186 protein-coding genes, 1 pseudogene, 4 riboswitches and 1 other annotated feature (1 of these 192 only partly in view) are annotated in these 174657 nt (G+C 35.1%); of the genes and pseudogenes, 142 read left to right on the forward strand and 45 right to left on the reverse strand.

Annotated features, from left to right (window positions below; all coding sequences use genetic code 11):
* Positions 1 to 186 carry the 5' portion of an iron-hydroxamate ABC transporter substrate-binding protein gene (locus PSR14_RS02425; protein WP_000732578.1) on the reverse strand. It extends 732 nt beyond the left edge of the window, so only the first 186 of its 918 coding nucleotides appear in the window; the start codon lies at positions 184 to 186; its stop codon lies off the left edge, out of view.
* 331 nt (positions 187 to 517) lie between these two features.
* Here PSR14_RS02425 and PSR14_RS02430 point away from each other — a divergent pair, with 331 nt between their 5' ends.
* Positions 518 to 1567, forward strand: a complete 1050-nt coding sequence (locus PSR14_RS02430; protein ID WP_073536170.1) for an NAD(P)/FAD-dependent oxidoreductase — start codon at positions 518 to 520, stop codon at positions 1565 to 1567.
* Between the two features lie 195 nt (positions 1568 to 1762).
* On the opposite strand, the gene PSR14_RS02435 is transcribed toward PSR14_RS02430, so the two are convergent.
* Positions 1763 to 2131, reverse strand: coding sequence for a hypothetical protein (locus PSR14_RS02435; RefSeq protein WP_000235473.1), 369 nt, complete (start codon positions 2129 to 2131; stop codon positions 1763 to 1765).
* Between the two features lie 181 nt (positions 2132 to 2312).
* On the opposite strand from PSR14_RS02435, the gene PSR14_RS02440 reads away from it, so the two are divergent.
* From PSR14_RS02440 to PSR14_RS02465, 6 genes are all read left to right on the forward strand, one after another.
* Entirely contained in the window at positions 2313 to 2552 is a 240-nt protein-coding gene (locus PSR14_RS02440) for a helix-turn-helix domain-containing protein (protein ID WP_001004507.1), read from the forward strand.
* 236 nt (positions 2553 to 2788) lie between these two features.
* Complete coding sequence (locus PSR14_RS02445) at positions 2789 to 3304, forward strand: hypothetical protein (RefSeq protein WP_000051521.1); 516 nt, start codon at positions 2789 to 2791, stop codon at positions 3302 to 3304.
* 20 nt (positions 3305 to 3324) lie between these two features.
* Complete coding sequence (locus PSR14_RS02450) at positions 3325 to 3774, forward strand: spore coat protein (RefSeq protein WP_000432501.1); 450 nt, start codon at positions 3325 to 3327, stop codon at positions 3772 to 3774.
* 162 nt (positions 3775 to 3936) lie between these two features.
* A complete protein-coding gene (locus PSR14_RS02455; protein WP_098487269.1) occupies positions 3937 to 4605 on the forward strand; it encodes a DUF2642 domain-containing protein in 669 nt (222 codons plus the stop codon).
* Positions 4606 to 4842: 237 nt separating this feature from the next.
* A complete protein-coding gene (locus PSR14_RS02460; protein WP_000434741.1) occupies positions 4843 to 6108 on the forward strand; it encodes a hypothetical protein in 1266 nt (421 codons plus the stop codon).
* Between the two features lie 425 nt (positions 6109 to 6533).
* Positions 6534 to 6914, forward strand: coding sequence for a hypothetical protein (locus PSR14_RS02465; protein ID WP_000424100.1), 381 nt, complete (start codon positions 6534 to 6536; stop codon positions 6912 to 6914).
* Positions 6915 to 6941: 27 nt separating this feature from the next.
* On the opposite strand, the gene PSR14_RS02470 is transcribed toward PSR14_RS02465, so the two are convergent.
* Positions 6942 to 7574 carry a cyclase family protein gene (locus PSR14_RS02470; RefSeq protein WP_000862960.1) on the reverse strand — a complete coding sequence of 211 codons (633 nt, stop codon included), beginning with the start codon at positions 7572 to 7574 and terminating at the stop codon, positions 6942 to 6944.
* Positions 7575 to 7660: 86 nt separating this feature from the next.
* Positions 7661 to 7773, reverse strand: a riboswitch (SAM riboswitch).
* A gap of 149 nt (positions 7774 to 7922) precedes the next feature.
* Between PSR14_RS02470 and PSR14_RS02475 the strand changes: the two genes are divergently transcribed.
* Positions 7923 to 9032 carry a PRK06851 family protein gene (locus PSR14_RS02475; RefSeq protein ID WP_000147495.1) on the forward strand — a complete coding sequence of 370 codons (1110 nt, stop codon included), beginning with the start codon at positions 7923 to 7925 and terminating at the stop codon, positions 9030 to 9032.
* A 121-nt stretch (positions 9033 to 9153) separates the two neighbouring features.
* Entirely contained in the window at positions 9154 to 9936 is a 783-nt protein-coding gene (locus tag PSR14_RS02480; protein ID WP_071743008.1) for a nucleotidyltransferase domain-containing protein, read from the forward strand.
* 13 nt (positions 9937 to 9949) lie between these two features.
* Here PSR14_RS02480 and PSR14_RS02485 read toward each other — a convergent pair whose 3' ends face one another.
* Both PSR14_RS02485 and PSR14_RS02490 read right to left on the reverse strand, forming a co-directional pair.
* Complete coding sequence (locus tag PSR14_RS02485; protein ID WP_073541579.1) at positions 9950 to 11251, reverse strand: aromatic acid/H+ symport family MFS transporter; 1302 nt, start codon at positions 11249 to 11251, stop codon at positions 9950 to 9952.
* A gap of 143 nt (positions 11252 to 11394) precedes the next feature.
* Positions 11395 to 12921 (reverse strand): FAD-dependent oxidoreductase, encoded by a 1527-nt coding sequence (locus tag PSR14_RS02490; RefSeq protein WP_000199956.1) that lies wholly within the window; start codon positions 12919 to 12921, stop codon positions 11395 to 11397.
* Positions 12922 to 13502: 581 nt separating this feature from the next.
* On the opposite strand from PSR14_RS02490, the gene PSR14_RS02495 reads away from it, so the two are divergent.
* Positions 13503 to 14588 carry an acyl-CoA desaturase gene (locus PSR14_RS02495; protein ID WP_098487532.1) on the forward strand — a complete coding sequence of 362 codons (1086 nt, stop codon included), beginning with the start codon at positions 13503 to 13505 and terminating at the stop codon, positions 14586 to 14588.
* 52 nt (positions 14589 to 14640) lie between these two features.
* On the opposite strand, the gene PSR14_RS02500 is transcribed toward PSR14_RS02495, so the two are convergent.
* The 4 genes from PSR14_RS02500 to PSR14_RS02515 all read right to left on the reverse strand — a co-directional run bounded on the left by PSR14_RS02500 (position 14641) and on the right by PSR14_RS02515 (position 19010).
* Positions 14641 to 15333: an amino acid ABC transporter permease gene (locus PSR14_RS02500; protein ID WP_000461604.1), complete on the reverse strand. Its 693-nt coding sequence runs from the start codon at positions 15331 to 15333 to the stop codon at positions 14641 to 14643.
* A 143-nt stretch (positions 15334 to 15476) separates the two neighbouring features.
* Positions 15477 to 16271: an ABC transporter substrate-binding protein gene (locus PSR14_RS02505; protein WP_000823748.1), complete on the reverse strand. Its 795-nt coding sequence runs from the start codon at positions 16269 to 16271 to the stop codon at positions 15477 to 15479.
* A 121-nt stretch (positions 16272 to 16392) separates the two neighbouring features.
* Positions 16393 to 17115, reverse strand: coding sequence for an amino acid ABC transporter ATP-binding protein (locus tag PSR14_RS02510; protein ID WP_000616931.1), 723 nt, complete (start codon positions 17113 to 17115; stop codon positions 16393 to 16395).
* 170 nt (positions 17116 to 17285) lie between these two features.
* Entirely contained in the window at positions 17286 to 19010 is a 1725-nt protein-coding gene (locus PSR14_RS02515; protein WP_000912973.1) for a methyl-accepting chemotaxis protein, read from the reverse strand.
* Positions 19011 to 19217: 207 nt separating this feature from the next.
* Here PSR14_RS02515 and PSR14_RS02520 point away from each other — a divergent pair, with 207 nt between their 5' ends.
* From PSR14_RS02520 to PSR14_RS02540, 5 genes are all read left to right on the forward strand, one after another.
* On the forward strand, positions 19218 to 20510 hold the full coding sequence (locus PSR14_RS02520; RefSeq protein ID WP_000410248.1) for a methyl-accepting chemotaxis protein: 1293 nt from the start codon (positions 19218 to 19220) through the stop codon (positions 20508 to 20510).
* A 238-nt stretch (positions 20511 to 20748) separates the two neighbouring features.
* Positions 20749 to 22413: an alpha-glucosidase gene (locus PSR14_RS02525; protein WP_001044728.1), complete on the forward strand. Its 1665-nt coding sequence runs from the start codon at positions 20749 to 20751 to the stop codon at positions 22411 to 22413.
* 205 nt (positions 22414 to 22618) lie between these two features.
* Complete coding sequence (locus PSR14_RS02530; RefSeq protein WP_000705536.1) at positions 22619 to 24256, forward strand: PTS transporter subunit IIBC; 1638 nt, start codon at positions 22619 to 22621, stop codon at positions 24254 to 24256.
* Between the two features lie 4 nt (positions 24257 to 24260).
* Positions 24261 to 25052: an endonuclease/exonuclease/phosphatase family protein gene (locus tag PSR14_RS02535; protein ID WP_061131268.1), complete on the forward strand. Its 792-nt coding sequence runs from the start codon at positions 24261 to 24263 to the stop codon at positions 25050 to 25052.
* A gap of 306 nt (positions 25053 to 25358) precedes the next feature.
* Positions 25359 to 28364, forward strand: coding sequence for a YhgE/Pip domain-containing protein (locus PSR14_RS02540; RefSeq protein WP_000810114.1), 3006 nt, complete (start codon positions 25359 to 25361; stop codon positions 28362 to 28364).
* Between the two features lie 40 nt (positions 28365 to 28404).
* Here PSR14_RS02540 and topB read toward each other — a convergent pair whose 3' ends face one another.
* The gene (gene topB, locus PSR14_RS02545; protein ID WP_000047311.1) at positions 28405 to 30594 is read right to left on the reverse strand and encodes a DNA topoisomerase III; all 2190 of its coding nucleotides are present in this window, start codon (positions 30592 to 30594) and stop codon (positions 28405 to 28407) included.
* 268 nt (positions 30595 to 30862) lie between these two features.
* Positions 30863 to 30972, forward strand: a riboswitch (TPP riboswitch).
* A gap of 67 nt (positions 30973 to 31039) precedes the next feature.
* On the opposite strand from topB, the gene thiM reads away from it, so the two are divergent.
* The 3 genes from thiM to PSR14_RS02560 all read left to right on the forward strand — a co-directional run bounded on the left by thiM (position 31040) and on the right by PSR14_RS02560 (position 33537).
* Positions 31040 to 31846: a hydroxyethylthiazole kinase gene (gene thiM / locus PSR14_RS02550; RefSeq protein ID WP_001080177.1), complete on the forward strand. Its 807-nt coding sequence runs from the start codon at positions 31040 to 31042 to the stop codon at positions 31844 to 31846.
* 16 nt (positions 31847 to 31862) lie between these two features.
* On the forward strand, positions 31863 to 32522 hold the full coding sequence (gene thiE, locus PSR14_RS02555) for a thiamine phosphate synthase (protein WP_061185491.1): 660 nt from the start codon (positions 31863 to 31865) through the stop codon (positions 32520 to 32522).
* Between the two features lie 79 nt (positions 32523 to 32601).
* Entirely contained in the window at positions 32602 to 33537 is a 936-nt protein-coding gene (locus PSR14_RS02560) for an alpha/beta hydrolase (protein WP_073541583.1), read from the forward strand.
* Positions 33538 to 33595: 58 nt separating this feature from the next.
* Here the strand turns inward: PSR14_RS02560 and PSR14_RS02565 are convergent, their stop codons facing one another.
* Entirely contained in the window at positions 33596 to 34909 is a 1314-nt protein-coding gene (locus PSR14_RS02565) for an anaerobic C4-dicarboxylate transporter family protein (RefSeq protein ID WP_000498726.1), read from the reverse strand.
* Positions 34910 to 35192: 283 nt separating this feature from the next.
* A riboswitch (cyclic di-GMP riboswitch) is annotated at positions 35193 to 35277 on the forward strand.
* Positions 35278 to 35418: 141 nt separating this feature from the next.
* Between PSR14_RS02565 and PSR14_RS02570 the strand changes: the two genes are divergently transcribed.
* From PSR14_RS02570 to PSR14_RS02600, 7 genes are all read left to right on the forward strand, one after another.
* Positions 35419 to 37158, forward strand: coding sequence for a methyl-accepting chemotaxis protein (locus PSR14_RS02570; protein ID WP_000761105.1), 1740 nt, complete (start codon positions 35419 to 35421; stop codon positions 37156 to 37158).
* 61 nt (positions 37159 to 37219) lie between these two features.
* A riboswitch (TPP riboswitch) is annotated at positions 37220 to 37321 on the forward strand.
* Positions 37322 to 37421: 100 nt separating this feature from the next.
* Complete coding sequence (locus tag PSR14_RS02575; RefSeq protein WP_000082897.1) at positions 37422 to 37742, forward strand: MTH1187 family thiamine-binding protein; 321 nt, start codon at positions 37422 to 37424, stop codon at positions 37740 to 37742.
* On the forward strand, positions 37714 to 38487 hold the full coding sequence (locus PSR14_RS02580; RefSeq protein WP_001057151.1) for an ABC transporter permease: 774 nt from the start codon (positions 37714 to 37716) through the stop codon (positions 38485 to 38487). The genes PSR14_RS02575 and PSR14_RS02580 overlap by 29 nt, the downstream gene beginning before the upstream one ends.
* A complete protein-coding gene (locus PSR14_RS02585; RefSeq protein WP_000715551.1) occupies positions 38484 to 39482 on the forward strand; it encodes an ABC transporter substrate-binding protein in 999 nt (332 codons plus the stop codon). The genes PSR14_RS02580 and PSR14_RS02585 overlap by 4 nt, the downstream gene beginning before the upstream one ends.
* Complete coding sequence (locus tag PSR14_RS02590; protein ID WP_000016057.1) at positions 39479 to 40228, forward strand: ABC transporter ATP-binding protein; 750 nt, start codon at positions 39479 to 39481, stop codon at positions 40226 to 40228. The genes PSR14_RS02585 and PSR14_RS02590 overlap by 4 nt, the downstream gene beginning before the upstream one ends.
* 67 nt (positions 40229 to 40295) lie before the next feature.
* Positions 40296 to 41069, forward strand: coding sequence for a hypothetical protein (locus PSR14_RS02595; RefSeq protein WP_073541585.1), 774 nt, complete (start codon positions 40296 to 40298; stop codon positions 41067 to 41069).
* Positions 41070 to 41374: 305 nt separating this feature from the next.
* A complete protein-coding gene (locus PSR14_RS02600) occupies positions 41375 to 42919 on the forward strand; it encodes an ABC-F family ATP-binding cassette domain-containing protein (protein WP_000025937.1) in 1545 nt (514 codons plus the stop codon).
* A gap of 459 nt (positions 42920 to 43378) precedes the next feature.
* Here PSR14_RS02600 and PSR14_RS02605 read toward each other — a convergent pair whose 3' ends face one another.
* Entirely contained in the window at positions 43379 to 45403 is a 2025-nt protein-coding gene (locus tag PSR14_RS02605; protein WP_406644140.1) for a glycosyl hydrolase family 18 protein, read from the reverse strand.
* Positions 45404 to 45757: 354 nt separating this feature from the next.
* On the opposite strand from PSR14_RS02605, the gene PSR14_RS02610 reads away from it, so the two are divergent.
* From PSR14_RS02610 to PSR14_RS02645, 8 genes are all read left to right on the forward strand, one after another.
* Positions 45758 to 46129: a DUF1992 domain-containing protein gene (locus PSR14_RS02610; RefSeq protein WP_000382354.1), complete on the forward strand. Its 372-nt coding sequence runs from the start codon at positions 45758 to 45760 to the stop codon at positions 46127 to 46129.
* Between the two features lie 10 nt (positions 46130 to 46139).
* The gene (locus tag PSR14_RS02615) at positions 46140 to 46454 is read left to right on the forward strand and encodes a thioredoxin family protein (RefSeq protein WP_000787596.1); all 315 of its coding nucleotides are present in this window, start codon (positions 46140 to 46142) and stop codon (positions 46452 to 46454) included.
* Positions 46455 to 46467: 13 nt separating this feature from the next.
* The gene (locus PSR14_RS02620) at positions 46468 to 46719 is read left to right on the forward strand and encodes a hypothetical protein (protein WP_000394355.1); all 252 of its coding nucleotides are present in this window, start codon (positions 46468 to 46470) and stop codon (positions 46717 to 46719) included.
* 126 nt (positions 46720 to 46845) lie between these two features.
* Complete coding sequence (locus PSR14_RS02625; protein WP_000817978.1) at positions 46846 to 46989, forward strand: hypothetical protein; 144 nt, start codon at positions 46846 to 46848, stop codon at positions 46987 to 46989.
* 80 nt (positions 46990 to 47069) lie between these two features.
* Positions 47070 to 47651, forward strand: a complete 582-nt coding sequence (locus PSR14_RS02630; protein ID WP_098487535.1) for a TetR/AcrR family transcriptional regulator — start codon at positions 47070 to 47072, stop codon at positions 47649 to 47651.
* A gap of 65 nt (positions 47652 to 47716) precedes the next feature.
* Complete coding sequence (locus PSR14_RS02635) at positions 47717 to 48949, forward strand: MFS transporter (RefSeq protein WP_046199038.1); 1233 nt, start codon at positions 47717 to 47719, stop codon at positions 48947 to 48949.
* 56 nt (positions 48950 to 49005) lie between these two features.
* Complete coding sequence (locus PSR14_RS02640; RefSeq protein WP_001996603.1) at positions 49006 to 49257, forward strand: helix-turn-helix transcriptional regulator; 252 nt, start codon at positions 49006 to 49008, stop codon at positions 49255 to 49257.
* Between the two features lie 12 nt (positions 49258 to 49269).
* A complete protein-coding gene (locus tag PSR14_RS02645; protein ID WP_000514010.1) occupies positions 49270 to 49662 on the forward strand; it encodes a hypothetical protein in 393 nt (130 codons plus the stop codon).
* Between the two features lie 36 nt (positions 49663 to 49698).
* On the opposite strand, the gene PSR14_RS02650 is transcribed toward PSR14_RS02645, so the two are convergent.
* Together PSR14_RS02650 and PSR14_RS02655 are read right to left on the reverse strand one after the other, a co-directional pair.
* Positions 49699 to 50982, reverse strand: coding sequence for an MFS transporter (locus PSR14_RS02650; RefSeq protein ID WP_098487536.1), 1284 nt, complete (start codon positions 50980 to 50982; stop codon positions 49699 to 49701).
* Positions 50983 to 51090: 108 nt separating this feature from the next.
* Entirely contained in the window at positions 51091 to 52404 is a 1314-nt protein-coding gene (locus PSR14_RS02655) for an ectonucleotide pyrophosphatase/phosphodiesterase (RefSeq protein WP_098487537.1), read from the reverse strand.
* A gap of 153 nt (positions 52405 to 52557) precedes the next feature.
* Here PSR14_RS02655 and PSR14_RS02660 point away from each other — a divergent pair, with 153 nt between their 5' ends.
* Both PSR14_RS02660 and proS read left to right on the forward strand, forming a co-directional pair.
* A complete protein-coding gene (locus PSR14_RS02660; RefSeq protein WP_000383851.1) occupies positions 52558 to 52851 on the forward strand; it encodes a YesK-like family protein in 294 nt (97 codons plus the stop codon).
* A 93-nt stretch (positions 52852 to 52944) separates the two neighbouring features.
* Positions 52945 to 53150: a binding site (T-box leader), on the forward strand.
* A 47-nt stretch (positions 53151 to 53197) separates the two neighbouring features.
* Positions 53198 to 54628, forward strand: coding sequence for a proline--tRNA ligase (gene proS / locus PSR14_RS02665; protein WP_001040964.1), 1431 nt, complete (start codon positions 53198 to 53200; stop codon positions 54626 to 54628).
* 117 nt (positions 54629 to 54745) lie between these two features.
* Here proS and PSR14_RS02670 read toward each other — a convergent pair whose 3' ends face one another.
* Complete coding sequence (locus tag PSR14_RS02670; RefSeq protein ID WP_098487538.1) at positions 54746 to 55798, reverse strand: LPXTG cell wall anchor domain-containing protein; 1053 nt, start codon at positions 55796 to 55798, stop codon at positions 54746 to 54748.
* Between the two features lie 202 nt (positions 55799 to 56000).
* Here PSR14_RS02670 and PSR14_RS02675 point away from each other — a divergent pair, with 202 nt between their 5' ends.
* From PSR14_RS02675 to PSR14_RS02705, 7 genes are all read left to right on the forward strand, one after another.
* The gene (locus PSR14_RS02675) at positions 56001 to 56879 is read left to right on the forward strand and encodes an ROK family protein (RefSeq protein WP_000666103.1); all 879 of its coding nucleotides are present in this window, start codon (positions 56001 to 56003) and stop codon (positions 56877 to 56879) included.
* A gap of 128 nt (positions 56880 to 57007) precedes the next feature.
* The gene (locus PSR14_RS02680) at positions 57008 to 57604 is read left to right on the forward strand and encodes a TerD family protein (RefSeq protein WP_001121580.1); all 597 of its coding nucleotides are present in this window, start codon (positions 57008 to 57010) and stop codon (positions 57602 to 57604) included.
* Between the two features lie 23 nt (positions 57605 to 57627).
* Positions 57628 to 58212: a TerD family protein gene (locus tag PSR14_RS02685; RefSeq protein ID WP_000146722.1), complete on the forward strand. Its 585-nt coding sequence runs from the start codon at positions 57628 to 57630 to the stop codon at positions 58210 to 58212.
* A gap of 79 nt (positions 58213 to 58291) precedes the next feature.
* A complete protein-coding gene (locus PSR14_RS02690; protein ID WP_001007533.1) occupies positions 58292 to 58870 on the forward strand; it encodes a TerD family protein in 579 nt (192 codons plus the stop codon).
* Between the two features lie 72 nt (positions 58871 to 58942).
* Positions 58943 to 59734, forward strand: coding sequence for a TerC family protein (locus PSR14_RS02695; RefSeq protein ID WP_000025699.1), 792 nt, complete (start codon positions 58943 to 58945; stop codon positions 59732 to 59734).
* 107 nt (positions 59735 to 59841) lie between these two features.
* The gene (locus PSR14_RS02700; protein ID WP_000492873.1) at positions 59842 to 61473 is read left to right on the forward strand and encodes a YceG family protein; all 1632 of its coding nucleotides are present in this window, start codon (positions 59842 to 59844) and stop codon (positions 61471 to 61473) included.
* Between the two features lie 18 nt (positions 61474 to 61491).
* Entirely contained in the window at positions 61492 to 62574 is a 1083-nt protein-coding gene (locus PSR14_RS02705) for a toxic anion resistance protein (protein WP_001064413.1), read from the forward strand.
* Between the two features lie 60 nt (positions 62575 to 62634).
* Here PSR14_RS02705 and PSR14_RS02710 read toward each other — a convergent pair whose 3' ends face one another.
* Both PSR14_RS02710 and PSR14_RS02715 read right to left on the reverse strand, forming a co-directional pair.
* Positions 62635 to 65301: a cation-translocating P-type ATPase gene (locus PSR14_RS02710; RefSeq protein ID WP_000073719.1), complete on the reverse strand. Its 2667-nt coding sequence runs from the start codon at positions 65299 to 65301 to the stop codon at positions 62635 to 62637.
* A 190-nt stretch (positions 65302 to 65491) separates the two neighbouring features.
* Positions 65492 to 65716: a DUF1128 domain-containing protein gene (locus PSR14_RS02715; protein WP_000366197.1), complete on the reverse strand. Its 225-nt coding sequence runs from the start codon at positions 65714 to 65716 to the stop codon at positions 65492 to 65494.
* Between the two features lie 174 nt (positions 65717 to 65890).
* On the opposite strand from PSR14_RS02715, the gene PSR14_RS02720 reads away from it, so the two are divergent.
* From PSR14_RS02720 to PSR14_RS02730, 3 genes are read left to right on the forward strand one after another with little or no spacing between them, the layout of a single operon-like run.
* Positions 65891 to 66355: a low molecular weight protein-tyrosine-phosphatase gene (locus PSR14_RS02720; protein WP_000250909.1), complete on the forward strand. Its 465-nt coding sequence runs from the start codon at positions 65891 to 65893 to the stop codon at positions 66353 to 66355.
* A 53-nt stretch (positions 66356 to 66408) separates the two neighbouring features.
* A complete protein-coding gene (locus PSR14_RS02725) occupies positions 66409 to 66924 on the forward strand; it encodes a DUF4075 domain-containing protein (protein ID WP_071708889.1) in 516 nt (171 codons plus the stop codon).
* Positions 66925 to 66930: 6 nt separating this feature from the next.
* Positions 66931 to 67800: a YihY/virulence factor BrkB family protein gene (locus PSR14_RS02730; RefSeq protein WP_001226530.1), complete on the forward strand. Its 870-nt coding sequence runs from the start codon at positions 66931 to 66933 to the stop codon at positions 67798 to 67800.
* A 184-nt stretch (positions 67801 to 67984) separates the two neighbouring features.
* Here the strand turns inward: PSR14_RS02730 and PSR14_RS02735 are convergent, their stop codons facing one another.
* Positions 67985 to 69910: a heavy metal translocating P-type ATPase gene (locus PSR14_RS02735; RefSeq protein ID WP_048557769.1), complete on the reverse strand. Its 1926-nt coding sequence runs from the start codon at positions 69908 to 69910 to the stop codon at positions 67985 to 67987.
* A gap of 270 nt (positions 69911 to 70180) precedes the next feature.
* Between PSR14_RS02735 and PSR14_RS02740 the strand changes: the two genes are divergently transcribed.
* The 3 genes from PSR14_RS02740 to lepB all read left to right on the forward strand — a co-directional run bounded on the left by PSR14_RS02740 (position 70181) and on the right by lepB (position 72714).
* Entirely contained in the window at positions 70181 to 71131 is a 951-nt protein-coding gene (locus PSR14_RS02740; RefSeq protein ID WP_000845687.1) for a DMT family transporter, read from the forward strand.
* 123 nt (positions 71132 to 71254) lie between these two features.
* A complete protein-coding gene (locus tag PSR14_RS02745) occupies positions 71255 to 71935 on the forward strand; it encodes a lysoplasmalogenase (protein WP_001051050.1) in 681 nt (226 codons plus the stop codon).
* A 242-nt stretch (positions 71936 to 72177) separates the two neighbouring features.
* Entirely contained in the window at positions 72178 to 72714 is a 537-nt protein-coding gene (gene lepB, locus PSR14_RS02750) for a signal peptidase I (RefSeq protein WP_000983293.1), read from the forward strand.
* A 143-nt stretch (positions 72715 to 72857) separates the two neighbouring features.
* Here lepB and PSR14_RS02755 read toward each other — a convergent pair whose 3' ends face one another.
* Positions 72858 to 75620, reverse strand: coding sequence for a lipopolysaccharide assembly protein LapB (locus tag PSR14_RS02755; protein ID WP_000151452.1), 2763 nt, complete (start codon positions 75618 to 75620; stop codon positions 72858 to 72860).
* A 462-nt stretch (positions 75621 to 76082) separates the two neighbouring features.
* Here PSR14_RS02755 and PSR14_RS02760 point away from each other — a divergent pair, with 462 nt between their 5' ends.
* Positions 76083 to 76679, forward strand: coding sequence for a DedA family protein (locus PSR14_RS02760; protein WP_000434856.1), 597 nt, complete (start codon positions 76083 to 76085; stop codon positions 76677 to 76679).
* Between the two features lie 7 nt (positions 76680 to 76686).
* Here the strand turns inward: PSR14_RS02760 and PSR14_RS02765 are convergent, their stop codons facing one another.
* From PSR14_RS02765 to PSR14_RS02775, 3 genes are all read right to left on the reverse strand, one after another.
* Positions 76687 to 77115, reverse strand: coding sequence for an EamA family transporter (locus PSR14_RS02765; protein ID WP_061131244.1), 429 nt, complete (start codon positions 77113 to 77115; stop codon positions 76687 to 76689).
* Between the two features lie 145 nt (positions 77116 to 77260).
* Positions 77261 to 77407 carry a BH0509 family protein gene (locus PSR14_RS02770; RefSeq protein ID WP_000817786.1) on the reverse strand — a complete coding sequence of 49 codons (147 nt, stop codon included), beginning with the start codon at positions 77405 to 77407 and terminating at the stop codon, positions 77261 to 77263.
* 155 nt (positions 77408 to 77562) lie between these two features.
* Positions 77563 to 77979, reverse strand: a complete 417-nt coding sequence (locus PSR14_RS02775) for a pyridoxamine 5'-phosphate oxidase family protein (RefSeq protein WP_000550222.1) — start codon at positions 77977 to 77979, stop codon at positions 77563 to 77565.
* Positions 77980 to 78160: 181 nt separating this feature from the next.
* On the opposite strand from PSR14_RS02775, the gene cax reads away from it, so the two are divergent.
* Positions 78161 to 79216, forward strand: coding sequence for a calcium/proton exchanger (gene cax, locus PSR14_RS02780; RefSeq protein ID WP_000482144.1), 1056 nt, complete (start codon positions 78161 to 78163; stop codon positions 79214 to 79216).
* An 81-nt stretch (positions 79217 to 79297) separates the two neighbouring features.
* Complete coding sequence (locus tag PSR14_RS02785) at positions 79298 to 80095, forward strand: YfkD famly protein (protein ID WP_001992424.1); 798 nt, start codon at positions 79298 to 79300, stop codon at positions 80093 to 80095.
* A gap of 34 nt (positions 80096 to 80129) precedes the next feature.
* Here PSR14_RS02785 and yfkAB read toward each other — a convergent pair whose 3' ends face one another.
* Positions 80130 to 81257: a radical SAM/CxCxxxxC motif protein YfkAB gene (yfkAB, locus tag PSR14_RS02790; protein WP_000156010.1), complete on the reverse strand. Its 1128-nt coding sequence runs from the start codon at positions 81255 to 81257 to the stop codon at positions 80130 to 80132.
* Positions 81258 to 81470: 213 nt separating this feature from the next.
* On the opposite strand from yfkAB, the gene PSR14_RS02795 reads away from it, so the two are divergent.
* From PSR14_RS02795 to rlmD, 5 genes are all read left to right on the forward strand, one after another.
* On the forward strand, positions 81471 to 81653 hold the full coding sequence (locus PSR14_RS02795; RefSeq protein WP_000513558.1) for an SE1561 family protein: 183 nt from the start codon (positions 81471 to 81473) through the stop codon (positions 81651 to 81653).
* Positions 81654 to 81859: 206 nt separating this feature from the next.
* Complete coding sequence (gene fumA / locus PSR14_RS02800; RefSeq protein WP_000413517.1) at positions 81860 to 83380, forward strand: class I fumarate hydratase; 1521 nt, start codon at positions 81860 to 81862, stop codon at positions 83378 to 83380.
* A 126-nt stretch (positions 83381 to 83506) separates the two neighbouring features.
* Complete coding sequence (pdaA, locus tag PSR14_RS02805) at positions 83507 to 84289, forward strand: delta-lactam-biosynthetic de-N-acetylase (protein WP_000681213.1); 783 nt, start codon at positions 83507 to 83509, stop codon at positions 84287 to 84289.
* Positions 84290 to 84348: 59 nt separating this feature from the next.
* Positions 84349 to 85212 (forward strand): DNA-3-methyladenine glycosylase, encoded by an 864-nt coding sequence (locus PSR14_RS02810; RefSeq protein WP_000269439.1) that lies wholly within the window; start codon positions 84349 to 84351, stop codon positions 85210 to 85212.
* A 10-nt stretch (positions 85213 to 85222) separates the two neighbouring features.
* Positions 85223 to 86602, forward strand: a complete 1380-nt coding sequence (gene rlmD / locus PSR14_RS02815) for a 23S rRNA (uracil(1939)-C(5))-methyltransferase RlmD (protein WP_073541433.1) — start codon at positions 85223 to 85225, stop codon at positions 86600 to 86602.
* Between the two features lie 60 nt (positions 86603 to 86662).
* On the opposite strand, the gene PSR14_RS02820 is transcribed toward rlmD, so the two are convergent.
* The gene (locus PSR14_RS02820; RefSeq protein WP_073541435.1) at positions 86663 to 87787 is read right to left on the reverse strand and encodes a site-specific integrase; all 1125 of its coding nucleotides are present in this window, start codon (positions 87785 to 87787) and stop codon (positions 86663 to 86665) included.
* A gap of 303 nt (positions 87788 to 88090) precedes the next feature.
* On the opposite strand from PSR14_RS02820, the gene PSR14_RS02825 reads away from it, so the two are divergent.
* Positions 88091 to 89254 carry a homing endonuclease associated repeat-containing protein gene (locus PSR14_RS02825; protein ID WP_073541437.1) on the forward strand — a complete coding sequence of 388 codons (1164 nt, stop codon included), beginning with the start codon at positions 88091 to 88093 and terminating at the stop codon, positions 89252 to 89254.
* A 207-nt stretch (positions 89255 to 89461) separates the two neighbouring features.
* Here the strand turns inward: PSR14_RS02825 and PSR14_RS02830 are convergent, their stop codons facing one another.
* Positions 89462 to 89806, reverse strand: coding sequence for a helix-turn-helix domain-containing protein (locus PSR14_RS02830; protein WP_073541480.1), 345 nt, complete (start codon positions 89804 to 89806; stop codon positions 89462 to 89464).
* Between the two features lie 491 nt (positions 89807 to 90297).
* Between PSR14_RS02830 and PSR14_RS02835 the strand changes: the two genes are divergently transcribed.
* From PSR14_RS02835 to PSR14_RS02845, 3 genes are all read left to right on the forward strand, one after another.
* Positions 90298 to 91437, forward strand: a complete 1140-nt coding sequence (locus tag PSR14_RS02835) for an AimR family lysis-lysogeny pheromone receptor (RefSeq protein ID WP_073541439.1) — start codon at positions 90298 to 90300, stop codon at positions 91435 to 91437.
* A 2-nt stretch (positions 91438 to 91439) separates the two neighbouring features.
* Positions 91440 to 91583, forward strand: coding sequence for a hypothetical protein (locus PSR14_RS02840; protein ID WP_169509329.1), 144 nt, complete (start codon positions 91440 to 91442; stop codon positions 91581 to 91583).
* A gap of 226 nt (positions 91584 to 91809) precedes the next feature.
* A complete protein-coding gene (locus tag PSR14_RS02845; protein ID WP_257147409.1) occupies positions 91810 to 91932 on the forward strand; it encodes a hypothetical protein in 123 nt (40 codons plus the stop codon).
* An 18-nt stretch (positions 91933 to 91950) separates the two neighbouring features.
* Here the strand turns inward: PSR14_RS02845 and PSR14_RS02850 are convergent, their stop codons facing one another.
* Positions 91951 to 92304, reverse strand: coding sequence for a helix-turn-helix domain-containing protein (locus tag PSR14_RS02850; protein WP_073541441.1), 354 nt, complete (start codon positions 92302 to 92304; stop codon positions 91951 to 91953).
* 212 nt (positions 92305 to 92516) lie between these two features.
* Between PSR14_RS02850 and PSR14_RS02855 the strand changes: the two genes are divergently transcribed.
* The 49 genes and pseudogenes from PSR14_RS02855 to PSR14_RS03095 all read left to right on the forward strand — a co-directional run bounded on the left by PSR14_RS02855 (position 92517) and on the right by PSR14_RS03095 (position 121822).
* Positions 92517 to 92768 (forward strand): helix-turn-helix domain-containing protein, encoded by a 252-nt coding sequence (locus PSR14_RS02855; RefSeq protein WP_239695311.1) that lies wholly within the window; start codon positions 92517 to 92519, stop codon positions 92766 to 92768.
* Positions 92765 to 93115 (forward strand): helix-turn-helix domain-containing protein, encoded by a 351-nt coding sequence (locus PSR14_RS02860; RefSeq protein WP_073541443.1) that lies wholly within the window; start codon positions 92765 to 92767, stop codon positions 93113 to 93115. The genes PSR14_RS02855 and PSR14_RS02860 overlap by 4 nt, the downstream gene beginning before the upstream one ends.
* A complete protein-coding gene (locus tag PSR14_RS02865; protein WP_169509328.1) occupies positions 93112 to 93279 on the forward strand; it encodes a hypothetical protein in 168 nt (55 codons plus the stop codon). The genes PSR14_RS02860 and PSR14_RS02865 overlap by 4 nt, the downstream gene beginning before the upstream one ends.
* A 29-nt stretch (positions 93280 to 93308) precedes the next feature.
* Positions 93309 to 93485, forward strand: a complete 177-nt coding sequence (locus PSR14_RS02870; protein ID WP_073541445.1) for a hypothetical protein — start codon at positions 93309 to 93311, stop codon at positions 93483 to 93485.
* A gap of 4 nt (positions 93486 to 93489) precedes the next feature.
* Complete coding sequence (locus PSR14_RS02875; RefSeq protein ID WP_098487780.1) at positions 93490 to 94227, forward strand: DnaD domain-containing protein; 738 nt, start codon at positions 93490 to 93492, stop codon at positions 94225 to 94227.
* Complete coding sequence (locus tag PSR14_RS02880) at positions 94166 to 95041, forward strand: ATP-binding protein (RefSeq protein WP_073541449.1); 876 nt, start codon at positions 94166 to 94168, stop codon at positions 95039 to 95041. Before PSR14_RS02875 ends, PSR14_RS02880 begins: the two co-directional genes overlap by 62 nt.
* A 15-nt stretch (positions 95042 to 95056) precedes the next feature.
* A complete protein-coding gene (locus tag PSR14_RS02885) occupies positions 95057 to 95251 on the forward strand; it encodes a hypothetical protein (RefSeq protein WP_073541451.1) in 195 nt (64 codons plus the stop codon).
* 24 nt (positions 95252 to 95275) lie between these two features.
* On the forward strand, positions 95276 to 95449 hold the full coding sequence (locus PSR14_RS02890) for a DUF3954 domain-containing protein (protein ID WP_000805172.1): 174 nt from the start codon (positions 95276 to 95278) through the stop codon (positions 95447 to 95449).
* Between the two features lie 14 nt (positions 95450 to 95463).
* Positions 95464 to 95718, forward strand: coding sequence for a hypothetical protein (locus PSR14_RS02895; protein ID WP_073541453.1), 255 nt, complete (start codon positions 95464 to 95466; stop codon positions 95716 to 95718).
* An 11-nt stretch (positions 95719 to 95729) separates the two neighbouring features.
* A complete protein-coding gene (locus PSR14_RS02900; RefSeq protein WP_073541455.1) occupies positions 95730 to 96149 on the forward strand; it encodes a hypothetical protein in 420 nt (139 codons plus the stop codon).
* Between the two features lie 15 nt (positions 96150 to 96164).
* Positions 96165 to 96647, forward strand: coding sequence for a nucleoside triphosphate pyrophosphohydrolase family protein (locus PSR14_RS02905; protein ID WP_406644142.1), 483 nt, complete (start codon positions 96165 to 96167; stop codon positions 96645 to 96647).
* Positions 96648 to 96686: 39 nt separating this feature from the next.
* Positions 96687 to 97085 carry a hypothetical protein gene (locus tag PSR14_RS02910; RefSeq protein WP_000726815.1) on the forward strand — a complete coding sequence of 133 codons (399 nt, stop codon included), beginning with the start codon at positions 96687 to 96689 and terminating at the stop codon, positions 97083 to 97085.
* 540 nt (positions 97086 to 97625) lie between these two features.
* Positions 97626 to 97805: a hypothetical protein gene (locus PSR14_RS02915; RefSeq protein WP_074604278.1), complete on the forward strand. Its 180-nt coding sequence runs from the start codon at positions 97626 to 97628 to the stop codon at positions 97803 to 97805.
* A gap of 35 nt (positions 97806 to 97840) precedes the next feature.
* The gene (locus PSR14_RS02920) at positions 97841 to 98044 is read left to right on the forward strand and encodes a hypothetical protein (RefSeq protein WP_000662952.1); all 204 of its coding nucleotides are present in this window, start codon (positions 97841 to 97843) and stop codon (positions 98042 to 98044) included.
* 518 nt (positions 98045 to 98562) lie between these two features.
* Complete coding sequence (locus tag PSR14_RS02925; RefSeq protein ID WP_000060527.1) at positions 98563 to 98862, forward strand: hypothetical protein; 300 nt, start codon at positions 98563 to 98565, stop codon at positions 98860 to 98862.
* 48 nt (positions 98863 to 98910) lie between these two features.
* On the forward strand, positions 98911 to 99096 hold the full coding sequence (locus tag PSR14_RS02930; RefSeq protein ID WP_000275021.1) for a hypothetical protein: 186 nt from the start codon (positions 98911 to 98913) through the stop codon (positions 99094 to 99096).
* A 20-nt stretch (positions 99097 to 99116) separates the two neighbouring features.
* Positions 99117 to 99311, forward strand: coding sequence for a hypothetical protein (locus tag PSR14_RS02935; protein ID WP_014481556.1), 195 nt, complete (start codon positions 99117 to 99119; stop codon positions 99309 to 99311).
* A gap of 36 nt (positions 99312 to 99347) precedes the next feature.
* A complete protein-coding gene (locus PSR14_RS02940) occupies positions 99348 to 99557 on the forward strand; it encodes a hypothetical protein (protein ID WP_074604283.1) in 210 nt (69 codons plus the stop codon).
* 119 nt (positions 99558 to 99676) lie between these two features.
* Positions 99677 to 99952: a hypothetical protein gene (locus PSR14_RS02945; protein ID WP_000389465.1), complete on the forward strand. Its 276-nt coding sequence runs from the start codon at positions 99677 to 99679 to the stop codon at positions 99950 to 99952.
* A 405-nt stretch (positions 99953 to 100357) separates the two neighbouring features.
* Complete coding sequence (locus PSR14_RS02950) at positions 100358 to 100480, forward strand: DUF3983 domain-containing protein (RefSeq protein ID WP_072192226.1); 123 nt, start codon at positions 100358 to 100360, stop codon at positions 100478 to 100480.
* Positions 100481 to 100500: 20 nt separating this feature from the next.
* On the forward strand, positions 100501 to 100683 hold the full coding sequence (locus PSR14_RS02955) for a hypothetical protein (RefSeq protein WP_071679573.1): 183 nt from the start codon (positions 100501 to 100503) through the stop codon (positions 100681 to 100683).
* A gap of 104 nt (positions 100684 to 100787) precedes the next feature.
* Positions 100788 to 100958, forward strand: coding sequence for a hypothetical protein (locus PSR14_RS02960; RefSeq protein ID WP_000866511.1), 171 nt, complete (start codon positions 100788 to 100790; stop codon positions 100956 to 100958).
* Between the two features lie 23 nt (positions 100959 to 100981).
* Positions 100982 to 101452 carry an ArpU family phage packaging/lysis transcriptional regulator gene (locus tag PSR14_RS02965; protein ID WP_073541466.1) on the forward strand — a complete coding sequence of 157 codons (471 nt, stop codon included), beginning with the start codon at positions 100982 to 100984 and terminating at the stop codon, positions 101450 to 101452.
* Entirely contained in the window at positions 101449 to 101991 is a 543-nt protein-coding gene (locus tag PSR14_RS02970) for a tyrosine-type recombinase/integrase (protein WP_001028518.1), read from the forward strand. Before PSR14_RS02965 ends, PSR14_RS02970 begins: the two co-directional genes overlap by 4 nt.
* 611 nt (positions 101992 to 102602) lie before the next feature.
* Positions 102603 to 102782 carry a hypothetical protein gene (locus PSR14_RS02975; RefSeq protein ID WP_046941606.1) on the forward strand — a complete coding sequence of 60 codons (180 nt, stop codon included), beginning with the start codon at positions 102603 to 102605 and terminating at the stop codon, positions 102780 to 102782.
* Positions 102773 to 102976 carry a hypothetical protein gene (locus tag PSR14_RS02980; protein ID WP_073541467.1) on the forward strand — a complete coding sequence of 68 codons (204 nt, stop codon included), beginning with the start codon at positions 102773 to 102775 and terminating at the stop codon, positions 102974 to 102976. The genes PSR14_RS02975 and PSR14_RS02980 overlap by 10 nt, the downstream gene beginning before the upstream one ends.
* 3 nt (positions 102977 to 102979) lie before the next feature.
* The gene (locus PSR14_RS02985; RefSeq protein ID WP_046941608.1) at positions 102980 to 103291 is read left to right on the forward strand and encodes an HNH endonuclease; all 312 of its coding nucleotides are present in this window, start codon (positions 102980 to 102982) and stop codon (positions 103289 to 103291) included.
* Positions 103292 to 103294: 3 nt separating this feature from the next.
* Positions 103295 to 103594, forward strand: a complete 300-nt coding sequence (locus PSR14_RS02990) for a hypothetical protein (protein ID WP_073541468.1) — start codon at positions 103295 to 103297, stop codon at positions 103592 to 103594.
* Positions 103595 to 103700: 106 nt separating this feature from the next.
* Complete coding sequence (locus PSR14_RS02995; RefSeq protein WP_001228920.1) at positions 103701 to 104012, forward strand: hypothetical protein; 312 nt, start codon at positions 103701 to 103703, stop codon at positions 104010 to 104012.
* Positions 104005 to 105648 carry a terminase TerL endonuclease subunit gene (locus PSR14_RS03000; RefSeq protein ID WP_000283040.1) on the forward strand — a complete coding sequence of 548 codons (1644 nt, stop codon included), beginning with the start codon at positions 104005 to 104007 and terminating at the stop codon, positions 105646 to 105648. The genes PSR14_RS02995 and PSR14_RS03000 overlap by 8 nt, the downstream gene beginning before the upstream one ends.
* 16 nt (positions 105649 to 105664) lie before the next feature.
* Positions 105665 to 106852 (forward strand): phage portal protein, encoded by a 1188-nt coding sequence (locus tag PSR14_RS03005; protein ID WP_074604285.1) that lies wholly within the window; start codon positions 105665 to 105667, stop codon positions 106850 to 106852.
* Positions 106824 to 107552, forward strand: a complete 729-nt coding sequence (locus tag PSR14_RS03010) for a head maturation protease, ClpP-related (protein ID WP_098487663.1) — start codon at positions 106824 to 106826, stop codon at positions 107550 to 107552. The genes PSR14_RS03005 and PSR14_RS03010 overlap by 29 nt, the downstream gene beginning before the upstream one ends.
* 38 nt (positions 107553 to 107590) lie before the next feature.
* Positions 107591 to 108724 (forward strand): phage major capsid protein, encoded by a 1134-nt coding sequence (locus PSR14_RS03015; protein ID WP_073541469.1) that lies wholly within the window; start codon positions 107591 to 107593, stop codon positions 108722 to 108724.
* Positions 108725 to 108752: 28 nt separating this feature from the next.
* Positions 108753 to 108884 carry a hypothetical protein gene (locus PSR14_RS03020; protein WP_257147397.1) on the forward strand — a complete coding sequence of 44 codons (132 nt, stop codon included), beginning with the start codon at positions 108753 to 108755 and terminating at the stop codon, positions 108882 to 108884.
* 1 nt (position 108885) lies between these two features.
* Positions 108886 to 109191, forward strand: coding sequence for a head-tail connector protein (locus tag PSR14_RS03025; RefSeq protein ID WP_000438401.1), 306 nt, complete (start codon positions 108886 to 108888; stop codon positions 109189 to 109191).
* Positions 109175 to 109522 (forward strand): head-tail adaptor protein, encoded by a 348-nt coding sequence (locus PSR14_RS03030; RefSeq protein ID WP_098487664.1) that lies wholly within the window; start codon positions 109175 to 109177, stop codon positions 109520 to 109522. The genes PSR14_RS03025 and PSR14_RS03030 overlap by 17 nt, the downstream gene beginning before the upstream one ends.
* Positions 109512 to 109898 (forward strand): hypothetical protein, encoded by a 387-nt coding sequence (locus PSR14_RS03035; RefSeq protein ID WP_000950465.1) that lies wholly within the window; start codon positions 109512 to 109514, stop codon positions 109896 to 109898. The genes PSR14_RS03030 and PSR14_RS03035 overlap by 11 nt, the downstream gene beginning before the upstream one ends.
* Complete coding sequence (locus PSR14_RS03040; RefSeq protein ID WP_000729815.1) at positions 109888 to 110310, forward strand: hypothetical protein; 423 nt, start codon at positions 109888 to 109890, stop codon at positions 110308 to 110310. The genes PSR14_RS03035 and PSR14_RS03040 overlap by 11 nt, the downstream gene beginning before the upstream one ends.
* 5 nt (positions 110311 to 110315) lie before the next feature.
* On the forward strand, positions 110316 to 110891 hold the full coding sequence (locus PSR14_RS03045; protein WP_001140846.1) for a hypothetical protein: 576 nt from the start codon (positions 110316 to 110318) through the stop codon (positions 110889 to 110891).
* Positions 110892 to 110934: 43 nt separating this feature from the next.
* Positions 110935 to 111387 carry a hypothetical protein gene (locus PSR14_RS03050; RefSeq protein WP_098487665.1) on the forward strand — a complete coding sequence of 151 codons (453 nt, stop codon included), beginning with the start codon at positions 110935 to 110937 and terminating at the stop codon, positions 111385 to 111387.
* Between the two features lie 182 nt (positions 111388 to 111569).
* A complete protein-coding gene (locus PSR14_RS03055; RefSeq protein ID WP_406644144.1) occupies positions 111570 to 114218 on the forward strand; it encodes a hypothetical protein in 2649 nt (882 codons plus the stop codon).
* A 604-nt stretch (positions 114219 to 114822) separates the two neighbouring features.
* Positions 114823 to 115086 (forward strand): annotated as a pseudogene (locus PSR14_RS03060) (phage tail tape measure protein); the annotation flags it as partial.
* Position 115087: 1 nt separating this feature from the next.
* Positions 115088 to 115771, forward strand: a complete 684-nt coding sequence (locus tag PSR14_RS03065) for a phage tail domain-containing protein (RefSeq protein WP_098487666.1) — start codon at positions 115088 to 115090, stop codon at positions 115769 to 115771.
* Positions 115768 to 118188 (forward strand): phage tail spike protein, encoded by a 2421-nt coding sequence (locus PSR14_RS03070; RefSeq protein WP_098487667.1) that lies wholly within the window; start codon positions 115768 to 115770, stop codon positions 118186 to 118188. The genes PSR14_RS03065 and PSR14_RS03070 overlap by 4 nt, the downstream gene beginning before the upstream one ends.
* A 64-nt stretch (positions 118189 to 118252) precedes the next feature.
* The gene (locus PSR14_RS03075; RefSeq protein WP_257147398.1) at positions 118253 to 119728 is read left to right on the forward strand and encodes a phage baseplate upper protein; all 1476 of its coding nucleotides are present in this window, start codon (positions 118253 to 118255) and stop codon (positions 119726 to 119728) included.
* 13 nt (positions 119729 to 119741) lie between these two features.
* Positions 119742 to 120341 carry a hypothetical protein gene (locus PSR14_RS03080; protein ID WP_098487668.1) on the forward strand — a complete coding sequence of 200 codons (600 nt, stop codon included), beginning with the start codon at positions 119742 to 119744 and terminating at the stop codon, positions 120339 to 120341.
* 15 nt (positions 120342 to 120356) lie between these two features.
* Positions 120357 to 120503: a hypothetical protein gene (locus tag PSR14_RS03085; RefSeq protein WP_169509333.1), complete on the forward strand. Its 147-nt coding sequence runs from the start codon at positions 120357 to 120359 to the stop codon at positions 120501 to 120503.
* A gap of 104 nt (positions 120504 to 120607) precedes the next feature.
* The gene (locus PSR14_RS03090; RefSeq protein WP_142328677.1) at positions 120608 to 121567 is read left to right on the forward strand and encodes a tyrosine-type recombinase/integrase; all 960 of its coding nucleotides are present in this window, start codon (positions 120608 to 120610) and stop codon (positions 121565 to 121567) included.
* A gap of 15 nt (positions 121568 to 121582) precedes the next feature.
* On the forward strand, positions 121583 to 121822 hold the full coding sequence (locus tag PSR14_RS03095; RefSeq protein ID WP_001115042.1) for a hemolysin XhlA family protein: 240 nt from the start codon (positions 121583 to 121585) through the stop codon (positions 121820 to 121822).
* 176 nt (positions 121823 to 121998) lie between these two features.
* Here the strand turns inward: PSR14_RS03095 and PSR14_RS03100 are convergent, their stop codons facing one another.
* On the reverse strand, positions 121999 to 123228 hold the full coding sequence (locus PSR14_RS03100) for an IS110 family transposase (protein ID WP_098487274.1): 1230 nt from the start codon (positions 123226 to 123228) through the stop codon (positions 121999 to 122001).
* A gap of 369 nt (positions 123229 to 123597) precedes the next feature.
* Between PSR14_RS03100 and PSR14_RS03105 the strand changes: the two genes are divergently transcribed.
* From PSR14_RS03105 to truA, 3 genes are all read left to right on the forward strand, one after another.
* Positions 123598 to 123828 carry a phage holin gene (locus tag PSR14_RS03105; protein ID WP_098487672.1) on the forward strand — a complete coding sequence of 77 codons (231 nt, stop codon included), beginning with the start codon at positions 123598 to 123600 and terminating at the stop codon, positions 123826 to 123828.
* A gap of 16 nt (positions 123829 to 123844) precedes the next feature.
* Complete coding sequence (locus PSR14_RS03110; protein WP_098487671.1) at positions 123845 to 124630, forward strand: N-acetylmuramoyl-L-alanine amidase C-terminal domain-containing protein; 786 nt, start codon at positions 123845 to 123847, stop codon at positions 124628 to 124630.
* Positions 124631 to 125224: 594 nt separating this feature from the next.
* Entirely contained in the window at positions 125225 to 125962 is a 738-nt protein-coding gene (gene truA, locus PSR14_RS03115) for a tRNA pseudouridine(38-40) synthase TruA (RefSeq protein WP_001067307.1), read from the forward strand.
* Positions 125963 to 126014: 52 nt separating this feature from the next.
* Here the strand turns inward: truA and PSR14_RS03120 are convergent, their stop codons facing one another.
* Positions 126015 to 126212 carry a hypothetical protein gene (locus tag PSR14_RS03120; protein ID WP_061185485.1) on the reverse strand — a complete coding sequence of 66 codons (198 nt, stop codon included), beginning with the start codon at positions 126210 to 126212 and terminating at the stop codon, positions 126015 to 126017.
* A gap of 171 nt (positions 126213 to 126383) precedes the next feature.
* Positions 126384 to 127787, reverse strand: coding sequence for a sigma-54-dependent Fis family transcriptional regulator (locus tag PSR14_RS03125; RefSeq protein ID WP_098487670.1), 1404 nt, complete (start codon positions 127785 to 127787; stop codon positions 126384 to 126386).
* Positions 127788 to 128061: 274 nt separating this feature from the next.
* Between PSR14_RS03125 and PSR14_RS03130 the strand changes: the two genes are divergently transcribed.
* From PSR14_RS03130 to PSR14_RS03140, 3 genes are all read left to right on the forward strand, one after another.
* On the forward strand, positions 128062 to 128316 hold the full coding sequence (locus PSR14_RS03130) for a biotin/lipoyl-containing protein (RefSeq protein ID WP_000859492.1): 255 nt from the start codon (positions 128062 to 128064) through the stop codon (positions 128314 to 128316).
* 98 nt (positions 128317 to 128414) lie between these two features.
* Positions 128415 to 129836: an amino acid permease gene (locus PSR14_RS03135; protein ID WP_000969259.1), complete on the forward strand. Its 1422-nt coding sequence runs from the start codon at positions 128415 to 128417 to the stop codon at positions 129834 to 129836.
* A 95-nt stretch (positions 129837 to 129931) separates the two neighbouring features.
* Complete coding sequence (locus tag PSR14_RS03140; protein WP_001001582.1) at positions 129932 to 131212, forward strand: acetylornithine deacetylase; 1281 nt, start codon at positions 129932 to 129934, stop codon at positions 131210 to 131212.
* Between the two features lie 94 nt (positions 131213 to 131306).
* On the opposite strand, the gene PSR14_RS03145 is transcribed toward PSR14_RS03140, so the two are convergent.
* The gene (locus tag PSR14_RS03145) at positions 131307 to 131960 is read right to left on the reverse strand and encodes a helix-turn-helix domain-containing protein (RefSeq protein WP_001123717.1); all 654 of its coding nucleotides are present in this window, start codon (positions 131958 to 131960) and stop codon (positions 131307 to 131309) included.
* A 128-nt stretch (positions 131961 to 132088) separates the two neighbouring features.
* On the opposite strand from PSR14_RS03145, the gene PSR14_RS03150 reads away from it, so the two are divergent.
* Positions 132089 to 132700, forward strand: coding sequence for a manganese efflux pump (locus PSR14_RS03150; protein WP_000100725.1), 612 nt, complete (start codon positions 132089 to 132091; stop codon positions 132698 to 132700).
* Positions 132701 to 132814: 114 nt separating this feature from the next.
* A complete protein-coding gene (locus tag PSR14_RS03155) occupies positions 132815 to 132973 on the forward strand; it encodes a hypothetical protein (protein WP_000532409.1) in 159 nt (52 codons plus the stop codon).
* Positions 132974 to 132996: 23 nt separating this feature from the next.
* Here PSR14_RS03155 and PSR14_RS03160 read toward each other — a convergent pair whose 3' ends face one another.
* Positions 132997 to 133338: a DUF3969 family protein gene (locus tag PSR14_RS03160; RefSeq protein WP_000766603.1), complete on the reverse strand. Its 342-nt coding sequence runs from the start codon at positions 133336 to 133338 to the stop codon at positions 132997 to 132999.
* A gap of 175 nt (positions 133339 to 133513) precedes the next feature.
* On the reverse strand, positions 133514 to 134443 hold the full coding sequence (gene glsA, locus PSR14_RS03165; protein ID WP_001149849.1) for a glutaminase A: 930 nt from the start codon (positions 134441 to 134443) through the stop codon (positions 133514 to 133516).
* Positions 134444 to 134767: 324 nt separating this feature from the next.
* Here glsA and nagE point away from each other — a divergent pair, with 324 nt between their 5' ends.
* From nagE to PSR14_RS03195, 6 genes are all read left to right on the forward strand, one after another.
* On the forward strand, positions 134768 to 136261 hold the full coding sequence (gene nagE / locus PSR14_RS03170; protein WP_000938883.1) for an N-acetylglucosamine-specific PTS transporter subunit IIBC: 1494 nt from the start codon (positions 134768 to 134770) through the stop codon (positions 136259 to 136261).
* A gap of 253 nt (positions 136262 to 136514) precedes the next feature.
* The gene (locus PSR14_RS03175) at positions 136515 to 137756 is read left to right on the forward strand and encodes a serine hydrolase (protein WP_000349478.1); all 1242 of its coding nucleotides are present in this window, start codon (positions 136515 to 136517) and stop codon (positions 137754 to 137756) included.
* 157 nt (positions 137757 to 137913) lie between these two features.
* Entirely contained in the window at positions 137914 to 138315 is a 402-nt protein-coding gene (locus tag PSR14_RS03180) for a hypothetical protein (RefSeq protein WP_000335520.1), read from the forward strand.
* Positions 138316 to 138331: 16 nt separating this feature from the next.
* On the forward strand, positions 138332 to 138526 hold the full coding sequence (locus tag PSR14_RS03185) for a hypothetical protein (RefSeq protein ID WP_000899481.1): 195 nt from the start codon (positions 138332 to 138334) through the stop codon (positions 138524 to 138526).
* Entirely contained in the window at positions 138507 to 140087 is a 1581-nt protein-coding gene (locus PSR14_RS03190; RefSeq protein WP_113733009.1) for a glycosyltransferase, read from the forward strand. The genes PSR14_RS03185 and PSR14_RS03190 overlap by 20 nt, the downstream gene beginning before the upstream one ends.
* Positions 140077 to 141330, forward strand: coding sequence for a nucleotide sugar dehydrogenase (locus PSR14_RS03195; protein WP_406644145.1), 1254 nt, complete (start codon positions 140077 to 140079; stop codon positions 141328 to 141330). The genes PSR14_RS03190 and PSR14_RS03195 overlap by 11 nt, the downstream gene beginning before the upstream one ends.
* A gap of 121 nt (positions 141331 to 141451) precedes the next feature.
* On the opposite strand, the gene PSR14_RS03200 is transcribed toward PSR14_RS03195, so the two are convergent.
* Positions 141452 to 142681, reverse strand: coding sequence for an IS110 family transposase (locus tag PSR14_RS03200; protein ID WP_098487274.1), 1230 nt, complete (start codon positions 142679 to 142681; stop codon positions 141452 to 141454).
* Between the two features lie 369 nt (positions 142682 to 143050).
* Between PSR14_RS03200 and PSR14_RS03205 the strand changes: the two genes are divergently transcribed.
* From PSR14_RS03205 to PSR14_RS03225, 5 genes are all read left to right on the forward strand, one after another.
* Positions 143051 to 144016, forward strand: coding sequence for an NAD(P)-dependent oxidoreductase (locus tag PSR14_RS03205; RefSeq protein WP_000037033.1), 966 nt, complete (start codon positions 143051 to 143053; stop codon positions 144014 to 144016).
* A complete protein-coding gene (locus PSR14_RS03210) occupies positions 144009 to 145553 on the forward strand; it encodes a glycosyltransferase (RefSeq protein WP_113732879.1) in 1545 nt (514 codons plus the stop codon). Before PSR14_RS03205 ends, PSR14_RS03210 begins: the two co-directional genes overlap by 8 nt.
* Positions 145554 to 145892: 339 nt before the next feature.
* Entirely contained in the window at positions 145893 to 148142 is a 2250-nt protein-coding gene (gene pflB / locus PSR14_RS03215; RefSeq protein WP_000195487.1) for a formate C-acetyltransferase, read from the forward strand.
* A 69-nt stretch (positions 148143 to 148211) separates the two neighbouring features.
* Positions 148212 to 148943, forward strand: coding sequence for a pyruvate formate-lyase-activating protein (gene pflA / locus PSR14_RS03220; protein ID WP_000238472.1), 732 nt, complete (start codon positions 148212 to 148214; stop codon positions 148941 to 148943).
* Positions 148944 to 149355: 412 nt separating this feature from the next.
* Positions 149356 to 150522, forward strand: coding sequence for a diglucosyl diacylglycerol synthase (locus PSR14_RS03225; protein WP_000594702.1), 1167 nt, complete (start codon positions 149356 to 149358; stop codon positions 150520 to 150522).
* A 365-nt stretch (positions 150523 to 150887) separates the two neighbouring features.
* On the opposite strand, the gene PSR14_RS03230 is transcribed toward PSR14_RS03225, so the two are convergent.
* The 4 genes from PSR14_RS03230 to PSR14_RS03245 all read right to left on the reverse strand — a co-directional run bounded on the left by PSR14_RS03230 (position 150888) and on the right by PSR14_RS03245 (position 154093).
* Complete coding sequence (locus tag PSR14_RS03230) at positions 150888 to 151007, reverse strand: YfhE family protein (protein WP_000358480.1); 120 nt, start codon at positions 151005 to 151007, stop codon at positions 150888 to 150890.
* Positions 151008 to 151117: 110 nt separating this feature from the next.
* Positions 151118 to 151675 carry a GNAT family N-acetyltransferase gene (locus PSR14_RS03235; protein ID WP_000914738.1) on the reverse strand — a complete coding sequence of 186 codons (558 nt, stop codon included), beginning with the start codon at positions 151673 to 151675 and terminating at the stop codon, positions 151118 to 151120.
* Between the two features lie 241 nt (positions 151676 to 151916).
* A complete protein-coding gene (locus PSR14_RS03240; protein ID WP_000698301.1) occupies positions 151917 to 153047 on the reverse strand; it encodes an amidohydrolase in 1131 nt (376 codons plus the stop codon).
* A gap of 140 nt (positions 153048 to 153187) precedes the next feature.
* Positions 153188 to 154093, reverse strand: a complete 906-nt coding sequence (locus PSR14_RS03245) for a TIGR01777 family oxidoreductase (protein ID WP_000684389.1) — start codon at positions 154091 to 154093, stop codon at positions 153188 to 153190.
* Positions 154094 to 154174: 81 nt separating this feature from the next.
* On the opposite strand from PSR14_RS03245, the gene recX reads away from it, so the two are divergent.
* Positions 154175 to 154987 carry a recombination regulator RecX gene (gene recX, locus PSR14_RS03250; RefSeq protein ID WP_000268520.1) on the forward strand — a complete coding sequence of 271 codons (813 nt, stop codon included), beginning with the start codon at positions 154175 to 154177 and terminating at the stop codon, positions 154985 to 154987.
* Positions 154988 to 154996: 9 nt separating this feature from the next.
* Positions 154997 to 155314 (forward strand): YfhH family protein, encoded by a 318-nt coding sequence (locus PSR14_RS03255; protein ID WP_001057035.1) that lies wholly within the window; start codon positions 154997 to 154999, stop codon positions 155312 to 155314.
* 64 nt (positions 155315 to 155378) lie between these two features.
* Here PSR14_RS03255 and PSR14_RS03260 read toward each other — a convergent pair whose 3' ends face one another.
* A complete protein-coding gene (locus PSR14_RS03260) occupies positions 155379 to 155531 on the reverse strand; it encodes a YpzG family protein (protein ID WP_000122093.1) in 153 nt (50 codons plus the stop codon).
* Between the two features lie 38 nt (positions 155532 to 155569).
* On the reverse strand, positions 155570 to 155728 hold the full coding sequence (locus PSR14_RS03265) for a small, acid-soluble spore protein K (RefSeq protein ID WP_000517891.1): 159 nt from the start codon (positions 155726 to 155728) through the stop codon (positions 155570 to 155572).
* Positions 155729 to 155849: 121 nt separating this feature from the next.
* Between PSR14_RS03265 and PSR14_RS03270 the strand changes: the two genes are divergently transcribed.
* The gene (locus tag PSR14_RS03270; protein WP_000998157.1) at positions 155850 to 156116 is read left to right on the forward strand and encodes a YfhJ family protein; all 267 of its coding nucleotides are present in this window, start codon (positions 155850 to 155852) and stop codon (positions 156114 to 156116) included.
* Positions 156117 to 156140: 24 nt separating this feature from the next.
* On the opposite strand, the gene PSR14_RS03275 is transcribed toward PSR14_RS03270, so the two are convergent.
* A complete protein-coding gene (locus PSR14_RS03275) occupies positions 156141 to 157121 on the reverse strand; it encodes a metal-dependent hydrolase (protein ID WP_000379131.1) in 981 nt (326 codons plus the stop codon).
* 149 nt (positions 157122 to 157270) lie between these two features.
* Between PSR14_RS03275 and mutY the strand changes: the two genes are divergently transcribed.
* Positions 157271 to 158368: an A/G-specific adenine glycosylase gene (gene mutY, locus PSR14_RS03280; RefSeq protein ID WP_000171405.1), complete on the forward strand. Its 1098-nt coding sequence runs from the start codon at positions 157271 to 157273 to the stop codon at positions 158366 to 158368.
* A gap of 186 nt (positions 158369 to 158554) precedes the next feature.
* Here mutY and PSR14_RS03285 read toward each other — a convergent pair whose 3' ends face one another.
* Positions 158555 to 158779, reverse strand: coding sequence for a hypothetical protein (locus tag PSR14_RS03285; protein WP_000289263.1), 225 nt, complete (start codon positions 158777 to 158779; stop codon positions 158555 to 158557).
* Positions 158780 to 158904: 125 nt separating this feature from the next.
* Here PSR14_RS03285 and PSR14_RS03290 point away from each other — a divergent pair, with 125 nt between their 5' ends.
* The 4 genes from PSR14_RS03290 (at position 158905) to PSR14_RS03305 (ending at position 162232) form a co-directional block, all read left to right on the forward strand.
* Positions 158905 to 159186: a gamma-type small acid-soluble spore protein gene (locus PSR14_RS03290; RefSeq protein ID WP_098487591.1), complete on the forward strand. Its 282-nt coding sequence runs from the start codon at positions 158905 to 158907 to the stop codon at positions 159184 to 159186.
* 188 nt (positions 159187 to 159374) lie between these two features.
* Positions 159375 to 159635: a YgaB family protein gene (locus tag PSR14_RS03295; RefSeq protein ID WP_000997582.1), complete on the forward strand. Its 261-nt coding sequence runs from the start codon at positions 159375 to 159377 to the stop codon at positions 159633 to 159635.
* A 251-nt stretch (positions 159636 to 159886) separates the two neighbouring features.
* On the forward strand, positions 159887 to 160417 hold the full coding sequence (locus tag PSR14_RS03300; RefSeq protein ID WP_000506628.1) for a DUF402 domain-containing protein: 531 nt from the start codon (positions 159887 to 159889) through the stop codon (positions 160415 to 160417).
* A gap of 54 nt (positions 160418 to 160471) precedes the next feature.
* Positions 160472 to 162232, forward strand: coding sequence for an ABC transporter ATP-binding protein (locus tag PSR14_RS03305; protein ID WP_098487590.1), 1761 nt, complete (start codon positions 160472 to 160474; stop codon positions 162230 to 162232).
* A gap of 13 nt (positions 162233 to 162245) precedes the next feature.
* On the opposite strand, the gene PSR14_RS03310 is transcribed toward PSR14_RS03305, so the two are convergent.
* The 3 genes from PSR14_RS03310 to hemL all read right to left on the reverse strand — a co-directional run bounded on the left by PSR14_RS03310 (position 162246) and on the right by hemL (position 169535).
* A complete protein-coding gene (locus PSR14_RS03310; protein WP_000765784.1) occupies positions 162246 to 163334 on the reverse strand; it encodes an aromatic acid exporter family protein in 1089 nt (362 codons plus the stop codon).
* Positions 163335 to 163594: 260 nt separating this feature from the next.
* On the reverse strand, positions 163595 to 168031 hold the full coding sequence (locus PSR14_RS03315; protein WP_016716391.1) for a glutamate synthase-related protein: 4437 nt from the start codon (positions 168029 to 168031) through the stop codon (positions 163595 to 163597).
* A 199-nt stretch (positions 168032 to 168230) separates the two neighbouring features.
* Positions 168231 to 169535: a glutamate-1-semialdehyde-2,1-aminomutase gene (gene hemL / locus PSR14_RS03320; RefSeq protein WP_000260535.1), complete on the reverse strand. Its 1305-nt coding sequence runs from the start codon at positions 169533 to 169535 to the stop codon at positions 168231 to 168233.
* Between the two features lie 121 nt (positions 169536 to 169656).
* Between hemL and PSR14_RS03325 the strand changes: the two genes are divergently transcribed.
* The 6 genes from PSR14_RS03325 (at position 169657) to perR (ending at position 173949) form a co-directional block, all read left to right on the forward strand.
* Entirely contained in the window at positions 169657 to 170670 is a 1014-nt protein-coding gene (locus PSR14_RS03325; protein ID WP_000843643.1) for an ATP-binding cassette domain-containing protein, read from the forward strand.
* Complete coding sequence (locus PSR14_RS03330; RefSeq protein WP_098487589.1) at positions 170663 to 171454, forward strand: ABC-2 family transporter protein; 792 nt, start codon at positions 170663 to 170665, stop codon at positions 171452 to 171454. The genes PSR14_RS03325 and PSR14_RS03330 overlap by 8 nt, the downstream gene beginning before the upstream one ends.
* Positions 171455 to 171458: 4 nt before the next feature.
* Positions 171459 to 172244, forward strand: a complete 786-nt coding sequence (locus PSR14_RS03335; protein ID WP_000639354.1) for an ABC transporter permease — start codon at positions 171459 to 171461, stop codon at positions 172242 to 172244.
* Between the two features lie 72 nt (positions 172245 to 172316).
* Positions 172317 to 172721, forward strand: coding sequence for a potassium channel family protein (locus PSR14_RS03340; RefSeq protein ID WP_000964357.1), 405 nt, complete (start codon positions 172317 to 172319; stop codon positions 172719 to 172721).
* A gap of 44 nt (positions 172722 to 172765) precedes the next feature.
* Positions 172766 to 173221: a thioredoxin-dependent thiol peroxidase gene (bcp, locus tag PSR14_RS03345; RefSeq protein WP_000237200.1), complete on the forward strand. Its 456-nt coding sequence runs from the start codon at positions 172766 to 172768 to the stop codon at positions 173219 to 173221.
* Between the two features lie 299 nt (positions 173222 to 173520).
* Positions 173521 to 173949 (forward strand): peroxide-responsive transcriptional repressor PerR, encoded by a 429-nt coding sequence (perR, locus tag PSR14_RS03350; RefSeq protein ID WP_000237831.1) that lies wholly within the window; start codon positions 173521 to 173523, stop codon positions 173947 to 173949.
* A gap of 209 nt (positions 173950 to 174158) precedes the next feature.
* On the opposite strand, the gene PSR14_RS03355 is transcribed toward perR, so the two are convergent.
* Entirely contained in the window at positions 174159 to 174515 is a 357-nt protein-coding gene (locus PSR14_RS03355; protein WP_000025063.1) for a YgzB family protein, read from the reverse strand.
* Between the last annotated feature and the right edge of the window lie 142 nt (positions 174516 to 174657).

A 174657-nucleotide genomic window follows, 5' to 3' on the forward strand; every position in this document is an offset into this window, starting at 1 on the left:
GAATGATGATAAAACAACAACGCGTTTTGGATTTGCAGGAACTTCTACTTTACCATTTTCAGATTGGTATGTAATGGTTTCTGATTTACTACCTTTTGCATCGTTCTTTTTGTCTGTAGAGCCATTGCTACAAGCGCTCATAACAAGGACGAAAAGAACTGTTAGTGAAATAAATAACTTTTTCATCGTCTGTCTCCTTTAAATAGATGATATGTGTATACAATAATTTGTTTAACTGCAATCTTTTTGAAAGAGTAGTGGTAATACAAAATGTTTATTAAAAATTTTGAATGTGAGATGTCACAATATAGTATTAACCATACTAATAAAAGAAGATGTAATCTCAAATTTTCTAATTATTAACAAATTGATAATGATTATCACTATTGATTCATTAAATAATATAATTTTATCTAGTTGTATTGTCAATAGTAATTTTAATTGTAAATTTTGCGGAAACAGGTTATATTTTATTGAGAATGATAATCAATGATTAGTAGCTGAGGAGTGAGCACGAATGAATCGAGAAGAATTGTTTGATGTAACTGTGATAGGCGGAGGACCTGCAGGGCTTTATTCAGCTTTTTATAGTGGACTCAGAGAAATGAAAACGAAAATAATAGAATTTCAACCACAGTTAGGTGGAAAAATACATGTTTATCCAGAGAAGATGATTTGGGATGTAGGAGGACTATTACCAGTTACAGGTGATAAATTAATTGAGCAACTTGTACAACAAGGGTTAACATTTAAGCCGGAAGTTGTATTAAATACAAAAGTAGAATCGATTATTCGTAATAAAGATGGCACTTTTACGTTAAAAGCAAACGATGGAAAAGAACACTTTTCAAAAACAGTTATTGTGGCAACTGGAAGTGGTATATTGAAACCACAAAAGTTATCAATTGAAGGTGCTGAGCGATTTGAAGTATCGAATTTAAATTATACAGTGAAGTCTTTAAAGCGTTTCAAAGATAAAACGATCATTATTTCCGGCGGAGGAAATTCTGCCGTTGATTGGGCAAATGAATTAGAACCAATCGCGAAAAAAGTATATGTAACATATAGAAAAGAAGAATTATCTGGTCATGAAGCACAAGTGAAGCAACTGCTGAACAGCTCAGCTGAGTGTTTCTTTCATACATCGATTACAAAATTAATTGCTGGTGATAGTCATGAAGCGATTGAATATGTAGAATTAACGAATCATGAGACAGGTGAAGTTTCTCATTTACCTATTGATGAAGTTATTATTAATCATGGATATGAACGTGACATTACATTATTAGAAAATAGTGAGTTAGACGTTGCGATTATAGATAATTTTTATATTGCAGGGAATGCAAATAGTGAGTCTTCAGTAGACGGATTATATGCTGCTGGGGATATTTTAAAGCATGAAGGAAAATTACACTTAATTGCGGGAGCATTCCAAGATGCTGGAAATGCTGTGAATAAAGCGAAACAATTTATTCAGCCAGATGCAAGTGAGTATGGAATGGTTTCTTCGCATAATGAGGTATTTAAGAAGAGAAATCGAGAATTGATTAAGCAGATGATGAAATAGTAAAGGAACAAGTATCCCCCCATTTACTTCTCTATTCGAATGACGAGAGAGGTAAATGGGGGTTTTCCTGTTTACTATATTTTCAATCATTATAATGACACCGGTTTCATCAGTTCATGTGACATGAACATTTTATTTGTGAATCTTCCTAGAAAATAATGAATCTATGTTTTGCTGACGCAGAACTGTATTACATTATGCTGTTCCTTTAGCTCGTTCGTTAGGAAATGGCATGTTTAATATAGAAGCAATGTACTGTTTTCCATGCATTCGAGCTAATGATTCTAATATTTGGCGAACACGTTTTGTAAGATGACCTTGTTTTTTTATTTCCTCACAATATGCGTCATAGAAAACGTATTTAGCCCAAAGGAAATCATCTTGTTGGAATAAGAAATGATTTTTGTACCATTCTCCAATTGTATGGTAACAATTGTTTTCCTGTATTGCTACGCTTTGAGAAAGAATACGATCAGATAAAGATGCAGTTAAATGAGAAATTGTGTTTTCTGTTTCAATTTGTAATGTTTTTTCTAACATTGTAATGATGTGACGAGTAGCCATATGTTAACTCTCCTTTGTGTAAATGGGTAATACCATTCTATATTTAAAAAATTCTTACTATACACTATTATACAATATATGGAATGCATCTACCTGCTTTTTAGGTTGCATTTACAAAATCTTTTTTATTTGTTTACAAAAATAAAGTAAGATACAGTATATAGGAAAAAATAATAAAGGAATGAACGAGTTGTATATAACAGTAGAAGAAGCTGCGGAGTATTTGAATTTACCAAAGTCGTATATTGAAGAGTTAATTCAGCAAAAGAAAATTCGTGCACTATTTGATGGAGAGCAATATTTATTAAATAAAGAACAATTCAATACACATTTAGAACAAATGGAGAAATATAAGCAATTAGTGGAAGAAATATTGAACGAACCAATTCCAGAAGATATGGATGTTAAAGACGAAGATTAAACTATGGGAAATCCCTTATGAAGATATGCAGAAATGTATCTTCATAAGGGATTTTTTTGTTTAAAGATATTAAAAGCATAAGGAGTTCTTAGCCTTTCCTCAAATTTTGATAGGTAGTAGTCTACCATGTTAAAAGCATATTTTTTTCTAGCTAGGACAAACATAGAGAACGTAACCTGTACAGATACATATACTATCAGTGCAAAAGCTTATAAATTAATGGAAGGGGTTTTCTCGTGAGTTTATTTCATTGTGATTTTTTGAAAGACTTAATTGGATCTTTTGTGAGAGTAAACAGGGGTGGTCCAGAATCTCAAAAAGGAACAATAATATCAGTATGTCCGGACTACTTCGTATTGCAGAATGAAAAAGGTGAACTTTATTACTATCAACTTAAACATCTAAAGAGTATCACAAAAAATGCGAAAGAATGTGGATCAAGTGATTGCGAGTGGGAAGATTGCGCCTGTGCAGAAGACTTTGAAGAACTGCTTGAAAGTTTCAAATATTGCTGGGTGAAAATTAATCGCGGTGGTCCAGAGAAAGTGGAAGGCATTTTACAAGATGTTTCTTGTGACTTCGTAACATTAATCGTAAAAGAAGAAATTATCTTAATTGCAATAAAGCATATTAAAAGTGTTAACTATAATGCTTTAGCTTGTGGAGAGAGCGATGAGAGCGACGATAGTAAGGAAAGTAGCAATAATTCAGGTCGTGCTCGTGCACAAAGACAATCAAGTAGAGGAAGATAATAAGAAAGGGGGATACGAAATTGGAGAATGTATTATGTTGTGACCAAATTAAATGTTTAGTTGGTGAGACTGTCAAAGTAAACCTTCGCGGACCAGAAAGTCGAGTTGGTGAGCTTGTATCGTTAGGCAAAGATTATCTAACGTTACAATTACCACATGGTGAATTAGTATATTATCACTTGAAGCATGTGAAGAGTCTAGTTAAGAAAGTAAAAGAAAGTAAATGTGGTGATTGCTATAGTTCATGTTTCTGCTCTGATGAGGATACTTTTCTAGATATATTAAAAGACTTGAAGTATAAGTGGGTAAAAATTAATCGTGGTGGTCCAGAATGTGTGGAAGGTTTGTTAAGTGAGGTACACCATGGCTGCATTACACTAGTAAACTGCGATGAAGTGATTTATGTAGTTAAGTCTCATATTAAGAGTGTGAGTCAAGTAGTTAAATGTAAAAAGAATGAAGATGAATAATGTTTAATAAATAAGAGGGGCATTATGAGGGAAAGAGAAGAACAATTTCTTATTTCAATAGTATGAAAAGGAATTACTTACTATTAAAACAGAACTTTGCCCTGATTATTTTTTTAGAAATGAAAGACAGGAAAGAAGAAATTCATAGGAAGGAGGATATAGATGAATGAGTTAAACAAAAGTATTGGAGAAAATATATATGTTAAATTAATTGGTGAAAAAAGGTTTAAAGGTGTATTAATAGACGTAGGAAATGATATCGTTGTTCTTTACAATGGACAAGACTACGTATATATATCTTTATACCATGTACAATATTATAAATTTTTACGATCACATGATGAAGAAATCTTAAAACCAGATGTGGATTCTGTAATTAAGAGAGAGTCACCTTCAATTTCTTTGAGGAAAGTATTAAGTACTTCCAAAGGGATTTTTACGGAAATTTATGTAGCAGGAAATGCTCCAATACATGGGTATGTTACAAGTGTAATGAACGATTATATTGTTTTTTATAGTCCAGTTTATAAAACTGTATATATATCTTTAAAACACTTGAAATGGTTAATTCCGTATAAAGAAAATCAAGTGCCTTACGCCCTCAATAAAAATGAACTCCCCGTGAATCCCTTAAATATTACGTTAGCTCGAACGTTTGAAGAACAACTTATTAAAATGTTTGGAAAAATTATGGTGTTCGATTTAGGTGAGGAATATAATAAAATCGGAAAGATGGCGAAGATTGATGAAGGGCATATTGAAATATTAAAAGCGCGTGATGCGAAAATGTATGTAAATATTCAACATGTAAAATCTGTCCATTGTCCGTAAGTTAATTGAAAGGGCTGGCTTTTTCTTTTATATGCAGAAGAAAAGGTCGAGCCTATTTGTTTAGCTTGATCTGAATATGAGGGGAAAAATGAATTGAATATAAATATGTTAGTATGGCTGTTGAAGAGGAAATTTTGTACTAAATTATAAAGAATATGTACGAGCTATCTTTTGATGTATTCAATTTATTTTTTTGAGGGAGAACTGCTTAACTAATATATTAAAGGGGTTTTGTTGGTGGAGCAGTTTCCAAATTCGTTATCGATTACATTACTTGGTAGTGCTGGTGGAGCAGCAAAAGCAGTTTTAGCGATTTTAAATCAAGCGATAGTAAATGAAAAAGACCCGATTTATGAAGTGATAAAGAATGTTACATTTTATTTGGTTGATATAAAACAAAAAGATAGGACGTATTATGACGAGTTGTTTCCAAATTTGGAAGATCAATTGTTTTTATCCGAAATAGATCTCCAAGATGTAGTGACATTTAAAAAACATTTAAAAGAAAGTAGTACGAGCGTTGTGATTGATGTTTCAGGGGCAGATACGATCAGAGTATTAAGCTGTTGTAATGAACTTGGAATTTGTTATATTAATTCAGCTTTGGAAAACGAGGCAGTAGATCAGGACGATAGTTTAATCGGCTTTCAGCTTACGGAAAGATATACGAGATTTGAGAAGGAAAAAGATAAATTTAAAAATACAAAAGCAATTATAGGCTCAGGTATGAATCCAGGTGTCGTTCAATGGATGGTTGTTGAACTTATGAAGGAACGCCCGAATGAAAAGCCAAGAGCATGCTATATAGTAGAACATGATACGTCATTTTTGAATGATACAGCACTTATAAAGCCTCATACACTGTATGCTTCATGGGCAGTAGAGCGATTTCTAGATGAAGCGATATGGAGTTATCCGATGTATATGAGTCATCATCGTCCTCTTTACTTTTATGAAGATGTATATGCTTCAGAGTATAAAGTAAAGTTGGGAGAGAAAGAATTTTATGGTTGTTTGATGCCGCATGAGGAAGTTTTAATTTTAGGGAAAAACTTTAACATGGAAGTAGGGTTTCTTTACCGAATTAACGAGTATACAACAAATATAATTAGACAGAACTTAGATAAGGTAGAAGATCTATGGAATTGGAATCGTAAAGTATTTAATCCAGCCGAAGAAGAGATTGCGGGCGAGGATCTAGTCGGTGTATTACTCGTTTATGAAAATAGCGAGACCTATATGTATAACGTGATGAATAGCAGTCAAGTTTTTCATAAATATAAAACGAATGCGACATACTTCCAAGTAGGATGTGGCATTTATGCTGGCTTGTGTAGTTTACTGTTCGATAACTTTAAACAAGGTGCCTATTATGTAGAGGAATTATTATTAAATACAGAAAGTAAGTACGGAGAATATTTGAATTTATATATGAATGATTTTGTAGTTGGTGGAAATGACTTTACGGATGGATTGCTACATGATCGAGTAAGGTGGATATAAATTGTGATGAAAAGGAAGGGGAAATCTCCTTCCTTTTCTCGTTATAAGGTTACAGATTGCTCTGAAAGTAATTTCCTTATCATTTAATGAGATAATATGTAGAGTTTTTGTATTGATCATGAGGAGTAGCAAGGAAGTATTGCGATTCAAAGTAGCGGAGAGCTAGGAATGAAGGTGGAGATTTTTTTACCGATAGCATAATGCGCTAGAAGAAAATATTTTTCAGAAAAGTGTTCTTGTTGCGTAAATATAAACATTTTATAAAATGTTTCGAGAAGGGTTTTTTTTATAAAATACTTCGTTTATAATAGAGGAAAATATCGACATGAGATTTGTTATTCATGTAACGGTTCGGTAGTGTTAGAAAAAGAAGGGGTGCACGCGCATCCTTTTTTCTATGCAGATATTATGAAAGAGGTGGTATGATGGAATTAACATTAAATTCGACTGTATGCTTACACGCGATTCAATTTCGAAAAGAGCAAAAGAATTATATTGTAAAAGATACAATTACAGGAGAAAAATATGAAATGCCGCCACTTTGGATTGATGCATTGGCAATGATGCGTGACGGTTTTTTATTAGGGGAAATTGAGGAGAAATTAAAAGAAGAGTATCCGGAAGAAGAAATAAATATGTTAGCATTTACGAGGCAACTGTTAGAGCTAGAACTTGTCGGAATGGTCGATGGGGAAGAAATAGCTTGTACAAAGAAGAAAGAGAAAGATTATTTAGCTTGGTTACGTCCTCGCGTTGAGCAATTCTTTCTTAGTTTAAATAAAAGAAATAGAAGCAAAGGTCAATGATGATCTTTGCTTTTTTGTATAGTTTGTTTAAAAAATTACAGCGAATGCTCTTGCGAAAGCACCGTCGCTATTTTTAATTTTTAAAGGTGCCGCTGAGAAAAAGAAACGTTTCGCATTAATGGCATCTAAGTTTGTTAAGTTTTCGATTAAATAAATATTATTCCCAAGTAGTATGTGATGAATTGGCGATGTTTCTGTCGTTACCTCGTCAGGAGAAATGAAATCTAAACCGACAGATTTTACTTTTAATTGAACTAATTCTTCAGCTAATTCTTCAGAAAGATAAAAGGCTTCTTGTTCATACGCTTCTGTATTCCATTTATTAGATAGGTTGGAATGGAAAATGACAATATCACCTTCTTTTATGTCAGCATTGTGTAATACTTCTTTAGGTAGTTTTCGTTCTTGTACATGAGTTACGTCGATAAGAACAGCTTCACCTACAAATTGGTCTAGGGGCAATTGATCAATAGTCGTTGCGCCTGAAATGAAATGAGCAGGAGCATCACAATGTGTACCAACATGAACGACAGAATGAAAATCTGTAACTTGATAACCTGTTTCTTCAACGCTTGTAATGGCTTCTAAATTGATTTTTGGTGTTCCAGGAAATTGAGACATATTGTTTTCAAATGTTTGGGATAGGTCAATTACTTTCACTTTAAATACCTCCAAGTATATATTTTGAAATATAAAAAACTCACCTTTCATAATCAAGAAAGATGAGTTTTGCACACAATAGTTACGTTTTATCTTTCAAAATGCAATGCATTTTGCAGGAATTAGCACCTATTCAGTTTGTATAAACTGAGGTTGCTGGGCTTCAAAGGGCCGGTCCCTCTGCCTCTCTTGATAAAGGTATATGCAATTTAAAGTTCGGAATTTTCGTGATAATAAAATTGTAATTCATTTCCTTTTTCTGTGCAACACAAAATAGGTATTCACCCAAATAAAGTTGCTCGCATATTGTAGCTTATGTAAATAGAATGCTGCGAAGGAGTGAGTGCAGTGACAGGGAATGTATTGAATTATTATGCTGGTGGAAATACAGCTAGAGGATTTCATAATTTATATGAAGAGAATTTAAAAGGACTAAACAGATTATTTATTTTAAAGGGTGGACCTGGAACGGGAAAATCTTCTTTAATTAAGGTAATAGGTCGTGAATGGGTTGAAAAGGGATATGATATTGAATTTTTACACTGTTCTTCTGATAATAAATCGGTTGATGGTGTCATTATCCCGAAGTTAAAAGTAGGAATTGTTGATGGAACATCACCGCATGTTATTGAGCCAAAAATGCCAGGAGTTGTCGAGGAGTATATTAATTTAGGAATTGCTTGGGATTCAGATAAGTTAAGAAAGCAGAAAGTGGAAATTGAACGATTTGTTTCAGAAGCAAGCAAAGCTTTTCAAGCTGCTTACGCTCGTTTTAACGAGGCATTAGTTATACATGATGAGTGGGAGAAAATATATATTAGTAATATTGATTTTAATAAAGCGAACGAACTAACCGAGCAGCTCATTCAGAAATTATTTACAGATAAAGTTGGGAAACAATCGCTTGTGAAACATCGGTTTTTAGGAGCAGCTACACCGAAAGGAGCAGTTGATTTTGTTCCTAATTTAACAGAAGGATTACCACATCGTTATTTTATAAAAGGACGCCCAGGTTCTGGGAAATCAACAATGCTCAAAAAATTAGCTAAGGCAGCAGAAGAAAAAGGATTTGAAGTTGAAGTATATCATTGTGGGTTTGATCCAAATAGTCTTGATATGGTGATCGTAAGAGAATTAGGGTTTGCGATTTTCGATAGCACGGCACCACATGAATATTTTCCGAGCCGCGAAGGTGATGAAATTATAGATATGTATGCCCTTATTGTAACACCAGGGACGGATGAGAAGTATGCGGAGGAAATTCGTGACGTCTCTATTCAATATAAAGCAAAAATGAATGAGGCAATGTCTTTTTTAGCGAAAGCGAAATCAGTTCGTGATAAATTAGAACGAATTTATATTGCTGCTATGGACTTTTCAAAAGTAGATGCATACAAAGAGGAGATCCAAAAAGAGTTTGAACGAATTGCGGTTAGTGTAACTGAAAAGAACAAGTAAAAAATAACGAATTTTGACAGGCTGTCGGAAATTTTCTGACAGCTATTTTAGTATGTAGTAAACTTAGTAATATATTTGTCGAATTTCCAAGGAAATAATCAAAAAATGGAGAGGGTATGAAATGAGAGAGAAAATTAAGTTGGAGTTAGAACGAATTGAGAAAGAAAATGATGTGAAAATTTTATTCGCTGTGGAGTCAGGGAGTCGTGCATGGGGATTTCCATCAAAAGATAGTGATTATGATGTTAGATTCGTTTATATGCACCCGGTAGAATGGTATTTATCCATTCATGATAAACGAGATGTAATTGAGTATCCGATTAGTGATGATTTAGATATAAGCGGATGGGATATTAAAAAAGCGTTACAACTATTTGCAAAGTCAAACCCAGCTTTACTCGAATGGATTCGATCACCCATTTTTTATTCGAAAAACTCTAATTTTCCAGAACAGCTTCAGCAAATGAGTGAAAAGAACTTCGATCCGAAAGCAACGATATATCATTACTTACATATGGCTTCAAAAAATTATCGTGAATTTTTGCAAGGTGAGAATGTAAAATTAAAAAAGTACTTTTATGTATTGCGTCCTATTTTGGCTTGTAAGTGGCTAGAGGAGAAAACAACTTTGCCTCCTGTAGAATTCGATCGATTAATTACAGAATTATCATTGGAGCGTAGCGTATTAGATGAAATTGAACAGTTGTTAATAAAGAAAAAGGCAGGTACTGAATTAGATGTTGGATTAAAAATTGATGTGTTGAATCAATTTTTAGAAGAACAAATTCATTACTATCAGCAATATGTAAAAGGAATTGAAAAGGGATCAGGGATCGATATTGAGAGTTTAAATACATTGTTTCGAGATATGTTGTTTGCGGTATACGAAAAAGAGCACAAGTAAGTTTGTGCTCTTTTTATTTTGTAGGAATAAAGAAAACAGATATAGCTGCAAGAAGACCTGCAAATGAGAATAAGTAAAAATTCCATACTAAGTCATATTGCATTGTCATAATAATACCGACAAGAATAGGACCAGTAATTGCGCCAACTCGGCCAAGTCCAAGTCCCCAGCCTAAGGAAGTAGCTCGGATATGGGATGGGAAGTATTGTGTCACATATGCATTTAATATTTGAGTAATACCGACCGATCCAATTCCAGCAAGACCAATTAAAAGATAAATGATTGTAACAGATGGTTTAATTGTTAATAGTCCAATACATATAGCTGCCATAAGATAGGAAATGCTAATAACAATTTTGGCTCCTATACGATCTGCGATTGCTCCAGCAAATAATGCACCGATAGCGGCGGTAATATTTAGCATAAGTAGAAATGATAAACTAGATCCAAGAGGATATCCTGCCTGTCGCATCATCTGAGGTAACCAAGTATTTAAACCGTATATTAAAAACATCCCCATTATATAAGTGATCCAAAAAAGCAGCGTTGCTTTTATGTATTCTTTTGAGAATAAAGTAAGAAATCCATTTTTCTTTCGTATATTAGATGGGGGTTGATGAGTTTTCTCTTTTGCATGGAATTCAATTTGAAAACGATTAAGAATTTTATCCACTTCTTCTTGGCGGTTACGTGATAACAAAAATTGAATGGATTCAGGTAAATAACGAATAATGAAAGGAATGAGGAGTAGTGGAATCATTCGGATGCCAAACATAATTCTCCATCCGAAGTCTTCTAACATAAACATGGACAAAATAGCGCCTAACACGATACCTAAAGGATAGCCAGTAAACATAAGAGCATAAATAAAAGATTGTCGCTTTTTGGGTGAATATTCAACAGTAAGTGCGGAAGCTGTAGGAATGACACCGCCTAGTCCAATTCCTCCGATAAATCGCCATAGTCCAAATAATTCAGGAGAAGGAGCAAGTGCAGCTAGGCCCATTGTAGTAGAAAAAAGTGCTAAACAGCATATAAGTGTCCATTTTCGTCCAATTAGATCTGTAATAGTTCCAACTAGAATAGCGCCAATAAACATTCCAAACAAAGCATAGCTGGCAATTGTACCAGCATGAGCTGGTGATAGTGCCCAGCTGTTGTCTTCCAGTAGCTTAGGCAGAACGGCCCCGTAAATACCTAAATCATAGCCGTCAGCTAGAATGGCTAGCCAACAAATAAAAACAACAAGCTTTGTAATAGAGTTCGAAAAAATAGTTTTTGTAGGTTCTAGATGAGGTGGAGCTGAAGGTTGCATAATGTTCACCCCTTTTGATTTGTAGATGAATATATTATTTCATTTGATGTTAATATTTCCCTTCTTATGTCGGAATTTATATGAAAAAGTTTTATAGCAAATAAAGAAGTTCAACAGTCATTCTGTTGAACTTCTTTATTTATTTACTCATTATCAACTCGTTTTAACGGTTGATCTGCCGGACCTTCAATAACATCTCCTTCAATTGAAAAACGGGAACCGTGGCAAGGGCAGTCCCAAGTACAATCACCATTATTCCATTCCACTTCGCAGCCGAGATGTGTACAAGTTGTATCGACAATATGTAATTTTCCATCTTTGTCCTTATAAGCACCTGCTCGTTTCCCGTTAACATGTACGACAGATCCTTCACCAACTTCGAGATCTTCTGGCTTACGTAATGCAGTTTCAATCTTTCCTTCAATTAAATGTTTCGCAACATCAATGTTTTGGGAGAAGAACGTTTTTATATCTGGATTTGCATGAAAGCGTGAAGGTGCATATAGTTCTTTATATGGACTGTCTACTTTTAGAATGGAATCCTTCAGTAAATGAGCGGCAGCAGTTCCAGTTGTCATCCCCCATTTACGATATCCAGTTGCAACAAATATATTTGGATTGCTCTCGTTAATATGTCCGATATAAGGGACCTTATCTAGCGTGATTAAATCTTGTGCTGACCATCTATAAGGAACCTCATCTACCCCAAACGTTGCTTCTGCAAAAGAATACAGTGCTTCATAATGAAGCATCGTGTTTATTCCTTGGCCTGTTTTATGACTTTCTCCGCCAATTAAAATTAATTTTTCCCCATTGCTTGTTGTGTAGCGTAAGGAGCGTTTTGGGTCATCAATACTTAAATACATGCCACCTGGATAATCTGTTTTTGTTTTAATAGCAAGAGCATAAGAGCGTTCTGCGTACATTCGCGTAAAGAAAAAGCTATTCGCATCATAAAAAGGAAAGTGTGAACAAGAGACAACATATTCACACGTAATGCGATGTCCGTCCTTTGTAATGACTTGTGGAGAATCTCCTTTTTCTACATCCATAGCAGTCGTTTGTTCATAAACTTTTCCACCCATCTCCACAAACTTTTCTAAAAGCGTTTTCAAATAAAGAAGGGGATGAAACTGGGCTTGATTTTTCATGACAAGTGCAGATTGTACTGGAATTGGAATCGATAGAGATTGAACATAGTCACAAGGTATATTTAATTTTTGATAAGCTTCATATTCTTTCGATAAATTTCTTAATCCCTTATCAGTAGTTGTATATAAATATGAATCTTCATTTGAGAAATTACAGTCGATTTTATATGTTTGCAAAGTTTCATTAATAAATTGTAGGGCATGATTATTTGATTCATAGTAAAGCCCGGCCTTTTCCATACCGAAATGGTTTATTAATTCATCATAAATAAGATCATGTTGCGCTGTTATCTTCGCTGTTGTATGTCCAGTCGTCCCGTTTAAAATAAGACCAGAATCAATTAATACAACATCGATGCCTTCTTTTGCAAGTAAATAGGCAGTAGTAATACCTGTAATACCAGCACCTATAATAGCGACTTTTGTCTTTATATTTTCAGATAAAGGGGGAAAAGCAGGGAGTTGAGTAGATTCAATCCAATAAGATGATGGGAATTGTGGAAATGTATCGCTTGTCATTAAGGAAACCTCCTGATTTAGAACAATTTTCCTTTTAATATTTCCATATGAGATGAAATTCATGTGTGCTGTTTTAGAGGAAGGCTATTTTTATTTAAAAGAAAGATAAAATTATTTCAGTATAATTATTAGGTCTTGTTGGTATGAAGAGGTAGAAGTTGTGTAAAGCTTAAATTTAAGTGAGTGTATTTGTTGTTTACACAGAGGGTTCTTGAATAAGATAGAGTCTATAGCATGTCAAGGTACGTATATGTATAATAGATAAAACCTTATAAAATATGTGTTTTTTCTTTATTGAAATAAAGTATAATTATAAAAATATAACCAACTTTTATTACTAGGTCATAAAAGTTATTGACAATGTAGAAATTCTATTGATATGATTCATCATGTGGAAAGGTTGATAGAGAGTAAAAAGATAAATGTTTTTCATTGATAATAAAAGCGAAAAATAAGTGACGATAGAGTGAGTATATTTTCCTTATACTAGATGCTTTTTAATCACCTAGTAAAATCAATCTGGAAGCAAGAATTGATATATGTAAGTTGCGCAAGGCGCGGCATAAGAAAGGGGCAAAAGGATGAAGGAGCTTCATACGTTTGGGTGGTATGCAGCACGTGTATCACCACATTTGCCGAAAAAAGCATTTAAACCAGTTCCTACTCGTTTATTTGGCGGACTGGCTTATTTACTTGTGGCATTGGCGGGGTTAATATCGATTGGTGTATTTGAATTGAATGTGTGGGCTAATCTAGGAATTGCGATCGTTCTTGGATTATGTTTTGCTTCACTTGGGTTTTTAGGGCATGAAATTTTACATGGAACTGTTGTAAGAAAGGCATGGCTTCGTGATTTCTTAGGAGCGATTGCATTTATGCCATTATCAACAGGTCCTAAACTTTGGCGAAAGTGGCATAATGCAACGCATCACGTTCATACACAACATGAAGAGAATGATCCAGATGCATGGCCTACACTTGAGAAGCTTAAAAAGAGTAAGTTTTTGAGCTGGGTATATCGCATGCCTCTTCATGTACGTTCATTCTTTAGTTTTCTGTCACTAACAATTCAATTTACATTGCATTCGACTCGAATGTTCTTTCATTTTATAAAAGAGTTTAAGTCATCCAATCAAAAATCTGTATGCCTTCAACTTCTTTTGCCTTGGACTGTTTGGATTAGTTTATTGTTTATTATGGGACCTGGAAAATGGTTATTTGCATATGTGATTCCATTGTTAATTGCTAACTTTATTGTAATGGCATATATCGCAACAAATCACCGCTTAAATCCAATTGTTCCAGTAAATGATCCGTTAGCAAACTGTTTATCAGTAACAGTGCCGCGTTGGGTAGACGTTTTACATTTCAATTTCTCATATCATACAGAACATCATTTGTTCCCTGCTATGAGCTCTAAATACTACCCGTTAGTAAAAGAGAAAATTAAAGAAATGTGGCCGGAACGCTATCATGAGATGCCGATGACAAAAGCTTTGGCAGCGCTATGGAATACACCACGTGTGTATTATCAAGGAAGTGAATTAGTGGATCCGCATAGAGAGCATTTCTATGGTTCTTTAGGAAATGGGCTAGATCCTCATAATATTTCATATCGTGAGGAACATATAGAGGAAGAAGAGAGTATTAAAAAAGTAAATCAATAAAAATAGATATATGTTGCAGTGAAAAAGCAAGCCATCTCTGGCTTGCTTTTTCTTATAAAGAGACTTCTTTTTTCTTCTTTGCACTAACTTGAACTGAGTTTGTTTCTTTTCGCTGTAGTCGTTTTTCCAAAAGGTTAACAAGGTAAGTGAATAGGAGAACAAGCACGAGATAATATAAACCAACGATTATATATGTATCTAATTGTTGGAAGTTACCTGCAGCAATAGATAAACCTGATCCCCATAATTCGGCCATTCCTACGTAAGCAACAAGTGAAGAATCTTTTAATCCAATAATAAACTGATTTCCTAAAGGAGGAAGAGATTGACGAAATGCTTGCGGTAATACGATACGGCGCATCGCTAAAGGATACGGCATACCGAGAGAGCGAGCAGCTTCCATTTGTCCACGATCGACAGATTGGATAGAGCCGCGGAAAATTTCAGTAATATATGCACCGTTATGAATTGCTAAAGCAATGGCTCCTGCCCAAAAAGGGGTAAAAACAACAACGGATGTAATCCCAAAATAGAGAATAGCGATTTGAACAATTAAAGGTGTACCACGAATAATGGCGATGTATACATGAGCAATACTATTTAAAACTTTATTGTTAGAGATTCGAAAAAAAGCGAATAGTAATCCAATTAGTGAGCCGAGTAATAGGGATGTTATTGTTAATTGTAATGTGAGAATAGTAGCCTTTAAGAGTGTGGGATAAGTAGACATAAAAATTTCAAACATATGTGTCACCTCATATTGTATGGATTTTGGTAGGGAATGAAATACCCCACTAATTATTAGCCCGCACCAATTGGGAGTTTTACTGCCCATAAATTGCGGGATAAAAAGTGGGGCATAATTCATGAAACATTTTACTAGCTAGTTTACTTTGTTTTTTCCTCTTCACCAAGAATATTACGCCCAAACCATTTTTTACTGATCTTTTCATACGTACCGTCTTTAATGATTTCATCTAAAGCTTTATTTACTTTCTCAACCATTTCTTTATCATCTTTACGAATAGCAATTCCCATTTCATCAAGGTTTAATGGTTTTCCAGCTTCTTTTATATTTGACTTACCTTCTTTGATCATGCGCAAGCCAACCATTTGATCTGTGATTACTGCGTCAATACGCCCAGGCTCTAAGTCCATAAGTGCAGTAATATCGCTATCGTATTCTGTAATTTGATCTGTATGTTTTGCAACAAGGTCTTTAAAGGTACTAGCTTTTACAACACCAATTTTCTTACCTTTCAAATCTTCTGGAGAAGAGATAGAGGTATTCTTTTTAGCCACAAAAATTTGGGCACCAGAACGATAATAAGGATTTGAGAAATTAACAGCTTTTAAACGTTCTTCTGTAATGGCCATACTGCCCAGTATTACATCATACTTTTTTGCTTTGAGGCCTTGGATTAGCGTTTCCCATGGATTTGTAATAGGAGTAGGCTTCATATTCATTTTTTTTGCAAGTGCCTCACCTATTTCTACATCAAATCCGGCAAGTTTTCCGTCATTTTCTTTATAATTAAAAGGCTTATATAAGCCACTCATTGCATACCGAAATTCTTTTTCACCATTTGAAGAAGTAGTAGAGCTTTCCTTACTACAGGCTCCTAGTATGAAGGATGTACATAACGTAATACTCGCAACAATGGTTAATAATTTTCTTTTCATAAAACCCCTCCTATATATTGATCATACGGGTGGTTTTAAGTATGGTATTGAGATATTTTATTTAGATGATTGGTTGTGCACCGTATGAATGTATTTCTTTTCGTTTGAAACAGAAGTTACATTATAAAACGTTGCGTAAAAATTGTTTTGCTCGTTCATGTGATGGAGCCGAAAAGAATTGTGCTGGCGGAGCGTCCTCTACAATCTTTCCATCATCCATAAATATGACGCGATCAGCTACATCTCTTGCGAAATTCATTTCATGAGTAACAATAACCATAGTCATTCCTTCTTCAGCAAGTTCTTTCATAACTTGCAATACTTCTCCAACAAGTTCAGGGTCTAAGGCTGAGGTAGGTTCATCAAATAGCATAATTTTAGGGTTCATAGCAAGAGCTCGTGCAATGGCAATACGCTGTTTTTGACCACCTGACAGGAGGTGAGGAGTTACATCTGCTTTATCTTGTAGGCCGACTTTTTGCAAAAGCTGATTTCCAATCTCCTTTGCATTTGCTGTTTCTAATTTTTTTACATGAATTGGTGCTTCTATGATGTTTTCTAGTGAGGTCATATGGGGAAAGAGGTTAAAGTGCTGAAACACCATACCGACATTTTCACGGACTTTGTTTAAATTTGAATGTTTTGGATCAATTCGTTCACCTTGCAAGTGAATTTCACCTTCATCGTACATTTCTAAAAAGTTAAGACAGCGAAGTAATGTACTTTTACCGGAACCACTGGCGCCAATTAAAACAACAACTTCTTTTTCTTTTACTTCTAAATCAATTCCTTTTAAAACATCAAGTGAGCCGAATGATTTTACTAGATTTCGAACTTGAATCATACAAAACCCCCAGTCAAAAATATATTTTACAAATGTTGCCCCTTATTTCTGTTATTAGTCATAAATTGTCAGAATCCTTTATTTTTTTTAGGTGACAGTTCTTATATAAGTAAATCTGAATGTATAATTCATATAGAAAGACCACCTAAATTGGTGGTCTTTCTATATACTTATAAGTTTTTGATTTTAAATTGAGTTGCGAACGTTTCTAATTCTTCAACAAGTTTTTGCATTTGAAGAGACATATTTGTAATATCCTGTATTGATACCGACTGAGCTTGTGAAGATTGGGATGTATAATTAGTCTCCGAAACTATATTTTGTGAAATTGAAGAGATATTAATAAGTGCGCTATTTATTTCTTCTGAGCTTGCTGACATTTCTTCTGCACTTGCTGTAATATCTTGTATTTGATCTGTAACTTCATTAATATGATTTACGATATTTTGGAATTCTAATTTTGCATTTTGAACGGCATGAATGCCTTCTTGAATTTCTTGTTGTCCTTTTCCCATAACGTTGACTACGTCTTTTGTATCATCTTGTACGAGTAAGTTCAGTTTGGTTATATCTGTAGCTGCTTGTTTTGACTGTTCAGCAAGTTTACGAACCTCTTCAGACACAACAGCAAATCCCTTTCCATGTTCACCGGCGCGGGCAGATTCAATTGCGGCATTTAAAGATAATAGATTTGTTTGTTCAGAAATGTAAGTAATAGTTTGTAATGCTTTATCGATATCTTGCGTACGAACAACCAATTGATCTACTACTTTATATATTTCATCCATGACAGTATGGATAGTTGTCATTTGAGAAATGGATTTTTCAATGATTTCAGTTCCTACATTCGCCTTATCAGAAGTAGAAATAGCTAAGTTTGAAATCGTTGTAGAAGATTCAGCTATGCTTTGCACTCCATTTGCTATTTCATCCATTGCTGTAGAACTATCTTTAATATTTGCAGACTGATCATTAATATGGTGAGACAACTGTTTCATTGCATTTGCGATGTTATCCATAGTGGAAGAGGAAACGGTTGCTGTTTCAACAATATGATTTGTAGAGCTTTTGACTTTTGCACTTGTTTGAATCACATTGTTAATAATTTGTCGTAAGTTTGATATCATTTGATCAAAACTATTAAACATATGACCAAATTCATGATGATATTGTTTTGGTACGGCAATGGTTAAATCCCCTTTTCCAGCTGTATTCATTATGCTCCGTAATGAATTGATTGGATTTATAATTGATTTAGCAGTAAATAAGGAGATAAGAATGCAAAGAACTAAACAGGCAATGAATAAAATAATAGTTATGCTTATCACTTGTTTATAAGAGTGTTCGCTGTCGTTATACAGACCTTCAGCTAACTTTTCATTATAATCACTAAGATTTTTTAAAGCGCCTACTGTAGCTGATAAATTAGGTTCAACTGTAGTTAGGTAGAATGAATATGCTTGATTCAGTTTATTCTCTTTAATGAAATCTAGCATTTGAGCACGATGTTTTTTATAGTTTTCTAGTTTTTCTTTATATTGGCTAAGGAGTTTTTTTTCTTCGCCTGTTATATATGTATTTTCGTATTGAGCCTGTAATTTTTCGGTTTCTTTATTTGTATCATTTAATTTATTTAAAATTGTAGTACGTCGATTTTCATCTTCAGTAATAATGAGTTCCTTTACATAACTAAATTCTTGGTACAGGCTGCTCTCAATAGATCCAAGCCATTTAATAGGTTGTAGCCGATCGACATATACTGTTTGAAGTTGGTTGTGCATGTGTTGTAAATTCATATAATTTACAACGCTAATAATTAATATGGAAATAATGGGTACTGCTACTAATAATATTAATCTGTTTATAACGTTTAACCGATATAGAATTTTTAACATAGAATCACCTAACCTTAAATTATTTAGTTGAATATATAATGGGCATCCAAATAAAATTATACATTATTTACATATTATATACAGAAAAAGTAATGTAATTAATATGTAAATAAAAAAATGGAAATCTGTATATCTTTCTATAAAGAAAATATGGATAATAATATATAGGTAGTACTTATATTACTTATAAAAAGGGGGAAAGAAGAGATGGAAAAAGAAAGGAAGGTATTTTCCTTTGGCTTACGTACACAACTTATGCTATTCACTACAGTTTTAGCTTTAATTACATATTCAACAAGTATATTTTTTATTTATGTGATATATGATTATTTTCAAAGTTATGTAAGTCAAACTACATATAATATTATCGTTATGCTATTAGGAGTAGTATGGTCTGGAATTTTAGCATATGGAGCAGCCGTATTTTTAATTAAACCGCTTCGAAAGTTAGAGGAGGCGGCGAGAAAAGCGGCTGAAGGAGACATTCGTGAAGATGTTCCGTTACCGAAGACTGATGATGAAATTAAATCTTTAAGTGTTGCATTTAATATGATGCTTGGGAACTTAAGGGGCATGGTAAAAAATATTGATACAACATTTTCGTATACAAACAATCAAGTACAGCAAATTAGAAAACAAACAGGCGAAGCAACGAAACAAGCACAAGGTGTTTCTGAAACTCTTGCAGAGATTTCTTCTGGCGCTGAGCAATCAGCGGCATCAATTCAAGCGATTGTTTCCGCTGTTGATACAACAACTTCTATTGCAAGTGAAGTAGAAGAGAAAGCGAAACAGTCTGATGAGTTGTCTTCAGAAATGGTTCAAGCTTTAGGGCATAGTACTCGTGTCTTTACGTCTTTAATTCAAGGTATTCAAACATTGGCGAAAGAAAATGAAGATTCAATGCAAAATGTACAGAAGTTAGAGGAAAGAATGAAACAAGTAGAACACATTGTATCTGTGGTGAGTGAGATTGCTAGCCAAACGAATTTATTAGCACTTAATGCTTCTATTGAGGCTGCTCGTGCTGGAGAGCATGGACGGGGCTTTGCCGTTGTAGCTGAAGAAGTACGTAAACTTGCAGATGAAAGTGACCATTCTGCAAGAAATATATCGCAGTTATTAAGGAATATGCAAGAGGAAGTGCAACAAGTTGCAACGAAAATGACAGAACAAGTGAAAATAGCTAAGGAAGAGGCGAAACGTGGGGAAGCTACCGAATTAATTTTAAAAGAAATGTCATCAAGTGTTATGGAAGTAGCGGATGCAACGAAGCAAATTAGTAGCTATATGAATGAACAAGTGAGTCACATTCATCAAACAGGGGCACAGACGAAGGCCGTAGCAGCAATTGCTGAAGAAACGTCAGCTGGTTCACAAGAAGTAGCACGTGTAACGTTGCAACAATCTAAAAATATGATAGCGATCGATCAATTATTAAAGGATTTAGAGAAACAAGCAACAGAATTGAAACAGACAATTGAAAGATTTTCAATGTGAAAAGGAAGAACAGCATTTTTGTTCTTCCTTTTTTATATATGAACAAGGTTTGTAATAAGCGTGGACAAGGAGATGAGAAGAATGAGATTTGCCTTTGTGAGAAATAAATAAAGCATAAGAATCAAGAAACTACATAGAGTTCAATGAAAACAGTTGCAAACTATTCATATTTTGTTATGATAGTGTTACGAAAACGTTTGCATAAAATTCCGATGGGATGCAAAAGGAGAGAATGACTATGAATAAGACATGGTGGAAAGAAGCGGTTGCTTATCAAATTTATCCACGTAGCTTTATGGATTCAAATGGCGATGGTATTGGAGATTTACAAGGTATTATTGCGAAACTGGATTATTTAAAAGATTTAGGAATAGATGTAATTTGGATTTGTCCAATGTATAAGTCACCTAATGATGATAATGGTTATGACATTAGTGATTATCAAGATATTATGGATGAGTTTGGTACGATGGAAGACTTTGATGCTTTACTAGATGAGGTTCATAAACGTGATATGAAGCTTATTATTGATTTAGTTATTAATCATACAAGTGATGAACATCCATGGTTTATTGAGTCTCGTTCATCTAAAGACAATCCGAAGCGTGATTGGTATATTTGGCATGATGGTAAAGATGGTGCGGAACCAAACAACTGGGAAAGTATTTTTAATGGTTCGGCATGGGAATATGATGAAGTAACAGGACAATATTATTTACACTTATTCTCGCGTAAACAACCAGATTTAAACTGGGAGAATAAAGAAGTTCGAGAAGTGTTATACGACACAGTTAATTGGTGGCTTGATAAAGGAATTGATGGTTTCCGTGTGGATGCGATCAGCCATATTAAAAAAGAAGATGGCTTTAAAGATATGCCAAATCCAAAAGAACTAAAGTATGTACCATCCTTTGATAAACATATGAATGTGGATGGTATTCAACCGTTATTAGAAGAGTTAAAAGAAAATACATTTTCTAAGTACGATATTATGACTGTTGGTGAAGCGAATGGCGTTAAGATTGAAGATGCTGAGCTTTGGGTTGGAGAAGAGCAAGGTAAGTTTAATATGGTATTCCAATTCGAACATTTAAGCTTATGGGATGCTGAAAAGAAGAAAGACCTTGATGTTGTAGGACTGAAAAAGGTATTAACAAAATGGCAAAAAGGGTTAGAAAATAAAGGGTGGAATGCCTTATATATTGAGAATCACGATAAACCACGTATCGTTTCAACTTGGGGGGATGATAAACAATATTGGCGTGAAAGTGCAACGGCTCTAGGCGCAATGTACTTCTTTATGCATGGCACACCGTTTATTTATCAAGGGCAAGAAATTGGGATGACAAATGTCCAATTACCAAATGTTGAAGATTACGATGATGTTGCAACTAAAAATTTATATCGTGAGAAAATTGCAGAGGGCGTATCACATCAAGATATGATGGAAATTATATGGGCTTCTTGCCGTGATAATTCACGTACACCTATGCAGTGGAACGATGAGATGAATGCTGGCTTCACAACAGGTGCACCTTGGTTTAGTATGAATCAAAACTACAAAGAAATTAATGTTGAAAAGCAAAAGAATGAAGAGAACTCTATTTTCAATTTCTATAAGAAAATGATTGCCTTGAAAAAAGAGCACGATGTACTCAATTATGGTACGTACGATTTACTTTTAGAAGATGATCCGCAAATTTATGCATATACTCGTACATTAAATGATGAAAAGATTATTGTAATTAGTAATATCTCAAAAGAGGAAGCTGTATATAATGAGGGTTCATTTGCACTAGAACGCAAACGTTTGCTTTTAAATAACTATGAAGTTGCGGAACATGAACAAGTAACTACAATCACGTTAAAGCCTTATGAAACAAGGGTTTATCGCATTTCATAATAAAAAAGGATGCTCTTAGAGCATCTTTTTTTATGAAAAATAATAAATTTCTATTGCAAAGTGAAAACGCTTTTATTAAAATAGATTTATGAAAACGGTTGCGTAAAGATAAAAATGAAGTAACATAAGGAATCGTTTTCATAAAGGAAACAGAAATTATAATTTAAATCATTATGTTGTTATAAATAAAGGGGAGGAAGAACAGATGAAAATTACGTCTTTTGATTTTTGGCAAAAGTTCGGGAAAGCGTTATTAGTTGTTGTAGCTGTAATGCCAGCAGCTGGTTTAATGATTTCTATCGGTAAGTTAATTGGAATGTCTGCTGGGGATATTAACGCAGTTCATACAATCGCTCGCGTAATGGAAGACATCGGTTGGGCAATTATTACTAATCTACACATCTTATTCGCAGTAGCAATTGGGGGATCTTGGGCGAAAGATCGTGCAGGTGGTGCATTTGCAGCGCTATTAGCATTCGTCTTAACCAACAGAATTACAGGAGCTATATTTGGCGTAAACGCTGAAATGTTAGCGGATTCAAAAGCGAAAGTTTCTTCAGTATTAGCGGGAGATTTAATTGTAAAAGATTACTTTACTTCTGTACTTGGTGCACCAGCATTAAACATGGGAGTTTTCGTAGGGATTATCACAGGTTTCTTAGGAGCTACTTTATATAACAAATATTATAACTATAACAAACTGCCACAAGCATTAGCATTCTTTAACGGAAAACGATTCGTACCATTCGTTGTAATTGTTTGGTCTACAGTAACTGCAATTGTATTATCACTTTTATGGCCATTCATCCAAAGTGGATTAAATGAATTTGGTCGCTGGATTGCAGCTTCAAAAGATAGTGCACCAATTGTTGCACCATTTGTATATGGAACGTTAGAACGTTTACTATTACCATTCGGTTTACACCATATGTTAACAATTCCGATGAACTATACTGAGCTAGGTGGAACATATACGATGTTAACTGGCTCGAAAATTGGACAAGTTGTAGCAGGACAAGATCCTTTATGGCTTGCATGGATTACAGATTTAAATAACTTATTAGCAAATGGAGATACAAAAGCATATAACGATCTATTAAATAACGTTGTACCAGCTCGTTTCAAAGCTGGACAAGTTATCGGTTCAACAGCAGCATTAATGGGTATTGCTTTCGCGATGTTCCGTAATGTTGATAAAGAAAAACGTTCAAAATATAAACCAATGTTCTTATCAGCAGCATTAGCAGTATTTTTAACAGGTGTAACAGAACCAATTGAATTCATGTTCATGTTTATTGCTCCAGTATTATATGTTGTATATGCAATTACAACAGGACTTGCATTCGCATTAGCAGATTTAATTAACTTACGTGTTCACGCATTCGGATTTATTGAGTTAATTACTCGTACACCGATGATGGTTAATGCAGGACTAACTAGAGATTTAATCAATTTCGTTATCGTTTCATTAGTATTCTTCGGTCTGAACTTTACATTATTCAATTTCTTAATTAAAAAGTTCAACTTACCAACACCAGGACGTGCAGGTAACTATATCGATAACGAAGATGAGGCATCAGAAGGAACAGGAAATGTACAAGATGGTTCATTAGCAACAAAAGTTATTGATCTATTAGGTGGAAAAGAAAATATTGCTGACGTAGATGCTTGTATGACACGTTTACGTGTAACAGTAAAAGATTTAGATGTTGTTGCACCAGAAGCGCAGTGGAAACAAAATGGTGCTTTAGGACTAATCGTAAAAGATAAAGGTGTACAAGCGGTATATGGCCCGAAAGCTGACGTATTAAAGTCAGACATTCAAGATATGTTAGGTGCGTAATAATATGAAATTGCTAACTTTAAACTGTCACTCTTGGCAAGAAGAAAATCAAATAGAAAAGATAAAATATCTTGCTAAAGTCATTCAAGAAGAAGAGTACGATGTTATCGCATTGCAAGAAGTAAGTCAGTCGATAGGAGCTAAAAATGTATGCGGTAACAAGAAAGAAGATAATTTTGGACTTTTACTATTAGAAGAGTTAAAAGCGTTACATGTAAAAGATTACAATATTACTTGGGATTTCTCTCATATTGGTTATGATGTGTATGAAGAAGGATTAGCGATTATAACGAAGCATAATGTTGTAAAAGAAGATACGTTCTTTATTTCAGAAAATAAGGATACAACGTATTGGAAAACACGCAAAATTGTAAGTGCAACAATTGCTTATAATGGTAAGAACATCACGTTTTACTCTTGCCACCTCGGTTGGTGGAATGATGAAGAAGAATCATTTAAAGATCAAGTGAATCGTTTGATGGAGCATGTAGATAGCAATGGAATTTCCTTCTTAATGGGTGATTTTAATAATAATGCCCGTTTGCAAGGTGAGGGCTATGAATATATGATGCAAAAAGGTTTGCATGACACATATGAACTAGCAATAGAGAAGGATGAAGGAACAACTGTCCAAGGGGAAATTGCTGGTTGGGATGAAAATAAACATAATCTACGAATCGATCTAATATTGTGTAACCGAAGTGAAAAAGTTCGTTCTTCAAAAGTTATTTTTAATGGTACAAACCGAAATGTAATTTCAGATCATTTCGGTGTAGAAGTACAAGTAGATATATAATAGAAGAAATCCTCACAGTTGATAAAAAGCTGTGAGGATTTTTTTGAAGAATACAAGTATTTCCAAGAGAAAATACTTGTATTTTTTATGACATTTCCTATATATTTGTTATTATTGAATGTAAAACCGATTTGGTCATTTTGTATTCATACTTTGACTTACTTCGTTATATAATGTAGTAAGTTAAAGTTAATGGGAAAAAATAGTTCGTTTTTGGTTAATCCACGATGTAGAAAGTGATATAATTGCAAAATGTATGTATCATTTTCTAAAGAAGGAAAAATATATAATTAGGTGATAACTTCTATGAAACAAATTTGGCGTATTTATAAGACAGATTTACGGAATGTAGCAAAACATTGGGCTGCAATTGTTATTGTTGTAGGGTTAATGATTTTACCATCGTTATATGCATGGTTTAACATTAAAGCTTCTTGGGATCCATATGGAAATACAAAAGAAGTTCCCATTGCAGTTTCTAACGAAGATGCAGGCTCTAATTTAAGAGGAAAAGATATCAATATCGGGAACGAGATTGTAGATTCTCTGAAGAAAAACAAAAATCTTGGCTGGAAATTTGTAGATGAAAAACAAGCAATTTACGGAGTGGAACGCGGGGATTACTATGCAAGCATTACAATTCCAAAAGACTTCTCTGAAAAGATTGCAACTGTTCTGGATGAAAATCCACAGAAACCAGAACTTGATTACTATGTAAATGAAAAGGTAAATGCGATTGCACCGAAGATTACAGCAAAAGGTGCATCAGGTATTACAGAAGAAATTAGTAAAAACTTTGTTAAAACAGCGAACGGTGAGATTTTTAAAATCTTCAATGACCTTGGAATCGATTTAGAAACAAACTTACCAAGTATTGAGAAAGTAAAAGATCTTGTATTTAAGTTAGAAGCGCAGTTCCCAGAAATGAATACATTGATGGATAAGGCGTTAGATGATGCGACTCGAGCAGAGGATGTTGTGAAAGTAGCGCAGAAAGAGTTGCCGGTTGTAGAGAGTGTTATTAATGATGGTCAGGATACACTTAAGAGCTTAGATGCATTCTTTGCGAGAAACGATGAAACATTGAATCGTGCTCCAGGAACTATTAAGAATAATTTAATTGTAACGAAGCAGGGATTGGATGCTGCAGCGAAAATTACAGATTACTTAAAAAATCCTTCATTTGATTTTAATCTGACACTTCCAGATCCAGCTAAATTACCAGTGTTACCTAATATAACTATTCCGCAAATACCACAAATACCAGAAATACCAGAAATTCCAGCATTACCGCAAGTGAATGGTGAGGGGTATAAAAATATTGCTAAAAATATTAATCAAACTGTAAATAATGTTTTTAGTTCGATACGTGTCGGAACAACTTACGCACAAGGTGTTATAAACGGGTTGCAAAATGGTAATTTTGATCCAGAGAAAGCGAAACAAGATCTTAATAATGTTTCTGAGACGCTACAAGGTAGAGCAGATAGTGTTTCATATGTAATTGATATCTTTACTAAATTTAAAGAGTCGGCATCAACTGATTTTGGAAAAGAATTCTTCCAAAAGAGAATAGAGAAATTAACAAACCTTAAAACAGCAATTGTAAATGCAAATGGTGGCGTTAAAGATATTGCCAATATTATTGGTACAGGGCAAGAAGTGAAACAAGATGTAAGAGATGCTACTAATAAAAAGCTAGATGCAATAAATAACTTGGTAAATCAAGCAGAAGCAGATTATAATGCTACGTTTGTAGCAGATTTCGAAAAAGCAGTAAGCACAGCTGAGCAATTGAAAAACCAAGCTGAGCAATTGAAAGACAAAGCTGAAAATGTAAAAGAAGATGCTCAGCAACTTAGAGGTAATTTAAATCAAGATATAAAAAAAGCGAATGAGTTAGTAAATCAAACCAATGAGGCATTAGACAATGGTAGAGAAAAGTACGATAAGGCTGTAAGTGATTACAGCAGAGTAAAAACAGAACTTGGAAAAGCAAGAGAAGACTTAAGCAACGCAGGTGTTAATGGATTAGACTCTACAAAAGTAGCCTTAAATGATTTAAATGGACAGTTCAAAGCAGCATGGAATTTAGTTAATGATATGATTCCAGTTCTGGAAAATACAAATAAAGTTTTAGCAGATGTAAATAGTGATAAGAACACGAATAACACGATTTCTAAATTGAATAAAGTAAAAGATGGTCTTCAAAAAGGAATCGATTTAACTGATAAAGGAATTGACGCTATTAATAAAGGTCAAAAGCCAGCAGCAGATGTTATTGAAAGTATTAACGCAGTATCTAAAAGTACTTCGGCCCAAATAAGTGACATCTTAGCTAAATACGATTCAGAAATCGTTCCAAACTTTAATGAAGCAATTGCTCGTACAAAAGAGATGTCTAAAAACACATCTCAAATTTTAAAAGAAGCAGACAAAAAGCTTCCAGATGTTAAAAAAATACTAGAAGATTCATCAAAAGGCTTAGTAGATGGTAAAAAGAAATTAGCAGACATTAAAGCTGAAATGCCAGCTACTGAGAAAAAGATTAAAGAATTGGCAGATAAAATTCGTGATTTTGAATCTGAAGAGGATTTAAAAGACATCATACGCTTATTGAAAAACGATGTTGAGAAGCAAAGTGACTACTTTGCGAATCCAGTAAATTTAAAAGAGAATAAATTATTTGCAATGCCGAACTACGGTTCAGCGATGTCACCATTCTATACAGTGCTTGCATTATGGGTAGGCGCATTATTAATGGTTTCATTATTAACAGTAGAAGTACATGAAGAGGGCGCGAATTATAAGAGCCATGAAATTTACTTCGGACGTTTATTAACATTCTTAACGATAGGTCTTTCACAAGCGTTTATCGTATCAATGGGAGATATATTCTTACTCGGTACGTACGTAGTCGATAAATTCTGGTTTGTATTATTTAGTTTATTTATTGGTGGAGTCTTCGTTTGTATCGTATACTCACTCGTTTCTATTTTTGGAAACGTTGGGAAATCGATGGCGATCATTTTACTTGTACTGCAAGTAGCAGGGTCGGGCGGAACATTCCCAATTCAAATGACACCGAAATTCTTCCAAGCAATTTATCCGTTCTTACCGTTCACATATGCAATTAGTGCAATTCGTGAAACAGTAGGCGGAATGCTGTGGGATATTGTAACGCGAGATTTACTTGTATTAAGTGCTTTCGTAGTAGTTATGATTGTAGCTGCGTTATTATTGAAAACACCAATTAACAAATCGAGCGAAAAATTCGTTGAGAACGCAAAAGGAAGTAAAATCATTCACTAACATAAAAGGTTCCTACCGATAGAGGTAGGAACCTTTTTGTTTAATCAAATTTTAATTTCTTTAATGCTTCTGCAAATGGGTTATTTAATGGTTCTTCTTCTTTTTTCTGTTGTTTCATATATTTTTGAACGTCACGCTTATCAGCTTTGTTTCCAGATTCTTTTTTACGTCTTTCTTGGAATGTGGATAATTTTTCGCGATAGCCACATTTACATGCAAAGATTTGCCCTGCACCTTCACCACGTAATTCTAACTTCTTCTTACACTGAGGGCAACGAGCGTTTGTTGTACGAGAGACATTTTTACGATGACCACATTCACGGTCTTGGCAAACGAGCATCTTTCCTTTTTTGCCGTTTACCTCTAGCATTGGTTTACCGCAATCTGGACAAGACTTCGTTGAAATGTTGTCATGTTTATATTTTTTATCACTCGATTTAATTTCAGAAACAATTTCTTTCGTATAGTTCTTCATTTCGGAAATGAATACTTCTTTTTTCAGTTTACCCTTTGCGATCGCCTCTAGCTTTTGTTCCCACTCACCAGTTAGTGTAGGTGATTTTAACTCTTCTGGTACTAAATCAAGTAACTGACGGCCTTTTGAAGTAATGTGAATATCTTTACCACGTTTTTCAATTAAGAACGAATTGAATAGCTTGTCAATAATATCAGCACGCGTTGCTACAGTACCTAATCCACCAGTTGATTTTAGCGTATCAGCAAGTTGTTTATTTTGCGTATCCATATATTTTGTAGGATTTTCCATTGCTGAAAGTAAAGTCGCTTCATTAAAACGTGCAGGTGCTTTCGTTTGACCTGATGTTTGCATAATTAACTTTACAGTTAATGTATCGCCTTTTTCGATGCGAGGTAAAAGTTGCTCTTTTACGTCATCGGTTACATCATCATCTTCAAAGCGATTTTCATATACTTCCTTCCAACCTGCATGTAAAATTGTTTTTCCGCGTGCAATGAACGTTTCATTACCGACTTTTGTGCGTAACGTTAGTTGTTCGTATTCGAATGCTGGGAATAAAACAGCTAAGAAACGTTTTACAACTAAATCATAAATTTTACGTTCTTTATCTGTGAAGGCGGAGAAGTTAACGTATCCTTCTGTCGGAATAATTGCGTGATGATCACTTACTTTACTATCATCAACAAATGATTTATTAGCCTTGATAGGCTTTTGTAATACTTTATGTGCTAAAGGACGATATTCCCCAACGCCGCACGCCTTTAGACGTTCTGGAAGTGTTCCAACGATATCAGATGAAATGTAACGCGAATCTGTACGAGGGTATGTTAGCACTTTATGCTGCTCATACAATTTCTGCATAATATTCAATGTTTCTTTCGCAGAGTAACCGAACTTTTTATTGGCATCACGTTGCAATTCAGTTAAATCGTAAAGACCAGGAGAGAATGACTTCTTTTGTTTTTTATCAATTTCTAAAACAGTAGCATTATGCTTATCTAAACCTTTTACAATACCATCAATTTTTTCTTTATTGAAGCTGCGGCTATTGCCGTTTGCATCTTGCCAAGTTAGTTTTAACTGATTTGTCGTTTGAGCCTCGATGCCGTAGTAAGTTTGAGCTTTGAAGTTCTTTATTTCATCTTCACGATTAGCGATCATAGCAACAGTAGGTGTTTGCACACGGCCACAGTTAAGCTGGGCATTAAAGCGAGTCGTTAAAGCTCGAGTCGCGTTAAGACCGATATACCAGTCAGCTTCTGAACGTGCAACTGCTGAAGCATATAAATTGTCATATGCCTTACCTGGTTTTAAATTTGCAAAACCATCTTTAATTGCTTTATCAGTAACAGATGAAATCCATAAACGTTTGATTGGTTTGTTAATTCGAACCTTATCAATAATCCAACGAGCGACTAATTCTCCTTCGCGTCCAGCGTCTGTTGCTACAATGATTTCATTTACATCTTTTCTAAGAAGCTGACTTTTTACAGCATTAAATTGTTTCCCTGTTTGTTTAATAACAGTTAATTTCAAACGCTCAGGTAGCATCGGTAAATCTTCTAAATTCCACTTTTTATATTTCACATCGTAGCTTTCTGGATCTGCTAATGTAACGAGATGACCTAAAGCCCAAGTCACAATATATTTACTACCTTCAAGGTAGCCGTTTCCCTTTTTATCGCACTTCAGTACACGTGCAATATCTCGTGCAACGGAAGGCTTTTCAGCGATTACAACGCTTTTTGACATATTTAAAACATCCTTTCAAATTTCCATACGTTAACTATAGCATACATCTTCTTGAGATTCAGTTTCGCTCCAGATTTGAACGTTTTTTAATGGGATAACATCTGTTTGAAAGTGAATGATCGTGACAGAACATAATATGCACCATGATGAGACTGTGAGAAATAGATAGTTATTATGCGTATTGTTTTATTAGTTGCTTCTATATTAAATAGAAAAGTAAAGAACTTGTTATTTTACTAGAATAAGAGTAGACTTTGAAGTAGAAGAATACTAAACACATGGGAGTTTGTGGATACAAACTGAGAGTATGACTAGTCCGTCATTGACCATTTGAACCTGTTGGATAATGCCAGCGTAGGGAGAGTGTAAAAGCACATGTTCAGGCACTTTGCGTACGCGCAAAGTGCCTTTTTGTGTATCTCCCATTAGTTAGGAGATGAGAAGGATGAATAGGAAAGAAATTAGTAAAGTAGTGGATTTGGTGAGAGAATCTAATCCGCTCGTTCATAATATTACAAATGTTGTTGTAACAAATTTTACAGCTAACGGTTTGTTAGCGTTAGGGGCATCGCCTGTAATGGCGTATGCAAAAGAAGAAGTGGCAGAAATGGCTAGCATTGCTGGAGCGTTAGTATTAAATATGGGAACACTTCGTCCGGAAGAAGTAGAAGCGATGTTACTTGCCGGTAAATCAGCAAATGTGAACAATGTACCAGTACTGTTTGATCCAGTTGGTGCAGGAGCAACATCGTATCGAACAGAAGTTGCGAGACATATTCCGGCTGAAATTGAATTAGCGATTATTCGCGGAAATGCAGCTGAAATAGCGAACGTTATTAATGAGAGATGGGAAATTAAAGGGGTAGACGCTGGTGCTGGAAATGGTAATGTCGTAAGTATTGCAAAACAGGCAGCGGATGAATTGAATACAGTTGCGGTGATTACTGGAAAAGAAGATGTTGTTACAGATGGAGAGCGAACTGTTCTCATTCGAAACGGTCATCCTATTTTAACGAAAGTTACGGGAACAGGTTGTTTACTAACTTCTGTAATAGGAGCATTTGTAGCGGTAGAAAAGGATTATGTAAAGGCAGCGGTAGCGGCATTAACGTTTTATGGGGTAGCTGCGGAACTGGCAGCTGCCAAGACGGTGGAAAAAGGACCTGGTAGTTTTCAAATTGAATTTTTGAATCAGTTAGCGAATACGACTTCAGGTGATATAGAGAAGTATGGGAAAATTGAGGTTATATAGTAAGGAGGGAAAATAAATGTCACGTATTTCAAAGTCAGAAATGTCTAGGTTGTTATCAGTATATTTTATTATGGGAAGTAATAATTGTACGAAGGATCCACTGCAAGTATTGAGAGATGCACTTGAAGGTGGTATAACAATTTTTCAATTTCGTGAAAAGGGGGAAGGCGCTTTAACGGAAGAGAAACGCATTTGTTTTGCAAAAGAACTACAAGCAATTTGTAAGGAGTACGGTGTACCGTTCATTGTAAATGATGATGTGGAACTAGCTCTCGAGTTAGATGCAGATGGCGTGCATGTTGGGCAAGATGATGAAGGAATTACCTCTGTTCGTGAAAAAATGGGTGATAAGATTGTTGGTGTATCTACACATACAATTGAAGAAGCACGCTGGGCAATTGAAAATGGGGCTGACTATTTAGGTGTAGGACCTATTTTTCCAACGAGTACGAAAAAAGATACGAAAGCAGTGCAAGGAACGAAAGGTTTAGCTCATTTTAGAGAACAAGGAATTACAATACCGATTGTCGGAATTGGAGGCATTTCAATTGAAAATACCGCTTCGGTTATAGAAGCAGGTGCGGACGGTGTTTCAGTTATTTCAGCGATTAGTTTAGCTGAATCTGCGTATGAAAGTACGAAGAGGCTAGTAGAGGAAGTGAGTAACAGTTTGTAGAAGAAGGCTATGTAGTATTAAAACGCTACATAGCTTTTTATGTTTTGATATCGATAGTTAGAAAAAGGGGGAGGGTTGTTTGAAAAGGAAACAGTTTATAGAGTTGCAAAATGAGTTGTTTCGTTTATTCGAAAAAAGAGAATTCGAAGCGATTTATAGATGCATAGATAAAGCAAAAAGGGAGTTTCCTGAAAGAATAGAAAAAACTAGTTTCTGGGAAGTGTGTGCACTTTCGGCAGAAGGTAAGTATGAGGAAGCGATTGTTAGTTTAAACGAAGCTTTAGAAAAGGGGATTTGGTGGAATCCACATACACTTATGGGGGATGAAGATTTAAAGGGATTACGAGAGAATGCAGCTTTTAAAATGATAGTGAAAAAGTGTGAAGAAATCTTTAAGAAACAGCAGCTAACAGCCGAACCGAAATTATTTACTTATGGAAATAAAGAGGCGAAGATAGGGTTATTTTCTTTGCATTGGAGAGGATCAAATATAAATGATTTTGCACCATATTGGTGTGAAGAAGAAATACTAAATGAGTATATATTAGGTTTTCCCCGGTCCTCACAAATACATGGAATGAAGTCGTATAGCTGGGATAATCATGAAATAGCTATAAAAGACGTTATGAAAACTTTTAATGATTTTGTAAATAAATATAACTTGGAGGACATCATCATCGCGGGAGCTTCTCAAGGGGGAAATATAGCGATAGAGTTAGCGTTAAAGAATATGTCAGCGACTCAAAAATTTATTGCAGTTATACCTGCTATTCGAGATGTTAAGGAAATTGAAAGTATAGTTGTATCAAATGATATAACGAATGTAGAAGGATATATTGTTACGGGAGACAAAGATCCATTTTATGAAAACACACTTCAATTAATGTCTATGTTTGAGGAATATAATGTGGACTGTAAATTAATTGTGAGAGAAGGTTTGGGGCATCTTTTCCCAGCGGATTTTACACAAATATTAAAGAACATAATGGAAGAATGGACAGCTAAAAATATTTAAACAAACGTTTGATTAAAAAAGCACAAACCCTGTAAATTTGTAGGTTTGTGCTTTTTCTTTAAAACATAATTGATATTAAGAGCATTCCAATTCCTATAGAAGTGAATGTTGCGATTAGGCCTGGAATCATAAAGCTATGATTTAAAACATATTTACCAATGCCAGTTGTACCAGTACGATCAAAGTTAATGGCAGCAACGATTGTTCCGTAGTTTGGAATGAAGAAATATCCATTTACTGCAGGGAACATCGCGATCAGTAGTGCTGGTGGAATACCGAGTGATAATCCAAGAGGCATTAAAGCACGTACTGTTGCGGCTTGGCTATATAGTAAAATAGATAGAATGAATAATGCGATGGCAAATAGCCATGGCGCACTTGTTACTAGATGCTGAATTGATCCTTGAATCATATTTAAGTTTCCGTTAAAGAAAGTATCTCCCATCCAAGCGATACCGAAAATAGCAACAACTGCTGTTGCCCCCGCTTTAAAGACGTTACCAGACACGATGCTTTCTACATTTGGTTTACAGAAAATAATAATAAGAGCTGCAATCGTTAACATAACCATTTCAATTGTGTTTGGCATGGAAAGACGGGCTAACTTCCCATCAACTATCCATCCTGGACGAAGTACTTCAAATGAACCGAGAAGTACGACAAGAAAAGTTCCTACTAGGAAAAGGATAACTGATAATTTAGCGCCTTTTACACCAACAAATTCTTTTTTCTCTTCAATCTTAGGAATCATTCCTTCTTTTAATCGTTTTAAGTATTCAGGGTCTTCATTTAATTCTTTCCCCATTTTGCTAGCAACAAATGCAGCTACCATACAAGCGATAAAAGTAGAAGGGATACTTACTTTTAAAATATCTAATAAGGTGATTTTATAGTCAGCTAACATTGCTAAAAGTGCAACTGTTGCAGCTGATATAGGACTAGCTGTAATTGCTTGTTGGGAAGCAATTACGGCAATTGACATTGGTCGTTCTGGTCTAATTCCAGATTCGCGAGAGACTTCTGCGATAACAGGAAGTACAGAATAAGCAACGTGACCAGTTCCCGCACAAAGTGTGAATAAATAAGTAACAATTGGAGCAAAGAATGTAATGCGTTTTGGATTTTTTCGTAATGCTTTCTCAGCCAGATGAACAAGGTATTCCATTCCTCCAGCGGCTTGGAGTGCACCAGCAGCTGTAATTACTGCTAAAATCATAAGCATTACATCAATAGGAGGAGCTGTAGGTTGTAAGTGGAAGACGAAAACAAGTATTGCCATACCAACGCCACCCATTACCCCTAGACCAACTCCGCCTAGGCGTGCGCCAATAAAGATGCAGAGTAGTAACGTAAGAAATTGTAGCCAAAACATGATAAACTACCTCCGAAATTCATTAGTTAAGATATATTCGAATAATTTAATTTAAATGAAAATTAAAATAAATACTCAAAACAATCCTTGTGTTATATACATTTTTTATTATATAACACAAGAAATGTAACATTCACGTACTTTGTTAAATTATTTTGAAAAAATAATACAGCCAAATTTTACATTTGTATCTCTAAATAGGTGGACATTTTAATTTTTATGTTGTAATCTTTGATAGAGAATAATGTAATTCTCATAGAACTCCCATATCGTTCAACTCGTTCAGCGAGAAAGGCAAACTGATGGAAACATTAGGACGCAAAACTACAGGAGCTAAGGCCGAAAGGCTACGCTAGCCAGTTACCGGACGGATAGGGTTGGTCTTGACCAATGCTTTTTCATTGGTCTTTTTTTATTTGCAAACAAATGAGAAACCTTATCAGTTGTTGATAAGGTTTCTATTTTAATAGTTTTCCTTTATATTAAGTTAATTAAGAAAGGTGATGTGAATGAAAAAATATTGGCACAAGCTATCATTTCTTCAAAAGAATGTATTGTTAACTGTGTTAGTTATTTTGACGCTTGTTGGTACTATGGGTGCGTTAAGTTTTAACATGTTTCAAAATAGCATGATGTCTATATTTGAAAGGCATTCTTTTGAAACAGGAGATACGGTATTACATAAATTAGACGAAGAAATAGTGAGAGATGTTACAAAAGACCCAGTGGCACAAAGAGAAAAGAGAGAGAAGTTAACAGAGAAATTAGATGAAGCAACGGAAGAATTGAATAGTGTTGGACAAACGTATATTGTTGGAGCAAAAAAAAATGAAAAAGGTGAGTTACTAATCGTCGACTTGTCTACAGACTTAGCAAATGTTGTTGAAGTAAGGCCGGGAGAATATTATAAACAACCAGATCTTTGGATGAAAGCATACGATAAGGTAATGAGCACGAAAAAAGCAAACATGACAGTAGTATATGAAGATCTATTAGGATCATGGGTAACGATATTAGAGCCAATTAAAGATGGAGACGGAAATATTGTGGCAATTGTTGCAGCCGATGTAGATGCTTCTATTGTTCCTATTACAAAGGAAAAATTCATTATACAAGGTTTAATGTTTATTTGTATTTCTGTTTTAATTGCAACTGTTATTCAATTCTTAATCGTACGTAACGCACTTGCTCCATTGCGGGATTTACGTGAAGGATTACGCAGAGTTGGTGAAGGTGATTTAAGTATTAAATTAGAGGAAAGACCAGATGATATTGGTATTATTAATGCGTATTTTAACAATACCATCGAGAAGTTTAAAGGAATTATAGATAAAGTGAAGCAGACAGCAGAACAGGTTTCCTCATCTTCACAAGAATTGTCAGTGAGTACGAAAGAAAATAGCATGGCAGTCCAAGGAATCGTAAGTTCTATAGTTGAGTTAAGGGCTGGCGTTCAATTGCAAGAAACGTCAGTACCAAAGTATTTAGATATTGTATATGAAATGGAAGATAGGATGGAAGAGATAACTAATATTGCAAAACAAATGACGAAAGAGTCTGAAGGTACGAAGCATCATTCAGAAAAAGGAAATGGTATTATTGAACAGACGATGAATCAAATGAACATAATACAAAATGCAGTACAAGATTTATCTTCTATCATTTATTCTTTGGAAGTAAGATCAAAAGAAATTAGTGATATTGTAACTGTAATTACAAGTATTTCAAATCAAGCGAATTCGCTGGCTTTACATGCTACTATTGAAGCTTCACGTGCTGAGGAAACAGGAGAGGGATTTGCCGTTGTTGCTGATGAAGTGCGTAAATTAGCAGAGCAGACGGAAGCATCAGCAAAAGATATAGCAAAATTAATAGGGGAAACACAAGCAGGAACGGAAGAAGCTGTTGTTTCAATGCAAAAAACCTCAAAAGAAGTAGAGTCTGGAATGAAACTTGTTGAAAGTAGTGGTGCTTTCTTTGAAAAAATTTCGAAATCAGCACAAACTGTTACCAATCAAGTTGGAGTTGTTTCTAGCAATTCAAATAATATATTGCAAAATAGCCAAAATATTGTTCGTGTTGTAAATGAACTATCACTTATTGCAAATAAGTATGCGAATAGTAGTAGTAATGTTGAAGAAATCATGAAAGAACAGGAAATGTCTGTACAGGATATTGCTGAATTAGCCAGTTCTTTAAGCTGGCTCTCACAGGAGTTACAAGAGTTAATTGGGGAATTCAAAAGTTAAATGAAATGATTATACATGCTTTTGTTTGTTCAATAAAATAAATCATGCTACAATGAAAACGAATTAAGGACCGGGGAGCCAATTGGCTGAGAGGATGTGAGCAAACATCGACCCTCAACCTGATCTGGATAATGCCAGCGTAGGGAGTTACTTAAAGTGATGTAGCATATGTTATTCTATAATAACTTGCATACAAGGCTTTCCTACGCAGTAGGAAAGCCTTTTCTTGTTTTAAAATTTAATTTCATAAGGGGGATTTTATTATGTCACAACAAGTTACAATTTCGTTTTCAGTAGTACCACAAGCAAAGAACAAAGATGTGTATTCTGTTGTTGATAAAGCGATTGAGGTTGTACAACAATCGGGAGTTCGTTATGAAGTAGGGGCAATGGAAACGACGCTGGAAGGAGAATTAGATGTACTTCTTGATATCATTAAACGTGCACAACAAGCTTGTGTGGACGCTGGAGCAGAAGAAGTGATTACTTCTATTAAAATCCATTATCGTCCAAGCACTGGTGTAACGATAGATGAAAAAGTTTGGAAGTACCGTGATGAATATGCAAAACCAGAAGCAATCTAAAATAATTACAGCAATTTGGCTTATCCTTCTCATTGCGATATGGGAAGGATCTGTTTCATTATTTAAAATTGAACCGTGGATTTTACCGAAGCCTTCTGCCATTGTTCAAGAATTAATTGGAATGAAAGATTTACTATTACCGAATACGATGCAGACGCTGCAAGAGGTTATAATGGGACTGTTCTTTGCGATTTTAATTGGGACAAGCATTGCAATTCTTATGGACGTTATCCCTTTATTTCGTATTTTAATAAATCCGTTGCTTGTTATTTCGCAAACGATTCCAATCGTTGTACTTGCACCGTTATTTATTATTTGGTTTGGATATGGAATGCTACCGAAAGTAATGGTAGTCATACTCGTTTGTTTCTTCCCGATTGCGCTTAGCATTTTAGAAGGTTTTCAAACGGTAGATAAAAATATGTTGAAGTTGTTGCAAACGATGAAGGCAACGAAATGGCAAGTTTACCAGAAAGTAAAGTTTCCAGCAGTGCTTCCATACTTTTTCTCCGGTTTAAAAATTGCAGTTACATATAGCGTAATGGGAGCGATTATTGGAGAATGGCTCGGTGCCAGTGAAGGATTAGGAGTTATGCTTACAAGGGCTACGAAATCCTTTTTAACAGCCCGAGTCTTTGGTGTTGCAGCAATTATTGTAATGGTGACATTATGTCTGTATTTTATCGTGGAGTTTATGGCAAGAATAACAGCACCATGGATATATAGAAAGGACGGCAGAAAATGAAAAAAGGTTTAAAAGTTATGTTGGCTGCCTTATTAGCAGTAGGTGTAGCTGGATGTAATCCGGCGAAGAAAGAAGAAAGTGCAAGTAAAGATCAAAAAGTAAAAGTCGTATTAGATTGGTTTCCGAATACGAATCATACTGGCTTATATGTAGCACAAGCGAAAGATTATTATAAAAAACAAGGCTTAGATGTAGAAATCATTCAGCCTGGTGATAATGTGACGGCGGAGCAAATGATAGCTTCAGGAAAAGCTGACTTCGCAATAAGCGCACAAGAAAATGTAACGTTGGCTCGTGTGGAAGGTATTCCTGTTGTATCTGTAGGTGCGATTATTCAGCATAACACTTCAGCTTTTGCATCGCTTAAGAAAGATAATATGACGTCACCGAAAGATTTTGAAGGGAAACGTTACGGTGGCTGGGGAGGACCAGCGGAAGAAGCGACATTAAAGACAATTATGGATAAGCACCAAGCCGATTTTAATAAAGTTGAAAAAATCATTTTAGGACAAACAGATTTCTTTAAATCAATTGGTCGTGATGCAGACTTTGAATGGATTTATTACGGTTGGGATGGAATTGAAGCGAAGCGCCAAGGAAAAGAGTTAAATACGATTATGGTGAAAGACTTAGATCCAGCGCTTGATTTCTATAGTCCTGTTATGATTACGAGTGAAAAACATACGAAGCAAGATAAAGACTTTGTGAAAAAGTTTATGAGTGCAACGACAGAGGGTTATAATTTTGCAATTAAAGAGCCGAAAGAAGCTGCTGATATTTTAATTAAAGCTGTTCCAGATGTAAATAAAGATTTAGTACAAGAAAGTCAAAAATGGTTAAGTACGAAGTATCAAGATGATGCAAAAGCGTGGGGAGTACAGAAGGAAGAAGTTTGGACGAATTACATGAATTTCTTATATGATAACAAAGTTATTAAGAAGAAAATTGATGTGAAAGATGCCTTTACAAATGAGTTCCTTCCAAGTGAAAAATGAGTGGATTACAAATAAAAGATATTGTGAAATCTTTCGATGGCAAGAATGTATTAGCAAATATTAGTGCTTCTATACGAGAGGGAGAATTTGTTTCTTTTGTAGGACCGAGTGGTTGTGGGAAAAGTACACTATTAAATATGATCGCAAATATTGAAAATCCAACAAGTGGAAGTGTAACGTATAACGATAAGCAAATGCAAGAGCAAGATATTGTAAGTTATATGCCGCAACAGGATTTATTACTACCGTGGCGGTCAGCTTTGCAAAATATCGTTCTTCCGTTAGAAATTGAAGGGAAGCCGAAAAAACAAAGGCTGACAGAAGGAATGGAAGCATTAAAGCAGTTTGAACTAGATGAATATGCAGACCATTATCCAGATGAATTGTCTGGAGGGATGCGTCAAAGAATTAGTTTTCTGCGCACATATTTATGTGAAAAGCCAATTATGCTACTTGATGAGCCTTTTGGTAAATTAGATGCTTTTACAAAAATGGAAGTACATAGCTGGCTTTTAAACTCTTGGCACCAAGAGAAGCAAACAATCGTTATGGTTACACACGACTTAGATGAGGCAATCTTGCTTTCGGATCGCGTATTTATTTTATCTCAAAGACCAGCATCAATAGTTGGTGAGGTACAAGTGAAATTACCTAGGCCGAGAACGATGGATATGTTAACATCACTTGAGTTAAAGAAAGATAAGGAAGAAATTTTGAGAGTATTAGCTCCTTATATGAAAAAATAGAAAAAGCCTTTTAACAGTTTTTTGTATAATTACTGTTAAGAGGCTTTTTTTATATAGGGGGAGAAAGATGAAAACTATAGAGAAAATAGTGGATGAATTAACGGCAGATAATCTTGAAGAAAGAAAAGCTGTATTAAAAAATCATATTTTATTAATGAAGTATGGTATGGAACATCATGAATTAAAAGAAGAAGAAATGACAGAAATTTTAAAGTGGGTTCAAGGTCGAGATCAATTGAGAAAAGATGTTCCGGAGTTATGTGATTTACATTTAATTAAAAAGTTTCAAGCGGTATTAGATGAATTTATTCATTCCATAGTTTCAAATGGTTATGTAGAAGACGCGGTAGAAATTCTAGAGAGTGTATTAAAAAGTATGGGGGCAGTCGCTCATATTGTAAAAATTATGTTTGTCGGCAAAATGAAAGTTGATAGAAATTCTTTGGAAATGGTAGAGGTGCTAAAACGAGAGTGCTACAATTTAATGGAACAGCGTGCTGTTGTTGGTTTACATGCTCAAATTTTTCACGTTTTAGGTTTTGTTCATTCAATACAGTTTGATTTAGAAGAAAGATCACAGGAACACGGACGAGTTGTGATAGGTCTTTTAACAGATTTTAAAACGGGTGAATTGAAGTCTGTACAACAATTTCAAGCTGAAGACCATATTTCAGAAGTGAAAAGTATGGTGAGTAAAGGATACGGAATAGAATTACAGAGAAGAATTTATATGTGGAAATCGTTAACGCTCATCTTTACAAGTCCATATGCATTAGAAAAGATGTATAAAGAAATTTATGTAGAAAACGATAACATGGGGAAGGAACAAAAAGAAAAGTAGAGAATAGAATATAACAGAGTAGTTTATACTCTTAATATAACAAATGTTAAAGGAGTGAAAGGATAAAATGACTTTATCAACTGTTCTTCAAATGGTTTTAGCTTGATATGGGAGAAGTCTGCCCATTTTTATCGATTAAGCTAAATTGAAGACAGCAGGTAAAGAACCTTAATCCTTTCTTACGATAATATGTAATGGGTAAGGTGTATTCACCTTACCCATTTTTTATATGCACAATTAAATAAGGCTTTATACTGTTGCTCTCTCTATTTAGCTTATGAATCATAAGTAAAGGAGAGAAAATAATGAGTATATTAACGGTAGAAAATTTAAGTCATTCGTATGGTGAGAAAACCATTTTATATAATGCATGTTTTCGAATATTGAAGGGTGAGCATGTTGGGGTAGTAGGGCAAAATGGAATTGGAAAATCAACATTGTTAAGGATTTTAACAGGAGAACTTATACATGATGATGGGAACATTGAATGGTTTCCACATGTGAAGGTAGGTTTCTTGCAGCAGCATATGGATTTACAAGAAGGGATGACAATTGAGGGATACTTGCAAAGTGCATTTGCTGATTTGTATGCGATTGAATACGAAATGTTAAAAATTGCTGAAGAAATGAATGGAGCAGGAGAAGTAGAAAAACTGTTAGTAAAGTATGGAGAATTACAAACTATATTGGAAAGCTCTAATTTCTATCACATTCATACAGAAGTTGAAGAAGTAGCAATCGGTTTAGGTTTATTTGAAATAGGTTTGAAAAAGGATGTATCGAAGTTAAGTGGGGGACAGCGAACAAAGTTATTACTTGGGAAGCTTCTTTTAGAAAAAGCTGATGTTTTATTACTAGATGAGCCAACAAATTATTTAGATACAGCTCATATAGAATGGTTGCAATCATATTTGAGACTATATGAAAAAGCTTATGTAATCATTTCGCATGACGAATTATTTTTGAACAGTATTACAAATGTTATTTTTCATCTAGAAGGAGGAAAAGTGAAGCGATACGTAGGAAACTATGAAAAGTTTGTGCAAAGTTACCAAGTGCAAAAGAAACAATTACAATCGGCGTATGCGAAACAACAAAAAGAAATCTCTCAGTTAGAAATATTTATTCAAAAAAATAAAATTCGAAAAGCGAAACAGGCTAAAAGTCGAGAGAAAGTATTAGAGAAAATGCAAAGGATTGAAAAGATTCATTCTGTAACTCGATCCCGTTTTGATTTCAGTGTTTATGAGGAGCCGGTGAGTCGTATATTGCAAGCTGAGAAACTAAGGATAGGTTATAGTGATCCTTTATGTCCAGAGTTGAATTTACAAGTGAAAAAAGGAGAAAAGATAGCGATTATTGGTCATAATGGAATTGGAAAAACGACGATGTTAAAAACATTATTAGGTCAAATTAAGCCGCTAAGCGGTTCAATTTCTGTTGGAGAACGAGTAAATCCTGCGTATTTTGCTCAGGAAGAGTTTGCTTCAGAAACAACACCCTTAGAGAAAGTTTGGGCAGAGCGACCAGATATGACAAAGAAAGAAGTGCGCCAAGCATTAGCAAAGTGTGGATTGCGAGAAGAACATGTATTAAAACCTATTCGTTTATTAAGCGGCGGAGAACAAACGAAAGTACGTTTATGTGAACTGATCGTAACGAAAAGTAATGTTTTAATTTTAGATGAACCAACTAATCATTTGGATATAGAAACAAAGAAGGCATTGCAGGAAGCGCTACAACGATATAAAGGAACCGTTTTACTTGTATCACATGAGCCTTCTTTCTATGAAGCATGGATAACAAAAGTGTGGAATATAGAAGAATGGAACGCTGAACAATATGAATAAAGAAAAGGCATTAGCTTGTATAAGCTAATGCCTTTTCTTTGTGATTAACATGATTTTCGAGAACTCTTACATGAGAATTGTATGAAGAAGCACTCTTATGGTGCGCTTATAAGCGTGCTTTTTCTTTTGTTATGTTTATATTTATAATAATACTAGATGCCTTTCCCTAATAGGCGACTATCCTTCTTTATGTATATATAGATAGTTTGAAATGGAATGAAAATAATTCCTATATGTAAAGGATAATGTGATTAGTATAGGAAGACAATAGAGCTTAAAGGAAATTCATGTAAAATTCAGGTGAACTTCACACGAACTTCATATTGTAAACTAAATATAGTTATAATAGGTTATTATAATGTTAATTTGTGATTTTTCATAAAATTAAAAGTTTGAATTTAGGAGAGAGGAATCAAACCTAAATTCAAACTTTAGTGAAATAATTATTGGAAGTTACCTTTAGTTTTCGCTAATGGATGCATTTACAAGTTCGGCGGGATTACCTGTTCCTGCCCCTCCGATTGTAACCGATCCACCGGGAGGAATTTCACCATTCCATCCTGCATTCGTAATTACGTAATGACTATTTATTTTACTACTAATTTTAGAATCCCAAACTTGCGTTAAATTGCCGTTATAATCAAATTCTAATTTCCACTTTTTAATAGGGATCGTCCCGGTATTTTTTATTACAATCGAGAAATTGTAACCACTTCCCCAATTTGAAGTGATTGAAAAGGTAGCATTGCCATTTCCACCAGGAGGTGTCGTATTAGCATCATCTGTTTTAACTGTAATAGCGGTAGGCTGTGACTTATTTCCGGCAGCATCTTTGGCAATTACTGAAAATGTGTATTCTGTATTAGATTTTAAGTTTTTAATTGTAATGCTATTTGTTGTTGTACTCCATTTCTCTTCCCCAGCAGTAATTTCATATTCCGTAACTCCTACGTTATCAGTAGATGCAGTCCAGCTTAATTGAACTGAGTTTGAATTTTTATTGGTAACAGTAATATTTTTTACGTTTGTTGGTGGCTCAATATCTTTTTGACTAATAGGTCCACCCAGTAATTCTTTTACTAACGTATCAAGTAATTTAGGACCACTACAACTATATTTTGGACTTGTACGGCAATCCCCACTTAATTCCCAAAACATTGCTCCACTTAAACCTTTCGTCTTTATATAGTCTGTTTTATATTTCATAGATTCATTGTCATCGTAGCTAATAAATGAGCCTGTAGTCGCGTTATATAAATAAGGTACTTTCGCTACATCGTTCCAGTAGCGAACAAACCCATTTTTATTCACATAATTAGCTGCTAAATCACCATAATCGTACACACCTGTGTCACCGGTAGAATAATCATCCCAAGTACCTTTAGAGGCTAGCTTTCCATCGCTACCTGGTTTACAAGGTTGGTATTGTCCGTTATTTTCTTTTCCACAACTTTTCCACCCGCGTCCGTAAAAAGGTACACCTAATACGAGTTTATCTGCTGGAACCCCTTCATTTGTATAAACGTCTATCGCACCATCTACGTAAAATTTCGTATCCGCTGCTGGGTCATTTGGATCTTTGTATAGAGCTGCATTATGGTTAGAAGTAGGTTCCCATCCACCGTGGAAGTCATATGTCATAATATTAATCCAATCAAGTATTTGAGAGATTTTCTTTAGCTCTGTATGATCAGCATAACGTTGGCTTGCACCTGACGCGATTGTTAGTAAATATTGTTTACCATCTTCTGCACCAGCTTTCGTTAATGCATTTCGAACTTCTTGAAGGAGTAGGGTGAAGTTTTGCTTATCTTCAGGACGATAACTACCACCAGGAATCGTTTCTACGCCCGGATATTCCCAGTCTAAATCAACGCCGTCAAATCCATATTCGCGAAGGAAATCGACTGTAGATTCAGCGAATACTTTTCTTGTTTTTTCATCAGCGGCCATGTCAGAAAAGCGGTTAGACCAAGTCCAGCCACCAACAGAAATAATTGTTTTTAAGTGAGGATACTTAGCTTTTAATCGTTTTAGTTCGCCGAAATTTCCGCAGCGTGCGTATTTATCACAATCTTCCCAAGTTGTACCTGAGCCAGGATAAGATTTTGTGACATCGGCCCATGGTTCACCGAGTACGAGAGTACCATTAGGGACCTCTTTATTTTGCAGTGGTACACCAGATTCTTTACAGTTCCACGTTTGTTTATTTGGATTATCGGGGTGAGTAGAAGGGTTTCCATGTTTTCCATTCCAGCAAATATCAGCGAAAGCATAGTTTAAATGAGTTAGCTTTGATGCATCAATATCTGCAACTTGATAATTACGTCCGTAAATGCCCCATGAAGGAAAATACCCAACAATTTTTTGACCTTGCTTTTGTGAATCTGCTAATGCGACATTGGGAGTAATAAAGTTTGTGAGAAAAAGAGGTAAGAAGAGTAGTAGGGATAGTAATAGCAGTGTGAATTTTTTTGATTTCATAGCCATTTCTCCTTTCAAAATAAAAGATATATTTAAAGGCATGCGCCAATAAATCAAAATGAATCTAGATAAAAATGATCAGACATCACGAAGTCTATACAAGGAGCTGAAGCTGATTAAATCGTAGCAAATGTAAGATTTGGTGTAAACGCTTTATTGAATTCGAAAAGACTTTCTCAATATGAAATGGCTCTAATACAGATTACACATGAAAATAAAATATCGATTAGAGAGGAAAGGGCTTCTTGGAGTTAAATTTGAGAAAGAATTGTATGAGGTCAATTTGTAATAGCGTAGCAAGATAATGAAATTTCATGTAAAATAATAGTAAAAATATGTAAGGGAGGGAGTAATGTGGATGTGTTTTTGAATATTGCCGAAGAAAAAATTCGACAAGCAATACGGAATGGAGACCTTGATCATATTCCGGGAAAAGGAAAACCACTACAATTAGAAGACCTTTCAATGGTACCTCCAGAACTTAGAATGAGTTATAAAATTTTAAAAAACGCGGGCATGATTCCACCAGAAATGGAACTGCAAAAAGATATATTAAAAATAGAGGATTTAATTGCTTGCTGTTATGATGAAGAAGAGAGAAAAAAATTAAAAGAAGAGTTAACGGCAAAAACGCTACGTTTTCAGCAAGTAATGGAAAAAAGAAAGATTAAAGATAGTTCAGCATTTCGTATGTATCAAGATAAAGTATTTCATAAACTACGTTAAGAGGGATAAGATGAAAAACTTTGAAACAATAGAAGAATTAGTAACATATATTGAAGAACAACAATTAGTACTTCTGTTTATTAAAACGGAAAATTGTGGTGTTTGTGATGTCATGTTAAGGAAAGTAAATTACGTATTAGAGAATTATGATTACGTAGAGAAAATAGAGATATTACTGCAAGACATGCAAGAGGTTGCAGGGCGATATGCAGTATTTACTGGACCGACAATTTTATTATTTCATAATGGAAAAGAGATTCTTCGTGAATCGCGCTTCATTTCGCTTGAAAATCTAGAGAGAACCATTCAATTATTCGAGGAATAAGGGAGGCTTTTATATGGAATTTATTATTTTCATACTATTATTTGTTGTAGTTGTAACAATCTTAACAGCAGTTCGATCAAACAAAAAGAAGGTAAATCTTACAAAACAAAATAACATTCATAACTCATCTAACAACTCATCACCATTGTTTTTCTTTGCGGGATCTGATAATGATAGCTCGCATGGAGGTTCACATGATTGTGGAGGGTCTTCTGGTGGAGATAGCGGAGGCAGCTGCGATGGTGGCGGAGGTGGCGGTGATTGATGAAAATGCGCCTTATATAGGCGTATTTCTTTTTAAACAAACGTTTAATTAGTTGGCTTACATATGCATAAAAACAGTTAAACAAACGTTTGTTTAAATATTTTTAATATACTAAGGGGAATGGAAATGAAAAGGGAGCCGAAAGTGAAAAACAAGGGGAAAGTAATGTTATTTTTATTAGCTGCGGGAGGCGTATTTCTTGTTAAATTAGGAGTTAAAATTGGAATTATACACATGATTCGAACGTGGTTTGAGAGTATGTTTTCTTAAATAAGGAATATAGCCTCTTGTAATAGAGGTTTTTAATTTGTTATTATTAGACTGAACGGTCGGTTTAAAGAGGTGTGAATATGAGAAGAAGTGCAGAAGAGATAAAGAAAGAAATTGCATATAAAGCAGAAAGTCTGTTTTCACAGAAGGGCTATGCAGCTACATCTATGGAAGAGATTTGTGAAATTACAGAACGAAGTAAAGGAAGTATTTATTATCACTTTAAAAGTAAAGAAGAATTATTTTTATTTGTGGTAAAACAGCATACGTATGATTGGCTTGAAAAATGGAATGAAAAAGAGAAGTCGTATAGTACGAATACTGAAAAATTATATGGTCTCGCGGAATATCATGTAGAGGACATACAGCAACCAATTTCAAATGCAATAGAGGAATTCTCTATGAGCCAAGTTGTAAGTAAAGAGATTTTGGATGAACTATTAACTTTAACTAGAGAATCATATGTTATGTTTGAGAAACTAATTGAAGCAGGCATACAGTCTGGAGAGTTTCGTGAAGATAATACGCGCGATCTTATGTATATTGTGCATGGATTATTATCAGGGCTTGGAGTACTTTACTACGAGTTAGATTATAAAGAGTTGAAACGTATTTATAAAAAGGCAATAGATGTATTGTTAAAAGGAATGGCAGCTGAATAATAAGTCAGTTGCTTTTCTATAAAATAAATTAGACCGAACGGTCGGTTTATGAAAGGGGAATGAAAATGAACGCTTTATTTAAAAACCGAGCATTTATGCTCGTTATGGCGTCTGATATTTTACAACAATTTGCAATTTGGATCAGAAATATGGCCCTTCTATATTTCATAATGGAGCGAACGAATAATGATCCAGTTTCCGTTTCATTGTTATCGGTTATGGAATATGCACCTATTTTTATTTTCTCATTTATCGGTGGTGCGCTAGCTGATCGCTGGAATCCGAAAAGAACAATGGTCGCTGGAGATGTATTAAGTGTAATGTCTATTATAGGAATTGTCCTGTTGTTAAAACTGGATTATTGGCAGGCTATATTTTTTGCAACACTCATTTCCGCGATTGTAGGCCAGTTCTCTCAGCCATCATCTTCGCGTATATTTAAGCGCTACGTAAAGGAAGAACAGGTAGCGAATGCGATTGCATTTAACCAAACATTACAGTCATTATTTATGATTTTTGGACCAGTGGTAGGATCACTTGTGTATACACAACTTGGTTTATTTACGTCACTATATAGCTTAATCATTTTATTTTTGTTATCTGCTATCGCTCTTTCATTTTTACCGAAATGGGTTGAACAAGAGCAAGTGGCGAGAGATTCATTAAAAAATGATATAAAAGAAGGGTGGAAATACGTTCTTCATACGAAAAATTTACGTATGATTACAATTACTTTCACCATTATAGGCTTAGCTGTTGGATTAACAACGCCATTAGAAGTGTTTCTTGTAATAGAACGCCTTGGAATGGAAAAGGAAGCAGTTCAATATTTAGCTGCAGCTGATGGAATAGGTATGTTAATTGGTGGTATTGTTGCTGCGATTTTCGCTTCAAAAGTGAACCCGAAAAAAATGTTCGTATTCGGTATGGGCATATTAGCGATGTCATTTTTAGTAGAAGGGCTATCTACATCATTTTGGATTACTAGTTTCATGAGATTTGGAACAGGTATTTGTTTAGCCTGTGTTAATATCGTTGTCGGTACGCTTATGATTCAACTTGTATCAGAAAATATGGTTGGAAGAGTAAATGGGACGATTTTACCGCTGTTTATGGGAGCTATGCTAATTGGTACTGCTTTAGCTGGAGGATTAAAGGAAATGACATCACTAGTTATTGTGTTTTGTATAGCAATGGCACTTATTTTATTAGCAATAGGGCCAGTTCTACGCATGCAAATAAAGAAAGAAGATGTCACTAATAAAGAGGAACTAACAAATTCGTTAGCGTCGAAATAACTATTGTAAGGGAGCAGAAGTGCTCCCTTTTTCTTTGGCGAACTTTTGACAACTATATGAGCCAATTATATACTGATGATGTAAAAACGATTTTACAGGTTAGGAGAAATGGTGTGAAAAATCAAATCTATGAATTACGCACTGAAAATAATATTTCACAAGGCGCATTAGCTGATAAATGTAAGGTTTCTAGACAAACGATAAATGCAATTGAGAATAATAAATATGATCCAAGCTTAGCGTTAGCTTTTCGTTTAGCGGAAGTATTAGGAACAACTGTTGATAAACTATTTTTGTACAAGCAGTAGGGGGAGTAGTTGTTGGGGAAAGAAAAGATAAGCCTTTTCGTTACTATATTAGTTGCTATAGGTACGTTAGTGTATGCACTTTACTATTGGTTAACTGAACTTCAAGTAAACTGGTATGCACTATTTATTTGTAGCATCGCGTTACATTATCTATTTAAAAGTTTGGCATCACATAGCGTCGAAGGGGATACTGAGGAGAAAGATGATTTAGAAAAACATGTATTAAAAACAAGTGCCAATGTTACATATTATGTACTCGTTGTATTAATTTTTGGCTTGTTTTTCGCATCGGTAGGGTTTAATAGATGGATTGATTTTCATAACATACCGTTATTGTTTGCGTTATGTGCTGCGATAGTTGTAAAGCCGGCTGTTGAGTTTTTAATTGTAAGACGTTATAGATAAAAAAGATCCTCTTCTTGCAAGAAGAGGATCTTTTTCTTATAGCGTTTTAGTTTTCGGATTAGGTGGTGTAACAGATGTATTATTTTCAGGGACCTTAGTTAATAAAAATCCACCGATAATAAACAACACAATAATACTAAGAACACCAGCATTTGTTTTTCCTGTTAATTGCGTTGTAACACCGACTAATACTGGACCCGTAATCGCGGCAAATTTGCCAAATATATTATAAAATCCAAAAAATTCATTTGCAGATTCTTTAGGTACTAGTTTTGCAAAATAGGAACGACTAAGTGCTTGAATCCCGCCCTGAGAAGTAGCAACTAACATTGCTAAAATCCAGAAATCGAGTGTCGTTTTTAAGAAATAAGCATATATGCAGATAATGATGTAAATAATAATACCGACATATAGCATTTTTTTACCGGTAAATGTCTCCGATAGTTTTCCGTACAATAAAGCGAATGGACAAGCTACAATTTGTGTGACGAATAATATGATTAATAGATTTGTTGCACTAATACCGAGGTCTGTTCCGTAAGCGGTGGACATAGTAATAATTGTATCGACCCCATCAATATAGAAAAAGTAAGCAATTAAGAACATAAAGACCGTTTTATATTCTTTAATATTTTTAAAAGTATCAGCAAGGCGTTTGAAGCTCATTGTAATTGGTCTTGGGTGACGTTCAATATAGTGCGTTTGTTCTACGTTTTTTAGCATTGGAATTGTAAATAATCCCCACCAAAGAGCTGTGATCGCAAATGAAATTTGACTAGCAATGCCGACTGATAAAGGGATAGTTCCTTTTTGAGCAAGAATGATAAGAGCAATACAACCGATAAATGGAATAGTACTCCCAATATAGCCTAAAGCGAAACCTCTTGTAGAAATTCGATCCATTCTATCTTCAGAAGTGACATCTACTAAAAATGCATCATAAAAAATGTTTGCTCCAGCAAAACCGACTAATGCGAGCATATAGCATCCTAGTAATAAGTACCACTGAGATGTTGGAACGACTGCTAGCATACTTGTAAATACGATACCGAGTCCAAAGAAGAATGTGAAAAATCGTTTTTTAAATCCTTTATAATCAGCAACTGTGCCGAGAATAGGAGCAAGTATAGAAATTAAAAGTGTTGCGAACGAGTTTGCATATCCCCAATATGCTGTTGAAGTTGCACCAGATAACCCAGCTTCTTTTGCAGCTGCTTTAAAGTAAATTGGGAATAATGCGGTTGTAATGACGAGCGAATATACGGAGTTCGCCCAATCGTATAATATCCAGCTTTTTTCTTGTCTGGACATTTTTTTCATATAATGTTCCCCCTCAAATTTGTTCTACTAACAGTGTACAAAAATAAAAATTATAAAAAGAGAAACAATGATGAATTTTACATAACTTTTACATATATACACAGTTCTTTACAATTGGAGTAAATCCTCTACAATTGATCCGTCTGTTTCACCTAAGTGTAAACCGAGTAGTCTAGCGATAGTTGGGCCTTCATCAATAAGTCTCATATACGGTATGGTAATGCCGCTTTTTATTCCTTTCCCAGCAGCTATAAAAATTGTTTCATAGTTAGGTTTTGTTGGAGAGTATCCATGCGTACCAAATGTATATTTTTTACTAGGCGTAACATCTTTTTCAGTAATTTCTTTTATAAAATCTCCTGTATAGTTTTCAGTGAAATAATACCCTTCTCGTGCTTCCAACATAAATAAACAATTGCCATCTGCACCGCATTCCTTCGCATCCTCATCATGAAGTATAAATTCAATACCGTTTTGTTTATTTTGAAGCAGTTCTTCAAGGAGTAGTTGTACTTCTCGAATTGTATCGGTATCGTTTTTGTCTTTCACATATACATAGGCGGACCCATCGCAACTTTGGCAATAAGCATTCCAGTCTACTAATTTTCCTTTTGAATTTATAGAGATAAGCCCTTTTTGATGAAATAGTACATTTAATTGAATGGCTTTGTTTTCACTTAAAGCGCTATGATCACCAAGAGCGATAATAGTGCTCTCTTCGTATAGTCCACTGTCTTTTAAAGCTTGAATAATTTTCCCTAGTCGCTCATCATGTCTATGAATTGCGGCTATTGTTTCTTTTGATTCAAAGCCGTGATAGTGTCTTTGGGTGTCTAAATCGGTGAAATGTACAAACATGACATTAGGCTTTTTCGTCTGGATTGTATGCACAGCAGAAGCAAGTACGAAATCATCGAGTTCAGGTTGTGACACTCCATTTCGTATATGGCCGAAACGACGATTTAAATCTAATTGATATAGCGGGCTACCGCTAAATAATGAAACTAAAACTTGATTTTGCCACGGTCTATTTGGAAAGATTTCTGGTAAATTGTAATCAATATTTGCTCTGCCGGTAACAGGCCATAGAAGGGCAGCTGTCATTAAATTTGCTTTATGTGCTTCATCATATAACGTTGTTCCTTGTATTGATTTTCGGTACCAATGCCAATCGGGTGATTCACGTCCAGGTTGAAGTAACGTATTGCTAACAACACCATGTTTATTAGGGTAATTACCAGTTACGATTGTTGAGTGACTTGGGTATGTTACAGAAGGATAAATTGGTTCTACTTTTTCGACAACCGTACCCTTTTTGATTAGAGATTGGAAGTGAGGTAATTTTTGTAGTATAGGAAAATCTAAAGCTGATAAACAGTCGAATGATAAAATGATGACACGATTCGTTAATGCTTTATCCATAAAGTAATCCTCCTAATTATATAAAACCTATTACTATATACTACTATTAATACCTAGTAATAAAAATATGTTTTTAAATAAAATTTATTATTTATTTTCAGAAAAGTTGAACATATAATAAGTATAAGGGAATCTATGGAAGGAGGGAATGGTATGGACTGGTTAGATGGATTTGGTATATTTTACATCATTGGCGGAATCACGATTATCCTTGTATTTGCTATTTCGTATTTACTAAAGAAACGGTTTCCAGACAAGCAGTTCGATATTATATTTGCACTTAGTCTAATACTTCTTTGTTTAGCATCCTTTCCTGTTACAATGATGGTTATTGGTGGATGGGAAGGAATGGGGTATGGGTTTATTGGTTTCTTCGTCCTACTTGGTACACTTATTGGTATGATTGCACATCAACTTTTAAAAATATCACGAAAAAGCTACGTATAAAACTGTAAAAAATGAAAAGAATATATAAAAATAAGAAAATTCACTCTTGTTTTGAAGTGAAATTTATATTATGATATTCAACAAATTTATTTTGTTATAACGATGAAAAAGGACTAGTATATGTTCAACCTTTTTAGCAGAGAGAGAATCCGTCAGGCTGAAAGATTCTTAAAAAGACAACATGGAACCTACCTTTGCGTTCTGCATATGCAGCGGGAATTTCCCGTTATCAAAAAGAGAGCATGCACAATTTTGTGCATGAATCAGGGTGGTAACGCCGGCAAAGCTCGGTCCCTATTTAGGGACGCGGGCTTTTTTGTATTTTCTAGAAGGAGGAAGACTGACTATGGCAAAAGAACAAGTACAAGCGATTACGAAGATGGAAGAGGACTTTGCACAGTGGTACACAGATATTGTAAAAAAAGCAGAACTTGTTGATTATTCAAGTGTAAAAGGATGTATGATTCTACGCCCGTACGGCTATGCCTTATGGGAAAATATGCAGAAAGTTATGGATGAGAAGTTAAAAGCAACCGGTCATGAAAATGTGTATATGCCAATGTTTATCCCAGAGAGCTTATTACAAAAAGAGAAGGATCATGTAGAAGGATTTGCTCCTGAAGTAGCATGGGTGACACATGGCGGGAATGAAAAGTTAGCAGAAAGACTTTGTATACGCCCTACATCTGAAACTTTATTCTGTGAGCACTTTTCAAAAATTGTGCAATCCTATAATGATTTGCCAAAGTTATATAATCAGTGGTGTTCAGTAGTTCGTTGGGAAAAGACAACGAGGCCATTTCTTCGCACAACGGAATTCTTATGGCAAGAGGGTCATACAATTCATGAAACAGCAGAAGAATCTCAAGCTGAAACATTAAATATTTTAAATCTATATGCTTCTTTCTGTGAAGACTATTTAGCGATACCGGTAATTAAAGGACAAAAAACAGAAAAAGAAAAATTTGCGGGAGCAAAGGCAACTTATACGATTGAAAGCTTAATGCATGATGGGAAAGCACTTCAAACAGGAACATCCCATAACTTTGGAACGAATTTCTCTGAAGCATTTGATATTAAATTTTTAGATCGTACCGGTAAGTGGCAATATGTACACCAAACATCTTGGGGCGTATCAACGAGAATGATAGGTGGACTGATTATGGTTCATAGTGATAATAATGGGCTTGTAATGCCTCCTAAAGTTGCACCAGTGCAAGTTGTTATTGTACCGATTGCTCAGCATAAAGAAGGAGTTTTGGCGAAAGCGCTAGAGTTACAAGGACATATTCAAAAGGTTGCACGAGTAAAAATAGATGCTAGTAATAAAACACCAGGTTGGAAATTTAATGAGTATGAAATGAAAGGTATTCCAATTCGATTAGAAGTTGGTCCTAAAGATATTGAAAAGAATCAAGTTGTACTCGTAAGAAGAGATACGAAAGAAAAAGAGTTTATATCAATGGATCAATTAGAAGAACGCATTCCAGCACTACTTGAGGAAATTCATAACTCTTTATTTAATAAAGCAAAAGTATTTCGTGATGAAAATACGTATAGTGTGACGAAGTTTGAAGAGATGAAAAAATTAGCTGATGAAAAGCAAGGATTTATTAAGGCGATGTGGTGCGGGGAACTAGCTTGTGAAGAGAAATTAAAAGAAGAAGTCGGAGTATCTTCTCGCTGTATGCCTTTTGAGCAAGAGCATTTAGCTGACGAATGTATTTGTTGTGGTAAAGAAGCGAAACAAATGGTGTATTGGGGAAAAGCGTATTAATGCTCTTTTGGATAGGAAGGATGAAAAGGACTTTAGGCTGCATAATAAAATGCAATCCAAAGTCCTTTTTAGTTTTACAATTTGTTTCATGTATTTTTAAGATGGAAGGATATGTTTTTATTTTGCGTTTTTACGGCGAATGAATAGTAACATACCAATTAGGAATGTTGAAAGTCCCATTAAAATAGATGCAGGATAATGTGTTGCAGTATTCGGTAACTTATCGCCTTGTTTTTTCGCGTTATCTTTTACGTTACCACCTTTGGAACTATTGCCACCTTGAGGGCCATTTCCTCCTTGAGAACTGCTATCGCCTTTACCACGGTTACCTCCATGAGAGTCATTTCCCCCTTGAGAACTGCTATCGCCTTTACCACGATTGCCGCTAGAGCCATTGCCACCAGAGCCATTGCCGCCAGAGCCATTGCCGCCAGAACCGTTGCCGCCAGAGCCGTTGTCGCCAGAGCCATTGCCGCCAGAGCCATTGCCGCCAGAGCCGTTGTCGCCAGAGCCGTTGTCGCCAGAGCCATTGCCGCCAGAGCTGTTGTCGCCAGAGCCGTTGCCACCAGAACCATTACCGCCGGAACCACTGCCATCAGAACCGCTACCGCCGGAACCATTGCCACCAGAACCACTGCCATCAGAACCGCTACCGCTAGAGCCATTGCCACCAGAACCGTTACCGCCGGAACCATTGCCACCAGAACCATTGCCATCAGAACCGTTACCGCTAGAGCCATTGCCACCAGAACCATTGCCACCAGAACCGTTACCGCCGGAACCATTGCCACCAGAGCCGTTGCCACCAGAACCACTGCCATCAGAACCACTACCGCCGGAACCATTGCCACCAGAACCACTGCCATCAGAACCGCTACCGCCGGAACCATTGCCACCAGAACCGCTACCGCTAGAGCCATTGCCACCAGAGCCGTTGCCATCAGAACCATTGCCACCAGAACCATTGCCACCAGAACCACTATCGTCCTGAGAACCACCGTTTCCTGGTGGTTTATTATTATCTTTTGAGTTACCTTCTGCGAAATGATCGTTATTTTGTACAATCGCATTTGTTACTGGAGAGAAGCTTTCTGTTGCTGCATTACCAATATTTAAACCACTAAAAAAAGATAAAGAAAGAGTTGATGCTAAAATAAAAATTTTCGTCATTGATTTCCTCCTGAAAAATTAATATTCCATCTAAAATACATCCCTTTGTAATATTTCATAGGAAAAAGAGTTTTATACAAAAAAATCTATATATAGAAAAAGGTGGTGTATTTCTAAAGAGAGAAAAGAGTTAGTGTAAATTCTTTATAATAGTAGAGTAGTGGGAATTTCACACACATTACAGTAGAGGAAGTGACAGCAGATGAAAGAGTATATTGCATTTGATATTGGTGGTACACATATTAAATATGGAATTGTTTCAGAAACAGGAACAGTACTAAAGCATAAAACAGTTCTAACAGAAATTCATTTGGGCGGAGAACAAATCATTCAAAAACTCATTCTTTTATCAAAAAAATTAATGGGGGAACATAAGGTTTGGGGAATTGGTATTAGTACGGCGGGAATTGTTGACGTTAATAAAGGGGTGGTGATGGGAGGTGTGGATCATATTCCGGGCTATAGTATGATTCCTATTATGAATAGATTGCAAGAGGTATTAAAAGTTCCTGTATCCATTGATAATGATGTGAATTGTGCAGCGTTTGGAGAAAAGTGGAATGGTAGTGGAAGAGAGAAAGGAAATTTTATTATGTTCACCCTTGGAACTGGTATTGGAGGAGCAATTTTTATAGATGGAGAGTTATATAGAGGGCATTCGTTTAGTGCTGGTGAATGGGGAAATATGTTAATAGAAGGAAAGCCGTTTGAAGAGGTCGCTTCCATTTCAGGGTTAATTCATCTTGTCCGAAAATATAAAGGAGAAGGTGATTGGAATGGGAAAACGATTTTCGAACTGTATGATAAAGGAGATAGGGAAGTTACGCAAGCAGTTGAGGTATTCTTTAAACATTTAGCGATTGGAATTAGTAACCTTGCTTATATTTTCAATCCAGAAATGATTGTTATAGGTGGCGGAATTACTGATAGAGGAAATCAGTTCTTAAAAGAAGTAAAAGAAGAGGTAGAAAAATATTTACAAAAAGAGATTTATAATAATTGTGAGATTGAACTTGCACAAAACGGTAATTGTGCAGGAATGATTGGTGCTATTTACCACTTCTTACATCATCATAAGTAAATTATATGAATGTTTTCATATAACTGAGAATTTATCCTTTTTATCACTAGGTAAATAATGCTACAATATAAGAGGAGAATACAATATTTTCCGTATTGGAAAATGCTTTGTAGAAAGGAAGAAACTGCATGCCTATTATTTTAGAAAAAGGTCAAAAGATCGATTTAACGAAAGGACAACCCAAAGTAGCAAAACTACAGGTTGGCTTAGGCTGGGATCCAATTGGGCAATCAGGTGGGTTTCTGTCTTCATTATTTGGAAGTAAACCAAATGTAGATTGTGATGCATCAGTTGTTATGTTAGAAGAAGATCGTTTTTTAAACAAAAACGATTTAGTTTACTTCGGAAACAAGCTTTCTACTTGTGGTAGTATTATTCATTCAGGAGATAATTTAACAGGCGAAGGCGCTGGTGATGACGAAACAATTTTCGTAGAATTACATAAAGTTCCGAGCCGTATTAATCGTTTAGTATTCGTTGTAAATATTTATGACTGTGTAAATCGTCGTCAAGATTTCGGGATGATTCGTAATGCATATATTCGTATTCAAAACCCGCAAACTGGCGAAGAATTCGCACGCTATAATTTATCGGATAATTATGCTGGCAAAACGACTCTAATTGCAGGTGAAATGTATCGCCACGGAAGTGAATGGAAGTTTTCAGCTGTTGGAGAAGGAACACAAGATAAAAACTTAAGTGAGATTGTATCACGTTATCAATAATATAAACCGAGGAGGAATTGTATATGGCATCAATTTCATTGAAAAAAGGACAAAAGGTAGACTTAACAAAAACGAATCCAGGTCTTTCAAAAGTTCTTGTAGGACTTGGTTGGGATACAAATCGTTATGATGGACAAGCTGATTTTGATTTAGATGTTAGTATCTTTTTAGTAGGTGCTAACGGTAAAGTTTCAGGAGCAGAAGATTTTGTTTTCTATAATAACCCAAAAGGTGCGAATGGTGCTGTAGAACATTTAGGAGATAACCGAACTGGCGAAGGTGAAGGCGATGATGAATCTATCAAAGTAGATTTGAAAAATGTACCTGCACATATCGAACGTATTTGTTTCACAATTACAATTTACGATGGAGAAGGTCGTAGCCAAAACTTTGGTCAAGTTTCTAACTCTTTCGTACGTATTTTAGATGAAGAAAAGAATGCAGAGTTAATTCGTTACGATTTAGGAGAAGATTTCTCTATTGAAACAGCTGTTGTAGTAGGTGAACTATACCGCCATGCAGGTGACTGGAAGTTCAATGCAATCGGAAGTGGATTCCAAGGTGGATTAGCGTCTCTATGTAACAATTTCGGTTTAGATGTAGAGTAATAGATTTAACTATCCATTAGTAAGTATATATTTACTAATGGATATGTTTTTAAAGATTAAAATATAGAGGTGAATATACATGGCCATTCAGTTACAAAAAGGACAGAAAATCGATTTAGGTAAAACAAGCCCTGGCTTAACAAAAGCAGTAATTGGTCTTGGTTGGGATATTAAATCTTATGATGGTGGATCAGATTTCGATTTAGATGCATCTGCCTTTCTATTAGACGCGAACGGAAAATGTACGAAGGAAACTGATTTTATCTTCTATAATAATTTACAGTCTCCTTGTGGATCTGTTCTACATACAGGTGATAACCGTACAGGTGAAGGTGAAGGCGATGATGAACAACTTGTTGTGGACTTAAAGAAAGTTCCAGCAGATGTGCACAAAATTGCTATTACAGTTACGATTTATGATGCGGAAGGCCGTAGTCAAAACTTTGGACAAGTAGGAAATGCTTTCGTTCGTTTAGCAAATGAAGAAACGAATGAAGAAGTTCTTCGTTTTGATTTAGGGGAAGATTTCTCCATCGAAACAGCAGTTGTCTTTTGTGAATTATACCGTCATAATGGACAGTGGAAGTTTAATGCAGTAGGAAGTGGATTCCAAGGTGGCTTAGGTGCGCTTGTAAGAGCGTATGGCTTGGATGCATAGGAAGGAAACGATATTCGTTTCCTTTTTTTGACCTTTCTATAAATCTAGCAAAGAATAGGGGATATAGGTAAGATGAGTATTTTGCAAGGAATCCTTGATACGTATGCTCAATTTTTCGACTTGGACATGTGGATTAAAGTGTTGCAGGATCCAGTATCTTGGGGATTAATAGGTACACTTGTTGTACTTGAAGGATTGTTATCTGCTGATAACGCACTTGTATTAGCGGTAATGGTAAAACACCTTCCGGAAGAAAAACGTAAAAAAGCATTATTCTATGGACTTATTGGAGCTTATGTATTTCGATTTATCGCAATTGGAATTGGAATGTTCTTAATTAAATTAGCATGGGTAAAAGTGTTAGGTGCACTTTACTTAGCATGGCTTTCAGTTAAATACTTTATTGATAAACGAAAAGGTAATGCAGAAGAAGAGGAAGCTCATGGTATGAACCAAAACAGTGTTCTCTTCAGAATGTTTGGTGTCTTCTGGGGAACAGTTGCGATGGTTGAATTAATGGATATCGCATTCTCTGTAGATAGCGTACTTGCTGCATTTGGTGTATCAAATGAAGTTTGGATTCTATTATTAGGTGGAATGCTCGGTATTTTAATGATGCGCGGTATCGCTGGTGTATTCTTAAAATTGTTAGAGCGTATTCCAGAACTTGAAACGACAGCATATATTTTAATCTTAATTATCGCAGCAAAAATGTTATTGTCTGTCATTCATATTGAAATAAGCCATACAGTGTTCTTCATTATTTTAGTTGTAGCATTTGGAGCAACATTTATACTTCACTACATGAAGAATTCTGGACAAGCTAAAGAAGAAGTTGCAGCTACTAAAGAAGACAATAAATAATTGAAATGGGTTTGCTCGTTTTACGAGCGCCCATTTTTTATAGACAGAAATAGTTTATAATAGAAGAAAGACTTAGAAAAAGTAAATGTTTTTGGAGGTGAACTGTTGTGTTTTCACGTTTTACACTTCAACCATATGCATTAAAAGATGAATCAGATTTAAAGCAATTTGAAACGCTTTTAGAAAAACGTCCACAATATGAGCTGACAGAGAATGAGATGAAATTTAGTTATATAGCATGTCGAATCCTTGGCGTTCCTAATGATGTAGATGAATATTTCAATGAACTATTTGATTATAGTGAAGCGAAAGGAATTGAAGTTTTACATGAACAAAATTTAAATAAAGTAATCGATTCGGAAAAACTTCGTCATATTCAAGAAGTGTTCGGATTACATCAAGAAGCACCAAATGGTCTAACAGTAAATAGGCTAGTGGCACACTTATCTGGGAAACAACTTTTGCCGAAAGTAGATAATCCTGATTTACAACATTATATACATACGACATTTATTTCTGTATTGAAATTATATGAGAAACAACATAATCAATCTTTAAAGACAGAAGGCTTCCGTCGTTTCTTAATCGACATGATTAAATTAAGCGAAAATTACGTAGCGAAGTGGTTCTCTACGATTAACTATAAGAAACAAATGCCGCGTATTGTTTGGTACGGTGATGCACAGGAAAGCCGTATATATTTCTTATACTTTCTTATTATGCTCGGCTGCGATGTACTTTATTATCACCCAGAAGGAAAAGATGGATTTGAGAATGTCGATGAAGAGGGAAGGACATTTATTATGTCTCATCCAGGCCGTATTGCTCTTGAACCATTTCCAGATCGCCGCCGTGAGCGTGTTGCAACAGTAGCGTATCAAGCTTCAAAAGAAATTGAGCAAGTACTTCACCACGATAATTCACTGCTGTACAAGCCGTGGCAATTCCGTTCCTATACGCCTGTAGCTCGTACATTAAAAACAACATATGATGAACTCTTTTTAATTACGAAAGAAAAGGCGTTTGTACGCCCGACATTCTTTGTTGAAAATAAACACATTTATATCCCTTCTTTATTTGCGAAAATATCAGGTGTTTCAAAGAATGATAAAGAGTATTTTCAACGATTAAAGGCTGTTACATCATTTGATAACAGTTTATTAATTAATACATTTCCGTTTACGAAAGAACAAAAAGCAAATTTCCAATACCATTATCGAGATGCATTAGACCGCGGGGGAAAATTGCATCCAGATTTAATTATGAACAGTCATTGGTGGCCACATAAACGATTGCCAGAAGGATTACAACATGGTATTGCAGAAGCGATTATCCATACGTGTGAAAGCGAAATGTGTAAACCAATTGCAAAAGAGACGAAACAAGATGTAGCGCTATATGTTTTCGCGCAACTTTCTCAAATACCACCGAATATTTTAGAACAGCTTGAGAAATTTGATTATTCACAAGATGTACCGAAAATTGTTATATTTAATAATGAGAAGAGTGGAGAGTTAACTCGTTCTGATGCTGTTTTATTACTATTTTTAAATCAAATTGGAGTAGATGTATTCCATTTCAATCCAACGGGAAGAAACGATATTGAACCATATATTGAAGCGGGGGCATTTGATTCACATTGGCTTGAAGAAGTTAATTTCGATCTTGAGTTTCATGGTTCATCAGCCTATAAAAATTTATCACAAACAATAAAAGGACTATTTCGTCCATTTTTATAAGGAAAGGGAGAATACCATATGAATAACCCAGTCGTACTAGATTCGAAAACAGAATTAAATGAGCAAACAGCACAAGATGTTCGCTTGCAACTTAGACAAGATGCGGATGTACAACGTATTTATAATGCGGTAGATATTAAAGATCAATTAGAATTAATTGAACTTGGAAAAGAACCTTCTATGGAAATTTCACGTTTTGCTGATCAAATTTTACATACAATGTCATTATCAAAGATAGAAGATTCTGGTGAATTATTAAAACAGCTTGGTAAAATTATGGACCGATTCGATAGCAAAGACTTTGCGGAAGAGAAAAGCGGTTTCTTCTCACGTATGTTCAAAAAAGCGGATAAAATGATTGAACAAATCTTTAGCAAATATCAAACGATGGGCCGTGAAATTGATAAAGTGTATGTGGAAATTACAAAGTATCAAGATGAAATGAAAAAATCAATTGGTACGTTAGATGGTTTATATGAGCAAAACTTAAAATATTATTTAGACTTAGAAAAATACGTAGTAGCAGGAGAAATGTTATTAGAGCGTTTAAATACAGAGTTAGTTCCGATGTATGAAGAGCGTGTACGTAATAATGATCAATTAGCAGGTATTGAATTAGAGTCGCTTAAAAACTCTGTTGAAATTTTAGAACAGCGTATTGATGATTTAGAAAAAGCACGTATGGTTGCGTTACTTACAGCACCACAAATTCGTATGATTCAACGTGGTAATAATAAATTAATTGGTAAAATCAATACAGCATTTATTACAACGATCCCTATCTTTAAAAATGGTATCATTCAAGCGGTAAATGCGAAGCGTCAAAAGCTTGTTGCAGATTCTATGGCTGAACTGGATCGCCGTACAAATGAATTACTTAAGAAAAATGCACAAAATATCGCGACGCAAAGTGTGGAAGTAGCGAGGTTATCAGGTTCTTCTAGTATTAAGATGGAAACACTTGAGGAAACTTGGAACATTATTTCAAGAGGTATGCAAGAAACACAACAAATTGAAGAACAAAATAAACGTGAGCGTGAAGAAAGCCGCAAACGTATGGCTACATTAACAGAGAACATTAAAAAAGAATTACAAGGATAAAGTGAAACTTTAATCAGTGGGGTAAACGAAAAGGCAATGAGAAATAGTCCTCATTGCCTTTTAGTTTTTCTTCACTAATTTAATGATTTCATTCACAACAAGCGGAATGATACTTAATAAGAGAACAAATCCCCAATCTCGCATCGTTAATGCATGCACACCGAATATATTTGCAAGGGGCGGAATGGAGATGATACAAACTTGCATAAGAACACCGATAAGAAGGGAGAAGACTAAATATTTATTTGTAAAAATCCCAATTGAAAAGATCGATTTCGTTCTTGAACGCAAGTTAAATGAATGAACGAGCTGAGAAAAACTAAGAACGACAAATGCCATCGTTTGAGCGTGTAATAAAGCATCCTCATCAATTTGCTCTGGGAAAAGAGGGAATAGATGTGTATCTCCAGTATAGAACTTTGCTCCGGCGATAAAGGCTATTAGCGTCAAAAGGCCAATGACAACCCCATTGAAAATAAGGAAAGGAACGCTACCACTAAATAAGCTTTCTTTCGCATGTCGTGGTTTTTCCTTCATCACATCAGGATCTTCAGGATCAACCCCAAGTGATAATGCAGGCAGCGTATCTGTAATTAAATTCACCCACAAAATGTGAATAGGTCGTAGTGGTGTTGCCCAGCCGAGTAAAATGGCTAAAAATAAAGTGATAATTTCTCCGAAGTTACAAGAGAGTAGGAAGAGAATTGATTTTTTTATGTTACGATAAATGTTTCTACCTTCCTCAACAGCTTTCACGATAGATGAGAAATTATCATCTGTTAATACGACATCCGCTGCCCCTTTTGCAACATCTGTTCCTGTAATGCCCATCGCTACGCCAACATCTGCTTGTTTTAAAGATGGAGCGTCATTGACGCCATCACCAGTCATAGAAACGATATTGCCTTTTGCACGTAATGCTTTTACGATCTTTACTTTATGTTCTGGAGAGACTCTAGCGAATACATGTAAGCGATCAATTTTGTTTGCTAGTTCTGTATCTGAAATGTTGTCTAATTCAGTTCCAATCATAATTTCAGATATTTCTTCAGCGATGCCAAGTTCTTTAGCAATTGCAAAGGCGGTATCTTTATGGTCACCAGTAATCATAACTGTGCGAATACCGGCTTTTTTACATTCTGTAATTGAATCTTTTACTTCAGTTCGCGGTGGATCAATCATACCGACAAGACCAATAAAGATGAGATTTTCTTCGAGATGATCTATATCCACATCGTTTGAATTGTATTGTTTAAATGCGAATGAAAGTACTCTTAAAGCTTCTTGAGACATTGACCCAGCGGCTTCTAATATTTGATCTTTATCAGCATCTGTTAGAACCTCGATTTTACCGTTTTTAAATATGTGGGTACATCGAGGTAAGAGTTTATCGATAGCACCTTTCGTCATGCTATAGTAGCTTTCATCATATGTATGCACGGTTGACATCATTTTACGATCTGAATCAAAAGGTAGCTCATTTACACGTTCATGTATTTTTTCTAAATGATCTTTTTGCATATTAAAGGTGCTCCCGGCAACGAGAAGAGCAATTTCAGTCGGGTCTCCCGTTTGTGAGTCATTATTGTAAGATGCATCATTACATAGCACCATATTTTCTAACAATAGACGTTGCACATCATTATTTACGTTTAAATTTTCTAATTGATCGTATGTGTTATCACTATAAAAGTGAGTAACGGTCATTTTATTTTGTGTTAACGTACCTGTTTTATCTGAACAAATAATTGTGACAGAACCGAGAGCTTCAACAGCTGGTAGTTTCCGAATGATAACATTTTGTTTAATCATACGCTGCACACCAATTGCAAGAACGATGGAAACGATAGCTGGCAAACCTTCTGGAATAGCTGCAACGGCTAAACTAATTGCAGTCATAAACATTTCTAGTGTATCTCGTCCTTGTAAAAAGCCGATGAGAAACATCACGATACAAATAGCTACAGCAACAAAGCCTAAATACTTTCCGACTTGTGCTAAGCTTTTTTGAAGTGGTGTCATATCATCGTCTGCTTCATGTAACAAGGTAGCAATCTTACCAATTTGTGAGTTCATTCCAGTTTCAACAGCAACACCAACGCCTCGTCCATATGTAACAAGAGTAGACATAAAGGCCATATTCTTTTGATCACCGAGTGGTACTTGTTCATCACTTTGCATGGAAGGGTGGTAGATTGCATCTTTATCAACAGGGACAGATTCACCAGTTAGAGCAGATTCTTCAACTTTTAAATTTGCGGTTTCGATCAGGCGTAAATCGCATGGGATATATCGTCCGGCGTCGAGCATAACGATATCACCTGGAACGACGTGCTCAGATGGAATTTCTTTTAGTTCACCATCTCGCTTGACGATAGCTTTAGGTGTCGCCATCTTTTTCAATGCCTCTAAAGCTTGTTCTGCTTTCGATTCTTGGACGACACCGATAACAGCATTTAAAACTACAACGAGCGCAATAATACTTGCATCAGCCCATTCACCTACAAAGGCTGAAATAAGGGCAGCAATAATAAGGACATATACGAGGACGTCATTAATTTGGGCGAAAATACGCTGCCATAAAGTGCGTTTTTGTTTTGTAGCTAATTCATTAGAACCGTATTGCTTTAAACGTCCATTTACAATTTCTTCTGTTAAACCGTGTTGTTCGTTTGTTTCTAGGTCGATTAATGTTTGATCTTTCGTCTTACTGTACCAATTGCTCATAAGTAAGCACCTCCAGTAAAAACAGTTAGCAATGGTAGTGTTGCTATTATTTGTGAGTAGTATGTATGGAGAAAAAATCTAAGGTGAGGTTCTACTTCTATTGTACAATATTTTACAGTTGATTGAGGGAAAGAGAAGAGTTGTCATGAATTTGTTGGAAGTAAAAAAGAGCCTCATAAACGAGGCTCCTTTACTTTTTAATTAATGTACCTAATTCTTCTGTAATAGCTTGCATTTCACTAATGCTGAATGTTTCACGTTTCATAACATGCTCATAAATGTCACGTAAGTCTTCGTACATTTCTTCATTAAAGCTAGCAGCTCTCATCGCTCCAGCATTAACCATACGTAATTTTTCTTTAATAGCTTCAACCATATATTCAACGTTTTCTTCTGACTTTACGGATAAATCCACCGAAGTGTCCCCCTTTAAAATAACATAAGGCTATCTTAACATTTTTTATCATTTTCGTTAATGAATCTTTTCAATCCTATTAAATTAGTAGGGATTTCCTTTATATTCACTAATTGGTTGTTTATACTATAAGTATATATAAAGAAATGCACCAAGAAAGGAAGAAACAAAAATATGGTTCAAGTATTGTTTGTTTGTCTTGGGAACATTTGCCGTTCTCCGATGGCAGAAGCGATTTTTCGAGATCTTGTCGTAAAAGAGGGACTCGAAGAGAAAATTGTCATTGATTCTGCAGGAACTGGAGATTGGCATGTTGGCCATCCGCCACATAAAGGAACACAAAAAATTTTAAAAGAAAATGCAGTTACTTTTGAAGGAATTAAAGCAAGGCAAGTAGAAAAAGAAGACTTAACAAAGTTTGATTATATTATTGCCATGGACAACAAGAATATAGCAGATTTAAAAAGTTTAGGTAAAACTGGAGGCTATATTGGTAGGCTGTCCGATTTTGTTCCAGACGGTGGCTGGACAGACGTTCCCGACCCTTACTATACAGGGAATTTCCAAGAAGTATATGACCTTGTAACAGAAGGGTGTGCAAAGCTATTAGCTTTCATTCGAAAAGAACAAGGAATATGAGGAAGCTTAGAAAGAAATACTTTCTAACATAAGAAATGAAAGGGTGAAGGAATATGGCAAAGAAAAATAATATTGCTCGAAACATTGCGATTGGTGTAGCTGCAGGTGTAGCTGTATCTATGTTGAAGAAAGAAAACCGTGAAAAAGTAAAAAATACTGCAGAAAAAGCAAAAACAAAGATGATTGAAATTGGTGAAAATGCAAAAATCAAAGAAAAAGTGCAAACTGTTACAGATAAAGGACGCGAACTTGCTGATTTAAATGTAGTGAAAGCAAAAGTAGCAGAAATTAAAAAATTGACGCCGTCTGTTGTAGAGACGTTAAAAGAAACGAAAGAAATTTTTAGTAAGAAAAAGGTTGAGCCAGCAGAGAAGCCAGAAACGATTGAAATTCAAGCTGTTTCTCCAAAAGTAGATGAACTGAAAGCAGAAGAAGAGCCGGTAGTTGCTGAAGATGGCGGTATGAAAGAAGCGCGTGAACTATTTATGAAAGACTCCAATGTAGAGGGAAAAAAAACTGAAGCGTACATTGAGTTGAAGCAAGATAAAGAAGAGAAGAAAAGCGTTTAACCATATATGAGAAAAATTTTAGAAAAGGTGAGAAGAAATCGTACTTATTCGTTTGGTAAAGATTTATATGACCGAACGATGCGCGATGATGTAGCGGGCTTGGCAGCACAGCTCGCTTATTTCTTCTTGCTTGCGATTTTTCCTGGGCTTGTTTTCTTAATTACGCTTCTTGGATTCATTGACCTTCAAACAGAAAGTGTGCTCAACTTATTAGAACCGTACGTACCTGAAGATGCAATGTCTTTGATTGAAGTAAACGTGGATAAAGTTGTAAATGAGCAAAATGGTGGTTTATTATCATTTGGTTTATTATCAATGCTATGGTTTGCTTCAAATGGTGTAAATGCGGTGATGAATGCTTTTAACCGTGCGTATGATGTAACAGAAACACGTTCTTTTATTAAAACGAGGGCGTTATCAATTGTATTTACATTAGCGATTATTTTTATGATTGTGTTTGCACTAATTGTTCCAGTGTTTGGACAAGTCATTGGGGCAGCTGTATTTAAAGCAATTGGTTTATCGGATAGTTTTTCTTACGTGTGGAGTATTACGCGTTTAGTAGCGAGTTTCTTCGTGTTATTTGCATTGTTTAGTTTTTTATATACATTTGCACCAGATCGAAAATTAAAAAGAAGAGAAGTCATTTCAGGAGCAACATTTGCTACTGTAGGATGGATTGTGGTATCGTACTCATTTGCTTATTATGTAGATAAGTTTGCGAATTACGCCAATACATATGGTGGTCTCGGTGGTATTATTATTTTAATGTTATGGTTTTACTTAACTGGATGGGTAATTTTACTTGGCGGTGAAATTAATGGTTTACTCCATCATTATAGGACGGGTGACAATAATTCCCGTAATGAAAAGTGAGCTCTTGTTCCATAATAATAGGGAACAGGGGGGATATTTCATGAGTAATAATAAAAAGAATCACAACAATAAAAATAACAATAAACAAAAGAGTAGTTCGCATCCAAAGCATAAAACGAGCGGTAGTGCAAACGGGCATAATAGCTACCATTAGAAAAAACGGGTCCTTTATGAGGGACCCGTTTTAATTGTTTCCTTTTAATAATCGTAAGCCATTTAAAATAACAAGAATCGTACTTCCCTCATGCCCGATAACACCGAATGGAAGAGCTAAAAATTGCATGAAGTTTGAACAAATCAGCATTGCAATTACAGCTAGTGAAAAGATTACGTTTTGCTTTACAATACGGTTCATTCGTTTTGATAAACGAATTGCTTGTGAAAGTCGAGATAACTCGTTCTTCATAAGTACAACGTCTGCCGTTTCTAAAGCTACGTCTGTTCCTTCTCCCATCGCTACACCAATGCTAGCAGTAGCGAGTGCAGGGGCATCATTTATACCATCTCCGACCATTGCTACTGTCCCGTATTTTTCTTTTAGCTTTTTAATCGTTTCCACTTTTGTTTCTGGTAAGCATGATGCGTAATATTCCTTTATATTACTTTCAGAGGCAATTGCTTTTGCTGTTTCTTCATTATCACCAGTAATCATAATTGCTTCGACACCGATGCTTTGTAATTCGCGAATAGCAGCTATCGTTTCTTGGCGAAGTGTATCTTTTAAAGCGATAAGCCCAAGGATGCCATCCTCGTCACTAATATAAACGACAGTTTTACCTTCTTTTTCAAGGGAAGCAGAAATACCATTATGAAATGTCTTTGTTTCTTCACCGATAAAATCAGCTTTACCTATTTTATAAGCTTTGTTTTCGAATGTTCCTTTTAGCCCAAAACCAGTTACATCTTCAACGTTTTCTGGTTTTTTTAATGTAATGTCATACGCATGTTGTGCATACTTCACAATAGATTCAGCTAAAGGATGTGTAGAGTGACTTTCAATTGCTGCTGTAATTGAAAGTACTTCTTTTTCTGTCATATTTTCTCGAACATATACATCTGTTACGGTAGGTTTTCCTTCTGTTAATGTCCCTGTTTTATCAAAAGCAATTGCTTTTACTGAAGCGAGGCGTTCTAAATGTATGCCACCTTTAAAGAGAATTCCATTTCTTGCTCCGTTAGAAATAGCAGATAACGTTGCTGGTGTAATGGCAGCAACGAGTGCACAAGGAGATGCGACTACAAGTAAGATCATAGCGCGATAAAACGTTTCATTCCAGCTCCAATCTAGTAAGAAATGAGGGACGAACATCATAAGCGCAACAACGAGTAGTACACCTTTTACATATGTTCCTTCAAACTTTTCGATGAATAGTTGTGATGGTGATTTTTCACTTTGTGCACTTTGAACGAGACGGATAATCTTTTGGAATAATGTTTGATCGCTCGGCTTCGTAATTTTAACTTCGATAGCACCGCGTAAATTTACAGTACCAGCAAATACTTCATCACCATGTTTTTTTTCATTTGGAATAGGTTCACCAGTAATCGCTGCCTCATCGATATTTGTTTCACCGCTATGAATCGTACCGTCAGCAGGAACGCGCTCACCTGGCTTAATTAAAATAATGTCGTTAATTTGTAATCGTCCAACAGGAACACGTTCCTCGGTTCCATTTGAAATACGTAATGCTTCTTCAGGTTGTAGATCAAGAAGCGCTGAAATTTCTTTTTGGCTTTTACTTAATGTATAAGATTCCATTGCACCGCTTAGTGCGAAAATAAAGATTAAAATCGCGCCTTCTGCCCAGTAGCCAATAATTGCAGCACCGATAGCAGCAAAGAGCATAAGCATTTCGACATTTAGCTCTTTCTCCTCAATTGTATCTTCAATACCTTCTTTTGCTTTTGCATATCCACCAACTATATAAGCAAGGATATAGCAAGTAATGCCTACATTCATTACATCGTTCTTTGTGAATAACCAACCAGCTAAAATGAAAATACCAGATGCGATTGCAAATATAAGTTCATAATGTTTCTTTAATGTATCCCATAAAGAGGGATGAGAAATAGACTTTTGTACTTGTAATGTTTTTACTTCTGAGTTCATTACTACTCGCTCCTTCCAAATTCTTATTGAGAAAAATAATCAAAATCGAAACCCCTATAGAACGACGAAAGCTGCCATCCATAATGGATAGCAGCATTTCTGTTGAATCTGTTTTTAACAGTTATTATGTTGTAATTATTCTATAGTATAGCATATGTTTTCGTTAGATGATATGTTTTTGTTTGCGTATAAACTGAAAACTTGTGTTTTCACAGTTCCTTTGGTATATATGAATATTGTTCGTAAAAAGATCGGAAAGGAAGACAACAAGTGAAGACAGAGAAATTTTTTACCCATCCGATTGGCGTGTTTATTGCTGCAATAGTAGCGACTTTTTTATGGGGGAGCGCATTCCCTTTTATTAAATTAAGTTATGCTGAACTTGGAATTCAGCCACAAGAAGTTGGGGAGCAAATATTATTTGCTGGTTATCGTTTCTTCTTATCTGGGGTTATGCTTTTATTCTTCTTTAAAGCGTTAGGAAAAGATATGAATTTCAAAAAAGGAACGGGGAAGCAGTTAGTACAAATTGGTTTATTTCAAACATTTCTTCAATATATATGCTTTTATATTGGAATGAGCTATAGTTCTGGTATTGAAGGAGCTATCATTTCAGGAACCTCATCATTCTTTCAAATTTTACTCGCACATTTTTTATATAAAGATGATGCTCTTAATGTGAGAAAAGTAATTGGAGTTTCTATCGGCTTCTGTGGTGTCATTTTAGTAAATGTACCGAGTGATGGTAGTTTGTCATTCCATTTCGGAATTGGTAGTTTATTACTTCTGATTGCAGCAATGTTGTACTCGTATGGGAATATATTGGCGAAAGAAGGTAGTAAAACATTAGATGTTGGCTATATGACAGCATACCAAATGATTTTTGGTTCTATCGGGCTATTATGTATAGGGGCTTTGCAAGTTGGAGTCATGCCATTTACATTCAGTGTACATGCAATACTTATGCTGATTTACTTATCTTTCTTATCCGCAGCAGGATTTTGCATTTGGAATACAATTATGAAGTACAACAAGGTTGGAAAAGTATCAATGTACATGTTCTTCATACCCGTATTTGGTGTGTTATTATCGAGCATGATTTTAGGAGAAGCAATTCATTCATTTGTATTATTTGGTTTAGCATGTGTAGCCGCGGGAATTATCGTGGTGAATCGTACGCCAGCTAAGCAGAAAATGGAGCAAGAAAAACAAGTAGCATAAATAACAGGAAAACGATTAAAAAAGAAGAACAGTATTGTTCTTCTTTTTTTATGTAGAAAAAGGATAATAGACTAGGTGTAACGAAAAAAGATACAAAAAGCATTTTATTGGGGAGAACATATTATGAATCTACTTTACATGGTGTTAATTGCACAAATCATTCTTTTTTTAATTGGTGTAATTTATGCAATAGGACAGACAAAAAAGAAAAGAAATAATATGCCGTTACCTTTAGCGGTGCGTCTTATTCTTAGTTTTTCTTTAACAGCAAGTGCAATTTGGATATGGTTACAAGATCCATCAGTAGATTATAGTACGTGGGTTGCACTAGGTATGACGTTATCAACTGTAGGGGATTTATTTATGGCAGGTTTAATTCCAATTGGTCACAGGCTAATTGGAGGGATGATTACTTTCGCGCTTGCGCATTGTTTTTATGTAAAAGCATTTTTGCAAACAGGCATTTCATGGAATGGTTTTTGGATTGGTTTACTCGCATACGGACTCTTTCTCATTATAGGATGGTTCTTTTTTATTCGAAATGAGAAACAAGATAAATTGTTTACGATAGGAGCGCTAATTTACGGATTGTGGGTTGGAGGAATGGCTTGCTTTGCATTCGCCTTATACTATGAGAATACAGGAATATGGTGGATACCAGCTTTTGGTGGTTTACTATTTGTGATTTCTGATTTTATTATTGGCGTGACAGATATTGGAGGGCGCAAATTAAAGTATGAACCACTTTGGATTTGGTTTACATATGTAGCGGCTCAAATGTGTATTGTATATGTGGGAATATAAAAGGATACTCTCCAAATAGTAGATAGACTATTTGGAGAGTATCTTTTTTACTATTTTGCTTCAGCCAAATTTTACTGTCTATAAATAGTGAGGTACATATAAAATATGGTATATAAAAATAAGGATTTTATGAGGATGTTATTTTAAAGTTTTTAATATTCTAATTTTATAATTCGGAATTTTATAGAAATTAAGTAGTTGAAGTCTTTATAATAAAAGTAAAAACATGATGAGATGGTGGAATGATGCAAAAGAAAAAACGGTTGCGTGAATTCTTTGGAACAATTGCAATTGCTTGTTTGCTCGTGTTTTTGGCGAAAATTTTCGTATTTTTTCCTACGACTGTAAAAGGGGCGTCTATGAAGCCAACGTTACAAGATGGGGATAAGGTGATTGTGAATAAGTTGGCAAAGAAATTTGAAAGTTATGGGAGAGAAGATATTATTGTTGTAAAGACAGATAATTTTTATGTGAAAAGGGTTATTGGTTTGCCTGGCGATGTTATTGAGGTGAGAAATGATCAATTATATGTGAATCATGAAGTGATAGAGGAAGCGTATTTGTATAGTAATAAAAAACAAGCTGAAAAAAAACTTATGAATTTAACGGAGGACTTTGGACCAATTACAGTTCCTAAAAACAAGATTTTTGTTATGGGAGATAATCGCTTAATAAGCAGAGATAGTAGAAATGGTTTAGGACTCATTGATAAAGCTGATGTATTAGGAGAATTAGCGGCAATTTATTATCCATTTGAACATATGAAAATAATGAATTAAAGTAAAAAACCAAGCAAACTTCAGTTTGCTTGGTTTTTTATCCCGCTTTAATGGGCAGTAAGACCCCCACCTCAAAATTCAGCGAAAGCAAGGAAGTTAGGTGGGGGATGAAGACCCCCCACTGATTAAAGTTTCACTTTATGTTAAATCGTAGGAGACTCATTAAATTCATAGACGTCTTCATTGTTTTTGTGCGTACTTAAAACGAATTTGTGTTGCAATAGTTGCAGTTTAAAGAATGCTAACGGATCGTGATAAGTTTCTGGATTGCTTCTTAACGTTGCTAATGTTTGCTCGTCTTCCTGTATTTCAAGTTGAGCGGCTTCTACATTTTGTTTCAGTATGCTAAGTGGATCTTTAAAGAACATCATGATATCTCGTTCTAATGCGCCTTCAAATACTTCAAATTGAAGGAAGAATTGTTTTGAAATCGTTTGAGCAATTTCCGTATAGTCTTCCGTTTCAATATATTGTTTATATTTGTTTGCAAGCATAGATTGATTTTTTTGCATGTTACCAAATAGTTTTCCTGCACTCTTTAAGAAAAATTGTGTCGGTGTAAAACGTAATAAAATATTGATATTCGATACTGTAATTCTATTGGTCATGCGTACAACATCTCGATGCCAATCATCTAGTAATTTGAAATCGCAAGGAAGTTTCATTCGTTCTTCTTTATATAATTTATTAAACGTTTCACTCATTTCATCTAAATAAGATTGAGCTTGAATAAATTCATTATGTGCTGTTTCAATCCACTCTTGAATAAACCCAGTAAATTTAGGGAGAAGCACTTGCTGTACATGTTTTTGAATTCGTTCGTTCATCGCAGTATTTAATTCTTCATGAACTAATTTGAAATCACTATCTTCTTGAACAAGGTCAGAGCAGCTCTGTAATAATTCAGGAATTTGAGAATGGATATCTCTTGTGATTTCTTCTTTCGTTAAAAGATAAGATTCTGTAATAGAACGAATTTTATCTTTTTCAAGAGCAGTAAGATTGTTAATAAATCCGTTTAGTTTTACTGAGATATGTTTATTCCAGCGTACTGATTTGACTAATGTATTTTCTAATTCCACACGTTCATTTACAAGGTATGCGATTGTCTTTTGAGTAAACCATATTAGTTTTTCGATACGTTCTTGTTCTATATCGCGTTCTGCTAGATTAGAAAGAATAGACTCTGTCACGTCCCCAAGTTGTTGGCTCCCCTCTTGTGAAGGAGAGTATGGGAAGAACTGCGCATTTGGGAAATGGACTTTCATCTTACTCATTAGTTTTTCATTCGTATCCGCACTATTTGTATGTAATACGAAATGAATTTGTAAGTTTGGTACTTGTTCACGTAAATAAAGTAATGTATCAAGTTCTTCACCATGTAACGATGAAGCAGAATTTAATACGTAAATAAGGCTATCTGCGGCTTGTAAGTATTCAAAATATGAGCTGTTTTTTTCCACTTGTCCTCGAACAGATGGTGTAACAAGAAATGCAAATTTATTCTTTCTCAAAAATCTACTTGGTAATTTAATTTCTATACATTTGTTCTCAAGTTCTGATTGTTCAGGTGTAGCCATTATTTGATGGAATTCATCAAAGTTCGGTATATTGTGCACATCTAACGCAGTGAATTCTGTTATTTCAGTTTGGCTATCATCTTTAAATAGAATAGGAGTTGTTATAGTTTCAGTTAAGATGTTCTCTCCTAATATTGAATTGACGAATGATAATTTATCATAGTCACTAGTTCCCGAAATTAGTAATTTTGTAACATTTAAATCACATAGTTCATGAACGAGTAACGTAAATTGATGACTTAAATCTACATCATTTTTTTCAGCCCATACAGCAATTGTTTCGAATAAATGAGAAACAGTTTCCATTTTCACATTTGTTTCAGCTGTTGAATTAGAGAGTAGGGCTCCCGCACTTTTTACGAGTAATGACTCTAAAGTTGTAGGTGAAACTTCATTCCACGCTAACACTGCAGCAGAGACGAATAGGGCGTCTTTTGCTCTCGTTAAACTAAACCAATTTGTTAATAAGTCAGGTACAAGTCCTTGCATTTCATGCATGAAATGTTCACCAGTAATTAATTCAAAGTACGTATCTTGATAGCGTTCAACAATTTCATGCCAATCGTCATTGTTGTCTGTTTCAATATGTAAGAATAAATGATTGATTGTTTGAATCCAAGGTAGATGTGATTTTTCATTTTGATAGCTGTTCCAAAGAGCAATAACAAGTTCCTTAAATTGGACTTGATCAATTGCATATAAAGCTTTTAAAGATTCATAGAAATATTCTGGTTTGATTTGTTTCGTAAATCCTTGATTCACATAATTGATTAAAGTATCGAACCAGTGTAATGATTTTGTTCGAATTCCTTCTTGAACGGCAAGTTCGATGGCGTTATTCCAATCTTCTTGTTTTTCATAGAATGAACGAGCAATTGAAGTAATATTTGGATAGTCAGGTTGAAATGCAACAGCCTCACTAATCGTCTTAAATGCTAGACCTAAACGATCTTGTTCGATATAAAGAGAAAGAAGTTGTAAGGAAACTTCCATTGTAAGAGTTGTATCTTCCGTTTGGATAGATTGATACATTTCTTCTGCCTTTGGTAAGAATCCTAGTTCAAAATAAGCATCTGCAATATTCTTGGTTGCCCAAAGTGCAAGCTCATTATTTACTTTCTCCCATTTAAATATTGCTGCTTCAAAGTCTTTATTTTGGTAATACAATTCACCTTGAGCAAAGCGAATATTAGAAATATTGGAGAATTCATTTGTAGATTCATTTATATATGCTTCACCGAGTACTTCTGATACTGGAGTAGAAGTTTTTTCTGTTAAAAATGTTTTATAGTAAACCTTTTGGATAAATTGATTTTCAATGGTCATGTTCGTTCCCCCTGTATAATTTAGAAAAATGATGTTGTATGTAAAGGGTGCATGTTCTTTTAATAGGTAGAAGTTGCATTATATCGACCAAACTATGTTTTTGCTAGGTATATCATTTTTCCTGAGAGTTAAACCGTTGCGAAAAGTAACTTTCCTTTATTGTAACAAAAAAACAAGCATATGAATTTTTATTTTTTAATCATGGTATTTGTGGATAGTAAGATTAGTCCTTCAAGAGGAGATGGATATAAGGAAAGAAGGCGGGAGTCTAGCACGTGATTGATGTGTACTAAGAATGAGCGAGGTCACTGATTAATAGTTCAATTTCAGCCTGCTAAAGGAATGGATAGAAGTAGAGTTCATTATAAAAACAATGTATAGTGAATATGTATACCATGTTTGTCTGAAAGATAGAAAGGGCACAATGTGGAATAACGATCGTGTATAGGATGTGTCTTCCGAATGGAACAACATATTGGCGAGTTAATCGCACATTATGGGTATTTTGGAATTATTATAGCTTTAGCTGGCGGGATTGTTGGATTACCGATACCAGACGAGTTTTTATTGACCTTCGTTGGTTATAACGTTTCAAAAGGCGTTATGTCAGGAACAGCTGCGTTTTTAAGTGGGATGGCTGGTGCGATGTTAGGCATTACATTAAGCTACATATTAGGTTTAAAACTTGGACTCCCTGTTTTAAAAAAATATGGACCGAAAATTAGAATTAAAGAACATCACATTGAAAAAACACATATTTTATTTGAAAAATATGGCCCATTTCTTTTAATAGTTGGTTATTTTATCCCAGGAGTACGTCATTTAACAGCGTATTTTGCTGGGATGTCGAATTTAACACTTTGGCGTTTTTGTTTGTACGCTTACGGTGGTGCACTTATTTGGATAAGTGTTTTTATTGGACTTGGCTGGAAGTTAGGAGAGAAGTGGCGTTTCGTTGAGTATAGTTTGCATCATTATGGAATATGGATTTTATCCATTTCAGTAGTTGTTACATGTGTCGTATGGTTTTACATAAAGAAAAAGAAAAACCGCGAGTAGCGGTTTTTTAGCTGAAAGCGATAAATAGTACACCAGCTGTAATAAAGACAACACCAATACCAGTCATAAAGTTTAACTTTTCGCCGAGTATAATCATAGCGAGAATGATAGAAAATACGACACTTAATTTATCGACAGGAGCTACTTGTGAAACCTTTCCTGTTTTAAGGGCAAGAAAATAAAATAGCCATGACGAAGCACCTGCAACTCCACTTAATGTGATAAAGAGCAGTGCTTTTTTATTTAGCAGTACGTCGCCGATATTTTGAAATTTACCTTGTATAATAATAACGCCTATCATAAATAATGCCATAATAATAGAACGAACCGTCGTAGCAACATTGGCATCGATTCCATCTAAACCAATCTTACCGAAAATAGATACAAGGGCAGCAGTAATTGCTGATAATAGTGCGAATAAGAGCCATGAACTCATAGTAAAATTCCTCCAATCGTACATTATTATACATGAAAATCATTCTCACGTATAAAGTGAATGGGATTTTACCGCCTCGCAAAGAGCTGGATAGATAACGAAATACTCCCCACCTTATATTTTTCATAAGGTGGGGAGTATTATACTACTCTGCAATTTCTTCATATAAAAAGTACGTTACATTATAAATATGTTCTACTTCATCATCTGTCATAAACAATAATTCGTCACGCTCAATCCCTTTTTTCTTTTCGATAAACTCAATCATGTTTTTACGTTCTTCTCTTTTCATCAATTTTATTTCTCCTCTCAATCTGTTTTAATACAGTTTATTTAAGTTACTGCTATTATATAACAGAATCTTTAGAAAGTTCCACCTATTTTATTGTTTTTTTCAGAAGAACTTTTCGACAAAACAAGCCCACCTAAAGGTGGGCTTGTTTCACTTTATAGTCGTAAAAACTCGGGCTCCGTCGTACCCGCACCATCGATGTAATAAATTGTATCGGGGTTGATTTTAATTAGTACATAATTAGGGTCTTCAGGACCGAGTAACCAACGCTTTAAGCTATTACTCCAAAACTTGTTTTTTAATGTGGAGTCTTCCTCGATGGAGGCTAAGCCTTCCACTTCGATATAATCTTCATCTAATTTTTTTCCTTCACGACCAAGTAGTACATGTACATTTGGATTGTTTTTAATATCTGTTATCTTTTTTGATTGTCGATCTGTTGCAACATACAGTACAAAATCTTCGTGGAAAAACATCATAAAGGCGCTATGAGGTTTCTCATTTCGTACTGTAGATAATACACCGGTACGTTGACCTTGAATAATAGTTGCGATTTTTTCTTTTAAGTGCATATTTTTTACCTCTTTTCTTAATTTACATTTTCTTTATTTAAACAAGATGATTTAAACATCTTTCATACTGTTTTCTTCAATTCAATTTTTTAAACGCAATTGTGATGAAATCGGACAAGTTAGGAGAATAATAATAATAATAATATCGAGGAGAAATACATACGATGGAAGGATGAAAAGCATGTTTAATAAAATATTTCTTATAGTGGCTCTTATAGGTGTACCACTGTCTGTACTTGGGAAAACACTTCATTGGCCTCAAACAATTATGTTTGCTGTGTATTGTATTACGATTATCGCATTAGCGGGTTTTATGGGGAGAGCGACAGAAAGTTTGGCAATTGTATCTGGTCCTAGAATAGGTGGATTATTAAATGCTACTTTCGGTAACGCTGTTGAACTAATCATTTCGATTTTTGCACTTCAGGCAGGATTGATTGAAGTTGTGTTAGCTTCTTTAACAGGTTCTGTACTTGGAAATTTATTATTAGTAGGAGGGCTATCCTTCTTTGTGGGAGGGCTTAAATATAAAAGACAAAGTTTTAATGTATATGATGCAAGGCATAATTCGGCTTTATTAATCTTTGCTGTAGTAGTAGCATTTGTTATTCCAGAGATTTTTTCAATGAAGATGGACGCTGGAAAGACGTATCAGTTAAGTATAGGTGTCTCGATTATTATGATTATTATGTACCTTGCTGCATTGCTATTTAAGTTAGTTACGCACCGTGGTGTATATCAGCATAAAAGTGATGAAGTCGCTCATGAGGAAGAACCAGAGTGGTCGAAAGGGAAAGCATTACTCATTTTAGCAATAGCAACAATTGCGGTAGCTTATGTGTCAGAGGCGCTCGTGCATACATTTGAGACAGTTGCAAAATCATTTGGTTGGTCAGAATTGTTTATAGGTGTTATTATCGTTGCGATTGTTGGAAATGCAGCAGAACATGCATCTGCAATTATTATGGCGTATAAAAATAAAGTAAATATTGCAGTTGAGATTGCGATAGGTTCTACATTACAAATTGCCATGTTTGTTGCTCCTGTATTAGTACTGCTTTCTATGTTTTTCACGCAAAGGATGCCTTTAGTATTTACAATACCAGAACTTGTTTCTATGATTACAGCTGTTTTCTTAACGATTGCGATTTCAAATGATGGAGATACAAACTGGTTTGAAGGCGGTACTTTATTAGCTGCGTATGTCATTATGGGAATTGGTTTTTATTTATTATGAAAAATAGGCATAACAATTGTGCTCAGAGAAAACAATAAACGAAGTAGTATATATACCTTTATGTAGGAAGGAGCCAGACAGGTGAAACGAGTATACAGCATATGTCTTTCAACTATGGTCTCGTTTATTTTATTATTTCCTAACAGTGGCTTTGCAAAGACAACAGTAGAAACAAAAATGCCTTCATCTGTTTTAAATATTTCTAAAGACAATACGTTTCCAAATGATGCGCAAGATTTACCGCGTTTACAGCCGAGTAAGTTTGCTCAAGAATTATTAAAAACAGCAAATATTAAAATTGAAAATCCGGACTTAATTCGAATGTTTAATGAAACAACAATTTCGAATGCGCCGCTTGCGGTAGGGTACCGAGCAAAGATTTATTTAGGGCAATGGGCTTTACATTATGAATCGATTGATACATCGGTTAATTGGGAATATAAACAAGTAAATCGCAATGTGTACGATAATCGCGGAGGAGATCGCCTATATCCACTACGCTATAAGCAAGAAACACAAAAGACGGTTGAAGGTGATTTAACAGCAGATATGAAAGATGCTGCAGATGTGAAAAAAATGATGCTTCTCAAAGCACTTGAAAAAGTACAATTGCCACTTTCATTTAAAACGACTATTGGTTATGGTACAGGGCATGAGCGTGTGTATAATATTAGTCCGAGTCAACTTGGATATTTATATGCTTATACACCAGCAGTAAATGAAAAAGGAAAAGTAACATTTGGAGAAGTATATCTCGTATTAAAAGGAAATCAAAAAAGGCTTGTTGTAAAAAATATTACTTCTCAAGGAATTGGAGCCGCTATCCCAATTCATGATCATTTATATTTTAAATTCATTTCTTCTTCTCATTCGCAATAAGATAAAAAACGTCAGCTTATAAGCTGACGTTTTTTTATAATGTAATATTTGCTGTTTTTGATAAGAAATCTTCGGTTGGATAGTAGCTGTTTTTTACAAGAACATTCGGTCCAAGACATTTTACTGCTGGACAGTGACAGCTTAATGATTTTGCTGTTTTTGAAGCGCTCCATTTTTCATACGCTTCTTGTAACGTATTTGTTTGAATGTTACCTAGAAGTGGAACATCACCAAAGTCCGTTACAATAATATTTCCATCAAAAATATTTACATTTAAACGAGAACGGCCATCTGGATCGTTACGAACAGTTACATTTTTGCTCTTTTGTAATTTTTTAAATGTGGCAATGTCTCGCTCATCATCGCTACAAGCATAGAAAGGTAAAGTTCCAAATAACATCCATACATTTTCATCGCGAATTTCTAGTAAATGCTCAATTGCATCACGAATTTCAGCTTTTGTTAAAATCTCTAGATTACTCGCGAAGTCACTTGGATACATTGGGTGAACCTCATGACGTTTACATCCCATTTCATCAACGATTTGACGATGAATATGCTCAATGTGTGGTAGAGTTCGTTTATTCAACATCGTTTCGGCTGATACGAGTACACCTGCATCTGATAGAGCTTTACTATTTGTGATCATACGTTCAAATAATTTTGCACGCTGTTCATACGTAGGTTTACGCTCCATCATTGCAAATCCGCCTTCAACGAAGTCGTCAATTGTTCCCCAGTTATGAGATATATGCAATACGTCTAAATAGGGAATAATTTGTTCGTAACGTGCTAAATCTATAGTTAAGTTTGAGTTGATTTGAGTGCGAACACCTCGTTCGTGGGCGTATTTTAAGAGTGGTGTTACATAGTTGTCGACGGATTTTTTTGAAAGCATAGGTTCTCCGCCAGTAATACTTAAAGAACGTAAATGAGGAATCTCATCTAATCGTTTTAATAAAAGATCCATCGGAAGCGGATTCGGGTCTTTCGGCTGTAACGTGTAACCAACAGCGCAATGCTCACAGCGCATATTGCATAACGTCGTTGTTGTAAACTCAACATTTGTTAATAGTAGTTTGCCGTACTCTTCAAGGTCCATATACGCTTCCCATGGATCGTAAGAAGGAGTAATCGGCTTCATTTTTTGTGATATCGTCATATGAAATACTCCTTTGACTATTGAAATAACAATTTGTCCATCCTCTATAATAGAAGAATATGTGCTTTTTATAAAGCGAAACTTTTTAGAGGAAAAAGAGAGAGGGCTTACATTATAGTGAATAACCGTGACAAAATTGATGAAATTACATACCCATTGTAATCATTTTTGCGGTATAATAAAAGCAACTCGAATTAAAAGGAGAGTGCCTTCATGGGAAAAGCAATTCAAGATAAAGATACACAATTAGTATATTTAAAAGAACGTTTAAATATGTTCATTGAAGTAATTGATACAATTGAACCTGAAGAAGTAGAATTAGAAGATGTAGATCGTCTTCTTGCAATGCTAGATGAATTAGAATTAAAATGTGAGCAATTTAAAAAAGACGAATAATATATTAAAAAGGCTGCCAATTCCAATTTGGTAGCCTTTTTCTGTGCGGATAATAGAAGGACGATAGAAAAAGAGGTATAATCAAGTTGTGAAAAATTTCATGTATGCTTGAATAGCGTGAAACAAATAAAAAGCTGCAGAGCATAATAGTGGAAATTTCAGCTCATAACGTTTTGGTAGCGTTCACAATTGAGGGGGAAGTAACAATGGAAAAGCTTCAAGAAAGCATGTATCAACTAATTGTTGAAACGTCAACGAACTTACCGAAAGATGTTCGTCGTGCGATTCAACAAGCGAAAGAGCGAGAAAATGCAGGGACTCGTTCTGCGATGGCACTTGGCACAATTACAAATAATATTAAAATGGCTGATGATAACATCTCGCCAATTTGCCAAGATACAGGGATGCCAACGTTTAAAATTTATACACCAGTTGGTGTGAATCAATTAAAGTTGAAGGAAGCTATCTATAATGCGCTTGAGCGGGCGACAAAAGATGGTAAACTTCGTCCAAATTCTGTTGATTCTCTTTTTGGAGACAATAGTGGAAATAATTTAGGACCAGGTACACCGGTTATTAAGTTTGAACAATGGGAAAAAGATTATATTGATGCACGTTTAATCCTAAAGGGGGGTGGCTGTGAGAATAAAAATATTCAGTATAGCTTACCGTGTGAACTAGAAGGACTTGGACGAGCTGGCCGCGATTTAGAAGGGATTCGTAAATGCCTTCTTCATGCGGTATATCAAGCACAAGGTCAAGGATGTAGTGCAGGTGTAATTGGTGTTGGTATCGGGGGAGACCGCACATCAGGTTACGAATTAGCAAAAAATCAATTATTCCGTACATTAGATGATGTCAATCCAATCCCAGAATTACAACAACTTGAAGAATATGTATTAGAAAATGCGAATAAGCTTGGCATTGGTACGATGGGATTTGGCGGAGAAACAACTTTACTTGGCTGTAAAATTGGCGTGTATAACCGTCTGCCAGCTAGTTTCTACGTATCTGTGGCGTATAATTGCTGGGCATACCGTCGCCTTGGTGTAACAATCCATCCTGAAACAGGTGAAATTATGGATTGGTTATATCAAGAAGGTGAAGATACACTGGAGCAAGAAGTACAAGAAAAAACGGAGCAGCGTGAAATTGTATTACAAGCGCCAATTACAGAAGAGCAAATTCGTGAACTTCGCGTTGGTGATGTTGTAACAATTAATGGCATGATGTATACAGGTCGTGACGCAATTCATAAGCATTTAATGGATAACGATTGTCCAGTAGATTTAAATGGACAAATTATTTACCACTGTGGTCCAGTTGTTGTGAAAGATGAAAATGACAATTGGCAAATTAAAGCGGCAGGTCCAACGACAAGTATTCGTGAAGAACCGTACCAAGGTGATATTATGAAGAAATTCGGTATTAGAGCTGTCATTGGAAAAGGCGGCATGGGTGCGAAAACATTAGCAGCTTTAGAAGAACACGGTGGTGTATATTTAAACGCAATCGGTGGTGCAGCGCAATATTATGCTGAATGTATTAAAGAAGTGAAAGATGTTGATTTCTTACAATTTGGTATTCCAGAGGCAATGTGGCATTTACGTATCGATGGATTTAAAGCAGTTGTAACGATGGATTCTCACGGTAATAGCTTACATGCAGATGTTGATAAAACATCACTTGAAAAATTAGCTAGCTTTAAAGAGCCAGTATTTAAGTAAACAAAAATGCATCTCGAACGATTCGAGATGCATTTTTTTGGTATATATAGAAAAACATGTTCAGCATGAAAGAATGCGTAGCAACAGAAACTACGAGTACGATTATATATGGAAAGGAGACTATTTATGAAACATAAATGGTTATATATCGGTCTCATTTTTTCAATTATGATGGCACTTGTTCCAGTTTCGGCACTAGCTTATACAAATACTCCACATAACTGGGGAATCCCGCGCCCTAAAAATGAAACAGTACCAGATGCAGGAAAGTTATATACAGATTTGCTACAAAAAAATGGTGGTTTTTATTTAGGGGATACGAAGAAAAAGGATATTTATTTAACATTTGATAATGGATATGAGAATGGATACACAGGAAAAATCTTAGACGTATTAAAAGAGAAAAAAGTACCAGCAACTTTCTTTGTAACGGGGCATTATATTAAAACACAAAAAGATTTATTGTTAAGAATGAAGAATGAAGGACACATTATTGGAAACCATTCGTGGAGCCATCCTGATTTCACAGCGGTAAATGATGAGAAACTTCGTCAAGAATTAACGAGTGTAACGGAAGAAATTAAAAAAGTAACCGGGCAAAAAGAAGTGAAATATGTACGTCCTCCGCGCGGCGTATTTAGTGAAAGAACGTTAGCTCTTACGAAAGAAATGGGCTACTATAATGTATTTTGGTCACTTGCATTTTTGGATTGGAAAGTGGATGAGCAAAGAGGGTGGCAATATGCTCATAATAATGTTATGACGATGATTCATCCAGGATCTATTTTATTACTTCATGCAATATCAAAAGATAATGCAGAAGCACTTGCGAAAATCATTGATGATTTGCGCGAGAAAGGGTATCATTTTAAAAGTCTAGATGACTTAGTAAAAAGCAATCAACCGTAAGCATGTATGCTTGCGGTTTTCTCATGCTATAATGATGTGTAAAAAGGATGGGGAAACGTATGTGGAGCGAACATGTTACGTTAGAGTATCCGTATCATTTTGAAGAAGTATTAAAACGTTTATCTTTTGATCCTCTTAACGTCATTCAATTAGATGAGAAAGTTATTTATGTCCCGCTTTGTATAGACGAGGAACAGATTGTTGTTCGCCTGCAAGGGATTGGTACTGTTCAAAATCCACAGTTTTGGATTTCTAGTCAGACAGGAGATCCAGAGAAAGTTATGAAACGAATGAGGGCCATTTTTCATTGGAATGAACCGTTTCAAGATATACAAAATCATTTTTTAAACACATCATTACGTCCACTATTTGAAACATATGCTTATACTCCAATTATTTTAGAATTTGATTATTTTGCTTGTCTTCTTCGCTGTATCATTCATCAACAAATAAATTTGAAATTTGCTACTGTGTTAACAGAACAGTTTGTGAAACGATATGGAACAGAAAAGAACGGTGTATTCTTTTTCCCCACTCCAGAAATAGTAGCAAATATTTCAATAGAGGAATTGAGAGAGCAGAAGTTTAGTCAGCGAAAGGCTGAATATATAGTAGGATTAGGTCGAAGTATTGCCAGCGGTACATTAAATTTAGCGAGTATAGAAACCAAGGCGGAAGAAGAGATTTCAGCACAATTGTTACCAATTAGGGGGATTGGTACATGGACAGTGCAAAATTTTTTAATGTTTGGGCTTGGACGGAAAAACATGTTTCCGAAAGCGGACATTGGGATTCAGCGTGCAGTACAAGGTGTATTTCAATTAGATGATAAGCCTGATGATGCATTTTTAGAAAAAGTGAAACAAGAGTGTGAACCATACTGCAGTTATGCAGCGTTATATTTATGGAAAAGTATAGAGTAGAGGTGTAATAATGATACAAAAGCAACATGAGAGTAAGTTGGAAGTTGGTCAAACGTTCCCTGTGACAATTAAACGTCTTGGGATTAACGGAGAAGGCGTTGGTTATTTTAAGAGACAAGTTGTTTTCATTCCAGGGGCATTACCAGGAGAAGAAGTTGTTGCAGAAACAACGAAAATTCAGCGTGGCTTCGCTGAAGCGAAAGTGAAAAAAGTTCGTAAAGCTTCACCACATCGTGTGAAAGCACCATGTCCGGTATATGAAGAGTGTGGCGGTTGCCAATTGCAACATTTAGACTATAAAGAACAATTAAATCAAAAGCGTGATATCGTTGTACAAGCATTCCAGAAGTATATGAACAACGGTTTGGAAGAGAAAATTCGTCCGACGCTTGGCATGGAAAATCCATGGCATTATCGTAATAAGAGTCAACTACAAGTGGGGCGTAAAGACGAAAAGGTTATTACAGGACTGTATAAACAAAATTCACATCAGTTAATTGATATTGCTCATTGTATGATTCAACATAAAGCAACGAATGAAGCGACAAAAGTTGTAAGACGTATTTTAGAAAAATTAAATGTTTCTATTTACAATGAGAAAAAACAAAAAGGTTTAGTACGTACAATTGTGACACGTACTGCAGTTCAAACAGGGGAAGTACAAGTTACACTTATTACAACAAAAGAAGAGTTGCCAAATAAAGAACAATTTATTGCAGAAGTACAAAAACAGATGCCAGCTGTTAAATCAATTATGCAAAATGTAAACTGGCGTAAAACATCTGTTATTTTCGGTGATAAAACATTTAAATTAGCTGGAAAAGAAGTAATTCAAGAAACACTTGGTGATTTATCATTTGAATTATCAGCACGTGCATTCTTCCAGTTGAATCCAGAACAAACGGTTGTTTTATACAATGAAGCGAAAAAAGCCGCTGCTTTAACTGGCAATGAGAAAATTGTAGATGCGTATTGTGGTGTTGGTACAATCGGACTTTGGCTTGCAAATGATGCAGCGGAAGTACGTGGTATGGATGTAATTCCAGAAGCAATTGCAGACGCAAGAAAAAATGCGAAGCGTCACGGATTTACAAATACGAAATATGAAGCAGGTAAAGCTGAACAATGGCTACCGAAATGGGTAAAAGAAGGATGGCGTCCAGATGTAATTGTTGTCGATCCACCTCGTACAGGTTGCGATGATAAATTACTGGAAACAATTTTAAAAGTGAAGCCGAAACAAGTTGTTTACGTATCTTGTAACCCTTCTTCATTAGCACGTGATGTACAAGCGTTAATGAAGAGCTATGAAGTGGAATATGTACAACCAGTTGATATGTTCCCGCATACAGCTCATGTTGAGAATATAGTCAAATTAACCCTGAAATAAAGGGGTTTTAATAAGATTGTTGATGGGTTTGACCACATTCTGACCACATCAACAATTTTTTTATGATTTTAATGCCTCACTTAGCTTTAAAACAGCACTTTCTTGCATATCTATAGTAACATGACTGTAAGTGTCTAATGTGGTCTTAATTGAACTATGTCCTAAACGCTCACTTACGATTTTCGGATTAATACCTAGCTTCAATAAGATCGTTGCATGTGTATGTCGTAAGTCGTGAAACCTAATTTGAGGTACATCGGCTTTTTTTATAAATTGATTAAAAGTAGTTGTCATAGTTCGTGGTAATATTGGTTGTCCAGTTTCTTTAGCGAAAACCAAATCATTGTCCTCGTATGACTGCCCAAATAATAATTTGAACTCATTTTGTTTAGCTTTATAAGACTTAAATTCTTTACATAAGTTTTGATCGATAGAAATTAAACGTTTTGATCCATGTGTTTTGGGTTCTGTAAATCTAAATCCATTCTCATCATAAATAAGTGTTTCTGTAACGCTTATTTTACCTTCATTCAAATCGAAATTCTTCCACTTTAGACCAAGTATTTCACCACGTCTCATACCTGTATTTAATGCCAATAAGAAAAGATGATAATAGATGACATTTTCAAATTTTGTCCGATTTAAGAATCTTTTCGTTTCTTCAATTGACCACGTAGAATTGACCACTTTTCGTGGTCGAGGTATTTCCACATGTTGAAATGGGTTTTTAAATAGGAGCTCCCACCTAACAGCGTCTTCTAATGCTCCTTTTAAAACAATAAAAATATATTCAATATAAGCAGGTGACAACCCTTCATCAATTAATGACTTAACAAATCGTTGTCCATGCAAGGGTTTTAAATCTTTTAATTTGTGCGAACCAAGCACAGGTATAATTCGACTATTTACAGCTCTTTTATAATTGGTGAATGTAGTTTCTCTTACTCTTTGTTTAGCTGTATTTTCTAGCCATTCTTGTAAATACTCACTAAGAGTAAAATTCTTATCATCAACTAGACTTCCAGTATTAAATTGATGGATAAGTTCATTGCATGCACGTTCAGCTTCTTTCTTTGTTTTAAAGCCTGATGCCGTTTTTTGTTTTCTCTTTCCAGTGATAGGATCTTTCCCAATATCAATAGTAAATGACCACTTTTCACCACGTTTTCTAAAGTATCCTTTCATTATCCATACCTCCTTGAACTAATAGTATTCTAATGGCACAAATAATTCCAGTATCACAAAAAGAAAAAAGACACCCATTGAGTGTCTTTGTGGTAAAATATATGTATCCATACTTCTGAGTCCACATAATTTGTGGGCTTTTTTTATTGATACAAAATCAGTACTTTATTAAAAGTTATTTAGAATTAATTAATAATGACGTTCTTTTAGGATGGGCAAGAACAGTCAAGTTAGATTATACTAAAAATATAAATAATTTATTATGATATGACGACTGTTAAATGTTTGGTGGTGTGACATTATATGAAGTATTCAAATGATGAATTAATTTGCATAATACAGGAAACGGCGAAAGGATTAGATAGAAGTCCTAAAGTTAGTGATATTAGCCAATCTCATACTATAATTAATCGATTTGGTTCATGGAACGAAGCGTTAAAAAAAGCTGGTTTAAACATAAATAAAGAACGCTCTTACCGAACGTATTCTGACATAGAATTAATTAATATAGTAGTAAGGTGGATTAAAGAAAATAATAAAATACCTAATCGCAAAGAGTGGTGTAATGTTGCTGATGTGCCTAGCCCAGAACTATATAGAGTACGTTTTAAAAAAACTTGGGCTGAATTTATCGAAATGATTGGTTATGGAGAAGCTTCTAAAAATCATTACCGCTTCAAAAATGCTAATATTTCAAATGAAGAAATAATGGATATGTTTAAAGAAGAAATCAACTATATTTTAAAAATTACAAGTGGAGCAATAACTTCTAAACTATATGATAAACATAAAAATCCCGATTTTTTATCTTCATCTGGTATGATGGATCGTTTTAATAAAAAGTGGTCAGATTTGCTGTTATTATCCAATTGTCCTAAATCACGAATTAATAAATATAAATTTTCTAGAAAAGAATTGATTACTATTATTAGTGATCTTGCTATTAAATTAAATAAAACCCCTTCATTGCTTGATTTATCGAAAGAAGGGATAACTGACCAACAAATATATGCTATATTTACTTCTTATGAAGAAGCCTTAAAAGAAGCCAATGTAAATATAGTATTTTCAAAAGTAGATGAAGTTAAAGAAACAAAAGAAGAACTTTTACAGATGTACATTAATTTTTGCGAAAAGATAGGCAAAGTAGCTAGTGCGAAAGATTTAGATCGAAGTGATGAGATATATAATGCAAATGTTTTCTCGATAAGGTTTAATGGATTAAATAATTTAAGAAAACAAGCTAATTTACCAACATGCGTAAGAACACAACCTAAATACTCTAAAAATGAATTGAATAAAATACTTATTTCTTTATATAAAGAAAAAGGTAGAAGACTAAAAAACAAAGAATTATTAGAGTACAAATTATATACAACGACTATTATGCGATATTTTGAAACAACTAGTATGAATAATGTTTGGGGACAAATTGAGAAAAACATGTTTGATGCTACTAAAACGTAAAAAAGGCACCTTAGGGTGTCTTTTTTTTTGGGTGACTCCTATTATGTAAATTTATTGAGCTAAGCATAACAAATCTATTTACGCAAATTTGTCATATTATGTCGAATTTGCGAATAAAAAAAGAGAGCGTACAGCTCTCTTGCTCAAATTGTAAAAATAAGAAAATTTTACAATTTGAAATTGGAAATGATTTCTTCTAAAATCAAATCATAGTATTTCATTATTCTCACCCAAGAAACGAACATAATAATCAAGTTGCTTGCAAAAGTTTTTTCTTTGCTGTTCAGATAACACCCCATATGTTTTCTGAACACGAAGCAAAGTATTATGTAACATTTCATCATCCGAATTATCAATGCGACCTGTAAGCACATCTAGTGTTACATTGAAATAGGAAGCGAGGCGAAATAATGTAGTGAGATCAGGCTCAGAAAAACCATTTTCGTAATTGTTTATTTGGCTTCTACTAAGGTTTAGTTCATGAGCTAAATCTTCTTGCCTTAACGAACGACTTTTTCTTAACGTTTTTAAAGTTTCACTAAATGTCTTCATAGTACAAGTATAATTATAGACATATTGATATACTATAAATGATAGATTTACTGTCATTTATAGTGTATTGATAGAAAATGTATTTAAAACTCAAAATAAAATAGAACAAAAGTTCGGTTTTGTGGTATTATATCTATAAAGTATAAAAATAACAATATGAAAAGTTGCATATCCAACTAAATCTTGATTTATAGCGATAAAAAAACTTTCTCAACATTTAATTGATAATTATTTTATTAAAATTTTAAAAATTCGTGATAGTATGGAAGTAACTAAAAATGAACGAAAAAAGACCCATATGAGCGTGTTCAAGAGGTGTCTGCTAAACGTTCTCTTGAACCGTTCCCTAACCAGTACTTAGGAAACACTTTGCTACATACGAGTCACATCTAAGTATAACATAAAAAATAAATATTCTCTTCTCGTATTTTGTTTCCAATTTTTTTGAATTGTTAGGTGGTGTCCGTGTTCGGGAAAAGGAAGTGTTTCTAGTGAAGAGTTTAATGAAACAAATAAAGGAGCGAATAAAAAAAGAAGAATTAACGTTTCCTGACTTAGAAAGAAAAACCGGAGTAGATCGTGTAGTGATAAATGATGCGATTACTGGAAAAACAGCAGAAATGAAATTGGAGAACTTTTTGTGTGTAGTGTCTGAAATATACAAGGACGTTAAAGAAAGAAATGAGATAATCAGGCGATTTATTACACTATGTAAAAAGAATCTAAATGTTAGGAAGGCTTTGTGTTATTGCCAAGGAACTGGAGAATATGAAGTAATAGATTATTTAGTTAATAAACATAGTGATTGTAAGTTATTAAATAAACACTTGAAAGCGTATAAATTATTTAATAAAAGAAATTTGGATAAAAAACGTGGACAGCCTTTACTGGATGAGATTAATAAAAGAGTATTTCCGAATGATCCAGAATGCCAAGTAGTTATTAATATTCTTTATGCATTGTCGATGCATGATATTTTTAATATAAGAGCAATGAATCCATACCTAGATAAGGTAGAGAAAAATTTAGTAGAGATTAAGGATGGATTTATAAGAAATTGGCTTAGTATGTATTTTAACGAACGTATGGCCTATGTGAATTTATTTGATGATAAATTAGAATTATGTAGAGAGAAATGCCTTAAAATATTAGATAATGAAATGGAAGTCCCAATAACCAAAGCAACTGCATTATGCTGTATGGGAGAAAGTTATATGTTCTTGGATGTATTAAAATCAGAAAAATATTTATTGGATTGCATAAAGTATTTAGAGGACAATGGCATAGGAAGAGAAAGCCGGAAATATAAATCATTCCAATCTACTTTAGCCTTTCTTTATATAGATAATGGATTTAATCTTGATAAAATAAAATTTGAATACCTTGATACATCTGAAATAGGGTATTTCGAAGGATTATATGGTGACAAAAATAAAGCTTTAAAAATATTTAAACAGTTAGCTGTAGAAAGAAAAATGGATTCTCCGTTCACAATGTACTATATTTCCAGAATTAACAATGATATACTAGGATTAAGGGAATCTTTGAGGCGTTTTGAGCGTGTTGGTAATTATCATTATGCTAATGCGGTGAGACGGACGTTAGCAAGTATAGTTGAAAGAGTGGGATGAATATGAAAAAAATTAGTATGGTAGTATTATCTATTCTGACTGTAATGACTTTAACTTTAAATGTTAGTGGAGAAACAAAGGATAGTAAAAGCCAATTAGCTAAACATGAAGTGCAATATATGATGGTTGAACCAGGTGGTTCTTAAAAATTAAAATAATAATGAAAAAAGAGACGTTGCGTAAATCGCAGCGTCTTTCGTACTTTTTAGGGACTGTAGGTTTTTTATTAACGTAAAAAAAACCGACACCTATTTTTTTCCAAATATTATTTTATAAAGAATTTAGTGCTTAATATAATTTGCTATAAAGAAAAAACTCTAAAAATTATTAAATTAAAAACAAAATATACAGAGGGTGTAGGGGGAAGTTATAATGGTAAAAGAACAAGTAGCAAAAGAAGCTGCAATTAAGTTGTTATTAGAGGGAAATACTCCTAATACTGAGGAACAATTAAAACACTTACTAGACGGTGTGTTTAAAATAAAAAAAGACTAACCATAGAGGTTAGCTTTTTTATTTTTGTTCTTTATTTTGTTGATACTGTACATACATTTCTAACTGTTCCCAAGCTTTTTTCTGTTCTTCTTCTGATAATTTAGAGATTAATTGTTCAATCTTTTTCCCCATTGCTGTTGCTTGTTTATCTTGTTCTGCTGTTAATCTTTCATCAGTGGATCTTCCTAATAGATAATCTACAGATACTTTATAGATATCAGCTAGTTTAGATAAAGTATCATAGTCAGGTTTTCGTCTCCCGGATTCATAACTAGAAAGAGTCCCACGGTGTATTTCTAGTTTTTCTGTTATATATGTTTGCGTGTAGCCGCTTTTTTCACGGCAAGCTCTCAATCTTTCTCCTAGAGTCATAAATTTATTCCCCTTTATAAATAAATTTCTATGTGTGTCTTACATTACATTCGAATTGTTGTTAATTACAGTATATATACTTTCTGACGACTTTACACTGTTTTTTATCAAATTGATAAAAAAAATATAACAAAATGACAAAAAACATGTTTACTTCTTCAGATTGACGACATATAATGAAAATAACAAATCGTCATAATGACGACTTGGAGGTGAAACATTTGTCTATAGGCATGAGAATACGTGATATACGTAAAAAAAAGAAAATAACTCAGGGAGAATTAGCAAGAATGCTAGGTTTTAGTGGTTCTTCAGCTATTTCTTATATTGAAAATGGTCAGCGTAAACTAAACGCCGATAAAATTCCAAAATTAGCGGAAAGCCTGGGGATAACTATTGAAGAAATTTTTTTGAATGAAAGTCGTCAAAATGACGACAGAAAGAGAAAGGATGAAGAATCATGAAAAATTCAACAGTTCAAATAGCGTTAGCAGTCACAAAGTTTTCAGCTCAAAAAGGATGGAGCGATGAAGAATTTTGGGAGGCGATTGAGTTACTTCGTTTTAATAAAGAAGATGCAAGACAAACAGCAATAGAAAAATTAGATGCTATCCCGGTTACTTACGATAGTACAAACGATTATCCAATTATGTTGAAAGTAGATCATGTAGCAGAAGTATTAGGAATTTCACAAAGAAAAGCATACGACATTATGGATCAAAAAGGTTTTCCTTTAGTGAAAATCGGGAGAAAGAAAGTAGTTCCAAGGGATGCATTCTTTAATTGGCTAGAAAAGGGGGTGTCAGCATGATGGAAGATACAACATCATTAGCCATATTCGCAATGTTTATTGCATGCAGTGTATCGCTACTTTACATTACTTATGAACCAATAAAGCGATGGGCTTGGAGTGATGTAAAACAAAATAAAAAGACCCATGGCTGTGGGTCCTTTAAGAAAAAACACTTGTTATAAGTATATCACGGAAAGTAGGGAAATAGTACATGTGTTTAACTGAATATCAAGTGCTATTACCTAATAAATTCTGGGACTTAGCAAAAAGCAAAGAAGAATTAAAACAAATGATTGAACAGTATTTCAAAGTTGGTTATCCGCATTATGAAATTCAACGAATTATCAAAAGTGGACAAGCATATGTGGCAGTTTGTACGAGGAGGTAAATGAATGGCTACTTTTCGAGTTAATAAAGATAAGAACTACACGACAATAAATAATACAGGTCTTAAAGATACAAGGTTAAGTTGGAAAGCGAAAGGGATTTTAGCGTATATTCTTACACTTCCAGATGATTGGATTTTTTATATGGAAGAAGTAACAAAGCATTCTAAGGATGGTATAGCAAGTTTGAAAGCTGGAATGAAGGAATTAAAGGAATGTGGTTATGTTAAACGATTCCCAATTAAAGGAGAAGACGGAAAGATTAGCAAATGGGAAATGATTATATACGAAGTACCACAAGTCGAAAAACCACTAGTAGAAAATCAACTAGTGGAAAAACCATCAGTGGAGAATCTACCAGTAGAAAATCAACCACTACTAAGTACTAAAGAACTAAGTACTAATATACAAAGTAGTAGTAGTAGTAGCATCTTCTCTTTCTACGAAAATAATTTCGGTATTTTAAATTCATTCATAGCCGAAAGTATTGCTCAATGGGTAAACGATACAAGCGAAGAACTTGTACAAGCAGCTATGGAACGTGCTTTGAAACAGCAGAAGAAATGGAATTATGCTGAGGGAATTTTAAAACAGTGGGTTAACAAAAACATTCGTACTTTAGCTGATGTGAATGCAGCAGAAATAGAGTTTAAAAACAAAGGTAAAAAAGGAGCGAATAGAAATGGCAACACCAATGAAAAAGCTGGCGGAATCCCTGGAATCGAAGGTGACTTACCATTCTGATCAATGTATGAATCACTCTTATGAAATAGGTGGACAAACCATCATTAAGCCAGTTCAAATGATTATTTATCAAGGGAAACCTGTTTGCCCAAGATGTGTAGTTGAGCAAAACAATAAGGTTTTGGAAGAGCAAGCTAATGCTCATTATAAAAAGATTAGCCGTTTACAGAAATTTAACATGCTGGAAAAGGCTAGTGTTATTACAAATAAGAAAATTCCTCTTTCGAGATTATCTGATTACAGGACCGGGTGTGATGAAACGATTAGTCACAAGAAAGCTGTGGAAGAAACTTTGGAGGACTTAAAGAATGGCGAAATTAGAAAAGTTGTATTTACAGGAAATCAAGGGACGGCAAAAAGTTTCCTAGCATACAGCATGCTTCATGAATTAAATCAATATTTTTGGGACATCAGTCAAAAAGAAGAAAATTATCACCTTATGAAAAGTTGCTTGTACGTTGAATTAGAAGCAATAACAAGAATGATTATGGATTCTTTCGATGATAAGAGCAGTAAATATACACTTCAATATTTCGTTCAATTAATTGGACAAGCTGATTTTGTAGTATTAGATGATCTTGGGGCTGAAAGTGGTTCAACAGATTCAAATAGACAAGCTTCCGATTTCATACAACGTCTATTATATGCGGTATCAAATGCTAGACAAGGAATGAGTACATTTACAACAACGAACTTTACTGGAAAACAACTTTTTAATAAATACGATGCTAAAACAGTTAGTCGCTTATTAGGTGATTCAAAGGTATTGAAATTTACGACAGCTGATCAAAGGCTTGCTAATTTAGGTTTCTAATAAGGAGGAATAAGCATGTGTGTATTATGTCATGATACAGGAATTATTCGTAAAGAAACTTATCCGGGTGTAACTTTAACAGAAGGTTGTAACTGTGAAGTAGCAAAGCAACAGCAAGAGGAAAACGATAAGCGTTGGCAAGCATGGTTAATAAAATTTGAATCAATGAAAAAAGAATTAGAAAGAAGCAAACAACAAAAAGCTAGTTAACAAGAAAAGGAGGATTTCAGTCGTATGAAGCCTACGAAAGTTGAAATCGATGTTACGGATAATAAAATTTATGTGGTTAAAAATGGTGAGGTTACTCCGCTGAATCCTCCAGCAACTGGATTTGGAGAACAAATAATTACTTGGCAAGGCGGGAAAGTTGATCGTGTATCAACTACAATCACTGAAAAAATTAAATAACTGGGGATGCGATTATGAAGCAATTAACTATTGATGATGTTGTAGGTAGTTTCGACTACAATGCGATAAGTACCAGTGAAAAGTTTTTGAATCCAAGCTATGAAGTACATTTCTATGATAAAGAGGAACGGCAAAAGATGGATTGTTTTGATGCTAAAAATGAAAACGAAGCTTGGGAAGCGACGTTAAAAGAGCACGGGAAAGGTATTCAGAAGATTAGGATAAATTATTCGAATCGTAGCAGAGCTGAATTTTTGGCACTGGATTAGGAGGGAAAGTGATGGCTTTCAATCGTTGGTTAACTGATGAGGAATATCAACAAGCTGAATCAAACGGTATTAGTAGAAGAGTTCTCTACATGAGAATGTACAGATACGGTTGGGATATACAAGAAGCATTGACTACACCACCTAGAACATATTGGCATATGAGCGAAGGGAAAGAGAATAAGTGGTTGAAACTAGCGACGGAAAACGGAATTAATTCAAGTACTTTTTACAGCAGGGTAAATAATGGTTGGGAACCTAAAGACGCGGCAAGTATTCCGACACGTAAACAAATGGACAGGAAGGAACTTGTTAAGATTGCTGAATCAAATGGCATAAGCGTAAGTACTTTCAGATCAAGGTTGAGTTATGGATGGGAACCGATAAAAGCAGCTACAACACCAGCTAATGGAAAAAATAAAAATATTAGTTAAGAGGAGTAGATGAAAATGAAAGTTATGGAAAACGGTGTATTGGAAGCAACGAAATTAATTAGTGAAGCAAGAAAAGGCGAACAGGTTATAAAAGAAGCTACTGTTTTACAAATCGCAAGCAATTTATCAATCGATGAATTAAACGATTATCAGGAAGCAACTTTACGAACTTGGAATAACAAAACTGATTTTGGAGGACGTGTTTCAAATGCAGCTTTAGGACTTACAGGTGAAGCTGGTGAAGTTGCTGATATTGTTAAAAAAGCAATTTATCATGGACATGGCTTCCAACCATCGCATTGTCCAGGAGAAGAGGACGGAAACACTTATAAATTAGCCTTAGAGCTTGGAGACATTCTGTATTATTTATCGATTATGGCACACGAACTAGGATATACGTTACAAGATATTGCTGAAATGAATATCGCAAAATTAGCTAAAAGATATCCGGATGGATTTAGACGAGAAGCAAGTCAAGCACGTGTTGATGTGAAGTAAGACCAAATTTGAATTTTATTAAGAAATGGGGAGCGGAAAATGAAAAAGAAAATAATTGCAGGTTTAATGTCTATTATAGCAATAACGGGTTTAGCGGGTTGTAGTACAGAAGCAGATACAGTTTCACAAAATTTATCTAAATCAGCTGATTCATTTGAGGTTCAACGAAGAGTAGTGTTCTTCAATGGTATAACTGATAAATACCTCTTAAGTATTGAGGGATTATGCGCTTTAGACGCTGGTGATGGGAAAAAGATAACTGTAACTTGCAAGACTGGTGATGGTAAATATAAGAAACATTACCTTGGATTAAGTGATAATGTGAGTTACTTCATAGAACAAACAGATGCTAAATACGAAGATGCATACCATTACAAAGTACTTTTTAGACCGGAAGAAATTATTCCAGATATTAAGTTGCAGACAAGTAATAAATAAATTACCTTTATGAGTTTATATGATGAAGTTTTGAAGAGTAAAACTAAACAAAAGCGTTATTCTACAGAAAAAGAGCAGCTAGCGCTGGCTAACTATCTTGTCATAAAACAAAATAAATCCAGATAAATGGAACAAGAATTATAATACTACAAGATAAAAATAAAGGGTGTAATAAAATTTTCTTCATGAATTTTCACCTTTCAAGTATGTTGTTCTAGTTTGTAAATTAACATTTTGTATTCTATAGACTCATTAATTTTTTTACTATTTAAAAGTATGACAATAACCTTACAAATTTGTAAGACTTCAAAAATAGTTAGATTAAAATTAAATAAAATAGTTATTTTGTGATGAATAAATAAAAGAACCCGCTGGTTATAAACGAGTTCTTCGTAACAGGTGCACCAGGAACACCAGGAAGCTGGTCCAGAGCAATCTAGGTATTCACTTGGATGATATTACTATATGTAAAATGGGGAAAACGGTTAATGAAATTTAAACAAAATTCTTATTTTGTATAAAAGCGAGGGGGAATAGTTAATGATGATGAAACCTGAGCAAGCAGATAGACTTTTTTATTTATATGATAACGGGACGGACTCAGGATTTAATGATTACTTCAAAGAAGTTCAAAAAGAAACTGGGTTAACTTATGAAAGAATGTGCCAACTATTATACTTTCGAGAAAAACAAAACGAAGTGTTTAAGAAAGAAAACTAAACAAAATCTTTATTTTGAAAAAGGAGCTACAAATTATGAAAGAACAAATTAAAAAGAATTTTACTTATCATCCGCCAAAAGAGGGACAAATAGAAAAGTTTGTAGATATTAGAAATGAAGCTTTACATTTCGCAAATTTGATTGATGGATCATGTCCGAATAGTCGCGAGAAATCATTAGCTTTAACAAAACTCGAAGAAGCTGTTTTTTGGGCTAATGCAAGCATTGCAAGGAATTAATTAATACAAAAACGTTGTTTTGGAGGGGAATGGAACGGATGAGACATACAAGAAATGGACAAATGGTTAAATTGGGTCATAAGAACTTTAAGTATGTAGCTAATAATAAAATTTCATTAATGCGTAAAATCGGATATAAGTGTTTTGGTAAAGGCAGTAAGTAAGACAAAAACGTTATTTAGACATAAAAAAAGAGCACATATATATTGTGCTCTTGGACAAGAAAGGTAGATTTCTATGAGTGGAGAGTTTCTCCATACAATAACATATGCTTGTCCAGTTAAAAGGTGAAAAGTATTTTTCGAAACCAACAATAAATGAATAGAGCGCCTTGGGAGAAATAAAACGAAAACTTTATTTGAAAGTAAATAAAAAAGAGCACACATATAAGTGTGCTTTTAGCCTAAAAGGTTTGAACGTATGGACTGGAGTGCCCCATACAATAATATATGCTTGTCTGATTTAAGGGTGCAAAGTTTTTTATAAAAACGCTATTTTATTAGAAAAGGAGAATGGATATGTCTCTAGTAGAGAATTTAAAGGAACTCCAAGAAAAAGCCATCGATGAAAAGGTATTGGAATTTGCGGAAGAAATGGAAATCGTAATAACTAAAAGTGCTGCAAGTGGATATTCAGGTCATAGGTATAAAATTCATAATGAAAATCCAAATCGGCATATGATGTTTTCAAAAATATTTATAGAAAAGTTACAAGAATTACTGGACGGTGTGAATGTTGAATTTAAGGAAGAAGAAAAGAAAAATATTTTAGGCGGATCGTACTACGAACATTACATCCGTTTTAAGTGGAATGACTAATTTCTTAATAAAAACTTCATTTTAGTAGAAAGCGAGGTGGTGAGTTAAATGTATATAGCAACTGTTTTGCTCTTAGCGTTTGTATGGTGCATTAGCATAGTATCATTATCAGTTTATACTACAGCATATTTTTGTGTTGAGCAGTCGAAAGGGCATCTGTATAGAGCGCTTTTAGCTGGAATTGCTGTAGTTTTATCGATGATCGCAATTTACTTATACATTTCTAACGTTTAATTGAACTGGAGGTTGTGATGGTGAAAGTAAAGGAGTACGCCGTTTATAAAGGTGAATCATTCGTGTGTGTCGGGACCATATTGCAATGCGCTCAACATATGGGCGTACGTCCTGAAACTGTTAAATTCTATAAGACACCTGCATACAAGAGACGAGTAGTGGAACGGAAGAATGCTAGAAATTTTATAACTGTTACGGAACTTGAGGAAGATTAATATAAAAATTTCATTTTGTAGAAAAGGAGAATGGATATGAAAACACTTAAAGAAATCGGCTTTTTACAAACAGGAATGATTTTAGTGGATTATAAAGGAAATGAAGGTGCAATTACAGGAATCACAAGGATAGAAGGTTTTGGTTATGGTGTAAAATTTGATAACGAAAAGGATCGCATGCAAATGTGGGATTGGAATCGCCTTAGAGATGATGTGTACGTGAAGGATGGGACTTATAAAGAATAAGAGCAGCTAGCAAAAGCTAACTGCTCTCCGAAAGAAACGTTAAGAAGGAAGTTCAATCATTAAGTGTTATGTATAGTATGGACAAGATTTTGGGCTTTATTCAAGGGGGAATAAAGATTTTGGAAGATATAAAGTGGCATGAAGCAGAAGAGAATAATGATGGTATTAAAACAATTGCAATGATTGAACTTGATAAGAAATTAAAAGGTGTAACAATGTATGGATACAACAGGATAGTTGGTTATAACGGTATTTTAAAAGGTGAAAAAGTTCTCTATAAAGGAGAAGAATATACCGTGGTAATGGTATCGAGATTAGGGGACTTTGGTTTATCTAAAACAGGAGAATTGCCATACATTTTACGTGCTTGCCCAAAAGACGTTGTAAAAAAATAAAAGAGCGGCTAGCAAAAACTGACCGCTCCGTTTTGACAAAAGATTCCGGGCAGAAATCACTGCTAAGATAACTGCTTATGGTTAGTATGGTACAAAATCACGATTAGTATTCAAAAATAAAGAGCAGCTAGCAAAAGCTAACTGCTCAGGTAATGGAGAAAGATTACCATGTCATCTATAGTATTGACGGAATATTTGGGTTTATTCAAGCGTTAAAAAAAGCCAGGATTTCTCCCAGCAAGTCATAGGGTATTCGTCTATAAACGAATTTACTTATATTGTAACGTAATATCTAACTGTATGAGATGTTAATATTATTAAGTTTTTAACAAGATAATTACATTTATTAACTAATGTTTAAGTCAGTTTTAAACAAAATAATCCTTTTAAAGCGAGGTTGGGAGAATGAAAGCTTTGAAGAAAAGAAAAATTAGAAAAGCAATTGCTCGTCGCACAAAAGAAGTGGAGAAGTATCAAGTTAATAAAGCTTGGAGAAACATCTTTGTACAAGCTGGAATTATAAAATAGCGATACTGGAGGAATAGAAAATGAATAGTAAACAGTTTTTCGGAATGTATTGGGCTCTTTACTTAATCATTATGTTTGTGACCTTTAGTAACACCAAAAGCTTCATACAAGCGGGACTTGTTATGGTACTTGTAATTTTTATTTCAGAGGTCGATCATCGTTATGGATTTTATAAGGGAAGTAAGAAGGCTAAAAGCAAATAAATATAGTCCGGCTAGAAAACTAGAGGACACCAATTCATTAAAGCAGCAATTATTGTTGTTTTAGGAATAGGTGTCCTTTTTATTTTGAAAAGGGAGATGGGGAAATGAAGGTGCTAAGAGATCAGTTACGTGAGTGGGAAAAGCAATCAAAACAAGCAAAGAAGAAAAATAAGAAAAAACGAAAAGAGAAATTAAGTACTCGTGATATTGAAGATTTAATGGGGATTCGCGGACCACGATATGAACGTAGACGTGGAGCATTAAGACAAAAATAAAAATCATTTGGGAGGAATTCAATATGAATAAACAATTATCATTTAAAATGCCAGTTGTAGATGAAAAGGAGACAAAAAAAGCCGTAGAGGAAGTTTTTGAAGAGTATAGACGTTATTTAGCGACTATGTCACTCGACCTTTTACCAAAAGTGACACCATCTTATTCTATTATTCCTCCATGTGTTACTAACGAATTTAATAGTTCTACAGAGAACATCGCAATTGAAAGAATCGAATATGAACGTACTAGAGAGAAATTCATGAGATGGATTCATAGAGCTGTGAACAGATTACCAAATACAGAGCGGAAAATTGTAATTATGTTTTACATGAATGAAGAAATGGGATATGACCCTGACATAAGAGAAGAAATTGGGATAGGGAAAACAAAGTATTATCAGTTAAAAGGAAAAGCTATATTGCGTCTTGCGTTCAGTCTTAAGAAAGAAGTATTTAAACATGATACTGAAAGTGTAGAGGGGCAAAGCGCATGAACATTGTACAACCGATTCGCGATAAAGAAATAATACAAGAAATAAAAGAATTCTATAAGAAACAGAATGAGAGAAACTACATTCTGTTTCTTCTTGGTATTAATACAGGTTTCAGGATATCGGATATCTTGCGTTTACGCGTTCGTGATGTTGAGGGGTGGAATATTGTTATACGTGAAAAGAAAACAAGGAAAATCAAAGATGTGAAGATGCCTTCAGAACTGAAAAGAGCTATTAGGAATTATACAGAAGGAAAACCGAAGAATGAATATCTGATTAAGAGTAGAAATGGAAAGAATAAACCAATCACTCGTGCGATGGCTTATGTAATATTAAATCAAGCTGCAGAAGAGTTTGGATTAGAACGGATCGGGACTCATTCACTTAGAAAAACATATGGATATCATCATTACAAACAATTTAAAGATGTAGTTGCTTTACAAAAGATGCTGAATCATACAGATCAGAAAGAAACATTGAGATATATAGGAATGGAACAAGATACATTAAATGATTATCAAAGGAAGTTCAGAATCTAATTCCTTTATTTTTTTATCGCTTATTGAATTAGCTTTAAACTGAAAGTGTCAAATTCATTTTTATAAAATGCGAAATATATTGATATATCTAAGGTTAAACGGAATAGGTGAATTTAACACAATCTAGTTTATAGCTAATTCATTCTCAAGGATTAAAGAGCATATTTATTCAAAACTATACGAAAAGAGGCTGAAAAACGATGCGTAAAATGCAGAAATAAAAAACGCGAACTATTCGTGAACTATTCGCGAACTATTTACGGACACGTTTTGTTTTTTAACATGATATATTTGTATTGTGAGAAGTGGCGGAAAACATTTCTCACAAAATTCCTGATAATGAAAATGGATCGTCATGACCGGTGGCGATGGTTGCAGATTGGATGAATAGTTGTTTCTTGATTTCATATTCAACTGCAATTTATGTTATTCAAGCGAAGAAGGGCTTTTGCTCTTCTTCCAGTTACTTAATAAGGTTGGCGCAGATGAATGTAACAACATTAGGTGATTGGAAAAAGAATAAAACTTCACGTACCACGATTGAAATATAAATGAATAATTTAGAGAAAAGCATCCATTCGGGTGCTTTTTATTTTGGAGGAGGATGAAGGATGGAAGGTAAAATAATGACATTTAAACCTTTAAAGCGATATAAGATTGATCCGAATAAAATCCAATCATTAGATGATGTAATTTCTATTTTGAAAAATGTAACGATATACGTAAATGGTGAAGAAGCATTAGAAGGTCTTGGACATTTAATTGAAAAGGATAATGAGCAATGCAATTAACTAAACTTGAAAATGCGATTGCTATCGGTACAATCCTTAATGCTATTGGTGAAGATAATCTTAAAGATTACGTGGAATTAGAATCATTACGACCAGTAGTTAAAGAATTAAATAGGTTAAACAAAAGAACGAAGCCGAAAGAAAAGAAAGAAGCAATAACAAGTTTAATAGGCAAGTTAATGAGTGAGGTGTGAGATATGGAAACACATGAGCTTATTCAGTTAATAAGAGATAACAAGCTTATGAAGTTCTATAAGTCTAGGGAATGGCGTGAACTAAGGCTCAAGGCATTAAAGAGAGATAACTTTGAATGTTGTATGTGTAGAGATAAAGGGAAGTATCGTAAGGCTGATTGTGTTCATCACGTCAAGGAAGTGAAAGAATATCCAGAGCTTGCTTTAACATTTGATAACCTTATGTCTCTATGCAATACATGTCATAACGAAGTACATGACCGTTTAAGGGTACAGGACAAACTACCAGCGTTTGTTAATGAAGAGAGATGGTAAAACATGATTATAAATGATAACGGTCGTGAGTACGACACTGAGTACCTTGAAAGAGTTGCGATGCTAGAGTCAGAAGATAGAACAAGCGTAGAGCGAGACATCTTTAATGCTGGTGCTCGTTTTATTTATTATAGATACACACAAATCAGAGACATTATTAATCGTAATAAATGTAATAATTTAACGATTGAGAAAGTAAAACAACTTTTAGATATAGATAGAGTTCAAATGTTCTTGCCAATTTCAGAAGAAGAAATAAATTATACTATTTCTTTTGTTGAAAGATATATACGAATTAAATAAGTACCCCCCTTAAAATAAAATCGACTTTCTTTCGGGGGAGCTTTCAACGGGAGGGGGAGAGCGGAAAAAACATTTTTTTATTTTTTAAAGTAAAGGGGGGGTATGGTTGCGGAAACTATCTAAAAAGATGCAAATTAAAGAAGATTTATTACAACAATTGGAAGTCGCAGAAATGGATAACGCAGTATACATTGATCTAGTTGATAAGTACATGGCTATGTGGGATGCATCAAGAGCTTTAGAAAGAGAATGGAAAAAAGAAAGAATGGTTTCATGGGATAATGGTGGCGGTCAGAAAGGTACTAAACCAAACCCTGCTGGAAAAGAATATCGTGAAACAATTAAAAGTATGACAGAACTTCTGAAGAAGATGGGACTAGAAAGCTTAAATAAGGATGAAGGCGAAGAAGATGTATAACTATCACCCTTACATTGATGATTACATGAGGATGGTTGAAGACGGGGAAATTCAAGCTTGTAAAGAACAAAAACAACTGATGGAATTTTTACGTTGGAAGTTAGATCAGCCGGGAGTCATCATTGATGCAGAAGCAATTGAAAACTCCGTGAGTGTCCCGGAAAAATATTTTCCTTTCGAATTATTTGCGTGGCAAAGATTTTGTAATGCATTTATTTATGGTGTTAAATATGAAAATGGTAAGTTGATGTTCAATCGATTTTTTATGTTGCTAGGTCGCGGTGCTGGAAAGAACGGTTATATTGCCTATAATTGTTTTCATATGATGACAGGGCATCATGGCATAAGGAGTTATGACATAGATATTGTTGCGACATCAGAAAAACAAGCGAAAACATCATTTGAAGATGTATACAATGTTTTGGATGATCCTAAGTTTTCAAAGAAAATGAAAAAGGTATTTTATAAATCTAAGATGTTAATTCAACATCGTAAAACAAAATCAAAGTTAGAATATAATACTTCAAACGCTCGAACAAAAGATGGTAAGCGTAGTGGAGTTGTTATCTTTGATGAAATCCATGAATATGAAAACTACGATAGTGTGAAGGTTTTCACATCGGGATTAGGTAAGAAAAAAGATCCACGTACGTTTTACATTACAACAGATGGACGTGTGCGTGGTGGTGTATTAGACGACTTAAAAGAAGAAGCTCAAATGGTTCTTAATAAAGAGCTTCCTCAATCAACTTTATTCCCTTTTATTTGTAAATTGGACCATGAATCGGAAGTAGACAATGAGGAAATGTGGGAGAAAGCAAATCCATCATATCCTTATAATGAAAACCTTCAAGATGAGATGAAACAAGAATATCACGATATGCAACATAATAGTTCTTTCCGTATAGAGTTCATGACTAAACGTATGAATCTACCAATGGAAGATGTATTGAAAGAGGTCGCAACATATGAAGAGCGTTTAGCGACTGAGCAAGCATTACCGGAAAATATACAAGGTATGGAATGTATTGGGGCAGTAGACTTTGCACAAATTAGAGATTTCTGTTCAGTAGGACTACTATTTAAAGCAAATGGGAAACGTTATTGGCTTCAACATACTTTCATGCATCATACAGCTCCAAAATTACAAGACATTAATCAAGACATAATTAAAATAGCTATTGAAAAAGGTCTGTTAACAGTTGTATATGATAAATCAATAAGTGCGGAACATGTATTAAATTGGTTTGTTATGATGAACAAGACATATCGTATTAAGAAAGTTAGCATGGACTTGTATCGTTCTACAATTTTAAAAGAAGCATTAACTACAGCAGGATTTGAAGTTGAAATTGTACGTCGTGGACCAGCTACACATAGCATGTTAGCCCCGCTTGTAGAGGAGATGTTTATTAAGCAAACAATTGTTTTTGGCGATGATCCTCTTATGCGTTGGTATGTTGGTAATGTATACAAAGAAGAAAAAATGAATGGAAATATTGAATATAAAAAGATTGATAAAGAAAAGCGGAAAACAGATGGGTTTTTCGCCTTTTTGCATGCCTTAAATTTTGATTCGGAATTAAGTGAACATAAACAACTCACTCCGGGAACGTTCAAAGTAAGAACTTATTAGAAAGGTAGGTGAAGGAATGGGATTAATAGATTGGATAGGCGGTTGGTTTGGAAAGAGAAACAGGGAAGTACTAAAAAGTTATTTGTATGAGTCTTCTCTTGATTTTTATTTTAAAAAATTAGCTGTAAATACTTGTGTAGATCTAATTGCGAACACGCTTGTACGTTGTGAGTTCCAAACTTTTGAAAAAGGAAAAGAAGTCCGAAATGAAAACCATTATTTATTTAATGTACAGCCAAATCAAAATCAAAACGCATCTCAATTTATGCATAGCTTAGTTTCACATTTGATTTATGATAACGAGTGTTTAGTAATAATGCATAACGATCAACTTTATGTAGCCGATAGCTTCAATAAAGAAGAATTTGCATTAAGAGAAAATTGGTATACAAACGTTACAATAAATGATTTCACTTTTACCCAGAAGGTATTTAAAGAGAGTGAAGTTTTTTACTTTCAATTAAATGATGAAAATATCATGAATGTAATAGATGGTTTATATGGAAGCTGGGGAAAGTTAATTACTTCTGCAACGAACATTTATAAGCGCTCTAATGCTATGCGAGTTGTAGTGAAAGGCGATTTTTTAAGACCACAAACTGATGAGATGCAAGAACAAATTGATGCAATGTTTAATGACCAGTTTAAAACATTTTTCGAAGCAGATAATGCAGGTGCCGTTTTCCAATTACAAGATGGATACGAATTAGATAATTTCAGCAATACTTCAAAGGGAAATAAATTAGATAGTCGAGATATTAAATCATTGGTAGATGACATTATTGACTTTGTTTCTATGGCTTTTCATGTACCAAAAGGAATGTTAAAAGGTGATGTGGTTGATGTATCTAAACAAACGGATAATTTCCTTATGTTTTGTATCAATCCACTTATAGAATTAATTACAGATGAAATAAATCGGAAGTTTTATACAAAAGAAGAGTACTTAGGGCGAACATATTTGAAAGTTGATACAAGTCGAATTAAACATGTGGACATTACAGAGCTTGCAAATGCTTGTGATGTATTTTTCCGAATTGGTGTAAATTCAATCAATGATATTTTACGAATGTTAGGGCGTGAACCTATAGATGAGGAATGGGCAGAAATGCGTTATGTTACTAAGAACTATGAATCAGTTGAAAGCGCAGGAGCGATGAAAGGAGGTGTAAAAGGTGACAACAATCCAAATTCCAAAAATTAATAAACGTTTTGAAGTATTTAATAAAGTAGAAAATGATGAAACCGACCTGTTTTTATATGGTTCTATTGGTTCAGGTTGGTTTGCTGATATTACGGCTGATGACGTGAAATATAAATTGGACAACATTTCTACCGGTACGATTAATATTCATATTAATTCACCAGGTGGTGATGTATTCGAATCTATTGCAATCCATAATCTTCTTAAAAATCATAAAGCGAAGGTTAATGTTTATATTGATGGTTTAGCGGCATCAGGTGGTTCTGTTATCGCAATGGCAGCAGATAAAATTATTATGCCGAAAAATACGATGATGATGATTCACAAGGCATGGACATATGCAGCAGGTAATTCAGAGGATTTAAGAAAAGTAGCTAATCAATTAGAAAAAATTGATACGGCAGTAACAGAAAGTTATACAACTCGTTTTGTAGGAGAGAAAAGTGAACTTGAAACACTGCTAGCAGAAGAGACTTGGTTAACCGCTGAAGAATGTAAAACGTTTGGTTTCTGTGATGAAATTTCAGATGAAATAGAAATCCCAGAAGATGATGAAGGTGATGAGTTAGAACCAAAGGCAAAGATATTAAACAAATATAAGTCATCCGTCAAAAAAAAAGAAGAACCAAAAGAAACTACTCATAATAGCAAAAATGCATTATTTACATTACTAACAGCTTTAAACACTCCGAAACGGTAGTGTTTTTTATTTTGTATAAAAATAGGAGGAATTTAAAAATGAAAAATTTAGATCGTGAAACTCAAAAACAAAATGAAATGAGAGAGAAGTTATTAAATGCAATGAATAGTGGTGATGAGGAACAAGCAGCGACCGCTATGATTGATTTTGCAAACTCTATTCAAGAAAACATTATCAATGAAGCGCGACAAGCTGTAAACGAAGATTTAACAGATCAACAAGTAATGGTAAGTAGAGGGCTACAAGTTTTAACGAAAGATGAACAAACATATTACAACACTGTTATTGCTAATAAAGGTTTTGCAGGTGTAGAAACGTTAGTTCCGGCAACTGTATTCGAACGTGTATTTGAATATTTACGTACAAACCACGCGCTATTGAACTACATTGAATTTGTAAATACTACTGGCGTTACAGACTGGATTGTCAAAAAGGGAAATGTACAGTCTGCTTGGTGGGGAAAACTTTGTGAAGAAATTAAAGAATTATTGGATGATGGATTTGAAGTTATTACAACGAATTTATATAAATTAAGTGCATATGTTCCAGTTTGTAACGCAATGTTAGACTTGGGCCCGATTTGGCTTGATCGCTATGTTCGCGAAATTTTAACTGAATCAATGGCTATTGCATTAGAAGAAGCAATTGTAAATGGTACTGGTAAAGATCAACCGATTGGAATGATGAAAGATCTTAATGGAGCAGTTACTGCGGGTGTTTATCCAGATAAAAAGGCAATTGCACTTACTAGCTTATCACCAAAATCATTAGGTAAAGAAGTAATGGCGCCACTTACAAAAGATGGTCGTCGTGCAGTAAGTAATGCACTAATGATTGTGAATCCACTTGATTATTGGGAAAAAATCTTTCCAGCAACAACGTTCTTAACACAAAATGGCGCATATGTATCTGGTGTATTACCAATTCCAGCAACAGTTCTTCAATCTTTAGCTGTTCCAAAAGGAAAAATGGTTGCAGGAATTGCGCGAGATTACTTTATGGGTGTTGGTTCAACTCAAAAAATTGAAACATCTACAGAATATAAATTCTTAGAAGATGAAACGGTTTATTTGTCTAAACAATATGCGAATGGTCGTCCGAAAGATAATGAATCATTCTTAGTATTTGATATTAGCGCTTTAAATGCTGGTAGTGAAACACCTACACCCTAAGCAACCCTCCACATTAAGAGTGGAGGAAATGGATTTTAACAATATGTTAAAACCGGAATTAGTTGCATATGCAAATCAACATAACATAGATATTTCTTCGGCGACTTTGAAAGATGATATTCGAAAAATTATAGAAGAAGCAGTAACAAGTGGTGGTTAAAATGGAACAAACGTTAAACGAAACATTACTTGAAGATGTGAAAAGTCGTTTAAGAATTACTTGGAATGATGAAGATAAACAATTAATAAAAACAATTGAACGAGGAAAGGCGTATTTACAAAAACTTTGTGGTACGTCTTTTTCTTTTGAAGAAGAAGATCAAGTTAAGCAATTACTTATTGAACGATGTAGATATGAGTATAACAACGGTCTTGAGGATTTTGAAAAAAATTTCCGCGGAGAATTGCAGCGTTTAATTCTAGAATCTGCCTTGAAAGAGAGGGCAAAAGGTGAAGTCATACAATGAAACGTTTAATGATGGTTTTTTGAGATATGGACGCACAGAAACAAAGCGTAGTGAAAATGCAAAACGGATCAAAGGTGTTTTTGCTGAAGAAGGAAAATTAGCTTTTAGAGAATTGTCGGCACGGGACAGTGACTATCAATCTTGCGGATTATTAAATGCAAAGTTAGATAAAAAGGTAAAGACTTTATTCCCTCCTTCATTTCGTTCTGTTAATAAAAACAAATTAAAAGTAGTTATAAATCAATTGGAATACGATGTCATAAAAGTTGATTCAGATAAACAGTATTTATATTTCTATTTACAGGAAGTAGGTGGACATATTGCTGAGTAACGAACAATCAAAAAAGCGACTCCAGAAAATGAATAGCTTGTTAATAAAAAAATTAAATGAAGCATTCAATGTAGAGATTTACCAGGATCAAGTAAGTGAAGATGAAGAAGAAAATTATCATTACTTCATATTTGAAACAGGTGGCTTTGAAAAAACAGAAAACAAATTAACACTTAGGCAACACGTTTTAATTCGTTATTACTCTGAAAATCGAGATGACTTAGACGAAAGAATGCTAGATATTATTGCAACACTTGAAGCTACAGGACATTCTTTTCAGCGTTCTGATAAAACATCTATTCAAAAAGGAGAAACTGACGAATACGTTGATGAAATTGAAATTTATGTAACGAGAAGTGTTAAATATGGCTGCTAATTCATGGAGTGTTGAGTTTGGTGATATTGAAGCCTTAGAAAGAAAAATGAAACAAATACCAAGGAAATCAGAGCAAACACTTAATAGAGTTTTGCATACTGACGGTGTGAATCTTGCAGTCGAGTTCATTCAGCCTAAAATTCCAGTTTCTACGTGGAAAGGGCGAGTGAGAAATAAAAAACACGCCAAAGATCAAAAAGCTTTAACGAATAGCAAATTAAACTTAGGTTTTATGATTCGCCCAACACCTAGATTCAATTATTTAAAGTATCCCGATTTAGGGATAGGAAATTCAAAGAAAAACACACCGCGAAAAATATTAGAGCGTGGTTTGCAAACAGCTACGCCGAAGATATCAGAACGCTTAAATACAGAATTAGATAAGGTTATCAATCAAACATTAGGAGGTTAATCATAATGGCAAAAACAGTTATTGAAGAATTTGATTCTATGTCATTTACAAACGTAGGTATTCAATTTATTGAAGGTGGTGTTCAGCAAACCGGAACAAAGTTCGGTTGCGTCGGAACAATTGAAGGTGAAACGGAAATGCTTGAGATGGTAAAAAAATGCGAAGGGTTAGAGGTTAAAAAGGTTTCTAAGCCTACTAAAATGACTTTGACTCTTTCTGGTCATTTACGTGTAGACGTACTTAGAAAGATTTTTGGAATTAAGACAGAGGGCTTAAAAGCTGGTGTATGGTCTTACGGGACAAAATCAAAAGGAAAATCATTTGTTTTAACAGCGGATGTAATTGATGAATTTGCAGATTTAAAGAAAATGGTTGCCTTTTCTAACTGTGCATCTACGACGGGATTCAAATTCAAGGTAGAAAACGGTGCGGATGAATTAGCAGAAACGGAATTAGAATTTACAGCACTTAAAGATAGTAACGGTGAATTTTATTATGAAGCATTATTTGATGAAGTGGACGATGTGCAGGTAAAAGAGAAATGGCATACACAATTCACGCCAAGTCTTGTAAAACTGTAAAAATAACAGTAACAACTCAATCAAAAAAGGGGACAAGTAACCTATGAAAGTCGAAATCGTAAAATTAAAAGAAGTAGAAGTTGTAAATGTAGATGGGTACTTTAAGGCAATTGAAAAAAATCATCAAACAGTTCCTTGCTTTATTACGAATGCTGCAATGCAACGAGGACAAAGTTTAGGTTTAATCGAACAATCACTTATGCAAAGTTTATTTAAAATGAATAATTTAGCAAACGTGAATCCAAACGAAATCGATAGCGATGCATTACAGGGTTTCAATGAAATTGAGATGCAAAAAATTATTTATTTAGGATGCCTTGGGGCGAATAAACAATTTCCATATAACTTTGAAGAATTCATTGAAATATTCCATTATTCTTTTGAAGAAACAATGGAGCTGTATTCTAAGTTAATTTCAAATATAACAAATGGAAAGAAAAATAATTTTGCTAAAGGTTTAGCGGGTAGTGCAAAGTCTGGCGGAAAAAAGAAATAAAGCCACCGAAAATAAACATTGAATGCGTAGAGGACAAATATGTTCTCTACGTTTTAATTTATGGGATTGATCCAGAAGTTTTTTGGCATTTTCCCGTCGCATCGGTGGAGCGAATAGCAGAAGGGAAGCTTGCCTTTGATAGTTGGAAAGCTAATCCACGCTAAGAAAAGGCAGGTGAAAATATGGCGAATGGACCAGAGTCAAGAATAACGTTTAAGGTTTTTAATCAAGAATTTAATAAAGCAATGGGCGAAATGAAGAATGAAAGTTCTAAGTTACGCCAAGAGTTCACATTGCAACAAGAACAACTTAAATTAAGTGGGACAGAAACCGAAAAATTAAATGCTAAGTTAGGATACTTACAACAGCAACAGCAATTAGCTGCACAAAAGGTTGCAGCTACAGAACAGCAATTAAGTAAAGCTAAAGAAATGTATGGTGAAAATTCTACTGAAGTTGAAAAATTATCTCGTCAGCTAGGAAACGCTCAAATTGCTGAACAAAAATTTTCGAATCAGATCAAAGAAACCGAATCAGCTTTACAAAGATTAGAGCAACAAAACAGTAGTACAGCACAAGCCATAAATAAACTAGGAACAGAAGAAACAGAGCTTGTAAATAAATCAGCGAAATTACGTGCAGAGTATGATTTGCAACGCGCATCATTAGGCAATAACGCTACAGAATCAGAAAAGTTAGGTGCAAAGCTTCAGTACCTAAGTCAAGCGCAACAAAACGCCGCACAACAAACGAAAAACTGTGAACAACAGTTAGCGGCAGCTAAATCACAGTATGGTGAAAATTCCGCTGAAGTTAATAAACTAGAAACGAAGTTATTACAGTTAAATACAGCAGAGCAACAACTGAAAAACCAAATTGAAACCACAAATCGAAGTCTGAAAGAACAAGAAGATGAAGCAAAAAGAGTAGCAAGTTCAACCAAGCAATTAGAAACTCTTTTTGAAGCAACTGGAACTAGTGTAGATCATTTTGCGAATGCATTAGGTGGTCATTTAACGTCAGCGATTAAGCAAGGAACAGCCTCATCTTCTCAATTAGATGAGGCTATTAAACGTATTGGACGGGAAGCATTAGGAGCAGAAACGGATATAGAGAAATTACAAAGGGCTCTCCGGTCTGTAGATGATGGTAATTCAATACGGCAAGTGCAAAATGAATTAAGAAACCTGCAGCAAGAAGCCGAAAGAACAGAGAAGAAGTTTGAAGGGCTAAAAGTAGGACTTGAAAATGTTATCGGCGGTATGGCAGCAGGTGGCGGAATTGCAGCCGCTATTGAAAAATCGATGGATATGTCAAAGCTACAAACCAAAATTGACATAAGTTTCAATGTCTCGGAATCTTCTAAAAAATCTGTAGAGGAAGCTGTAAGAGGCATTTCAGCATACGGATTAGATGCTGAGGAAGCTCTTGAAGGTGTAAGGAGACAATGGGCATTAAATAAAGGTGTTAGTGATGAAGCAAATGCTTCTTTTGTAAAAAGCGCAGCTGTTATTTCTCAATCATATGCAGGTATTGATTTCACGGAATTAATCCAAGAAGTAAATGAAGTAGGTAGCGAATTAGGTCTTACACAGGAAGGAGCGCTTGGATTAACAAACGCCTTACTGAATATGGGGTTTCCACCAGAACAATTAGATATTATTGCTGAATACGGAGGGCAGCTTACAAGAGCGGGGTACAATGCTGAAGAAGTACAAGCGATTATGGCAGCTGGGGTCGAAACTGGAACTTGGAATATCGATAATCTCTTGGACGGATTGAAAGAAGGCCGTATTAAAGCGGCTGAATTCGGTCAAGGTGTCGATAAAGCTATGACAGAAGCTCTTGAAGGCACAAAAATTTCGGCAGAACAAGTTGAAGTATGGGGAAAAGCTGTAGCTAACGGTGGTAAAGCAGGTTCAGTGGCAATGACTGAAATCGCACAGGCTTTGTCAGAGGTAGATGATGAAACAAAACGAAATGAACTAGGTGTTAAGTTTTTCGGAACAATGTATGAAGATCAAGGGCAAAACATTATTAATACTTTGCTAGGCGCGAAAGATAAAACTATTGATTTCGGAAAGCAACAGGACCAATTGAATGATTCCATTAAGAAAATGGATGCGAACCCAGCAGTTAAGTTCCAAAAGGCAATGCAAGACTTGCAAACGGCTCTTAAACCTGTTCTTGGAGTTATAGCTGATGTTGTTGCCAAAATCGCAGATTGGATTTCTAACAATCCCAAATTAGCGGCTACCTTAGCAGCTGTAGCAGTAGCTATTGGTGTGATTTCAGGAGCATTTATGGCGTTAGCACCAATAGTTGTCGTTATATCGGGGATAGGGGCTGCAATGATGGGATGGATAGCTCTATTTGCTGTCATTGTAGCCGCGGTAGTCGCTTTAGGTATTACGATATATAAAAATTGGGATTCTATAAAAAAATGGACGATCGATATTTTTAATTCTATAGGTGAATATCTATCGCAAATGTGGAGCGGAATAGTTGAAACGGCATCGATTTGGTTGTCTATTCTTGTAGAATCAGTGTCTGGCTGGTGGTCATCTTTAGTAGAATCAACGAAAACATGGTTCTCTTCCTTGGTTGAAACGGCATCGATTTATTGGTCATCTTTAGTAGAGACAGCTTCCTCATGGTTATCTTCTTTAGTTGAAACAGCAGTAGGGTGGCTCTCTTCCTTGGTTAAGTTCACAGTGGGAATTAGCGAAACCTTACACACTAGCAGGATGGAAATTGATAAAACAGTATGTAATTCAACCAGTTCAAGAATTGTGGAGTTGGACGAAACAAAAGCTTTCGGATTTAGCTAACTGGATATTAGGAAATTGGGAATCTATAAAATCTTATACACTTGCAGCGTGGCAGTTAGTTTATAAATATATAATCAATCCAGTTATTTCAGCCTATAATTCAGCGAAGGAAAAATTTGATAGTTTGGCTAATGCAGCAAGAACAAAATTTGATTCTGTGAAAAATGCGGCTCTTGAAAAGTTTGAAGCAGCAAAGAACTATATTGTTGATCCAATTAGGGAAGCTGTCAATATGGTGGGCGGTTTTATTGATAAAATCAAAGGATTCTTTAGTAATTTAAAACTTAGAATTCCTAGTCCTGCAATGCCGAAATTACCACACTTTAGCTTGCAAACTAGCACAATGACATTTATGGGAAAAGCTTTTACTATTCCAGCGGGTATTAACGTAGACTGGTATGCAAAAGGTGGCATCTTCACTAAGCCCACAATTTTCGGGATGAACGGTGGAAATTTACAAGGTGCTGGCGAAGCCGGACCGGAAGCGGTGTTACCTTTGAATAAAAAAACACTCGGATCAATTGGTGAAGGAATTGCGGCTACAATGCAGAATTTACCATCAAATAATCAATTGTTTGAGGTTGTAGAAACCATGAAGCAAAGTGTAGCTAATACAATCCAAAATGTAGCGTCTCAATTATCCAAAATTAACGCTGATGATGGATCAAACATATTAGGAGAAGCACTTTTACAAAGTGTACCTAATATGGCTGTAACAACTTCTGGTGGTGGTAATCAGCAACCAATAGAAGTTAATTTTTATAATACTGTACGAAATGATAGAGATATTGACCGAATGTTTGAAAAAGCTGATGATTGGTTTACACAAAAAGGACGTAACTTAAATATTGGAATAGGGAGGAATTGATTTGCTAGATATGGGAATTGATACGGAATTAGCGAGTGACTATAAAATATGCATGGTAGATCGCCCCGCTATTCCAACAGCAAAACAAAAAATAGAATATATAGAAGTACCAGGTAGACATGGTTCGTTAACAAAAAAAGGGGCGTTCGAAGACGTCCCTTTAAAAATTAAGTTTAATTTGCTGGAAGAAGAAAATATAAAACCTTTAATTCGACGCATCAAGGCATGGTTCATGAATGGTAAAACGCTATATTTCACTGATGATAATGTGTATCGGAAAATTAAATCTGTGGAAATTGGTGATATCGCAAATGAAATTGAAGAGTATGGAGAGTTACAAGTTGAATTCACTCTTGACCCTTTTGAATACACTGAAGATATAAGTTTAAAACTAGATAATCCTGGTGTTATTTATAATCCTGGAACGTTCGAATCAGAACCAAAACTATGGATTGTTGGTGTTGGAAATTTAAGAGTAACAATTAATGATATTTCTTTTAGAATAAAGAATGTTATAGATTCTGTAGTAGTAGATTCTGAGATATTAGAAGCGTATTTAGATACCGTATCATTAAATAATTTTATGGAAGGGGAATTTCCAATACTAAAAGTAGGACCTAATAACATACAGTGGTCAGAAAATGTTGAATATATACAAATAAAACCACGGTGGAGATATTTATGATTACGCTATACAAAGCAGATGAGACTAATTTTACTAACAATGGAATTGGTATTTTAGATAAACATATTTATAACGCAACTGTTGAGGAAGAACTCAACGGTTTATTTGCATTTACATTTAGTTATCCTTTATTTGCACCACATGGAATCAAAATTGATGGTATGAGTATTATTAAAGTCCCTACACCAGATGGTGAACAATTATTCCGTGTAGTTAATCCTCGACCAAATATGGGCGAATTAACGGTACAATGTTATCACATTTTTTATGATTTAACAGAAAATCTGATTGAAGATATATTTATACAATCAACAAATGGAAATGGGGCAATGAACCGTTTATCTACAGGGTGTCAATACAAACATCCTTTTGTTTTTTACTCTGACATTACAACAATAGCAAGTGCGCGTATTGTAAGGAAAAACCCGGTCGAAGCTCTTTTAGATAAGGGGCAAGATAATTCATTTATAAATCGTTGGGGCGGCGAGTTACAGAGAGATAACTTTGATGTGAAAATGTTGAGAAATCGTGGCATGAATCGTGGTGTTGTGATTGAACATAAGAAAAATTTACTTGGCTATGAAGGGAGTGTTGATTGGAAAAGTCCTATCACTAAAATTATGCCTCAAGGATTTGATGGTCTACTTCTTCCAGAAAAATATGTAGATAGTCCAAATATTGTTAAATATCCTCACCCTAAAATAAGAGTGGTGGAATTTAAACATATTAAAGCAGCAATTGGTGAATATGCAGATGATAAAGATGCTGTTCCTTTAGAGGAAGCGTATAGATTATTACGTCGAGCCGCCGAGGACATGTACACGATTCAAAAGGTTGATCTTCCAAAAGCTACATATAAAGTCGAATTCCAAGAACTTTCTCAAACAGAGGAGTATAAAGATTATGCTGTTTTACAGCAGGTATATTTAGGTGATACCGTCACTGTTAAACATAAAGAAGATAATCTTGATATTCAAGCGAAAGCTATTTCTTATAAATATGATCCAATAAAAAAAGAATATATAGAAATAACTTTAGGTAATTTTAAAGATTCTTTTACAAATGTGGTTGGCAAATTAGAGCAAATTCAAAATGAAATTTTAGAAATGCCCAGCTCTATATTAGAAGCCGCAAAGGAAAACGCAACAAACCTTATTAACTCTGGGTTTGGTGGGCATGTTCGTGTTTATCCTGATCGTATTTTAATTATGGATACCAAGGATGAAATGACTGCTAAAAAGGTTTGGCAATGGAATATCAATGGATTGGGGTATTCTTCTAGAGGAATAAATGGACCCTATGGAACAGCTATTACAAATGATGGACGAATTGTTGCGGATTTTATTACCGCTGGAACACTTACTGGTGATTTAGTACGTGGCGGTGAGGTAACTGGTTCAACCTTACGCACAAACGACGGTTGGAACTATGTTCACATTCAAAAGCAATTCATCCGTTTAATGGAGTCGGATTTATGCAGAGTTTTTCTTGGATACTATAATGATCGCACAGGTCAAATTCAACCAACAGTTGTATTGGGAGGGGATTCTAGTTTTCAAGACGGTTCTGTTGTCTTAAGTAAACAGCCAACGCAAGGATTCTTAGGAATAATAAATGGAAAAGATTTTTATGGAGACCCTTATTTCGTAAGTTCAGTTGCTTTCAAAAGATCAGGTGATTTGAATCTTAGTGCCGGAATGAATGGTAATGTAACTGTTAAATCTGGTAAAGGTATAGGTCATTATGCGCAAGGTGGCTCGTTTTGGGCAGAGGCAACGGGCGGGATAACATTAAACGGCGGGGCTAAAACCGTATGGTTGGAAAGTCAGTCTTCTATTGTTTGCAGCTTAAACGGAAAAAATATGCTTGATGTAGTGGATAACAATGGAGAAACGGATTTACGATTTCAAACATTATTACTTAGAAATGGAGCAGTACCTGGTTATGCAGGTAAATTACAGGTTAAATCTGGTTCGGGTACTTCGTATTCACCTGTAATGGCGAGTAATTTTGAAACATCATCACAACGTAAGTATAAAACGAACATTAAAGATGTACAGATTAATGCTTTAGAAAAAATTATGGGATTAAATATTCAACAATATAATTTGAAAACAGAAATGGAACAATTGTATGAAATGCGGATGAATCGTCAAGAAGACGATTCGACTATATTTACTACAAATGATATTCCGATTCGATATGGTTGGATTGCAGATGATGAAAATACTCCTGAGTGTTTCGTTACAAAAGAAAGAAATGCAGCTGAAATATATTCTTCTTTATCTCTTCAGATTAGAGCGTTTCAAGAAGAAAAGATTGCAAAGGATGCTGAAATCAATGCATTAAAAGAAGCAAACAAACAGATGAATCGTAGAATTGAGGTTTTAGAAAAATTGTTAGTTCAAAATTTATAAATGAGAAATCAGAGCAGCATTCATAAGCTGGTCTTTTTTATTTTGATTAAAAGGAGCGTAATCAATGAACAATCAGTCATACGAAATTACTGTAGATACACGGAAATCTATTAGTCATTCTAATATAGAATTTTCCCAAAACAATCTAAATATTTCGGAACTTATCTTTAATATTACTGAAGATGGAAAAAACTTCACTTTAAATGACACGGATAAAATCATTGTATATTTTGAGAAACCAGATAAAACAGTCGTATTTCAAGATAAAGAAGTGGAGTTGTTAGATAAAGAAAAAGGGAAAATTAAAGTCTTATTAACATCACAGACTCTTGTGAAAGCTGGGGATGTTAAAGGTCAAATTTCTATTGAACGCACAGAAGATGGAACAAGAAAACGTGTGAATACTTATGATTTTAGTTTTAAAGTACGTTCTTCAATTGCATCAAATGACTCAATTGAATCTACAAATGAGTTTCAAATATTTGATAAAATCATGGTCGCAGGTGAGAAGTTTAAAGACTTTGAGGGTGAGGATTTCGATAAACTCATTGCAGCAGGGGAATTAGCGAAGGGAGCATTACCAAAGTCAGGCGGTACTATGACGGGTAATATCGACATGGATATTTCAGTCGGGGCTAAGAGTAAAGGTTATCGTTGGAGAGATGCTACTGGCGCTTTATTCGGGTTAGAATCCGCTACAGATGGGGCACTTATCTTATATGACTACAAAAACCTTGCGAGGGTGTGGCAATATGACCCAGTGGCTAAACGATTTACAGTCTTGTCAGATACAAACCTGTTAAAAACTACAGGTGGAACGATAACAGGAACGACGATATTTGAAGCGGGTGACCTCAGATTTAAAAATGCCGCTAACGATATTTTATTTCGGAACAATACATCAGGAATATTTTCATTTTATGATATTGCACAAAATCAAGTCGTATGGTCGTACAATCCTGCCACTAAAGAATTCACAGTAAACTCTGCATCCAATCTTCTAAAGAAAACAGGAGATACAATGACGGGTACTTTTGTATTGTCTAGTGCGAATGCGGAGATTAATTTTAAAGATGAAAAATCAGAAGTGGCTATCCAAAAAACTAGTGCTGGAAATATTGCTATGTGGGACAGGAAGAATCAGAAAACTGTTTGGTTATACGTCCCTGAATCAAATGAATTTAGACTCCAAGCCACAAAATCTAATATCGTTACAAGCGATAAGGATGGACGAGCTACTATAACACTACCACCTGAGGCGGAGTTAACTAGTTCTGATGGAGTTATTGCTGACCGTAAAAGTAACATGGTTACTCTAAGAGCACGCATAAGAAGAAAATCAGATCAGATTAGCACCGTATTTGTAATGCCCTCTGACATGCGACCATTGTTGACTGTTACCCACAATATTATAGCCAATGATGGAACTGTGGGGGCGCTGTCTATCGGGACTAGCGGCGATGTAAAGATTTCGTCTGTAGGTCCATCTTTACTAAATAAAGATTTCAACTTCACAATTACTTATGTTGCGGCAGGATAAAGGAGGAAACCACATGGCTAAATATTACGGTTATTGTTATGACGAAAACGGGAAGTTTACAGAAATGATTCCTATTGATGAAAAACCGATTTACGAGAAGAGAACTTTTGAACGCGAAGAACAAAAGGAAATCGTAACAGAAGAAAAGTTATGCACGCTTCACCAATCCATTGAAGATGGCACGTACAAGCCTAAGATTGACGAAGAGACAGGTGAAGAGTTACCAGTAATCAGCAAATACGAATGTCCTGACTGTGTAATGTTTGGGGTAGAATACGAAACGATTAAAGTACCATACGAGGAGGATGTCATTGTAGGCTATGAGCCTGACATCCCTCCTAACTGTACTTTAGAAGTTTGTCCTTGGTTAGCTTACGAGCCTGTATTCAAGGAAGGTAAATGGGTGAAAACAGTTGAGCCGAAGCCAGAAGAACCGCAACCACAAGAACCATCAGAGCTAGAAAAACTTAAAAAGCAGTTGGAACTAATGCAGCAAGCAATGGATGAAATGATTATAAATAATCCAGGACAAGAAGAATTTAAAGGGTTAAGTGAGCAACAAGCTTTAATGCAAAAAGCATTAGATGAGTTAATTATTACTAGTATTCAATAAAAGGAGTGTTGAAAGATGGCAGAGTATATGGCACAACGAGTAATTGATGAAGTTTTTACGTATACGTTTATCATTGTAAAAATGAAGGCTTACAAGGACAGAATTGATAAATACCTAACTGACAATGGAAGAGCAGATTTAATTACCGATAGCGCACAATAGTGGGCTTTTTTATTTTTAACAAAATACGGCTTTGAGTAAAAATTCAATTCATAGATCAGGAGGAGCGACTTCGCTTCTCTTTTTATTTTGAGGAGATGATCAGTGTGAAACGAATAGTAGACCAAGCAATTTATGAAAAGCATGTTAGCCAAGAAAACAAAAACCTAGTCAAAGATTTTCTAATCGAAAAGAAAGCACAAGGGAAAGCGGCAAGCACTTTACAGCAATATCATTGGGATTTACGAATTATTTTGTTTCTATTACATCAACACTTCGAAAATAAAAATCTAATTGAATTAACACGTAAGGATATTCGAAACTTATCTATTATTTTTCAAGAGCTGGGAATGTCTAATGCACGTGTAAATGGATTGATGAGTGCATTAAGGTCCGCGTTAGAGTTTTGTGCGGATGATGACGACTATGATTATGAATTTAATGTAGGCTCACGGGTTAGAGGATTACCTAAGAATCCAGTCAGAGAAATAAATTTTATAACTGAAGAACAAATTGAGTGGTTAATCGATGAATTACTTGAACAAGAGAAATATATGTTAGCAACCTATTTAGCGCTTTCTTACTACAGTGCAGCAAGGAAGAATGAAGTGTACCAAGTTCAAAAAGAAGAACTAACAGAACGTTATTTTACGAATGTAGTACGTGGTAAGCGAGGAAAGAAATTCAGATTGTATTATAATCCCCGAGTACAGAAATGTATTCGTTTATATATAGAACAGCGCGGTAAAGATGCTATTCCAGATTTGTTCGTAAGAGTTTATAAGAATGGTGAACGGAAACTTTTAAATAAGAGCGTATTTAATTACTGGTGCAAGATATTCGCTAAGATGTTATACGAAAAAGAAGGTAAGGAATATAAAATTAATCCTCACTGTTTTCGTCATAGCAGATTAGATAATTTAAAAGTGCAAGGTGTACCACTCGAAAAATTAAAATCACTTGCAAATCATTCGGATATTTCGACAACACAATCCTATTTAAAAGATAGGAGTGAGGAAGATATTGCAGATATTTTCGGAATGGATCCAAGTTGCTTTGCAGCTTAAAAGGAGGCTTAATAAATGCCAGAACAAAAACATGATGACTTTAAGGAATTATTAGTTGGATTAACAAGGGTGGAAACAAAGTTAGATACGCTTGGTAACGTTAAGGATGTTGCAATTGAAGCGCAGCAGTCAGCGAAAAGTGCTCATTTGAGGATTGATCGATTAGATAAATTAGTATTTTGGATTGGTACTACAGTAGTTGGAGCTATTATCACCGGTGGGATAATGGCTCTTTTTAAATTCGCAGGGAAGTGATCGTATATACGGTCACTTTTTTTATTGAAAGACCTGCGGTAGTATGTCAACTTAGAAATAACAAAGTTTAAAGTTGTCAAAGGTCAATTTGTTTAAAAAAGGCATCACAAAACTAAACCAGTAACGAATGTAATTTACTGGAAAATAATGAAAGGTAGCGATGACAAAATTTTATGTCATTCTTTCACACACCTTCCAGGCGTAAAAAGTTGGTGGCTACGTAGTAGCGCATCCACCAATCGCACAAATTTTCTTGCGGTTAGAACGAGTGCACGTTTGTGTTGATGTTTTGGTACTTCATTATATTTTTTCACGTAATACTCTTGATAATCTGATACATGCTTTCTTACTGAATTGGCGGCTTCAACTAAGTAATAACGCAAGTAATGATTACCTGTACGGGATAATGAAGTATCTTCGGCTGTAAAACGACCGGATTGGTGCTTTCGCCAGTATAATCCAGCGTATTTGGCTATTTTTGTTTCATCGTCAAATCTTTCGATTTGGCCAATTTCAGCAATGATACCGGCAGCGAAAACAGGGCCTACTCCAGGAATAGATTCAAGTGTTTGGGTCAAACCAGCCATGATTTTTTTAATAGACTTTTCTAATTCCTTGATTTGCTGTTGAAACGTACGAATGACTGCGATGGATGTACCTAAGATGACATCTATTGAATCTTCTACAACCTTATCCAAGCGATAAGAAACTTTCACAGCTTTGTGAATGGATGCTGCTACGCATTTTGGATCACCAAAACGGTTTCGACTTTTTTTCTGTAGGAACTCAGCGAGTTCTTCTAAAGGCATATTAGCGAGTTCCTCTAAGCTGAATTTTTCAAGAAATAGTTCTGTCATGGCGCTACCGAATACGGAAGTATCCACCTCTTGTGAAAATGTATTACATTTAAAACTTAGGTGTTGAAGAAAGTGTTGTTTTTCTTTCGTTAACATTTTGACAAGTTGGTATCGTGATCGAGTTAATTGCTGCAGTGCCACGTACTGGCTTTCTTTTACGATAGACATTTGATTACGGCCAAATCGTAAGTAATCAGCAATGACAAAGGCATCAATCTCATCGGTTTTATTCATGTCAGAATAACTTTTCTTAAAATTTGCGACTTGCTTTGGGTTTAGGAGAAATACTTTTGCTCCAAAACGCTGTAAATCTATATCATGGTGAAGAAACATAGAAGGATGAAAGCTGTAAACAGAGGTGGATTCTAGACCAATCTTAAGGATGTCGACCTCTTTACCTGCAACACACTGTAATAATTTTTCTTTGAGTGTAGTAGCTCCCGGTAGGTCATTACTGACCGAAAAAGAATCCAGTTTTTCTCCATCACCATTTAAAAAGCAAACTTTCATATCAAACGAACTTACATCTAAACCAACAAATAATCTCATGTAAGAGACCTCCCTTCTATATTAGAATCATTTCTTGGACGTCTCGAGATATCTCTAGTGTGTACGCCGACCAACAACCTCGTGTATGAGAGCTAGTCCTGAATCGAAAGCCGCCCTAGAGCTACTATCATCTAGGTTCGAGGGTCAGGCTGCTCAGCCTGCGAGTAGGGAGTCCCGCACGTTCACTGAGAAACACTCTTCAAATGTGGTAAATCCACAGGAGGTGAAAGAATTGTCCCAAATGATCCTAAAATCATTATCTAGAAATATCTTGGGACGTCCAAGTATTTTTATTTATAGGGCTCTTATTAAGAAGAAAATCTAAGCCTGTAATAGGGCTTAAATATTAATATACGAGGAGGTGAGATTATGAAAAACTTTGATGTAGCTTCAATTAGTCGTTATGTCGTATTAGTAATCGCTGTGATTAACAGTGTTTTGAATCTTATTGGGTACCAAACGATTGATGACAAAATTACAAACGATTTAGTGGCAGTAATTACAGGAGCTTTCACTCTATATATGGCATGGAAGAACAACTATTTAAGCGATAAAGGATTACAACAAAAAGATGTATTACAAAAAAATAACTTACACTAAAAGGAGATGTTGAACAATGGGTTGTTTCGCAGGATCAGGTGGTCATAATAAAATTGTACCAGGTGCAAATAGTCAATATGGAATCGAACATGTGGAAGACAGACGTTTCTTGGATGCTGTTGCTAAATATGTGCAAGCAGCAGGATGGAAATATGTAAACTGTTCAGATGAAGTAGGTACGACAAAATCAGCAGTTTGGAGCAATGCAGCTAATAACCACTTACGAGTGAAAGATAGTGATGTAGATTTACAGTTTCATTTAAATGCCACTCCAGGCGGTACAGGTTGTGAAGTGTGGTTACATCCTTCATACGGAAATAGAGAATTGGCGGCAAAGATTTCAAAAGCAATGGCTGACGCATTTGGGTTGAGAGATCGAGGAATCAAATTTTCTACGGATTTAGGATGGATTAATAAAACTAAGACTGGATTACTCCCTGAAATTTGCTTTATCGATAATGAAACAGATATGCAAAAATACCGTGATAATTTTGATAAGGCAGCTAAAGCGGTAGCCGAGGTTATTGTTGGCAAATCAATTCAAGCAAACCCAAATGATGGAGAGGTAGAGATTATCGTGAATAAATATAATAAAGTTGTTACGTATGAATTTGGGACAGCATTAGTAGCAGAAATGTTAGTAATGATGGATTCTTTAGGATATGAATCTCGTATTATTTCTGGTGGGGACAAGCAAGGTTTAGTTAGATTTGAGACAAACTACCGCCAAGGTAATGAACTAGATCGAGCAACAGCATGGTTAGATGCTAAAGGACTTAAATACTTCTATACAAAAGAATAGTTTTATGAATACAAATTGATACCTGATTCTATATGTAGATAATTATATCTTGATTTTCATATTTATAGATGTTAGTGTAAATATACACCGGTTCTTATTTATCTATGAGTAGTGTCTGTAGAACGAATAGAATAATTTAAAAAAATCCCCTTCCGCACCCATATGCAGAAGGGGATTTTTATTTTTATGAGATTTAAAATTTGCTTTTAGATAACGCCTTTAATATCGGATTAATGATTTTACTTAATAAACGAAATCCCCTAAATATAGATTGAACAACCTTCATATTATCGCCCCCTCAAACTAAATAAATATTACCAATTTATAGAATGCATGAAAAGGACTAATCCATTTGACCACTGACCACAAAAATGACCACACACTTAAAATAAATTGAATTTACTCAAAAACAAAAGAAGTTATTTGATTTTATTTTCTTTGCAAAAGAATGCACTATAGTAATATCAGATACAACAAAGGATATGATATACTCTATACAGCTCATGTAGAAAATGTAGTGAAGCTTGTTAGAAAGTAAAGTGTATTTATATTCCCTCACGATATGAGGGAATATTTTCTATGAAGGAGAATAAAATGAACAATTATAAATTAACGATTCAGTACGATGGTGCACGTTTTAAAGGATGGCAACGTCTCGGTAATAACGATAATACGATTCAAGGAAAAATCGAAAGTGTCATTTCCGAAATGGTCGGAAAAGAAATTGAAATTATCGGTTGTAGTAGAACAGACGCTGGTGTACATGCTTTGAATCAAGTTGCTAACTTTCAAAGTGATGAGAAGTTAGTGGAACATAAAGTAAAAAAATATTTAAATCAATATTTGCCAAATGATATTAGCATTACAAATGTGGAAGAAGTACATGATCGATTCCATGCTCGTTACAATTCTAAAGCAAAAACATATCTGTATAAAATTTGGAATGAAGAGCATACGAACCCATTTATGCGTAAATACAGCATGCATGTGAATAAAAAATTAAATGTGAAAAGCATGAAAGAAGCTGCGAAACATTTAGTTGGTTCACATGACTTTACTGCTTTTTCAAATGCAAAATCAAAGAAAAAGTCTATGGTGCGAGAAGTATATACACTTGATGTGATGGAAGAGGCAGGATTTGTACAAATTAGAGTAAGTGGTAACGGATTCCTTCATAACATGGTACGAAAAATTGTTGGAGCATTAATTGAAGTTGGATTAGGACAATTAGATGCAGAGGCGATTCCACACATTTTAGAGGCGAAACAACGTAATCAGATTAATTGCCTTGCTGAGGCAAGTGGTTTGTATTTGGAGAATGTTGAGTTTTAATAATCAGTAAAAAAATCGAGCTGTGTAGGCTCGATTTTTTTATGCTTTAGCGTTAAGAAGATCTTTCTTTCTTCATACGTATCTTCAAATTCCAAAAAGCAGCAAGCATAATAGCTGCAAAAGAGCCGCTAAGTGTTGCTAGTAGCTTTGCATAAGGATAGGCATTTATATCAATGAGTAACATCATACATAAAATGGTAGGGAAAAAGGCTAAGTATTGTAATAACTTTAACTTTGTATTACTACTCATATATATCATTCCTTTCAAGTATGTTATATGTTAATTATATCATATTTTACCAATTTTTTATTTGTACTTGGAAACAGATTGATCCCGTTTTAATAGGCAATAAAAGACTAATTGGTGAGGGCTAGTCATCAGTCGAAGATGGACAAAACCGCCACTGATTAAAGTCTTATTTTATATGTGTAAATGCAGTTTTTTAATTCGATATTGTAAGTTTTGTCTACTTAATCCTAAAAACTTTGCAGCTTGTGAGATATTACCGTGATATTCTTTTAGAATTTGATTGATGTAGTTCTTTTCCATTGCTTCTATTGTGTGTTTTAATGTTTTAGGTGTATCAGTATCGTTATTAGTTAGGAAAGGTTGCGTATTGAATTCTTTTTTTATTCGTTCGCGAAAGCGAGTGGGAAGATGAAACGCTGTAATAATATTTTCATCTTCAACCAAGTTCATTGAACCTTCAATGATATGTTCCAATTCTCGTACATTTCCGGGCCAATCATATGCATACAAGAATTCTCTTACATGTACATCTATATCTGTTACGCTAAGTTCAAATTGAATGTTGTACTTTTCGATAAAGTGCTGAACAAGAGCGGGAATATCTTCTTTTCGTTCGCGTAACGGCGGGAGGCATAAAGTAACGACGCTTAATCGGTAATATAAGTCTTCCCGTAATCGATTGTTTGTAATAGCTTCAAGAGGGTCTTCACTAATAGTTGCTATAATGCGAACATCAATTTCTTTTTCTTGTGTGCCTCCGACTCTTCGTATTGTTTTTTCTTGTATAGCCCGCAGTAACTTCGCTTGAAGTGCTGGACTTAACGAATTGATCTCATCTAATAACAAAGTTCCTCCGTTCGCTTCTTCAAATAAACCGGCTTTATCGATAGCTCCTGTAAATGCACCTCGGTTCGTACCAAATAATAAACTTTCCATTAACGTATCAGGTATAGCGGCACAGTTTTGTGAAATAAATGGTTTGCCTGAACGCTGGCTTTCATTATGGATACTTTGTGCAAATAGTTCTTTCCCAGTGCCTGTCTCTCCTACGAGAAGTATAGAGGAGGATGTACGAATGACCCTTTTTCCTTCCGCAATGATTGATTGAATGGCTTCAGAATCACCAATTATGTGATCAAAGGTAAACTTATTATTTTGTTTTCGGGAAAGGTTTGTTTTCATTGTTTGTTTAGAATTGCTAATCTCTTTTGAAATTTCAATAGCGCCTTTAATTTTTCCATTTTCTATTATAGGGAAAGTATTGTTAATCGTTGTAATTTCTTGCCCTTTATTGTTAAAATAAGTTTGTTTTATATTTTTGTTTGTTTTTCCTAATTTTAATGCTTCTATAAGAGTACTATTTTTATTTTCCTCAAATGCGAATACTTCTAAAGGACTTTTATATAGCACATCTGAGCGCTCCATTGATTCAATTTCCATCATTTTACGGTTATAGATAATCGTTTTACCTTCCTCATTAATAATATGAATCCCGATATCGAGTTCATTGAGCAAAGTTTCATATAGCATATTCATTTCAATGATCTGTTTCAAATTAATTTCTTCTGTACGCATAGATTATCTTCTCCTCATTTCACCCTATGAAGACTGACTTTTTATAATTTTATTAAAATTCTTATAAAACCGCAAAATTTTTTTGCGATTTTCCTTTTAAAACTTTTTACACGGTAGAAAAAATTTGCGGTTATGAAGATTTTTTTGTGAGGAACCCTCATTTTAAATAGGAATTTAAGATTGGTACGCATTTTGCATAAAGAATAGTTGAAATCTCTAAAGGAGGGATATGCAACGTTTCAGTACCAATTAATAAGAAGGAGGAGTGTATAAAGTGAAGACGGTTATAGAAGGCGTGTATAGTCCTTGTTACGGGAAAGTTGAGAAGTTATTTGTTACGGAAAGTTCTTACGTATACGAATGGGAGAAATTAGCGTTAATTGAAACAATAGATAAACAGAAAGTAGAAATTAAGGTAGGAATCAGTGGGTATATCGAGTCATTAGAAGTAGTAGAAGGACAAGCTATCGCTGATAAAAAGTTATTAATAACAGTGAGGGATGATCTTTTAATAACAGGTAGTGATTAATACTATGTATTTTGCTCTTTTCAATAATTATTTTTCGTATAAAAAAAATAAAAACGCTTACATGAAATGGGTTTCCAAAGGGAAAAGGGGGGATTTGTATGATGGATCAAAACCAAGGATTAAAAAGGGAATTGAAAAGCAGACACATATTTATGATTGCACTTGGAGGAGTTATTGGTACCGGACTTTTTTTAGGATCGGGGTATACAATTCATGAAGCTGGGCCTGGAGGAGCGATTGTAGCTTATCTTGTTGGAGGATTTGTTATGTATTTAACGATGCTCTGTCTCGGAGAATTAGCTGTTGCGATGCCTGACGCAGGATCTTATCAAACGTATGCGACAAAGCATATTTCCCCTGCAGCGGGTTATGTAGTCGGATGGATGTCGTGGCTAAACTGGTCGGCTACAATAGGTATTGAACTAATTGCAGTTAGTATTTTAATGAAACGCTGGTTTCCTGATGTACCGTCTTGGGTTTGGTGCGTAGTGTTTGCGGTACTACTTTTTGCTATTAACGCGTTATCTTCAAGAAGTTTTGCAGAAGTTGAATTTTGGTTTGCAAGTATTAAAGTCATTACAATCATTGCATTTATTATTTTGGGCGGGGCAGCGATGTTTGGTTTTCTAGATATGAAAGGAAATGAACCAGCACCAATGTTCTCTAGTTTTACTGATTATGGTGGATTGTTTCCAAATGGATTATCCGCTATTTTAATTACGATGATTGCTGTTAACTTTTCCTTCCAAGGAACAGAACTAGTCGGTATTGCAGCAGGTGAGAGTGAAAATCCAGAGAAAACAATTCCGAAGGCAATTAATAATACAGTTTGGCGTATACTCGTGTTCTTTGTATTATCTATTTTCATTCTTGCAGGATTATTCCCTTGGCAACAGGCGGGAGTAATAGAAAGTCCATTTGTAGTTGTATTTGATAAAATTGGTATTCCTTATGCAGCCGATATTATCAATTTCGTTATTATTACAGCGGTTCTATCCGTTGCGAATTCAGGATTATATGCAACTTCTCGTATGCTATGGTCTATGTCTAATCAAGGAATGATTAGTCCGATTTTTGGTAAGTTATCTAAAAATGGTGTTCCTATTTATGCATTGATTGTAAGTACAATTGTAGGTTGCCTTTCATTACTATCAGGTATTTATGCGGAAGATACAGTTTATTTATGGCTACTTTCTATTGCTGGGTTCGGAGCGATATTAGTTTGGGCATCTATTGCTCTATCTAACTTATTAGCTAGAAGGTCATATATAAAGCAGGGCGGAGATGTGAAAGACTTGAAATTTAAAACACCGCTGTATCCATTCGTTCCACTGCTTGCGTTAGTATTAAATATAACGGTAATTGTAGGTATGGCCTTTATTCCAGAACAAAGAATGGCATTGTATTGTGGAATTCCATTTATGATTGTTTGCTTACTGTTTTACCGTGCGACAAGAAATAAGGCACATAAAGTAGAACATATTGAAAAGACAGATACAACAGAAGTAGAAAGTTTATAATATTGAGTAATTTGGAGACTGTAAAATTGTAAACAGTCTCTTTTTTTGTGAAAATAAAGCTGGAAACATACTATGTATGCAAAGGGGGATTAGCGATGAATGAAGAAGTTTCACAGCTATTAGAACAGATTGATTTACGAAAAGATGAGTTACTAGAGCTTACAAAAACCTTAATTCGTTTTGAAACACCAGCACCGCCGGCGAGAAACACAAATGAGGCGCAAGAATTTGTTGCACAGTTTTTAAGAAAACGAAATTTTAGTGTTGATAAATGGGATGTATATCCGAATGATCCGAACGTTGTTGGGGTGAAAAAAGGGATAGAAAGTGACACATATAAAAGTCTTATTATTAATGGGCATATGGATGTAGCGGAAATATCAGCAGGTGAGGCGTGGGAAACGAATCCGTTTGAGCCATTTATAAAAGATGGTTGGTTAGTTGGACGTGGTGCAGCAGATATGAAAGGGGGACTGGCTGGGGCACTATTTGCTATTCAGCTATTACAAGAAGCTGGTATTGAATTACCTGGAGATCTAATCTTTCAATCCGTAATTGGGGAAGAAGTGGGAGAAGCGGGTACACTTCAATGCTGCAAAAGAGGGTATGATGCTGATTTTGCAGTCGTAGTAGATACGAGTGATTTACATATGCAAGGACAGGGCGGCGTAATTACTGGGTGGATTACTGTGAAAAGCCCGCAAACGTTTCATGATGCAACACGTAGGCAAATGATCCATGCAGGGGGTCGTTTATTCGGAGCGAGCGCGATTGAAAAAATGATGAAAATTGTGCAAAGTTTACAAGAATTAGAGCGTCACTGGGCAGTTATGAAAACATATGAAGGCTATCCATTTGGAACAACAACAATTAATCCAGCTGTTATTGAAGGCGGAAGACATGCAGCATTTATTGCGGATGAGTGCCGGTTATGGATAACAGTACACTTTTATCCGAATGAAACACATGAACAAATAATAAAAGAAATTGAAGAGTATATTGGGAAAGTGGCAGCTGCCGATCCATGGCTAACTGAAAATCCACCACATTTTAAGTGGGGCGGAGAATCAATGATTGTGGATCGTGGCGAAATTTTCCCTTCTTTAGAAATAGATAGTGAACATGCAGCTGTAAAAACGCTTAGCTTAGTACACGAATCAATTCTTTCTAAAAATGCAATTTTAGATATGTCTGCAACGGTAACGGATGGTGGTTGGTTTAGTGAATTTCATATTCCGGCCGTTATTTACGGACCAGGTACATTAGAGGAAGCTCATTCAATAAATGAGAAAGTAGAAATAGAACAGTTAATTGAATTTACAAAAGTAATAACAGCATTTATATACGAATGGTGTCATACGAAAAAAATAGATTAGTATGTTGAAATCGTACAGGTATGTATACTTGTACGATTTTTTAGTGAACTATTTCAGAGTTGGATAGAAACAACTGAAATAGTTCTTTATTTTTCTATGTCTTTCGTTTTAGCTCAATTAATTTCTCTTTCGCTAATTCAACAGCAATTGCATCATCTAAATAACCAATTGGAAAGAGATAGTCGGGAATAATATCTGTCGATAAAATGAAATACAGTAATGCGCCGCCAAGGACTGCACGCTCTTCTTTTGGAATCGTTTCATTGCAAAATTGTTGATACATATCCGTTAATTGTTCAATGAAAGGACCAGCACTATCAATTTGTTCTAACTTGCTTGCAAAACTTTCATGAATACGTTTTTCACCTTCTGTTGTTTGCGCATATCGTTCATAGTTTTCAAGTTCTTGTTTTACGCGGGTTGTTGTGTAGTCGAAATCGAATAAGTTAGAGGATTGCAGCGTTTGCTGAATTGTATCAAGAGATGTGTACATATCCGTCTTTTCTTTATTAATGTGAGGAGAATCCGGATACATTTCATCAAATAACAATTGGGGTGGAACTTGCAGACATTCTGCGAATTTTTGTAGGTGTTTTTGTTTTGGCGGTTGTTTACCATTCATAATTCTTGAGATTGTTGCGGGATCAATATTTGTAAGCATTCCGAGTTGGCGCATAGATAAGGCACGTTCTTTTAAAAGTTTTTTTATTAATCTACTAAGCCGCTCATTTGGATTTTCTTTAGGCATAGCGAAGGCACTCCTTTTATTGTTGAAAAAATGTTGAGCATTTATTACATGTATATGAAACAGACAGGCACAGTTGCTCAACATTTTCATAAGATGCATTGAAAAGTGAGAAAAAGGGGTGGCTATTTATGAGTACGGCAGGTCTATTTTCAATTTTTTTAATTGGGATTGCTTCTAATTTAGATAATGCAGGTGTTGGGATTGCATATGGCATTCGTAAAATTAGAATTTCGTGGTTCAACAATTTTATCATCGCATTTTTTGGTTTTTTATTTACTTTATTAGCTGGATTTTTTGGGAACTGGATTGCGTTATTTATTTCAGAGTTTACAGCAAACTTGATTGGAGCAATCGTTTTAGGGATAATCGGTGTGTTTATTTTGTGCCAGCCTTTCTTGGGGCAAAGAAATACCGTAGGCTCTAAAGATGGTAATGTACTTATGGGAATTTTACGTGATCCAGAAAAAGCAGATTTTGATGGTTCTAAAACGATTAGTTTTTCAGAAGCAATTGTTTTAGGGATTGCGTTGTCTATTAATAATATTGCAGGTGGATTTGATGCTGGAGTAACAAACTTGAACCTTTGGCTTACAGCAACTATTTCTGGGGTGTTTAGTTTTATTTGCATAAGTGGTTTTGCGTATGTAGGAAAACGATATTTAGCAGAATACTTAGGGAAATGGGCTACGGTTATTGCGGGCGTGTTATTAATTCTTATCGGGATAGATCAGTTGTTGTAAGGAGAGTAGAAAACAAGGTTCGAGTATTTCCTTGGAAATACAGCAAGGGATTGCATATATCGACGTACTTTTCTCCATACTAATACGGATTTCTTTTAAGAAAGGGGGATTTGTATGGGACGCGGGAAAGCATTTGATCATAAGAAAAAAGGGCATGATCACCAACCACCTAAAGGTGCGTTCATTCATAAAGATGTAAATGAACATACTTTGGAAGAGGAAGAGCTACCAGTAAATATTGAAGCGTATAAAAATAGTTTGAAAAAACATTAAAAGCACCTACATAGGTGCTTTTTTTAACGTATATCTTCAATTAATTGTTCCGATTCTTCATGCATACTGTACTCACTTAATACTTGGATACAAAGCCACTTTAATTCTTCAATTGTATGTTCAAGTTCTTCAGGAAGCACATGATGAATGTCTTCAAGTCCCATTCCGAAATGAATAAGTTCCAGTACTTGATCATCGATGTTCCGATCCATTAATAGTTCAAGTACTTCTAAATTGAATATGTATCGGTGAGCTTCATCGAGTGAAACGACTTTTAACTTCAAGCTTTCTACAATACTCAATATAAAAAGAAGAATTGTTTTTTCAAGAACAGGTTGTTTTCCCATTTGAAATATTAGTTTCATCTTTCACACCTCCACATATAGCGCTAGGTTGTACTATATTATTCAGGAGGGGGGAGCAAATATGCATGATATAGAGAAACTTTCAGCACGGTTTTTGTACGGGCGTGGATAGTTGATACAGTTAAGGTTTTTATGAAATGAAAAAATCCTGCTAGTATAGCAGGATAGCTCTCAATTAAAAAATGCTCCAACCTTCTTGGGCAGAAAGAAGTTCAAGAATTTTAAAGCCAGCGATACTATTTCCGTTTGCATCTAAAGCTGGTCCGAAAATACCAATGCCCATTTCTCCTTTTACACAGCCGAAAATGCCACCAGCTACACCACTTTTTGCGGGAATACCAACACGAATCGCAAATTCACCAGACTCGTTATACATACCGCATGTAACCATAAATGTTTTACAAATCTTTGTAATATGCTTAGGGATAATTTGTTTTTCCTTATATGGATCATATCCATCCATCGCAAAAATTAAACCGATACGCGCTAAATCGATACAGTTTACCTCAACTGCACATTGACGAGTGTATAAATCCATCAGTTCTTCGATATCACAATCAATAATTCCGTTTTGTTTCATATAGTAACAAAGTGAACGATTTAAGTAAGCTGTCTCTAATTCTGAATTGGCAACTTTAGAAGAATAATTAATAGTAGGATTATCTGTTATTTCACGTACGAAATGAAGAATGCGATCCATTTTTTCTTCATTATCTTTTCCTGCTAACATGCTTGTAATGGCTAGTGCCCCTGCATTAATCATTGGATTAAGTGGTTTAGAAGGACTTGTCGTTTCTAATTTAATAATAGAATTAAATGGATCACCGGTTGGTTCCATTCCAACTTTAGAAAATACATATTCTTCACCACGATCTAAAAGGGCAAGTGCAAGTGTAATTACTTTTGAAATACTTTGAAGAGTGAATAGTGTTTGTGAGTTGCCAGCATGGATGTATTCTGTTTCTTTATGAAAAATGGCAATCCCTAAATCATCTGGATTGGCATTTCCTAGTTCGGGGATATAAGTAGCAAGCTTTCCTTTTTTCGTATATGGTTTTACTTGTTCTAACAACTGTTGTAAGTTGTTTGTTTCAATGCACTGCATAGTACCAACGCTCCTATTTCGAATTAACTAAGTTTACTTTTCCCGATATGCTCGGAAATAAATAATAACATGAAAAAGTGGAATGATAAAACGAAAGTTGCATGTTCTATAGAGGGTCTTTCGTTTTGAATATTCTGTAGTGAAAAAGGAGAAATTTCCTTTTATATAACAGTTTGGAAATAGGAGATTTATCCATAAAAAATTCAAAAATAAAAACTACACATCTATACAACTATATGTTATTATGGTTATGTAAATAGAAAGCGTTTTCTAAGGCGTACTTATAATGATAACGATTTCATGAATTTGATAGGGGGAATTAAAATGTTGCAGTTTCTACAACGTATTGGTAAAGCGTTAATGCTTCCAATTGCCGTACTACCAGCAGCAGGATTATTGCTTCGTTTAGGACAAGAAGACGTATTTAACATTCCTGTTATGGCACAGGCCGGTGCAGCAATTTTTGATAATTTAGCACTTATTTTTGCAATTGGTGTTGCAATCGGTTTGTCTGTTGACGGTAGTGGAGCAGCTGGACTTGCCGGAGCAATCGGATATCTTGTTTTACAAAATACAACGAATGCTCTAAGTAAGACGTATTCAGCAGCAGAGTTAAATGATAAATTAAAAAGTGTTCAAGATTTAGTCGGTTCAGTAGATCCAACTAAATTAGCAGATACAATGACAAAGGTTTCAAAAGCAGCGGCGTTAACGCCAAAAATAAACATGGCCATACTCGGTGGTATTATTGCAGGGGTTGTTGCGGGATTATTATACAACAAATTCCATAAGATTAAACTACCAGAATGGTTAGGATTCTTTGCAGGAAAACGCTTCGTACCAATCATTACTTCAATCGTAATGTTACTTTTAGGATTGGTATTCGGTCAAATTTGGCCAACAATTCAAAGTGGTATTGATGCAGTGGCACATGGTATCGTGAACTTAGGTTCAATTGGTGCTGGTTTATTTGGATTATTAAACCGTTTATTAATTCCAATTGGTTTACACCACGTAATGAACACATACTTCTGGTTCGTACTTGGTGACTTTACAAATGCAGCAGGCGATATCGTTCATGGTGATATTGCACGTTTCTTTGCAAAAGATCCATCAGCAGGTATGTTTATGACTGGTTTCTTCCCAGTTATGATGTTCGGTTTACCAGCAGCATGTTTCGCAATGATTGCAGCTGCTAAACCAGAAAAACGTAAAATGGTTACAGGTATGTTAGGTGGTCTAGCATTAACTTCATTCTTAACTGGTATTACAGAGCCAATTGAATTCTCATTCATGTTCTTATCACCAGTACTATATGGAATTCATGCTGTATTAACAGGTCTGTCTCTATTCATTACAACAACACTTGGCATTCATGATGGTTTCTCATTTAGTGCCGGGGCAATCGATTACGTCTTAAACTTCGGTATTGCAACAAAACCATTGTTACTAGCAGGAATCGGTTTAATTTACGCAGCAATTTACTTTGTAGTATTCTACTTCTTAATTAAGAAGTTCGACTTAAAAACTCCTGGTCGTGAAGATGAAGAGGAAATGGCTGAAGGCGAAGAAGCTCCAGTTGCAGGTTCAATTGGTGAAACTTACGTAGCAGCTTTAGGTGGAAAAGAAAACTTAACAGTTATTGATAACTGTGCAACACGTCTACGCTTACAAGTGAAAGATGCTGGTCAAGTAAACGAAGCAGCATTAAAACGTGCTGGTGCAAAAGGTGTTATGAAATTAAGTAACACGAGTGTCCAAGTTATCGTAGGTACAAATGTTGAATCTGTTGCCGATGATATGAAAAAACACGTATAAATAATTAGATAAGAGGATATCCAAAAAGATTGATAACATCAGTTTTTAGAGGATATCCTCTTTTTTTATGTTAAAAATTTAACGGGAATCTTACTTTTGTAAATTTTCTTTTTCTTTTTTATACATATAGGTTGGTAATATGTGCAGTGCGTGATAAAGTAGGGATGACATAGAATGGATTATCCATAATCTACTAAAATAAATCTTTAGTAGAGAGATTAAATTATTGGTGAATAAGGGGAAAAAAGTAATCATGGATCACGAAAAAAATAATGCGAATGGGAAATCACGTCGGCCGATTGTATACATAAAAAGAACAATCATTCTCGTCTTACTATTTTCACTTGTATATTTCATGTATACAAAAATTGTTGCGCATAATAAGAAAGAAGAAACTTTAAAAGTAGCAGCAGAAATGAAGAAACAAGAAGAGCTAAAAAAGAAAGAAGAAAAAAAGAAGCAAGAAGCAAAAAAACAAATAGAGCAGGAAGAACAAGTGAAGCAAGCACAAGCTGCAGAACAGCCTGCTGAGGGACCACCTCAAGAAATTAATGAAAACGCTCAATTAGATCAATATTTGCAAAAAACAGGATTTAGCGGGACAGCGGTTATTGTGAAGAACGGAAAGGTTCTTTTGAATAAAGGATACGGTATGGCGAATAAAGAGAAACAAGTACCGAATAATTCAGAGACAACTTTTTATATTGGTTCTATTTCAAAGGCTTTTGTAGCGACTGCTATTATGCAATTAAAAGATCAAAATAAGTTAAATGTAGAGGATACGATTGCGAAGTATATTCCAGATTTCCCTCAAGGTAATGGCATTCAGTTAAAACATTTACTAACACATACATCAGGAATTCCAGAGTACGAGCAGGGAACAGAGGATATCTCTCATGAAGAATTGATAAAACGAATAGGAAAGCAAAAGCGTATTGGAAGTCCAGGAGAGAAATGGAAGTATTCCGATTCTAACTACTCGATACTTGCCTATATTGCTGAGAAGGTAAGCGGACAACCGTTAGAAGAGTATATTAAACAACATATTTTTGCTACTGCTGGTATGAAACATTCTGGTTTTGGTAGAGAGCTAGAACAAACGAGATTTCCATCGACAGGTTATAAAATAGTAAATAACAATATGACAACACCTAATATTCCAAGTATGTCACAACTTTATGGTTGTGGTGATATATATACAAGTGCCCATGATTTATATTTATTTAATGAAGCGCTCTTCTCTGGAAAGTTGATTTCAAAAGAAAGCTACGATCAAATGTTTACAGGTGGAAAAAAAGATTACGGGTTTGGATGGTACGTAGACCCGGGAAGTTATTCGAATCACGGTGTAATGCCAGGCTGGAACTGTTTAAATGGATTTAGTAAAAATGGTAGTGTGTATGTTGTTTTATTATCTAACATTCAAAACAACATTAAATCTTTTGGTAAAGTGAATAATGACATTTATACGATGTTACGAAATATTGAAGTGTAAGAGACTATCTTTTTAGGTAGTCTTTTTTTTATGTGATTAGAACATATTGTTTCGTTGAAAAATGTATGTCTTACCTATCACAAAAAGAGTCTGCTTTGTATACATTAAGATGTATGGATATATTTTTATAATTTAAAAATAATAGGAGGAGAAGTGTATGTGTTTATTCGGTAAGTATTGGAAAAAGTTATCGAGATTGTTTAATAGACAATTAGATTATTTTTTAGATAATAAGTTATTGCCTGCTGTGGAACGACTTTTGTTTTCGCAAAACTTCGCGAGGTTTATTCAAAGAAACTCCAAGCAAGCTACGGAAGAATTTATTGAATCAAGTAGATTTCAATCTATTATTTGTAACATTTTAAAAGAATGTAATACATCACCTTTTAAAGAAATTGCAGAGCAGTATTTAGGTAAAAATGTAGAAATTACGGTGACAGTTGGACAGTTAACAGGTGTAATTGTAGCAGTTGGTGATGATTTCTTAACACTGCAAGAAGGAATAGGAACAGAAGTTTTATTACCATTTACAAGTATTATATCAATTAAAGAAGCGTAAGAAAGGAGACTTATATATGTTATTTACTGAAGAATTACGTAACCATGTTGGTGAGCTAGTGCAAGTTGTGACAGCGGTCGAAATTGTTGCGGGTATTTTGTTATCTGTGACAGACGGGGCAGTAAGTGTTCGTACTTCTCCTTCTTATGGACCACCGGAAGATGTAGTTGTACGTATTCCTATCATTTCTTATGTTCGCTTGGAAGGGTAAGCGTGGTACAAGTATGAGGGTATCAGTTATTATTCCGGCGCATAATGAAGCGAGTACTTTATCACAAGTCTTAGTAGAAGTGGAGAAATTGAAACCATATGAAATTATCGTAGTAGATAATGGGTCGACAGATGGAACAAAAGAAATAGCCTTACAACATCATTGCCATGTCATTTATTATAAATATTCTCTTGGTAATGATGTTGGACGGGCAATTGGTGCAAGAGAAGCGAAAGGCGACATTGTTTTGTTTTTAGATGGTGATATCGTCATTGATCATAGAGAGCTGCAACGTTTTATAAAAGGCATTCAGCAAGGCCACCAAATTGTTGTGAATAATTTAACATGGTCCGTTTATTTAAAGATGAGACCGCATTATACGACAGTTGGAAAATTTATGTTGAATCGTTATTTGAATAAAAAAGAGCTTGTTGTTGGATCTTTAATCGCAATTCCGCATGCAATGAGTAGGGAAGTTATTCAGAAGTTTGGTTGGTGGAATTTAGCGGATCCAGCACTATTTCAAGCGATGGCGATGTCTAGAGGAGTAGATATTGTCGATATGGCTTCAGTCGATGTCATTCATACAAATAAAGTGCGTCCTGTTCATACTGGTACATCACCCGGTTCTCCTTATCCGAAAGCGACTAGCCGTATTATGGGGGATCATTTACGTGCTTTGCAATACGTAATCGAAATATATGGTAAGCGTGGCGGCTTTTCGGAAGGAAAGAGGGATAGAGAATTTATAGGAAAGTATAAACCAATTTTATTACAAAGAGAAAAAGCAAAATATAGTGCGATTATCCCAGTATCAGAAGAAAAGACGACTATAAGATCTGTTATACAAGAAGTGAAAAAAGCAGGTATAGATGAAATTATAGTTGTTGCGAATGGAGCGGACGTTGAGACAGTTAAACAAGCAAAGCTAGAGAATGTCATTGTTATTGAATTTGAGGAAGCGCTTGGACATAATGTAGCCCGAGCGATAGGAGCTATGCATGCTACGGCCGATATTTGTTTATTTGTCGATGGTGATTTTGTTATTCCAGGGGAAAAACTAATTCCATTTTTACATGCTATCGAAGATGGAAATGATGTGGCATTGAATGATTTACAGTGTTTATTAGATATGTTTCATCCGGCAGACCCAATTAGCATGGGAAAATATTTTGTGAATTTGGTAGCGAAACGACCAGATTTATGGAATAACTCATTAACGGCAGTACCACATGCTATGCATAAAAAGGTAATAGAGAAAATCGGATATGATTCTCTTATCATTCCACCACTCGCTCAAATGAAAGCTATTTTGGAGGGATTTTCTATTACAGCGGTAGACTTTGTAGATGTCATAAAAACAAATCGAGTACGCCCAGAGCAACATGGATTTGTAAATGGGCGTATTCCAGCATTTGATCGTATTTTCGGTGATCAACTTGAGGCGATTGCATATTTATTGCAATCCACAGACGAGCGCGGGGGTTTTACAGATGGAGAGCGGAATAGAAATATCATTCAACAATTGAGAAAGGAAGAAGAGAATACAGATGAATGTTAGTAGTACAGTTGCCATTATCGGATTAGGATATGTTGGTCTTCCTTTGGCAGTTCATTTTGCAGAGAGAGGACATACAGTGCTTGGATTAGATAAAGATACTAGAAAAATAGAATCAATTATACAGGGAGAAAGTTATATTCCAGATGTTTCTACTAAATTGTTACAGAGTTTATTGACTAGAAAAAAATTAATAGTCAATACACCGGATCAAGGTATTGCTGATTTTCAAAATAGTGATTATGTTATTGTCACTGTCCCAACTCCAATTAATGAACAAAGAGAACCGGACTTAAGTGCCCTTATTTCAGCTTCGCATTATATACAACAAAACCTTCAAAAAGGACAAACCTTCATTTTCGAAAGTTCCACATATCCAGGTACGCTCGAGGAAGTTATTATTCCGATTATTTCTCAAACAGGAAAAAAGGTAGGAGAAGATTTCTATATTGGGTATTCTCCTGAGAGAATTGACCCAGCTAATAGTCAATATTCAGTTCAAACGATTCCAAAAGTCATTAGTGGACAAACAGAAATGTGTAAACAAAAAGTACAGGCTTTGTATAGCACTATATTTGATGTAGTTGTTCCAGTTAGCTCCCCAAAAGTAGCAGAAATGTGTAAGCTATTTGAAAATATTCAGCGCTTAGTCAATATTTCATTAGTAAATGAGTTAAATACACTATGTGAAAGTTTAGGAATTGATTTTTATGAGGCACTTGAAGCGGCATCTACAAAACCGTTTGGATTTACGCCGTATTGGCCAGGACCAGGGATAGGGGGACACTGTATTCCGGTAGATCCTTTATATTTCCAGTGGAGAATAAAAAAGAATGGAGCAATTAGTCAATTAATTGAGGCGGCACATGTAATTAATGAGGAAATGCCAGAGAAAGTGGTCCGGAAAGTAAAAGGTGTGGTGCAATCACCTGCAACGGTTTTAATTGTAGGGATTGCATATAAAAAAGATGTAAATGACTTAAGAGAATCGCCAGCGTTGCCAATTATTGAATTGTTAATAAAAGCAGGATATGAGATAACGTATCACGATCCATATATTTCTTCTGCAAAATTTGGAGATAAGGTGTATCAATCTGTTTCTTTGGATGAACAAGTCGTTAAACAAGCGGATTGTATTTTAATTTTAACAGACCACTCTAATATCGATTGGAAGGTTTTTAAAGGGATAAAGCAAGTCGTAGATACACGTGGAATTATAAAGACCTGCGGTAGTATGTCAACTTAGAAATAACAAAGTTTAAAGTTGTCAAAGGTCAATTTGTTTAAAAAAGGCATCACAAAACTAAACCAGTAACGAATGTAATTTACTGGAAAATAATGAAAGGTAGCGATGACAAAATTTTATGTCATTCTTTCACACACCTTCCAGGCGTAAAAAGTTGGTGGCTACGTAGTAGCGCATCCACCAATCGCACAAATTTTCTTGCGGTTAGAACGAGTGCACGTTTGTGTTGATGTTTTGGTACTTCATTATATTTTTTCACGTAATACTCTTGATAATCTGATACATGCTTTCTTACTGAATTGGCGGCTTCAACTAAGTAATAACGCAAGTAATGATTACCTGTACGGGATAATGAAGTATCTTCGGCTGTAAAACGACCGGATTGGTGCTTTCGCCAGTATAATCCAGCGTATTTGGCTATTTTTGTTTCATCGTCAAATCTTTCGATTTGGCCAATTTCAGCAATGATACCGGCAGCGAAAACAGGGCCTACTCCAGGAATAGATTCAAGTGTTTGGGTCAAACCAGCCATGATTTTTTTAATAGACTTTTCTAATTCCTTGATTTGCTGTTGAAACGTACGAATGACTGCGATGGATGTACCTAAGATGACATCTATTGAATCTTCTACAACCTTATCCAAGCGATAAGAAACTTTCACAGCTTTGTGAATGGATGCTGCTACGCATTTTGGATCACCAAAACGGTTTCGACTTTTTTTCTGTAGGAACTCAGCGAGTTCTTCTAAAGGCATATTAGCGAGTTCCTCTAAGCTGAATTTTTCAAGAAATAGTTCTGTCATGGCGCTACCGAATACGGAAGTATCCACCTCTTGTGAAAATGTATTACATTTAAAACTTAGGTGTTGAAGAAAGTGTTGTTTTTCTTTCGTTAACATTTTGACAAGTTGGTATCGTGATCGAGTTAATTGCTGCAGTGCCACGTACTGGCTTTCTTTTACGATAGACATTTGATTACGGCCAAATCGTAAGTAATCAGCAATGACAAAGGCATCAATCTCATCGGTTTTATTCATGTCAGAATAACTTTTCTTAAAATTTGCGACTTGCTTTGGGTTTAGGAGAAATACTTTTGCTCCAAAACGCTGTAAATCTATATCATGGTGAAGAAACATAGAAGGATGAAAGCTGTAAACAGAGGTGGATTCTAGACCAATCTTAAGGATGTCGACCTCTTTACCTGCAACACACTGTAATAATTTTTCTTTGAGTGTAGTAGCTCCCGGTAGGTCATTACTGACCGAAAAAGAATCCAGTTTTTCTCCATCACCATTTAAAAAGCAAACTTTCATATCAAACGAACTTACATCTAAACCAACAAATAATCTCATGTAAGAGACCTCCCTTCTATATTAGAATCATTTCTTGGACGTCTCGAGATATCTCTAGTGTGTACGCCGACCAACAACCTCGTGTATGAGAGCTAGTCCTGAATCGAAAGCCGCCCTAGAGCTACTATCATCTAGGTTCGAGGGTCAGGCTGCTCAGCCTGCGAGTAGGGAGTCCCGCACGTTCACTGAGAAACACTCTTCAAATGTGGTAAATCCACAGGAGGTGAAAGAATTGTCCCAAATGATCCTAAAATCATTATCTAGAAATATCTTGGGACGTCCAAGTATTTTTATTTATAGGGCTCTTATTAAGAAGAAAATCTAAGCCTGTAATAGGGCTTAAATATTAATATACGAGAAGGTGAGTGTATGAGTAAGAAATGTTTAATTACAGGTGGAGCAGGATTTATTGGATCGCATTTAGCTGAAGAGCTGGTGAAAAGAGGTTATGATGTCACTATCGTTGATAACTTCTATAAAGGGAAAAATAAATATCATGATGAGTTAATGAAAGAAATTCGGGTTATTCCAATAAGTGTTTTAGATAAAAATTCTATTTATGAATTAGTAAATCAACATGATGTAGTGTTTCATTTAGCAGCAATTTTAGGTGTGAAAACGACAATGGAAAAGAGCATAGAGCTTATTGAAACGAATTTTGATGGAACGAGAAACATTTTACAAGCAGCGCTAAAAGGAAAGAAGAAAGTAGTTTTTGCGTCTACTTCAGAAGTATATGGTAAGGCAAAGCCGCCCTTTTCTGAAGAAGGAGATCGATTATACGGTGCAACCTCTAAAATACGTTGGAGTTATGCAATTTGTAAAACGTTAGAAGAAACATTATGTTTAGGATACGCTTTAGAAGGTTTACCTGTAACGATTGTTCGTTATTTTAATATTTATGGTCCAAGAGCGAAAGATGGTCCGTATGCAGGGGTAATCCCACGATTTATCCGCGCAGCACTGCGAGGAGAAGACATTCTCGTATATGGAGATGGAAAGCAGACACGTTGTTTTACGTATGTAAGTGATGCGGTAGAGGCAACGATTCGAGCAATGGATGAGAAGGTAAATGGTGAGATTATTAATATAGGTTCTGAGAATGAAAAGAGTATAAAAGAAGTAGCAGCAGTAATAAAAAAATTAACGAATTCTTCTTCAAAAATTGTTCAAGTTCCTTTCGAAGAGGTATATCCACATGGCTTTGAAGAAATTCCAAATAGAAGACCAGATGTAACGAAATTAAGAGAACTTGTTCAATTTCAAGCGAAAGTAACGTGGGAACAAGGGTTGAAAGAAACTATTAAATGGTTTCGTGAAGAAAACAATGGCTAAGTCACTATCGATTATTATACCTGTATGTAATGAAGTGGATACGATTTCAGACGTTATTCAATCGGCAAAAGGATTAAATCCAGTAGAGATTATTGTAGTAGCAAACGGTTGTAACGATGGTACAGAAGAGGTTGCTGATCATTTAGGGTGTAAAGTAATCAAGTATACAGAGCTACTGGGGAATGATGTGGGCCGTGCAGTTGGCGCAAAACACGCGATAGGTGATGTATTACTATTCATAGATGGAGATTTTGTTATTCAAACTTCAAAGTTACAATTATTCCTAAATCCAATTTTACATGATCAGGCCGACATCGTTTTAAATAATTTGGATGCGTTATTTTTAAAGAAACAAAAACCGCACTCAGTGACAGTGTGGCGCCAAATATTAAATGCAATGTTAGAGAGTGAGGAGTTAAAAATTGACTCTTTATTATCTGTACCTCATGCGTTGACGAAAGAAGTTGTTCAAAGCATTGGGTATGAATGTTTTGTTAATCCTATTGTCGCTCATTTACGTCTTGTTCAAAGCAAATGGAGAATTAGTCGACATTGTGCAATTGACGTTATTACACCAAATAAATTTCGGCCGATCGAGCATGCTGCGTATGGCACGGGTCTTTCTCATTCTGAAAAACGGATGATAGGTGACCATATAGAAGCTGTAGCGGAGCGAATAGTAGGTAGCGATGAGCGCGGAGGGTATTATGATGGAAATAGGAAAAGAGATAGTGTCTATCATACTTTAGATTTTGAAGATTTTTATCAAGGATGGGGCGTTACATCGAATTTGTATAAGGGAAAGCAATTATCGGTCATTATTCCTGTACAAGATGAAGAGAAAACAATTGGAAACGTTATAGAAGAACTTCGCAAAATTGAACCTTTTGAAATTATCGTTGTTGTAAATGGTTCGTCTGATCAAACAGCAACGATTGCAAAAGAAAAGGGAGCAACGACAATCGTATATAAAGAAGCACTCGGAAATGATGTGGGGCGCTCACTTGGAACGTATTTCGCAAAAGGAGAAATTGTATTATTTATAGACGGCGATTTTGTTATTCCAGCGAGTGAGTTATATCCTTTTGCAAAAGCTATTGCAGATGGAACAGATGTTGCATTAAATGATCTAAATCATTATTTAGATTTAAGAGTACCGCTTCATCTTGTAACTGCATTTAAATATGCATTAAATTTAGCTTGTGATAGAAAAGATCTAGGCGTAGGCTCTCTTATTGCTGTACCGAATGCATTTAGTCGTAAGTGTTTGAAAGAAATTGGATATAGATCTTTACTGGCACCGTGTGTAGCTCAAGTGAAAGCTATTCTTTCAGGATTTGAAGTTGCATGTGTAAGTCGTGTTGAAGTCGATAAGATGAACCGTATTCGACCCAGTGAACATTTTGCTAAAATAGGTCATCCACCAGCTGTACTTCGAATTATTGGTGATCATATAGAAGGGTTAGAGCAATTAATTGCATTAACAGGCAGTCGTGGTGGATTCCATGATGGAAATAGAAAAAGAGATATTTTATAGGTAACAAAAAAGTGTACAACATATGTACACTTTTTTGTTCTGTTATAAAAACTATAACAGATTAGGAGATAAGAGTATTACAGCTCTACAATGGGTATTGTTTTTATATTACAAAATAGGACTCGTATATAAGAATACCAAAAAAATACAATTAAGGAAAGGGTTAATTTTAAAGACTTTAAAATGAAGTTAACACTATGTATATAGTAGTTTGCTCAACATTTCACAAACATGTCACAACTATTTCGTTCACTTTCGTAAAAAAGTAGTATTCTAAGTGTGTAAGCTGTTATATAAAAAATCTTAGTCCTGTACTAATCAAAAATGGAGGAGATTAGGATGACTCAAGTATTAGAAAATGTTAAAAATGCATGGGAAAACTTTAAAGGTGAAAAATGGAAAGCAGAGATTGATGTTCGCGATTTCATTTTAAATAATGTAAACGTTTACGAGGGAGATGAATCTTTCTTAGCGGGAGCAACTGAAGCAACGAAACAACTTTGGGATCAAGTAATGGATTTAACAACGAAAGAACGTGAAAACGGTGGCGTTCTTGATATGGATACAAAAATTGTTTCTTCTATTACATCACATGAACCAGGATATTTAAATAAAGAGACTGAAAAAGTAGTCGGTTTCCAAACTGATAAACCATTTAAACGTTCTTTACAACCGTATGGTGGTATTCGTATGGCGGAACAAGCTTGTGAATCTTATGGATACGAAATGGATAAAGAGCTTAGTCGTATTTTTAGAGATTGGAGAAAAACTCATAACCAAGGTGTATTTGATGCTTATACACCAGAAATGAGAGCTGCTCGTAAATCAGGTGTTATTACGGGTCTTCCGGATGCATACGGACGTGGACGTATTATCGGTGACTACCGCCGCGTAGCATTATATGGAGTAGATCATTTAATTGAAGCGAAGAAAGCAGATTTAAATTTAACTGGCGGTGTAATGAGTGAAGATACAATGCGTTTACGCGAAGAGTTATCTGAACAAATACGTGCACTTCAAGAGTTAAAACAAATGGCTGCTTCTCATGGCTTTGATATTTCTAAGCCAGCAACAACTGCTCAAGAAGCATTCCAATGGTTATACTTCGCATATCTTGCAGCAATTAAAGAGCAAAACGGAGCTGCAATGAGTCTTGGACGTACTTCTACATTCTTAGATATTTATATTGAAAGAGATTTAGCAAATGGTACTTTAACAGAAGAAGACGTACAAGAAATTGTGGATCACTTCATTATGAAATTACGTCTTGTGAAATTTGCAAGAACACCTGATTATAATGAATTATTCTCTGGTGACCCAACTTGGGTAACTGAGTCTATCGGCGGTATGGCATTAGATGGCCGTCCATTAGTAACAAAGAACTCATTCCGTTTCTTGCATACACTAGATAATTTAGGACCAGCTCCAGAACCAAACTTAACAGTTCTTTGGTCTAAACAATTACCACAGAACTTTAAAAACTACTGTGCGAAAATGTCTATTAAAACATCAGCAATTCAATATGAAAATGATGACATTATGCGTGCTGACTACGGCGATGACTACGGGATTGCTTGTTGTGTATCTGCAATGAGAATCGGTAAACAAATGCAATTCTTCGGTGCACGTGCAAACTTAGCAAAAGCATTGCTATATGCGATTAACGGTGGTAAAGATGAAAAATCTAAAGCACAAGTTGGTCCTGAGTACGCACCGATTACTTCTGAAGTATTAGATTATGAAGAAGTTATGCATAAGTTTGATATGACAATGGAATGGTTAGCGGGTCTATATTTAAACACATTAAATGTTATTCACTACATGCACGATAAATATAGCTATGAACGTATTGAAATGGCACTTCACGATACAAATGTTCTTCGTACAATGGCAACAGGTATCGCGGGTCTATCTGTAGTAGCAGACTCTTTAAGTGCAATTAAATACGCAAAAGTAAAACCAATTCGCGATGAAAACGGAATTGCAGTTGACTTTGAAATTGAAGGAGATTTCCCTAAATACGGTAACAATGATGACCGTGTAGATGAAATTGCTGTAAATCTTGTGAAAACATTTATGAATAAACTTCGTAAACATAAAACATATAGAAATTCTGTTCATACAATGTCAATCTTAACAATCACATCTAACGTTGTATACGGTAAGAAAACTGGTAACACTCCAGATGGTCGCCGTACTGGAGAACCATTTGCACCAGGTGCGAACCCGATGCATGGACGTGATACAAAAGGTGCGTTAGCTTCATTATTATCTGTAGCTAAATTACCATATGAAGATGCACAAGATGGCATTTCTAATACATTCTCTATTATTCCAAAAGCACTTGGTAAAGAGGATGAAGTACAAGTACGTAACTTAGTATCAATGCTTGATGGTTATGCAGTAAAAGAAGGACATCACTTAAATATTAACGTATTTAACCGTGAAACATTAATGGATGCAATGGAACATCCTGAGAAATATCCACAATTAACAATTCGCGTATCTGGTTACGCTGTAAACTTTATTAAATTAACTCGTGAACAACAAATCGATGTAATTAACCGTACAATGCATGAAAGCATGTAAATGAAAAAAGTGTCCCTCTGCATTTTATAAATAGCAGAGGGAGGCTGTTTCAATAAAGGAGGAAGTAACATGGTAAAAGGAAGAATTCATTCTGTAGAGTCTTGTGGTACTGTTGATGGCCCAGGAATTCGTTATGTCATATTTACACAAGGGTGTTTATTACGTTGTCAATATTGTCATAATGCTGATACGTGGGAGATCGGTAAAGGAAAAGAAATAACAGTCGAAGAAGTAATGCAGGATGTGACATGTTACCTTCCTTTTATTGAAGCTTCCGGAGGCGGTATAACAGTTAGTGGTGGGGAACCATTATTACAACTAGATTTCTTAATTGAATTATTTAAGAAGTGTAAGGAAATTGGAATTCATACAACAATTGACTCTTCGGGTGGTTGTTATTCTGAAGAACCAGAATTCCAAAATAAGCTAGATATTTTAATGGAGTACACAGATTTAGTTTTATTGGATTTGAAACATATTGATTCAAAGAAACATCGTAAATTAACAGGAAAACCAAATGAACATATTTTACAATTTGCTCGTTATTTATCGGATAAGAATAAACCGATTTGGGTACGACACGTATTAGTTCCTGGCATTACTGATAATGAGGAGGATCTACAAAAACTATCTAGTTTTATTCAAAGTCTGTCTAATGTTCAGAAAGTTGAAGTGCTACCATACCATAAGCTTGGTGTATATAAATGGGAGGCACTTGGGCATAAGTATCCACTCGCAAATGTAGAACCGCCTACTGAAAAAAATGTAGAAGAAGCAAGACATATTTTACAAGCAGTCTAATCCAAATGTTGGGTTAGGCTTTTTGCTTTCTTTACAATAAAACCTAGAGTATATATGGAGAAAAGAGTATACTGAAAATAGAATATCCATATTTTTGTAAGGAATAAGTGGAGAAATTTACATAATTGTAAAGGGAAATCAAAATAGTAAAAAGAATTAAGAAGTAAAAGAGTGAGTATCATGGAATAGAGAACATTTGTAAGTTATTGCGAAAGCTCTTATAGGAAAGTATAATGTAAAGATATGAGCACAGATAGGATTAAGGGGTCAATCTTATATGCTTTGCATATCCACGACAGGTACATAGCTGAAAGAGAAATATTAGAGTCTGTTTATGTAATTTTTAAGGAAAATGTTTTTCCTATTGTCGTATATGCAATATGGAGAAACAATAAGCTAGGAGTGGATTTGTTTGATAAAAAACCCCAAGGTTTTAATATTAACTGCACATTACGGAAACGGTCATGTGCAAGTAGCGAAAACATTAGAACAAACATTTCGCCAAAAAGGAATTAAAGATGTAATTGTATGCGATTTGTTCGGAGAATCACATCCGGTTATAACCGATATTACAAAATATTTATATTTAAAAAGTTATACAATAGGAAAAGAATTGTACCGCTTGTTTTATTATGGCGTGGAAAAAATTTATGATAAAAAAATAGCATCTTGGTATGCTAATTTTGGAAGAAAACGTTTGAAATTACTTTTACAAGCGGAGAAACCGGATATTGTTATTAATACGTTTCCGATTATAGCTGTACCAGAATTAAAAAAGCAAACAGGTATTTCAATTCCTGTGTATAACGTATTAACGGATTTCTGTGTGCACAAAATATGGATTCATCGGGAAGTAGATCGTTATTTTGTAGCAACTGATCACGTAAAAGAAGTTATGGTTGATATTGGTGTGCCTGCGGAGCAAATTGTTGAAACTGGAATTCCGATTCGTAGTAGTTTTGAGTTAAAGATCAATTCAGATATTATATATAATAAATATCAGTTATGTAAGAATAAAAAGATTTTACTAATTGTAGCAGGTGCTCATGGAGTATTAGGAAGTGTAAAAGAACTATGCCAATCATTTATGTCAGTACCTGATTTACAAGTAGTTGTTGTTTGTGGGAAAAATGAAGCGTTAAAACAGGATTTGTTAGGGTTACAGGAAAAAAATCCTGATGCATTAAAAGTATTTGGTTATGTAGAAAATATTGATGAACTATTCCGTGTTACTTCTTGTATGATTACAAAGCCAGGCGGTATTACGTTAAGTGAAGCGGCAGCATTGCAAGTACCTGTCATTTTATATAAGCCTGTTCCAGGACAAGAAAATGAAAATGCGATGTACTTTGAAAGAAAAGGGGCTGCAGTTGTCATTCGTGATGATAGTGAGGTTTTTGCAAAAACAGAGGCGTTATTACAAGATGATATGAGGCTTCTTCAAATGAAAGAAGCGATGAAAAGCATTTATCGTCCAGAGCCAGCTGATCATATTGTGGATACAATTTTGGCAGAAAACCATGTAGAACCGAATCATATACCTATTAAATCACCTGCTCTTGCACAATCATTTACTTAATATGAAACCCTCTTTTGTATGTTTAAAGAGGGTTCTTTATTATTTTCGAAGATAAAGACTTATCCACATAAAGAGTGCGCTTTCATTAAACAGTAAAGTCGGAATATTAACAACTATATCCACATTATCCACAATTTTTAGAAAAATATCCACAATTCTAACATTTGATGTGCGTTACGATATATAAACTGGTGAAAGGTTTGCCTAATTTATTCACAATTCTATAAATTATGTGGATAACGTTATCCACATAAAAAAGGTTCCTTATTTATAAGGAACCTTTTTCCTACTCTATCACGTAGAAAAAATATGTAATGAGAATGAATAATTAGGGGGGGGAGAACTTCTAATTATTCATTCTCACTTTAAATACTTTTCGAGCGATAACCCGCTGCGCGATCTGCTTTACGAAATTCTCGTTGGTAGAGAACTTCTTGTGTACTAGATAATGCGTTTTTTGCTTTATCACGTTTCTTTTTATCCATTACAAATCACCTCGTGTCCTAAAGTCACTATTTATCGTTTCCAAAGACATGGGGTGATATACGTATATATCAAAATGTTAATGGTTAATTATTATTTCTGAAAATTTAGATTATGCTTCTTTTAAGTGATGAGAATCTTGGAACGTTGTATCTCGCATTGTAGCAAGTGTATATTGATCTTTTGGAATTTCATATAAGTTATATACTTCTTCATTTGCGTTAATTTCATCATAAACGGCTTTTCTTGTTTCGTTTGCTAGGTTTACATATTGTAATTTTTCTGCAGCTTTAATAGAACGAATATTTATTTTGCGAATACGCATAAAGATCGTTTCAATATCTAACTCGTAGAAAAGTTCGCTAAAAAATGAATCTTTTGCCAATTTATTGTAGCCTTTTCCGTGATAAGGTTTGCCAAGCCATGTTCCAAGGAATCCGGCTTTTTCTTGCACATCAAATAAAGTAATTGTTCCGATAGGGTTACCCCATTCATCTAAAATTGTGCGTGAAATTAATTCCCCACGCTCTTCAGCTTCAATCGTTTGTTTCGTTAAAAATAAATATTCCTCATAAGAATAAGCCTTTTGACGCACAAAAGGGAAGACAGCTGGATCCACCATTAACTCGTATAGAACGTGGCTGTCGTGTAAGTCGCGTTTTTTCAACATACTAACTCCTCCTCACACGAGGGTAGCATGACGAAAAAACACCCCACCCTCGAAATTTTTATATCAATCTTTAAAAAATTTCGGGGTGGGAATCGAACCCACTAGAACCAGTTTCTAACGCTGGTGGCGCACCATTTGCCTTCCCCATTCATCAATTTGAAAATGATAATCACGACACAAATTGATTATGGTTTCATTCAGTTTATAATCGTATAATACTTTATCTAGTCAAAAAAATAAACTAGTTTTTTTTATTTTTTTTGTAAATTATTTTTCCATCAATCATAGTTAGTACAGGCTTGGCTAAATAATGGAAAGGATGATGGGTCCAGAGCACAAGATCAGCGTCTTTTCCAGCCTCAATGCTTCCAATTCTATCCTCTAAACGTAAATTTCGCGCTGGAAATATAGTGATTCCTTCTAGTGCAGTTTTTTCGTCTAATCCTTCCCTTACTGCGACAGCAGCACAAACATTTAAATATTGAATGGGTGTATAGGGGTGATCTGTTGTGATGGAAACTTCCACTCCATTTTTTGATAATATATGGTAAGTATCCCATGTTTTATTTTTTAGTTCGATTTTAGAACGGCGTGTAAGCGTGGGGCCAACTGAAACCTTCAAATTGTGTTTTGAAAGTTCTTCAACAATAAAGTGTCCTTCTGTACAATGTTCAATACGTAAATCAAGATTGAACTCTGTTGCAAAGCGTAGAGCGGAACTAATATCATCTGCTCGGTGAGCGTGGATACGTACGGGTATTTCACGGCGTAATGCTTTTAAAATAGGAAGCATTCGAAAATCTGCTTCATGCCCGTAGTGCTGTGCTTCATAAAATGATTCCCGAAGTAATCCCATAATTCCCATACGCGTAATGGACTCTTTTGTTCCATTACTATGGACTTTTTTAGGATTTTCGCCAAAGGCAATCTTTAAGCCAGCAGGTTCTTGAATGATCATATGATCAATACAAGTTCCGGCTGTTTTTATTACACAAGTCGTACCACCGATAATGTTTTGACTTCCTGGCATAACGTGAACAGTTGTAATTCCATTTTGTACCGCATCTTTAAATGCAATATCCAAAGGGTGGATTCCGTCTAAAGAACGGATATGGGGTGTTGAAACTTCAGACGTTTCATTTGCATCATTGCCAGCCCAACCAGTACCTTCATCATAGAGACCAAGATGGGTATGGACATCAATAAATCCAGGTAAGAGATGAAGAGCACGTGCGTCTATAACTGTCATATCTTGAGTAGGTTGAATGGAAGGCTTGACCTCAGCAATTTTTTCTCCTATAACGAGTACATCCCCTTGAAATTTTTGGGATGTAATAGGATAGACAATGGCTTGTTTGAGCAATATTTTCATAGGTACCTCATTTCTGTTACTTTATAATGTTAATGGAATGTAAGGGAAAGTAACTGAAAGATTATTTGTGTAATAATGCTCCGGATGCTAGAAAATAAAAGTTTTGAAAGGGCCCTCTGTAAAACTGTGTTTTAGAAGTACTACATTGTATGCGAAAGTATATTTTGTAATGCATGGTCTATTGACGGAAATGTGTATTGATACCCATACTCAATTGCTTTACTAGGTAATACATGTTGCCCTTCTAGTACAAGTATGCTCATCTCGCCTAATAAAGCATGAAGCATAAATGAAGGGACAGGTAACCAATGAGGTTTTTTTATTATAGTTGCAATGATTTCTCCAAATTCCTTCATTCTTATAGGATCAGGAGCTGTAATGTTAAGAGGTCCATCAATTTCTTCTTTGTGTATGATGAAATCAATCATGGAAGCGACATCGTCTATATGAATCCATGATAACCATTGATTTCCAGATCCAACTGTACCTCCGATATAGAATTGATAGGGAAGTAGCATTTTTGGAAGGGCTCCTCCGTCTGGACCTAATACGACTCCGAATCTTGCGTAGATTGTCCGTATTCCGAGAGCACGTGCTTTAGATGCTTCTTGTTCCCATGAATATACTGTATTTGCTAAAAAGTCATTTCCAGGAGTCACATGCTGTTCTGTAAAAGACTCGGTTTCAGATGTTCCATAGTATCCAATTGCACTTGCGTTAATAAATGTGTGTGGTTTTGTAGGGAGTGCCTGCAATTGTTTAATGAGTCCTTTTGTTGTTTGAATTCTACTGTTTAAAATGACTTTCTTTTGTTTCTTTGTCCATCTACTATTAATAGACTCTCCAGCTAGATTAATAACTATATCAATAGAAGAGAGGGGGAAGGTTTGTAAATCTGGTGTCCATTGTACATACTGAAGGTTAGGATCGGAAGTTTCAGCAGTTTTTTTTCGTGAGAGAATATAAACAGTATATCCTTTTTGAATAAAAAAGGTAGAAAGGTATTTACCTATAAAGCCGGTACCACCAGAAATTGCGATTTTCACAATTATTTCCTCCTCATTATATATATTCTTGAAAAGCAAAAACGTTCCTCGACTATGTTAAAATAATAGAGAGGTGAGAGTATGGCTGTCATTACAAAAATAGAAGTACAAAAACGATCGAAAGAACGGTTTAATATTTATATCGATAAAGGTCAAGGTGAAGAATACGGATTTAGTGTGAATGAAGTAATCTTAATAAAACACGGATTACAAAAGGGCTTAGAAATTGATGAAATAGCGTTAGGAAATATTTTGTACAATGAAGAGGTACAGAAAGCATATTTACAAGCAATCTCCTATTTATCCTATCAAATGAGAACGAAACTAGAAATAGAAGATTTTTTACGAAAAAAAGAAGTGGGACAAGCCATCATCTCTGAAGTCGTTTCGAAATTATTACATGACCGATATATTAATGATAAAGAGTATGCTATTTTATATACGAGAACGCAAAGTAATGTGAATCGAAAAGGTCCAACGGTTATTAAAAGAGAGTTGTTAAATAAAGGTGTTCAGGATCTAATTATTACGCATAGTTTACAAGAATATCCGAAGGAAAAGCAAATTGAGAATGCTTTAATTCTTATAGAAAAGAAGAAAAAGTCTTATCAAAAGCATTCGTTTTTACAAATGAAGCTAAAATTAGACGAAATGCTTGTTCGTAAAGGATATTCTAGAGATGTGATTCAAATTTGTTTAGAAGAATTGAAAGACGAAAAAGATGACGAAAAGCAACAAGAAGCGTTACACTATCATGGGAACAAATACTATGAGAAATATAAGAAGTATGATGGATGGACGTTTGAAAATAAGATGAAACAAGCGTTATATCGTAAAGGATTCTCTATTGATGAGATAGAGATATTTTTGCAAATGAAACGTGAAGAGGGATGAGGGAATAAAATGAATATGCCAAAACGCTACAGTGAAATGACACCATATGAGCTAAGGGAAGAAATTGGGGTTTTGAAAGAGCAAGCAATAAAAGCTGAGCAACTTGGAATTGTAAATGAGTTCGATGTATTAATGCGAAAGATAGCAATGGCTCGCGCTTATATGACTGACATAAACAAATTCCATATTGGTGAAACGTATGAATTAGTAGAAGAACCTGGTATATTATTTGAAATTACGTATTTCAATGGGGTATTTGCTTGGGGACATAAGCAAAATGATAATGAAGAGATAGGAATACCGATTTCTTTATTACAAGAAAAATAAAAACCAGAGAGCGAATATCTCTCTGGTTTTCATCTTTGGTAGGCGTTACAGGAGATAGGAGATTCTAAAATTGGCGTTTTTTACATTCATTCGCCAAGATAATGAGAGACTGGGTTTGTTGCGTCTGTCCGTTAACTTGCGCTTTTGCATGTTTCGGACGAGTCCACGTATGGTTAAATAATTCAGAACGACTATCTAAGCGATCACGGTAGCTCATCTTTATCACCTCGTGTAGGAAGTTAAGTTACTTTGTTACTACTCTTCCTGCTGATTTGCAGCACGCATACGTTCTTGTGGGTGCGTGTTAATTGTGCCGTTAGGTCGCTTCGAAGCGAAGCGTGATTTCGCTTTCGGTTGACCGTCGATTTTGCTGTTGTTTTTTGACTCAGACCAAAATTCGGCTTGTTTACCCATTGCGAACGCCCTCCTCATCATCAGTTGATACCTCTTGAAGAAGTATCAATTATAGAATGTGCAAAATAGAAGAAACTATCCTTTAGAAATGAAGGGATAATTAGGTAAAGGAGATTAGAACATGAATGATATTTATGAAGCATTAACGAAAGAACTATTAGACAAAAATGACAAGCTTTCTTATGCACAAGCGCGTGCTTGGGTTGAATTACTGTGGGAAGATTTTCAAACGACTTATGCGAAATCAGGTCGTTATCAAGGAGAAGAAATGACTGAACAAGTTGTGCGATCATGGATTAATAATCATGGAGGACGCCTTCATGAAATGCGTACAAATAATCCGAAATATAGCCATCTAATCAATCAAGAAGATCATTTGAAACATTAAAAAAAGCGACTGAAGTCGCTTTTTTTAATGTGGAAGTAACTCCAGTTTTTTTCGAAGTTTTTCTTCACTAAAAATCCATCCTGTATAGGAACTAATAATATTTAAATTATGATCGAGTTGAACGATCGCAACGAATGGATAATAGTCTTTACTACGATATCGCAAATCAATGAATCGAACTTCATAATAATGATCATAATCGAAAATGTCCCAGCGATATACAGGGGAGAAAGATAAAAATGCTGAGATGTTTTCATCTTGTTTAGCTGCGCGCATAATAGCATTATCTGGGAACGGTACCCGATCGAACTTATCATAGATCATAATGTTACCACGATGCCATCTAGCAACGTAGTAATAATCGGTTGTAACGACTGCTAAATGATAATGATAAAATCGATAAGAAGGAGAAATGATTATCTTCTCAACATTTTTGAAACGTTTTTGTACAACACTTCTTATATTTCTATGCATCATAATCCGTCCGATGTAGTAAACAATCATTAATATATACGCTGCTAAGGCAGTATATCCTTTATGGGAACCTACGAGCATACAAGCAATTGCGAGTATATGGATAAAGAAAATGACGGTATCAAATGTATTAATGATGCCGAGCGCTACCCATTTTTTTGTGAAGGGCCGTAATGCTTGTGTACCGTAGGCATTAAAAATATCTACAAAGACATGAAGAAAGACGGCAATAAAGGACCAAAGTAGTAGATGCAAATATGGAGCGTCTGAAAAGAAGGCGAAAGAGATGCCACTTATAAGGAAAGACCAAAGAATCACTGCAGGAATGGAATGAGTAATCCCACGATGATTTCTTATATATTTAGCGTTATTACGCAATTTTAAAACTGTATCGATGTCAGGAATATTGGAGCCGGCAATTGTAGCAAGCATAACTGCTTGTGGCCCAATATCACTTTGTGCTATGGCTGGATCTAACGTGGCCAAACTGCCTAGAGTAACGCCCATAACAAGGTGAGTGGCTGTGTCCATAGAAATCCACCTCCGTTTTTTATTAATGTAACTCTTTTTATTCGATACCTCAAGTCCTTTGCCTTCTATTTCCTATGTCATCTTACTTAAATTTTTTCCTAAAATCTTTATAATAGTACTTATATGCAAAAAAATGAGGGGGACCAAGTTTGACACTTGAAATATTAAATAATTTTAACATAGAGCAGTTTCAAAATGATTTAATTGGTTGGTTTGAAAAAGAGCAACGCGACTTACCGTGGCGTAAAAATAAAGATCCATACCGTGTTTGGGTTTCGGAAATTATGTTGCAGCAAACTAGGGTAGAAGCTGTAAAACCATATTACGCAAATTTCATGGGGAAGTTTCCTACTCTAGAAGCTTTGGCAAATGCTGATGATGAAGAAGTGTTAAAAGCATGGGAAGGTTTAGGCTATTATTCTAGAGCGCGAAATTTACATGCAGCCGTAAAAGAAGTAAAAGAAGTATATGGCGGGATTGTACCAAGTGATGTAAAGAAGATTGAGAAATTAAAGGGAGTCGGTCCCTATACAAAAGGTGCTATTTTAAGTATCGCATATGGTATACCAGAGCCGGCAGTTGACGGAAATGTTATGCGTGTATTATCTCGCATTTTATCAGTATGGGATGACATTGCAAAACCAAAAACGAGAAAAGTGTTTGAAGAGATTGTGCGTGAAATTATTTCGGCTGAAAATCCATCTTATTTTAATCAAGGTTTGATGGAATTAGGAGCATTGATTTGTATTCCTAAAAATCCAGCATGCTTACTTTGTCCTGTACGTGAGCATTGCAGGGGATATGCTGAAGGTGTTCAAAAGGAATTACCAGTAAAAAGTAAAGCGAAAGCCCCTACGATGGTACCGATCGTTGCAGGAGTACTTCAAACTGAAGATGGTCGTTACGTCATTAATAAACGTCCAAGTACCGGTTTATTAGCTAACATGTGGGAGTTTCCGAATATTGAACTTGGCGAAGGGATTCGAAGTCAGAAAGAACAGCTTACAGATTATATGAAAGAAAAATTTGAGCTCTCGATTTCTATTGATGAATACGCAATGAATGTACAACATACATTTACACATCGCACATGGGATATATTCGTATTTTACGGAAAAGTAACTGGTGATATCGTTGAAACAGATACATTGAAATTTGTATCGAAAGAAGCATTTGAGCAGTTACCTTTCTCTAAATCACATCGTACGATTTATGAGAATTGTGTTGAGAAAATTACAATGCAATAAAGTGAAACTTTAATCAGTGGGGGTTTTCTTCATCCCCACTGATTATCAACCCTCACCAATCGGGCTTTAATGGGCAGCCTTACCCCCACCTCACTTCTTTGCTTTCGCTGCATTTTGAGGTGGGGGTCTTACTGCCCATTAAAGCGGGATAAACAAAAAAAGTGTTCCCAGGTTGGGAACACTTTTTTAATCGTAAGAAATTTTTGTCCCATGAGTCCAACTAGCATCACCTTCTTGTAAGCCGCCTCTTGATTCAATTTCTATTACAATTTCTTTGTAGATACTTTGACCTTCTGCATTTAAATACGGCAAAATCTGTTGTAATGAATGATGAAAATAAGCCAATTCATCTTCTTTCCACTCACTTTTTGAAACCATCGTTAGTTCAGTCATATCGCGTCCTACATACATATTCCCACCTCCATTTTCTATAGTTTGAATGAGTAACAAGAGATATATGCGGAATTTTTTCAAAAGAAAATTACGGATAGCTTCTAGTTGAATTGGTTACATTATTGATTGTGGAGGTGAGAAAGATGAGTAAAAAACAACAAGGTTATAACAAGGCAACTTCTGGTGCTAGCATTCAAAGTACAAATGCTAGTTATGGTACAGAGTTTTCAACTGAAACAGATGTGCAAGCAGTAAAACAAGCAAACGCACAATCAGAAGCGAAGAAAGCACAAGCTTCTGGTGCACAAAGTGCAAACGCTAGTTATGGTACTGAATTTTCAACTGAAACAGACGTGCATGCTGTGAAAAAACAAAATGCACAATCAGCTGCAAAACAATCACAATCTTCTAGTTCAAATCAGTAATGAAAGAAAAACACTTCTCTAATTCGAGAGAAGTGTTTTCTTTGTGCTTTGGTCATGGGAATGAAAATAAAACGAACGACATAACTTCTAATAAGTCAACAAATGTAGTCAAAGGAGAAGGAAGTTAAAGATTAGAAATATGTAATGAGGAATAATAAATGATAAATAAGTCCAAAAGGGGGTAAGTAATGAACGATTTTGATAAGTTGGTAGGAGAGCAATTGGAAACGATGGATGAGTTGTTGAAGTTACAAGCTCACCTAGAGAAGTATCAGCAAATTGAAATGAGCGAAAAGGATACGTGCGATAAAAAGGAATTACATTTTATCCGCCAAGAAATATATAGAACAGAATTAGCGCTCAAGCTATTACATGAGAAATTTGAAGAGCAAACAAATAGTGTGATTCAATCTTTTGAAACTGAAAAAATGATTTCAAATTTAGGATAAGATATATTGTTGCCTTTAGGTGAAAGGTCCTTCTGTACATGGAAATGAGGAAGGACTTTTTTTATTCTCATTTCTTCCTTTATAAAATGTTAAGCGAAGATCCTTGTTTCTTAATAGGATTAAGGATATCGTATTCAGTGTAAAATATAGAGTCTTATCGCTTTAGTTTTAAAATTTCGACAAAAAAGTTATAATAGAAAAAAAGTGAATGCAGTTCAAAGGGCATTTGCAGTTGAAGGAAGGGAGCATATATGGGATTTCCCAAAGAAGGAGAAAAAGTACAAATACATAGTTATAAACATAATGGCTCCATTCATAGAATGTGGGAAGAGACAACGATTTTAAAAGGGACACAAAGTCTTGTGATCGGAGCAAATGATCGTACAGTAGTGACAGAATCAGATGGCCGAACATGGATTACTCGTGAACCAGCAATTTGTTATTTTCATGCAAACTACTGGTTTAATGTGATTGGAATGTTAAGGGAAGAGGGCGTATATTATTATTGTAATTTAAGCTCACCTTTTGCATATGATTCTGAAGCGTTAAAGTATATTGATTATGATTTAGATATTAAAGTGTATCCAGATATGACATATACACTTTTAGATGAAGATGAATATGAAAAACATAGTCAAATTATGCAATATCCACCTGTAATTGATACGATTTTAAAACGAAATGTAGCACAACTAACACAATGGATTCATCAAAGAAAAGGGCCATTCGCACCAGACTTTGTAGATATGTGGTATGAGAGATATTTAATGTACAGAAATTAAAACAAACCTGCAGGGGATTTCCCCGCAGGTTTGTCCTATTAGAGGGGGGATTATGTGCAAGGTATAAAAAGATATTTGCAATTTGTTAAACCATATCGATGGCTTATTGCTATTACGATTATGATTGGTCTAGTTAAATTCGGCATCCCGCTCATTATGCCGTGGTTATTAAAGTATATTATTGATGATGTCATTCAGGGCGGAGGGTCACTTCAAGATAAGACGTCCCAACTAGTAACAGCGATTGGGATTGCCTTTTTTATTTTTGCAGTGTTAAGACCACCGATTGAATATTATCGTCAATATTTTGCGCAGCGTATCGCAAATACAATACTATATGATTTGCGAAAACATATTTTTGGTCATTTACAAAAGTTGAGTTTACGTTATTATTCGAATACAAAAACAGGGGAGATTATTTCGCGTGTCATTCATGATGTAGAACAAACGAAGGATTTTGTAATTACTGGTTTGATGAATGTTTGGTTAGACACGGCAACAATTGCTATCGCTATCATTGTTATGTTTTCTATGAATATAAAATTGACATTTGTTGCGCTATTAATTTTACCTATTTATGTAGTGGCAGTGAAATATTTTTTCGGGCGTCTTCGAAAATTGACGAAAGAGCGTTCACAAGCGTTAGCAACGATGCAAGGGTATTTACATGAACGTATTCAAGGGATGCAAGTGACACGTAGCTTTGCATTAGAAGAGTATGAAGGGAAGCAATTTGAAAAAAGAAATAATGAATTTTTGACGAAAGCGTTAACACATACGAGTTGGACGGCGAGAACATTTTCGGCAGTAAATACGTTAACAGATTTAGGGCCGTTACTCGTGATTGGTTTTGCGGCGTATGAAGTGATTCAGGGGCAGTTAACCTTAGGAACTATGGTTGCCTTTGTTGGATATATGGATAGTTTGTATAGTCCACTTCGCCGCCTTGTCAATTCCTCTACGACATTAACACAGTCTTTTGCATCGATGGATCGGGTGTTTGAACTATTAGATGAAAAATACGATATTGTGAATGTGCCAAGTGCGGTACAAACGAAAAAATTAAATGGTGAAGTGATATTTGATAATGTATCTTTTCGTTACAATTCGGATGAAAAAGAGGTATTACATAACCTTTCGTTAACTATGTTACCAGGAGAGAAGGTAGCACTTGTAGGAGCGAGTGGGGGAGGGAAGTCATCTCTTGCTAGTTTAATCCCGCGTTTCTATGATGTCTCTTCAGGCACAGTTTATGTAGATGGGATAGATGTTAGAAAGTATGATATGAGAAATTTACGTAGTCATATTGGAATTGTACTGCAAGATAATTTGTTATTTAGCGATACAATCGGGGCAAATATTTTATATGGGAATCCGAAAGCTACAGAGGAAGAAGTAATTGCAGCTGCCAAAGCTGCGCAAATTCATGATTTTATTATTGAGTTACCTGATGGTTATGATACTGTCGTCGGGGAACGCGGTGTGAAGTTATCTGGTGGGCAAAGGCAACGTGTAGCGATTGCACGCGTGTTTTTAAAGAATCCATCGTTACTTATATTAGATGAAGCGACTTCCGCTTTGGATCTAGAAAATGAACGATATATTCAAGAGGCGCTTCAAACGTTAGCTGCTGATCGAACGACGATCATAATTGCACATCGATTGGCGACGATTACGCATGTGGATACGATTATTTACATTGAAGATGGTGAAATTAAAGAAACAGGATCTCATGAAGAATTAATGAAAAAAAGAGGATATTACCACAATTTATATCAACTTCAACATATAACAGAAACAGCTCCTTTAGCGTAAAAGGAGCTGTTTTTTATTCGTCTTCTTTTTTATCATCGATTTTGAGTTCTGCTTCTGGTTTATGGTATGTGTAGAAGCTATCCACAAGTAAATCTAAATGCTCTACTTCTTCACTATAGTTAATAATAGCAGAAATAAGAGGGAAGAGATGTAGCCATGTTTTATATGCCTCTTCATCATCCTTGTTTTGATATTCCATAAAGATATCAATTAATTCCTGTTTACCTGTTTCAACTTCATCAAGCATTTCAACAGATTGTTGTTTTTTTGCTTTACCAATAAATTTTAATAAAACTTGTTCATGATAATGTGTTAATGAATCAAGTTCGTTCTGAATAGATTCCTGGAATTCTTCTGGCATATAGCGCAGTTCGTTTTCAGTACGATGTAATGATTTTAACGTACTTAAAGCACGACTTGTCGTCGCTAACATTTGTCTGAATAAAACAAGCTTACGAATTTTTGCGAACTTTACTTTTTTCGTATAGCTTCTTTCTTCTTTATACAGCAAATAGTAATGGTTTAGTTTGATCATTTTTTCTTTCATACGATCAATATCAGTTTTTAATGTTGTAAAATCAGAAGCTTGCCTGCTATTCATTCGAATCCATTTTACAATTTCTTCGGTATTATCAACGATGCGATGATATAACTTTGTTTCGTATTTTGGCGGCATAAACACTAAATTTACAAGTGAAGCCGCAATAATTCCAACCATAATCGTCGCAAATCGAAGTAAGGCAAAACTAAAGAAATCTTCACCTTGATACTCCATAATAGCGATAACTGTTACTAAAGCAATTGATATTGTGTTTTCTAATCGTAATTGCAATGTAAGAGCAATTACTAATATACATGTTAATCCAATAATAAAAGGATTATGTCCAAAAGCAGTAGCGAATGCGATAGCGAATACCGCACCAATGACGTTTGCTTGAATTTGTTCAAGTGCAGTTAAATACGAACGGTATACAGACGGTTGAACAGCGAAGATAGCTGAGATTCCCGCAAATACTGGACTCGGTAAGTTAAGTAAAATACAAGCAAATAAAGCTAATGTGATGGCAATACCCGTTTTTAAAATGCGAGCACCAAGTTTCATACCCTTAATAAGATCCTTTCTCTTGTCATAATGAATGTACAACATGATACTATACATTCATTACAATATGTTAGCAAGTGATATTTTAGTGACGTTAATAAGAAATTAAGATTCATTTTATACTTTTTCCTAATTCTTTTTAAACATCAATTTTTAGTAAAAAAACCTGCTGAATTTCAGCAGGTTTCAAATTGTTACTATAGATTACTATGAGAAGTGTACTTCGTCAATTTTTTTCTTGAAGATGAAAATTTGGCATATCACTCTGTTGAGATAGATGGATCAGCCTGCTCTTTTTTCGGGATGATTTCAAAAAACTGTTGCTGCATATCATCGAATAACGGTGTCAATAAAGCAACTTCCTCGTATTGCTCATGTTCATTTAATACACGGATATAATCTAGTAATAACTCGGTCACATCTTGCACACCATTTTTACTAAGTGGTTGTAATGTAACATTTGCTCCTTTTGCGATTCTTCTTTTTAAGGCCTGTTCTGTTAAACCTAAGCTTGAATCATGGCGTAAATAAACAACACCGCCAGTCATACCAGCACAAATCCATGGACCAGGATCTCCTAAAACAAGCGCGCGCCCATTTGTCATATATTCAAAAGCGAAACCTTTAATATTAGAGTATGCTCCTATATTCCCTTGTTCTTTTTCGCGGAGTGGCTTTATCATGCGTCCGCCAATTATCATGTCTGCTCCAGAGAGGCGAATGCCAGCGCGAGCATCAGCGTTACCTTGAACGTATAGCGCCCCTTTTTGTGCACCGTATCCAAAACCTTTTCCGACAGAACCGTTATAATATAGACCGTCTTTTCCTTTTGCTTTTGTTATATAAATACCACCACCAAAGGAGGTTTTACCAATACCATCTTGTGCGCCGCCGTTTACGTGTATAAATAAGTTCTCACTATTGTAAGCACCTAATCCATTTCCAGGAATCGAGCCATTCGTATACTTTAATGTAAGTGGTTCAAGCTTCGTGTCTTCATATAATTTACTACGAACGCGATAACAAGATTCTAGACCACCCATAACGCGTTGCTCTACGCCAACGCCTACTAATTCTTTTGAATGAGGAGAATGAATTGTTTCAAATTGTTTTTCTAGTACGTGTTCTGTTTTTGTACCAGATGGATGTTCTATCGTTTGTAGTAAATTACATAAGTTTAATAAATTTTTGCCTCGAACTTGTTCTAATAAATCGGAACGCCCGACAATTTCTTGTAAATTTGTATAGCCGAGATTTCCTGTTAATCGTTTTAGTTCTTCGCCAAAAGTAGTGAATAAATGTAATAATCCAGCCACGGCGCTTTCTAATTCACGCGGGACGAAGCGGCGTAATCCGTGTTCTTTCGCTTGAGCTTCAGATTCAATCTGTGTTGCGATTCCAACGTGGCAAGTATCTAGATGACATCCGCGGCAAGTTGTACAGCCAATTGCAATCATGGATAATGTACCAAATCCAATGCGGTTTGCTCCAAGGAGCATAATTTTCAAGGCATCATTCACACTTCGAATACCACCATCAGCCCAAATTTCTACTTTATGTCTCATATTTGCTTCTAATAAAGCATTGTGAGCGGCTTTCACACCAATTTCTACAGGAAGCCCTACATGTTGCAATGCGTGAATACGTGCGGCACCTGTACCACCATCAAATCCGCTAATGTTAATAAAATCAGCACCAGCTTTAGCGATACCGACAGCAATTGTTCCAATGTTAGGGACGACAGGAACTTTTACAGCTACTTTTGCAAGCTGATTAGCCGTTTTAATTTCTGTAATCATTTGAGCCAAATCTTCAATGGAATAAATATCATGGTTGTTAGAAGGTGAAATTAAATCAGAGCCAATTGTAGCATTACGCGCTTCAGCGATTTTGGCTGTTACTTTTGAACCTGGCAAATGTCCACCTTCACCAGGCTTGGCACCTTGCCCAATTTTTATTTCAATTAAGTTTGATGAATTGAGTAGTTCGGCGTTTACGCCAAATCGTCCGGACGCGATTTGTTGTCCACGTGTATGTGGATATTTTCCAATCATATCTTTAATTTCGCCGCCTTCACCGTTCAAACTAATCATATTTAGCTGATCAGCTGCTTCTGCATATGCACGAAAGGCAATTTCATTTTGAGAACCGAATGACATGGAACTAATAATAAATGGTAAATCATGATTTTGAATACTGATGGACACTTCTTCAGCCGGAACGACATGTTTTGTTTCTTTCGTTTGAACAAGATGTCTAATTGCGATTGGGTTATTTTCTTCTAATTCACTTAATTTTTCACGGTAATCATCATAAGAGTTTCCCTTTGCAACATCGCCGATTGCTTTCCAAATTCGCGGGAATATATGAAAAGATTTTCGCATTCTAACTTTAGGATTGTTATAATCGTTCGCTCGCATTTGTGCATCTTCAGCAAGTGATTCAAGAGAAAAAGCTAAATCATTTGAACCTAAGAAATTTGTAATTTGCAATATATTTGCGATTTCTTCATGTAACCCGATAGAAGAATAGAGGCGACCGTAACCACGCAATTCATGAATTCCAATTGTTGAAATGACTTTTTCCAGTCCTTTATTAAGTGCATGATATAAATTCGTAATTGGTGTTTTTGTCCCATCATTTACGGTTGCAAATAGTAAATATGGATTGATACTATCTGCTCCTAATCCATACAGTGTGACGATATCGTGTAAGGAGCGAAGGGCACCAGAACGTATAACGAGAGAGCAGTTTCGGCGTAATTTATTTTCGCTTAATACATGATGTACTTTCGCGGTAACTAAATGCGGATCAATCCATAATCGTCCATTTAGGTGAGCGTCAGCATCGTCTATTAATAATAGGGAAGCTCCATCGTTCACGGCTGTTATCGCTTCAGAACTAATTCGACTTAAGGCACATTGTAAAGTTTCTGCCTGACTGAATGTAGCAGAGATTGTAGCGATAGAGCTATGAGTATTGAATAGTTGTATAAGTTGCTCGTACGTAATTGTGTGTAATTCTTCTACAATAGATTGTGCTACACTTCCTTCTAAAATGATTGGGGAAAGCATCTCAACTACAAATGGCTGTTTAGCATCAGCCAATAAACTTGGACGTTTGCCAAGTATCGTTCGGGTGGAGAAGTGTTCAACTTCTCGATCGCGATCGATTGCTGGATTTGTAACAACAGCTACACTTTCCTTAATGAAGTCAGCGATATTTCGTCTATCAGTATCAAGTGCAGCGAGTGGTGAGTCATGCCCAAGTGAGCGAATTGGTTCAACACCTTTTGTTGCCATCTGTTCAAGAAGCTGAATATGTTCACGATCCCATCCGAAAGCAACGTATTGTTTTGTGTCAACTTGCATAGAATCACATAATCCTTGGATTTCTTTCGTTTCAGGGGTAGATAAGTTTAAATGATAATCTTTAGTATCCACTCGTTCTTTAAAACGGTCATATACTTGAGCTTGGTATTTGTCATATTCATAAAGAACAAGCTCATCTTGTTCATTCCACTTTAGTCCGACTTTTTCCCCTGGAGCGAGTGGTTTTGGTTCTGCTACATATTCAGTTGGGGATACAACTCCAGGTTCAGAAGAGAAAATATAAGAGCTTTCTGTCTCTACTTTCCATACTGGTCGTAGCCCGAGGGAATCCACGCTGAAAACAGCTTCATCTTTATAACGTGAAATAATGCCAGCTGGACCTTGTGCAAAATGGCCCCATGCTTCACGTATATACGTATATAAATCTTGTAAATGTGGTTCATAAAGTTTAATTTCATTAATAATTGGCGGGAATAGTATATCCATTGCTTCAAATAAACTGTAGTTGTATTGAACAAGTAGAGTTTCTAAGGTGCGGTTTAAATCTTGGGAGTCACTGCCCCCAGCAGTAAGTGGAACGTGAATCATTTCAGCTTGATCGCGTAATTTAGCAATTGTGTTAATTTCACCATTATGTCCGAGGATACTAAATGGTTGTACACGAAAGAAGTTAGATAATGTATTAGTAGAATAGCGATTATGTCCTAGTGTCATAGTTGAAGCAATAAGTGGGTGTTGTAAATCATTGTAATAGGCAACAAGTGTATCCCCAGCACCGAGAACTTTATATACAACGTGATCACGACTTAAGGAAGCAACATGAATCGCTTCATTTTCTTCTATTTTTATCGTTACTGTAAATAATGTTTGCTCAATATTTGTAACTTCATTTTCTGCGATAAGAGCAACTTGCCAAAATAAAGGTTCTTCTTGTTTACCAAGTGGACCGAGTGCATCGGAGTTGATTACATCATCACTTTCGAAAAGAATTGCAAAGTTTTCGTTATTTAGTTGTGTACGAATATGATTTTTTAAATTAACTATATTTTCGTTTTTGTTTAGAAAAAAATGTCCAACGATAAAGTGGGGATGATCCACGATCGTTGGATTATATCCGCTACTTTTTAATTTTTCATTCCAAAGTGATTTTGGTACATCAATGTGAATACCGATTCCATCGCCTTCGCCATTAATGAAACCAGCTCTATGATTCATTTTGACGAGCGATTGTATGCAAAGGTCAATATTTTCTTTTGTAGGAATTTTTCGTTTCTCCATAACGGAAACGATTCCACACGCATCGTGTTCCGCATTTTTGTAATCTCGAAATAAAGACGGTGTCCATGTGTTTGTTTTATTGAGCATCCGTCAATCCCCCCTCTTATGAAAGTTTGAATAATCTTACTATTTGAGGCGTGAGCAGCCTTGTATACAAAAGATAGTAAGGATATAAAATAAAATTAAACAGATAATTATGAATAATTATACTATTAATGAGGGATTTATGAAATAGAAAAAAGGAAAAAAGAAAGGTGTGCTTTCTTTTTTCCTTTTAATGGCGGGATTATTTATTGTTTGCTAAAGCAGCAAATGCTCTACCTACAGCTTCAATTGTATATTCAATATCTTCTTTTGTATGTTCTGTCGTTAAGAACCATGCCTCGTATTTAGAAGGTGCTAAGTTAATTCCTTCTTGCAGCATAAGCTTGAAGAATTTACCGAACATTTCTCCGTCTGTATCTTGTGCTGCATCGTAATCTTCAATTGTATTTGTTGTGAAGTATACAGTTAAAGCGCCTTTTAGGCGGTTTAATGTAATATCGATATTATGTTTTTCAGCCTGCTCTAAAATTCCTTTTTCAAGCATTGCACCAAGTTCATCTAATTTTTCATAAAGCCCTTCTTGTTGAAGAACTTCTAGACAAGCAATACCAGATGCCATAGAAGCAGGATTTCCTGCCATTGTACCAGCTTGATATGCAGGTCCAAGAGGGGCAACTTGTTCCATAATTTCTTTCTTACCACCGTAAGCACCGATTGGAAGTCCGCCGCCAATAACTTTACCAAGCGCTGTTAAGTCTGGTGTTACGCCAAGTAAGTCTTGAGCACCACCGTACATGAAGCGGAAAGCAGTAATAACTTCATCATAAATTACTAGTGCACCAGCTTCGTGAACAAGTTCATTCACTTTCTCAAGGAAGCCAGGTTTTGGCTCTACAATACCGAAGTTTCCAACGATTGGTTCTACAAGAATAGCTGCTACTTCATGTCCCCATTTATCTAATGCTTCTTTTAAAGTTTCTACATTATTAAATGGAACGGTAATAACTTCTTGAGCGATACTTTGTGGTACACCCGCTGAGTCAGGAGTTCCTAGTGTAGAAGGGCCAGATCCAGCTGCTACAAGTACTAAATCAGAATGACCGTGGTAACAACCAGCGAATTTCATAATTTTTGTGCGGCCTGTGTAAGCGCGAGCGACACGAATTGTTGTCATTACAGCTTCAGTACCAGAGTTTACGAAGCGAACTTTATCTAATGCAGGCATTGCTTCTTTTAACATTTTTGCAAATTTTACTTCTAGCGCTGTTGGAGTTCCGTAAAGTACACCATTTTCAGCAGCTGTTGTAATTGCTTTCGTAATGTGCGGGTGAGCATGTCCAGTAATAATAGGACCGTATGCTGCTAAATAATCGATATATTTATTTCCGTCTACATCCCAGAAATAAGCACCTTTTCCACGTTCCATAGCAACAGGAGCGCCGCCGCCAACTGCTTTAAAAGAACGAGAAGGACTATTAACACCGCCAACGATATGTTCTAAAGCTTCTTTATGTAATGCTTCTGATTTTGTGAATTTCACTACCATTCATCTCCTTACAAAAATCTATGTATTATTCTAACATGTTTTTCGAAAAGACGTATTGTTTGTGATAGAGAAGGCAGTTGGGTAAACTATTCGTTGTGACATTTAGGAAGGGGGTCCGGTTATGAAATCGGTAATTGAGGTACAAGGGTTACGTAAAGAATTTACAGCCTATTCAAGTCGTCCAGGTTTAAAGGGTGCATTTCGCGATTTATTAAATCGTAATTATAAAATAGTACCAGCAGTAAATGATGTATCTTTTACTGTGAAACAAGGTGAAATGGTTGGATATATCGGTGAGAACGGTGCCGGTAAATCAACGACAATTAAAATGCTTACGGGAATTTTGACTCCGACATCAGGAGACATTTTAGTAAATGGGATGAACCCACATAAGCAGAGGGAAGAATTTGTAAGAACAATTGGTGTTGTTTTCGGTCAACGCTCGCAGCTTTGGTGGGATATTGCCGTGCAAGAATCGTTTCGTTTATTAAAAAAAGTGTACGGTGTCTCAGACGCTCAGTATAAGGAACATATGGAGCACGTAATCGAAACGTTAGATATTGGTCCTTTGTTAGACAAGCCAGTTCGAAAGTTATCTTTAGGTCAAAGAATGCGTTGTGAATTAGCGGCGGCATTAATTCATAATCCACCGTTATTATTTTTAGATGAACCAACAATTGGGCTAGATGTACTTGTGAAATTGAAAATACGTGAATTTTTAAAAGAAATGAATGAACGTTATAAAACAACAATTTTATTAACAACCCATGATATTACTGATATTGAAGCATTATGTGAGCGCGTTATCATGCTGGATGAAGGCAATATTATGTATGACGGTTCTTTACATAATCTTCGTACGCAGTGGGGAGCAGAGAAAGAAATACATTTTCAGTTTGTCGCACCAGTTTCTTATCAGGATTTATCAATGGTTATGCCAGATAGTCATGTCGTTTGGTCGAAAGCGAAAGAGGAAAACGCGTGGATTGCCAAAATACCGAATGAAGAAGTTATTATTTCAATGCTTATTTCTAAAGTGGTACAAGCCTTTCAAATTAAAGATTTAAAAATTAACGAAGTGTCTACAGAGGAAATTATTCGTAACATTTATGAGGAAGGTATTAAACATGGGTAAGTACATTGAAATGATTCGAATTCGCTTTTTAATGATGCTTGCGTATCGTACAAACTACTATAGCGGGATTTTAATTTATACAATTAATATCGGCGCATATTATTTTTTGTGGCAAGCAATTTATAGCGGAAAAGAGAATATTGAAAGTTTATCTATTTCGCAAATGACTACGTATATCGCAATTGCGTGGATGGCACGTGCTTTTTATTTTAATAATATAGACAGGGAAATTGCGATGGAGATTCAAGAAGGACGTGTAGCGGTAGAACTGATACGTCCATATAACTATTTAGGGATGAAAGTGATGCAAGGTCTTGGTGAAGGAATATTTCGCTTTGCCTTCTTTTCAATTCCGGGTATGGTCATTGTTACCCTATTGTTTTCATTGCAAATTACAACGAACTTTCAAACGTGGTTATATTTCTTCTTATCATTAATATTTAGTTTTATTATTAATACACAAATTAATTTAATGACGGGAATGCTCACATTCTTCTTATTTAATAATAGCGGAATTATGTATGCAAAACGTGTTGTTATTGATTTGTTTTCAGGTCTATTATTACCAATTAGTTTTTATCCGTTATGGGCCCAAAAGGCAATGATGTTTTTACCGTTTCAGGCTATTAGTTATATTCCGAGTATGATTTTCTCAGAAGGTATACTAGGAAGTAAATTGTATGAGGCATTATTATTCCAAGTAATTTGGGCCATTGTACTTATTATTCCGATTGTACTCATGTGGAGAACGGCGAGAAAACGTCTAATTGTACAAGGGGGATGATGAGATGATATATATAAAACTATTTTTGCAATATGCAAGTCAATATATAAAAACAAAATTGGAGTATCGGGGCGATTTTATCGTTGGATTACTTTCTGATTTATCACTACAGGCTGTTAATTTAATCTTTATTCTTGTTGTGTTTGGACATACGCAAGCATTAAAAGGTTGGAGTAGAGAAGAAGTCATCTTTATTTATGGTTTCTTTTTAGTGCCGTTTGCCATTTTCTCAGCTTTCTTTAACATATGGGACTTTAATGATCGTTACATTATTAAAGGAGAAATGGATCGCATATTAACGAGACCGATTCATAGTTTATTTCAAATTATTTTAGAAAGAATGGAGCTTGAATCTTTAATTGGAGCGATTACGGGAATGATTGTAATGGGCTACGCAGCAGTGGAGTTGCAATTATCTTTTTACTGGTACGATATCTTCTTATTCTTGTTGATGGTAGGAGGGGGCGCACTTGTATACGGAGGAATATTTGTTACGCTTGCAAGTCTTGGTTTTTGGTCGGACGCGAAAAGTTCGATTATGCCGCTAATGTATAACATAGGGAATTATGGCCGCTATCCTGTTAATATTTATAACCGTGTGATTCGCTTCATTTTAACGTTTGTCCTACCATTTGCGTTTGTCGGAGTGTATCCAGCAGCGTACTTTTTAAGAAAAACAGAGTGGAATAGCTATGCATTTGCAACACCGCTCGTTGGTGTTATCTGTTTTACGATTGCAATTACTCTTTGGAATCAAGGGGTAAAAAGGTACCGTGGTGCAGGGAATTAATTATAAAAGCTTGTTTGTTTCTAAGGGATAAATCCAATGGCTGTCTCATACATATAAAATGAGGTGGAGGACATGTTATGGGGATTTATTCTATTAATTGTAGCAATTGCTATTTTGAGAAGTGTCCAATTGTTATGGAGTTCCTATTCAGATTCAACGCGTTTTTTTTCGCTGTATAATCTAGCCACATTATTTTTGATTTATACAACTGTACTAATTGCGTTTGGATTAAGTTATGTTGTATTAGAAGAAATGGGTTTTGCAGTTTTGAAAGAGGATGGAGAAAGCTTAAACGCTCACTCTTTTCAACTCGTTGAAATTTGTTTATATTTTAGCGCAGTTACTTTATTGTCTGTTGGATATGGTGATATATCTCCAATTGGAATTGGGCGGTGGATTGCAATTGGAGAAGCGCTAATTGGATATACATTACCGTTTGCTTTCGTGATGAGGTCTGTAATAGACAATGAAAAATAAGATGGCATTTGTTATAGTAAAAGAAAAGAATAGGAGTGATAACAATGGTTATAGTAGGAGAAATGGCTCCAGAATTTACATTAGAGGGAAGTAACGGGGAACAAGTTCGCTTAGCTGATTTTCGTGGGAAAAATGTAGTTCTATATTTTTATCCGAAAGATATGACTCCAGGGTGTACAACTGAAGCGTGTGATTTCCGTGATTCTTATGGATTATTTCAAGAGAAGGACACGGTTATTCTTGGAGTGAGTCCGGATTCGGCAAATAGACATTTGAAATTTATTGAGAAGCATGAACTTCCATTTACACTTTTAGTAGATGAGGATCATAAAGTAGCAGAATTATACGATGTTTGGAAATTGAAAAAGAACTTTGGGAAAGAGTACATGGGAATTGAGCGCTCTACATTCCTGATTAATAAAGCCGGTGAGCTTGTAAAAGAGTGGCGTAAAGTGAAAGTGAAGGGACATATTGAAGATGTTCTTTCTTATATAAAGTAAATCCATTGTGGAGATAAAATATATAGAAGTAAGGCGAGTGTCTATACATATTTTATTGTCTTACATAAAGTGAAGTGTAGGGCATACCTCCTCAGATGATAGTATTCCAAGTGCGATTATGTCGCACTTTTTTTCTATTGTAAATGCATAAAAAATAGGGAAAGATACATAAGAATAAGGCTATATACAAAAATTAACCACATACTTATAGTAGAAATATTGACGATTTATAAGAAAAGGAGTACACTCTTTATAAGAATTATAAAATAATAATCCGTATAGAATCGGGGTGCATGACGGTGGTCAAAGAAGAATTAAAAGAAGCGCTAGAAATGCTGAAAAATACGGGTGTACGCATTACTCCACAGCGTCATGCTATTTTAGAGTACCTTGTGGAATCAATGACGCACCCAACAGCGGATGATATTTATAAAGCATTAGAAGGTAAGTTTCCAAATATGAGTGTTGCAACTGTCTATAATAACTTACGTGTATTTAAAGAGGTTGGGCTTGTAAAGGAATTAACTTATGGAGACGCTTCAAGTAGATTTGATTATGTTACAAGTCAACATTATCATGTGATTTGTGAAAAATGTGGTAAAATTGTTGATTTTCCTTATGGAGGTTTGGAACAACTTGAAGAGGAAGCTGCAAAAACAACAGGCTTCGTTATTAATAGTCATCGCTTAGAAATTTATGGCGTTTGTCCAGAGTGTCATAAGGCGTAATATATAATAAAGAAAGAGGCTGACGGCTTTACGTCAACCTCTTTCTTTATTATATATGGGAATTACGTTAGGTTCAGAAGGAGTTAAAATGTTCAGTGGAGATCTAATTTAATTAAGAATAAATACAAAAGGTGATTTCTTAACCAAGAAATCACCTTTTAATGTTTAGCTCAGTAAGGATACATTTTCCTTACTGTACTCATATGTGCCTATGATTTATAGCTCTTCTTATTATATTTTTCATCAAATTCTTTTCCTTCTAGATTTCGATCCATTGTTAAAGGTTGGTTGCAATGCATACATGCGTCGACACGACCGAGCATTTTTGTAGGTTTATCGCAGCTTGGACAAATAATTTGTACAGTTTTAGTAGATAACATACCAATCCAAAAATAAACGACTGTACTAGCGATAACAGCTAAAAAGCCAACCATCATAAATGTTGTCATAATAATAATGTTCTCACGGAAAAAGACTCCTAAGTATGCAATGAAGAGGCCGATAAATACTAAACTTAATGCAAAGGTCCGGATTTTATTGATTTTGTTTGAATACTTAATGCTCATTCTCACCACGCTCCTATAACAATAATATAACATAAAATTTAGAATTTTCTATCGTGCAGAAATATGGTAAAGTGATAAGATATGAAATGCAGAAGGAAGGGAGATTATAATGATTTTTGAAACATGTTTTTAAACTTTTAAC

The sequence above is a fragment of the Bacillus sp. A01H genome (assembly GCF_045277205.1).
GTDB lineage: Bacteria > Bacillota > Bacilli > Bacillales > Bacillaceae_G > Bacillus_A > Bacillus_A paranthracis.

Bases quoted from the DNA above. Each gene is read 5' to 3' on its own strand.
- PSR14_RS02430 (WP_073536170.1), top strand. From the start codon at position 518: ATGAATCGAGAAGAATTGTTTGATGTAACTGTGATAGGCGGAGGACCT.
- PSR14_RS02435 (WP_000235473.1), bottom strand. From the start codon at position 2,131: ATGGCTACTCGTCACATCATTACAATGTTAGAAAAAACATTACAAATT.
- PSR14_RS02440 (WP_001004507.1), top strand. From the start codon at position 2,313: ATGAACGAGTTGTATATAACAGTAGAAGAAGCTGCGGAGTATTTGAAT.
- PSR14_RS02455 (WP_098487269.1), top strand. From the start codon at position 3,937: ATGAATGAGTTAAACAAAAGTATTGGAGAAAATATATATGTTAAATTA.
- PSR14_RS02465 (WP_000424100.1), top strand. From the start codon at position 6,534: ATGGAATTAACATTAAATTCGACTGTATGCTTACACGCGATTCAATTT.
- PSR14_RS02480 (WP_071743008.1), top strand. From the start codon at position 9,154: ATGAGAGAGAAAATTAAGTTGGAGTTAGAACGAATTGAGAAAGAAAAT.
- PSR14_RS02485 (WP_073541579.1), bottom strand. From the start codon at position 11,251: ATGCAACCTTCAGCTCCACCTCATCTAGAACCTACAAAAACTATTTTT.
- PSR14_RS02490 (WP_000199956.1), bottom strand. From the start codon at position 12,921: ATGACAAGCGATACATTTCCACAATTCCCATCATCTTATTGGATTGAA.
- PSR14_RS02495 (WP_098487532.1), top strand. From the start codon at position 13,503: ATGAAGGAGCTTCATACGTTTGGGTGGTATGCAGCACGTGTATCACCA.
- PSR14_RS02500 (WP_000461604.1), bottom strand. From the start codon at position 15,333: ATGTTTGAAATTTTTATGTCTACTTATCCCACACTCTTAAAGGCTACT.
- PSR14_RS02505 (WP_000823748.1), bottom strand. From the start codon at position 16,271: ATGAAAAGAAAATTATTAACCATTGTTGCGAGTATTACGTTATGTACA.
- PSR14_RS02510 (WP_000616931.1), bottom strand. From the start codon at position 17,115: ATGATTCAAGTTCGAAATCTAGTAAAATCATTCGGCTCACTTGATGTT.
- PSR14_RS02515 (WP_000912973.1), bottom strand. From the start codon at position 19,010: ATGTTAAAAATTCTATATCGGTTAAACGTTATAAACAGATTAATATTA.
- PSR14_RS02520 (WP_000410248.1), top strand. From the start codon at position 19,218: ATGGAAAAAGAAAGGAAGGTATTTTCCTTTGGCTTACGTACACAACTT.
- PSR14_RS02525 (WP_001044728.1), top strand. From the start codon at position 20,749: ATGAATAAGACATGGTGGAAAGAAGCGGTTGCTTATCAAATTTATCCA.
- PSR14_RS02530 (WP_000705536.1), top strand. From the start codon at position 22,619: ATGAAAATTACGTCTTTTGATTTTTGGCAAAAGTTCGGGAAAGCGTTA.
- PSR14_RS02535 (WP_061131268.1), top strand. From the start codon at position 24,261: ATGAAATTGCTAACTTTAAACTGTCACTCTTGGCAAGAAGAAAATCAA.
- PSR14_RS02540 (WP_000810114.1), top strand. From the start codon at position 25,359: ATGAAACAAATTTGGCGTATTTATAAGACAGATTTACGGAATGTAGCA.
- topB (WP_000047311.1), bottom strand. From the start codon at position 30,594: ATGTCAAAAAGCGTTGTAATCGCTGAAAAGCCTTCCGTTGCACGAGAT.
- thiM (WP_001080177.1), top strand. From the start codon at position 31,040: ATGAATAGGAAAGAAATTAGTAAAGTAGTGGATTTGGTGAGAGAATCT.
- thiE (WP_061185491.1), top strand. From the start codon at position 31,863: ATGTCACGTATTTCAAAGTCAGAAATGTCTAGGTTGTTATCAGTATAT.
- PSR14_RS02565 (WP_000498726.1), bottom strand. From the start codon at position 34,909: ATGTTTTGGCTACAATTTCTTACGTTACTACTCTGCATCTTTATTGGC.
- PSR14_RS02570 (WP_000761105.1), top strand. From the start codon at position 35,419: ATGAAAAAATATTGGCACAAGCTATCATTTCTTCAAAAGAATGTATTG.
- PSR14_RS02575 (WP_000082897.1), top strand. From the start codon at position 37,422: ATGTCACAACAAGTTACAATTTCGTTTTCAGTAGTACCACAAGCAAAG.
- PSR14_RS02580 (WP_001057151.1), top strand. From the start codon at position 37,714: ATGAATATGCAAAACCAGAAGCAATCTAAAATAATTACAGCAATTTGG.
- PSR14_RS02585 (WP_000715551.1), top strand. From the start codon at position 38,484: ATGAAAAAAGGTTTAAAAGTTATGTTGGCTGCCTTATTAGCAGTAGGT.
- PSR14_RS02590 (WP_000016057.1), top strand. From the start codon at position 39,479: ATGAGTGGATTACAAATAAAAGATATTGTGAAATCTTTCGATGGCAAG.
- PSR14_RS02595 (WP_073541585.1), top strand. From the start codon at position 40,296: ATGAAAACTATAGAGAAAATAGTGGATGAATTAACGGCAGATAATCTT.
- PSR14_RS02600 (WP_000025937.1), top strand. From the start codon at position 41,375: ATGAGTATATTAACGGTAGAAAATTTAAGTCATTCGTATGGTGAGAAA.
- PSR14_RS02605 (WP_406644140.1), bottom strand. From the start codon at position 45,403: ATGAAATCAAAAAAATTCACACTGCTATTACTATCCCTACTACTCTTC.
- PSR14_RS02615 (WP_000787596.1), top strand. From the start codon at position 46,140: ATGAAAAACTTTGAAACAATAGAAGAATTAGTAACATATATTGAAGAA.
- PSR14_RS02620 (WP_000394355.1), top strand. From the start codon at position 46,468: ATGGAATTTATTATTTTCATACTATTATTTGTTGTAGTTGTAACAATC.
- PSR14_RS02625 (WP_000817978.1), top strand. From the start codon at position 46,846: ATGAAAAGGGAGCCGAAAGTGAAAAACAAGGGGAAAGTAATGTTATTT.
- PSR14_RS02630 (WP_098487535.1), top strand. From the start codon at position 47,070: ATGAGAAGAAGTGCAGAAGAGATAAAGAAAGAAATTGCATATAAAGCA.
- PSR14_RS02635 (WP_046199038.1), top strand. From the start codon at position 47,717: ATGAACGCTTTATTTAAAAACCGAGCATTTATGCTCGTTATGGCGTCT.
- PSR14_RS02640 (WP_001996603.1), top strand. From the start codon at position 49,006: ATGAGCCAATTATATACTGATGATGTAAAAACGATTTTACAGGTTAGG.
- PSR14_RS02650 (WP_098487536.1), bottom strand. From the start codon at position 50,982: ATGAAAAAAATGTCCAGACAAGAAAAAAGCTGGATATTATACGATTGG.
- PSR14_RS02655 (WP_098487537.1), bottom strand. From the start codon at position 52,404: ATGGATAAAGCATTAACGAATCGTGTCATCATTTTATCATTCGACTGT.
- PSR14_RS02660 (WP_000383851.1), top strand. From the start codon at position 52,558: ATGGACTGGTTAGATGGATTTGGTATATTTTACATCATTGGCGGAATC.
- proS (WP_001040964.1), top strand. From the start codon at position 53,198: ATGGCAAAAGAACAAGTACAAGCGATTACGAAGATGGAAGAGGACTTT.
- PSR14_RS02670 (WP_098487538.1), bottom strand. From the start codon at position 55,798: ATGACGAAAATTTTTATTTTAGCATCAACTCTTTCTTTATCTTTTTTT.
- PSR14_RS02675 (WP_000666103.1), top strand. From the start codon at position 56,001: ATGAAAGAGTATATTGCATTTGATATTGGTGGTACACATATTAAATAT.
- PSR14_RS02680 (WP_001121580.1), top strand. From the start codon at position 57,008: ATGCCTATTATTTTAGAAAAAGGTCAAAAGATCGATTTAACGAAAGGA.
- PSR14_RS02685 (WP_000146722.1), top strand. From the start codon at position 57,628: ATGGCATCAATTTCATTGAAAAAAGGACAAAAGGTAGACTTAACAAAA.
- PSR14_RS02690 (WP_001007533.1), top strand. From the start codon at position 58,292: ATGGCCATTCAGTTACAAAAAGGACAGAAAATCGATTTAGGTAAAACA.
- PSR14_RS02695 (WP_000025699.1), top strand. From the start codon at position 58,943: ATGAGTATTTTGCAAGGAATCCTTGATACGTATGCTCAATTTTTCGAC.
- PSR14_RS02705 (WP_001064413.1), top strand. From the start codon at position 61,492: ATGAATAACCCAGTCGTACTAGATTCGAAAACAGAATTAAATGAGCAA.
- PSR14_RS02710 (WP_000073719.1), bottom strand. From the start codon at position 65,301: ATGAGCAATTGGTACAGTAAGACGAAAGATCAAACATTAATCGACCTA.
- PSR14_RS02720 (WP_000250909.1), top strand. From the start codon at position 65,891: ATGGTTCAAGTATTGTTTGTTTGTCTTGGGAACATTTGCCGTTCTCCG.
- PSR14_RS02725 (WP_071708889.1), top strand. From the start codon at position 66,409: ATGGCAAAGAAAAATAATATTGCTCGAAACATTGCGATTGGTGTAGCT.
- PSR14_RS02730 (WP_001226530.1), top strand. From the start codon at position 66,931: ATGAGAAAAATTTTAGAAAAGGTGAGAAGAAATCGTACTTATTCGTTT.
- PSR14_RS02735 (WP_048557769.1), bottom strand. From the start codon at position 69,910: ATGAACTCAGAAGTAAAAACATTACAAGTACAAAAGTCTATTTCTCAT.
- PSR14_RS02745 (WP_001051050.1), top strand. From the start codon at position 71,255: ATGAATCTACTTTACATGGTGTTAATTGCACAAATCATTCTTTTTTTA.
- lepB (WP_000983293.1), top strand. From the start codon at position 72,178: ATGATGCAAAAGAAAAAACGGTTGCGTGAATTCTTTGGAACAATTGCA.
- PSR14_RS02755 (WP_000151452.1), bottom strand. From the start codon at position 75,620: ATGACCATTGAAAATCAATTTATCCAAAAGGTTTACTATAAAACATTT.
- PSR14_RS02760 (WP_000434856.1), top strand. From the start codon at position 76,083: ATGGAACAACATATTGGCGAGTTAATCGCACATTATGGGTATTTTGGA.
- PSR14_RS02765 (WP_061131244.1), bottom strand. From the start codon at position 77,115: ATGAGTTCATGGCTCTTATTCGCACTATTATCAGCAATTACTGCTGCC.
- PSR14_RS02770 (WP_000817786.1), bottom strand. From the start codon at position 77,407: ATGAAAAGAGAAGAACGTAAAAACATGATTGAGTTTATCGAAAAGAAA.
- PSR14_RS02775 (WP_000550222.1), bottom strand. From the start codon at position 77,979: ATGCACTTAAAAGAAAAAATCGCAACTATTATTCAAGGTCAACGTACC.
- cax (WP_000482144.1), top strand. From the start codon at position 78,161: ATGTTTAATAAAATATTTCTTATAGTGGCTCTTATAGGTGTACCACTG.
- yfkAB (WP_000156010.1), bottom strand. From the start codon at position 81,257: ATGACGATATCACAAAAAATGAAGCCGATTACTCCTTCTTACGATCCA.
- PSR14_RS02795 (WP_000513558.1), top strand. From the start codon at position 81,471: ATGGGAAAAGCAATTCAAGATAAAGATACACAATTAGTATATTTAAAA.
- fumA (WP_000413517.1), top strand. From the start codon at position 81,860: ATGGAAAAGCTTCAAGAAAGCATGTATCAACTAATTGTTGAAACGTCA.
- pdaA (WP_000681213.1), top strand. From the start codon at position 83,507: ATGAAACATAAATGGTTATATATCGGTCTCATTTTTTCAATTATGATG.
- PSR14_RS02810 (WP_000269439.1), top strand. From the start codon at position 84,349: ATGTGGAGCGAACATGTTACGTTAGAGTATCCGTATCATTTTGAAGAA.
- rlmD (WP_073541433.1), top strand. From the start codon at position 85,223: ATGATACAAAAGCAACATGAGAGTAAGTTGGAAGTTGGTCAAACGTTC.
- PSR14_RS02820 (WP_073541435.1), bottom strand. From the start codon at position 87,787: ATGAAAGGATACTTTAGAAAACGTGGTGAAAAGTGGTCATTTACTATT.
- PSR14_RS02825 (WP_073541437.1), top strand. From the start codon at position 88,091: ATGAAGTATTCAAATGATGAATTAATTTGCATAATACAGGAAACGGCG.
- PSR14_RS02830 (WP_073541480.1), bottom strand. From the start codon at position 89,806: ATGAAGACATTTAGTGAAACTTTAAAAACGTTAAGAAAAAGTCGTTCG.
- PSR14_RS02840 (WP_169509329.1), top strand. From the start codon at position 91,440: ATGAAAAAAATTAGTATGGTAGTATTATCTATTCTGACTGTAATGACT.
- PSR14_RS02845 (WP_257147409.1), top strand. From the start codon at position 91,810: ATGGTAAAAGAACAAGTAGCAAAAGAAGCTGCAATTAAGTTGTTATTA.
- PSR14_RS02850 (WP_073541441.1), bottom strand. From the start codon at position 92,304: ATGACTCTAGGAGAAAGATTGAGAGCTTGCCGTGAAAAAAGCGGCTAC.
- PSR14_RS02860 (WP_073541443.1), top strand. From the start codon at position 92,765: ATGAAAAATTCAACAGTTCAAATAGCGTTAGCAGTCACAAAGTTTTCA.
- PSR14_RS02865 (WP_169509328.1), top strand. From the start codon at position 93,112: ATGATGGAAGATACAACATCATTAGCCATATTCGCAATGTTTATTGCA.
- PSR14_RS02870 (WP_073541445.1), top strand. From the start codon at position 93,309: ATGTGTTTAACTGAATATCAAGTGCTATTACCTAATAAATTCTGGGAC.
- PSR14_RS02875 (WP_098487780.1), top strand. From the start codon at position 93,490: ATGGCTACTTTTCGAGTTAATAAAGATAAGAACTACACGACAATAAAT.
- PSR14_RS02880 (WP_073541449.1), top strand. From the start codon at position 94,166: ATGGCAACACCAATGAAAAAGCTGGCGGAATCCCTGGAATCGAAGGTG.
- PSR14_RS02885 (WP_073541451.1), top strand. From the start codon at position 95,057: ATGTGTGTATTATGTCATGATACAGGAATTATTCGTAAAGAAACTTAT.
- PSR14_RS02890 (WP_000805172.1), top strand. From the start codon at position 95,276: ATGAAGCCTACGAAAGTTGAAATCGATGTTACGGATAATAAAATTTAT.
- PSR14_RS02895 (WP_073541453.1), top strand. From the start codon at position 95,464: ATGAAGCAATTAACTATTGATGATGTTGTAGGTAGTTTCGACTACAAT.
- PSR14_RS02900 (WP_073541455.1), top strand. From the start codon at position 95,730: ATGGCTTTCAATCGTTGGTTAACTGATGAGGAATATCAACAAGCTGAA.
- PSR14_RS02905 (WP_406644142.1), top strand. From the start codon at position 96,165: ATGAAAGTTATGGAAAACGGTGTATTGGAAGCAACGAAATTAATTAGT.
- PSR14_RS02910 (WP_000726815.1), top strand. From the start codon at position 96,687: ATGAAAAAGAAAATAATTGCAGGTTTAATGTCTATTATAGCAATAACG.
- PSR14_RS02915 (WP_074604278.1), top strand. From the start codon at position 97,626: ATGATGATGAAACCTGAGCAAGCAGATAGACTTTTTTATTTATATGAT.
- PSR14_RS02920 (WP_000662952.1), top strand. From the start codon at position 97,841: ATGAAAGAACAAATTAAAAAGAATTTTACTTATCATCCGCCAAAAGAG.
- PSR14_RS02925 (WP_000060527.1), top strand. From the start codon at position 98,563: ATGTCTCTAGTAGAGAATTTAAAGGAACTCCAAGAAAAAGCCATCGAT.
- PSR14_RS02930 (WP_000275021.1), top strand. From the start codon at position 98,911: ATGTATATAGCAACTGTTTTGCTCTTAGCGTTTGTATGGTGCATTAGC.
- PSR14_RS02940 (WP_074604283.1), top strand. From the start codon at position 99,348: ATGAAAACACTTAAAGAAATCGGCTTTTTACAAACAGGAATGATTTTA.
- PSR14_RS02950 (WP_072192226.1), top strand. From the start codon at position 100,358: ATGAAAGCTTTGAAGAAAAGAAAAATTAGAAAAGCAATTGCTCGTCGC.
- PSR14_RS02955 (WP_071679573.1), top strand. From the start codon at position 100,501: ATGAATAGTAAACAGTTTTTCGGAATGTATTGGGCTCTTTACTTAATC.
- PSR14_RS02960 (WP_000866511.1), top strand. From the start codon at position 100,788: ATGAAGGTGCTAAGAGATCAGTTACGTGAGTGGGAAAAGCAATCAAAA.
- PSR14_RS02965 (WP_073541466.1), top strand. From the start codon at position 100,982: ATGAATAAACAATTATCATTTAAAATGCCAGTTGTAGATGAAAAGGAG.
- PSR14_RS02970 (WP_001028518.1), top strand. From the start codon at position 101,449: ATGAACATTGTACAACCGATTCGCGATAAAGAAATAATACAAGAAATA.
- PSR14_RS02975 (WP_046941606.1), top strand. From the start codon at position 102,603: ATGGAAGGTAAAATAATGACATTTAAACCTTTAAAGCGATATAAGATT.
- PSR14_RS02980 (WP_073541467.1), top strand. From the start codon at position 102,773: ATGCAATTAACTAAACTTGAAAATGCGATTGCTATCGGTACAATCCTT.
- PSR14_RS02985 (WP_046941608.1), top strand. From the start codon at position 102,980: ATGGAAACACATGAGCTTATTCAGTTAATAAGAGATAACAAGCTTATG.
- PSR14_RS02990 (WP_073541468.1), top strand. From the start codon at position 103,295: ATGATTATAAATGATAACGGTCGTGAGTACGACACTGAGTACCTTGAA.
- PSR14_RS03000 (WP_000283040.1), top strand. From the start codon at position 104,005: ATGTATAACTATCACCCTTACATTGATGATTACATGAGGATGGTTGAA.
- PSR14_RS03005 (WP_074604285.1), top strand. From the start codon at position 105,665: ATGGGATTAATAGATTGGATAGGCGGTTGGTTTGGAAAGAGAAACAGG.
- PSR14_RS03015 (WP_073541469.1), top strand. From the start codon at position 107,591: ATGAAAAATTTAGATCGTGAAACTCAAAAACAAAATGAAATGAGAGAG.
- PSR14_RS03020 (WP_257147397.1), top strand. From the start codon at position 108,753: ATGGATTTTAACAATATGTTAAAACCGGAATTAGTTGCATATGCAAAT.
- PSR14_RS03025 (WP_000438401.1), top strand. From the start codon at position 108,886: ATGGAACAAACGTTAAACGAAACATTACTTGAAGATGTGAAAAGTCGT.
- PSR14_RS03040 (WP_000729815.1), top strand. From the start codon at position 109,888: ATGGCTGCTAATTCATGGAGTGTTGAGTTTGGTGATATTGAAGCCTTA.
- PSR14_RS03045 (WP_001140846.1), top strand. From the start codon at position 110,316: ATGGCAAAAACAGTTATTGAAGAATTTGATTCTATGTCATTTACAAAC.
- PSR14_RS03050 (WP_098487665.1), top strand. From the start codon at position 110,935: ATGAAAGTCGAAATCGTAAAATTAAAAGAAGTAGAAGTTGTAAATGTA.
- PSR14_RS03055 (WP_406644144.1), top strand. From the start codon at position 111,570: ATGGCGAATGGACCAGAGTCAAGAATAACGTTTAAGGTTTTTAATCAA.
- PSR14_RS03070 (WP_098487667.1), top strand. From the start codon at position 115,768: ATGATTACGCTATACAAAGCAGATGAGACTAATTTTACTAACAATGGA.
- PSR14_RS03075 (WP_257147398.1), top strand. From the start codon at position 118,253: ATGAACAATCAGTCATACGAAATTACTGTAGATACACGGAAATCTATT.
- PSR14_RS03080 (WP_098487668.1), top strand. From the start codon at position 119,742: ATGGCTAAATATTACGGTTATTGTTATGACGAAAACGGGAAGTTTACA.
- PSR14_RS03085 (WP_169509333.1), top strand. From the start codon at position 120,357: ATGGCAGAGTATATGGCACAACGAGTAATTGATGAAGTTTTTACGTAT.
- PSR14_RS03095 (WP_001115042.1), top strand. From the start codon at position 121,583: ATGCCAGAACAAAAACATGATGACTTTAAGGAATTATTAGTTGGATTA.
- PSR14_RS03100 (WP_098487274.1), bottom strand. From the start codon at position 123,228: ATGAGATTATTTGTTGGTTTAGATGTAAGTTCGTTTGATATGAAAGTT.
- PSR14_RS03105 (WP_098487672.1), top strand. From the start codon at position 123,598: ATGAAAAACTTTGATGTAGCTTCAATTAGTCGTTATGTCGTATTAGTA.
- PSR14_RS03110 (WP_098487671.1), top strand. From the start codon at position 123,845: ATGGGTTGTTTCGCAGGATCAGGTGGTCATAATAAAATTGTACCAGGT.
- truA (WP_001067307.1), top strand. From the start codon at position 125,225: ATGAACAATTATAAATTAACGATTCAGTACGATGGTGCACGTTTTAAA.
- PSR14_RS03120 (WP_061185485.1), bottom strand. From the start codon at position 126,212: ATGAGTAGTAATACAAAGTTAAAGTTATTACAATACTTAGCCTTTTTC.
- PSR14_RS03125 (WP_098487670.1), bottom strand. From the start codon at position 127,787: ATGCGTACAGAAGAAATTAATTTGAAACAGATCATTGAAATGAATATG.
- PSR14_RS03135 (WP_000969259.1), top strand. From the start codon at position 128,415: ATGATGGATCAAAACCAAGGATTAAAAAGGGAATTGAAAAGCAGACAC.
- PSR14_RS03140 (WP_001001582.1), top strand. From the start codon at position 129,932: ATGAATGAAGAAGTTTCACAGCTATTAGAACAGATTGATTTACGAAAA.
- PSR14_RS03145 (WP_001123717.1), bottom strand. From the start codon at position 131,960: ATGCCTAAAGAAAATCCAAATGAGCGGCTTAGTAGATTAATAAAAAAA.
- PSR14_RS03150 (WP_000100725.1), top strand. From the start codon at position 132,089: ATGAGTACGGCAGGTCTATTTTCAATTTTTTTAATTGGGATTGCTTCT.
- PSR14_RS03155 (WP_000532409.1), top strand. From the start codon at position 132,815: ATGGGACGCGGGAAAGCATTTGATCATAAGAAAAAAGGGCATGATCAC.
- PSR14_RS03160 (WP_000766603.1), bottom strand. From the start codon at position 133,338: ATGAAACTAATATTTCAAATGGGAAAACAACCTGTTCTTGAAAAAACA.
- glsA (WP_001149849.1), bottom strand. From the start codon at position 134,443: ATGCAGTGCATTGAAACAAACAACTTACAACAGTTGTTAGAACAAGTA.
- nagE (WP_000938883.1), top strand. From the start codon at position 134,768: ATGTTGCAGTTTCTACAACGTATTGGTAAAGCGTTAATGCTTCCAATT.
- PSR14_RS03175 (WP_000349478.1), top strand. From the start codon at position 136,515: ATGGATCACGAAAAAAATAATGCGAATGGGAAATCACGTCGGCCGATT.
- PSR14_RS03180 (WP_000335520.1), top strand. From the start codon at position 137,914: ATGTGTTTATTCGGTAAGTATTGGAAAAAGTTATCGAGATTGTTTAAT.
- PSR14_RS03185 (WP_000899481.1), top strand. From the start codon at position 138,332: ATGTTATTTACTGAAGAATTACGTAACCATGTTGGTGAGCTAGTGCAA.
- PSR14_RS03190 (WP_113733009.1), top strand. From the start codon at position 138,507: ATGTTCGCTTGGAAGGGTAAGCGTGGTACAAGTATGAGGGTATCAGTT.
- PSR14_RS03195 (WP_406644145.1), top strand. From the start codon at position 140,077: ATGAATGTTAGTAGTACAGTTGCCATTATCGGATTAGGATATGTTGGT.
- PSR14_RS03200 (WP_098487274.1), bottom strand. From the start codon at position 142,681: ATGAGATTATTTGTTGGTTTAGATGTAAGTTCGTTTGATATGAAAGTT.
- PSR14_RS03205 (WP_000037033.1), top strand. From the start codon at position 143,051: ATGAGTAAGAAATGTTTAATTACAGGTGGAGCAGGATTTATTGGATCG.
- PSR14_RS03210 (WP_113732879.1), top strand. From the start codon at position 144,009: ATGGCTAAGTCACTATCGATTATTATACCTGTATGTAATGAAGTGGAT.
- pflB (WP_000195487.1), top strand. From the start codon at position 145,893: ATGACTCAAGTATTAGAAAATGTTAAAAATGCATGGGAAAACTTTAAA.
- pflA (WP_000238472.1), top strand. From the start codon at position 148,212: ATGGTAAAAGGAAGAATTCATTCTGTAGAGTCTTGTGGTACTGTTGAT.
- PSR14_RS03230 (WP_000358480.1), bottom strand. From the start codon at position 151,007: ATGGATAAAAAGAAACGTGATAAAGCAAAAAACGCATTATCTAGTACA.
- PSR14_RS03235 (WP_000914738.1), bottom strand. From the start codon at position 151,675: ATGTTGAAAAAACGCGACTTACACGACAGCCACGTTCTATACGAGTTA.
- PSR14_RS03240 (WP_000698301.1), bottom strand. From the start codon at position 153,047: ATGAAAATATTGCTCAAACAAGCCATTGTCTATCCTATTACATCCCAA.
- recX (WP_000268520.1), top strand. From the start codon at position 154,175: ATGGCTGTCATTACAAAAATAGAAGTACAAAAACGATCGAAAGAACGG.
- PSR14_RS03255 (WP_001057035.1), top strand. From the start codon at position 154,997: ATGAATATGCCAAAACGCTACAGTGAAATGACACCATATGAGCTAAGG.
- PSR14_RS03260 (WP_000122093.1), bottom strand. From the start codon at position 155,531: ATGAGCTACCGTGATCGCTTAGATAGTCGTTCTGAATTATTTAACCAT.
- PSR14_RS03265 (WP_000517891.1), bottom strand. From the start codon at position 155,728: ATGGGTAAACAAGCCGAATTTTGGTCTGAGTCAAAAAACAACAGCAAA.
- PSR14_RS03270 (WP_000998157.1), top strand. From the start codon at position 155,850: ATGAATGATATTTATGAAGCATTAACGAAAGAACTATTAGACAAAAAT.
- PSR14_RS03275 (WP_000379131.1), bottom strand. From the start codon at position 157,121: ATGGACACAGCCACTCACCTTGTTATGGGCGTTACTCTAGGCAGTTTG.
- PSR14_RS03285 (WP_000289263.1), bottom strand. From the start codon at position 158,779: ATGTATGTAGGACGCGATATGACTGAACTAACGATGGTTTCAAAAAGT.
- PSR14_RS03290 (WP_098487591.1), top strand. From the start codon at position 158,905: ATGAGTAAAAAACAACAAGGTTATAACAAGGCAACTTCTGGTGCTAGC.
- PSR14_RS03295 (WP_000997582.1), top strand. From the start codon at position 159,375: ATGAACGATTTTGATAAGTTGGTAGGAGAGCAATTGGAAACGATGGAT.
- PSR14_RS03300 (WP_000506628.1), top strand. From the start codon at position 159,887: ATGGGATTTCCCAAAGAAGGAGAAAAAGTACAAATACATAGTTATAAA.
- PSR14_RS03310 (WP_000765784.1), bottom strand. From the start codon at position 163,334: ATGAAACTTGGTGCTCGCATTTTAAAAACGGGTATTGCCATCACATTA.
- PSR14_RS03315 (WP_016716391.1), bottom strand. From the start codon at position 168,031: ATGCTCAATAAAACAAACACATGGACACCGTCTTTATTTCGAGATTAC.
- hemL (WP_000260535.1), bottom strand. From the start codon at position 169,535: ATGGTAGTGAAATTCACAAAATCAGAAGCATTACATAAAGAAGCTTTA.
- PSR14_RS03325 (WP_000843643.1), top strand. From the start codon at position 169,657: ATGAAATCGGTAATTGAGGTACAAGGGTTACGTAAAGAATTTACAGCC.
- PSR14_RS03330 (WP_098487589.1), top strand. From the start codon at position 170,663: ATGGGTAAGTACATTGAAATGATTCGAATTCGCTTTTTAATGATGCTT.
- PSR14_RS03335 (WP_000639354.1), top strand. From the start codon at position 171,459: ATGATATATATAAAACTATTTTTGCAATATGCAAGTCAATATATAAAA.
- PSR14_RS03340 (WP_000964357.1), top strand. From the start codon at position 172,317: ATGTTATGGGGATTTATTCTATTAATTGTAGCAATTGCTATTTTGAGA.
- bcp (WP_000237200.1), top strand. From the start codon at position 172,766: ATGGTTATAGTAGGAGAAATGGCTCCAGAATTTACATTAGAGGGAAGT.
- PSR14_RS03355 (WP_000025063.1), bottom strand. From the start codon at position 174,515: ATGAGCATTAAGTATTCAAACAAAATCAATAAAATCCGGACCTTTGCA.